The following is a 189,563-nucleotide window of genomic DNA, read 5'->3' on the forward strand; positions in this document are numbered from 1 at the left end:
TCCGCGCTGGATCCTGAACTCGTTGGCGAAGTGCTGCGCATCATGCAAAAGCTGGCGGAAGAGGGCAAAACGATGGTGGTGGTGACGCACGAGATGGGCTTCGCCCGTAACGTTTCTAACCACGTTATCTTCCTGCATCAGGGGAAAATTGAAGAGCAGGGTCATCCGGATGAGGTGCTGGCGAACCCGCAAAGCCCGCGGTTGCAGCAGTTCCTGAAAGGCTCGTTGAAGTAGGTTTGGCCTTTCTCCCTCTCCCTGTGGGAGAGGGCCGGGGTGAGGGCATCAGGCCGCAGAGCCGCCCAATTGCCCGGTGGCGCTTCGCTTACCGGGCCTACAAAACCCGTAGGCCGGGCAAACGCAGTGCCGCCCGGCATTCAACACTCCAGCCGATACACCCAGTCGTCATACCGTACGCCGTTAATCTCGTACGCCTTCTCCAGCACCTGCGTGCGCACAAAACCCGCTTTCTCAAGGACCCGCACCGACCCAACGTTATCTGCCAGCACGTACGCGTTTATCGCCTTCACGCCCGTCTGGTTAAATGCATACTCGCACACCGCGTGCAGCGCCTCGCTGGCAATGCCTTTTCCCTGCGCGGCAGGCACAACCGTGTAGCCAATATCCGCCTCTTCACGGTTCGCCGCACTGATTTGCAGGCCGATATCCCCGAGCGGCGTAACGTCGTTATGCAGACGGATCACAAAGACATGCTCCGCCATCAGGCGCGCGGCAAATACCCGGCGCGTCTCTTTTTCCGGCGTGATAGCGGCCATATAGCGCATGATGGCGGGGTCTTCACGCAGAGAGCGGAAGAACGCCCAGTCAGAAGGTTCGAAAGGGGTGAGGTGAAGCCGGGTTGTGGTAATGGTTGCCATAGTTAAGCCATCTCATCCAGACATGGCGTATAACTCTAACATATTCACTGCACCACATCCCCCAGCGCCTCTTCCAGGTCATACCAGCGGAACGTGAACCCGGCCGCTTCCAGCCGTTTTGGCAGCGCGCGTTGCCCGCCCAGCACCAGCACCGAAGACTCACCCATCAACAGACGAATCGCCGTTGCAGGCACGCGCAGCACCGCCGGGCGATGCAGGGCATGCCCCAGGGCGTGAGCAAATTGTTCATTACGTACGGGGTAAGGGGATACCATGTTAAATGGCCCGCGCAGATCGTTATCCAGCAGCCAGAGAATGCCGTTGACCATATCCTCGATATGGATCCACGCCAGATACTGACGACCATTGCCGATGGGCCCGCCAAGCCCCATTTTAAACGGCGGCAGCATTTTACCGAGAATACCACCCTTCGGCGCAAGTACCACGCCGGTGCGCAGCAGGCAGACGCGGGTACGATCGCTTTGCGCCGCGCAGGCGATGCGCTCCCACTGGGCGCAGAGTTTATGGGTAAACTCGTTGTGCGGCGGCTCCTCTTCGGTCACCACCACTTCACCGAGATCGCCATAGTAGCCTGTAGCAGAGCCGGAAATCAGCACCGAAGGCGGCGTCTCGCTGTTGCGAATCAGCTCAACCAGCCTTTCGGTCATGTTCCAGCGGCTGCTGCATAAACGCTGTTTTTGCTCTTCGGTCCAGCGTTTATCGGCGATAGGTTCGCCAGCAAGGTTGATGACGGCGTCAAAGCCGTTCAGATCCTGCCTTTCCGCCAGGCCTTTCCAGATCTCAACGCCGACGCCCAGCACCTGGCGCGCTTTCTCCGGGCTGCGCGTGACCACGGTAATGTCGTGATGCAACGCCTGCAAACGTGGAATGAGATGGCGACCAATCAGGCCCGTACCGCCGGTGAGCAGGATCTTCATACAACCTCCAGGTTTACGCCTGGCGCTGCCAGCTTAACGTCATGGAGACGGAGTCGGCGTAGCGCAGGGCGTGAAGTTTATCGATCTCCACTTCAGCATAAGTGACCCAGTGGTGTTCGCGTGCGATGTCGAGCACATCCTGAGTTAATTTTTCCAGTAGCGCAAAACGGTTGTTCTCAACGTACTGGATGATGCTTTTGGTGATCGTGCGATAGTTCAGCGCGTCATTGATGTCCTCGCTGGCACGCGCCTTGTCTGCCGGGTAGTGGATCACTACATTCACCACGATATCCTGGCGATTCGCGATCTCCTCCTCTTTGATACCAATGAACGTGCGTAAGCGTAAGTTTTTTATACGAATAATAGCGTCATGCTGGGACATTGCAGGTCTTCTCCGTGTCAGTATTTTCACCTCATCATACATGAGGAAAACAGCTGCACCCAACGGGGCGCAGGCTCAAATCTGATGGATTTTTTGCATGGCGCGTTCGGTGGCCGGGCGCGTCCGGATGCGCTCAAACCAGTTGTTCACTGCCGGATAAGTGGCCAGATCGATCCGGTGGCGTTCATGGGTGTTAATCCACGGCCAGCAGGCGATATCTGCAATGCTGTAATGCTCACCTCCCAGCCACGGTGATTTTTCCAGCCGACGGTTCAGGACCCCGTACAGGCGCTGGGTTTCGACCTGATATCGCTCAATGGCGTAAGGGATCGTCTGCGGCGCATAGGCGGTAAAGTGGTGATTCTGCCCCAGCATTGGCCCCAGGCCGCTCGACTGCCAGAATAACCATTGCAGCGTGTGATGACGCTCGCGCAACTCACCGCTCAGGAGCTTGCCGGTTTTCTCTGCCAGATAGAGCAAAATCTCTCCAGACTCAAACAGGCTTAACGGTTTGCCGCCGTCAGAAGGCAGGTTATCAATGATGGCCGGAATTTTATTGTTGGGCGATATGGCCAGAAAAACGGGGCGGAACTGGTCGCCTTTACTGATATCCACGCGAATGATCCGGTAGTCCACTTCGGCTTCTTCGAGAAAGAGGGTGATCTTATGGCCATTAGGGGTGGGGGCATAATAGAGATCTATCATTCTCAACTCCTGTCAGTGCGAATAGTGTTGCCATAAAAAATCAGTATAGGTGCTTGTTGTAAATCGTGAGTTTTCATCAAGTGACAGCGAGGCAAAGAGATTATATGTTGAGTGAAAACCGATCAGCCGATGAGGATGTTATGAGCCAGCCTGTAATAACGTTGTGGTCCGATGCGAACTTTTTTTCTCCTTATGTCATGAGCGTTTATGTGGCGCTGGCAGAAAAGGGGCTTACTTTTAGTCTGAAAACCGTCGACCTGGACAGCGGCGAACATCTGAAGCCCCAGTGGCAGGGCTACGCGCTCACTCGCCGAGTCCCTGTGCTGGAGATCGACGGTTTTGAGTTGAGTGAATCCTCGGCGATTGACGAGTATCTTGAGGACCGCTTTGCCCCGCCAGAGTGGGAACGCATCTATCCTCACGATCTGCAAAAGCGCGCCCGCGCCCGCCAGATCCAGGCATGGCTGCGTAGCGACCTGGTGCCGATTCGCACAGAACGCTCTACGGATGTGGTGTTCGCTGGCGTCAAAAAGCCCGCCCTCAGCGAGGAAGGCTTATCCAGCGCCCGGAAGCTGATCGAAACTGCCTCATCGCTGCTGGCGCAGGGTAACCCCAACCTGTTTGGCGAGTGGTGTATTGCCGACACCGATCTGGCGCTGATGCTCAATCGCTTGATCCTCAATGGCGATGACGTCCCACAGCTGCTGGTGGATTACGCCACATTCCAGTGGCAACGCGCGTCGGTACAGCGCTATCTGGCACTCTCTGCTAAGCGCGCGGGCTGATAAGACGGGGCGCTTGAGGTATGATAGGAGCAGTCTGAATTCCTGAGGAGTAACTGATGAAACTGATGTTTGCGTCGGATATTCATGGATCGCTGCCCGCGACCGAACGCGTGCTTTCTCTGTTCGCCGAAAGCGGAGCGCAATGGCTGGTGATCCTGGGCGACGTGTTAAACCACGGCCCACGCAATGCGTTGCCGGAAGGCTACGCTCCCGCGCAGGTGGCGGAAAAACTTAATCATTTTGCCTCGCGCATTATCGCCGTTCGCGGCAACTGTGACAGCGAAGTTGACCAGATGCTGCTGAATTTTCCCATCACCGCTCCCTGGCAACAGGTGTTGATGGAAAACAGCCGTTTGTTCCTGACCCACGGGCACCTGTTCGGCCCGGATAACCTGCCGTCACTCGCCGCTGGCGATGTCCTGGTTTATGGTCATACTCATATTCCGGTGGCGGAAAAACGCGGGGCGTTTTATCACTTTAATCCCGGGTCTGTCAGCATTCCTAAAGGCGGCAATCCGGCAAGCTACGGCATGTATGAAGACGGGACATTAAGCGTTATCGCACTTAATGATCAGCAAGTTATTGCGCAGATAGCGATTAATCCGTAAGTTACACCACAACTGCAAACGCGCCGAAAGAGCGCTTAGACGAGAAGGTTTCCCGATGGTGGAGCAGAATCATTTGGCAAGTACTGAGTGGGTTGACATTGTCAGCGAAGAGAATGAAGTGATCGCGCAGGCCAGCCGCGAACAAATGCGTGCGGAGCGTCTGCGTCACCGCGCGACGTACATCGTTGTTCATGACGGCATGGGCAAGATTCTGGTCCAGCGTCGCACCGATACCAAAGATTTTCTTCCTGGTATGCTGGATGCCACAGCGGGTGGCGTTGTGCAGGCCGATGAAGTATTGCTGGATTCCGCGCGTCGTGAAGCGGAAGAAGAGTTAGGTATCGCTGGCGTGCCGTTTGCCGAGCACGGGCAGTTTTATTTCGAAGATGAGCATTGTCGCGTCTGGGGCGGGCTGTTCAGCTGCGTTTCCCACGGGCCTTTCGCCTTGCAGGAAGAGGAAGTGAGCGAAGTGTGCTGGATGACGCCGGAAGAGATCACCGCGCGTTGCGACGAGTTCACGCCGGATTCCCTTAAAGCATTGGCGCTGTGGATGACCCGCAACGCCAAAAACGAATCCGCTAAACCGGAAAATAAGGCGGAAAAAGAGGAAGAGGCTGAGTAAGCCTTAACAGCTTTCCCGCAGACACAGGCTGGACGCGATGGGTTTATGATCGCGCCAGTCTCCGTCATTCAGACGTTCCAGTAACGCTTTCCCGGCTTCAATCCCAATCTTGCGATGCGGTACTGCCATCGTTGTCAGCGGCGGCTGGCAGACGCGGCTGACGTCGCTGTCGCCAAAGCCCACGACCGCTAAATCGTCCGGCACTTTGATGCGCCGACGCTGGCACTCATACAGCGCGCCGCAGGCCAGTTCATCTGATACGCACACCAGCGCATCCAATTCCGGCCACGCCAGCAGGAACTCTGGCAGTTGTGCCGCACCGGTGGAGAAGTTCGGCGGCATGGCGGCATTAATCACTCTGTTCGGCGACAGGTGGTGGCGCAGCATCGCCTTGTACCAGCCCTGCAAATGCTGCTGAAAAATCCACTGCTCCTGGTTAGCGCACAGCAGGCCGATATTCTGGTAGCCACGCTGAATCACCATCTCGGTAAGTTCATACATGGCGGCGACGTTATCAATCCCGATATTCATATCAATCGGATCGGCACGCATTGCACCCATTTCCATCACCGGGATAGAGGCGTTTTTCAGCCAGTGGCGTACGGTATCGGAGTGCTCGACGCTGAGCAGTATCGCCGCGGCGATATTCGAGGCCAGCAGCGTTTCGAGCAGTTTCTCTTCCTGTTCAAGACGATGCTGAGATTCCGCCAGCATGATCTGGTATCCGGCTGGCTGGAGCACCTGCTGTAGCCCGGCGAACATCTCGGAACAGCCAGCTTCGGAAAGGTTGGGAACTACCATCGCGATCGTCCATGACGACGCCGATGCCAGTGCGCTGGCGGCAAGATTGGGCATATAACCCAGCTCCTGCACCGCGGCTTCAATTTTTTCACGCAGTTTATCGGAAACCTGTTCGGGCGTGCGGAGGGCACGGGAAACAGTCATCGTGCCTACGCCGGCAAGCTGTGCGACATCCGCGAGCGTTACTTTTCCGGTACTGCGCCGTTTTCGGGTTAAAGACATACATCTTCCTGCTGACAGGACGCGATTCAGTTTCATCCTTCATTTTACGTGACAGGCAGTATACGCCTTAAATCCCTTTTTTTGCTGTGATTTCGCACCATGATAGCAATTTGATAGCGCTATCACAGTTCTGCATGTTAGTCGTTGGTAGCGCTATCTTTGTGATCGCGATCGCAGTCATTGATTGATGGGTTGAATAGAGTTTGCCCATGTCTGGTCTTTAGAGGGAGTGAAAAATGCTCAAAAAGTGGATATATGATACAACCATCATCCTACAGGATAGCGTTGAAAGCTGGCCCCAGGCGTTGGAACTGTGCGCGAAACCGCTGCTGGATTTGCAGGTCATTGCGCCGGAATATGTCACGGCTATCATCGAGCAGCACCAGACGTTAGGTCCCTACTATGTGCTGGCTCCAGGGCTGGCAATGCCACATGCGCGACCGGAAGAAGGGGCGAAAGGACTTGGCCTGTCATTATTAAAACTAAAACAGGGCGTCTCTTTTGGTGCCGGTGAGTTTGATCCCGTCGATGTGATTGTGATGCTGGCGGCACCGGACAAGCATAGCCATATCGAAATGATCTCAGCCTTAGCGGAATTATTTTCCAGCGACGAAGATATGGCTGAATTACATCGGGCGAATACGCTGGAGGAGATAAAAACCGTTATCGATCGCTTCTGATTTAATTATTTAATCCGATTCATCTCAACATTACGCGTCAGCGTGATGGGGCGTACTCTACTCAAAAAAGGGGATAACAATGAAAATCATGGCTATTTGCGGCTCCGGCCTGGGCAGCAGTTTTATGGTCGAAATGAATATTAAAAAGGTGCTCAAAAAACTGGAAATTGAGGCCGAAGTTGAACACTCCGATCTCTCCTCGGCCACGCCGGGCGCGGCGGATCTGTTTGTAATGGCGAAAGACATTGCCGCCAGCGCCAGCGTGCCGGAAAGCCAGCTGGTGGTAATCAACAATATCATCGATATCAACGAACTCGAAGCGCAGCTGCGCGCCTGGTTCGAAAGACAATAATCCTGATAAGGCGAGGTGGATATGTTTATCCTTGAAACGCTGAATTTCGTTGTTGATATTTTAAAAGTCCCTTCAGTGCTGGTCGGGTTAATTGCTCTGATTGGTCTTGTGGCGCAGAAAAAAGCCTTTTCGGATGTGGTAAAAGGCACAATTAAAACCATTCTCGGCTTTATTGTACTGGGCGGCGGCGCAACTGTGCTGGTGGGCTCTTTAAATCCGCTCGGCGGTATGTTTGAGCACGCCTTTAATATTCAGGGCATTATTCCCAACAATGAAGCTATTGTATCGATTGCCCTGGAGAAATATGGCGCTTCCACCGCGCTCATTATGGCCTTCGGGATGGTGGCGAATATTATTGTTGCGCGCTTTACCCGCCTGAAATACATCTTCCTCACCGGGCATCACACCTTCTACATGGCATGCATGATCGGCGTGATCCTGACGGTTGCAGGCTTCGAGGGGGTCGGGCTGGTCTTTACCGGTTCGTTGATCCTCGGCCTGATTATGGCCTTCTTCCCGGCGATTGCGCAGCGCTATATGAAGCGTATTACCGGCAACGATGAGATCGCCTTCGGTCATTTCGGCACGCTGGGCTACGTGCTGTCCGGCTGGATTGGCAGCAAGGTCGGGAAAGGCTCGCGCTCCACCGAAGAGATGAACCTGCCGAAGAACCTTAGCTTCCTGCGTGACAGTTCAATCTCCATCTCCCTTACCATGATGATTATCTACCTGATCATGGCGGTGAGCGCCGGACGTGAGTACGTGGAGGCCACCTTCAGCGGCGGCCAAAACTACCTGGTGTACGCCATCATTATGGCCATCACCTTCGCGGCAGGCGTGTTCATCATCTTGCAGGGCGTGCGCCTGATTCTGGCGGAAATCGTCCCGGCCTTTACCGGCTTCTCGGAAAAACTGGTGCCCAATGCGCGGCCTGCGCTGGACTGCCCGGTGGTCTACCCGTATGCGCCAAACGCGGTGCTGATTGGCTTCCTGTTTAGCTTCCTCGGCGGGATTGTGGGCTTGTTCATCTGCGGTCAGTTTAGCTGGGTGCTGATCCTCCCGGGCGTCGTTCCGCACTTCTTCACCGGCGCAACGGCGGGCGTGTTCGGTAACGCCACCGGTGGACGCCGCGGGGCAATGATTGGCGCCTTTGCTAACGGCCTGCTGATCACCTTCCTCCCGGTCCTGCTGCTGCCTGTTCTGGGCGCAATTGGCTTTGCGAATACGACCTTCTCGGACGCTGATTTTGGTGCGGTCGGGATTGTGCTGGGCAACCTGGCACGCTTCCTGTCGCCGCTTGCCATCACCGGACTGGTTGTTGTGTTGTTCGCGCTGCTGGTGGCCTACAACGTCTTCGCTAAAAACAAACCTGCCAGCGGTAACGCGCAGGAAAACCCCGGAGCCAAATCATGAATGAGAATGAAATAACCGACCTGGCGCGTCAGATCCGCCTTGAGACGCTGAAATCCCTTACGCAGCTGGGTTTTGGTCACTACGGCGGCAGCATGTCAGTCGTTGAAACGCTGGCCGTTCTGTACGGCGCGGTAATGAAAATTGACCCGGCCGATCCGGACTGGCCAGAGCGCGATTACTTTGTGCTGTCGAAAGGCCATGCGGGGCCGGCGCTGTACAGCACGCTGGCGATTAAGGGCTACTTCCCGATTGAAGAGTTGAGCACGCTGAACCAGAACGGGACGCGTCTGCCAAGTCACCCGGATCGCCTGAAAACACGCGGCGTGGATGCCACCACCGGTTCACTGGGGCAGGGGATCTCCATCGCTGGCGGCATGGCGCTGTCGCACAAGCTGGCAGGAAGGCCAAACCGGGTGTTTTGCATCGTTGGCGACGGAGAACTGAATGAAGGGCAGTGCTGGGAAGCCTTCCAGTTTATCGCTCACCATCGACTGAACAACCTGACGGTATTCGTGGACTGGAACAAACAGCAGCTCGACGGCGAGCTGGACGAAATCATCAGCGCCTTCGACCTGGAAGGCAAATTCCGCGCCTTTGGTTTTGACGTGGTGACGGTCAAAGGGGATGACATTCCGGCGCTGCTGGAGGTGACCGCGCCGATCCCTGAGGCCGATGCGCGTCCGCGGGTGGTGATCCTCGACAGCATCAAAGGGCAGGGGGTGCCATACCTGGAACAGCTCAGCAACTCGCATCACCTGCGATTAACCGAGGAGAGCAAAGCGGCGCTTAACGAGACGATTCGCCAACTGGAGGCTTCACATGATTAAGGTTGCACCGACAGGACAGAAAGATGCCGTTGAGATGCGTAAGGTCTACGCGGGTTTTGTGGCAAAACAGATTGAGGCTGGCAGTGAGATTATCGCCCTGGAAGCCGACCTGATGAGCTCGATGGCTATGGACGGCGTGGCGCGCGATTATCCTCAGCACGTTATCAACTGCGGCATTATGGAGGCCAACGTGATTGGGACGGCCGCCGGGCTGTCGCTCACCGGACGTAAGCCGTTCGTCCATACCTTTACCGCCTTTGCCAGCCGTCGCTGCTTCGACCAGCTGTTTATGTCCCTGGACTACCAGCGCAATAACGTGAAGGTGATTGCCTCGGATGCGGGCGTGACGGCCTGTCACAACGGCGGGACGCATATGTCGTTTGAGGATATGGGCATCGTGCGCGGTCTGGCGCATTCAGTGGTGCTGGAGGTGACCGATGCGGTGATGTTCGAAGATGTGCTGCGTCAGCTCATCGACCTGGAAGGCTTTTACTGGGTAAGGACCATCCGTAAACAGGCGCCGAGCGTGTATGCCCCGGGGTCAACCTTCACCATCGGCAAGGGCAACGTGCTGCGCGAGGGAACCGATATTACCCTGATTGCTAACGGCATTATGGTGGCGGAAGCGCTGGAGGCGGCGCGCCAGCTGGAGCAGGAGGGGGTAAGCGCAGCGGTCATCGACATGTTTACCCTGAAGCCCATCGATCGGATGCTGGTGAAAAACTATGCCGAGAAAACCGGGCGTATTGTGACCTGCGAAAATCACAGCATTCACAACGGGCTGGGGTCGGCGGTGGCGGAAGTGCTGGTGGAAACCTGTCCGGTGCCTATGCGGCGGGTGGGGGTGAAGGAATGGTATGGTCAGGTGGGTACGCAGGACTTCTTGCAGAAGGAGTATGGCCTGACGGCACATGACATTGTGTCGGCGGCGCGGGAGCTGCTGTAATAAAAAAGGCGACCATTTGTGGTCGCCTTTTTGTTGCCCGGTGGCGCTCGCGCTTACCGGGCCTACGGTCCTGTAGGCCGGATAAGCGAAGCGACATCCGGCAAGACCTTACAATTACTGCTGCTGCGAAGACTGGATCGCGGTCAGCGCGATGGTGTAGACGATATCGTCAACCAGCGCACCACGGGACAGGTCGTTCACAGGTTTGCGCATGCCTTGCAGCATTGGCCCGATGGAGATCAGGTCTGCTGAACGCTGTACCGCTTTATAGGTGGTGTTACCGGTGTTCAGATCCGGGAAGATGAACACGGTAGCGCGACCTGCAACCGGCGAGTTCGGCGCTTTGGATTTCGCCACGTCAGCCATTACCGCGGCATCGTACTGGAGCGGGCCGTCGATCATCAGATCCGGACGTTTTTCCTGTGCAATGCGGGTCGCTTCACGGACTTTCTCTACGTCACTACCTGCACCAGAGGTGCCGGTGGAGTAGGAGAGCATCGCGACGCGTGGTTCGATACCGAAGGCAATCGCGGAGTCCGCAGACTGGATAGCGATTTCTGCCAGCTGCTCTGCGGTTGGGTCCGGGTTGATCGCGCAGTCGCCGTAAACGTAAACCTGTTCAGGCAGCAGCATGAAGAACACGGAGGAGACCAGAGAGCTGCCCGGTGCAGTTTTGATCAGCTGCAACGGTGGACGGATGGTATTCGCGGTGGTGTGAACCGCACCGGAAACCAGACCGTCAACTTCGTCCTGCTCCAGCATCAGCGTACCCAGCACCACGTTGTCTTCCAGCTGCTCGCGCGCAACGGCTTCGGTCATGCCTTTGTTCTTACGCAGCTCAACCAGACGGGCAACGTAGCTTTCGCGGACCACGTCAGGATCAACGATTTCGATGCCCGCGCCGAGCTCAACGCCCTGAGACGCCGCAACGCGGTTGATCTCATCCGGGTTACCCAGCAGCACACAGGTCGCGATACCGCGCTCTGCACAGATGGCTGCCGCTTTAACGGTACGTGGTTCGTCGCCTTCTGGCAGAACCACGCGTTTGCCCGCTTTACGCGCCAGCTCGGTCAGCTGGTAACGGAAGGCTGGAGGAGACAGACGACGGCTGCGCTCGGAGGTCGCGGTCAGGGATTCGATCCAGTCTGCGTTGATGTAGCCCGCAACGTATTCCTGAACTTTCTCGATACGCTCGTGGTCATCAACCGGCACTTCGAGGTTGAAGCTTTGCAGGCTCAGGGAGGTCTGCCAGGTGTTAGTGTTCACCATGAAGACTGGCAGGCCAGTGGCGAACGCACGTTCGCACAGCTTGCTTACGCGTGGGTCCATCTCGTAGGCACCGGTCAGCAGGATCGCGCCGATCTCCACGCCGTTCATCGCGGCCAGACAGGCTGCAACCAGCACGTCCGGACGGTCTGCGGAGGTTACCAGCAGGGAACCTGCACGGAAGTGCTCCAGCATGTGTGGAATGCTACGTGCGCAGAAAGTTACGGACTTCACGCGGCGGGTGTTGATATCGCCTTCGTTGATCACGGTGGCGTTCAGGTGACGCGCCATATCGATTGCACGGGTGGCAATCAGATCGAAGCTCCATGGCACCGCGCCCAGAACAGGCAGCGGGCTGGAATCCTGCAACTTAGCCGGGTCAACTTTGATGACTTTCGCTTTGGAAGAGTCGTCAAAAATTTCGGACAGGTCAGGACGCGTACGGCCCTGCTCATCTACTGGCGCGTTCAGCTTGTTAACAATCACGCCGGTGATGCTGGTGTTTTTCGCACCGCCGAAGCTGCTGCGCGTCAGTTCGATACGCTCTTTCAGCTGCTCTGGGGTATCCGTGCCCTGAGACATCACGAAAACGATCTCTGCGTTCAGGGTTTTCGCGATTTCAAAGTTCAGAGACTGGGCAAACTGGTGTTTACGGGTCGGAACCAGGCCTTCAACCAGCACCACTTCCGCGTCCTGCGCGTTTGCGTGGTAGTTGGCAATGATCTCTTCCATCAGCACGTCTTTCTGGTTGCTGGAGAGCAGAGATTCAACGTGGCTCATCTTCAGCGGTTCAGCCGCTGGCAGATTGGAGTTCTTGCGAACGATGGTGGTGGTCTGGTCTGGCGCATCGCCACCGGCACGTGGCTGGGCGATAGGCTTAAAGACGCTCAGACGAACGCCTTTGCGTTCCATAGCGCGGATCACGCCGAGGCTGACGCTGGTCAGGCCGACGCTGGTTCCGGTAGGGATCAGCATAATAGTACGGGACACGGTTTATCCTCTTTCGTTACCGCCGCGTTGGGCGGGTTACAAAACAGCACCGCCAGCATTGCTGGCGGTGTGGAATCAGGCAGTCAGGCGGTGCGCGTCTTGCGCGATGACCAGCTCTTCGTTAGTTGGGATAACGATAGCAGGGCGGGTGCCTTCTTTGTTGATGAAGCCAGACTTGCCGAAGCGGGCAGCCAGGTTACGCTCATGATCAACTTCGAAGCCCAGAACGCCCAGTTTGCCCAGGGACAGTTCACGTACCATTGCCGCGTTCTCACCGATACCGCCGGTGAAGATAACAGCATCCAGACGGCCTTCCATCAGCGCGGTGTAAGAACCGATGTACTTCGCCAGACGGTGGCAATAAACGTCCATTGCACGTTTAGCGTCAGCTTTTTCTGCGTAGTTGTCTTCAACGTAACGGCAGTCGCTGGTGACCTCGGTCAGGCCCAGCAGGCCAGACTCTTTGGTCAGCATTTTGTTGATGTCGTCAACGCTCATGCCCAGGGTGTCGTGCAGGTGGAAGATGATCGCCGGGTCGATATCACCGGAACGGGTACCCATCACCAGACCTTCCAGCGGGGTCAGACCCATAGAGGTGTCAACACACTTCCCGTTGCGGATAGCGGAAACAGAACCACCGTTGCCCAGGTGGCAGGTGATGATGTTGACTTCTTCAACCGGCTTGTTCAGCACTTTTGCGGCTTCCTGAGTCACATAGAAGTGGCTGGTACCGTGAGCGCCGTAACGACGGACGCCGTGCTCTTTGTACAGGCTGTATGGCAGGGCATAGAGGTAAGACTCTTCCGGCATGGTCTGATGGAACGCGGTATCAAACACGGCCACGTTTTTATCTTTCAGACTCGGGAAGGATTTCAGTGCTTCAGCGATACCGATCAGGTGAGCCGGGTTATGCAGCGGTGCGAAAGACGCAGAGTCTTTGATACCCTGGATCACGGAGTCGTCGATTACCACGGAACTGGTGTATTTTTCGCCGCCGTGGACGATACGGTGACCAATTGCGGTCAGCTGAGCAGACAGTTCTGGTTTTTGTGCCAGAATAGTGTTAACGATAAAGTTCAGCGCTTCACTGTGAGCGGCGCCTGCACCTAAAGCCGCTTCTTGTTTGCTGCCGTCCATCTTCCACTTGATACGTGCTTCAGGCAGATGGAAACATTCGGCCAAACCAGAGAGGTACTCGTCACCGTTGAGCGCATCGATGATGGCGAATTTCAGTGAGGAGCTACCGCAGTTCAGAACCAGTACTAACTTACTCGACATGGAAGTACCTATTATTGATACGTGGCTAAAAAAACGTCAGTGAGTCTAAAAGCGTAACGCATGCTGACCCAGACATTTATGATTAACATCATGCCAAACAAACATTCTGGCAGGATGGAAGAAATACCTATGATTTTAAGCCATTTTGAACATTTTTCAGACAATGGCATAATATGCGATAATTTGACGAGTTAACGCTTATCGTCTACGGCCCTATCAGGCTGGCACAGGATACCCGATACGGGGTAGCGATGACAAAATATTTTGAACGTTGTCATAGCCTGTTGTGGTTTTGCACGAAAATTTTAATTTTTATATGTGAAGTTGAGGTACAGCCATGTCGACACCCGAAATCCCGTCCGTGAACTTTTTTAGTCTGTTTCGTCGGGGACAGCATTACGCAAAGACATGGCCGATGGAAAAGCGCCTCGCGCCCATGTTTATTGAAAATCGCACTATTCGCGCCACGCGCTATGCGATTCGCTTTATGCCCCCGATTGCCGTTTTTACCCTGTGCTGGCAGATAGCGTTAGGTGGACAGCTTGGCCCTGCCGTCGCGACGGCGCTTTTTGCGTTAAGCCTGCCGATGCAGGGGCTATGGTGGTTAGGCAAACGTTCCGTCACGCCACTTCCGCCTTCTGTTTTACACTGGTTTTATGAAGTGCGTGGAAAACTGGAGGAGGCGGGCCAGGCGCTGGCGCCGGTTGAAGGCAAGCCAGACTATCAGGCGCTGGCGGATACCCTCAAGCGTGCGTTTAAACAGCTTGATAAAACATTCCTCGATGACTTGTGATTGATCATCGAAACGACGACCAAAAGAAGGCACAGTAACAATCAGTTACCGTGTCTTTTTTTTACAGTGCAATGCGCTACAGGAGTCGAAAGATGGAAATGACCCATGCTCAACGTCTGATTTTGTCTAACCAGTACAAGATGATGACTATGCTTGATCCCGATAACGCTGCGCGCTACAGCCGCCTGCAAACCATTGTTGAACGTGGTTTTGGCTTGCAGATGCGCGAACTGGATCGCGAATTTGGCGAACTGAAAGAGGAAACCTGCCGTATCGTTATCGACATCATGGAGATGTACCATGCGCTGCATGTGTCCTGGACCAATCTGAAGGACCAGCAGACCATTGACGAGCGCCGCGTGACGTTCCTGGGCTTTGATGCTGCGACGGAAGCGCGCTATCTGAGCTATGTACGCTTTATGGTGAATACCGAAGGGCGTTACACCCATTTTGATGCGGGTACGCACGGCTTCAACGCCCAGACCCCGATGTGGGATAAGTATCAACGTATGCTGAGCGCGTGGCACGCCTGTCCGCGTCAGTACCATTTAAGCAGCAACGAAATTCAACAAATCATTAATGCCTGACGGAGGTGTGTGTGCAGTGTAAAGGTTTTCTGTTTGATCTGGACGGTACGCTGGTGGATTCGCTACCGGTGGTGGAGCGCTCGTGGTGCCACTGGGCCGACCGGCACGGCATCGACCATCAGGACGTACTGAATTTCATCCATGGCAAACAGGCCATTACCTCATTGCGGCACTTCCTTGCGGGACGTTCTGAGGAAGAGATTCAGGCGGAGTTCCGCTATCTTGAGCAGATTGAAGCTACCGATACCGAAGGCATCACCGCGCTGCCCGGTGCGCGTGAACTGCTTGAGCACCTGAATGAAGCGCAGATCCCGTGGGCTATCGTCACCTCCGGCTCGGTTCCCGTCGCGCATGCCCGTCATAAGGCGGCAGGTTTACCGACGCCGGACGTCTTCATTACCGCTGAGCGCGTGAAGCGCGGCAAGCCTGAACCGGATGCGTTCCTGCTCGGCGCTGAACTGCTTGGCCTTGCGCCAGCGGAGTGCGTGGTGGTGGAAGACGCGGCAGCAGGCGTGCTGGCCGGGCTGAACGCCGGAAGCCACGTCATTGCCGTTAACCTCCCGGCGGGTTCCCCCCGGCTGGAGGAGGCGGATTTCGTGCTTAACACCCTGACCGCCATCGACGTCTCGAAGGCGTCAGACGGAGTTGTAACCGTCTCGCTAAAAATGTAATCCCATGATATAGCCCCGCATTACCGGGGCTTTTTTATGGCAGAATTGCTTCTCCTCCACTGACAAGGACATGTTGTGAACGGTGAACTGATTTGGGTCCTGAGCCTGCTGTTAATCGCCATCATTCTTTTTGCCACGGGCAAGGTGCGCATGGATGCCGTCGCCCTGTTTGTGATTGTCGCATTCGTTCTGAGCGGTACCCTTTCCCTGCCGGAAGCCTTTTCCGGGTTTAGCGATCCCAACGTTATTTTGATTGCCGCCCTGTTTATTATTGGCGACGGGCTGGTACGCACCGGCGTGGCGACGATGATGGGGTCGTGGTTGGTTAAGGTGGCGGGCAGCAGCGAAACCAAAATGCTGATTTACCTGATGCTGACGGTCGCCGGGCTGGGCGCGTTTATGAGCTCTACGGGCGTCGTGGCCATCTTTATTCCGGTCGTGCTGAGCGTCTGCATGAGGATGCAGATCTCCCCGTCGCGGCTGATGATGCCGTTGAGCTTCGCCGGGCTCATCAGCGGCATGATGACGCTGGTCGCAACGCCGCCGAACCTCGTCGTGAACAGCGAACTGATCCGTGAGGGGCTTGAGGGGTTTAGCTTTTTCAGCGTTACGCCGATCGGGCTGGTGGTACTGGTTATGGGCATTATCTATATGCTATTGACCCGTTTTGCGCTGAAAGGGGAGAAGCAGGATAAAGCCAAAGAGGGCTGGAAGCGGCGCTCTTTCCGCGATCTGATTAAAGAGTATCGTCTGACCGGGCGTGCCCGACGTCTGGCTATCCGCCCGGGATCGCCTATGGTGGGGCAGCGGCTGGATGACCTTAAGCTACGCGAACGCTATGGCGCGAACGTCATCGGGGTTGAGCGCTGGCGTCGTTTTCGTCGGGTGATCGTTAACGTGAACGGGGTGTCAGAGTTTCGCGCGCGTGACGTCCTGCTGATTGATATGTCCACCGCAGACGTGGATCTGCGGGAGTTTTGTAGCGAGCAGCTGCTGGAGCCGATGGTCCTGCGCGGCGAGTATTTCTCTGACCAGGCGCTGGATGTGGGAATGGCCGAGGTGTCGCTGATCCCGGAATCGGAGTTATTGGGCAAAACCGTGCGTGAAATCGGCTTTCGTACCCGCTATGGCCTCAACGTGGTGGGCCTGAAGCGCGATGGCGTAGCCCTTGAAGGGGCGGTGGTGGATGAGCCGATCCTGCTGGGGGATATCTTCCTCGTGGTCGGCAACTGGAAACTGATTAGCCAGCTCGGGCAGAAAGGCCGCGATTTTGTGGTGCTGAATATGCCGATTGAAGAGAACGATGCATCACCGGCGCACAGCCAGGCGCCCCATGCGATTTTTTGCCTGGTATTGATGGTCGCGCTGATGCTGACGGACGAGATCCCTAACCCGGTGGCGGCGATAATCGCCTGTCTGTTAATGGGCAAATTCCGCTGTATTGACGCCGAAAGCGCTTACAAAGCGATTCACTGGCCGAGCATCATTCTCATCGTCGGGATGATGCCCTTCGCCCTGGCGCTACAGAAAACCGGCGGGGTGGATTTGATCGTGAAAGGCTTAATGGACGCGGGAGGGGGATATGGTCCGTACCTGATGATGGTTTGCCTGTTCGTCATGTGCGCCACCATTGGTTTGTTCATCTCCAATACCGCAACGGCGGTGCTGATGGCGCCCATTGCGCTGGCGATGGCAAAATCGATGGGCGTTTCGCCGTATCCGTTTGCGATGATGGTTGCGATGGCGGCGTCCGCGGCATTTATGACGCCGGTCTCTTCCCCGGTCAATACGCTGGTGCTGGGGCCCGGGAATTATAGGTTCAGTGATTTCGTGAAGCTGGGTGTGCCGTTCACCGTGCTGGTGATGTTGGTGTGCGTGGTATTGATACCGGTCCTGTTTCCGTTCTGAGCATTTTGCCGGGTGGCGGCTACGCCTTACCCGGCCTACAACCCCGTAGGCCCTGCAAGCGCAGCGCCGCTGGGCGAAAATCAGAGTGGCGAATCCTGGCTAATCTCATCCAGCGACAAATGGAAGCTCGGCACAAACACGCGCATAAAGTAGTCCATCTCTTCGCTGCGACGGGATTCCAGCGTTTTTTCCAGACGCGTTTTTGCCAGTAAAAATTCGTTATTCCCGGCGGATAACTCTTCCAGACACTTCAGGTAGGCGCACAGCGCATCGGCCTGCTTAACCAGGGATTTCTCCTCTTCCGTATACTGATGCTCATCGATCAGCGGCCCGAAGATATCGCGCAGCTCTTCAGGCACCATGTCGATCAGCTTCTGCTGGGCAATCTTCTCAATGGCCTTATATTCCTGGGCAATCTGCGAGTTGAAATATTTCACCGGCGTAGGCAGATCCCCGGTCAGCACTTCCGATGCATCGTGATACATCGCCAGCAGGGCGATACGTTCGGCATTCACCTGCCCGTTGAATTTGCGGTTTTTAATCGCGGCCAGCGCGTGCGCGACCATGGCAACCTGCAAACTGTGCTCAGACACATTTTCAGTACGCACATTGCGCATCAGCGGCCAGCGGTTGATGAGTTTCAGGCGGGAGAGGTGGGCAAAGAAATGACTCTGACTCATAGGTTACCTTATGTCTTCACTGCGACAGACTTCATTGTGCGGGGAGGGGAGGGAAGATGCAAATTTGCGGATGTTGCAGGCCGGGTAAGCACAGCGCTACCCGGCGAAAAGTCAGCGTTACTGATGGTACCCGGAGAGGAAGCGCCCGAAGCGGCTGATGGCCATCTCGAGATCGTCTCCGCGCGGCAGGGTGACGATACGCACGTGATCCGGCCACGGCCAGTTAAACGCCGTCCCCTGAACCAGCAGCACTTTTTCCTGCAACAGGAAGTCGAGCACCATTTTCTGGTCGTCGTGAATATTGAAGCGCTTCGCGTCGATTTTCGGGAACATGTACAGCGCGCCGTTAGGCTTCACGCAGGAGACGCCCGGAATATCATTAATCAATTCCCATGCGCGGTTGCGCTGTTCATACAGGCGGCCGCCTGGAACGATAAACTCGCTGATGCTCTGATAGCCGCCGAGTGCTGTCTGGATCGCATGTTGCGCCGGTACGTTGGCGCACAGACGCATGGATGCCAGCATCTCCAGCCCTTCAATGTAGCCTTTCGCATGTTTTTTCGGACCGTTCAGTACCATCCAGCCCTGACGGAAACCGGCAACGCGGTAAGTTTTAGACAGTCCGTTAAAGGTGACCGTCAGCAGATCGGGCGCCAGCGCGGCGATAGAGTGGTGCTGCGCCGCGTCGTACAGGATCTTGTCGTAAATCTCGTCGGCAAAGATGATCAGGTTGTGCTGGCGGGCGATCTCGACGATCTCCATCAGCAGCTCTTTTGAATAGACCGCACCCGTCGGGTTATTCGGGTTAATGATCACGATACCCCGGGTGCGCGGGGTAATTTTGGCGCGAATATCATCCAGATCCGGGAACCAGTCAGAGGATTCGTCGCACAGGTAGTGCACCGCTTTACCGCTGGACAGGGACACCGCAGCCGTCCACAGCGGATAATCCGGGGCAGGAACCAGCATTTCATCGCCGCTGTTCAGGAGCGCCTGCATCGCCTGAACGATCAGCTCCGAGACACCGTTGCCAATGTAGATATCTTCAACGGTGACGTCGCGCATACCGCGAGCCTGATAGTGCTGCATGATGGCTTTACGGGCGGAATAAAGCCCTTTTGAATCGCAGTAGCCTTGTGCAGTGGGCAGGTTACGGATCACATCCACCAGGATCTCATCCGGCGCTTCAAAACCAAATGGCGCGGGGTTGCCGATGTTGAGTTTCAGAACCTTATTGCCTTCCTCTTCAAGGCGTTTTGCCTCTTTGAGTACCGGGCCACGGATGTCGTAACAGACGTTGTCGAGCTTGCTGGATTTTTCGATAGGGGACATGAACCTTTAACCTTTTCGCTATTATTGCAACTTCCTGCCGTGGAAGTGAGCACGGAACAATGTACTCCCACCGCGCTTCGTTTTGAAGGGCGCACAGAAGAAGATTTCGTCCAACCGGGCAATGCCGCGGTGATCGCTTACTCTAACGACGGAGTGATTTTGTGCCTGAATTTATCGTGATAAAGAGGGGTATTGGGTTGTTTGTGCTAAAAATTTCATATAAAGATGAATATTATTCTGGAATAAATAAAAAGACGATTCGGGCTGATGCATTAGTCCCCCTGAGTGACCATTCGTAAAACCTGAATGCTAAGATACCGATTGCCATATTAGCAAAGCCAGGTTAAAAGTTACTCATGTGAAATTAATGTTAAGGGTTATTAATGAATGGCCTGAATCTAAATTAAACTTTATTTATTATTAACGACGAAAATGCAACTTTCGTTAATTTTAATAAAAAGAGTGTAGTTGCTTATCATTGGCGGTAAATCCTTAATATTGCAATAAGACTTATAAATATAGTGGATTTGGGTTAAGATGTGTTTCGGGAATGCAGCATAGCGATAGGCCTGTTACGTATATCGGATACTGCTTTCCTGTATTAATCGATTGTTATTGTTAAAATTATCTCTGGCTGATTGGGTAAGTCACATCTTGCTACGTTGCCAACGCTGCGATATAGATGGCAGAAAACATGTCTTACTCTTTATGGTATTAACATCGACCTGCAAACAACGAAATATCCTGGACGCAAGAGAATAAAAATAACGTCATGAAACGTGATTTCTGACTGGTGATATACCGCAGTACAATAACTATCTGTCAGGCAGTCTGCCGGGCCGGGATGCGAGGGAAACTCTTCAGAAGGAATTGCTTAACTGTTACACACAGCTTCAACCCGGGCAGCTCCGCACGAGCAACCTGAAAGTGAAAAGATATGATAAATGCAAATCGTCCGATAATGAATCTCGACCTCGATCTGCTGAGAACGTTTGTTGCGGTCGCCGATCTCAACACTTTTGCAGCAGCTGCTGCCGCCGTTTGCCGTACCCAGTCCGCCGTGAGTCAGCAAATGCAGCGGCTGGAACAACTGGTTGGTAAAGAGCTTTTTGCGCGTCATGGACGTAATAAGCTTTTAACAGAACATGGTATTCAGCTTCTGGGTTATGCCAGAAAGATACTGCGCTTTAATGATGAAGCCTGTATGTCATTAATGTTTAGCAACCTTCAGGGAGTGTTAACATTAGGGGCGTCAGATGAATCAGCAGATACCATTTTACCCTTCCTTCTCAACCGAATTAGCTCGGTTTATCCGAAGCTTGCCCTGGATGTTAGCGTTAAACGCAATGCCTTCATGGTTGAGATGCTGAAAGAAAACGAGGTTGACCTGGTGGTCACCACGCATCGACCTGGCCAGTTTGACAGCCTGACGCTGCGTACTTCTCCAACGCACTGGTACTGTGCCGCGGAGTATGTATTGCAGAAAGGTGAGCCGATACCCCTGGTCCTGCTGGACGATCCGAGTCCGTTCCGCGATATGGTGCTGGCTGCGCTCAACGAAGCCAGTATTCCATGGCGCCTGGCGTACGTGGCGTCAACTTTGCCCGCAGTGCGAGCGGCGGTGAAGGCCGGGCTTGGCGTAACGGCCCGTCCGGTGGAGATGATGAGCCCCGATCTGCGTGTACTGGGTCAATCCGAGGGACTCCCGTCGTTGCCGGATACGGAGTACCTGCTGTGCCATAACGCCGCCAGCAACAACGAGCTGGCAAAAGTGGTGTTCGAGGCAATGGAAAACTACCACAATCCATGGCAGTACGCGCCTGTTACTCCCGAAGGAGGGGACGACTCCCTGATCGTGGAAGGGGATTTTGAGTGATCATTCCCTCAAAATTCTCGTAACAAAATGTAAGTGCAAAAAAGAGCCACTCGCATGATTTTTTCCTGCGAGTGGTTTTTTTTGCTATTCATAACCGTGAACGGAGCAGGGATAAAGCAAATACCGCTTATTTATCAATGCAGAAAATGTTTTTGGTTAAGATGTAAACAATACCTGTTCTAACTTACCTCATACCCCGCCGATGTTAAAAAAACAGGAAATATGTTGCTGTTTTTTTGATTGAATTAACAAAAGCGTGTCTCAGATCAAGAAAATACTCCCATTTGGGGGGAGGAATCGTTGGCAAATCCTGTCAAAATAGGAGGGTTATTTTTTTTACTTCCAAAACGGACACGATTCAACAAGATGCATTTGACGGAAAGTCATGTACCCACCAGGGTTAAAGGGCACCAAATGTTAATGAGAATCGCACGTTGTAATTTAATGTGAAGAAACCTTTGTTAAAGTTGACAAAAGGTTATAGAAAGGAGTAAAAAACCCCATCATTTTGCTGTCTATGTCTCACTTCTGACAGTTAGTGTAAGGTTATTTTGTTCCTCCCCATGAATCGATGTGATGCCCATCTGCCAGCAAGAGCAGTGTCGTCGGTATCACTTTTGATGAGTAAGCAATGAGTATGTCAACATCCACAGAAGTCATCGCTCATCACTGGGCATTCGCAATCTTTCTTATTGTAGCCATTGGCCTGTGCTGCCTGATGTTAGTCGGCGGCTGGTTCCTGGGCGGTCGCGCCCGCGCAAGGCACAAAAACACACCTTTCGAATCAGGTATTGATTCAGTAGGTACCGCTCGCTTACGCCTGTCTGCCAAGTTCTACCTGGTAGCCATGTTCTTCGTCATTTTTGACGTGGAAGCGCTTTACCTCTTCGCGTGGTCTACCTCCATTCGCGAAAGTGGTTGGGTGGGCTTTGTCGAGGCCGCAATTTTCATTTTAGTGTTACTGGCCGGTCTGGTTTATCTGGTGCGTATTGGCGCGCTGGACTGGACACCTGTGCGTTCACGCCGTGAACACATCAACCCGGAAAACAGTATCTCTAATCGTCAGCAGTAACAGCGAGGCAATAAGATGGATTATACGCTCACCCGCATAGATCCTAACGGTGAGAATGACCGTTACCCCCTGCAAAAACAGGAGATCGTAACCGACCCCCTGGAGCAAGAAGTCAACAAAAGCGTGTACATGGGCAAGCTCGAACATGCCATGCACGACATGGTCAACTGGGGTCGTAAGAACTCCATCTGGCCATACAACTTTGGCCTTTCTTGCTGCTACGTTGAAATGGTGACGTCATTCACTGCGGTGCATGACGTTGCGCGTTTTGGGGCCGAGGTACTGCGTGCTTCTCCACGTCAGGCTGACCTGATGGTGGTGGCCGGGACCTGCTTTACCAAGATGGCACCAGTTATTCAGCGTCTTTATGACCAGATGCTGGAGCCAAAATGGGTTATCTCCATGGGCGCATGTGCAAACTCCGGCGGTATGTACGACATTTATTCCGTTGTGCAGGGCGTTGATAAGTTCATTCCGGTGGATGTGTACATCCCGGGCTGCCCGCCGCGTCCAGAGGCCTATATGCAGGCGCTGATGCTGCTCCAGGAGTCAATTGGTAAAGAACGCCGCCCGCTTTCATGGGTTGTTGGCGATCAGGGTGTCTATCGCGCGAACATGCAGTCTGAGCGCGAGCGTAAACGTGGTGAACGTATTGCCGTCACCAACCTGCGTACGCCTGACGAAATTTAATTTGCGCCTGTGGGCCTGGAGAACACCTTCGCATATCACTACTCAAATAGCGCGAAGCCAGGCTTAACAGTCACCACGGACCATTTGCAATGGTGAACAATATGACCGACTTAACCGCGCAAGAAGCCGCCTGGCAGACCCGGGATCATCTCGATGACCCCGTCATTGGCGAACTGCGCAACCGTTTTGGGCCGGATGCCTTTACTGTTCAGGCCACCCGCACCGGGGTACCCGTTGTTTGGGTGAAGCGTGAGCAATTACTGGAGGTTGTCGATTTCCTCAAGAAATTGCCAAAACCTTACGTCATGCTGTTTGACTTACACGGCATGGACGAACGTCTGAGAACGCACCGCCAGGGTCTCCCTGCTGCGGATTTTTCCGTTTTCTACCACCTGATCTCAATAGACCGCAACACGGATATCATGCTCAAGGTGGCATTGTCTGAAAACGACATGCATCTGCCGACGATCACCAAACTTTTCCCGAACGCCAACTGGTACGAGCGTGAAACCTGGGAAATGTTCGGCATGACCTTCGACGGTCACCCGCATCTGACGCGCATCATGATGCCGCAGACCTGGACCGGCCACCCGCTGCGTAAAGACTACCCGGCACGCGCCACCGAATTCGACCCGTTTGAGCTGACCAAAGCCAAGCAGGATCTGGAGATGGAAGCGCTGACCTTCAAGCCGGAAGACTGGGGCATGAAGCGCGGCACCGAAAACGAGGACTTCATGTTCCTCAACCTCGGTCCAAACCACCCGTCTGCGCACGGTGCATTCCGTATTATTCTTCAGCTTGACGGCGAAGAGATTGTCGACTGCGTGCCTGACATCGGCTATCACCACCGTGGTGCCGAGAAGATGGGCGAGCGTCAGTCCTGGCACAGCTACATTCCGTACACCGACCGTATCGAATACCTCGGCGGCTGCGTGAACGAAATGCCATACGTGCTGGCCGTTGAGAAGCTGGCAGGCATCACCGTCCCGGATCGCGTTAACGTGATTCGCGTGATGCTGTCTGAACTGTTCCGTATTAACAGCCACCTGCTGTACATCTCGACGTTCATTCAGGACGTCGGCGCGATGACGCCGGTCTTCTTCGCCTTTACCGACCGTCAGAAAATCTACGATCTGGTGGAAGCGATTACCGGTTTCCGTATGCACCCGGCCTGGTTCCGCATCGGCGGTGTGGCGCACGATCTGCCGCGCGGCTGGGACCGTCTGCTGCGTGAATTCCTCGACTGGATGCCAAAACGTCTGGCGTCTTACGAGAAAGCCGCGCTGCGTAACTCCATCCTGAAAGGCCGTTCCCAGGGCGTTGCTGCCTACGGCGCGAAAGAAGCGCTGGAGTGGGGAACCACAGGTGCTGGCCTGCGTGCGACCGGGATTGATTTCGACGTGCGTAAAGCGCGTCCTTACTCTGGTTACGAGAACTTCGACTTTGAAGTCCCGGTTGGCGGCGGCGTATCCGACTGCTACACCCGCGTGATGCTGAAAGTGGAAGAGCTGCGCCAGAGCCTGCGCATCCTTGAGCAGTGCCTCAACAACATGCCGGAAGGCCCGTTCAAGGCGGATCACCCGCTGACGACGCCGCCACCGAAAGAGCGCACGCTGCAACATATCGAAACCCTGATCACCCACTTCCTGCAAGTTTCCTGGGGCCCGGTCATGCCGGCACAGGAATCCTTCCAGATGATTGAAGCGACCAAGGGTATCAACAGCTACTACCTCACCAGCGACGGCAGCACCATGAGCTACCGCACCCGCGTGCGTACGCCAAGCTTCGCGCACTTGCAGCAGATCCCGGCCGCCATTCGCGGCAGTCTGGTCTCCGACCTGATTGTGTATCTGGGTAGTATCGATTTTGTTATGTCAGATGTGGACCGCTAATTATGCACGAGAATCAACAACCACAAACCGAGGCTTTTGAGCTGAGTGAAGCAGAGCGTGCCGCCATTGAGCACGAGATGCACCACTACGAAGACCCGCGTGCGGCGTCCATTGAAGCGCTGAAAATCGTACAGAAACAGCGTGGTTGGGTGCCGGATGGGGCGATCTACGAGATCGCAAAAGTGCTGGGCATTCCGGCAAGTGACGTAGAAGGCGTAGCCACGTTCTACAGCCAGATCTTCCGTCAGCCGGTAGGCCGCCATGTGATCCGCTACTGTGACAGCGTGGTCTGCCACATCACCGGTTATCAGGGCATTCAGGCTGCGATTGAGAAGAAACTCAATATCAAGCCGGGCCAGACCACCTTCGACGGACGCTTTACTCTGCTGCCAACCTGCTGCCTGGGTAACTGCGACAAGGGGCCGACCATGATGATTGATGAGGACACTCACAGCCATCTGACGCCGGAAGCGATTCCTGACCTGCTGGAGCAGTACAAATGAAAACTGTAATTCGTACTGCTGAGACGCATCCGCTGACCTGGCGTCTGCGTGATGACAAACAGCCGGTCTGGCTCGACGAATATCAGAGCAAAAACGGCTATGCCGGCGCGCGTAAAGCCCTTGGCGGCATGGCGCCGGACGACATCGTTAACGCGGTGAAAGAGTCTGGCCTGAAAGGCCGCGGCGGCGCGGGCTTCTCCACCGGTCTGAAGTGGAGCCTGATGCCGAAAGATGAATCCATGAACATCCGTTACCTGCTGTGTAACGCCGATGAGATGGAGCCGGGTACCTATAAAGACCGCCTGCTGATGGAACAGCTGCCGCACCTGCTGGTGGAAGGCATGCTGATCTCCGCGTTCGCGCTGAAAGCGTACCGTGGCTACATCTTCCTGCGCGGTGAATACATCGAAGCGGCTGAAAACCTGCGTCGCGCGATTGCCGAAGCCACTGAAGCCGGTCTGCTGGGTAAAAACATCCTGGGCACTGGGTTTGACTTCGAGCTGTTCGTGCACACCGGTGCCGGGCGTTATATCTGCGGTGAAGAAACCGCGCTGATTAACTCCCTGGAAGGCCGCCGCGCGAACCCGCGCTCCAAGCCACCGTTCCCGGCAAGCTCCGGCGTGTGGGGTAAACCGACCTGCGTCAACAACGTCGAAACCCTGTGCAACGTCCCGGCGATCCTCGCGAACGGCGTGGAGTGGTATCAGGGCATCTCCTCAAGCAAAGATGCCGGTACCAAGCTGATGGGCTTCTCCGGTCGCGTGAAGAACCCTGGCGTCTGGGAGCTGCCGTTCGGCACCACCGCACGCGAAATTCTTGAAGACTACGCCGGCGGCATGCGCGATGGCCTGAAATTCAAAGCCTGGCAGCCGGGTGGGGCAGGGACGGACTTCCTGACCGAAGCCCATCTTGACCTGCCAATGGAGTTCGAAAGCATTGGTAAAGCAGGCAGCCGTCTGGGTACCGCGCTGGCGATGGCCGTCGACCACGAGATCGGCATGGTATCCCTGGTGCGTAACCTGGAAGAGTTCTTCGCCCGCGAGTCCTGCGGCTGGTGTACACCGTGCCGTGATGGTCTGCCGTGGAGCGTGAAGATCCTGCGTGCTATCGAACGTGGCGAAGGCCAGCCTGGCGATATCGAGACACTTGAGCAACTGTGTCGATTCTTAGGGCCGGGTAAAACCTTCTGTGCCCACGCACCGGGCGCCGTCGAGCCGCTGCAAAGCGCGATTAAATATTTCCGCGACGAATTCGAAGCAGGCATCAAGCAGCCGTTCAGCAATACCCATTCGATCAATGGTATTCAGCCGAACCTGCTGAAAGCGCGCTGGTAAAAACAGAATTTTGATTAACGCTCGGTTTCGGCCGAGCCAACTGGAAGCATGCTAATGGCTACGATTCATGTAGACGGCAAAGAATACGAAGTCAACGGGGCGGACAACCTGCTGGAAGCTTGTCTGTCTCTTGGCCTCGATATTCCGTACTTTTGCTGGCATCCGGCGCTGGGCAGCGTCGGTGCTTGCCGCCAGTGTGCGGTGAAGCAATATCAAAACGCGGAAGACACGCGTGGTCGCCTGGTGATGTCCTGTATGACGCCAGCCGCCGAAGGCACCTTTATTTCGATTGATGACGAAGAAGCCAAACAGTTCCGTGAAAGCGTGGTGGAGTGGTTGATGACCAACCACCCGCACGACTGTCCGGTGTGTGAGGAGGGCGGTAACTGCCACCTTCAGGATATGACCGTCATGACCGGTCACAGCTTCCGTCGCTATCGCTTTACCAAGCGTACCCACCGTAACCAGGATCTGGGGCCGTTCATCTCTCACGAAATGAACCGCTGCATCGCCTGCTACCGCTGCGTGCGTTACTACAAAGATTATGCAGACGGACAGGATCTGGGCGTATATGGCGCGCATGACAACGTCTACTTCGGTCGTCCGGAAGACGGTACGCTGGAAAGCGAATTCTCCGGTAACCTGGTAGAAATCTGTCCGACCGGCGTATTCACGGATAAAACCCACTCTGAACGTTACAACCGTAAATGGGACATGCAGTTTGCGCCAAGCATCTGCCAGCAGTGTTCCCTTGGCTGTAACACCAGCCCAGGCGAGCGCTACGGCGAACTACGTCGTATCGAAAACCGTTACAACGGTACCGTTAACCACTACTTCCTCTGCGACCGCGGTCGTTTCGGCTATGGCTATGTGAACCTGAAAGACCGTCCGCGTCAGCCGGTTCAGCGCCGTGGCGATGACGTCATTACCCTCAACGCTGAGCAGGCGATGCAGGGCGCGGCGGATATTCTGCGTCAGTCGAAGAAAGTGATCGGCATCGGCTCCCCGCGCGCCAGCATCGAAAGCAACTTCGCGCTGCGCGAGCTGGTTGGGGCGGAAAACTTCTACACCGGTATCGCCCAGGGCGAGCAGGAACGTCTCCAGCTGGTGCTGAAAGTGCTGCGTGAAGGCGGCATTCATACGCCTGCGCTGCGCGAAATCGAATCTTATGATGCGGTTCTGGTGCTGGGTGAAGACCTGACGCAGACTGGCGCACGCGCTGCCCTGGCGGTTCGTCAGGCGGTGAAAGGCAAAGCACGTGAAATGGCAGCGGCGCAGAAAGTGGCTGACTGGCAGATTGCGGCCATCCTCAACATCGGTCAGCGCGCGAAGCATCCTCTGTTTGTGACTAACGTCGACAACACCCGTCTGGACGATATCGCCGCGTGGACCTACTGCGCGCCGGTTGAAGATCAGGCGCGCCTCGGCTTTGCCATTGCCCACGGGCTGGACAGCAACTCGCCGGCCGTTGAACTGGATCGCGACCTGCAAAACAAGGTCGACGTGATTGTTCAGGCACTGGCGGGGGCGAAGAAACCTCTGATTATTTCCGGTACCAACGCCGGTAGCGCTGAAATCATTCAGGCCGCAGCGAACGTTGCCAAAGCCCTGAAGGGCCGTGGCACTGACGTCGGTGTGACTATGATTGCCCGTGCGGTGAACAGCATCGGTCTGGGTATGATTGGCGGCGGCTCGCTGGAAGTCGCGTTAAGCGAACTGGAATCCGGTGCCGCTGACGCCGTTGTGGTGCTGGAAAACGACCTGCATCGCCATGCTTCTGCCGCTCGCGTTGACGCCGCGCTCTCCAGAGCGCCGCTGGTGATGGTTATCGACCATCAGCGCACCGCGATCATGGACAAAGCGCACCTCGTGCTCTCTGCGGCAAGCTTCGCAGAAAGCGACGGGACGGTGATCAACAACGAAGGCCGCGCCCAGCGTTTCTTCCAGGTTTATGACCCGGCCTACTACGACAGCAACACTGTGATGCTGGAAAGCTGGCGCTGGCTGCACTCTCTGCACAGCACCGTGCAGAGCCGTGAAGTGGACTGGACGCAGCTCGACCACGTTATCGACGCGGTTGTTGAGAAACTGCCTCAGCTGGCGGGCATTAAAGACGCCGCGCCTGACGCAAGCTTCCGCATTCGCGGCCAGAAACTGGCGCGTGAGCCGCACCGCTACAGCGGTCGTACCGCGATGCGCGCCAACATCAGCGTGCACGAACCGCGTCAGCCGCAGGATAAAGACACCATGTTTGCCTTCTCGATGGAAGGGAACAACCAGCCGTCTGCGCCGCGTTCGCAAATCCCGTTTGCATGGGCACCGGGCTGGAACTCCCCGCAGGCATGGAACAAGTTCCAGGCTGAAGTGGGTGGTCACCTGCGCCACGGCGATCCGGGCGTGCGTCTGATTGAAGCCTCCGAAACCGATCTGGACTTCTTCACCACCGTTCCGGCGAGCTTCCAGGCGCAGGAAGGTCACTGGCGTATTGCACCGTACTACCATCTGTTCGGTAGCGACGAAATGTCCCAGCGTTCTCCGGTATTCCAGCAGCGTATGCCGCAGCCGTACATCAAGCTCAACCCGGCGGATGCCGCGAAGCTTGGCGTTAACGCGGGTGCGAACATTGCCTTTAGCTACGACGGCCAGACAATCAGCCTGCCGCTGATTATTTCTGAACGCCTGTCAGCAGGGCAGGTGGGTCTGCCGATGGGTATGCCTGGCATCGCGCCGGTCCTGGCGGGTGCGCATCTTGATAACCTTCAGGAGGCAAAAGCATGAGTTGGTTAACACCGGATCTTATCGACATCCTGCTGAGCATTCTGAAAGCGGTTGTGATTCTGCTGGTGGTCGTCACCTGCGGCGCGTTCATGAGCTTTGGTGAACGTCGTTTGCTCGGTCTGTTCCAGAACCGTTACGGACCGAACCGCGTGGGCTGGGGTGGTTCACTCCAGCTGGTCGCGGACATGATCAAGATGTTCTTTAAAGAGGACTGGGTTCCGCGCTTCTCGGACCGCGTGATCTTTACGCTGGCGCCGATGATTGCCTTCACCTCGCTGCTGCTTGCGTTTGCTATCGTTCCGGTCAGCCCGACCTGGGTGGTGGCTGACCTGAACATCGGCATTCTGTTCTTCCTGATGATGGCAGGGCTCGCGGTTTACGCGGTGCTGTTCGCAGGCTGGTCCAGTAACAACAAATACTCGCTGCTGGGTGCGATGCGTGCTTCCGCGCAGACGCTGAGCTACGAAGTGTTCCTGGGTCTCTCTCTGATGGGCGTGGTGGCGCAGGCCGGCTCATTTAACATGACCGACATCGTCAACAACCAGGCCGACATCTGGAACGTTATCCCGCAGTTCTTTGGGTTTATTACCTTTGCCATCGCGGGCGTGGCGGTATGTCACCGTCACCCGTTTGACCAGCCAGAAGCCGAACAGGAACTGGCCGACGGTTACCACATTGAATATTCCGGTATGAAGTTCGGTCTGTTCTTCGTGGGCGAGTACATCGGTATCGTCACCATTTCCGCGTTGATGGTAACGCTGTTCTTTGGTGGCTGGCATGGCCCGTTCTTACCGCCGTTCATCTGGTTCGCGCTGAAAACCGCGTTCTTCATGATGATGTTCATTTTGATTCGCGCAGCGTTACCGCGTCCGCGTTATGACCAGGTAATGTCCTTCGGCTGGAAAGTGTGCCTGCCGCTGACGCTCGTCAACTTGTTGGTAACGGCGGCTGTCATTCTCTGGCAGCAGCCATAAGGGGCTTTGAGATCATGACCTTAAAAGAATTATTGGTAGGTTTCGGCACTCAGGTACGCAGTATCTGGATGATCGGCCTGCATGCGTTTGCCAAACGCGAAACCCGGATGTACCCGGAAGAGCCGGTATATCTGCCGCCGCGCTACCGTGGACGTATCGTGCTGACGCGCGACCCGGACGGTTCCGAGCGTTGCGTTGCCTGTAACCTGTGTGCGGTAGCGTGTCCGGTGGGCTGTATCTCTCTGCAAAAAGCAGAGACGGTAGACGGCCGCTGGTACCCTGAGTTCTTCCGCATCAACTTCTCACGCTGCATTTTCTGCGGTCTGTGTGAAGAAGCGTGCCCAACCACGGCGATTCAGCTGACTCCAGACTTCGAGCTGGGTGAGTACAAGCGTCAGGATCTGGTGTACGAGAAAGAGGATCTGCTGATTTCCGGTCCGGGCAAATACCCGGAATATAACTTCTACCGGATGGCGGGTATGGCAATCGACGGCAAAGATAAAGGCGAAGCAGAGAACGAAGCTAAGCCTATCGACGTCAAGAGCCTGTTACCGTAAGGAGAGGGCAATGGAATTCGCTTTTTATATCTGTGGCCTTATCGCCATCCTGGCTACGCTGCGAGTGATCACGCACACCAATCCGGTGCATGCGCTGCTGTATTTAATCATTTCGCTGCTGGCTATTTCCGGGGTGTTCTTTGCGCTGGGCGCGCACTTCGCTGGTGCGCTGGAAATCATCGTCTACGCCGGGGCCATCATGGTGCTGTTTGTGTTCGTGGTGATGATGCTGAACCTGGGCGGCTCTGAAATTGAGCAGGAACGTCAGTGGTTAAAACCGCAGGTGTGGATTGGCCCGGCGATTCTGTCGGCCATAATGCTGGCGGTGATTGTTTACGCCATTCTGGGCGTCAACGACCAGGGTATCGACGGGACGCCAATCAGCGCGAAAGCCGTGGGTATCACCCTGTTTGGTCCGTACGTTCTGGCGGTTGAGCTGGCCTCAATGCTGCTGCTGGCGGGTCTGGTTGTGGCCTTCCACGTTGGCCGCGAAGAGCGTGTCGGCGAGGTGCTGAGCAACCGCACTGACGACCGCGCGAAAAGAAAAACGGAGGAACGCGCATGATCCCCTTAACACATGGACTGATCCTCGCTGCGATTTTATTCGTTCTGGGCTTAACCGGTCTGGTTATCCGCCGCAATCTGCTGTTTATGCTGATCGGTCTGGAAATCATGATCAACGCTTCCGCGCTGGCCTTTGTGGTCGCCGGTAGCTACTGGGGCCAGACCGATGGTCAGGTGATGTACATTCTCGCCATCAGCCTCGCGGCTGCTGAAGCGAGTATTGGCCTGGCGCTGTTGCTACAGCTCCATCGTCGCCGCCAGAACCTGAACATCGATTCAGTAAGTGAGTTGCGTGGATGAACATGCTTGCCTTAACCATTATTTTTCCGCTGATTGGCTTCGTGCTGCTGGCGTTTTCTCGCGGCCGCTGGTCTGAGAATCTGTCTGCCACCGTGGGCATTGGCTCTATCGGCCTGGCTGCGCTGGTCACAGCGTATGCGGGTATCGACTTCTTTAACAATGGACGTCAGGCCTACAGCGTACCGCTGTGGAACTGGATGTCGGTCGGTAACTTCAACATCGGTTTCAACCTGGTGCTGGATGGTCTGTCTCTGACCATGCTCTCCGTGGTCACCGGCGTCGGCTTCCTGATCCACATGTTCGCCTCCTGGTACATGCGCGGTGAAGAGGGATACTCCCGCTTCTTCGCCTACACCAACCTGTTTATCGCCAGCATGGTGGTTCTGGTCCTGGCCGATAACCTGCTGCTGATGTATCTGGGCTGGGAAGGCGTGGGTCTGTGTTCTTACCTGCTGATCGGTTTCTACTATACCGATCCGAAGAATGGAGCAGCGGCCATGAAAGCGTTCGTCGTGACCCGCGTGGGTGACGTGTTCCTCGCTTTCGCGCTGTTCATTCTCTACAACGAACTGGGCACGCTAAACTTCCGCGAAATGGTGGAACTGGCGCCGGCGCACTTCGAAGCAGGCAACAACATGCTGTGGTGGGCAACGCTGATGCTGCTGGGTGGCGCTGTGGGTAAATCCGCGCAGCTGCCGTTGCAGACATGGCTGGCCGACGCCATGGCGGGTCCAACCCCTGTCTCCGCGTTGATCCACGCCGCAACCATGGTTACCGCCGGTGTCTACCTGATTGCGCGTACCCATGGCCTGTTCCTGATGACCCCGGAAATTCTGCATCTGGTGGGTATCGTCGGTGCGGTTACGCTGGTGCTGGCTGGCTTTGCCGCGCTGGTGCAGACCGACATCAAACGCGTGCTCGCGTACTCCACCATGAGCCAGATTGGTTACATGTTCCTGGCGCTGGGCGTTCAGGCGTGGGACGCGGCCATTTTCCACCTGATGACGCACGCGTTCTTTAAAGCGCTGCTGTTCCTCTCATCCGGTTCGGTGATTCTGGCCTGCCACCACGAGCAGAACATCTTCAAAATGGGCGGACTGCGTAAGTCTATCCCGCTGGTGTATGTCTGCTTCCTGGTAGGCGGCGCGGCGCTGGCGGCACTGCCGCTGATCACCGCAGGCTTCTTCAGTAAGGACGAAATCCTGGCGGGCGCCATGGCGAATGGTCATATCAATCTGATGGTTGCGGGTCTGGTCGGTGCGTTTATGACCTCCCTGTACACCTTCCGTATGATTTTCATCGTCTTCCACGGTAAAGAACAAATTCACGCTCACGCAGGGAAGGGGATTACCCACCACCTGCCGCTGATTGTGCTGCTGGTCCTGTCCACCTTCGTTGGCGCGATGATTGTGCCACCGTTGCAGGGCGTACTGCCGGCGACAACCGAGCTTGAGCACGGTCGCGTTCTGACGCTTGAAATCACCTCCGGCGTAGTGGCTATCGCGGGCATCCTGATTGCCGCATGGCTGTGGCTGGGCAAACGCACGCTGGTGACTGCCGTTGCCAACAGCGCGCCGGGCCGTCTGCTGGGCACCTGGTGGTACAACGCATGGGGCTTCGACTGGCTGTACGACATGATCTTCGTGAAGCCGTTCCTGGGCATTGCGTGGCTGCTGAAGCGCGATCCACTGAACAGCCTGATGAATATCCCGGCGATCCTCTCTCGCTTTGCAGGTAAAGGCCTGCTGTTCAGCGAGAACGGTTATCTGCGCTGGTATGTGGCGTCCATGAGCATCGGTGCGGTTGTCATACTGGCGCTGCTGATGGTGTTGCGTTGATTTTGAGTTAGCGGGGATTGTCGGGTGGCGCTAGCGCTTACCCGACCTACGGACCGTAGGCCCGGTAAGCGAAGCGCCACCGGGCAAAAGGCCCCGCACTCAAACGTGAATTTTGTCGAATTCGTTGAAAATCGGTCCCTGAGGGACTTTAACAAGGAATAAAAATCGCCATGTTACTACCCTGGCTAATATTAATTCCCTTCATCGGCGGCTTCCTGTGCTGGCAGACTGAACGCTTTGGCGTGAAGATGCCGCGCTGGATCGCGCTGATCACCATGGGATTGACGCTCGCGCTTGGTCTGCAACTCTGGTTGCAGGGTGGCTACTCACTGACCCAGTCCGCGGGCCTTCCGCAGTGGCAGTCTGAGTTCATTCTGCCGTGGATCCCACGTTTTGGTATTACGATCCACCTCGCGATTGACGGTCTGTCGCTGCTGATGGTGGTGCTGACCGGTCTGCTCGGCGTTCTGGCGGTACTCTGCTCCTGGCGAGAAATCGAAAAATACCAGGGCTTCTTCCACCTGAACCTGATGTGGATCCTGGGCGGCGTGATCGGCGTGTTCCTGGCCATCGACATGTTCCTGTTCTTCTTCTTCTGGGAGATGATGCTGGTGCCGATGTACTTCCTGATCGCGCTGTGGGGCCACAAGGCATCCGACGGTAAAACGCGTATCACGGCGGCCACCAAGTTCTTCATCTATACCCAGGCGAGTGGTCTGGTGATGCTGATTGCCATCCTGGCGCTGGTATTTGTGCATTACAATGCGACCGGCGTCTGGACCTTCAACTACGAAGACCTGCTGAAGACCCCGATGTCTCACGGTGTGGAATACCTGCTGATGCTCGGCTTCTTCATCGCCTTCGCGGTGAAAATGCCGGTCGTACCGCTGCACGGCTGGCTGCCGGACGCGCACTCTCAGGCGCCAACGGCGGGTTCCGTTGACCTGGCGGGTATCTTGCTGAAAACGGCGGCCTACGGTCTGCTGCGTTTCTCCCTGCCGCTGTTCCCGAACGCCTCTGCAGAGTTCGCGCCGATTGCCATGTGGCTGGGCGTGATCGGTATCTTCTACGGTGCATGGATGGCCTTCACGCAGTACGACATCAAACGTCTGATTGCCTATACCTCCGTTTCCCACATGGGCTTCGTGCTGATTGCCATCTACACCGGCAGCCAGCTGGCGTACCAGGGGGCGGTGATCCAGATGATTGCGCACGGCCTGTCTGCTGCCGGTCTCTTCATCCTGTGTGGTCAGCTGTACGAACGTCTGCATACCCGCGACATGCGTATGATGGGCGGCCTGTGGGGCAAAATGAAATGGCTGCCGGCGCTCTCCATGTTCTTCGCGGTGGCGACTCTGGGTATGCCGGGTACCGGTAACTTCGTCGGCGAGTTTATGATCCTGTTCGGCAGCTTCAACGTGGTACCGACGATCACCGTCATCTCCACCTTTGGTCTGGTATTTGCCTCCGTGTACTCGCTGGCGATGCTGCACCGCGCTTACTTCGGTAAAGCGAAGAGTGAAATTGCTGCACAAGAACTGCCGGGGATGTCGCTGCGTGAGCTGTTCATCATCCTGCTGCTGGTCGTACTGCTGGTGCTGTTGGGCTTCTATCCGCAGCCGATTCTGGATACCTCGCACTCCGCGATGGGTAACATCCAGCAGTGGTTTGTTAATTCTGCTTCTACTACAAGGCCGTAATTCGCCATGACAATAACTCCACAACAACTGATCGCGCTGCTACCGCTGCTGATCGTCGGATTGACGGTGGTGGTTGTGATGCTCTCCATTGCGTGGCGACGCAATCACTTCCTGAATGCGACCCTGTCCGTTCTGGGTCTGAACGCTGCGTTAGTTTCCCTCTGGTTTGTTGGCCAGGCGGGAGCGATGGACGTCACGCCGCTGATGCGCGTTGACGGTTACGCCATGCTCTACACCGGTCTGGTGCTGCTGGCGAGCCTGGCAACCTGTACCTTTGCGTACCCGTGGCTCGAAGGTTACAACGACAACAAAGAAGAGTTTTACCTGCTGGTACTGATTGCCGCACTGGGCGGTATTCTGCTGGCGAACGCGAACCACCTGGCCGCGCTGTTCCTCGGTATTGAGCTGATCTCACTCCCGCTGTTCGGCCTGATTGGTTACGCTTTCCGCCAGAAGCGCTCTCTGGAAGCGGCAATCAAGTACACGATCCTGTCTGCTGCCGCGTCGTCGTTCCTGCTGTTTGGTATCGCGCTGCTGTACGCACAGACGGGTAATCTCTCCTTCATGGCGCTCGGTAAGAGCCTTGGCGACGGCATGATGCATGAGCCGCTGCTGCTGGCTGGTCTGGGCATGATGATTGTTGGCCTTGGCTTTAAACTTTCACTGGTTCCGTTCCACCTGTGGACGCCAGACGTATACCAGGGTGCCCCTGCACCGGTCTCGACCTTCCTGGCGACGGCGAGCAAAATCGCTATCTTCGGTGTGGTCATGCGTCTGTTCCTGTACGCCCCGGTGGGTGACAGCGAAGCGGTCCGCGTGGTGCTGGGCATTATCGCGTTCGTGTCCATCATCTTCGGTAACCTGATGGCGCTGAGCCAGACCAACATCAAGCGTCTGCTGGGCTACTCCTCTATCTCCCATCTGGGTTACCTGCTGGTGGCGCTGATTGCGCTGCAAAGCGGTGAGATGTCGATGGAAACTGTGGGCGTCTATCTGGCCGGTTACCTGTTTAGCAGCCTCGGCGCGTTCGGCGTGGTGAGCCTGATGTCCAGCCCGTACCGTGGCCCGGATGCGGATTCCCTGTTCTCCTACCGTGGTCTGTTCTGGCACCGTCCGATTCTGTCTGCGGTAATGACTGTGATGATGCTCTCTCTGGCGGGTATCCCGATGACGCTGGGCTTTATCGGTAAGTTCTACGTGCTGGCCGTCGGTGTGCAGGCGGGTCTGTGGTGGCTGACGGCGGGTGTCGTTATCGGCTCCGCGATTGGTCTCTACTACTACCTGCGCGTAGCGGTGAGCCTGTACCTGAGCGCGCCTCAGCAGCTCAACCGCGATGCGCCGTCTAACTGGCAGTACAGCGCGGGGGGCATTGTGGTGCTCATCTCCGCGCTGCTGGTGCTGATCTTCGGTATCTATCCGCAGCCGCTGATTGATATCGTGCAGCGCGCGATGCCGCTGATGTAAGGTGAAAGCAAAAAGGCAACGAAAGTTGCCTTTTTTATTGCCCTGCGGCGCTACGCTTGCAGGGCCTACGGGTCCTGTAGGTCGGGTAAGCGTAGCGCCACCCGACTAAGCCAGCTGCTTGCGGCTAATCAACGGCCCGTCAATCTTCTTCATCGAGCGGTCCAGCACCTCTTCAATTACCGACGACAGCTCGTTCAGCTCAAACTTCGCCACATAGCCGTCCGCCTTCACTTTGCGAATATGATCTTCGTTCGCGTTGCCGGAAAGAGACGAGTGGATCACCACCGGAATATCTTTCAGTACCGGGTCGGATTTGATTTTTCGCGTCAGCGTAAATCCGTCCATCTCCGGCATTTCGAGGTCGGTTAATACCAGGGCAATCTTATCGGTAACGGGAACGCCCTCGGCCTGTGCCTGCGCGGCCAGCTGAGTGATTTTCTCCCACGCGTCTTTGCCGGTGATATGCAGCTGGGCCGGGATCTCCATCGCCTGCAATCCCTTCTCCAGCATTGAGCGCGCTACTTTTGAATCTTCTGCAACAATCGCGACAGAGCCAGGCTTGATGTTGAATTTGGTGGTTTCCAGATGGGTGGCGTGCAGATCGTGGTTCGCCGGGGTGATGTCGTACAGGATCTGCTCCACGTCCAGCACCATCGCCAGATCGTTGGTATCGGTCTTCTCGTCCAGACAGGCAATGCTGGTGATGTAGCGACCGCTGACGGCGGTTTCCGCGGCGTGCACCTGCTTCCAGTCCAGACGCATGATGTTTTCCACCGATTCTACGGCAAACGCCTGCACGCTGCGGGCATATTCGGTGATCAGCAGGATGTTCAGCCCGGTGGCTGGTTTGCAGCCGGCGACGGCGGCCAGATCGATCACCGGGATCACCTGGTCACGAATGTTCACCATCCCCATCAGCGGAGACTTCATTCCCGCCGGTTTGGTGAAGGTCGGCATCGGCACAATTTCGCGCAATTTGAATACGTTGATGCCGAACAGCTCGGATTTATTTTCGTTCAGAGAGGTGCCAAGACGGAACAGCAACAGTTCAAAACGGTTGGACAGGGTCAGGTTTGCCCTGTCATCAATATCTTTCTGGAAATTATCCATTCTACCCTCAAGAGAAATGCTGGCCTTTTAATCGTTATCGGCACGTTGAGGGAAAAATGAAGGACTAAACGCTGACCTGAGCAAAATCTTCCGCCAGCTCGCATGCCGGAAATACTTCCCGGCACTCTGCCAGCAGGCTTTCAGCGCCGCGGACGTCATAGCGTGAGCTGACGTGAGTAACAATCAGTTTCCGGACGCCAGCCTCACGTGCCAGCTGCGCCGCCTGACGCGTAGAGCTGTGCCCTCGACTGTTGGCTTTTTCTTCCATCGCCGCTTCCAGCGTCGCCTCATGCACCATCACATCTACACCTCTGGCAAGCCTGAGCGCCGAAGGGCAGGGGGCGGTATCCCCAAAAATAGCCAGTTTTTTGCCCGGCTGCGGTGGGGCGAGGTAATCCTGACCGTTGATGACGCGCCCGTCTTCCAGCGTGACGGTCTCGCCGTGCTTCAGACGCTGGAACAGCGGGCCAGGTTTCACTCCATCGGCCTGCAACGCGGCGGCGTTCAGCGCCCCGGGCTTGTCATGCTCCTCAACGCGATAGCCGTAGCATTCCACCGGATGGTTAAGCGGGTAAGCGCGCACCAGGTAATCTCCGTCATCGAACACCAGACCCTCGCCGATCTCTAACACCTCCAGCGGATAATCGGTCCACGAGCCGCTCAGGCGCAGCGTGGTTTCAACGAATTCCTGAATACCCGCGGGGCCATAAATGGTCAGCGGGTTAGCGTTACCGGCCATCGAACGGCTGCACAGCAGGCCCGGCAGGCCAAACAGATGGTCGCCGTGCAGATGGGTGATAAATATTTTATCCACTTTCCCCGGGTGGTATGAGGTATGCAGCAGCTGATGTTGCGTACCCTCGCCGCAGTCAAACAGCCACAGCCCACCGCGGGTAGGATGCTTAAGATCCAGCAGAATCGCCGTCACGTTTCGTGAGCGGGTTGGCACCCCGGCGGACGTACCCAGAAAAATCAGTTCCATAACGCAATCAGCCCTTTGCCGAATGGGAAGGGGTTTAGTATAACGTGATGAACACCAGGAAGGAGAAACACATGATCCAGTGGCAAGATCTACACCACAGCGAACTGACCGTGCATTCACTCTACGCCCTGCTCAAGCTGCGCTGCGAAGTCTTTGTGGTTGAACAAACCTGCCCGTATCAGGATATCGACGGCGATGACCTGATCGGCGAGAACCGGCACATCCTCGGCTGGCGCGATAACGAGCTGGTGGCGTATGCGAGGATTCTGAAAAGCGAAGAGGATTTTGACCCTGTCGTCATTGGCCGCGTCATTATCAGCGGCCGCGCGCGCGGTGAAAAGCTGGGCTATCAGCTGATGGAAAAAACGCTGGACGCATGCCAGAAACAGTGGCCGGACAAGGCGTTATACCTGGGCGCGCAGGCGCATTTGCAATCATTCTATGGCCATTTTGGTTTTACCCCGGTCACGGACATTTACGACGAAGACGGCATCCCACACATCGGCATGGCACGCGAAGCGAAACAGGCGCAATAGCAATACGTTGTCTATAGTTACCGGACTGGTGTACTAACATGGAGAAAAATATGTCATTTCAATCCTGGGATACCCGAGTCGACGACGACCTGACACTGCTAAGCGAAACGCTGGAAGAAGTGCTGCGCTCTTCAGGCGATCCTGCCGATCAGAAGTACATTGAGCTCAAAGCCCGCGCCGAGCAGGCGCTGCATGACGTGAAAAACCGCGTCAGTAACGCATCCGACAATTACTACTACCGCGCCAAGCAGGCGGTTTATCGTGCCGACGATTATGTGCATGAAAAACCGTGGCAGGGCATTGGGGTCGGTGCGGCCGTAGGGCTGGTGCTGGGTCTGCTGTTAGCCCGTCGTTAAGCCGGTAAACCACTCCCTACACGTGGGTACTGCTATTTATCGTCAGTACCCCGTATAATATAAGGCTTTAACAGGGAGAGGTTCGCGTGCACTCGATTTTCCTCGCGCTGCAAAGCCTGCGTACTCAGCTTGCGCAAGCATTGCCAGCTACACCCGGTTTACGCCATTTCGATGTCTCTTTCCCGTTAAACGACGCCTTCGATCCGCTGGCCTGGCTCGGTGTGCAGCGATGCTATCCTCAGTTTTACTGGCAACAGCGCAGCGGTGATGAAGAACTTGCCGCGCTCGGAAGCCTCGCCCATTTCGATTCTCTGGCCTCGACCTCGCGGTTTTTGCACACCCACGACGTAGCCAATGACACCCGTATCTGCGGCCTGAACGCCTTCAACCCGGCGCAGGGCAAGTTGTTTTTACCGCGCCTTCTCTGGCGACGGTCTGGCGGGGTCGCCACGCTGCGTCTGCAACTGTGGAGCGAAACGTCGCTGCGGGAAGATGCCCGTGAGGCGCTGAATTTTGTCGATAACCTGCGCGACGCCGCGCCGATCCGCCCGTTGTCCGTGCAGATTGTGCAGGAAACCCATCATCCGGAAAAACCGGAATGGCTGGCGTTGATTCGTCAGGCGACGGATACCCTTGCTCGCGGCGATTTTGAGAAAGTGGTCCTCGCACGTGCTACAGACGTGCATTGCCAGCAGTCCGTGAATGCCATCGCGCTGATGGCTGCCAGCCGCGCGCTAAACCTCAACTGTTATCATTTTTGTATGGTCTTTGACGCCAGCAACGCGTTCCTCGGCTCGACGCCCGAACGCCTGTGGCGGCGACGCGGCACGCTGCTGCGCACTGAAGCGCTGGCAGGCACCGTCGCCAGCCATTCTGACGATAAGCAGGCTCAGCGTCTGGGCGACTGGCTGATGAACGACGACAAAAATCAGCGGGAAAATATGCTGGTGGTGGAAGATATCTGCCAGCGTCTTCAGCACCATACCCGGACGCTGGAGATCCTGCCTGCGCAGGTGCTGCGTCTGCGCAAGGTGCAGCATTTACGTCGCTGTATCTGGACCGAACTTAAACAGCCTGACGACGAGCAGTGCCTGCATATTCTGCAACCGACGGCGGCGGTGGCCGGGCTGCCGCGACAGGCGGCGCGAGAATTTATTGCGAAAGTGGAGCCGTTTGACCGGGAGTGGTACGCCGGGTCGGCGGGCTATTTATCGCGCGATCAAAGCGAATTCTGTGTGGCATTACGCTCCGCCCGCGTTCACGACGCTGCGCTGCGTCTTTATGCGGGGGCGGGCATCGTCAGCGGCTCCGATCCGGAGCAGGAGTGGCAGGAGATCGAAAACAAGGCCGCCGGGCTGCGTTCCCTTCTCCTAAGGGATTAATACTGATTCGTGCAATCCCGATTCATATCAAAATTCTGACTTTTTCTATTATTTATACTGTGTCGCATTCTTGATACTGGACAATCTCATGTCAGTAAGTTCTTTTAACCGACGCTGGGCGGCGGTGATCCTTGAAGCCCTGACCCGTCATGGTGTCAGGCATGTGTGTATTGCCCCGGGCTCTCGCTCCACGCCGCTCACCCTTGCTGCCGCGGAAAACCGGGCTTTTATTCACCACACCCATTTTGATGAGCGGGGTCTGGGCCATCTGGCGCTCGGGCTGGCGAAAGTCAGCAAAGCGCCCGTGGCGGTGATAGTCACCTCCGGCACGGCGGTGGCGAACCTCTATCCGGCGCTGATAGAAGCGGGATTAACCGGCGAAAAGCTGATTTTACTCACTGCCGACCGTCCCCCGGAACTTATTGACTGCGGTGCTAATCAGGCGATTCGTCAGCCTGGCATTTTTGCCTCGCATCCTTCACAGACGGTCTCGTTGCCGCGCCCCACCCAGGATATTCCCGCCAGCTGGCTGGTCTCAACCCTCGACCACGCCATGAACGCACTGCGCAGCGGCGGGCTGCACATTAACTGCCCGTTTGCCGAGCCGCTGTACGGTGAAATGAACGATACCGGCCTCGCCTGGCAACAGCAGCTGGGAGACTGGTGGGAGAGCGAAAAACCCTGGCTGCGCGAGCAGACGCATCTGGACAGCGCAAAACAGCGCGACTGGTTCTTCTGGCGTCAGAAGCGCGGCGTGGTGATTGCCGGGCGCATGAGTGCGGCGGAAGGCAAGCTGGCGGCGGAGTGGGCACAAACGCTTGGCTGGCCGCTGATTGGTGACGTGCTTTCCCAGACGGGCCAGCCGCTGCCCTGCGCCGACCTCTGGCTGGGGAACGCGAAAGCGGTCACCGAGCTGGCGCAGGCGCAGATTGTCGTCCAGTTGGGATCGAGTCTGACGGGTAAGCGTCTGCTCCAGTGGCAGGCCACCTGTACCCCAGAAGAGTACTGGCTGGTGGATCCGCTCGAAGGACGCCTTGACCCGGCGCACCATCGCGGCCGCCGCCTGGTGAGCAACATTGACAGCTGGCTGGAATTGCATCCGGCGGAAAAACGCAAACCCTGGGCGGTGGAGATCCCGGCGCTGTCACGTCAGGCGTGGGAACTCACCAAAGCGCAGTGCGAGGCGTTCAGTGAAGCCGGGCTGGCGCACCGTATCCGCAAATATCTTCCCGAGCAGGGACAACTTTTTGTCGGTAACAGCCTGGTGGTGCGCCTGATTGACGCCTTTTCGCAGCTGCCGGCGGGTTATCCGGTGTACAGCAACCGGGGTGCGAGCGGCATTGACGGCCTGATCTCCACCGCCGCTGGCGTACAGCGGGCCAGCGCGAAATCCACGCTGGCGATTGTGGGGGATCTCTCAGCCCTCTACGATCTCAACGCGCTGGCGCTCCTGCGTCAGGCGTCGGCCCCGTTCGTGCTGATTGTTGTGAACAATAACGGCGGGCAGATTTTCTCGTTGCTGCCGACGCCGCAAAGCGAGCGTGAGCGCTTCTATCTGATGCCGCAAAACGTGCAGTTCGAACACGCCGCCGCCATGTTCAGCCTGAAGTACCATCGCCCGGAAAACTGGGACGCGCTGGAGACGGCGCTGAACACCGCCTGGCGGCAGCCTGGCGCGACGCTGATTGAGCTGGTGGTAAACGATGCTGACGGCGCGCAGAAGCTGCAACATCTGCTTGCGCAGGTGAGTCACCTGTGATCCTCGCAGGCGTCTCCCAGCCAGGAAAACCAGGCTACCCCTGGCTGGTTTTCCTGCACGGTTTTTCCGGCGACTGTCGCGAGTGGCAGGCTGTCGGGGCGTCGCTGCATGACTACCCCCGGCTCTACATTGACCTGCCCGGGCACGGTGGTTCAGCGGATACGGGCGTGACGGGGTTTGCAGAGGTAAGTGAATTGCTCTCGCATACCCTTGTTAGTTACAACATACTAAGATACTGGCTCGTGGGGTACTCCCTCGGCGGCCGCATTGCGATGTTCCATGCCTGTCAGCATCCTGCGGGGTTAGACGGGGTGATTGTGGAAGGTGGGCACCCGGGCCTGCAAGACGCCGATGCGCGCCAGGCCCGGCTGATCTCTGACCGCCGCTGGGCGTCACGGTTTCGCAGTGAGCCGCTGGAGGCCGTCTTTGCCGACTGGTATCAACAGCCGGTCTTTGCCTCACTTACGGATGATCAGCGCAGGGCGCTGATCGCGCTGCGCAGCCGGAACAACGGCCCGAGGCTGGCAGAGATGCTGGAGGCCACCTCGCTTGCCGTTCAGCCTGATTTACGTCCCGCGCTCATCGCGCGTGACTTTTCTTTTGACTATCTCTATGGCGAACGTGACGGGAAGTTTGCAGCTATCGCCGCTGAACTTAACGCCACGCGTCATGCTATCCCTCACGCCGGACACAACGCCCACCGGGACAACCCGGACGCGGTTGCCGCGAGTCTGGCTCAGATACTGCGTTATCGAACAAAGGACACGCTATGATCTATCCTGATGAACACATGCTTTACGCGCCGGTTGAATGGCAGGACTGCTCCGAAGGCTACACCGACATTCGTTACCACAAATCCGCCGATGGTATCGCCAAAATCACTATCAACCGTCCACAGGTGCGCAACGCGTTTCGTCCGCTGACCGTAAAAGAGATGATCCAGGCGCTGGCGGATGCCCGCTACGATGACACTATCGGCGTCATCATCCTCACCGGGGAAGGGGAGAAAGCCTTCTGCTCCGGCGGCGATCAGAAAGTCCGCGGTGACTACGGCGGATACCAGGATGATGCGGGCACGCACCACCTGAACGTGCTGGATTTCCAGCGCCAGATCCGCACCTGTCCAAAACCGGTGGTCGCGATGGTGGCAGGGTATTCCATCGGCGGCGGTCACGTGCTGCACATGATGTGTGACCTGACGATCGCGGCGGAAAATGCCATTTTCGGTCAGACTGGCCCGAAAGTCGGCTCTTTCGACGGCGGCTGGGGCGCGTCCTATATGGCGCGCATTGTCGGTCAGAAAAAAGCCCGCGAAATCTGGTTCCTGTGCCGTCAGTACAACGCCCAGGAAGCGCTGGATATGGGGCTGGTTAACACCGTGGTGCCGATCGCCGATCTGGAAAAAGAGACCGTGCGCTGGTGTCGCGAAATGCTGCAAAACAGCCCAATGGCGCTGCGCTGCCTGAAAGCGGCCCTCAACGCCGACTGTGACGGTCAGGCGGGCCTTCAGGAGCTGGCAGGTAACGCCACCATGCTGTTCTATATGACCGAAGAGGGTCAGGAAGGGCGCAACGCGTTCAACGAAAAACGCCAGCCAGACTTCAGCAAATACAAACGGAACCCGTAATGCGTTGCGCGCAGGTTTACCGCTGGCAGATACCGATGGACGCGGGCGTGGTGCTGCGTGAACGGCGGTTAAAAACCCGTGACGGCTTTTGCGTGCATCTCCGGCAGGGCGAGCGGGAAGGGTGGGGCGAAATCGCCCCGCTTCCGGGTTTTAGCCTGGAAACGCTGGACGAGGCGCAGGCTGTGCTGATGGCCTGGACGTACGAATGGCGTGAGGGAGCAGTTCCGGCGCTGCCGGACGTTCCTTCCGCCGCGTTCGGCATCAGCTGTGCGCTGGCAGAGCTGGACGGGAGTTTACCGGACGCGGCGAACTATTGCGCCGCGCCGCTCTGTACCGGCGATCCGGATGAACTTTTCGCGCTCCTTTCCGCGATGCCTGGCGAGAAGGTGGCGAAAATAAAGGTTGGCCTGTACGAAGCAGTGCGCGACGGAATGGTGGTTAACCTGTTACTGGAAGCCATTCCCGATCTGCACCTGCGCCTGGACGCCAACCGCGCCTGGACGCCGCTCAGGGCGCAACAGTTCGCGAAGTACGTCAACCCGGCGTACCGCAGCCGCATCGCGTTTCTCGAAGAGCCGTGCAAAACGCGCGACGACTCGCGCGCCTTCGCCCGGGAAACCGGCATTGCCATTGCCTGGGATGAGAGCCTGCGCGAAGCCGATTTCGCGTTTGCCGCCGAGCCGGGCGTCAGGGCAGTGGTGATTAAGCCAACGCTGACCGGCAGCCTCGACAAGGTGCGCGAGCAGGTTGCGGCGGCCCATGCCGCAGGGCTGACGGCGGTGATCAGTTCATCCATCGAATCCAGCCTCGGCCTGACGCAGCTGGCGCGCATCGCTGCATGGTTAACGCCGGACACCGTTCCCGGTCTCGATACGCTAAACCTGATGCAGGCCCAGCTGATTCGCCAGTGGCCTGGCAGCACCTTGCCGTGCCTCGACGTCGGGGCGCTGGAGCCACTGCTATGAGATTTACCGACTGGCCGTGGCGGTACTGGCGCACCCGGAGTGCCAATAAACCCGCGCTGCGTTTAGACGATATAACGCTCAGCTGGTCTCAGCTGGGCGAGCGTATCGATCGTCTCGCAGCCGGTTTTCAGTCTCAGGGCGTTACGGACGGTGATGGCGTCATGCTGCTCGCCCACAACCACCCGCAGACCCTGCTGGCCTGGCTGGCGCTGCTTCAGTGCGGCGCCCGCATTTTGCCGGTGAACCCTCAGCTTCCCCGTCCGCTGCTGGACGTCCTCCTGCCGCAGATGACCCTGCGTTTTGCGCTGGTGCTTAACGGTGAGTATGACGGTCTGCCCGGTCTGGTATTAAGAGAGGGCGAGGGGCAGGGCGGCGTGACGTGGCGGGCAGAACGGCTGGCCTCAATGACGCTCACCTCTGGCTCCACCGGCTTGCCGAAAGCGGCGGTGCACACCTGTGCCGCCCACCTTGCCAGCGCAAAAGGGTTGCTGGCGCTGATGCCTTACGGCGATAGCGACGACTGGCTGCTCTCTCTGCCGCTGTTTCACGTCTCCGGTCAGGGGATTTTGTGGCGCTGGTTGCAGGGCGGAGGCCGTCTCACCGTGCGTGAAAAACAGCCGCTGGAGCAGGCGCTACAGGGCTGTACCCACGCCTCGCTGGTGCCGACGCAGCTGTGGCGGCTGCTTAATTCACACCATCCCGTCGCGCTGAAAGCCGTGCTGCTCGGCGGGGCGGAAATCCCCGTTGCGCTGACCGAACAGGCGCGCGAGCAGGGGATCCGTACGTTCTGCGGCTACGGTCTGACCGAGTTCGCCTCCACCGTCTGCGCCAAAGAGGCCGACGGCGCGCCGGACGTGGGCAGCGCGCTGCCGGGCAGAGACGTTCAGGTGGTGAACGGTGAAGTCTGGATCCGGGCGGAAAGCATGGCGGCGGGCTACTGGCGAGACGGCGCATTATTGCCTCTGGTCAATGAGCAGGGCTGGTTCGCCACCCGCGATCGCGGCGAGTGGCATGACGGACGCCTGACCATTCTGGGCCGAATGGACAATCTCTTTTTCAGTGGTGGAGAAGGGATCCAGCCCGAAGCGCTGGAGCGCGTTATCGCCACGCATCCGCAGGTAAGCCAGGCGTTTGTCGTTCCGCTGGATGATGCCGAGTACGGGCAACGTCCGGTGGCGGTAGTGGAATGCGAGCCGGGCACGGATATCACGCTGCTGCCGGAGTGGGTTCAAGGCAGGCTGGCGCGCTTTGAGCAGCCGGTACACTGGCTGGCGCTGCCGTCAGAACTGAAAAATGGCGGGATTAAAATCTCCCGCCAGGCGTTAAAGCAGTGGGTCAATGCCCTGTTGAGGGGCTAATCAGCCGATATCCGGCTGCGGTTTGTGCTGGCGTCGGCGGATCCAGCGCAGCACCGGCGGCACGACAATCACCATAATCGCCATTGCCAGCAGGATCTTCGTCACGCTGCTCTCCCACAGGATCCCCATGTTGCCATTGCTGATGGAGAGGGCGCGGCGGAGGTTCTGCTCCAGCATTTCCCCCAGCACAAACCCTAAAATCAGCGGCGACATCGGGAAGTGCATCTTGCGCAGAATGTAGCCCAGCACGCCGAGCAGCACCATCAACACCAGGTCGAAGGTGGTGCTGTGCACCGCGTACACCCCAACCGCAGAGACGGCGGCGATGGCCGGGACCAGGAACCACAGGGGAATGGTCAGCATGCGGGTGAACAGGCCGATCAGCGGGATGTTCATTACCAGCAACATCACGTTGGCGATCAGCAGGGCGGCAATTAAACCCCAGACGATATCGGGCTGCTCGGTAAACATCGCCGGACCCGGGGTGATGTTATAGAGCGTCAGCGCGCCCATCATTACCGCCGTGGTGCCGGAGCCCGGCACGCCGAGGGTCAGCATCGGGATAAACGAGCCGCAGGCCGAGGCGTTATTCGCCGCCTCCGGCGCCGCCACGCCGCGGATATCGCCTTTGCCGAAGCTGTCGCTGTTACCGCTCAGCTTTTTCTCGGTCATGTAGGTGATAGCGCTGGCGATAGTAGCCCCCGCGCCGGGCAGAATGCCGACGAAGAAACCGATCACCGACGAACGCAGGGTGGCGCCAATACACTGCGCCCCCTCTTTGGCATTAAAGAGCATACGTCCGGTTTTACGCACCAGCGTCTGCCCGCTGCTGGTATGCTCCAGCATCAGTAAGATTTCTGAGACAGAGAACAGACCAATCACCACGACGATAAACTGCACGCCGTCGGAGAGATGAACGCTGTCGAAGGTAAAACGATAAACCCCGGTGTTGGCATCCACGCCGACGGTCGCCAGACTGAGGCCAATCAACGCAGACAAAAACGACTTCAGCGGATTCTGCGCCATCATGCTGCCGAGACAGGCGATGGCGAACACCATCAGGGCAAAATACTCGGCCGGACCAAACGCCAGCGACCACTGGGCCAGCGCCGGGGCGAAGAGGATGATGCCGCCAATGGCGATCATGGAGCCAAAGAACGAGCTGACGGCAGAAATAGAGAGCGCCACGCCGCCGCGCCCCTGCTGCGCCATCGGGTAGCCATCCAGCGCGGTCATAATGGCGGCGGCATCACCGGGCACGTTAAGCAGAATCGAGGAAATACGCCCCCCGTATTCGCAGCCGATATAGACCGTCGCCAGCAGGATCAGCGCCGATTCCGCAGGCAGGTGCAGCGCAAAGGCCAGCGGCAGTAAAATCGCCACGCCGTTGATAGGGCCAAGGCCCGGCAGCAGGCCGACGATGGTCCCGACGAAACAGCCGATCAGGGCGATCACCAGGTTTTCCGGGGTCATCGCTACCGCGAACCCCTGAGAGAGATAGATCCAGGTATCCATAGCGTGCTCCGTTAGTTAAACCATGCGCCGAGCGGCAGGGTCACGTCCAGCAGGCGGTCGAAGGCGTACCAGAGTAAAATGCCCAGTACGACCCCGGAGATCCCCGCCGCAGGCAGCGAGGCGTTAAACAGTATGCCAATCACCATCGTCAGCAGGGCGGTGGCAATCGGGAAGCCGAGCCACTCAAAGCCCCACGCATACATCAGCAGGACAATTACCATTACCAGCAGACGTTGCAGCGTACGGCGTGGCGGCCACTCCACGGTATCCGGATGGCGCAGCAGCAGCGCCACCGAGCAGAGCAGCATCAGGCCGACTATGCCGACGGGGAAGGGGCGTGGCCCCACGGGTTCATAGCTGTATTCGCTGTGGATCTGCCAGGCGACGAACATGCCGCCAATGCAGAGCAGCAGCCATATCCCGGCAAAAATGCGATCGCTCATAGCGCCTCCGGTTATTTCGCCAGACCAAAGGCTTTCGCCTGTTCTCGGTAGTCATTCACCTGTTTTTTGACATACTCGTCCAGCTGCTTGCCGTTCAGGTTGAACTCAAACAGCCCGCGCAGATCGCGCTGTTTTTTGAACTCCTCGGTTTGCTGAAGTTTTGCGAAGGTATCCACCCACCACTGGTACTCGGCGTCGGTCACTTTTGGCCCGACGAAGAAGCCGCGGATGATCGGCCAGACCAGGTTATAACCCTGCTCTTTAGCGGTTGGGACGTCTGCCAGCTGGCCCGGCAGACGGTTTTCCGAGAAGACCGCCAGCACGCGGATCTTATCCCCGCTCAGGTAGGGCACCATTTCGCTGAGATCGCCCGATACCGCCTGGACGTGATTGCCCATCAGCGCCGTCACCGGCTCGCCGCCGCCTTCAAAGGCCACGTAACGCATCTTGTGCGGATCCACTTTGGCCTGCTGCGCCAGCAGCGCGGCTTTCATCCAGTCCTGGCTGCCGATAGAGGCGCCCGCGCCAATGACCACGCTGTTCGGATCTTTTTCCATGGCGGTCAGCAGATCTTTCAGGGATTTCCATGGGGAGTCCGCGCGCACGGCGATCATGCCGTAATCGGTGCCTACGGTGGCGAGCCAGCGCACGTCATTCACGTCATAACGACCAAATTTCCCCTGCGACAGGTTTAACAGCGAACCGCCGGAGAAGGCCACCACGGTGCCCGCTTCGGCAGGGCGCTGCGCGACGATGGCGTTATAGGCTACCGCGCCCACGCCGCCGGGCATGTAGGTGACGCGCATCGGTTTTTCAATGGCCTTCGTCTCCAGCAGGCTGACCTGAATCAGCTTACAGGTCAGGTCGAAGCCGCCGCCGGGTTTGGCCGGGGCGATACATTCGGTACGGGATGGCGCGTCCTGCGCCTGGACGACAGAGGCACTCAACAGCAATACGCTTGCAGCAAGGGTAGAAAGTAATTGTTTTTTCATCGTTTATCCTCACGCCGGAGAACCGGGAGTACGGGTACGGGTGTATTTTTTCTGATTATGTGAACCACCTTGTAGCGGTTCCGTTGCGTGATTGTTAAAACAATAACCTTTCATTTCCCTTTCACTGCGACACCAACTTTACAGGATGTGATATGCGTCTCTTACTGGCGGAAGATAATCGTGAGCTGGCTCACTGGCTGGAAAAAGCGCTGGTACAAAACGGATTTGCCGTGGATTGCGTCAACGATGGACGGGCGGCCGATCATCTTTTGCAGGGAGAAAACTATGCCGTCGCGATCCTTGATATCGGCATGCCCGGCTTCGACGGGCTGGAGGTGGTGCATCGCCTGAGAAAGCGCGGGCAGACGCTGCCGGTGCTGTTTCTTACCGCCCGCAGCAACGTGGCAGACAGGGTGAAGGGGCTGAATGCCGGGGCGGATGACTACCTGCCGAAACCGTTCGAGCTGGAGGAGCTTGATGCCCGCCTGCGCGCGCTGCTGCGCCGCAGCGAAGGACGAACCCAGGAGCGCCAGCGGCTGGGAGAGCTGGAGTACGATGATGAAGGCTTTTTTCTGCTGCGCGATGAACCCCTTTCCCTCACGCCGCGCGAACTCTCTTTGCTGAAGGTGCTGATGTACCGCCGGACCCGTCCCGTCTCCCGGCAACAGCTTTTCGACCAGGTATTCAGCCTGAACGACGACGTCAGCCCCGAGAGCATCGATCTCTATATTCACCGCCTGCGTAAGAAGCTGACCGGCAGCGGGGTGCGGATCATTACCCTCCGGGGGCTGGGCTACGTGCTGGAGTGCGGCGATGAGGTGGGTTAAGCCGCAGTCGCTTTACCTGCAACTTTTGCTTTTTCTGGGTTTGCCGCTGCTGCTGTTATGGGGGCTGTCAGCCTTTAACAGCTACGTTAGCGCGTTACAGGCGGCGACGCAGGCCTATGACCGCACGCTGTTATCCTCGGCGCGCACGGTGTCAGAGCGGCTGGTGGTGCACAACGGTAAACTCCAGGTGAACGTGCCCTGGGTCGTGCTCGACAGCTTCGAGCTGAACATGAACGATCGCCTCTATTACAAGGTCGTGGACCCTGACGGGCGGACGATCTCCGGCTACGACGATCTGCCGAATATGCCTCCCTCCACGTCGCGCACTACACACTATCCGGCGCTGGCGTGGTTTTATCATACCGAGTATCGCGGGCAGGCGATCCGCGTGGCGAAGCTGCTCCAGCCGGTTAACGAGGACAGTGTGTTCGGGATGGCGGAGATCTACGTCGCCGAAACGTTGCAGTCGCGGCGCTATCTGGCCACTCAGCTGCTGTTTTCCTCGCTCGTGTCGCAGGGGCTGCTGGTGCTGCTGACGCTGGTCCTGACCGCGTGGCTGCTGCGTCGCGTGCTGCGCCCGATGCGGCAGCTCTCGTCCCTGATGGTGCGCCGTGAGCCCGGGCTGCTGGCTCCGCTGCCGGAGCTGCTGCCCTGGTCGGAAACGCGGCTGCTGATTGTGGCATTTAACCGCTATATCGACAGGTTGCGCGGCGTACTTTCGCGGCAGGCGCGCTTTAACGCTGACGCCTCACACCAGCTCAAAACGCCGCTGGCGGTGCTGAAAACCCAGGTATCGGTTGCCCTGACGCGTAACGATCCGGCGCTGTGGCAGGAGAGCTTACGGGCGATGAACGTCACGCTGGATAACACCATCGTGCTGACGGAAAGGCTGTTGCAGCTTTCGGCGGTGAAGCGAAAAGAGCAGGGGGAGCGACAGTTTGCGCCTGTCGATCTGGTACAGGTGGTGCAAAACTGCTGCTTTTCCCGGCTGGCGCAGGCGCGCAGCAAGGGTATCGATCTCGGTTATGACGGCGTACAGCAGCCGGTAATGATTGAGGGGGATGACGTGTTGCTGGGCGAACTTTGCGCCAACCTGCTGGAGAACGCGATCAAATACACACCGGAGCAGGGCGTCGTGACGGTGTACCTGCGCACGGCTAACGATGCCGTTGAGCTGAGCGTGGAGGACAGCGGACCGGGCATTGCTGAAGACCAGATCTCCCAGGCCATGCTGCCGTTTCATCGGCTGGATAACGTGGGCGATGCCGCCGGGTCCGGCATTGGCCTGGCGCTGGCTAACGATATTGCCCGCCTGCACCGCAGCCATCTTCAGCTGATGCCCAGTGAAAATCTGGGTGGGCTGAGCGTGAAAATGCGCTTTCTGATGCTGGTATAAATGCCGATATTATCAAATCGTTACAAACTAATTGCCCGCCGCACGCGGAGTCCATTGATCACACAGGCAGTCAGGTTAAAATCTCGCGGTTTTTGGACATCTCTGAATAAATTGTGCGGGATCACGACAATGAAAAAAGTGGCATTAATGGGCTTAAGCGGCCTGATGTTTGTTTCAGCAGCGGCAAACGCAATTTCCTTCAACGGCTCGGCGGGACAAGATTATACCCATCTGGGCTTTGGTCTTGGCACGGATAGCGCAGGCCTGGCAATGACCGGCGGCTGGACGCACAACGACGACGATGGGGATGCGGCAAGCCTGGGCCTCGGCTTCAACGTGCCGTTGGGTCCCTTCCTGGCGACCGTCGGCGGTAAAGGCATTTACACCAACCCGAACGATGGCGACGAAGGCTACGCGGCGGCAGTGGGCGGCGGCTTGCAGTGGAAAATTGGCGACAGCTTTGGCCTGTTCGGTGAGTACTACTACTCCCCGGATTCCCTCTCCAGCGGTATCGACAGCTATCAGGAAGCTAATGCCGGCGCGCGCTGGACCATCATGCGTCCGATCACCATCGAAGCGGGCTATCGCTATCTGAACCTGGCCGGTAAAGACGGCAACCGCGACAACGCCCTGGCAGACGGCCCGTACATTGGCGTGAGCGCCGGTTTCTAATCCTCTCGGCGCGGCGTTCAGTCGCGCCAGTTTCTCTCTTCCCCCGGTCTTCGATTGCGCTATAGTGTTTTGACCATTGAAATGGGAGAACACAATGATAAATGTGGAAATGTTATCCACTGGCGACGAAGTGCTGCATGGGCAAATCATTGATACCAATGCCGCCTGGCTCGCCGATCTCTTCTTTGAGCAAGGATTACCGTTAACGCGCCGCAACACCGTAGGTGACAATCTTGAGTCGCTGGTCAACGTTCTTCGCGAGCGCAGCGAACGCTGCGACGTGCTGATTGTGAACGGCGGGCTGGGACCCACCAGCGACGATCTCAGCGCGCTGGCCGCCGCCACGGCCAAAGGCGAAGGCCTGGTTCTGCACGAGGCGTGGCTGGCACAGATGGAGCGCTTTTTCTCCGGGCGTGGCCGCGTGATGGCCCCCAGCAACCGCAAGCAGGCTGAAATTCCCGCCAGCGCGGAACTGATTGATAACCCGGTCGGCACCGCCTGCGGGTTTGCCGTTCAGCTGAACCGCTGCCTGATGTTCTTCACCCCGGGCGTGCCGTCGGAATTTAAAGTGATGGTCGAGCAGCAGATCCTGCCGCGCCTGCGCGCGCGCTTTACGCTGCCTGAACCGCCGCTGTGCCTGCGTCTGACCACCTTTGGTCGCTCGGAAAGCGATCTGGCCCAGAGCCTCGATCACCTGCAACTACCTCCTGGCGTGTCGATGGGCTATCGCTCCTCCATGCCGATTATTGAACTGAAGCTGACCGGACCGGCGTCAGAGAAAGCCGCCATGCTGGCGCTGTGGCCGGAAGTGCAGCGCGTCGCCGGGGAAAGCCTGATTTTCGAAGGAACGGAAGGGCTGCCGGCGCAGATCGCAGCGCATTTGCAGTCCCGCCAGCTGAGCGTGACGTTAAGCGAGCAGTTTACCGGTGGGCTTCTGGCGCTTCAGCTTACCCGGGCGGGTGCGCCGCTGCTGGCCAGTGAAGTGGTGCCGTTCCAGCAGGAGACGCTGGCGCAGACCGCGCGCTGGGCGTCCGAGCGCAGAGTGAAGCATTTCGCCGGGCTGGCGCTGTTTGTGGGCGGGCTGGATGAGGAGCATCTCAACTTTGCCCTTGCAACGCCGGAAGGGACGCACGCCCTGCGGGTCAGGATGAGCATTACCCGCCACAGCCTGGCCGTGCGTCAGGAGGTGTGCGCGATGATGGCGCTGAACATGCTGCGCCGCTGGCTGAACGGGAAAGAGGTCGCCAGCGAGCACGGCTGGATCAACGTCGTCGAATCGCTGTTCGTGGAGTGAGAGTGTGCCGGGGCCGTATCCCCGGCAACGGTTACGCCAGCACTTTTGCCAGCAAGGTAATAGGATGTTCACAGCGTTTGCTGGTGGACATCTCGATCTGCCACTTGCAGGTTTCGCAGTCCGTCACCACGATATCTGCGCCGCTCTCTTCAATCTGCCGGAACAGCGGCGCGCCAATGGCCTGTGACGTTGGGTAGTTTTCACGCTTGAAGCCGTACGTGCCTGCGATGCCGCAGCAGCGTGAGTCCAGCACCGTCAGCTCCAGCCCGGGGATCAGCCGCAGCAGCTCAAGCGTATAGATCGACCAGCCCATCTTCTCCATATGACATGGCGTGTGATACACCACCTTCAGCGGCAATTTGCCCAGCGGTAACGTCTGCCCGCTGTCCAGTTTGCGCCAGAGAAAACGGGTCGCCAGCTCAATGTGCTCGCGCAGGCCGGTGTTATCCACCTCCAGCAGATGCGGATATTCATCGCGCAGCGTGAAGGTACAGGTTGACGACGTCGCCAGTACCGGTATCCCTTTGTCGACGATCGCCTCACGTAAAGAGGTGACGTTGCTGCTCGCCTGCTTGCGCGCTTTGTCGATGAAGCCGTTGGCAATCAGCGGAACGCCGCAGCACTTTTCTTTGCTCAGCAGCTGAACGCCCGTTCCCATGGCGTTCAGGACTTTCAGCAGGTCTTTCCCCAGCTGCGGATGGTTGTAGTTCACGTAGCAGCCGTGGAAGAAGGCGACCTGCTCAGAGAACTGCGCCTGTTCTGCCGCCACGGATTTAAACCAGCGGCGGAAGGTGCCGTGAGAATATTTCGGCAGACTGCGGTGATGGTCGATTTTGAGCGTCGCATCCAGCAGCCTGCGCACCGGCTTCAGGGCGGTGGCGGCATTGACGACCGGCGCGAAAGGCGTCGAGAGGCTACCCATCAGATCGGTGTGGCTCAGTATCGCGTCACGCAGCGTCGGTTTTTGCGTACTGTAGCGGGCGCGGGCGCGCTGGATGATATCGCCTATTTTCACGTCCGACGGGCAGGCAACTTCGCAGCGTTTGCAGTTGATGCAGTATTTCAGCGCCTCGTCGTAGAGCGCGCCATCCTTCAGGCGCAGACGCTCCCCGTCGGGACCGGCCTGTTTCGGGCCGGGATAGCGCGGATCGACGCCGCTGACCGGGCAAACCGTGGTGCAGACCGTGCATTTGATACAGCTTTCAAATCGGGTGTCGTTCATTGTGCTCCCTCCCTGCGCTGGATAATCTGCTCCGCGACATGCAGCGCAGTGACGGCGCAGACGCCGCCACCGCAGCCCTGCGCCACGGGATCGTACCCGCCCAGAACCGAGCCGATGGCGTAAAGATTTTCAACCGGTTCCCCGCCCAGCCGCGGGCGCAGTTGGCTGTCGACGATCACGCCGAACTGCTGCCAGGGCTGCGGGGTGAAGAAATCGCTTTGATACCAGTCCGCGCGGGAAGCGCTTTGCCGGACGTCCAGACCGAGGATCGCCTCACGCACGCCATCCCGGCTGCTCAGCAGACCGTTACTGAAGAAACTGCCGCTTGCCAGCACCGTAAAGCGTGCGCGAAGCGGGATGTCGCCGTGGTTGCGGGTCCAGATTTCGCTTACCGCGCCCTCAGCCAGGGTGATTTTTTTCACCTCGTCGCCTGCCATCCAGACGCCACCCTGGGCAACAAACTGACGCTGAAGCTGGGTGTGCAGACGAATGCCGGGCACGGAAGGGGGGAGCGTCGGCAGTAAACCGAGCGTACAGGGCAGGCGCGCCGAGAGCCAGCGCCAGAGCCGGTTGTCCGTTAAGCCAAAACAGGCGGGCATAAACAGGGCGTCGCAGGTCTCGCCGAGCGGTTGAAGCGCCGCGTACAGCTGCGGCCAGTAACTTTCATTATCCAGCAGGCGGGCAATGTTCACCGCACGAAACTCGCTGGGGTTTTCGCGCAGCACGTCGAGTTCGGGGAGATCAATCTCCGCCGTATCCACCTGAACACCCTGCTGTCTGAGAGACGCGGCGGCCAGATGCGGCTGGAAATCGAGGAAGCCGCTGATCCCCACCACCCGCACGCGCTCGGCAGCGATGGGGGCGACAGGCACCTCTTCCGGGCTAAGCCAGGCGGCGCGCAGGGTGCCGAGCGGCGTGACGCGCTGATGATTTTGCTCGGCGTCACCCTGCATGCGTGCGCCGCAGGTGGTGAGCAGGTGTTCGGTTTCGCAGGCAAAGCGGGCCATATTCTCTGCGCCCGTCAGGCGGTAGGGATGTTCAGGCGGCAGATCGGCGAACGATAGCGCGCCCAGTAAATCCAGCGAGCCGGAAGAGAAGTGCAGGGCACTCTGACCGCGAGTGACAATGGCGCAGCGCAGACCCCGCTGCGTCAGTTTGAGGCCGCACAGCAGGCCCGCCAGTCCCCCACCCACAATCACGGTATCAAATTTCATGGTTGTGCTCCTTCTCCAGACCGCAAAGCCCCTGATAGACCCAGCGGGTAAACTCGCTTTCGCGCAGGGCATCGCCCCAGGCGACGGGCTGAATGCCTTTCCAGCGCTCGTTTAAAAAATCGCTGAGCTGGGCAAGCGACTGGGTTGACGTGGTGGCGTGAAAACGTTGCAGCAGCCCGGCGGCACGGCAGGCGCACAGCTCCCCCTGACAGGTGCCCATCCCGACGCGCGTGCGGCGGCGTAAATCGAGCAGGTTGTTCACCGTCAGGTTTTCCACGGCATACTGCACCTCGCCTGCGGTCACGGCTTCGCATTCGCACACCAGGCTGCGGCTGAGTCGCCCTTCACCGAGCCAGGTTGGGGTGCGGTCGCCGTGACGGTAAATCGCCGAACCGCGAAGCGGGGCAGGGAGTGAAATGATTTTGTGCAGCGTTTTTTCTGTCGATTGCTGCGAGCCGGGCAGAGCCTGTTCCGCCGTCACGCACGGTGCGGTGTTGCCGAGCTTACGGCAGACGGCATCGGTGGCCCACTGGGCCATCAGCCGGTAGGTCATCAGCTTGCCGCCAGTAATGGTGATAAACCCGTCCATGCCGTCGCGTTCGGCGTGATCGAGCAGCACGATGCCGCGGCTGACGTTACGCCCGCTCGGATCGTTATCGCTGGCGACGAGGGGACGCACGCCCGCGTAGGCACGCAGAATACGCGTCTGCGCCATCACCGGGGCCAGCTTTTCCCCTTCGCGCAGCAGGATATCCACCTCTTCAGCGGTGACGCGGTTGTAATCAATTTCGCTGTAGTCCACATGCATTGAGGTCGTGCCGATTAACGAAATGGTGTCCCCCGGCACGAGGATATCGGCGTCAGACGGTTTACGGCAGCGGTTGATGACATGGTTATTGATGCGGTGGTCGAGGATCAGCAGCGAGCCTTTCGCCGGGAACATGCGCACCGACAGGTCCGCGTATTCCGCGATGCGCTGGCCCCAGATCCCCGCCGCGTTGACCACGACGGCGGCATACAGCTCGCGGTGTTCGTTGTACTGCGCATCAAACACGCGCACTCCGCGCACGGTATTACCTTCACGAATAAGCCCGGTGACGTGATGCCCGGTCAGGATCTGGGCGCCATGTTCCCGCGCGTCGAGCATATTGGCGGCGGTCAGGCGGAAAGGATCAACGGTTCCGTCCGGTACTTTTACCGCGCCCAGTAACGCCGGGTTTACCGAGGGTTCAAGACGGCGCGCCTGCGCAGGATCGATCGCCTCGGCCTGAATGCCTGCCGCCGTGCAGGCGGTGATAAAGGTTTGCTGAAAGCCGAGATCATCTTCGGGAAGGGTGATAAAAAGACCGTTGGTCGGTTCAACGCAGTGGCGGGCGATGCGCCTGAGGATCTGGTTTTCAGCGATACACTCGCGTGCTGACTCAGCGTCAGTGACCGCATAGCGGGCGCCGCTGTGCAACAGACCGTGATTACGTCCCGTCGCGCCGGTGGCGATATCGTGGCGTTCCAGAAGCGTGACGCTCAATCCCCGCAGGGCGCAGTCGCGTGCGATGCCGGCACCCGTCGCGCCACCGCCAATGATAATCACATCGCTGAAGCTTGGATCGTGAATTGTCATTGCCTTTCCTCTATGTTCGTTTTTTAGCATTTAGCCACATTGATCGTGTGGTTTGTTTGATTTCGAACATAAACGCGCGAAATTCGAAAGTGAAACGTGATTTCATGCGCTTTTTTGCGCATTCTGTCATATTTCTGTAACAATCTGTGCGTTGATTCACAGTAACATTCATCGTGATTTCTTAACATCGCCGCCTCTGTAGCCGGGCGCGAGATGCCCGGTCATTTTTTGAAAGGCCACGGAGGCTGTTATGCTCAGTATCTTTAAACCTGCGCCACATCGGGCGCGACTGCCAGAGGCAGAGATTGATCCTCTCTACCGCCGTCTGCGTTGGCAAATCTTCCTCGGGATCTTCTTCGGGTATGCGGCGTACTATCTGGTACGTAAAAACTTTGCGCTCGCCATGCCGTACCTGGTGGAGCAGGGCTTCTCACGCGGCGATCTGGGATTTGCGCTGTCGGGGATCTCCATCGCGTACGGTTTTTCGAAGTTCATTATGGGGTCGGTGTCGGATCGCTCGAATCCGCGCGTGTTCCTGCCCGCCGGCCTGATCCTAGCGGCCGCGGTGATGCTGTTCATGGGCTTTGTGCCGTGGGCGACCTCCAGCATTGCCATCATGTTCGTGCTGCTGTTCCTCTGCGGCTGGTTCCAGGGGATGGGATGGCCGCCATGCGGACGCACCATGGTTCACTGGTGGTCACAGAAAGAGCGTGGTGGAATTGTATCTGTGTGGAACTGCGCACATAACGTCGGGGGCGGGCTTCCGCCGCTGCTGTTCCTGCTGGGGATGGCCTGGTTCAACGACTGGCATGCCGCGCTCTATATGCCAGCCTTTGGCGCCATTCTGGTGGCGATTATCGCCTTCGCTCTGATGCGCGACACCCCACAGTCCTGCGGCCTGCCGCCGATTGAAGAGTACAAAAACGACTACCCGGATGATTACAGCGAGAAGCACGAAGAAGAGCTGACGGCAAAGCAGATCTTCATGAAGTATGTGCTGCCAAACAAGCTGCTGTGGTACATCGCGGTGGCGAACGTATTTGTCTACCTGCTGCGTTACGGTATCCTCGACTGGTCCCCGACTTACCTGAAAGAGGTGAAGCACTTCGCGCTGGATAAATCCTCCTGGGCCTATTTCCTGTATGAATACGCGGGCATTCCCGGCACGCTGATCTGCGGCTGGATGTCGGACAAAGTGTTTAAGGGCAACCGTGGGGCGACGGGCGTGTTCTTTATGACGCTGGTCACCATCGCGACGGTCATTTACTGGCTAAACCCGCCGGGTAATCCGGGTGTGGATATGGCCTGTATGATCGTCATCGGCTTCCTGATTTATGGTCCGGTGATGCTGATTGGTCTGCATGCCCTGGAGCTGGCGCCGAAGAAAGCGGCAGGCACGGCGGCAGGCTTTACCGGTCTGTTTGGCTACCTCGGCGGTTCAGTGGCGGCAAGTGCCATCGTCGGTTACACCGTCGACTTCTTCGGCTGGGACGGCGGCTTTATGGTGATGATTGGCGGCAGCGTGCTGGCTGTTCTGCTGCTGGTTGTTGTGATGATTGGTGAAAAACGTCACCACGCCGAAGTGCTGGCGCGTCGTCAATAAGGAGCATTGCGATGAAATTAACTCAGTTAGCGACAGGCCTGCTGCTGGCGGGCCTGATGACAGGCTCCGCGCTGGCGGCGGATAAGATCGTGATCGCCCACCGTGGCGCCAGCGGTTATCTGCCGGAGCATACGCTGCCGGCAAAAGCGATGGCCTATGCCCAGGGCGCGGATTATCTGGAGCAGGATCTGGTGATGACGAAGGACGACCAGCTGGTCGTTCTGCATGACCACTATCTTGACCGCGTCACGGACGTGGCGGAGCGTTTCCCGGATCGCGCCCGTAAAGATGGTCGCTACTACGCCATCGACTTCACGTTGGCGGAGATCCGCTCACTGAAGTTTACCGAGGGCTTCGAGATTGAAAACGGTAAGAAGGTGCAGGTCTATCCGGGACGTTTCCCGATGGGCAAGTCTGACTTCCGTATTCACACCTTCGAAGAGGAGATCGAGTTTGTTCAGGGGCTGAACCACTCGACAGGCAAAAATATCGGTATCTACCCGGAAATCAAAGCGCCGTGGTTCCACCATCAGGAAGGGAAGGACATTGCCGCGAAGACGCTGGAGGTACTGAAAAAGTACGGCTACACCAGCAAGCAGGATAAGGTTTTCCTGCAATGTTTCGACGCCGCGGAACTGAAGCGCATCAAAACCGAGCTGGAGCCGAAAATGGGGATGGATCTCAATCTGGTGCAGCTGATTGCGTATACCGACTGGAATGAAACCCAGGAAAAACAGCCGGACGGGAAGTGGGTGAACTACAGCTACGACTGGATGTTTAAGCCGGGCGCGATGAAGCAGATTGCGCAGTACGCCGACGGCATAGGGCCGGATTACCACATGCTGGTGGCGGAAGGCTCAACGCCGGGTCACGTCAAGCTGACGGCGATGGTGAAAGAGGCGCATGCGAGCAAGATGCAGGTGCATCCGTATACCGTACGCGCAGACCAGCTTCCGGAGTATGCGACGGACGTGAATCAGCTTTACGGCGTGCTGTATAACCAGGCGGATGTGGACGGGTTGTTTACGGATTTCCCGGATAAAGCGGTGAGCTTTTTGAAGGATAAACGCTGAAATTGCCGGGTGGCGGATGCGCCTTACCCGGCCTACGAACTGCGGTTTTGTAGGTCGGGTCAGCGAAGCGCCACCCGACATAATTACATCTCGATCTCAATATCGCCTTTTGCCCGGCAGCAGCAGGGCAAAATTTCCCCTTCGCTGATAAAGGCCAGCGGTTCGGTCAGCCAGTCTACCTGGCCTGCGACCAGACGGCAGCGGCAGGAGCCGCAGTAGCCTTCACGACACTGGTACTCTACTTCTACCTGATGCGCTTCAAGCGCCACCAGCAGAGAAGGGTGCTCTTCCTGGCACAACACCTCTGTACCAGAAAGGCTCAGCGTTACGCGGCTCATCAGAGCTGGAAATCGCTCAGGTCGTCGGTGTTGACTTCAGAATCAATCTGACCGACCAGATAAGAACTCACTTCCACTTCCTGCGGCGCAACCTGCACGTTATCGGACACCAGCCAGGTGTTGATCCACGGAATCGGGTTAGAGCGCGTCTGGAATGGCAGATCGAGCCCCACAGCCTGCATGCGGATGTTAGTGATGTACTCCACGTACTGGCACAGAATGTCTTTGTTCAGGCCAATCATGGAGCCGTCGCGGAACAGGTAGTCTGCCCACTCTTTCTCCTGCTGGGCGGCCAGCACGAACAGATCGTAGCATTCCTGCTTGCACTCTTCGGCAATCGCTGCCATTTCCGGGTCGTCCGCGCCGCTGCGCAGCAGGTTCAGCATGTGCTGAGTCCCGGTCAGATGCAGGGCTTCGTCACGGGCGATCAGGCGGATGATTTTGGCGTTGCCTTCCATCAGCTTGCGCTCGGCAAAGGCGAAGGAGCAGGCGAAGCTCACGTAGAAGCGGATCGCTTCCAGCGCGTTAACGCTCATCAGGCACAGGTACAGCTGCTTTTTCAGGGCCCGCAGGTTTACGGTAATGGTTTTGCCGTTCACGTTATGCGTGCCTTCGCCCAGCAGATGCCAGTAGCTGGTCATCTCGATCAGCTCGTCGTAGTAGTGCGCAATGCCTTCCGCGCGCTTCTGGATCTGCTCGTTGGTGACGATATCGTCAAACACCACCGCCGGATCGTTCACGATGTTGCGGATGATGTGGGTGTAAGAGCGGGAGTGGATCGTCTCGGAGAACGCCCAGGTTTCTACCCAGGTTTCCAGCTCAGGAATCGAGATCAGCGGCAGCAGCGCCACGTTCGGACTACGGCCCTGAATGGAGTCCAGCAGCGTCTGGTACTTCAGGTTGCTGAGGAAGATGTGCTTTTCGTGTTCCGGCAGCGCCTGGAAATCGATACGGTCGCGGGAAACGTCAACTTCTTCCGGACGCCAGAAGAAGGAGAGTTGCTTTTCAATCAGCTTTTCGAAGATGTCATATTTTTGCTGATCGTAGCGTGCCACGTTGACCGGCTGGCCGAAGAACATCGGCTCTTTGAGCTGGTCGTTTTTCGTCTGTGAAAAGGTGGTATATGCCATTGCGGTGAGTCCTGTTGAGATTTTATTGCCCGGCGGCACTGCGTTTGCCGGGCCTACAAAACCGTAGGCCGGGTAAGCGTAGCGCCACCCGGCGAAGTGCTTAGATCTTACATGCGCCGCTTTCGCAGCCATCGTCCTGAATTGACGGCACCAGGTCGTCCTGGGCGTCTTCCGCACCATCACGGGTGTTGTGATAGTACAGCGTTTTCACGCCAAATTTGTAGGCGGTGAGCAGGTCTTTCAGCAGTTGCTGCATCGGAACCTTGCCAGACGGGAAGCGCGTCGGGTCGTAGTTGGTATTGGCAGAGATCGACTGGTCGATAAACTTCTGCATGATACCCACCAGTTGCAGATAGCCGTCGTTGTTTGGCATTTCCCACAGCAGCTCGTAGTTGTCACCCAGCGTTTCGTAATCCGGCACCACCTGACGCAGCACGCCGTCTTTCGACGCTTTGATGCTGACGTGGCCGCGCGGTGGCTCAATACCGTTGGTGGCGTTGGAGATCTGCGAAGAGGTCTCGGACGGCATCAGGGCAGAGAGCGTGGAGTTACGCAGACCGTGAGTTTTAATGGACTCGCGCAGGCCTTCCCAGTCGAGGTGCAGCGGCTCGCTGACGATCGCATCCAGGTCTTTTTTGTAGGTGTCGATCGGCAGAATGCCTTTCGCGAAGGTGGTTTCGTTGAACCACGGGCACGCGCCTTGCTCTTTCGCCAGCTCGTTAGAGGCTTTCATCAGGTAGTATTGGATCGCTTCGAACGTCTGGTGCGTCAGATTGTTGGCGCTGCCGTCGGAGTAACGCTTGCCGTTTTTCGCCAGCCAGTAGGCGAAGTTGATCACGCCGATACCTAAAGTGCGACGGCCCATTGCGCCGCGTTTTGCCGCCGGGATTGGGTAATCCTGGTAATCCAGCAGGGCGTCGAGCGCACGAACCGCCAGCACCGCCAGCTCTTCCAGCTCGTCCAGGCTCTTAATCGCACCCAGGTTGAACGCGGACAGCGTACAAAGCGCGATTTCACCGTTTTCGTCGTTCACGTCTTCCAGCGGTTTAGTCGGCAGGGCGATCTCCAGGCACAGGTTGGACTGGCGCACTGGTGCAACCACCGGATCGAACGGGCTGTGGGTGTTGCAGTGGTCAACGTTCTGGATGTAGATACGGCCGGTAGAAGCACGTTCCTGCATCATCAGGGAGAACAGATCGACCGCTTTCACGCGCTGCTTGCGGATGCTGTCGTCTTTTTCATATTTGGTGTACAGACGCTCGAACTCGTCCTGATCGGCGAAGAAGGCGTCGTACAGACCCGGGACGTCGGACGGGCTGAACAGGGTGATGTCTTCCCCTTTCAGCAGACGGGTGTACATCAGCTTGTTGATCTGCACGCCGTAGTCCATGTGACGCACGCGGTTGCCTTCCACGCCGCGGTTGTTCTTCAGAACCAGCAGACTTTCCACTTCCAGGTGCCACATCGGGTAGAACAGGGTCGCTGCACCACCACGCACGCCGCCCTGAGAGCAGGATTTTACTGCCGTCTGGAAGTGCTTGTAGAACGGAATACAGCCGGTGTGGAACGCTTCACCGCCGCGGATCGGGCTGCCCAGTGCACGGATACGGCCGGCGTTGATGCCGATACCGGCACGCTGGGAGACGTATTTCACGATGGCGCTGGAGGTCGCGTTGATGGAATCCAGGCTGTCACCACACTCGATCAGTACGCAGGAGCTGAACTGACGGGTAGGGGTACGCACGCCAGACATGATTGGCGTAGGCAGAGAAATCTTGAACGTAGAGACCGCATCGTAGAAACGCTTCACGTAGTCCAGACGGGTTTCACGCGGGTAATTAGAGAACAGGCAGGCGGCCACCAGAATATAGAGGAACTGGGCACTCTCGTAGATTTCGCCCGTCACACGGTTCTGAACCAGGTATTTACCTTCGAGCTGCTTCACCGCCGCGTAGGAGAAGTTCATGTCGCGCCAGTGATCGATAAACCCGTTCATCTGCTCGAACTCTTCTTCCGTATAGTCTTCCAGCAGATGCGTGTCGTATTTGCCCAGCTCGACCATTTTCACTACGTGATCGTAAAGCTTCGGCGGCTCGAACTGGCCGTAGGCTTTTTTACGCAGGTGGAAAATCGCCAGACGCGCAGCGAGGTACTGATAATCCGGTGCGTCGCGGGAGATCAGATCTGCCGCGGCTTTGATAATGGTTTCGTGGATATCAGACGTTTTGATGCCGTCGTAGAACTGAATGTGAGAACGCAGTTCAACCTGGGAGATAGATACGTTGTTCAGTCCTTCTGCTGCCCAGTCGAGAACTCGATGGATTTTGTCCAGATTGATACGCTCGGTGGTACCGTCGCGCTTTGTCACCAGCAGACTCTGATTCATGTGGGTTTTTACCTGTCCGTGAAATAAAAAAATATCCCCCGCTTATCCACAGAACCGTCTTGTGACTAACTCTGTGGATAAATACTACATATAGGGGTTTTGCGATAAGAAGAACGCTATATGGTGAGTATTCTAGTATCGAATCTTTTCAGCACAAGGGTTGATTTTGACGTTAAATTGAGGTTGTGAAAGGGTAAAAAAGGCTAAGTCCTCGTGCCGTAAGGCCTGGAAGAGATGTCAATAATTAAGAAAAAAAATTCAAAATTTGATCGAGTGCTGATTTCTTCAACGGGAGGTCAGAATTGCGCAACATGATGTCGCGCAATCATTATAAGAATAACGGATGACGTTAGTCGTTTTTGGCGGTTGTGTGCAACATATAGTTAACATCCACACCTGGGGCAAGTTTGAATTTATCCGTCAGCGGATTGTAATGCAGGCCCGTCATGTGCTGCTCCTTAAGCCATGTCTGGTCAACCCAGCCCAGCAGTTCGGCAGGCTTGATGAACTTCTTCACGTCGTGCGTCCCTTTCGGCACCATGCGCAGCACGTATTCCGCGCCTACCACGGCCATCAGCCAGGCTTTGCCGTTGCGGTTGATGGTCGAGAAGAAGACCTGTCCACCCGGTTTCACCAGTTTTGCACAGGCGCTGACCACCGACTGCGGATCGGGAACGTGCTCCAGCATCTCCATGCAGGTCACCACGTCATACTGGTGCGCATGTTTTGCCGCGTGCTCTTCCACGGTTTCCTGGACATATTCTACCTGTACGCCGGACTCCAGCGCATGAAGACGCGCAACCTGTAGAGGTTCGAAGCCCATGTCCAGACCGGTGACGGTGGCCCCTTCACGCGCCATACTTTCCGCCAGGATGCCGCCGCCGCAGCCGACGTCGAGCACTTTCTTACCGAACAGACCGCCGGAACGCTCCGCGATATAGCCCAGACGCAGCGGGTTAATACGATGCAGAGGTTTGAACTCACCTTCGAGATCCCACCAGCGGGACGCCACCGCTTCAAATTTGGCAATCTCTTCGTGGTCAACGTTGTGAGCCACCGGGGATTTTTCGGCATTCATGGGCGCTTTTACTCCTTATTTAGCAAGACAAATGAGTATATCAGGCAATCCCTGTGAATAAAGCGTATAGGTTTACCTGTATCACCGCGGCTGTGTTATAATTTGCGACCTTTGAATCCGGGATACAGTAGAGGGATAGCGGTTAGATGAGCGACCTTGCGAGAGAAATTACACCGGTTAACATCGAGGAAGAGCTGAAAAGCTCCTATCTGGACTATGCGATGTCGGTCATTGTTGGCCGTGCGCTGCCGGACGTCCGCGATGGCCTGAAGCCGGTACACCGTCGCGTACTATACGCCATGAACGTATTGGGCAATGACTGGAATAAAGCCTACAAAAAATCTGCCCGTGTCGTTGGTGACGTAATCGGTAAATACCATCCTCATGGTGATTCCGCGGTGTACGACACCATTGTCCGTATGGCGCAGCCCTTCTCGCTGCGTTACATGCTGGTAGATGGTCAGGGTAACTTTGGTTCTATCGACGGCGACTCCGCCGCGGCAATGCGTTATACGGAAATCCGTCTGGCGAAGATTGCCCATGAGCTGATGGCTGACCTGGAAAAAGAGACGGTTGATTTCGTTGATAACTACGACGGCACGGAAAAAATTCCTGACGTTATGCCAACGAAGATCCCAAACCTGCTGGTGAACGGTTCGTCCGGTATCGCCGTCGGTATGGCAACCAACATTCCACCGCACAATATCACGGAAGTGATCAACGGCTGCCTGGCCTACATTGACGATGAAGACATCAGCATTGAAGGGCTGATGGAACACATCCCGGGCCCGGACTTCCCGACGGCGGCAATCATCAATGGCCGTCGCGGTATTGAAGAAGCGTACCGCACCGGTCGCGGCAAGATTTACATCCGTGCCCGCGCCGAAGTGGAAGCGGACGCTAAAACCGGCCGTGAAACCATTATTGTTCACGAGATCCCGTATCAGGTGAACAAAGCGCGACTGATTGAAAAAATCGCCGAGCTGGTAAAAGAAAAACGCGTTGAAGGCATCAGCGCGCTGCGTGACGAGTCTGATAAAGACGGTATGCGCATCGTGATTGAAATCAAGCGCGACGCGGTGGGTGAAGTTGTGCTGAACAACCTTTACTCCCAGACTCAGCTTCAGGTCTCCTTCGGTATCAACATGGTTGCGCTGCACCATGGCCAGCCGAAGATCATGAACCTGAAAGAGATCCTGAGCGCGTTCGTGCGTCACCGCCGTGAAGTGGTGACCCGTCGTACCATCTTCGAACTGCGCAAAGCGCGCGACCGTGCCCATATCCTTGAAGCACTGGCCGTTGCGCTGGCGAACATCGACCCGATCATCGAGCTGATCCGCCGTGCGCCGACGCCGGCAGAAGCGAAGGCGTCGCTGGTTGCGCGTCCATGGGATCTGGGCAACGTGGCGGCAATGCTGGAACGTGCCGGTGATGACGCTGCGCGTCCTGAGTGGCTGGAACCGGAATTCGGCGTGCGTGACGGTCAGTACTACCTGACTGAACAGCAGGCCCAGGCGATTCTGGATCTGCGTTTGCAGAAACTGACCGGCCTTGAGCATGAAAAACTGCTCGACGAGTACAAAGAGCTGCTGGAGCAGATTGCCGAGCTGCTGCATATCCTGGGTAGCGCAGAGCGCCTGATGGAAGTGATCCGTGAAGAGCTGGAGCTGGTTCGCGATCAGTTCGGCGACGAGCGTCGCACCGAAATCACAGCCAATAGCTCTGATATCAACATTGAAGATCTGATCAACCGCGAAGACGTGGTAGTGACGCTGTCTCACCAGGGCTACGTGAAGTATCAGCCGTTGACCGACTACGAAGCACAGCGTCGTGGCGGTAAAGGCAAATCTGCGGCGCGTATTAAAGAAGAAGACTTCATTGACCGTCTGCTGGTGGCCAACACCCACGACACGATCCTCTGCTTCTCCAGCCGGGGCCGTCTGTACTGGATGAAAGTCTATCAGCTGCCGGAAGCGAGCCGTGGCGCGCGGGGTCGTCCTATCGTCAATCTGCTGCCGCTGGAAGCGAACGAACGTATCACCGCTATTCTGCCGGTACGCGAGTACGAAGAGGGCGTGAACGTCTTTATGGCGACCGCGAGCGGTACCGTGAAGAAAACCGCGCTGACCGAGTTCAGCCGTCCACGTTCTGCCGGGATCATCGCGGTGAACCTGAACGAAGGCGATGAGCTGATCGGCGTGGATCTGACCTCCGGTTCTGATGAAGTCATGCTGTTCTCTGCCGCCGGTAAAGTGGTGCGCTTTAAAGAGAACGCCGTGCGCGCAATGGGTCGTACGGCGACCGGCGTGCGTGGTATCAAGCTGGCGGGTGAAGACAGCGTGGTTTCCCTGATCGTTCCTCGTGGCGAAGGCGCAATCCTGACCGTCACCCAGAACGGTTACGGTAAACGTACGGCGGAAAGCGAATACCCGACCAAGTCTCGCGGCACGCAGGGCGTTATCTCCATCAAAGTGACCGAGCGCAACGGTTCCGTTGTTGGCGCGGTGCAGGTGGACGACGCGGACCAGATCATGATGATCACCGATGCCGGTACGCTGGTGCGTACCCGCGTGTCTGAGATCAGCGTGGTGGGTCGTAACACCCAGGGCGTAATCCTCATCCGCACTGCGGAAGATGAAAACGTCGTCGGTCTGCAACGCGTTGCTGAGCCGGTGGATGACGAAGAGCTCGACTCTATCGACGGCAGCGTTGCGGAAGGGGATGATGAAATCGCCCCGGAAGCGGACACCGATGATGAAGTAGCGGATGACGCTGACGAGTAACGTCTCCTGACGCGTAAAGGGCCGGTTTCCGGCCCTTTTGTTTTGCGCAAGCAGACAAGTGAACGTTGCGACAAGCCGCGTTTACCGCTACCTTAACCACATTCTTTTTGACCCCGACGGCGGAGCCTCGCCCCTTTGAAATACCTCGTCTCCTTTCGTACCACGTTAAAAGTCTCTCGCTATCTGTTTCGGGCGCTTGCGCTACTGCTATGGTTGCTGGTGGCACTGCTCTCGGTGTTTTACATCGTTAACGCGTTACACCAGAAAGAAGCGGAGATCCGCCAGGAGTTTAACTTAAGCTCGGATCAGGCTCAGCGCTATATCCAGCGCACGTCTGACGTGATGAAAGAGCTTAAGTATATTGCTGAGAATCGACTCACGGCGGAGAACGGCATTCTTGCTATCCGCGGTCGGGATGAAAAAACCGAAGTACCTGATTTCGAACCGCTCTTCCCGGACTCCGATTGTTCCGCCATGAGCAAAGCCTGGCGTGGTTCACTGGAGTCCCTCTCATGGTTTATGCGCTACTGGCGCGATAATTTCTCGGCCGCCTACGATCTGAACCGTGTCTACCTGATTGGCAACGAAAATCTCTGCATGGCGGATTTCGGCCTGCGGGATATGCCCGTCGAACGCGAAGACGCGCTGAAAAGTCTGCATGAGCGTATAGTGAAATACCGCAATGCGCCTCAGGAAGAGCGCGGGAACAACATCTTCTGGATAAGCCAGGGGCCGCGCATGGGCGTCGGCTATTTCTATGCCCTGACTCCGGTTTACCTCGGAAACCGCCTGCAAGCGCTGCTGGGGATTGAACAAACCATCCGTATGGAAAACTTCTTCACGCCGGGCAGTCTGCCGATGGGCGTGACCATTCTGGATGAAAACGGCCATCCGCTCATCTCCCTTACCGGGCCTGAAAACCGCCTGAAGGTGGAACCCAGCTGGATGCAGGAGCGGTCATGGTTTGGCTATACCTCCGGGTTCCGCGAGCTGGTGCTGAAGAAAAGTTTACCGCCATCGTCGCTGAGCATTGTCTACTCGCTGCCGGTGGACAAGGTCCTGGAGCGCATTCGCATCCTGATCCTTAACGCCATTTTGCTAAACATCGCGGTAGGCGTCGCGCTGTTTATGCTGGCGAGAATGTATGAGCGGCGGATCTTTATTCCTGCGGAAGCGGATGCTCAGCGTCTGGAAGAGCATGAGCAGTTTAACCGTAAAATTGTCGCCTCGGCGCCGGTAGGGATCTGCATCCTGCGTACTCAGGACGGGACAAATATCCTCAGTAACGAGCTTGCCCATAACTACCTGAACATGCTCACGCATGAAGACCGCCAGCGGTTAACGCAGATCATCTGCGGTCAGCAGGTTAACTTTGTGGATGTGCTGACCAGCACCCACACCAACCTGCAAATCAGCTTCGTCCATTCTCGCTACCGCAATGAAAACGTGGCCATTTGCGTGCTGGTGGACGTCTCTGCGCGCGTGAAAATGGAAGAGTCATTGCAGGATATGGCGCAGGCGGCGGAGCAGGCCAGTCAGTCGAAATCGATGTTCCTCGCGACCGTCAGCCATGAGCTGCGAACGCCGCTGTACGGCATTATCGGTAACCTCGACCTGCTCCAGACCAAAGAGCTGCCGAAAGGGGTCGACCGGCTGGTGACGGCCATGAACAACTCGTCCAGCCTGCTGCTGAAAATCATCAGCGATATTCTCGATTTCTCTAAAATTGAATCCGAGCAGTTGAAAATAGAGCCGCGCGAGTTCTCCCCGCGCGAAGTGATGAACCATATCTGCGCTAACTACCTGCCGCTGGTGGTGCGTAAACAGCTTGGGCTGTACTGCTTTATCGAGCCGGATGTGCCGCTGACGCTGCATGGCGATCCGATGCGTCTGCAACAGGTCATCTCAAACCTGCTGAGCAACGCCATCAAATTTACCGATATCGGCTGTATTGTGCTGCACGTCTGTCGGGCAGGGGAGTACCTGACCATTCGCGTGCGCGACACGGGTGTTGGCATTCCGGCGAAAGAGGTCGTTCGCCTGTTCGATCCGTTCTTCCAGGTGGGAACCGGCGTCCAGCGTAATTTCCAGGGGACCGGGCTAGGTCTGGCGATTTGCGAGAAGCTTATCAGTATGATGGATGGAGATATCTCCGTCGATACAGAGCCAGGCATGGGCAGCCAGTTCACCATTCGTATTCCGCTCTATTCGGCGCACTATCCGGCGAAAACCACCGTCGACGGGCTGAGCGATAAGCACTGCTGGCTGGCGGTGCACAACGCCTCCTTACATGATTTCCTGACCTCGATGCTGACCAGCAGCGGTGTGCGGGTTTCACGCTACGAAGGCCAGACGCCGGACGCGGATGACATGCTGATCACCGACGTTGAGCCGGAGCAGGCGTGGGCGGGGCGCGGCGTAGTGATGTTCTGCCGCCGTCATATCGGTATTCCGCTTGAGCGTTCGCCTGGGGTATGGGTGCACAGCGTGGCGACACCGCACGAGCTGCTGGGCTTGCTGGCGCGTATTTACAGCGTGCAGCTTGAGGACAGCGACGGCGCCACCGTGCTGGCTTCCCCTGATGAGCTGGCGTCGATGAACGACGATATGATGATTCTGGTCGTCGACGATCATCCGATTAACCGTCGTCTGCTCGCAGATCAGCTTGGCTCTCTGGGCTATCAGTGTAAAACGGCCAATGATGGCGTGGATGCCCTGAATGTCTTAAGTAAGAACCATATTGATATTGTGCTCAGCGATGTGAACATGCCTAACATGGACGGCTACCGTCTGACGCAGCGTATCCGACAGTTGGGGCTGACGCTGCCGGTGGTAGGGGTGACAGCCAACGCGCTGGCGGAGGAGAAGCAGCGCTGTCTGGAGTCGGGAATGGACAGCTGCCTGTCGAAGCCGGTCACGCTGGATGTACTGAAGCAGACGCTATCCGTGTATGCGGAGCGGGTACGAAAAGCGAGACAATAAAAAAGGCCCGAAAGGGCCTTTTTTATTTCTCCGGCGGCTGTAGGCCGGGTAAGCGCGAGCGCCACCCGGCGTAGACAGCGAAGATCAATCTTTGTCCGTTGCGCTCAGCGTCACGGAAGAGAGATAGTTCAGCAGGGCGATATCGTTATCCACACCCAGCTTCATCATTGCGGATTTTTTCTGGCTACTGATGGTTTTAATACTGCGGTTCAGCTTTTTGGCGATTTCAGTGACCAGGAAACCTTCAGCGAACAGACGCAGAACTTCACTCTCTTTAGGCGAAAGACGCTTGTCGCCATAGCCACCCGCGCTGATTTTTTCAAGCAGGCGTGAGACGCTCTCAGGAGTGAATTTCTTCCCTTTCTGTAGCGCCGCCAGCGCTTTTGGCAGATCGGTAGGTGCGCCTTGTTTCAGCACAATCCCTTCAATATCGAGATCCAGAACGGCGCTCAGGATCGCTGGGTTATTGTTCATGGTCAGAACAATGATCGAAATGTCCGGGAAGTGGCGTTTAATGTATTTGATGAGCGTGATCCCATCACCGTACTTATCTCCAGGCATGGAGAGATCGGTAATGAGCACGTGCGCATCAAGTTTAGGCAGATTGTTAATGAGGGCTGTGGAATCTTCAAATTCACCGACTACATTCACCCACTCGATCTGTTCAAGTGATTTGCGAATACCGAACAGTACAATCGGATGGTCATCGGCAATAATTACGTTCATATTGTTCATGTATAAGGCTACCTTGCTACAGCAAGCTCTTGACGTAAGCGTCAATGTCGCTGATGTATTTTTCAATGCCAGAGGCATCTTTCTCACGAATTAGATGTTCCAGCGTTTCACATAACTGCTTGCCGGGAACCAGATTAAGCATGGCAAACACCCCTTTAAGCCGGTGTGCTGTCTGTGCCAGCGCTGCAAAATCCTGCGCAGCGGACTCAGTATACAACCGCTTAACATCATCTGGTACTGTATCAACGAAGAGCGAATAATATCCGCTGGCATGGAGTTCGGCATTTTCATCGCCGCCTAACGGTGACTCCAGGATCTCTTCCTGCGCCAGATTCTCTTCAATCAGTTGTAATACAGCTTCCTGCATTGCATTGCTCATATTAAAGTTGACGCGCAGCTGCCCAGGGCCGATTTTCCGCACGCCTGGCTCATCATCGCTTAAAAGCAAGCCTGAGGCAGTAAGATTAGACGGATTATCAGTTAAAAATAGATCAAATTCTTGACTCGCGAGCCTTTCGTCCGGGGTAATGCAGGACGCCCCCCAGTTTTCCAGCTGACGAACGACGATATTTCGGATCTCACTGGAGGTCACATCCACCATCACCACCACATCGTCCAGCAGACGCTCTTCATCCTCTTCCTGGGGATTCGCCGCCATTTTCACGTGTAAAGAGTAGCGGGTGCCGAGGGATTCGCGGGCCTTAATGTTCAGATGACCGCCCAGCTTACGCGCCAGCTGATCGCAGAGCCAGAAGGTGAGGGCATTCGCCTTACCGTAGTGGTCGCGCTGGGTATCGTTCAGGAACGGGAAGTGCAGGTTATCAATTTCGCTCACTGTGACGCCTTCGCCCGTATCCAGAATGCGGAACGTCAGACGATCGTCGGTGGACTCATCGGTGCTGACTTCAAGGGTGATCTTGCCGATCTGCGTCGTGGTGACGGCATACTGTATCAACATCATCAGGATGCGACGCAGGGCATCGCGATCGCCGTGACGTTCGTCGTTGGCCGGTAAATGGTTGTTGATCAGCAGCTGGAGTCCCTTGCGCTTGATCACCGGCAGGACTTCCGGCACCACCTCATCAATCAGGTCCTGGATGGAGAAGAGCGTAGGGGTGCCCTTCCAGATGTCATTCTCCAGCATGTTCGCAAGCTGGATTTCGTCCACCAGACGAACCAGGGAGTCGGCCTGGCTGCTGAGCTGTCGGCTTTCCGGCGTGCTCAGATCAGCAATCTGCGTGGCGAGTGACTTCAACGGTTGTTTAAAGGCATCGCCAATATTTTGCATAAACGCCGCGCGGCCATGTTGGTTTTTCTCGTACAGCCTTTGCGCCTGCTTGAGCTTTTTATTCACCAGCACTTCGCGATCCTGATCGCGAATGATGAAGATTTGCGTGCGCGAGGCGACCTGACTGCGGAACTGACGGATCTCATACAGTTCATTATTAACGGTGGCCTGAATAACGCCCTGGTGCTGGTCCGCCATGGCCGTAATATTTTGCAGGTTAAGATGCGGCAGAAGGTGATCGGCAATTTTATTGCTCATTACCGTGCGGTTAGCCTCCTGGTCGTGAACGAGCACCCCAAGCGGCAGCACGGAAATAATCTCTTCATTCAGGGCACGAAGAATGCGCAACTCGTTGCTGGTCCCGGCTGATACCGACGTCGAGTCGCTCTGGCGGCCCGACTGGAAGCGGAAGGTGCTGTAGCCAAACAGCGCCAGCGCCAGCAGGCCAATATTCAGCAACAGCGGCAGCAGAATGTTTTGCAGAGTATCAAGCATCAGGGTGCCAAAAGGCACCTGCCACACCAGACGCATACCGGTTGAGTTGAGCGATGAGGCAATCTCAATCTTTGAGCCATTAAAGGAGATCGCTACGCTGTCCGCGCCTTCTTTATCCGACGGCGTGCGCATATTTTGGGTGCTGTTGTCTGGCTCCAGACGGAAACTGTCCAGCGGCATATCCGGTGGGATGAGATCGTTAATCGGCAGGTCGAAGGCAACCACGGTCGCCAGATGGCCCGGCTGGTTAAAAGTGGTTCGCAGCGTAAAGTAGTGGCCATTCTGCCAGGCAAGACGGCGTAGTGACGAGAAACTTTCTCGCTCGTCCAGCGCGTTGGCCTGTTGCAGCATTTCTGCCCGACGGGAATCCACAATACTGCCCACGGTGGTCTCTTTAAAGCCGGAGGAGAGATCCTTAAGCGGCAGGGTTGAGATCAGGATCATGCTGTTGTCCTGACCGTTCAGGTAATACATTGACCACGGTACGGTCTCGGCGCCCCACAGGGTGTCCAGATAGGAGGAGATCCGCTGCGTCATCTCAAGCGTTGCGCTGTCGTGCGAGCCGAAAATCAGGGCTTCCGTCTTGCGCTGCGGTTTTTCAAGGTAATACACATCCTGCTTAAGGCGCGTTTCCTGCAACCCTTCGCCTGACGAGGTGGCAGGCGCGGCAGCGATATTGTCGTAGATTTGCCAGGTCGCATAGCGCCACGTATCAATGCGCTTGTGCACCGCATGGGTGATATCGACGATTTGATAGCTTTTATCTTTAAGCCAGGTATTAACGGCGCTCTGAACCATCACCCCCATTGTGACTAACAGCACAACGATCAACAGAAGAAAGAAACGGGTGATGCTGCCCGGTAGAAGGGAGAATTTGCTCGGGGCGGTAGTTTCAGTCTGACTCATCGATGTGTTTAACCCGTAATGGCCGCGCGGTAATGGGATAGGGCAGTATAAAGGGTAATAACTGAATTTCCAGCGTCGTTAACGGTATGACCTTGACTTTTTATCCGGGTAACCGGCTTCAACGTCCCCGGATGAAAGGTGTACAAAACCCCGTGAAATGTATAAATACGCGATCGCACCGGCAGGAAAATAGCACGAATAAACAAGAAATTAATTTCAATAGCATAAAAAAGAATTCAGCGAAAGCCGGAATCTGGATTTAGTTAATAGTCGTTATCATTTCTGAGGGGTAGCACATAAAATGTAGGCTGACGTAAAGAAAGGTAAAAAAAACCGAATGCGAAGCATCCGGTTCAATTAGGGATAAACAGACATTCAGAACTGAATGACGGTAATAAATAAAGTTAATGATGATAGCGAGAGTTATTTTAGTGGTGTTGAAGGGAATTTTTTTGTCATTCAGTGCTGTACCGTTTTTTAAGCTAATCACTTGTATTAAATAGAATATATTTTTGTTTTGATTATCCGTGCTATATTTTTAAACTATTTATGCTCTGTAAAAGTTCCTTCAAATTTACAAATTGAAACATGTTGATGGTAAAGTGAAACATCTTCAAAGTTTTCGTATCATATTCCTGTTGGATTATTCTGCATTTTTGAGGAGAATGAACTTGCCGACTGGTTAAGAGGGTTGATCAGTAAGCAGTGGTAAATAATAAGGCATATAACAGAGGGTTAATAAAATGAAAGTTAAAGTACTGTCCCTCCTGGTACCAGCTCTGCTGGTGGCAGGCGCAGCAAATGCGGCTGAAATTTATAACAAAGACGGCAACAAATTAGATCTGTACGGTAAAGTGGATGGTCTGCACTATTTCTCTGATGACGACAGTGCAGACGGCGACCAGACCTACATGCGTCTGGGCTTCAAAGGCGAAACTCAGGTTAACGACCAGCTGACCGGTTACGGCCAGTGGGAATACCAGATCCAGGGTAACTCTGGTGAGAACGAAAACAACTCATGGACGCGTGTGGCGTTCGCAGGTCTGAAATTCGCTGATGCGGGTTCATTCGACTACGGTCGTAACTACGGCGTTGTTTACGATGTGACTTCCTGGACCGACGTTCTGCCGGAATTCGGCGGCGATACCTACGGTTCTGACAACTTCATGCAGCAGCGTGGTAACGGCTTCGCGACCTACCGTAACCAGGACTTCTTCGGTCTGGTTGATGGTCTGAACTTCGCGTTGCAGTACCAGGGTAAAAACGGCAGCCCAAGCGGCGAAGGCCAGACCAACAACGGTCGTGAGGCACTGCGTCAGAACGGTGATGGCTACGGTGGCTCTCTGACCTACGATCTGGGCGAAGGCTTCGCACTCGGTACGGCGGTCACCAGCTCTAAACGTACTGATGACCAGAACGCCATGGCCTACGGTAACGGCGATCGCGCAGAGACCTACACCGGTGGTCTGAAATACGACGCGAACAACATCTACCTGGCTGCACAGTATACTCAGACTTACAACGCGACCCGTGCGGGCGACCTGGGCTGGGCTAACAAAGCGCAGAACTTCGAAGTGGTTGCGCAGTATCAGTTCGACTTCGGTCTGCGTCCATCCGTGGCGTACCTGCAATCTAAAGGTAAGGACCTGGAAAACGGCTACGGCGACCAGGATCTGCTGAAATATGTTGATGTTGGCGCGACTTACTACTTCAATAAAAACATGTCCACCTACGTTGATTACAAAATCAACCTGGTTGATGAGAACGACTTCACTCGCGCAGCAGGTATCGGTACTGACGATATCGTCGCGCTGGGTCTGGTTTACCAGTTCTAATTGCTCATACAGCGACAAAGGGGCCATCAGGCCCCTTTTTTCATGCTTTTTTAGGGTCTTACAAATACGCTGTTTTAGTGTACTCTTGCCGCCCTGGCATGAGGATAATAACCAATGGATATGACTTTTTTACGCGCCAGCGTTCTGGCGACTTTTTTACTCCTGACCGCGTGTGACTCTTCCACACAGCCCGCAAAAATCGACGCACCCGCCGCGACGGTGCTGGAAGGGAAAACCATGGGGACCTTCTGGCGCGTCAGCGTGATGGATATTGATAAATCCCGCGCTGAAGAATTACGCGGTAAAATTCAGGCGCAGCTGGATGCCGACGATCAGCTACTCTCTACCTATAAAAATGACTCAGCGCTGATGCGTTTCAATCGCTCCAGCAGCACCTCGCTGTGGCCGGTGAGCGAAGCGATGGCCGATATCGTCACGGAATCCATGCGCGTGGGCTACAAAACCAACGGCGCAATGGATGTGACCGTGGGGCCGCTGGTGAACCTGTGGGGATTTGGCCCCAACAAGCAGCCGGTGACTACACCCGATCAAGCCGCCATCGACGACGCCCGCGCCCGTACGGGGTTACAGCATCTGGCGGTGATCTCCCAGTACGGTCAGCAATACCTGCAAAAAGATATTCCCGACCTGTTTGTCGATCTCTCCACGGTAGGCGAGGGGTATGCTGCGGATCATCTCGCGGCCCTGATGGCGCAGGAAGGCATTCCGCGTTATCTGGTTTCCGTCGGGGGCGCGCTCGTCAGCCGGGGCATGAACGCCAGCGGCAGGCCGTGGCGAGTGGCCATCCAAAAACCAACCGATCAGCAGAACGCGGTGCAGGCGATTGTCGACATCAACGGGCACGGTATAAGCACCTCCGGAAGCTACCGCAACTATTACGAGCTGGATGGCAAACGTATCTCGCACGTGATTGATCCGCAAACCGGACGCCCGATTACCCACAACCTGGTGTCCGTGACGGTGATAGCCCCAACCGCGCTGGAAGCGGATGCCTGGGATACCGGATTGATGGTGCTCGGCACGGAGAAGGCCAAAGAGGTGGTGCGTCAGGAAGGGCTGGCCGTCTATATGATCACCAAAGAGGCTGACGGATTTAAAACCTGGAGTTCGCCGCAGTTCAACAGCTTCCTGGTGAGCGAAAAAAATTAAAAAGCAAGGTTGCGGGTTTTTGTTCGGTGGCGTTCAGGCAAGCTGAGCGTATGCTTGTAAGAGGAGCCGATAATGAAAAACACAACCTATCTTACCGATGAGGATCGCTGGCAGGCCGTACTGGCCCGCGATCCGCGTGCGGATAACCAGTTTGTCTTTGCCGTGCAGACGACCGGCATTTATTGTCGTCCGTCCTGCCGCGCCCGCCACGCGCTGCGTAAAAATGTCTGCTTTTATCCTGATGCTCACCAGGCAGCGCAGGCGGGTTTCCGCCCCTGTAAGCGCTGTAGGCCGGACCAGGTCGACCCTATGGCGCAGAAAAAGGCCAACATTGCGCTGGCCTGTCGACTGCTTGAACAGGATGCCGCGCTGAACCTGGAGGCACTGGCGCAGCAGGTTGCCATGAGTCCGTTCCATTTCCACCGCTTGTTTAAATCCGTCACCGGCATGACGCCGAAAGCATGGCAGCAGGCCGCGCGTGAACAACGCCTGCGCACCCTGCTTGCACAGGGCGGTAAAATCACCGACGCCGTACTGGCCGCTGGCTTTCCGGACGGCAGCAGCTACTACCGTAAAGCCAACGGCGCGCTGGGCATGACGGCAAAACAGTACCGCAACGGAGAGGCTGCGGTCCGCTATGCCATCAGTGACTGCTCGCTGAGCCGCTGTCTGGTGGCGGAAAGCGAGCGCGGGATCTGCGCAATACTGCTGGGTGATGACGACGCCGGGCTGACGGCTGAGCTGCTGTCACTGTTTCCGCTTGCCGTCCGTGAACCGATGGAAGGCGCGTTTGCCGGGCGTGTTCGGCAGGTTATTGCCTCTGTCGACAGCCGCGCGACGCCGCTGATGCTGCCGCTGGATATCCGTGGTACCGCCTTCCAGCAGCAGGTCTGGCAGGCGCTGCGGGATATCCCCTGCGGTGAAACGGCAAGCTATCAGCAGGTGGCGAAGGCCATTGGTAAACCCAATGCCGTACGTGCCGTGGCGGGGGCCTGCGGTGCCAACAAACTGGCGATAGTCATCCCCTGTCACCGCGTGGTGCGTAACGACGGTGCGCTGTCGGGTTATCGCTGGGGCGCAGCGCGTAAGATGCTATTGTTGAAACGTGAGGCGAACAACCCGGAGGGATAATGCTCGATCTTTTTGCTGATGCTGAACCCTGGCACGAGCCGCTCGCGCCGGGGGCGACGATCCTGAGACGCTTCGCGCTTTCCCGCGCGGCGGCGCTGTTCGACGGTATTGATGCCGTTACCGCTTGTTCACCGTTTCGCCATATGGTTACGCCGGGCGGGTATACCATGTCCGTGGCGATGACCAACTGCGGCGAACTGGGATGGGCGACGAATGAGCGGGGCTATGTATATGCCGCGAACGATCCGCTGACGGATCAGCCGTGGCCGCCGATGCCGGAGGCGTTTCAGGCGCTGTGTCATGACGCCGCCGTGGCGGCCGGTTATCCTGATTTTCGACCCGATGCCTGTCTTATCAACCGCTATGCCGTTGGGGCAAAGCTCTCCTTGCATCAGGATAAGGACGAGCCGGACCTGCGCGCGCCGATCGTCTCGGTATCCCTTGGGCTGCCCGCTGTCTTTCAGTTTGGCGGCCTGCGGCGCAACGACCCGCTCAAACGGCTGATGCTGGAGCATGGTGATGTGGTGGTCTGGGGCGGTGAATCACGGCTTTTTTACCACGGTATTCAGCCGCTTAAACCTGGCGATCACCCGGTGGCGGGGGCATTTCGCTACAACCTCACGTTCCGTCAGGCGGCATACAGAGAATAAAAATAAGAATTATTCTTGATGTGTGTGAAAGGCAGTTTACACTGCTGGCTGATTTTTCTTGTCCGGATTGCTCTGCATGCAACTACTTCTTCTTGTCTGGCGGCAGTATCGCTGGCCTTTTATCGCGGTGATGGCGTTAAGCCTTGCCAGCGCGGCGCTGGGGATCGGCCTGATTGCCTTCATTAACGTGCGTTTGATCGAAATGGTAGACACGTCACTCTCCGTCCTGCCGGAATTTCTGGGTTTACTGCTGCTGCTGATGGCAGTCACGCTCGGGTCACAGCTGGCGCTGACCGCCCTCGGCCACCATTTCGTTTTCCGTCTGCGCAGTGAGTTCATCAAACGGATCCTTGATACTCAGGTGGAACGCATCGAGCAGCTGGGAAGTGCCTCTCTGCTGGCGGGGCTGACCAGCGATGTGCGCGCCATTACCATCGCCTTTGTGCGCCTGCCGGAGCTGGTGCAGGGGATCATCCTGACATTTGGCTCGGCAGCCTATCTCGCCTGGCTCTCCAGCAAAATGCTGGCGGTAACGGCGCTGTGGATTGTTATTACCATCTGGGGCGGGTTCCTGCTGGTATCACGCGTCTATAAGCACATGGCAGTGCTGCGCGAAACGGAAGACAAGCTCTATAACGATTATCAGACGGTGCTGGAAGGGCGCAAAGAGCTGACGCTGAACCGCGAGCGTGCCGAGCATATCTTCAACCATCTTTATATCCCGGATGCGCACGAATATCGTCATCACATTATCCGCGCCGATACGTTCCACCTGAGCGCTGTGAACTGGTCCAACATCATGATGCTTGGCGCGATTGGCCTGGTGTTCTGGATGGCGAACAGCCTGGGGTGGGCGGATACCAATGTGGCGGCAACCTACTCCCTGACGCTGCTGTTTTTACGCACGCCGCTGCTGTCGGCCGTTGGCGCACTGCCGACGCTGCTGAGCGCTCAGGTGGCCTTCAACAAGCTGAAGAAATTCGACCTTGCGCCGTTTAAGGCTGAGTTCCCGCGCCCGCAGGCCTTCCCGAACTGGCAAACGCTGGAGCTGCGTAACGTTACCTTCCGCTATCAGGATAACGCCTTCTCCGTAGGGCCGATAAACCTGACCATTCATCGCGGCGAACTGCTGTTCCTTATCGGCGGCAACGGCAGCGGCAAATCTACGCTGGCGATGCTGCTGACGGGCCTCTACCAGCCGCAGGCGGGTGAAATTTTGCTGGATGGTAAAGCGCTGAGCGCGGAGAAACCGGAGGACTACCGCAAGCTCTTCTCGGCGGTATTTACCGACGTCTGGCTGTTCGACCGGCTGCTGGGACCGGAAGGGCAGCAGGCGGATCCGGCGCTGGTGGAGAAGTGGCTTGCGCACCTGCAAATGTCGCACAAGCTGGAGCTACAGGATGGCAAAATCCTGAATCTCAAACTATCGAAAGGGCAGAAGAAGCGCGTGGCGCTGCTGCTGGCCCTGGCCGAGGAGCGTGACATCATCCTGCTGGATGAGTGGGCCGCCGATCAGGACCCGCACTTCCGTCGCGAGTTTTATCAGGTCCTGCTGCCGCTGATGCAGGCGATGGGAAAAACCATTTTTGCCATCAGCCATGACGATCACTACTTCATTCACGCCGACCGTCTGCTGGAGATGCGCGACGGCAAGCTGAGCGAGCTGACCGGCGATGAGCGCGATGCGGCGTCACGGGACGCGGTGGCGCGTACGGCCTGATTGCAATTGTGCCGGGTGGCGCCCGGCACACTAATTTTTCATATATGCCGTTTTTTTCTCCATCCCGACCCGCCGTTTATTCTTATTTACATATCCCCGCGCTATGCTTAACGCCAACTCATTTAATGGATTTATGATTGATGTCGGTATTAAAGAAAAACAGCGCCAGGCAGCGTGACCAGGAGCGTGCGCGGCTCATCTGGCTCCTGACGACCGATAAAGCGGTCACGTCAACGTTATTGGGTAAGCTAACCCTGGCTGAGCAATATGATGTCGGCACGCTGGCCGACGATATTGCTGAGGTAGGTGCGCTGGTTGCACATTTACCGCCCCCGGACCTGGCGGACACCCTGGAGGCATTGCCTTCCGAAGAGCGCCACGCCCTGTGGCGGCTGGTGCAGGATCACGAGCGCGGTCAGGTATTGCTTGAAGCCTCGGAAAACGTCTGGGATGACCTTATCGATGAGATGAGCGACCGGGACATTCTTGACGCCCTGCAAACGCTGGATATCGATGAGCAGATTTACCTCGTTCAGCATCTTCCGCGCAACCTGACCGGACGCCTGCTGGCTTCCCTGCCTGCTGAAGAGCGGGCGCGCGTGCGTCAGGTGATGCACTACGAGAAAAACAGCGTCGGCGCGATCATGGAGTTTGGCGTCATCACCGTGCGCCCGGACGTCACCCTGGGTACGGTGCAGCGCTATCTTCGTCGCCTGGGCAGTATGCCGGACAACACCGATAAACTGTTCGTCACCTCGCGGGATAAAACTCTGCTCGGGGAGCTGGAGCTGAAAACGATCCTGCTGAACAGCACCCAGCAGCGGGTGAGTGAGGTCATGGAAACCGAGCCGATGGTCTTCTCGCCGGAAGACGATGCCGAAAAAGCGGCGCGTACCTTCGAACGTGATGACCTGGTGAGCGCGGCGGTGGTGGATTCGGTGGGCAAGCTGATGGGGCGTCTGACCATCGATGAGATCGTTGACGTGGTCTATGAAGAGACCGATAACGACCTGCGTGCCCTTGGCGGGATCAGTGCCGAAGATGACGTTCATGCCTCCGTCGGCAAGGCCGTCAAAACGCGCTGGGCGTGGCTCGCCATCAATTTATGCACCGCGTTCGTGGCGTCCCGCGTTATTGACGGCTTCGAACATACCATTTCCCAGCTGGTGGCCCTGGCGTCGCTGATGCCGATTGTGGCGGGGATCGGCGGGAACACCGGCAACCAGACTATCACCATGATCGTTCGCGCCCTGGCGCTGGAAAACATACAGCCGGGTAATTTCTCGTGGCTGATTTTCAGGGAGATGGGCGTCGCGCTGATTAACGGCTTGGTCTGGGGCGGCATCATGGGCGGCATTACCTGGTGGCTGTATGATGATATGGCGCTGGGCGGGGTCATGATGCTGGCGATGGTGCTGAACCTGCTGGTGGCGGCGATGATGGGCGTGATTATCCCGTTGACCATGACCCGGCTGGGGCGCGACCCCGCGGTGGGGTCGAGCGTGATGATCACCGCCATTACCGATACCGGCGGTTTCTTTATTTTTCTTGGACTGGCGACGATTTTTCTTCTGTAGCCAGCGCTTTTTGCTTAAGTCGGGCAGGGAGGATGAACATCATCATAATCCCGCCCAGCACGCCAATTGCCAGGTTGCCGGTGAAAACCGTTGCCACAACCGTCACCAGCATCACGACGGTTTCAGCCACCGGCGCGTTTTTCAGCGTTCCGGGCTGAACGCTATGCCAGCTAAAGGTCTTGACGGCCACAATAGCCATAATTCCCGCCAGTACCGCCATCGGAATTTTGGCCATCACCTCGCTGAGCGCCGTAACCAGCACCAGCAGTACGATGCCCGCCGCAAGGGTGGAGATACGGCTTCTGCCTTTCCCCATCTCCACGTTAACGATGGTCTGCCCAATCATCGCGCAGCCCGCAATGCCGCCGTAGAACCCGGCCATAATATTGCCCACGCCCAGTCCGATGCTCTCGCGGCGCTTACTGGAGGGGGTAGCGGTCAGCTCGTCCACCAGTTTTGCCGTCAACAAGGATTCCAGCAGGCCAACGAAAGCGATACTTAGCGCGCACGGCCAGATGATGCTCAGGGTTTCCAGATTGAGCGGCACCAGCAGTTGCGTAAAGCCCGGCAAACCGCCGCCCATGGAACCTTCATCCCCTACCGTCGGCAGGATTTGCCCGCTGGTGACGGTGAACAAAGTCAGCAGCACAATGGCTATCAGCGGGGAGGGCACGCTTTTGATATAGCGTGGCACCCAGAGCACAATCAGCAGCGTCAGCACGAACAGGCCCACAATCAGCGGGCTTCGGCTCCAGAAATGGGGCACCTGGGCAAAGAAAATCAAAATGCCAAGGGCGTTAACAAACCCGGTCATCACCGACTGGGGAATAAAGCGCATCAGCCGCGCCATACCCAGCGCGCCGAACAGGATCTGAATCACGCCTGCCATCACCACCGCGGGCAGAATGTACTGTACGCCGTGTTGATGGACCATCGGGCCAATCACCAGCGCGACGGAACCTGCCGCCGCCGTCACCATGGCCGGACGCCCGCCGAGCAGGGAAAGGGCGAAACAGAGCACCACGGAGGCGATAAGGCTCACTTTCGGATCCACGCCCGCGACCACGGAAAACGAAATCACTTCCGGGATCAGCGCCAGCGCGGTAATCACACCGGCCAGGGTTTCGCGCATCAGACGGTGAGGCGAACGTAAAACAGTGGCGACATGGCCTTCTTGAGGTACAGACGAGTGGGGTAATGACATAACAATTCGCTGGTAGGGGCAGGCTTCCGTGCGCGCGATCACAAAGTGCAGCATGATAGCCAGGAAAATCGTCGGGTGCCAGCCTGTCTGCCAAATCCCTACAAACAATCCATTATTAAATTTCACAATTACAATAATTTCGTAACCTTTAAACAATATTTAAAAGTTGCTACCGTGCCACCGCAGCGTGTTTCACCTGTAATTTCCACGCATCAAGCACTATTCAACTAAGGCATAAATGATGAAAAAAATGACTGCCGTGCTCTTTTCTCTGGCCGTGGGGCTGAACGCCGTCTCGATGGCGGCGAAGGCTGACGCACCAAAAGAGCAGGAAACGGATGTCCTTTTAATTGGTGGCGGCATCATGAGCGCCACGCTGGGGACGTATCTTCAGGAATTGGAGCCGAACTGGTCCATGACCATGGTCGAGCGCCTCGATGGCGTGGCACAGGAAAGCTCTAACGGCTGGAACAACGCCGGGACGGGGCACTCGGCACTCATGGAACTGAACTATACGCCGCAGAAAAAGGACGGTTCCATTAGTATCGAGAAGGCGGTAGAGATCAACGAAGCGTTCCAGATCTCACGTCAGTTCTGGTCTCACCAGGTGAACAGCGGTGTGTTGCACAATCCGCACTCCTTCATCAACACCGTACCGCACATGAGCTTTGTGTGGGGCGATCAAAACGTCAACTTCCTGCGCGCGCGCTACGCTGCCCTGCAACAGAGCACGCTTTTCCGCGGGATGAAATACTCTGAAGATCACGCTCAAATCAAAGAGTGGGCGCCGCTGGTCATGGAAGGCCGCGATCCGAACCAGAAAGTAGCGGCGACCCGCACTGAAATTGGTACTGACGTTAACTACGGTGAAATCACCCGTCAGCTGGTGTCCTCTCTGAAGAAAAAAGAGAACTTTAACCTGCAACTCAGCTCCGAAGTGCGTGGTTTCAAGCGCAACGCGGATAACAGCTGGAGCGTGACCGTTGCCGATCTGAAAAACAACGAAGCCGAGCATGTGATTAAGGCGAAGTTCGTGTTTATCGGTGCGGGCGGCGCGGCGCTGAAACTGTTGCAGGAGTCCGGTATTCCGGAAGCGGACGACTACGCGGGCTTCCCGGTCGGCGGCCAGTTCCTGGTGTCGGAAAACCCGGAAGTGGTTAACCGTCATCTGGCTAAAGTGTACGGTCAGGCCTCTGTGGGCGCACCACCGATGTCCGTTCCGCATATCGACACCCGCATGCTGGACGGTAAGCGCGTAGTGCTGTTCGGGCCGTTCGCCACATTCTCCACCAAATTCCTGAAAAACGGTTCCCTGTGGGATCTGCTGAGCGCGACCACGACGTCAAACGTTAAGCCAATGATGGACGTGGGGCTGGATAACTTCGATCTGGTGAAATACCTGATTAGCCAGGTGATGCTCTCTGATGAAGAACGCTTCGAGGCGCTGAAAGAGTACTATCCGCAGGCGAAGAAAGAAGACTGGCGTCTGTGGCAGGCGGGTCAGCGCGTGCAGATTATCAAACGCGATCCGAAAGAGGGCGGCGTGCTGCGTCTGGGCACCGAAGTGGTAAGCGACAAGGATGGCACCATTGCCGCGCTGCTGGGGGCATCTCCGGGGGCGTCTACCGCTGCGCCAATCATGCTGCACCTGATGGAAAAAGTGTTTAAGGACAAAGTATCCAGCCCGGAATGGCAGGCGAAGCTGAAAACCATTATTCCATCCTACGGTACGAAGCTGAACGGTAACGTTGAAGCCACGGAACAAGAGCTGGAATACACCAGCCGCGTTCTGCAACTGCAATACGTCAAACCGCAGGCTGCGGATGCTGCGCCTAAGGCAGAGCTGAAGCCTCAGGCGGAAAGCAAGCCGGTAGCGGATATCGCGCTGTAAGGTAAACGCAAAACGGTAACATCCGTTACCGTTTTTAGTGTTTTCTCCCTCTCCCGGTGGGAGAGGGTTGGGGTGAGGGCACCAGAACGCACCCTTTCCAGGTCGGGTAAGCGAGAGCGCCACCCGACTTATTTTTAACGAACTACCGCTCGTCCTACCGTCTCATCCGCTTTCCATACGCGATATTTCACATCCACGTTTTCCGGCGTGTATACGACGATCGGCAGCTTGCTGTTATAGCGCAGCAGACTGTTATCACCCAGATACGCGGTAATAAATTTCTTCTCTTTCTTGCCGTCCGGGCACGCCATCATGGTGGAGACTGGCGAGGTTACTTTGTCGAAGACATAGTAGTCATAGCCCCAGCCTTCCAGCGTTTTGCTTTCCAGCTGGCCGCCCAGGCGATGCTGGTTGCAGTCCACTTCCAGCGTCTGGCCGATTAACAGCTCAACTTTGAAATTTGCTTCATCCTGCTGAGCCGGGAGCTGAATAACCTGGCGCTTCATCCCTTTGTCCGCTTGCGGATACGGAGCAACTTTTTCCAGCGGCTGCTCTTTCCGGGTTTCGCTGGCGAAAGCACTGGTGCTGGCGCACGCAGCGGCGATGAGGGCGATGGCAAATTTAGGTGCGTTTTTCACTGTCATTCCTTTTTGTTAAAACGATCCTGGAAAGACTAACATATAGCACGTGAATAGTTGGCGCAATTTACTCATGTTTTCATTTTAAACGGAGTAATGCACTGCTTTTATGTTCATTTATTGGTGTTTAATGCTGTGTTGGAGTCGATGCGGCAATCGTGTTATTTTACGCGTTAATTATTGTTATTCATCTGTAAAGGGAGGGGAGATGGTACGGGAAAAACTGAAGACACCTGAAGGCCGCAAGTTCCTGCTGGCGTTACTGGTTGTGTTTATGATTGCTGCTGCATGCGTGGGGCGAGCAACCATTGTCGGTGTGATTGAGCAGTACAACATCCCGCTCTCTGCCTGGACAACCAGCATGTTTGTCCTGCAATCGGCGATGATCTTTGTTTACAGCCTGGTGTTTACCGTCCTGCTGGCGATTCCGCTGGGGATTTTCTTTCTCGGTGGGCGTGAAAAACACTAAGCATTGCGCATGCGGAGACAGGCAATAAAAAACCAGCCATAAGCGGCTGGTTTTTTTGTGTAGTTTTGGTCGGCACGAGAGGATTTGAACCTCCGACCCCCGACACCCCATGACGGTGCGCTACCAGGCTGCGCTACGTGCCGACGCATAAAAGGAATACTACTCGATTCCTTTTTGAATGCAAGGGGCAAGCAACGCTAACTGATTCATAAATAATCAGTTAGCGATAAAGCGCTTCTCGTCTGTCAGCACCTGCAACAGCAAACTGAGCTGCGGCTTCTGGTCTTTCAGCTTCTCACCTTCGAGGTTATACGTCTGGTAATTGCCATTGCTGTTCAGCACCAGGGACAACGTCGGCGTGGTCACCACCAGCGTGTTTCCGCCAGCAGCCGTGACCCAGTTATGACGCCGCGTGGCGCTAAAGAGGTCTTGTCCCTGCGAGTACTCAATTGCCGGTGTGCTGACGTGCAGCAGCCGTTGCATTAACGTGGTCATGACGTCTTTATGGTCGGTGAGCATGTTGATGCGCTGCGCGGGAGTGCCCGGCCAGTGGATCACCAGGGGAACATGCAGGTTCGGACGCGACCACTCCATGCCCTTCGCCTCTTCGCCGAGCGGCACGCCATGCCCCGCCGTGATAATCACGACCGTATTATCCAGCTTGCCCGCGTCGCGCAGGGCGGTCAGCACGCGGCCGATCTGCGCATCGACATCGCCCGCCGCACGGCTATAGCGGCGCGCGAAGCCTTTCTGATTGCTGTCATCAAGCGTTGTGCCGTTAAACGCAACCCAGGAGAACCAGCGGTTATCTTCCTGCGCATAGCGCTTCAGCCAGTCTATCCACTGGTCAGCGGTCCGATCGTCAGACTGGCTCTGCGCGGCGGGCAGTGAGAAATCAGACAGCAGCGCCTGGCGGTACAGCGAGCTGTTGAAACCATCAGAGGCGAACAGCCCCAGCTGGTAGCCCTGCTGATTAAGCCCGGTAATCAATGCCGCCGGAATACGGGCCGACAGCACGCCGTCCATATAGCTCGGTGAAATGCCGTAGAACAGGCCGAAAATACCCGCGTCGGTCGAATTACCGGAGCTCATATGCTGAGTGAATACGATGTTGTTCTCAGCGAATTCAGCCAGCGCTGGCATCTGCTTCTCATAGCGGGAATAGTTCAGGCCATCGACGGTAATCAGCAGCACGTTCTGACCGCGGCCCATGTCGCGATATTTCAGATCGCTCAGGGGATACTGCACGCTGACCGCTTCCGGATTACCCTGTTCGACCAGACGACGCTGATACTCCTGCGCGTCCAGCAGGCCGTGTTTTTCGAGGAAACGACGCGCCGTCATCGGATAGGAGAGCGGCAGGTTCGCGCGCTGCATGGTAATCGGGCGGTAGAAGTTCGCATCTGCCCAGATATACATCAGGTGCGAACCGATAAATGAGGCGAAAAAGAGCGCCGCGACGGGCTTCGCATAATGGCGGCGTCGGGTCAGACTGCGGAGTTTTTGCCAGCTCCACGTGGCGAACAGCATTTCGATCAGCAGGATAATCGGCACGCTGATAAACATCAGCTGCCAGTCGCGCGCGGTCTCGTTCTGATCCGGGTTAATCACCAGCTCCCAGACGACAGGATTCAGGTGCAGGTGGAAGCGGGTAAAGACTTCGCTGTCGATCAGCAACAGCGTCATGCCCGCCGTCGCAAGAATGGCGGACAGGAAGCGCATCAGCCGCTGCGACATGACGATAAACGTCAGTGGGAACAGGATCAGCAGATAGGTGGCGAAGACCAGAAAGCTAAAGTGACCAACAAGACTCATCCACGAGTAGATGCGCCCGGTTAACGTGGTTGGCCAGTCTGCCACAAACAGATAACGGCAGCCGAGCACCATCGCCAACAGAATGTTGAACAGGGCAAACCAGTGCCCCCAGCTGACCATCTGGGAGACTTTTTCACGGTAGCGCTGACGATTCGTCACCATAAACTGTTGTTCGTTTCCCTTAGTGTGCCTGGTCGTCGCTAACGGAGGACTGCAAAGCCTGGGCGAAAGATTTGGCGATCGCCTGACGCTGAGCCGGAGCAACGCTGGTATTGATCAGGTTGGTAACCATATTTCCCAAAACCATCAGGGAGAGATCGGTTGGCGTTTTATGTTTTTCCAGTACGTTGACCAGCTCACTGAGCAATTGTTCAACGTGTTCGTCACTGTAGCGGGAATGTTGTGGCATAAATCAAAATCAGTTTGTTGAGAGAAGGGCGACATATTACCGTAGCAACAGCTTTTTTTCCCCTTTTTTATCTTCTGTTGCACACATGCGTTGGTGGTGGTTGAATACCGCCCGGTCTAAAAGGAGAGTTTATCATGAGTCTGGAAATCAACCAGATTGCCTTGCACCAGCTTATCAAGCGTGATGAGCAAACCCTTGAAGTGGTGCTGCGCGATTCGTTACTGGAACCAACGCCTACCGTTGTCGAGATGATGGCGGAGTTGCATCGCGTCTACAGCGCGAAAAATAAAGCCTATGGCTTGTTCAGCGAAGAGAGCGAACTGGCGGATAGCCTGCGCCTGCAACGTCAGGGCGAAGAGGATTTCCTGGCATTCAGCCGCGCTGCTACTGGCCGTCTGCGTGACGAGCTGGCGAAATATCCCTTCGCCGATGGCGGTATCGTCCTGTTCTGCCACTACCGCTATCTGGCGGTAGAGTATCTGCTGGTCACCGTGCTGAATAACTTAAGCAGTATGCGCGTGAACGAGCAACTGGATATCAGCTCAACGCACTACCTGGATATCAACCATGCGGATATTGTGGCGCGTATCGATTTAACCGAATGGGAAACCAACCCGGAATCAACGCGCTATCTGACCTTCCTTAAAGGCCGCGTGGGCCGCAAAGTGGCGGATTTCTTTATGGACTTCCTCGGCGCCAGCGAAGGGCTGAATGCCAAAGCGCAGAACAAAGGTCTCCTCCAGGCGGTGGATGACTTTACGGCTGAGGCGCAGCTTGATAAATCTGAGCGTCAGACCGTGCGTCAGCAGGTTTACAGCTACTGCAACGAGCAGCTACAGGCTGGAGAAGAGATTGAGCTGGAGTCGCTGTCCAAAGAGCTGGCAGGCGTCAGCGAAGTCAGCTTCCAGGAATTTACTGCGGAAAAAGGCTATGAGCTGGAAGAGAGCTTCCCGGCGGATCGCAGTACGCTGCGTCAGCTGACGAAATTTGCCGGTAGCGGCGGTGGGTTAACCATTAACTTTGATGCCATGCTGCTCGGGGAACGTATCTTCTGGGACCCGGCCACCGACACGCTGACCATTAAAGGCACACCGCCGAATCTGCGCGACCAGCTTCAGCGTCGCACTTCAGGCGGTAAGTAACAGCCATAAAAAAACCCCGCAAACGCGGGGTTTTTCTCGACAGGTTTGCGATTACGCGCGAACGAAGTCGATGTGAGTCAGTTTTGGCTTGAACGCGTGACGCTGAACAGCCTGAACTTTCACTTTTTCTTCTTTACCGTCAACAACGATGGTCAGAACTTCGCTGTAGAATTCAGCTTTGTTCTGCATGTTCCATACTTTGTCGTGATCCAGTTCAATAGCAACTGGAGCAGCTTCGCCACCGTAAACGATAGCCGGGAACTTGTTTGCGGTACGCAGGCGGCGGCTCGCACCCTTACCCTGCACGTTACGTACTTCTGCTTCGATAGTGAACATTGATTTCTCTCTGTATTTAAAACCCTACTACAGGCGACCCAGCAGCAGGTGAGTGTTCTGCCTCACGGATGTGAAGCGGGCGGCATTTTATACTCAAATGGCTCGCGCATCAACGAAAAGTCCCGTTAACCGCGCAATTCGTTTGCCCGGCGAAAGCGTCCTTCATAGTCAAAGACCTTCTCACGCACCTGCCAGAACTGCCCTTTTTTGCGGGCGACAACAAAATCAGGATGGCGCAGTAACGCCTGCTGGCGTACGATATCGGCAACGGTTAGCCAGCGCAGCGGTACGCCAGGCGTGCGGGTATGCGGGCGGATAAAGAGCTGCTCGAACGCGGTGCGCTGGGCGGGCGTCTGGACCCGGAACCGCTCGCTGACGTCTGCGCCATCCTCGTCGTAGTAGGTAATTTTTAGCCACTCGCCTTTTTCATCCGCGCCGGGCTGTAAGGCCATGCCGGAACAGCGCAGCACCAGCGCATCTTTCAGCTTCAGCGCCGCTTTCAGCATGTCGTCCGGGTCGACCAGGACCGTGTCGCACTCCCGACAGCGGCGGGCGGCAATGTCGTTTTCGGCATTGCACTGCGGGCAGTTTTTGAAGCGGAAGCGGAAGTCACACTGTTCGCGATGGCCTTCATCGTCTTCAAACCAGCCCTGACAGCGGCGGCCAAAATGTTCGATCAGCGTGCCGTCGGCGGTGGTTTTCCCCCAGAAGGTGTTGGCAAACCCGCAGGCAGGGCAAAAAACCTGAACGGGCACGTTGTCGCTCTTGCCTTTTGGCGTGCCGACTTCCGGCGAATAGAGATCGTGCGGGTTACCGGCGTAATCAAGGATCAGACAGTCGGTTTTGCCCGGCGCCAGACGCAGCCCGCGGCCAACAATCTGCTGATACAGGCTGACGGATTCCGTCGGGCGAAGAATCGCAATCAGGTCGACGTGCGGGGCGTCAAAGCCGGTGGTTAGTACGGAGACATTCACCAGATAGCGGAACCGCTGAGCTTTGAAGTCCTCAATCAGGCTGTCGCGCTCCGGGCCGGGGGTTTCACCGGTAATTAACGCCGCGTCGTCGGCGGGCAGCAGCCCCGTAATTTCGCGCGCGTGTTCGACAGTGGCAGCAAAAATCATCACCCCTTTGCGCGTTTGTGCGAACTCTTCAATCTGGCTGATGATATGCGGCGTGATCCGCTTCTGTTTTTTCAGCTCATGGTTAAGATCTGCCTCGCTGAACAGCCCATTGCTCTGCGCCTGTAAGCGGCTGAAATCGTACTGCACGACGGGCATATCCAGCCGCTCCGGCGGCGTCAGGTAGCCGTGCTTGATCATGTAGCGCAGCGGAAGCTCATAGATACAGTCGCGGAACAGGGCCTTTTCATCGCCACGCACCATGCCGTGATAATGAAACTGATAAATCCAGCCCTTGCCCAGACGAAACGGCGTGGCGGTGAGGCCAAGCAGACGGAGGTGAGGATTCACCTTTTTCAGATGAGTGAGGATTTGCTGATACTGGCTGTCGTCGTCATCGCTGATGCGGTGACACTCATCGACAATCAGCAGGGAAAACTCGCTGCGAAACAGTTCCAGGTTGCGCGCAACGGATTGTACGCTGCCAAACACCACTTTTCCGTGGCTCTCTTTGCGCTTCAGTCCGGCGGCAAAAATGTCGGCCTCCAGGCCGAGCGCGCAATATTTGGCGTGGTTTTGCGCCACCAGCTCTTTGACGTGCGCCAGCACCAGCACGCGTCCGCGGGCCAGGCGCGCCAGTTCGGCAATCACCAGGCTTTTACCGGCTCCGGTCGGGAGTACGATGGCAGCGGGCTCCCGATGCTTGCGAAACCAGGCGAGGGTGGCATCAACGGCTTCCTGCTGATAGGGGCGTAATGTGAACGTCATGGCTTCTCTATTCAGTTAACTCGCATATAGTATGCCACGAAACTTTTTCCCTTGAGTGGCGCAACCAGACCATTATACTGAACTGTTTCTGACTGCTTCTTTTTCGGACGCGTAGTCCGACTTCCAGCACCATTAAGGCTAAAAAGATTTCATGCGACTTGATAAGTTTATCGCTCAGCAACTCGGCGTAAGCCGCGCTATTGCCGGGCGTGAAATTCGCGCCAGCCGCGTAACCGTGGACGGCGACATTGTGAAAGACAGCGCTTTTAAACTCCAGCCTGAGCACCAGGTGGAGTATGACGGCAACCCGCTGACCCAGCAGAATGGCCCGCGCTACTTCATGCTCAACAAACCGGAAGGTTACGTCTGTTCAACGGACGATCCGGATCACCCGACGGTGCTCTATTTCCTCGACGAACCTGTGGCGCACAAGCTGCATGCGGCAGGGCGACTGGATATCGATACTACCGGCCTGGTGCTGATGACCGATGACGGCCAGTGGTCGCACCGCATCACCTCCCCGCGCCATCACTGTGAGAAAACCTATCGGGTGATGCTTGAGTCTCCGGTCTCGGATGACACGGCAGAGCAATTCGCGAAAGGCGTTCAGCTGCATAATGAAAAGGATCTGACCAAACCGGCGGTGCTGGAAATCCTCACCCCCACGGACGTCCGTCTGACCATCAGTGAAGGCCGCTACCATCAGGTGAAGCGGATGTTTGCCGCCGTGGGCAACCACGTTGTGGGGCTGCATCGTGAACGTATCGGCGCGATTGAACTCGATCCAGACCTGGCCCCAGGGGAATATCGCCCGCTGACGGAAGAAGAGATTGCCAGCGTCGGGCTGCCTTCACGCTAAATTCAGGAGAACCCTGTGACCACCAGGCCACACTCGTCGTTTAAAATTGTATTTATCCTTGGCCTGCTGGCCATGCTGATGCCGCTGTCTATCGATATGTATCTGCCCGCGCTGCCGGTGATTTCCGCGCAGTTTGGCGTACCGGCAGGCAGCGCGCAGATGACGCTCAGCACCTACATTCTTGGTTTTGCCCTCGGTCAGCTCTTTTATGGCCCAATGGCCGACAGCCTGGGGCGTAAACCGGTTATCCTGGGCGGGACATTGATATTTGCCGCGGCGGCGGTGGCCTGCGCGCTGGCGCAGAGTATCGATCAGCTGATTGTGATGCGCTTCTTCCATGGCCTGGCGGCGGCTGCGGCAAGCGTGGTGATTAACGCGCTGATGCGCGACGTCTACCCGAAGGAAGAGTTCTCACGCATGATGTCGTTCGTCATGCTGGTCACGACAATTGCGCCGCTGGTCGCCCCCATGGTGGGCGGGGCGGTCCTGGTGTGGTTCAGCTGGCATGCGATTTTCTGGATCCTGGCGATTGCCGCGCTGCTGGCCTCGGTGATGATCTTCGTCTTTATCGATGAAACGCTGCCGGTCGAGCGACGTCAGAAGTTCCACATTCGCACCACGCTTGGCAACTTTGCCTCGCTGTTTCGCCATAAGCGTGTGCTCAGCTATATGCTGGCCAGCGGCTTCAGCTTTGCCGGAATGTTCTCGTTCCTGAGCGCGGGGCCGTTTGTGTACATCGAACTGAACCATGTGTCACCCCAGCATTTTGGTTACTACTTCGCGCTGAATATTGTGTTCCTGTTTGTGATGACCATTATCAACAGCCGCTTTGTCCGGCGGGTTGGGGCGCTGAATATGTTCCGCGCCGGGCTGTGGATCCAGTTCGTGATGGCTATCTGGCTGGTATTGAGCGCGTTGCTGGGCGTCGGTTTCTGGGCGCTGGTGGTGGGCGTGGCGGCGTTTGTCGGCTGCGTGTCGATGGTTTCATCCAACGCGATGGCGGTGATCCTCGACGAATTTCCGCATATGGCGGGCACCGCCTCGTCGCTGGCAGGAACGTTCCGTTTCGGAATTGGCGCGATAGTCGGGGCGCTGCTCTCGACGGCGACGTTTAATACCGCCTGGCCGATGCTGTGGGCGATTGCCCTCTGCGCGACCTGCTCCATACTCTTCTATCTTTACGCCAGCCGGCCGCGAAAGACGGCGCATAAATGACCACTTAAGGCCCGTGACGGGCCTTTTTGTTGACCCATATCAACCAACCCTCCGTTCGTTTACCCTGTGTTTGTTTCTTTTATGTAAAATCTATTTATGTAAAAAGTCACATCATTGTATTTAAAAAGGTTGAGTTAGATCGCAGAAACGGGTACATATAGCGCCGACGCGAGCCTGCAACGCCTATAAAATCCGCTAAACAGTGCAGGTTGGCGATGATGTGTTACTATAAATGTAAATAAATTGTGAAGTAAATTTGCTTCCGGGGATCTGAACGTGAATACATTACAACTCTCCATTGTCCATCGCTTGCCCCAGAGCTATCGCTGGTCGACGGGTTTTGCAGGTTCGAAAGTTGAACCGATTCCGCAAAGCGTTGCCGGGGAGGATAATTGTCTGGTGGCCCTCAAACTGCTCAGCCCGAGCGATGAAAATGCGTGGCCGGTCATGGAACGTCTCAGCCAGGCGCTGACGGACATCGAAGTGGACAGCTCCGTGCTGGAATGCGAAGGTGAGCCGTGCCTGTTTGTTAACAGCCAGGATGAGTTTGCCGCCACCTGTCGGCTGAAAAACTTCGGCGTGGCCATTGCCGAGCCGTTCTCCGGTCAATATCCTTTCTGAGTGCTAGTCAGCGGACAACAGCTGGCGCGTGTAATCCTGCGTCGGCGCGGTGAATACGCGCTGGCACTCTCCCTGCTCAACGACTTCTCCCTGCCGCAATACCACCACCTGATGGCAAAGCGCACGCACCACCTGTAAATCGTGGCTGATAAAGATATAGGCCAGCCGATGCTTTTCCTGTAGCCCCTTCAGCAGCGCCAGAATTTGCGCCTGCACGGTGCGGTCCAGGGAAGAGGTTGGCTCGTCCAGCACGATCAGCTCCGGTTTCAGGATCAGCGCGCGGGCAATCGCTATACGCTGGCGCTGTCCGCCGGAAAACTCAGCCGGATACCGGTGCCGGGTCTCGGGATCTAAACCCACTTCCGCCATCACCCGCATCACGTCGATTTCACGCTGTTGCGCCGTCATTGTCGGCTGGTGGACGCGCAGGCCCTCTTCAATAATCTGTAATACGCTCAGGCGCGGGTTAAGCGAAGAGTTTGGATCCTGAAATACCACCTGCATCCGCGGGCGCACGGGAAGCATCATCCGGCGATTCAGGTTTTGCAGCGGCATGCCGTCAAAAACAATGCTTCCCTGAGAGGCGATCAGGCGCAGCAGCGCCAGGCCGGTGGTGCTTTTGCCTGAACCGGACTCGCCCACAAGCCCAAGCGATTCGCCCGGACGCAGAGCGAAGCTCATGTCTTTCAGAACATGATTGTGATCGACCACGCGACGCAAAATGCCTTTGCGGATCGGGAATGACACCGACAGCCCCTCAACCCTCAGCAACGGCGCGCTGTCAGCGTTAAGCGGAACCGGGTCGCCAGCGGGTTCGCTATCGAGCAGGCGCTGTGTATACGGGTGCTGAGGCGCGCTCAGCAGGGCGGATGCCCGGTTCTGTTCCACGCAGCGGCCGTTTTGCATCACGGCCACCGCGTCAGCGAGCTTTTTCACGATGCTCAGGTTGTGCGTAATAAACAGCAGGCTCATGTTCAGCTCGTCGCGCAGTTCGCGCAGCAGTTGCAGAATTTGTGCCTGTACCGTGACGTCCAGCGCGGTAGTAGGTTCATCGGCAATCAGCAGTTCGGGGCGCGTGAGCAGGGCCATTGCAATCATCACGCGCTGGCGCTCGCCGCCGGAAAGCTGGTGCGGGAAATCGTTTAGCCGTTTCGCCGCATTACGGATACCGGTGCGTTCAAGGCAGTTCAGAATTTCACCCCGCGCTGCCTCTTTACGCATTCCCCGATGAAGGGACAGCACTTCATAGAGCTGTTTTTCCAGCGTATGCAGTGGGTTGAGCGACACCATCGGCTCCTGAAAAATCATGGCGATGTTGTTGCCACGAATGCCGCGCAGGGTTTGCTCGTCAGCGTTCAGCAGCGATTGTCCATGGAACAGAATATCCCCCTGCGGATAGCTGACCGGCGGGGAAGGGAGCAGGCGCAGCACCGACAGCGCCGAAACGCTCTTACCGGAGCCGGATTCCCCGACCAGCGCCAGCGTCTCTCCGCGCTGGATCTGCAACGATAAATCCGTCACCACCGTGCGTGATTCGCCCTGTTTTGAAAACGCAATCGAAAGGTTCTCTATACTCAGAAGAGGCCGGGTCATGTCATACCGCCTTGTTGGGATCGAAGGCATCGCGCACGGCTTCGCCAATAAAAATCAGCAGGGAAAGGAGCACCGCCACGGAGAGGAATGCGGCGATGCCCAGCCAGGGGGCCTGGAGATTGTTTTTGCCCTGCAACAGCAGTTCGCCAAGGGACGGTGAGCCCAGCGGCAAACCGAAACCAAGAAAATCAAGCGACGTCAGGGTGGTAATGGAGCTGCACAAAATAAACGGCAGGAAGGTGAGGGTCGCCACCACAGCATTGGGAAGCATGTGATGGAAGATTATTGCGCCATCGCTCACGCCTAACGCCTGCGCAGCGCGAATATAGTCGTAATTCCGCGTACGCAGAAACTCCGCGCGCACCACGCCGACCAGCGCCATCCAGCCGAACAGGACGGTGATCCCGAGCAGCCACCAGAAGCCAGGCTGTACCACGCTGGACAGCAGGATAATCAGAAACAGCGTCGGCATACCGGACCAGACTTCAATCACGCGCTGTCCCCATAAATCTATTTTACCCCCGTAATAGCCCTGCACGGCGCCCGCCACAACGCCCATTACGCTGCTAAAGAGCGTCAGCAGCAGCCCAAACAGGAGCGAGATGCGGGTGCCATAGAGAATGCGCGCCAGCACATCGCCGCCGTTGGCGTCCGTTCCCAGCCAGTTTTGCGCGGAAGGCGGCGAAGGGAAGGGGGTGGACGTGGCGAAGTTAATACTGTTCGCGCCAAAACGAATCGGCGCCCAGATAGCCCAGCCGTGCTGCGCTATCTGTTCACGTAACCAGGGATCCTGGTACTCGGCTGGCGTCGCAAACGGGCCGCCAAAATCGCTTTCGCTGTAGATGGTCAGCACCGGCACATACCAGCGGTCTTTGAAATGCACCAGCAGGGGTTTATCGTTGGCAATCAGTTCCGAACACATACTTAAGGCGAACAGGACGGCGAAGATCCACAGCGACCAGTAGCCGCGACGGTTGTGGCGAAAGCGCGCCCAGCGGGCCTGATTGACGGGGCTTAAACGCGACATCAGCGACCCTCAAAATCGATACGGGGATCGACCAGCGTATAGCTGATATCGCTGATGATGTTCAGCAGCAGGCCGATCAGGGTGAAAATGTAGAGTGTGCCAAACATCACCGGATAATCACGGGAGACGGTGGCCTCATAGCCCAGCAGCCCTAATCCGTTGAGCGAGAACATCACCTCTATCAGCAGAGAGCCGGTAAAAAACATACTGATGAACGTGGCGGGGAAACCGGCAATCACCAGCAGCATGGCGTTACGAAAAACGTGCTTCCACATGATCTGCTTTTCACCGACACCCTTGGCGCGCGCGGTGACGACGTATTGTTTGCGGATCTCATCAAGAAAGGCGTTTTTGGTCAGCATCGTAAGCGCCGCAAATCCGCCGATGACCGTCGCCAGCACCGGAAGCGTGATGTGCCAGAAGTAATCGGTGATTTTCTGATACCACGGCAGGGTGCTGAAATCCGCAGAGACCAGCCCGCGCAGCGGGAAGAGGTCGAAATAACTGCCGCCGGCGAAAAAGACAATCAGCAGCACGGCAAACAGAAACGCCGGGATAGCGTAGCCGATGATAATGAATGTGCTGCTCCAGATATCGAAACGGCTACCGTTGTAGACCGCTTTTCGGATCCCCAACGGAATGGAGACCAGATAAATAATCAGCGTCCCCCACAGTCCGAGCGTGATGGAAACCGGCAGGCTTTGTTTGATCAGGGTTAACACCGAGGCGCTGCGAAACAGGCTGTCGCCAAAATCGAAACGGACATAATCCCAGAGCATCCTGAAATAACGCTCGTGCAGCGGCTTGTCAAAACCATAGCGATGGGTGATCTCGGCGATCACCTCCGGATCCAGTCCGCGACCGCCCCGGTAGTGGCTTTCGCTGATGTTGCCCACGCCCGTCCGGGCATGGCTGGCCCCCATTCCTTCACCGCCGCCGCCCGGCATGCCGCCAGCGTGACCAAATTCTATTGCCGCAATTGCCTGGTCCACCGGACCGCCGGGGGCGATCTGGACGATAAAAAAGTTAATGGTAATAATGGCCCACAGCGTCGGGATCACTAACAGCAGCCGGCGGATAAGATAAGCGCCCATCGTCACTCCTTAACGCCGCTCTGCGGGCAGTTTTGCGGCTTTATTCACGTCATACCACCAGGTGTCAAAGCCGAGGGTGTAGACCGGGCGAACGGCAGGCAGGGAGAATTTATCCCAGCGGGCCACGCGATCTTCGCCCATATACCACATCGGCAGCATGTAATAGTTCCAGGTTAAGACCCGATCGAGCGCGCGGCCAAGCGGCAGAAGCTTGTTCTTATCGCCCTGAGCGGCGACAATTTTTGCAATCAGCGCATCAATCACCGGGCTCTTTACGCCCGGGGCGTTGTAGGAGGAGTCGATATACCCCGATGCCCAGGAGATTTGCAGATCTGAACTCGGCCACGGCTGCGCGGCCCACAGGGTCTGCATCATGTCGTAATCGCGACTGCGCTTGCGGTTGGTTAACTGGGCCATATCGACCTGGCGGATATTCATGGTGACGCCAAGCCGGGCAAGGTTCTTCTTAAATGGCAGCACCCACTGATCGTTTGCGCCGGAGGCAATCAGCAGTTCGAAGCTGAGCGGTTTACCGGTTTGCACATTAACCCGTTGCCGATTTTTCAGCACCCAGCCAGCATCATCCAGCAGGTTGCTGGCTTTCAGCAGGTTGTCCCGGTCGAACCCGTTTCCGTCGGATTTGGGCGGTTCAAATACGCGGGTGAACACCTCCGGCGGGAGCTCCGCTTTCATTGGCGCCAGCAAAACCAGCTCGTCCGCGTGGGGATAATCACGGGCGGCATATTCAGTATTCTGGAAATAGCTGTTCGCCCGGCTGTAGGCTCCGTAAAACAGCGCTTTGTTCATCCATTCGAAATCAAACGCCAGGGTAATGGCTTCACGCACCCGACGATCGGAAAAAACCGGGCGCTGAATATTAAACGCCAGCCAGCGCGTGTCCTGCGCGGATTCGTTTTTGTGTTCGTCTTTAACGATATAGCCTTTCGCGAAATTTTTTCCGATATAGCGGGTCGCCCAATTTTTGGCGCTGTTCTCGACACGTAAATCAAACGCGCCCGCCTTAAATGCCTCGAAGGCCACGTTATCATCCAGGTAGTAGTCGTAGCGGATTGTATCGAAGTTCCAGCGGCCCCGGTTTACCGGCAGCGTGGCTGCCCAGTAATCTTTCACCCGGGAATAGATCACGTACTGGCCCATTCGCCAGTCGGTAATGCGATACGGCCCTCCGGCCAGCGGCGGGGTAGAGAGGGGATCGCTCAGCTTATGATTTTTCCAGAAGGACTCGGGCATGACGGGCAGGGAGAACAGGCTCAGCATATTCTCTTTGTTCGGCTCAGGGAGTTCGATTCGCACGGTCAGCGGGGCGATGGCTTTCACCGTGGTGCCCTTGTACACCAGACGAAACTGCGGCACGCCTTCGGTCATAAATTTATGAAAGGTGAATGCCACGTCACGGGCGCTAACCGGCGTACCGTCGTGAAAACGCGCACGCGGATTAATCGCGATTTCTGCCCAGCTGAAATCATCGGCGTAACGCACGTTCTCAGCAACCAGGGGATAATAGCTGCCGGGCTCGTCGTCGGAGGTGACGAACAGCGTGTCATAGAGGGATTCGGTACGCGCTGCCGCCACGCCGCGCAGGGCAAAGCGGTTAAAGTTGTCAAACGTTCCCGTGGCGGAAAGCGTCACGTTTCCGCCTTTCGGGGCGGCGGGGTTAACGTAATCGTAGTGGTTAAAGTTAACCGCGTACTTCGGCTCGCCAATGACGGCAAAGGCCGTGCTCTCTTTGATGGTCTGCGCCTGGCTCGACAGGCTCACCAGCGCCAATAGCGTCAACACAACGCGCATAATCATAGTGCGGCGGATCCCTTTGTTCACAGGCAGGCTCGGTTGAACAGAATAATAAGGGACAGCGCCGTGATTGTGAAATTATTCCCCGAGCGTGATGTCGGGTTGCCACGTCCTGAACTGCTCCAGCGGCATCGGGCGGCCGATCCAGTAGCCCTGAAGATAGTTCACGCCATGCTCGCGCAGCCACGCCGCCTGCTCCGGCGTTTCAACACCCTCGGCAACGGTTAACATATTCAGGCGTTCTGCCAGCGTCAGCACCGCGTCAAGCACTGGCGAGGTGACGGTTTCAGTCCCGATGGCATTCACGAAGCCACGGTCAATTTTCAGGTAATCCATCGTGAAGCGTTCCAGATAGATCAGCGCGCTGTGGCCGGTGCCAAAATCATCGATGGCAATTTCAAAACCTTCTTCGTGCAGCCATTCGAACAGCTGATTAGCCTCGCGGTGGTTGATCATATCGCGCTCGGTTATTTCCAGCACAATCTGGAAGTGATCGGGTGGAAGGGCGGCGGCAAACGCGCGCATATCCTCTTTAAAGCTTTCCGCATGCAGATGACCGGGCGCGATGTTGATCCCAAACTTGGCCCCAGGCGGGAGCACCGTTTGCAGGACAGGGGCATCGCGGATAATCAGGTCAAAAAGATGCAGCGTCAGCGGGACAATCAGCTTCTGCGCTTCAGCGAAATTAATAAAGGCATCCGGTGGAATTTCTCCCATCACCGGATGCTTCCAGCGCATCAGGACTTCCAGCCCGGTCATTTTGAGCGACTGCGCATCCACGACGGGTTGATAGACCACGTAAAACTGGTCGCGTTTGATGGCCGTTAGGATCTCTTTCCCCGGATTAAGACGGATAGTAAGAATATAGAAATTCAACAGGCCCGCCGCGATACCGCAGACCAGGCCGAAAAACAGGGCGTACAGCACATCATCGGTCGTCCAGGCTTCCGCATAAACATGGATGGTCAGAGGCACATTTTTCAGCGTGGCGGTACGGACCGGGATATCAGGCAAATCACGTGCAGGGACCAGCGTTCCGGAATGGGTTGATAACGCATAATCGCCAATAATGATGGAAATACCGGCAAACTCATCCTGTCTTGAGGTGTAGAGGAGATAAGGAGTCAGGTTAAGATTAACGGAGGTAAATACACCGCCGTCCTTCACCAGTGGGTTGCGATACCAGATGGCAATCGCGGGCTTGTCCGGCAGCATGGGAGTGCCCGGCAGGAGCGCCATATCAACCTGTTTATTGATGTGCAGTTCAGGAATAAGCGCTTCCAGAGGGACATTCATCGGGCCGGTGGCGGAAGAGCAGTAGGCGTTTTTATCCCTGACCAGCAAAAAGGCGCGCACATTGATGCTAAAGGCCGCCCGGGAGGTCAGGGCGGCACTCACTTCCTCGCAGCTGTTTAGCGTGAGCGGCTGGAGCGTATCAATCGACATTTTGAGCTCATCAAAATAGCTCTCCATGTAGACGCTTAAATCGGTAATAAGGGTATCGAATCTGACGTCTCGCTTGTGATAACTCCAGTAAAACTGTAATGCTCCCAGGAGCAGGGCAGTGAATAACCCCGTAAGGAAACTGAGAAACAGAATCTTGCGGTTGCTGGAGAAGTAGCGGGTAAACATAGATGTCGTGATTCCTGAAATGCCGCTGGATAGTTATCAGTGTAACGGGCAAAAAAAAACACTGCCGGAGCAGTGCTTTTTTTATCGTATCGCCAGCCAAGGGATAACCAACGATACGACAGCAATATTAACTACGGCTCAGAACGCGGCGAGCTTCGTTGTAGCGCTTCTTCCAGTAAGGTTCGTTCATGCTGGAAATCGTCACACCACTGCTGGTGGAAGCATGGACAAACTGATCGTTACCGATATAGATGCCAACGTGTCGACCGGTTGAACCCGCTCTGAACAGGACTAAATCGCCCGTGCGCAGTTTAGTGCGCGAAATGGATTTACCCATTTCCTGCTGTTCATAAGTAGAACGCGGAAGGTCTAACCCAAACTGCTCACGGAACGTACGCTGTACGAACGCGGAACAATCGATGCCTTTCTTGGTGCTGCCGCCCAGACGGTAACGCACGCCTTTCCAGTCAGCATACTGATCCATAATACGCGACTTAACGTCGAGATTACGTACCATATTTTCAAATTCATCCTGAGAGGCTTGCAGTGAAGAGGAATCTTCCATTCCCACAACACGCGTCTCAGGATGCATATTCTTCGCGGTGTTCGTCGTACTACATGCCGAAAGCAGAACCGCCACTGCAATCGCCGGGATCCCCCGCAAGATATATCTCAAGATTGGTTGAGATTTGACCATTTTGTTTGTTTTCCCTTGAAGTCCTTAACGAAAATATCGTTATAAAAATGCCAACCGTGACGAGACTAATAATCTGTTCACAATGAGACAATTCTTTATGGTGAAAACTGTGGCTCAACGCACAAAATTATTCACCATGATAATAATTATCTCAGTGGGGCAAAACGAGTTCGAGGTTAACCGATTGCACGGGGTATTGCGAGCAAAAAAGTCCGTTTTTTTATAAGAAAATGTGATACACAAAGTTACAGCGCGGAATTGCTCAAAATGCCGCCATTCATATCGGTAATCCCTGCAATTTCTTCATTTTTATCACGAATTGTATGACGGGATGATGACAGCGTTGAATGACGCCGAAAAGAAGTGACGCAGGGATCGAAAACGATCCCTGATGAATGGTGTTAATTTTCGTTATTTATTTGTTTCCAGCTTGTTTAAATTTGCCAGGAAGATAGCGATCAAAAATGTCTATTATGCGATCGCTCAGGGGGGTCATCAGCACCCACGGTAAACCAATTAACACCGCCGTGAGGGAGCCTACGGCGATATCTGTCAGCCAGTGAGCGCCAATCATCACCCGCGGGAATGCAAATACCACCACAATAACCAGGGCGATGGTGAAGGCTTTTTTACCAAAATAGCGCAGCATGAAGCCTGCAAAAATCAGCAGCATCATACCGTGGTCGCCCGGGAAACTGTCCTTCGAGGCATCTTTGGTTGGAATATGAAGCAGCTCGCTGACGCGGTTAATATTCGGGAAAAAGAGCGAAGGACTGGCGCGTTTAACCGGCATCAGATGCTGCGCCAGCTGGTTGATAATCACGGCCGTCAGCAGCATCACCAGGCCGATAATCAGAATACGGCGACGACCCGTTTTGTCTTCCTTCAGCCAGAAGGAGAGCATCAGACAGCCCATTGCCAGCAGCGAACAGCCGTCAAACGCGCGGTTGTTGGTGATCGCCACCAGCCACAGGAAGGCTTCACTCTTCGCCAGCGCCTGGTTAAAGAAGTGGAACAGCCCGGAATCCAGCGGGAACCAGAAACCGTGATCCGCCGGGATATACCAGGAGAAAAAGATCGCCAGGCCGGCAGCGTTGAGCAATAAAATAGCAGGAAGTCGAGTCGTCATAGTCTTCAGCAATGTGTGAAATCAGGGGCAACGTTAGCCGCCCAAACTTAAACGAAGCTTCAACAGGCTTGACTGGAGGGCATTCCAGTCGGTATTAACCGCACTAATTAACTCTATCCGGCTGTCGGGTGGCGCGACGTTCTGGGTTTCAATAAAGAAATCCTCGCCCTGACGGTTAATGCGCACCAGACCATCCGGAGTGCGCATGATTCCTTTTACCCGCTCAACCGGCGCGAGTCTCGCCCATTCCAGTATACCAATGGTGTCGAAAACCGTATCGGCATCGAAGATCCACCCGCAGGCCTGATGCCCCTGGCCGCTGTTCAGGTTGCGACGCCAGCGCTGATGCTCCGGCAGGCTCAGTGCAGCCAGGCCTTGCTTCGCGCCGTGGCTATGCGAATGCTCAGCGCTGGCAGGCAGTTGCGTCTGGTTTAGGCGGGGAAGGTCGAGCAGGGCGCCATCAATGTTGCCCTGGGTCGTCTGCACATACTGACGTCCACCGCCAGCCTGCTGCCACCAGGACTGGAACGCGGCCTGACTCTCAGCCGTCGCGCGATCGGATTTATTCGCCACGATAATATCTGCCGAGGCGAGCTGGTCGCGGAAATTGTCATTATTGATCGCTTTTTCATCCAGCAGCTGGCGGGGGTCGAGCAGGCAAAGCGTCGCACGCAGCTCAAGCCACGGCTCGTATACCGGGGCGGTCAGTAAATCAAGGATTTGCTTAGGATGCCCCAGCCCGGTGGGCTCAATCAGCAGACGGTCCGGCTTGCCCTGACGCAGCAGCGTATTCAGCCCGACCTGCATCGGCAGACCATTCACGCAGCACATACACCCGCCCGGGATCTCTTTCACCATCGCGCCGCTGTCGGCGAGCAACGCGCCGTCGATCCCCACTTCGCCAAATTCGTTGACCAGCACGGCCCACTTTTCCGCCGGGTCTTTATTGGCCAGCAAATGCAGAATGGACGTAGTTTTACCGCTGCCTAGAAAACCGGTGATCAGGTTGGTTTTGGTCACGTGCGCTCCGATAAATAATTGTGATGTAGTAACAACTATCTATCATCCTGACGAAAAAATCGGGCATTGAGAAGAGGAAGGGCGAACGGAGCATAAAACCGTTCGCCTTAAACGCAATAATCGCTAAATTTTTAACGTTTCGATAACGGCCTGGCGCGCGCCGAGCCGGACGAGGCGCTGGTACGCGCTGGTGATTGCCTCGACAAAGACAGGGTTTTGCGGCAGGTCGTCGCCAAAGATTTCATTTAGCGTCAGCAGGGCGCTAACGCGTTCTGCGTCGCTGCTGGTAGCGACAATGGCCTGAAACTTGTCGCTCAGCGGATCGCGTACGTCAATGGCGTTGCCCTGTTCGTCCGTACCGCTGACGTAGCGCATCCAGCCCGCCACCCCCAGCGCCAGTAATGGCCAGGCGGTGTTACGCTCAAGATGCATGCGGATCCCTTCCAGCATGCGCTGAGGCAGCTTCTGGCTGCCGTCCATGGCGATTTGCCATGTACGATGCTGTAGGGCCGGGTTGGCGAAGCGGTCAAGCAGGCTGTCAGCATAGGCTGTCAGATCAACGTTGGTGATGCGCAGCGTAGGGGCCTGCTCATTCAGCATCAGCCTGCGGGCAGCCTCGCGGAAACTGTCGTCCTGCATACATTCATTTATGTGCGCGTAGCCGGCAAGGTAGCCCAGATACGCGAGGAAGGAGTGGCTGCCGTTCAGCATCCGCAGCTTCATCTGCTCCCAGGGCAGGAAATCCTCAACCATCTGTACGCCTGCCACCTCCCACTCCGGACGCCCGGCGACAAAGTTATCTTCCACTACCCACTGAATGAACGGTTCACAGCTGATGGCGCAGGGATCCTCAACGCCAAGTTCCTGGGTGATTTCCGCGAGTGAGGCGTCGGTGGCGGCGGGCACGATTCGGTCGACCATGGTACCAGGGAAGCTCACGTGCGCCTCGATCCATGCGGCCAGCTCTGCGGAACGCTTTCCGGCCATGCCGAGAACGGCATTTTTCACCACGTGGCCGTTGTCGGGAATATTGTCGCAGGAGAGCACGGTAAACGCCGGCAGGCCCCGCTCGCGGCGGCGATGAAGCGCTTCAACCAGAATACCCGGCGCGGAATGCGGCTCAGACGGGTGCTCGAGATCGTGCAGGATGCGGCTGTTCCGCATATCCAGTTTTCCCGTCGCCGGATCGATGCAGTAGCCTTTTTCGGTAATGGTGAGGGAGACAATTGCCACCTGCGGTTCGCAGAATTTCTCAATAATGGCTGCCAGCGAGTCGAGTTTGGCGTTCAGGCACTCTTTTACCGCACCGATAATAATGGGCTGATTGCCTTCGGCACCTTTCTCCAGCACGGTAAACAGATGATCCTGCGCCCGGAGCTGGCCCATAAGGACATCGCCGCTAAAGAGGCTAATCTCACAAATTCCCCAGTCGCCTCCTTTGGCATTCAGTACCCGGTTTGTTAACAACGCCTGATGCGCCCGGTGGAACGCGCCAAAACCGAAATGGACGATGCGGGAGCGTAACTGCTCGCGATCGTAGCGGGGCTGCTGGACATGAGCAGGAAGCGCGGTGGAGGCAATAGTCTTCATGTAATACACACCTGATTAACCATTAATTAACAATGCCAGTGTAAAGTTATATGACAACAAATTAAATTGGTAAGCCGTAAATATCCCTGTTATGTGAGTTTGATCAATCAATGCCGCGTGCTGTATTGACCACTTCGATTAAACATGTATGGTAGTCGTCATTGAAGTAACACATATTGGTATAACAACTTGAGAGGGTGGGGCAATGGAACAAACCTGGCGTTGGTACGGGCCGAACGATCCGGTTTCTCTTGATGATGTGCGTCAGGCTGGCGCAACGGGTGTGGTCACGGCGCTGCATCATATTCCGAACGGTCAGGTGTGGCCGGTGGAGGAAATCCAAAAGCGTCAGGCTCAGCTGGCAGAGAAGGGATTAACCTGGTCTGTTGTGGAAAGTATTCCGGTTCACGAAGATATCAAAACCCACTCCGGTGAGTGTGATACCTGGATTGCGAATTATCAGCAGAGCATTCGTAACCTGGCAGCCTGTGGTATTGATACCGTCTGCTACAACTTTATGCCGATCCTGGACTGGACGCGTACCGACCTGGAATATGAAATGGCCGATGGTTCGAAGGCGCTGCGTTTCGATCAAATCGCTTTTGCGGCTTTCGAGCTGCACATTCTGAAGCGTCCGGGGGCGGAAGCAGACTACACCGTCGAAGAGCAGCAGCAGGCGCTGGCGTGGTTCAATGCCGCCGGTGAAGCGGACATTGAGAAGCTGGTTCGCAATATCATCGCGGGCCTGCCCGGTGCGGAAGAGGGTTATACCCTCGATCAGTTCCGCGCGCGCCTGGCGGAATATGGCGATATCGATAAAAACCAGCTGCGTGAAAACATGGCGCACTTCCTGCGCGCTATTGTTCCGGTGGCAGAAGAAGTCGGCGTGCGGCTGGCGGTTCATCCAGACGATCCACCGCGTCCTATTCTTGGCCTGCCGCGTATCGTGTCGACCATTGAAGATATGCAGTGGCTGAAAGAGACGGTGGACAGCATCTACAACGGCTTTACCATGTGTACGGGCTCGTATGGCGTGCGGGCGGATAACGATCTGGTGCGGATGATCGAAACCTTCGGCGATCGCATTCATTTCACCCACCTGCGTGCAACCTGCCGTGAAGAGAACCCTAAAACCTTCCACGAAGCAGCCCATCTTGGCGGCGACGTGAACATGGTTGCGGTGGTGGATGCCATTCTCTCTGAAGAGGTACGTCGTAAGCAGGCGGGGGATGTGCGTCCAATCCCGTTCCGTCCGGATCACGGGCACCAGATGCTGGACGATCTGCGCAAGAAAACGAATCCAGGGTATTCGGCGATTGGCCGTCTGAAAGGGATGGCGGAAGTGCGCGGTATCGAGCTGGCGCTGAAAATGACGAAGTATCCTGAACTGCTGTAAAGGTTGTTGCCGGGTGGCGGCTGCGCCTTACCCGGCCTACAAAAACACAAAAACCGGCATCAGAGCCGGTTTTTTGTAGGCCCGGTAAGCGTAGCGCCACCGGGCGAAAAGCACGATCAGTCAGCACGACCCATATAGCGTTTTTCTTCGATATGGATACGGATTTTCTCGCCCGCTGACAGGTACTCTGGCACCTGTACGACCAGACCGGTAGTCAGGGTAGCCGGTTTGTTACGCGCACTTGCAGACGCGCCTTTGATGCCCGGCGCCGTTTCAACGATTTCCAGATCAACGGTCTGAGGCAGCTCCAGCGCCAGCAGCACGCCATCCCAGGTCAGCACCTGCATGTCCGGCATCCCACCTTCAGGAATAAACAGCAGCTCTTCTTCGATCTGATCTTTGGTGAAGATATACGGGGTGTAATCTTCTTTATCCATGAACACGTATTCGTTGCCGTCGATGTAGGAGAAATCAACGTAGCGACGGGTCAGGGTCACGGTATCGACGATATCGTCGCCTTTAAAACGTTCTTCCACTTTCAGGCCGGTGCGGACATCGGAGAAACGCATTTTGTACAGCGTTGCTGCGCCGCGGGCGCTGGGTGCCTGAATGTCGATATCTTTCACAATCAGCAGTTTGCCGTTGTAATTCAGTACCATACCTTTCTTAATTTCGTTCGCTCTTGGCATTGCAGTAATCCTGTTTACGGGAGGTAAAAAATATCGCGCCAAATTACTCGCGCGCGGCCTTTCAGGCAAGCGGAATTCGTGGGTTTTGCTATCAATACATAAAAGGTGTTACTGTGCGCGCAATGCCCGACTGCGCGGGCATCTGCCACCAACAGAGAGCATGTATGGATTGTCGTTCCGACTGTGGCGCGTGCTGTACCGCACCGTCCATCTCAAGCCCCATTCCAGGCATGCCGGAGGGCAAGCCTGCCAATACCCGCTGCGTTCAGCTCTCTGACACTAACCTGTGCATGATCTTTGGCTCGCCCCTGCGCCCGAAAGTGTGCTCCGGGCTCCAGCCAACCGCCGAAATGTGCGGCAGTACGCGCCAGCAGGCCATCACTTATCTGCTTGAGCTGGAAGCGCTCACCGCGCCTTAAACATCTTTGATTCGCGTCAGGCAGCTCAGCGTCAGGACGCACATCACCAGCGCAATCCAGAACACCGTATGATAGTTCCAGATTTCAGCCACAACGCCCGCCAGTGAGCCTGCAATAATCCAGCCCACGCGGGTGGTATTAGTATAAAGGGTGGTGGCAGAGCCTGCCTGACCCGGCATCAGATCCTGGAAGTAGAGCATGCCGATACCGGCCAGAATACCGATGTAAATGGCGTTCAGCAGCTGTAAAGCAAGAAGCAGGGCTGGCGTATGAACCGTCAGCATACCGACATAAAACAGCAGCCCGGCTACGGCGGCGACGCGCATCAAAAAGCGCTTGCCGAAGCGCTTCGCGTAATAGCCCGCAATCAGCATGGTGGGGATCTCAAGCCCCGCGGCGGTTCCCATCATGATCCCGGCCAGCTTCTCCGGCAGATGCAACTCATCAATAATAAACAGCGGCATATTAATGATATAGAGGCTGTTGGTTCCCCACATTAGCGTACAGATAATGAATAACAGCAGCGCGTCGCGCCGGTTACGTCGCGGAGCTTCCAGCGTACCGGTCGCCACTTTCGGCTCTTTGCGCATGGAGGGCAGAAAGAACCAGACCATTGCGCCGCATACCACGAAGGCCACGGCTGCGCTGAGGTACATCACCGTAAAGCCAAAACCCATCGCCAGCGCGTAGGCGAGCGGGGGGCCAATCACCCAGGCCAGCGACACCTGCGCGCGCAGTATCGAGCTGAACATCACCGCTTCTCGCCCGGTGCGGTCGGCATGCTCGCGGGCAAGGGCGAACATCTGCGGGTTGGCGGTCGAGCCGAAACTGCTCAGGAAGACGCCCACGAACAGCAGAATGAAGTAGTTACGGTTCCAGGCAAACAGCAGGCAGGCAAACACCCCGAGCAGGCAGCAAAAAACGATCAGGCTTTTGCGATCGCCTTTGCGGTCTGAACGCCCGGCTAGAAACTGGCTGACGAAAATGCCGATGATGGCGCTCCCGGTGAAGAAGAAGCCAACCATCGCCGGGCGGGCGTGAACTTCGTTGGTCAGAAACAGGCTCAGCGTAGGCGTTTGTAACGCACCGGCAATACCGGTGAGAAAAGCAACGATCAAAAACGCCGTTGACGTCAAATCAAAAGGCTTTGGTGAGGCGGCAGCGGGGGTGTTATGCATGTTCAGTCTTTGCGAGTAACAGAGAGAGGCGGAGTTTACGCCGCCTGTCATTAAATAAACAGAGGGCAAAATCAAGATTGCCACAATAAATTAAAATAGCATTTCAGTTTATCGCCGTTTCGCTGAAGCGTGCTGAACCTGTTTGCTGAACATCAGCAAAAACCTCCCGACTGAAGAAGAAATGTGCTGCACTTCTAAATTCTGCAACAAGAAATGTAACTTTTCTTGCAACCTTTTGTAGAAATGACAAGACTTCTTGAAACGTTTCAGCGCTATCTTGCCTGTCCTGACGAAGCAGGTTAGCGCCTGGTTTCTCAGTTAAGCTGAAACGATTCAATTTCAGCAGGAGAGGAGAATCATGTTCCAGTTATCTGTTCAGGATATTCACCCGGGCGAACAGGCCGGGAATAAAGAAGAGGCTATTCGCCAGGTCGCCGCTGCGCTCGTGCAGGCTGGCAACGTGGCTGACGGCTACGTCAACGGCATGCTGGCGCGTGAACAGCAGACCTCCACCTTCCTCGGTAACGGTATTGCAATTCCGCACGGCACCACGGACACCCGCGATCAGGTGCTGAAAACCGGCGTGCAGGTCTTCCAGTTCCCGCAGGGCGTGCTGTGGGGCGAGGGTCAGGTGGCTTACGTGGCGATTGGCATCGCGGCCAGCGGTGACGAACACCTGGGCCTGCTGCGTCAGCTGACGCACGTGCTGAGTGATGATGCCGTCGCGGAACAGCTTAAATCCGCCACCACTGCTGAAGAGCTGCGTGCCCTGCTGATGGGCGAAAAACAGAGCGAAGCGCTGAAGCTGGATAATGAAACCCTGACGCTGGACGTCGTTGCGTCCGATTTGCTGACGCTCCAGGCGCTGAACGCGGCCCGCCTGAAAGAAGTGGGAGCGGCAGATACCACTTTTGTGACGTGCGCCATCAATGATAAGCCATTAAACCTGGGTCAGGGCATCTGGCTGAACGACAGTGCTGAAGGCAACCTGCGTAGCGCTATCGCGGTCAGCCGTGCTGCGGTTGCCTTTGAGACAGACGGCGAACGCGCCGCGATGCTGGTAACGGTCGCCATGGCGGACGATCAGCCGGTATCCGTGCTGAAGCGTCTGGGCGATCTGCTGCTGAACAATAAAGCTGAAAAACTGCTGAACGCAGACGCGGCGACGGTGCTGGCCCTGCTGACCAGCGACGATGCGCTGACGGATGACCTGCTGAGCGCAGAGTACGTGGTGCGTAACGAACACGGCCTGCATGCCCGTCCGGGCACCATGCTGGTGAATACCATTAAACAATTTGCAAGTGAGATCACCGTGACCAATCTGGACGGTTCGGGTAAACCAGCCAACGGGCGCAGTCTGATGAAAGTGGTCGCGCTGGGCGTGAAGAAAGGCCATCGTCTGCGCTTTACCGCGCAGGGTGCGGATGCTGAACAGGCGCTGAAAGCGATTGGCGACGCCATCGCGGCCGGTCTGGGGGAGGGCGCATAATGAGCAGACGTGTTGCGACCATTACGCTGAACCCGGCTTACGATCTGGTGGGTTTCTGCCCGGAAATTGAGCGTGGCGAAGTCAACCTGGTGCGGACGACCGGCCTGCATGCCGCAGGAAAAGGGATTAACGTAGCGAAGGTGCTGAAAGATCTCGGCATCGACGTCACCGTAGGCGGCTTCCTCGGTAAAGACAACCAGGATGGTTTTCAGCAGTTGTTCAGTGAACTGGGCATCGCTAACCGTTTTCAGGTTGTACAGGGCCGTACCCGCATCAACGTTAAGCTGACCGAGAAAGACGGTGAAGTGACCGATCTGAACTTCTCCGGCTTCGAAGTGACCCCGGCTGACTGGGAGCGCTTTGTTGCCGATTCCCTGAGCTGGCTGGGCCAGTTTGACATGGTGTGCGTCAGCGGCAGTCTGCCGTCCGGCGTCAGCCCGGAAGCGTTCACCGACTGGATGACGCGCCTGCGCAGCCAGTGCCCGTGCATTATTTTCGACAGCAGCCGCGACGCGCTGGTCGCCGGTCTGAAAGCCTCGCCATGGCTGGTTAAACCTAACCGCCGCGAACTGGAGATCTGGGCGGGCCGTAAGCTGCCAGAATTAAAGGATGTGATTGACGCTGCCCATGCGCTGCGCGAGCAGGGTATCGCTCACGTGGTGATTTCGCTGGGTGCAGAAGGTGCCCTGTGGGTGAACGCCTCCGGGGAATGGATTGCCAAACCGCCTTCAATGGAGGTGGTCAGCACCGTGGGTGCCGGGGATTCGATGGTTGGCGGCCTGATCTACGGTCTGCTGATGCGCGAATCCAGTGAACATACCTTACGTCTTGCTACCGCCGTTGCGGCCCTGGCCGTGAGCCAGAGCAATGTCGGTATTACCGATCGTACCCAGTTAGCCGCGATGATGGCGCGCGTTGACTTAAAACCTTTTAACTAACAGCAGGAGAGGAATAATGAAAACGCTGCTGATCATTGACTCCGGTCTCGGACAGGCTCGTGCCTATATGGCGAAGACCCTGCTGGGCGCGGCGGCACAAAAAGCGCATCTGGATATCATTGATAACCCGGGTGATGCTGAAATGGCGATTGTTCTGGGCGACAAAATCCCCGCTGACAGCGCCCTGAACGGCAAAAAAGTGTGGCTGGGTGATATTAATCGCGCGGTGGCACATCCTGAACTGTTTCTGAGCGAAGCAAAAGGTCATGCGACGGTTTACAGCGCACCTGTTGAGGCGGCGCCGGTTGCCGCCGCTGGGCCGAAACGCATTGTTGCGGTAACGGCCTGCCCGACAGGTGTGGCGCACACCTTTATGGCGGCTGAAGCCATTGAAACCGAAGCGAAAAAACGTGGCTGGTGGGTGAAGGTTGAAACCCGCGGCTCTGTTGGTGCGGGCAATGCCATCACGCCGGAAGAGGTGGCGGAAGCCGATCTGGTGATTGTGGCGGCGGATATCGAAGTGGATCTGGCGAAGTTTGCCGGCAAGCCGATGTACCGTACCTCTACCGGCCTGGCGCTGAAGAAGACCGCGCAGGAGTTTGATAAGGCGCTGGCAGAAGCCAAACCGTATCAGGCAACCGGTGCGGCTAAAACTGCGACCGAAGGGAAAAAAGAGTCTGCGGGCGCGTATCGTCACCTGCTGACCGGCGTGTCCTACATGCTGCCGATGGTGGTGGCGGGCGGCCTGTGTATTGCGCTCTCCTTCGCCTTTGGTATCGAGGCGTTTAAAGAGCCGGGCACACTGGCGGCCGCGTTGATGCAGATTGGCGGCGGCTCCGCGTTTGCGTTGATGGTGCCGGTGCTGGCGGGCTTTATCGCCTTCTCCATTGCTGACCGTCCGGGTCTGACGCCGGGTCTTATCGGCGGTATGCTCGCCGTGAGCACCGGTTCTGGCTTTATCGGCGGTATCATTGCCGGTTTCCTCGCCGGTTATGTGGCGAAGCTGATCAGCTCGAAGCTGAAGCTACCGCAGAGTATGGAGGCGCTGAAACCTATTCTGATCATCCCGCTGATTTCCAGCCTGGTGGTCGGTCTGGCGATGATTTACCTGATTGGTAAGCCGGTCGCGGGCATTCTGGAAGGTCTGACCCACTGGCTGCAAACCATGGGGACGGCGAACGCGGTGCTGCTGGGCGCAATCCTCGGCGGTATGATGTGTACCGACATGGGTGGTCCGGTGAACAAAGCGGCATATGCGTTTGGCGTTGGCCTGCTGAGTACCCAGACCTACGCGCCGATGGCGGCGATCATGGCGGCCGGTATGGTGCCTCCGCTGGCGCTCGGTCTGGCGACGATTATTGCCCGCCGTAAGTTCGATAAAGCGCAGCAGGAAGGCGGTAAAGCGGCGCTGGTGCTGGGCCTGTGCTTCATCACCGAAGGCGCAATCCCGTTTGCGGCACGCGATCCAATGCGTGTTCTGCCGTGCTGTATCGTGGGTGGTGCGGTGACGGGGGCTATCTCCATGGCGGTAGGTGCGAAACTGATGGCGCCGCACGGCGGTCTGTTCGTCCTGCTCATCCCTGGCGCCATCACGCCGGTGCTGGGTTATCTGCTGGCCATTGTTGCCGGTACGCTGGTGGCAGGCCTGTCTTACGCGGTGCTGAAGCGCCCGGAAGCGGAAGTGGTCGCAAAAGCAGCCTAAAAGAGGTGTCGGGTGGCGGCTTCGCCTTACCCGACCTACAAAAAAAGCCGGGTGCGTAAGCAGCCCGGCTTTTTTTATGCCGCCTGTTCAGCGGTTTGCTGCGCCTTCAGCCAGGCAATCTCTTCCGCCCAGATATCCGGGTTAATGGTTTCGAGCACCATCGGAATACCGTCGAAGCGGGCGTCCTGCATGATAAAGCGGAACGCATCATGGCCGATGTTGCCTTCGCCCAGGCTGTGGTGGCGGTCAACGCGGCTGCCGAACGCGCTTTTCGCATCGTTTAAGTGCATACCGCGAAGGTATTTAAAACCGACAATACGCTCGAACTCCTCGAAGGTATTTTTCGTGGCCTCGGTTGTGCGCAGGTCATAGCCGGCGGCAAAGGCGTGACAGGTATCGATGCACACCCCCACGCGGGATTTATCTTCCACGCCGTCGATGATCGCCGCCAGATGCTCAAACTTAAAGCCGAGGTTGCTGCCCTGACCGGCGGTATTCTCAATCACCGCCGTCACGCCCTGGGTTTTATCCAGCGTCATGTTGATGGACTCGGCGATGCGTGCCAGACAGGCGTCTTCGTCAATCTGCATCAGATGGCTGCCGGGATGGAAGTTCAGCAGCGTCAGCCCCAGCTGTTCACAGCGCTGAACCTCATCCAGGAACGCTTCGCGGGATTTTTCCAGCGCCTCGGCAACCGGGTGACCGAGGTTAATGAGGTAGCTGTCGTGGGGAAGGATTTGGCCAGGCCCGTAGCCGTATTTCTCACAGGCGGCTTTGAAATCATCAATCACTTCAGCGGTGAGCGCTGCGGCGCGCCACTGGCGCTGGTTTTTGGTGAACAGGGCGAAAGCGGTCGCCTCGATTTCGGCGGCGCGAATGGCGGCATTCGCAAGGCCACCGGCAGCGCTGACGTGCGCTCCAACATATTTCATAAAAAGACTCCTGTTAACCCGAAATGCCTATGATAGCGGGTTAACAGGAGAAGGACGAGATGGTTTATGCCAACAGGCTGTGCACGGCGAGGTTAATCGCGCCACCGCCGACAATCAGCCAGATGAAGAGCACCAGCGCCATCAGCAGCGGTTTCGCGCCGGCTTTTTTCAGCGCGCTGACGTGTGTGGTGACGCCCAGCGCCGCCATCGCCATCGCCAGCAGGACCGTATCCAGCGTCACCAGCATATCCACCATCGCTTTTGGCAGCAGGTGGAAAGAGTTGAAGACAGCGACCACGATGAACAGGATCGCAAACCACGGAATGGTGATTTTGCTTTTCTCGCTGCCGCCTGCCGGAGCAAGCTGTTTAACCCGCGCCGCGAGGAAAATCAGGAACGGGGCCAGCATCATCACGCGCAGCATTTTGGCGATGACCGCCGCGTTTTCCGCTTCCGGGTTAATGGCGTGACCTGCCGCCACCACCTGCGCCACTTCGTGCATGGTTGAGCCGATATAAATGCCGTAGGTTTCCGGACTAAACCAGTGCGCCACCAGCGGATACATGGCCGGATACAGGAAGATCGCCAGCGTACCGAAGATAACTACCGTCGCGACGGCAACCGTGACTTTACTGGCTTCGGCTTTAACGACGGGTTCTGTTGCCAGTACCGCCGCCGCGCCGCAGATGCTGCTACCCGCACCGATCAGCCAGCTGGTCTGTTTGTCCAGCCCAAAGATCTTCTGGCCGATAAAGCACGCCAGTAAAAAGGTGCTCGAAAGGGTCAGGACGTCAATGGCAATCCCGCTGACACCGACATCCGCAATCTGCGAAAAGGTGAGACGGAAGCCATAAAGGATGATCCCGAGACGTAATAAATGCTGCTTGGCGAAAAGCACGCCGCCGTCGCAGGATTTCCAGATGTGTGGATAAACGGTGTTCCCGACCACCATGCCGAGCAGAATGGCCAGCGTCAGGGCGCTGAACCCTGCGCCGGCAACCGCCGGTATACTCCCGCCCCATAAAGCCACGCCGGTAACCACGGCGCTGAGCGCGAGACCCGGCACGAAGTGCCACACTGTATGATGATGTTGTAAGGTGATTTCTGACATAACCTTCTCCTTTGTCTGGCTAAAGGTTACGGCGCTCTGGCTTAAAAATAAAATTGATTATATATTTATAATCAATCTTTATAAGTGGTAAGCAACCATGCACATTACATTGCGTCAGCTGGAAGTTTTTGCCGAGGTGCTGAAAAGCGGCTCGACAACCCAGGCGTCACAAATGCTGGCGCTCTCGCAGTCCGCCGTTAGCGCGGCCTTGACCGATCTTGAAGGGCAACTGGGCGTTCAGCTTTTCGACAGGGTAGGAAAGCGGCTGGTGGTGAACGAACATGGCCGCCTGCTGTACCCGCGTGCCCTGGCCTTGCTGGAGCAGGCAACGGAGATCGAACAGCTGTTCCGCGAGGACAACGGCGCTATTCGCGTCTACGCCAGCAGCACGATCGGTAACTACATCCTGCCGGAAGTGATTGCCCGCTACCGCCGGGATTTTCCGACCCTGCCGCTGGAAATGAGCGTCGGCAACAGCCAGGACGTGATCAACGCGGTGATCGATTTCCGCGTGGACATCGGGCTTATCGAAGGGCCGTGCCACAACGTGGATATCATTGCGGAACCCTGGCTGGAGGATGAGCTGGTGGTGTTTGCCTCCCCGGCCTCTTCTTTACTCCAGGGCGAGGTGACGCTGGAGCGTCTGGCGCAGGCGCAGTGGATCTTGCGAGAGCAGGGCTCCGGCACGCGTGAGATTGTCGATTATCTGCTGCTGTCCCATCTGCCGCAGTTCCAGTTAGGGATGGAGTTAGGTAACTCCGAGGCGATTAAGCATGCGGTGCGTCATGGCCTGGGCATTAGCTGTCTTTCCCGACGGGTGATTGCCGAACAGCTGGAGACCGGCTCTCTGGTTGAGATCCCCGTTCCGCTGCCGAAGCTGGTGCGCACGCTGTGGTGCATCCATCATCGTCAGAAACACCTTTCCAGCTCGCTCCAGCGTTTTCTGCGCTACTGCGCCATTTAACGTTCCCCGGTGGCGCTTCGCTTACCGGGGCTATGTGCGCTTATCACCCCACATTTTTATGCTTTACTTATAATCCTGACCGAGTCATGAAGCTCTCTTATAACTGAGCATTTCTGCCGGAAGCAACGCAGATCGTCTGCTACAATCGCGCCTCATTTATTGAATGGACAGCATTTTCACATGGTTTCAGAAACTAAAACCACAGAAGCGCCCGCGCTACGTCGCGCACTTAAGGCGCGTCACCTGACGATGATCGCCATTGGCGGCTCCATCGGTACGGGTCTTTTCGTTGCCTCTGGCGCAACAATTTCGGCAGCCGGCCCGGGTGGGGCATTATTCTCTTATATCCTGATTGGCCTGATGGTCTACTTCCTGATGACCAGCCTGGGTGAACTGGCGGCATACATGCCGGTGTCTGGTTCGTTTTCGACCTACGGACAAAAATACGTTGAGGAAGGCTTCGGCTTCGCGCTGGGCTGGAACTACTGGTACAACTGGGCGGTGACCATCGCCGTTGACCTCGTCGCCGCACAACTGGTGATGACCTGGTGGTTCCCGGACACGCCAGGCTGGATCTGGAGCGCCCTGTTCCTGGCGGTCATCTTCCTGCTGAACTACATCTCCGTGCGCGGCTTTGGCGAAGCGGAATACTGGTTCTCTTTGATTAAAGTGGCAACCGTCATCATCTTTATCGTTGTCGGTGTGGCGATGATCGTTGGTATTTTCAAAGGGGCTGAACCGGCGGGCTGGAGTAACTGGACTATAGGCGATGCGCCGTTTGCCGGGGGCTTCTCGGCGATGATTGGCGTGGCGATGATTGTCGGCTTCTCCTTCCAGGGTACCGAGCTGATTGGTATCGCGGCCGGTGAATCCGAAAACCCGGAGAAGAACATTCCGCGCGCGGTGCGTCAGGTGTTCTGGCGTATCCTGCTGTTCTATGTGTTCGCGATCCTGATTATCAGCCTGATTATTCCGTATACCGACCCAAGCCTGCTGCGTAACGATGTGAAAGACATCAGCGTCAGCCCGTTCACGCTGGTCTTCCAGCACGCGGGTCTGCTCTCTGCCGCGGCGGTGATGAACGCGGTGATCCTGACGGCGGTACTGTCTGCGGGTAACTCCGGGATGTACGCCTCCACCCGCATGCTCTACACCCTGGCCTGCGACGGTAAAGCGCCGCGTATTTTCTCGAAACTGTCTCGCGGTGGCGTGCCGCGCAACGCGCTGTATGCGACCACGGTGATTGCGGGTCTCTGTTTCCTGACCTCCATGTTCGGCAATCAGACGGTCTACCTGTGGCTGCTTAACACCTCTGGTATGACGGGCTTCATTGCCTGGCTGGGCATTGCCATCAGCCACTACCGTTTCCGTCGCGGGTACGTCAAGCAGGGTCATGATCTGAATAATCTGCCGTACCGGTCAGGGTTCTTCCCGCTGGGGCCGATCTTCGCCTTCGTTCTGTGCCTGATTATTACCCTGGGTCAGAACTATGAGGCCTTCCTTGCGGACACCATTGACTGGGGCGCCGTCACGGCCACCTATATTGGCATTCCGCTGTTCCTGATCATCTGGTTTGGCTACAAACTGACGAAAGGAACACGCTTCGTTCGCTACAGTGAAATGGATTTCCCGGAACGATTTAAACAATAACCGCACTTCCTCTCTTTTAGCCCGCTCAGTTGAGCGGGCTTTTTTATGGGCAGATCAGAAGCTGTAGGTCATGCCGACGGTGTAGCGACGGCCATCCAGCACGGTGTCATACGTATCGTAATCAATCTGCTTATCGAGCACGTTATACACACCGGCAGTAACCAGCAGGTTTTTGTTGGCGTTGTAGCGCATACCGACATCAACCTGAGTGTAGGACGGCGTACCCTGGGACATTGACGTGCGGCTCAGGTACTCAGACGTTTTACCGCGCAGGTTCAGACGGCTCCAGAATCCGACATCTGGCGTCGCCTGCCAGTCCAGGGTGGTGTTGAACATGTGTTTCGGCATTTTGTTCAGTGGCTTGCCGGAGAACTGGCCGCTCTTCTGCTCAGACTCCGTATAGGTGTAGTTTGCAGTCCAGTTCACATCGCGCGTGATTTTCCACCCGAAGGAGGACTCCACACCGCGCATGTTGGCTTTGTCCACGTTGACGCGATCGCTGACGAAATCATAGCTGTGATCGCCAATCGTACAGGCGGGATCGGCGCTGCTGTTACAGCGGCGAACTTCCGTAATCTTGTCCTTGAAGTCGGTATTAAACAGCGTTACGCCGGCATTCAGGTTATCGTTGTTATCCCAGAGCAGGGCGAGCTCTTCGCTCAGACTCTTCTCTGGTTTCAGATCCGGGTTGCCAACGATGATACCGTCAAGACGGCCGCCACCCGTTACCTGGCCCCAGCTGGCAGACGACTGACGCAGATCCGGCGCACGATAGCCAGCCGAAACCCCGCCTTTTAACGTCCACTGATCGGCCAGGTGCCATACGCCGTAACCGCGCGGCGTCCAGTTAGTACCGTAGTTTTGGTCTTTGTCCATACGCAGGCCGCCGGTCAACGTAAAGCTTTCCGTCATTGCCCATTCATCTTCGGCAAACAGGGCCCAGCTCCAGCGCGTCAGTTTGTTCAGTCCGTCAGCAGCTTCCAGCTGATTACCCTTGTCGCGCAGTTTCTCATAACGATACTGCCCGCCGAGGGTCAACGTATGATCGCCGAGGAAAATCTGGTTCTGGTTGTTGAAGGTGGTGTTATAGGAGCGCATTTTGCGACCTGGATTATTGGTCTCTTCCTGCTGGATATAGCTGGTGGTATTGAAGTCGTCGTAATACCCGCTGTGCGTTAAGGAGTAGGTCGTGTGCTCATAGCGCGAGTCGCTTTTGGTATTTGGCGTACAGGTTGTTCCCCGGCAGGTTTCAGCCGCTTTCGACATCCCCGGGGTGCTGTTTCTGTCCTGAAGCTCGCGAGCAAAGTCGAGGTCGAAATCGTTCTTCTCGTCCGGCGTGAAGTTCAGCGTAATGCCACCGTTACGCATTTTCTGCTCGTTATAGCCGTTCACGATTTTATCTTCTGCGCGGCGTGACAACAGCCCCGTCACTTTTGCGCCCAGCAGTCCGTCGATCAGGGGACCAGAAGCGTAGGCGTTGGTCTGGAAGATATCGCCGGAATCATTGTTTTCCTGGAAGGTCGCATCGCCATGCAACGAACCGGTCCAGGCTTTAGTGTTCGAGACTTTTTTGGTAATGACGTTAATTACGCCACCCATAGCATCGGAGCCGTAAAGCGAGGACATCGGGCCGCGGATGACCTCGATGCGCTCAATGGACTCCAGCGGCGGCAGCCAGCCTTGTTCAATACCCGAGTTGTCGCTGTTGGGGCGGGTGCTTCGCGTACTGACGCGTTTGCCGTTCACCAGGAACAGGGTGTACTGAGAGGCCATGCCGCGAATACTGATATCACTGCTGCTCCCGCCGCCAGTGACGACAACGCCCGGGACGTCTCTCAGGGCATCGGTAACATCACGGTAGGCTTTATCTTCAATCTGCTGTTTTGAAATCACAGAGATGGAGGCGGGGGCATTCTGGATTTTTTGTTCAAAACCCGTCGCGGTGACGACAACGGTGTCCTGATCGGCTGCGTGAACGAAGGGGGAACATGTGGCAGCGCCAATGGCGACGGCCAGGAGCTTAATGCGCGGTATTGTCATTTGTACATTCCGTATAAAAATGAATAAAACTCCATCGGGATAACCCTGAGAACTGTATGTTTTTGTCTTGTAAGAACTCTTTGAGATGGAGAAGAGCCTGGAATTGTACAAAAGAATGTAGAATTGTAAACACAAATGATAATTGAAATCATTTGTGTTTGGGTGTCGGAGACAGAAATCAGGCTGGATTCAAGCGGATAGAAGTATGTAAAGAGGGGGAGGGGAAGACCCGGTAGGCAGGAGGGCTACCGGGCAAAAGGCGGAACTTATCTGAACAGATGCTCCGCATGGAAGCGGAGATGATCCTCAATAAAGGACGCCATGAAGTAATAGCTGTGGTCGTATTCCGGCTGAATGCGCAGCGTTAGCGGCCAGTCCTTCTGGCGCGCGGCTTCCGCCAGCACCGCAGGCTGTAGCTGTCCGGCGAGGAACTGATCCGCATCGCCCTGATCGATAAGCATCGGGATCGCATTCACCGAATCGCTCGCCAGCATCAACGCGCAGCTGTCCCATTCCTGCCATTTTTCTGCTTCTTCACCCAGATAGTGCGTAAAGGCTTTTTGCCCCCACGGCACCTGCGTTGGGTTCACAATCGGCGCAAATGCGGACACGCTGGTGTATTTCCCCGGATTTTTCAGCGCCATTATCAGCGCCCCGTGGCCACCCATCGAATGTCCGCTTATCGCGCAGCGCTCGCTGACCGCGAACTGAGAGTGCACCAGGGCAGGCAGTTCATCGCGAATGTAGTCATACATGCGGTAATGGCTCGCCCACGGTTCTTCCGTGGCGTTGAGATAGAACCCGGCGCCTTTACCCAAATCGTATCCGGCATCGTCGGCCACGTCATCGCCACGCGGGCTGGTATCTGGCATCACCAGCGCAATGCCCAGTTCGGCGGCAATACGCTGGGCACCCGCTTTGGTGGTGAAGTTTTCGTCGTTGCAGGTCAGGCCTGAAAGCCAGTACAGCACCGGTGGATTGTCCGCAGGGGGCAGGAAAATGCTGAACGTCATAGCACAATTCAGCGTGGTGGAGTCGTGCCGCCAGCGCTGCTGTCGACCTTCAAAACAACGATGCTCTTCGAGCAGTTCCATGCAGGGCTCCTTAAAGGTAAGACGATTCATAAAACGCATAATACAGAGTTTTCATTGACCTGTGAGCAACTTTCACTTTCGCAGGACGGCGAGATGTTGCATCATAAATTTACTTTTCTTTAACAATTGGAGCGATCATGGCGCTGCGTATCGCGCTCAGCGGATTTGTGGTTCTGGTCGTGGCGATGGGGATAGGGCGCTTCGCCTTCACGCCTCAGGTGCCGCTGATGATAGCCGCCGGGCAACTCACGCTTACCAGCGCGGGGCTGGTGGCGGCAATGAACTATCTGGGCTATCTGGTGGGGGCATGGGATGCCATGCGCGCCCATCGCTTCGTTGAAACGCGTCTCTGGCTTGGCATCACCGGTGCGGTGGCGCTAACGCTGCTCTCCGCGGCGGCAGATAATGCCGTTGTTCACGGTCTGCTGCGCTTTGTGATCGGCTGCATGAGCGGCTGGTCGATGGTGCTGATTGCCGCCTGGACCAACGAGCGGCTGGGGCAGCTGGGCAAACCGGGACTCAGTGCGGCCGTCTTTGCCGGACCCGGGGCCGGCATCGCCCTGAGCGGCTTGCTGGCGGTCTATATTCAGGCGAAATCCTTGTCCGCCGGGGCGGCATGGCAAATCTACGGCGTACTGGCGCTGGTGCTGATTGTGCTGGTGGCGCGCTACCTGCCGCGGTCCGGGCAGCTCCATCGGCCCGGTACCGCGCCTGAACCGCTGCTGCTGACCGCAGATCTCAAGCGTCTGGTCTGGAGCTACAGCCTGGCAGGGTTCGGCTATATCCTCCCGGCGACCTTTTTATCGCAAATGGCGGCGGTGCGTTTTCCTGGCAGCCTGTTTCCCCAGTTTGTCTGGCCGATATTTGGCGCCGCCTCGGTGGTGGGAATTGCGCTCAGCATTGCCCTGCGGCATACATCAAGCGCTAACCGCAGGCTGGCGATTGTTCTGTGGTTACAGGGGATTGGCGTGCTGGCGGCCTGGCTGCTGCCGGGCATAGGCGGCTTGCTGGCGGGTGGGCTGCTGGTGGGCGGCGGGTTCCTCTGCGCCGTGCAGCTCTCTCTTTTGTACGGTCGCGAGCTGGCGCCAGACCACACGCGTTATATGGCGGGACTGCTCACCACCGGGTATGCCATTGGTCAGCTGGTGGGTCCGGTCACGTCGGCACTGTCGACCTGGCTCACGCATCGGCTGGAACCTGCGCTGGGGCTGGCGGGGATCGCGCTGTTCGTTGGCGGAGCGTTAGTCTGGAACCGTCAGGCTGAAAGGCAACAGCAATTGCAATAATTATCGTCGTGAATACTGGATTATGTGCGTCGCCTCACGCACAATGAGCGCACACTTTTGCCACAACGAGGGCAAAAGACGCCACACCTGCAGGAGAAAAGAATGTCATCACTCAGTAAAGAAGCAGCCCTTGTCCATGAAGCGCTGGTTGCGCGCGGTCTTGAAACGCCACTGCGCCCGCCCGTGCAGGAGCTGGACAATGATACCCGCAAGAGTCTGATCGCCGGCCATATGACGGAGATCATGCAACTGCTGAATCTCGATCTGAGCGACGACAGCCTGATGGAGACGCCGCACCGCATCGCGAAGATGTACGTCGACGAAATTTTCTCCGGCCTGGATTACGCGAACTTCCCGAAAATCACCGTCATTGAAAATAAGATGAAGGTCGATGAGATGGTGACGGTACGCGATATCACGCTGACCAGCACCTGCGAGCATCACTTTGTGACCATCGATGGTAAAGCGACGGTGGCCTATATTCCAAAAGATACGGTCATTGGCCTGTCCAAGATCAACCGCATCGTGCAGTTCTTTGCCCAGCGTCCGCAGGTGCAGGAGCGTCTGACGCAGCAGATCCTGACCGCACTGCAAACTCTGTTGGGTACTAACAACGTGGCGGTGTCTATCGACGCGGTGCACTACTGCGTGAAAGCGCGCGGCGTGCGTGATGCAACCAGCGCAACCACCACCACTTCGCTGGGCGGCCTGTTCAAATCGAGCCAGAACACCCGCCAGGAGTTCCTGCGCGCCGTGCGTCACCACAACTAATCAGACAGGGCAGGGACCATGGAGCGAAACGTCACGCTCGATTTTGTTCGCGGCGTCGCCATTCTCGGTATCCTGCTGCTGAATATCAGCGCCTTCGGTCTGCCGAAGGCCGCTTATCTGAATCCTGCGTGGTATGGCGACATCACGCGCAGCGACGCCTGGACGTGGGCAATCCTCGATCTCTTTGCACAGGTTAAATTCCTGACCCTCTTTGCGCTTCTGTTTGGCGCGGGACTTCAGCTTCTCCTCAAACGCGGTACGCGCTGGATCCAGTCGCGTTTAACGCTGCTGGTTATCCTCGGTTTTATTCACGGGCTGCTGTTCTGGGACGGCGATATTCTGCTCGCGTATGGTCTGGTGGGGCTGATTTGCTGGCGGCTGATCCGCGACGCGCCCGGTGTGAAAAGCCTGTTTAATACCGGCGTGATGCTCTATGTCATGGGACTGGCCGTGTTATTGCTGCTTGGCATGATTGCCGATGCTTCCACCAGTCGTTCATGGATCCCGGATGCGGCCAACCTGCAATATGAGCAGTTCTGGAAGCTGAAAGGCGGCATGGAAGCGATAGGCAACCGGGCCGATATGCTCGGCGATAACCTGCTGGCGCTGGGCGCGCAATACGGCTGGCAGCTGGCGGGGATGATGCTGATGGGCGCAGCCCTGATGCGCACCGGCTGGCTGAAAGGGGAATTTAGCCTGCGACACTATCGTCGTACGGGAGCAGGGCTGGTGCTGCTCGGCGTGATCATCAACCTCCCGGCGGTGATGATGCAGTGGCATCTTCAGTGGGATTACCGCTGGTGTGCATTCCTGTTGCAGGTGCCGCGCGAACTGAGCGCGCCGTTCCAGACTATTGGCTATGCGGCGCTGATCTACGGCTTCTGGCCCCAGCTTTCCCGCCTGTGGATCGTCAGTGCGGTGGCCTGCGTTGGGCGGATGGCGTTAAGCAATTACATCCTGCAAACGCTGATATGCACCACGCTTTTCTACCGATTCGGCCTGTTTATGAAATTCGACCGCCTGACGCTGCTGGCGTTTGTTATTCCGGTCTGGATTGTTAACGTGGTGTTTTCGGTTGTCTGGCTGCGTTTTTTCCGCCAGGGCCCGCTGGAATGGGCATGGCGACGGTTAACCGTCCGTGCTTCGGGCGTGTCATTGCGTAATACATCCAGATAACGATCTGGATCACAATCATTAACAAAACGGATGTAAGCGTTTTCATCTGTGTGAGCTTCTTCACGTAGTCTCCTCTCTCTCGCTGCCAGAATAGCCACCTTGCTAAACACAGGGGGTGTCTGTGAGTTGCTGCAATCCTTTAAAGGGTGGTGAATATGATCACCATTCGTGACGTCGCCCGCCTGGCGGGTGTTTCTGTTGCTACTGTCTCCCGCGTGCTGAACAACAGTGCGCTGGTCAGCCCTGAAACGCGTGAAACCGTAATGAAAGCCGTGACCCAGCTGGGGTACCGGCCAAACGCTAATGCCCAGGCGCTGGCGACGCAGGTCAGCGATACCATTGGCGTAGTGGTGATGGACGTGTCGGACGCCTTCTTCGGCGCGCTGGTCAAAGCGGTGGACGTCGTTGCCCAGCAGCACCAGAAATATGTGTTGATTGGCAACAGCTATCACGAGGCTGAAAAAGAGCGTTATGCCATTGAGGTACTGATCCGCCAGCGCTGTAACGCCCTGATTGTGCACTCTAAAGCCCTGAGCGATGAAGAGCTGGCCGGGTTTATGGAGCAAATCCCCGGCATGGTGCTGATCAATCGTATCGTCCCCGGCTACGCGCACCGCTGCGTCGGTCTGGATAACATCAGCGGCGCGATGATGGCGACGCGGATGCTCATCAGCAACGGCCATCAGCGCATTGGTTATCTGGCCTCCAGCCACGGTATTGAAGACGACATGATGCGCCGCGAGGGCTGGCAAAACGCCCTGAAAGAGCAGGGCATTGCGCCGCTGGAAAGCTGGGTAGGTACCGGTTCGCCGGACATGCAGGGCGGTGAAGCGGCAATGGTGGAACTGCTGGGGCGTAATCTTCAGCTGACGGCCGTGTTTGCCTATAACGACAGCATGGCGGCAGGTGCGCTTACCGCGCTGAAAGACAACGGCATTGCGGTGCCACAGCATTTATCGCTGATCGGCTTTGACGATATCCCGATTGCCCGTTACACCGATCCGCAGCTGACAACGGTGCGTTACCCCATTGCGTCGATGGCGAAACTGGCGACAGAGCTGGCGTTACAGGGGGCGGCAGGGCTGTTAGATCCTGACGCAACGCATTGTTTTATGCCGACTTTAGTTCGCCGCCATTCGGTCGCTATCCGACAAACTGTGGCTCCGATCACTAACTGATAACATCACGTGATGTAACCGTTTTCAATCTGTGAGTAAATTCACAGTATCTTAACAAGCCGCTGTCTATGATGTCAGCGTTTTAGGGGCTGAAACACAATGTAACGGTGATTATTCACTTTTACCGTTACCAGCATGCCTCAAACAACGAATAAAACGCATTTCTGGAGCGTTACCGAACACGGAAGCTGGACATTTTATAAGTGAACTTCGGCGATCAGTAACGTTTTATTAACTTCTGCCCGCCGACCGTTTTTCACAAGAACTACCCTGCATAAAAAAAACCGGAGATACCATGAATAAGAAGGTGTTGACTCTGTCTGCTGTCATGGCAAGCATGCTTTTTGGCGCAGCAGCGCACGCAGCGGATACCCGTATTGGCGTGACTATCTATAAATACGACGACAACTTCATGTCCGTTGTGCGTAAAGCAATTGAAAAAGATGCTAAATCAGCGCCAGACGTGCAGCTGCTGATGAATGACTCCCAGAATGACCAGTCCAAACAGAACGATCAGATTGACGTTCTTCTGGCAAAAGGCGTGAAAGCGCTGGCTATTAACCTGGTTGACCCGGCGGCGGCAGGTACGGTGATCGAGAAAGCGCGCGGCCAGAACGTGCCAATTGTCTTCTTCAACAAAGAACCTTCCCGTAAGGCGCTGGACAGCTACGATAAAGCGTATTACGTGGGTACCGACTCCAAAGAGTCCGGGATTATCCAGGGCGATCTGATTGCGAAACACTGGGCGGCGAACCCGAACTGGGATCTGAACAAAGATGGTCAGATTCAGTTCGTTCTGCTGAAAGGCGAACCGGGCCATCCGGATGCTGAAGCACGTACCACCTACGTTATTAAAGAGCTGAACGACAAGGGCCTGAAAACCCAGCAGCTGGCGTTAGACACCGCAATGTGGGACACCGCTCAGGCGAAAGATAAGATGGACGCTTGGCTGTCTGGTCCGAACGCCAACAAAATTGAAGTGGTCATCGCCAACAACGATGCGATGGCAATGGGTGCGGTAGAAGCGCTGAAAGCCCACAACAAATCCGCCATTCCTGTATTCGGTGTGGATGCCCTGCCAGAAGCGCTGGCGCTGGTGAAATCTGGCGCTATGGCCGGTACCGTGCTGAACGATGCCAACAACCAGGCGAAAGCCACCTTCGATCTGGCGAAAAACCTGGCCGACGGTAAAGGCGCCGCTGACGGGACTAACTGGAAAATTGACAACAAAATCGTTCGCGTTCCTTACGTGGGCGTAGACCAGTCCAACCTGGCTGAGTTTATCGGTAAATAAGTTATCTGCATTGTCTTCACTGGGCGCAATTCGTTGCGCCCTTTTATAACGCGATATGCGAGGCCAACAAGGTATAATTATGGTCAGCACAACTACTCAGTCGTCCGGTGAATACTTGTTGGAAATGACCGGTGTCAACAAGTCATTCCCCGGTGTTAAGGCGCTCGATAATGTTAATTTAAAAGTTCGTCCACACTCTATTCATGCGTTAATGGGTGAAAACGGTGCGGGTAAATCAACATTATTAAAATGCCTCTTTGGGATCTATCAAAAAGATTCTGGCAGCATTCTTTTTCAGGGAAAAGAGATCGACTTCCATTCAGCGAAAGAAGCGCTGGAGAACGGTATCTCGATGGTACACCAGGAATTAAACCTGGTTCTGCAACGTTCAGTTATGGATAATATGTGGTTGGGTCGTTATCCAACCAAAGGTGTCTTTGTCGATCAGGATAAAATGTATCGCGACACCAAAGCCATTTTTGATGAGCTGGATATTGATATCGACCCGCGCGCACGCGTCGGGACATTATCCGTTTCCCAGATGCAGATGATCGAAATTGCCAAAGCGTTCTCCTATGATGCGAAAATCGTGATCATGGATGAACCGACATCGTCATTAACGGAAAAAGAGGTTAACCACCTTTTTACCATTATTCGTAAGCTGAAAGATCGCGGCTGCGGCATTGTCTATATCTCACATAAAATGGAAGAGATCTTCCAGCTGTGCGATGAAATCACCATCCTGCGCGACGGCCAGTGGATCGCCACCCAGCCGCTGGAAGGGCTGGATATGGACAAGATCATCGCCATGATGGTTGGCCGTTCTCTGAACCAGCGCTTCCCGGATAAAGAAAACAAGCCAGGCGAAGTGATTCTGGAGGTGCGTAACCTGACCTCGCTGCGTCAGCCGTCTATCCGCGATGTCTCTTTCGATCTGCACAAGGGGGAGATCCTTGGCATCGCAGGGCTGGTGGGCGCCAAGCGCACCGATATCGTGGAAACCCTGTTTGGTATCCGTGAGAAAGCCGAAGGCACCATTACGCTGCACGGTAAGAAGATCAACAACCACAACGCCAACGAAGCCATTAATAATGGCTTTGCGCTGGTGACGGAAGAGCGTCGTTCCACCGGTATTTACGCTTATCTGGATATTAACTTTAACTCGTTAATTTCTAATATTCGCAATTACAAAAATAAAGTCGGGCTGCTGGATAATTCCCGCATGAAGAGCGATACCCAGTGGGTGATTGACTCCATGCGCGTGAAAACGCCGGGCCACCGCACGCAAATTGGCTCACTCTCGGGAGGGAACCAGCAGAAAGTCATTATTGGTCGCTGGCTATTAACCCAGCCTGAAATTCTGATGCTGGATGAACCTACGCGCGGTATCGACGTGGGTGCAAAATTTGAGATTTACCAGCTGATCGCCGAGCTGGCGAAAAAAGATAAAGGGATCATTATTATTTCTTCCGAAATGCCGGAATTGTTAGGGATCACAGACCGTATTCTGGTTATGAGCAATGGTCTCGTTGCCGGTATTGTTGAAACCAAAACGACAACGCAAAACGAAATTTTGCGTCTTGCGTCTTTGCACCTTTAAGATCAGGGGCTCCTCATGAGTGCGTTAAATAAAAAAAGTTTTCTCACTTATCTGAAAGAAGGCGGTATTTACGTTGTTCTTTTAGTCTTGCTGGCGATTATTATTTTCCAGGACCCTACGTTCTTAAGTCTGCTGAACTTGAGTAACATTCTGACCCAGTCTTCCGTACGTATTATTATCGCGCTTGGCGTGGCGGGGCTTATCGTTACCCAAGGGACTGACCTTTCGGCAGGGCGCCAGGTGGGTCTGGCGGCGGTCATTGCGGCAACCCTGTTGCAGTCGATGGAAAACGCCAACAAGGTGTTCCCGGAGATGGCGACCATGCCGATTTTCGTGGTGATCCTGATCGTGTGCGCCATCGGCGCGGTAATTGGCCTGATTAACGGCATCATCATTGCTTACCTGAACGTGACGCCATTCATCACCACGCTTGGCACGATGATCATCGTTTATGGTATCAACTCCCTGTACTACGATTTCGTCGGCGCGTCTCCAATCTCTGGCTTCGACAGCGGCTTCTCGACCTTCACGCAGGGGTTTGTTGCGCTGGGCAGCTTCCGTCTCTCCTACATCACCTTCTATGCGCTGATTGCGGTGGCGTTCGTCTGGATCCTGTGGAACAAAACCCGCTTCGGTAAAAACATCTTTGCTATCGGCGGTAACCCTGAAGCGGCGAAAGTGTCCGGGGTCAACGTGGCTCTGAACCTGCTGATGATTTACGCCCTGTCCGGGGTCTTCTACGCCTTCGGCGGGATGCTGGAAGCGGGCCGTATCGGCTCTGCAACCAACAACCTCGGCTTTATGTACGAACTGGATGCGATTGCAGCCTGCGTGGTTGGCGGCGTCTCCTTCAGCGGCGGCGTGGGGACCGTGCTGGGCGTGGTGACCGGTGTGATCATCTTCACCGTTATCAACTACGGCCTGACCTACATCGGCGTGAACCCCTACTGGCAGTACATCATCAAGGGCGCCATCATCATCTTCGCGGTTGCGCTGGATTCACTGAAGTACGCGCGTAAGAAGTAAGATCTTCAGAATGAAAAGGCCCGCTCACGTAGCGGGCCTTTTTTTGCCTGGTGGCGCGACGCTTACCGGGCCTACAAAATCGCGATCGTAGGTCGGGTAAGGCGAAGCCGCCACCCGACAAAAGTTATTACTTCTTCTGAATTTCCAGCAACTGCTCTGGCGTTACCGCCGGGTAACCCTGTGCATTCTCCGGCACTTCGTGCATCGTTGGGATCGGCACCAGCGGGCCTAAAAAGCGCGGTTCACGTTTGAATAAGTACAGGTCAGCCAGCGCGCCAAAACGAGCGCCAAACTCACGTACGCGCACGCTCAGCATATCCTTTGGCGATGGCACCGCATAACACTGCGCCTGAATGCCCATATGCAGGGCGATAAACAGCGCCCGCTCGCAGTGGAAACGCTGGGTAATGATGATGAAATCATTGGTGTCGAACACCTTGCGGGTACGCACGATGGAATCAAGCGTGCGGAATCCGGCGTAGTCGAGCACGATATCGGCCGGGTCGACGCCTGCGGCAATCAGATCTTTGCGCATCGTCACCGGCTCGTTATAGCTTTGCAGCGCGTTATCGCCGCTCAGCAGCAGATAGTTCACCTTGCCGCTGTTATAGGCGTTCAGCGCGCCCTGAATACGATACCGGTAATACTGATTTATGACGCCAGTGCGGTAATACTTGGCGGTGCCAAGCACCACACCAACCTGACGGTAGGGGAGATCCTGTAGGTCATCAAAAATGTAGGGGGCTGTTTTCCAGCTCATCCAGCGGTCGAGGCCCAGCACGATCAACAGCAGTATGCCGACCAGGACAGACAGGCTGTAAAACACGCGCTTTAACATGCAGATGGCTCGTACCGATGATGAAATTTCCCTCAGGCTACTGTACCCGCCTGGTTAGCGCAAGAAACAGCGATTCAACTGAGGGGTTTTTCGTCAGACTGGCGGGCAACTCTGCCCGCCGAACAGATTATGCCAGCAGCACGCGGTCGATGGTTGAACAGCCCAGCGCTTTCAGCGTGGCTGCGGTCGCGTCCCACTGGATCAGCGGCGCATCGGCCTTTTCAGCCAGGATTGCGCGCTGAATATCCGGGTAGTCATACCCGTTCAGGCTAAGCAGGTTCAGGGCACCCTGGAGCGGAGGCAGCGTCGGGTTAAATGCGGCGTTCTCTGCATAGCTGCCGGTGAAGATGCGGCCGTCGCGGCACTGAAGGGCGACGCCGCTTGGAGATTTGCTGTATGGCGTGTGGCTTTTATTGGCGGCGGCAATGGCCGCTTCGCTCAGCTCATCTCCCGAGAGCGCATAACCGTGGTCCTGCTCGTCCATCAGCAGGGTTTTGATCTCAAGATCTTTCGGGCCGAAAGCATCCGGCAGGTAATCACCCAGCGTATGCGGTGCGCGTCCCGGCAGGTTGATACGCAGTTCAAGACCGCTGTTCAGCTCATTCATAAACTGGCGGCAGTGGCCGCAAGGGGTATAGTTGACGGTGATGGCGCGCAGGGCTTTTTCGCCGCGCAGCCAGGCGTGACTGATGGCGCTCTGCTCCGCGTGGACGGTTTGCTGCATGGTCGCACCAAGAAACTCCATGTTTCCGCCGAAGTACCAGGTTCCGCTCACGCCGCGCGCAATTGCGCCTACGTTAAAATGGGAAAGGTCAGCGCGGGCGCAGGCAGCCGCAAGGGGCAGCAGGGCGAAAGCCAGCGCGTCTTCGTCCAGCCCCGTTGCCTGTTTAAGGGCCGTGACCTGATCTGCCTTCAGCAGGGCGGGGAAATGCGCATCCGCCAGAACCGGAGCCAGGGCTGATTGCAAATTCTCTGCAAGCTGAGAGAAAGCAGCTTGAAAACGTGGATGCATGACGTTGCCTCATCAAGGTTAATGGATCGGTAGTGTACGGAGCCGTACGGCCTTTATATGTGATCCAAATCTCATTATGTGTGCAACTTATGAAATGAAAATGAAATTTGCGCGACGCATCGCAAATTTTAGCCCATGACTGCCAGAATAATCGGGAAGATAAACGGCGCGACCAGGGAAGTAATAATCCCGCAGATCACCAGCGCCAGCGAGCTGAATGCCCCTTCCTGATAATCCAGTTCCGCGCAGCGTGCGGTGCCCAGCGCGTGCGAGGCGGTACCCATCGCCAGACCGCGTGCCGCTTTGGTCCGAATTTTCATGATATTCAGCAGCGTATGACCAAACACCGCGCCCAGGATACCGACGAAAATCACGCACACGGCGCTGATGGCCGGAATGCCCCCGATGCTGCCGCCCACGGCCATGGCAATCGGTGTGGTGACGGATTTAGGCAGGATAGAGGCGGCGATCTGCGGCGACGCGCCCATCAATAAGGCCACCGAGGTACCGGTGATCATCGCAACAAGGCTACCCACAAAGCAGATGGTAATGATGGATTTCCAGCGCGCGCGGATCTGATGCAGTTGCTCATATAAAGGAAACGCCAGCGCCACCACGGCAGGCTGCAACAAATCGTTGAGGATCTTGCTCCCGGCGAAGTAACGCTCGTAAGGAATGCCGGTGAGCAGCAGAAAAGGAATAATCACCACCATGGCGACCAGCAGCGGGTTGAGCAACGGCATTTTGAAACGCACCGCAAGCTTACGCGCAGCAAAGAACACCACCAGGGTTAACGGCAGGGACCACCAGATATTCGCCATCATTTTTTTGTTCTCTCCCCGACGACCTTGCGTTCGCCATGCACAATGTGTGAACTCCAGCTGACGACCAGGAATACCACCAGCGTACTGATGGCGCAGGAGACCACAATCGGGCCGAACTGCGCTTTAAGCACATCGTAATACTGCATCACCCCAACGCCGATAGGCACAAAAAGCAGGGCCATATAGCGAATGAGAACGAAGCACCCCGGATTAACCCATTTCGCGGGCAGCACCTGTAATGCCAGTAGCACAAACAGGATCAGCATGCCGATAATGCTGCCGGGTATCGTAATCGGCAGCAGCGAAGCGATAAAAATACCGGCGTACAGGCAGGCATAAATCAGGACGAAGGCGCGAAGGTATTGCCAGATAGTATTCAGTGATTTGCTCATGGTGAAAGTCCTTGCTGAGACGTATTCATCATACAATTAAACCTGAAAATGTGCCACGGATCACATCATGAATTTTGGGCATACCAGACATTCCGCAATGGAACGCCGGGCTTTCAACATACATAGAGAGCAGCTACTATAGCGCGTCTTTTTTCACAGGTACTCAGAATGCGTGTTTTACTGGCCCCGATGGAAGGTGTGCTCGACTCTCTCGTGCGCGAGCTGCTTACCGAGGTGAACGATTACGATCTCTGCGTGACGGAGTTTCTGCGCGTGGTCGATATGTTGCTGCCAGAAAAATCATTTTATCGTCTCTGCCCGGAACTGCATCGTCAGAGCCGTACCCCGTCCGGTACGCTGGTGCGTGTCCAGCTGCTCGGCCAGTATCCTGAGTGGCTGGCTGAAAACGCCGCCCGCGCGGTAGCGCTTGGTTCGTACGGCGTCGATCTTAACTGCGGCTGTCCGTCAAAGCTGGTCAACGGCAGCGGCGGGGGGGCGACGCTACTTAAAGATCCGGAGCTGATTTATCGCGGCGCAAAGGCCATGCGTGAGGCGGTGCCATCGCACCTGCCGGTGACGGTCAAAGTGCGTCTGGGATGGGACAGCGACGACAAGCAGTTTGAAATTGCTGACGCGGTGCAGCAGGCGGGCGCCACCGAGCTGGTGGTGCACGGGCGAACCAAAGAGGATGGTTATAAAGCCGAGCGCATTAACTGGCAGGCGATTGGCGAGATCCGCAAACGGCTTACGATCCCGGTGATTGCCAACGGCGAAATCTGGGATTACGAGAGCGCGCAGGCCTGCCTCAAAGAGACCGGCTGTAATGCCGTGATGATTGGCCGCGGTGCGCTGAACGTGCCGAACCTCAGCCGGGTGGTGAAATATAATGAGCCGCGGATGCCGTGGGCGGATGTGGTGAAACTACTGCAAAAATACACGCGGCTGGAAAAGCAGGGCGATACCGGCTTGTATCACGTCGCGCGCATTAAGCAGTGGCTGAGTTATTTGCGTAAAGAGTACGACGACGCGCTGGGATTATTTCAGGAGATCCGTACGCTACAGACGTCTGCGGATATTGCCCGGGTGATCCAGTCAAAATCCTGAGCGAAGTGTGAAGAGTTTGCCCGGCACGGAGCCGGGCAACAGAATCAGAAAATCATCTTGAATACGCCGGTTACCACCAGCAGCCCTATCAGAAATATAATCAAAATAACCCACAATAATATTTTCATTCGCCTCTCCTGCGTATGTCTGTCGAAGTAAGTGTAGCAGCCAATTCATAATTAGCATGAATACATGAAATTAAATCATTGTCTTGGGGAATAAATTTCCGGATATGAAAATGTATAACAATATGCGGATTGCCACGCGTTACTAAAAAACGGAACGTCAGTAAGCGTAAGTTGCGCCTTTATTTTTTTGAGTTCATGGCGTAATGAAACGTTCTCTTACTTTATCTCTGAGTGCTCCTCTTGTTTTTATGCTGGCCGCCTGCGCGCCGGAACATGCCACGGTGTCTCCAGTAAAAACGCAAGCCGCCGCCGCAGCTGTAAATACCCAACTGCGTCATGCCGACTGGCCAAAAAGCGAATGGTGGAAAGACTTTAACGACCCCCAGCTCAACGCGCTGATCGACAAAGCGCTGGCGGATGCGCCGGATATGCAAATTGCCCGTCAGCGTATTACCCTGGCGGAAGCACAGGCGAAAGCCGCTGTCGCTGCTGAGGGTCCACAGCTGGATTTTTCCGCAGATGTTGAACGGCAAAAAATGTCGGCAGAGGGGCTGATGGGGCCATTTGCGCTGACCGACCCGGCGGCGGGGACAACCGGCCCCTGGTACACCAACGGCACCTTTGGTCTGACGGCGGGTTGGGATCTGGATTTATGGGGTAAAAACCGCGCCCAAATTGAGGCCCGCATCGGTCAGGTGAATGCGCAAAAAGCGGAGCTGGAGCAGACCCGCCAGCTGCTCGCCAGCAGCGTCGCGCGGCTGTACTGGGACTGGCAGACCGAGGCCGCGGTGGGTGACGTACTCGCGCAAATCAAACGGGAGCAGGAAAATATCATCGGTGCCGATCGCGAGCTTTATCAGCACGGCATTACCTCCTCGGTGGAAGGCGTTGAAACGGATATCAATGCCAGCAAAACCGATGAACAGCTCGCTGACGTGCACGGCAAAATTAAGGTCATTGAGGCGCGTCTGAATGCGTTGACCCATACCCCTTCAGTCACGCTCGCCCGGCATGCCTTACCTGACGCAGAGGCGTCGTTGCCATCAACGCTCGGTTATGAACTGCTGGCTCGGCGCCCGGATTTGCAGGAGGCGCACTGGTATATCGAAGCATCCATGAGCGAAGTGGATGCCGCCAGAGCCGCGTTCTACCCTGACATCAATTTGATGGCATTCTTGCAGCAGGATGCATTGCACCTGAGTGACCTGTTCCGCTCATCTGCGCAGCAAATGGGCGTAACCGCCGGGCTGACGCTGCCAATTTTTGACAGCGGTCGGTTGAATGCGAACCTGGATATCGCCCAGGCGCAAAACATCCTCTCCGTGGCGAACTACAACAAGGCCGTGGTAGATGCCGTAAACCAGGTTGCCCGGACGGCCAGCGAAGTGGAAACGCTGACCGCCAAAAATCAGCACCAGCAGCAGATCGAAAAAGATGCGGCGCGCGTCGTTGCGCTGGCACAGGCGCGTTTCAGCGCCGGGATCATTGCCGGCTCCCGGGTGAGTGAAGCAAAAATTCCGGCGCTCAAAGAGCGTATTACCGGGTTGATGCTGAAAGGTCAGTACGTGGATGCCACGCTCCAGCTCACCTCCGCGCTCGGTGGCGGATATCATCACGGCTAACATTGCGCATTATCTATACTTACCTCTTTGCAGATTATCAGGAGGTGAGTATGACGCGAGTCGCAATTGTTACCGCATCGGATTCAGGAATTGGCAAAACGACGGCCCTGATGCTGGCCGAACGCGGGTTTGATGTCGGAGTAACCTGGCATTCAGATGAGAAAGGGGCGCTGGCAACCTGCCGTGAAATTGAAGCGCGCGGGCAGCGTGCCGAGGCCATTCATCTCGACTTAAGCAATTTGCCGGAAGGCGCAAAGGCCATTGAAACCCTGATTACGCGTTTCGGGCGGCTGGATGTGCTGGTTAACAATGCCGGGGCGATGAATAAAGCGCCATTTCTGGACCTGTCGTTTGACGACTGGCGGCACATATTCACCGTTGACGTGGACGGCGCGTTTCTCTGCTCGCAAATCGCGGCGCGTCAGATGGTGAAGCAGGGGGAAGGGGGGCGGATCGTGAATATCACCTCGGTGCATGAACATACGCCATTGCCGGACGCCAGCGCCTATACGGCGGCCAAACATGCGCTGGGCGGGTTAACGAAGTCGATGGCGCTGGAGCTGGTTAAACATAAGATTCTGGTGAACGCCGTTGCGCCCGGAGCGATCGCCACGCCGATGAATGATATGGACGACAGCGAAGTGAAAGAAGGCGCAATGCCGGAAATCCCGCTGGCACGGCCAGGGCATACCAAAGAAATTGCCAGCCTGGTGGCGTGGCTGTGTGACAGCGACGCCAGCTACACCACCGGGCAGTCGTTTATCGTCGACGGCGGTTTTATGCTGGCGAATCCGCAGTTTAAGCCGGAGGGATAGGTTCCCCTCACCCTAACCCTCTCCCTGTGGGAGAGGGAACTAAAAACCCCCTCTCCCTGTGGGAGAGGGCCGGGGTGAGGGCATCAGGCCGCACTCACTCCTGATCCCGCCTCTTCTCTCTGTGCCGCATCCACAGCCGTACCACAATCACCACCGCAACAACCAGGATCAACCAGGCCCAGTGTTTAAGATGTTGATCGAGATTATGCAGCCACGGACCTATTACTTCGCCACCCACGTAGCCAAGCGTGGTGAAAATCAGCGCCCAGGCAATCGCCCCGAGAATGTTCAGCGGCAGGAAGATTTTCGGCGGTAAGCGGCTCGCGCCAATCAGTATTGGCCCGATGATGCGAAAGCCGTACATAAAGCGGGTACCAATCACAAACAGCCAGGGACGTCGCTGGATAAGCCGCTGAGCACGGCGAATTTTCTTTTGATGCTTAGCAAAACGTTGCAAAAGCGTCGGGCCAAAGCGCAGCCCCAGAAAGTAGAGCAGCTGATCGCCAATCATACCGCCCAACGCGACGGCGGCGACCACCAGCGAGAATTTCAGCAATCCCTGATGTGCGGCCACCCCGCCCAGCAGCGTGATGGTTTCGCCTTCCGCGACGCTGCCGATCACCAGCGCGGCGTATCCATATTGTTCAATAAGACCGTTGATATCCATTACGTAAACGTCATCTCCCTTACTGTGCCTGCGTTAATCATATACCCCATCCATCAACCGCGCGGCAATCAACGGAAATTTCCCACTGTACATAAAATAATCTAAAGCCTGCATTATACTTAAGCTATCGCTGACGGGCCGACAACAAGGGGGCGTTATGAACCATGTCTGGGGACTTTTCTCCCATCCCGATCGTGAAATGCAGGTGATCCGTAACGAGAACGAAACGGTCGCGCATCACTATACCCACCATGTCCTGCTGATGGCAGCGGTGCCGGTGGTCTGCGCGTTTATTGGTACTACGCAGATAGGCTGGAACTTTGGTGACGGCACCGTGGTTCAGCTTTCCTGGTTTACCGGACTGTACCTGGCCATTCTGTTTTATGGCCTTATGCTGGCTGGGGTGGCGGTGATGGGGCGGGTCATCCACTGGATGGCGCGCAACTATCCGCAGCGCCCGTCGCTGGCACACTGTATGGTCTTCGCCGGATACGTCGCGACCCCGCTGTTTTTAAGCGGTATTGTCGCGCTCTATCCACTGGTCTGGCTGTGCGCGCTGATCGGTACGGTTGCCCTCTTTTACACCGGTTATCTGCTGTATGTAGGGGTGCCAACCTTCCTCAATATCAATAAAGAAGAGGGCCTGAGCTTCTCCAGCTCTACGCTTGCCATCGGCGTACTGGTCCTTGAGGCGCTACTGGCCCTGACAGTTATTCTTTGGGGTTATGGATACCGTCTCTTTTAAGTTCCCTGCATTGCTGGCGTAAATGCCAGCAATGCAGCATCTGGTTATGATTCTCCGCTGGCGACAACGCACGGTGACCGCTATGATGCCGAAGCCAGCCTGTGTCTATCCGTTGACACAGGCGGTGTACGTCATAACGTGCGTGAATCATTATCAGAAGTCTCATCATGCTGAAATTTCGAGTGTCACTCCTTAGTCTTGCGCTGCTGCTGGGCGTCTCCGCTACCGCGCCAGCCATCGCCAAAACGACCGCAGTCGCCACCGCTGCTGCGCAACCCCAGATTGCGTCCGGCAGCGCGATGATCGTTGACCTGAATACCAACAAGGTGATCTACGCCAGTCATCCGGATCTGGTGCGCCCGATCGCTTCCATAACCAAAGTCATGACCGCGATGGTGGTGCTTGATGCACGACTGCCGCTGGACGAAAAGCTGAAGGTGGATATCAGCCACACGCCAGAGATGAAAGGGATCTACTCTCGCGTGCGTCTGAACAGTGAAATCAGCCGTAAAAATATGCTGCTGCTGGCGCTGATGTCCTCTGAGAACCGCGCGGCGGCAAGCCTTGCCCACCATTATCCTGGTGGTTACGACGCGTTTATCCGCGCGATGAACGCCAAAGCCAAAGCGCTGGGGATGAAAAATACCCATTTCGTGGAGCCAACCGGTCTGTCGATTCATAACGTCTCGACGGCGCGTGATTTAACCAAGCTGCTGATCGCCAGTAAGCAATACCCGCTGATCGGTCAGCTCAGTACCACGCGTGAGGAGATGGCGACATTCTCGAACCCGGCGTATACGCTGCCGTTCCGCAACACTAACCATCTGGTGTATCGCGATAACTGGAATATTCAGTTAACCAAGACCGGATTCACTAATGCGGCAGGGCACTGCCTGGTGATGCGCACCGTGTTTAACGGTAAGCCAGTGGCGCTGGTGGTGATGGATGCCTTCGGCAAATATACCCACTTTGCGGACGCCAGCCGCCTGCGCACCTGGATTGAAACCGGGAAAGTGCAGCCGGTGCCGGCTTCAGCGCTGGCGTATAAAAAGCAGAAAGCGGAACAGATGGCGACGGCGCAGAACGACTGAGCCGCCTGTCTGTGCCGGGTGGCGGCTTCGCCTTACCCGGCCTACGGCCCTAAAGCGGCCCCGATACGTAGGCCCGGTAAGCGAAGCGCCACCGGGCGAAAGCGCCTACTCCGGCAGCGTCCAGTCACCATCGTTGAGTGGACGCTGCATGATCAACGTATCCCGCCAGTCGCCCTTCTTATACCCCACGCTGCGCAGTTGACCGACAACCTCGAAGCCATGTTTTTTATGCAGCCGTAACGATCCCGCATTATTGTTTCCGTCACCAACCACGGCAATCATCTGCCGCCAGGGTCCTTGTTCACAACGGGCGATCAGTGCCTGGAGTAAGGCCGAGCCAAACCCGCGCCCGGTAGTGCTGGCATCCACATAGATGGATTCCTCAAGGGTGTACCGGTAGGCCTGGCGTGGACGATAAAACGTGGCGTAGCAGTAGCCGACAACAATGCCGCGATACAGCGCAACCAGCCACGTTAAACCGCTGTCGGTCACGCTCTTCATCCGCTGACGCATCTCATCGACGGTGGGAGGAACTTCCTCGAAGGACGCACGGCCATGAAGCACATGCCAGGCGTATATCGCCGAGATGGCATGCGCATCGTCAGGAAGGGCGTCGCGCACCTCGATTTCAGTTTCGGGGAAAATTTCTACAGCCGACATGTTCTGCCCGCTCCTTGTTTGGAAAGCCAGAGAAACGTTTCTCTGGCAACAGGCAGATACTCTAGTACGTTTGAGGAGGGCTTAACAATCTCTTAAATTTGGCTATAAGAGTTCATCAGAGGCTTGCGTATTGTGTTCCTCTGTTTCGGCACTCTCTTTCCAGTATTTCTTCCGCGTTGTCTTACCAATGCCCGGGTTCATACTGTTTGTAGGGTCATTTTTGCGATAAAACTGTTTAAGCGTCTCCGGCGCTTTGTACAGGTGTCCTACGTTGTGCTCGGCAGGATATTGCGCGCCACGCTCGTGCAGCAGCGCCAGCATCTGTTCTTTCAGCGCGTGTGCATCAACCCCTTTTTTGACGATGTAATCCTGATGGAAGACATAGCACATAAAGTGGCCGTAATAGAGCTTATGCACCAGCTTGCTGTCGATCTCCGGCGGCAGATGTTCAAACCACTCGGTATCGTTGCGACGCAGGGCGATATCCAGCGCCAGAATATCCTCCACCTCTTCGGAATGCACCGCCTGATAACGGATGGCAGCACCCGCCGCGGCGAAGCGGTGCAGGAAGGCTTTGCTGCCTTCTTCCGGCGTACAGGCAAAGAAATCCCCGTCGGCGGTTTTGAAGAATTCGGTGAGCCAGCTCTGCGCTTCGGCAATTCCGTCCCCGGCCATTTTCAGCAGCAGATGGTGCTCATACTTGTCGTGCCAGGTCTTCATCCGCTCCGGTAAATGCGCCGGGAAGACGTTACCCAGCTTCTGCATAAAGCGTTCGGTGAAGTGCGGTTTGAACAACGATACTTTCTCCAGCATCGCGTCGGTGCGGCCCTTCATAGTGAAGAAGAACGGCATTTTGTCGGTGCCGAGCTTGTCGATCATCAGGAAGGTATCTTTGCCGTAGCGCTCGGCGATGTCGTAAATGTCCCGGTGCATATACTCGCCCGCCACCGGCAGGTGAGTGAACTCGGCCAGAATATGACGACGGATCTCCGTCAGCACCTCCGGCTGATTGGTGCCGATGTAAAACACCTGCTGCTTTTTCTCTGCCGGGAAGGTATCGAGGCGCACCGCAAAAACGGCCAGCTTGCCCGCGCAGCCGGAGGATTCAAACAGGCGATCCGGATCGGCGTTATAGCGCGCCGGCGTATCGGCATTGATATCGCGCACGCGGGTGATGTAATCGTGGTCATGCGCGTGACGGCCATCGTGCTGAACGTCTTCGTCCTTTACGCGGTCATCGTCGAGTTTGCTGAGGATCTGCTCTGGCGTTACGCCCAGATCGATCCCCAGATGGTTAACCAGCGTCAGCTTGCCGTTTTCATCGATACGGGCGAACAGCGACATTTCCGTGTAAGCCGGGCCGCGCTGCACCAGCGAGCCGCCGGAGTTATTGCAGATCCCGCCGATCACCGAGGCGCCAATGCACGATGAGCCGATCACCGAGTGCGGTTCGCGTCCCAGCGGCTTAAGCGCTTTTTCCAGCGAGTAAAGCGTGGTGCCGGGGAAGGCGAGCACCTGTTCGCCCTTGTCCAGCAGGTGCAGTTTGTCGAGGCGCAGGGTGCTGATAATCACGATGTCACGATCGTAATCGTTGCCGTTCGGCGTGGAGCCTTCGGTCAGGCCGGTATTCGCAGCCTGCATTAAAATAATCTTGTCTGCCGCAACGCAGGCGCTGAGCACGCGCCACAGTTCGAGCAACGTACCGGGGAAGACTACCGCCAGCGCGTCGCCCTGGCCGGAGCGAAAGCCCTTCCGATAGCGGGCGGTTTTGGCCGGGTCGGTAAGCAGGTGAGAGTGACCAACCAGGCGAGACAGTTCGTTAATAAATGTAGTGTTATCGTCAGTTCGAACAGAAGACATCTTCCACTCCTTGTGGTGGGGCAAATTTCTCGCTGTAAAGCATAGCGCGATTAGCCGTTGAGCGGTCGGGTATTCATGAGAAAAATCAGAGAATAACCCTGCAAGGTTTTCAGGCTTTATGGCACACTGCGCTTTTCGCACGGTCTGGCCGGGTGCTTCCCGCGGTTATTGATGAGAGAGAATAACAACATGAAATGGCTATGTTCTGTAGGTGTTGCCGTCAGCCTGGCGCTGCAACCTGCGCTGGCAGAGGATTTGTTTGGTAATCACCCGCTCACGCCCGAAGCCCGCGACGCCTTTGTCACGGATTTACTCAAAAAGATGACGGTCGATGAGAAAATCGGCCAGCTGCGCCTGATCAGCGTCGGTCCGGATAACCCGAAGGAAGCCATTCGCGAGATGATCAAAGACGGGCAGGTAGGGGCCATTTTTAACACCGTTACCCGCCAGGATATCCGCAAGATGCAGGATCAGGTGATGGAGCTGAGCCGCCTGAAAATTCCACTGTTCTTCGCTTATGACGTGGTGCACGGCCAGCGTACCGTCTTCCCGATTAGCCTCGGCTTAGCCTCCTCTTTTAATCTTGATGCGGTGAAAACCGTCGGGCGCGTTTCGGCATATGAAGCCGCAGACGACGGCCTGAATATGACCTGGGCGCCGATGGTTGACGTCTCCCGCGATCCGCGCTGGGGCCGCGCTTCGGAGGGCTTCGGTGAAGACACGTATTTAACCGCCACGATGGGCAAAACCATGGTGGAAGCGATGCAGGGCAAAAGCCCGGCAGATCGTTACTCGGTCATGACCAGCGTCAAGCACTTCGCCGCCTATGGCGCGGTGGAGGGCGGTAAAGAGTACAACACCGTCGACATGAGCCCACAGCGCCTGTTTAACGACTACATGCCGCCATACAAGGCAGGGCTGGACGCGGGCAGCGGGGCGGTGATGGTAGCGCTGAACTCTCTCAACGGCACGCCTGCCACCTCCGATTCGTGGCTGCTGAAAGACGTGTTGCGCGACCAGTGGGGCTTTAAGGGCATTACCGTCTCTGACCACGGCGCGATTAAAGAGCTGATTAAACACGGCACGGCGTCCGATCCGGAAGACGCGGTACGCGTGGCGCTCAAGTCCGGCATCAACATGAGCATGAGCGACGAGTACTACAGCAAATACCTGCCGGGGCTGGTGAAGAGCGGCAAAGTGACGATGGCAGAGCTGGACGACGCCGCTCGCCACGTGCTGAACGTGAAATATGACATGGGGCTGTTTAACGATCCTTACAGCCATCTGGGGCCGAAGGATTCAGACCCGGCGGACACCAACGCCGAAAGCCGTCTGCACCGTAAAGAAGCCCGGGAAGTAGCGCGCGAAAGCCTGGTGCTGCTGAAAAACCGTCTCGACACGCTGCCGCTGAAAAAATCCGGCACCATTGCCGTGGTCGGTCCGCTGGCCGACAGCAAGCGTGACGTCATGGGCAGCTGGTCCGCCGCAGGCGTGGCGGATCAGTCCGTTACCGTGCTGACCGGCATTAAGAGCGCCGTGGGTGATAATGCAAAAGTGGTTTACGCCAAAGGCGCGAACGTCACCAACGATAAAGACATCGTGACCTTCCTCAACCAGTACGAGGAAGCGGTGAAGGTGGATCCGCGCACGCCGAAAGAGATGATCGACGAAGCGGTGAACGCCGCGAAGCAGTCCGACGTGGTGGTCGCGGTGGTGGGTGAAGCGCAGGGGATGGCGCACGAAGCCTCCAGTCGTACCGAAATCACTATCCCGCAAAGCCAGCGTGATCTGATCGCGGCCCTGAAAGCCACCGGCAAGCCGCTGGTGCTGGTGCTGATGAACGGGCGTCCGCTGGCGCTGGTGAAAGAAGACCAGCAGGCTGACGCTATTCTGGAAACCTGGTTCGCCGGTACCGAAGGCGGTAACGCCATTGCCGACGTGCTGTTTGGCGATTACAACCCGTCCGGCAAGCTGCCGATGTCCTTCCCGCGCTCCGTCGGGCAGATCCCGGTTTACTACAGCCACCTGAACACTGGTCGTCCGTATAACGCTGACAAGCCGAACAAGTACACGTCTCGTTATTTCGATGAGGCGAACGGCCCGCTGTATCCGTTTGGCTATGGCCTGAGCTACACCACCTTTAAGGTCTCTGACGTGAAAATGTCAGCGCCGACCCTGAAGCATGACGGCAAAGTGACCGCCAGCGTGGAGGTGACCAACAGCGGCAAACGCGAAGGCGCGACGGTGATCCAGATGTACATTCAGGATGTCACGGCCTCCATGAGCCGTCCGGTGAAACAGCTGCGCGGCTTCGAGAAGGTCAACCTGAAACCGGGCGAAACCAGAACGGTCAGCTTCCCGATTGACGTGAATGCGCTGAAGTTCTGGAACCAGCAGATGAAATACGATGCCGAGCCTGGCAAATTCAACGTCTTCATTGGCGTGGATTCCGCCCGCGTGAACAAAGCCGAATTCGAGCTGCAATAATCTTACCTTCCTCCCCATCCCCCGCCTGGCGGGGGATGCCTCTCATCTTGTACGAAAAACGGTTAAATTCGCTGTTTTAAGCTACGCTTTTGTCTCAAGCCTATGAAAAAGGCCACAAAATAATGAGGAAAGCAGAATGACGATTATTAAGGGGATAACAGGATCGGCGGTGCTTCTGGCGGCGCTAAGCCTGCCGCTACAGGCCGCAGAGCCGGTTAAGGTGGGTTCCAAAATTGATACCGAGGGCGCGTTGCTCGGCAATATCATTTTGCAGGTACTCGAAAGCCACGGCGTGAAAACGGTCAATAAAGTACAGCTTGGCACCACACCTGTCGTACGCGGTGCCATCACGTCCGGCGAGCTGGATATCTACCCGGAATACACCGGCAACGGGGCATTCTTCTTCAAGGATGAAAACGATCCGGCCTGGAAAAATGCCAAAGCCGGGTACGAAAAAGTCAAAAAGCTGGACGCGGAAAAAAATAAGCTGGTCTGGCTTACGCCGGCACCGGCCAACAACACCTGGATCATCGCGGTGCGTAAAGATATTGCCGAGAAAGGCAAGCTCACCTCGCTTGACGATCTCAGCCGCTACCTGAAAGAGAAGGGCGAGTTTAAGCTCGCGGCCTCGGCAGAGTTTATCGAGCGCGCTGATGCCCTGCCAGCGTTTGAAAAAGCCTATGATTTCAAGCTCGATCAGTCTCAGCTGCTCTCGCTGGCGGGCGGCGACACGGCGGTGACCATTAAGGCGGCGGCGCAGCAAACCTCCGGCGTCAACGCGGCGATGGCCTACGGCACCGACGGCCCGGTCGCGGCGCTTGGTCTGCAAACCCTGACCGACCCGAAAGGCGTTCAGCCCATTTACGCCCCAACCCCGGTCGTGCGCGAGGCGGTGCTGAAAGCCTACCCGGATATTGCGGAATGGCTCAAACCGGTGTTTGAAAAACTGGATGCGAAAACGCTGCAACAGCTGAATGCCAGCATTGCCGTTGAGGGGCTGGATGCCAAAAAGGTGGCTGCCGACTTCCTGAAACAACAAGGGCTTGTGAAGTAACGGGACAAGGCTGTGCCAATAAAATGTCATAACCGCGTCCTGCTGCTGTTGGCCTGTGTGGCCATTGCGGCGGTCGCGTTACCCTTTGTAAATGTCGCGCCAAACCGTCTGGTGTCGGGCGAACCGCGCGCGCTCTGGCAGATCTGGTCATTTACGCCGCTACTGCTGGGCGCGGCGCTGGCGAGTACTGTAGCCTTAGCCTTTTGGCCAGGGCGAGCCGCCCTTTGGCTGACGCTTCTGCTCAGCGAAGCACTGTTTATCGTGCTGTTCTGGAGCGCGGGACAGGCGGCAACGCAGATGGCCTCGGTTGAAAGCCCGCTGGCGCGCACGTCGATTGGCAGCGGGCTGTGGCTGTGGCTGGCACTTTGTCTGCTGGTCTGTAGCGATGCCATTCGCCGTCTCACGCCGCTACCCGTCTGGCGCTGGCTGCTGAACGCGCAATTCTGGGTTATCCCTCTGCTGATCCTCTTCAGCGGCGATCTGAATCAACTCTCGCTGTTAAAAGAGTACGCCAACCGCCAGGAGGTATTTGACAACGCGCTGGCGCAACATCTGACGATCCTGTTCGGGACGCTGATCCCGGCGCTGCTGCTGGGCGTGCCGCTGGGCATCGGGTGCTACCGGCATCCCAGCCGCCAGGGTGCCGTCTTTACCGTGCTCAACGTTATTCAGACCATCCCCTCCGTTGCGCTGTTTGGCCTGCTGATTGCCCCCCTGGCCGGTCTGGTGAAATCCTTCCCTGCGTTGGCCGCGGCAGGCATTGCCGGAACCGGGCTGACGCCTGCCCTTATCGCCCTTGTGCTGTATGCGCTGCTGCCGCTGGTGCGCGGCGTGGTGGCGGGGTTAAGCCAGGTTCCGCCTGACGTGCTGGAAAGCGCCCATGCGATGGGGATGAGTGCGCGGCAGTGTTTCTGGAAAATACAGCTGCCGCTTGCGCTTCCGCTGCTGGTTCGCAGCCTGCGGGTGGTGACGGTGCAAACCGTGGGGATGGCGGTGATTGCCGCGCTGATCGGGGCGGGCGGCTTTGGGGCACTGGTGTTCCAGGGGCTGCTGAGCAGCGCGCTGGATCTGGTGCTGCTGGGTGTTGTGCCCACGATTGCGCTGGCGGTCGTACTGGATGCCCTGTTTGCCCTGTGGCTCGCGCTGCTCAGGAGAAGAGCCAATGATTGAATTTCATGATGTGAGTAAAACCTTTGCGGGCCGTCCGGCGGCAAGTCACCTCAATCTGCATTTTGCCGAGGGGGCGTTCTCGGTATTGATCGGGACGTCGGGGTCGGGAAAATCGACGACGCTGAAGATGATCAACCGGCTGGTGGAACATGACAGCGGGACGATTCGCTTTGCCGGAGAGGAGATCCGCAGCCTGCCGGTGCTGGAACTGCGGCGGCGTATGGGCTACGCCATTCAGTCCATCGGCCTGTTTCCCCACTGGACGGTGGCCCAGAACATTGCCACCGTGCTACAGCTGGAAAAATGGTCCCGGGGGAAGATCAATGAGCGTGTCGACGAGCTGATGGCGCTGCTGAGCCTGGACGCGTCGCTTCGCGACCGCTATCCGCACCAGCTTTCCGGCGGACAGCAGCAGCGGGTCGGGGTGGCGCGCGCGCTGGCCGCTAACCCGCAGGTGCTGCTGATGGATGAGCCCTTCGGCGCGCTGGATCCGGTCACCCGCGGCGCACTTCAGGCGGAGATGAGTCGCATCCACCGTATTCTAGGGCGCACCATCGTGCTGGTGACGCATGATATCGACGAAGCGCTGCGGCTGGCCGATCGTCTGATACTGATGGATCACGGCGAAGTCGTCCAGCAGGGTACGCCGCTTGAGCTATTAACCTCGCCGGCGAATGATTTTGTGCGTGAATTTTTTGGCCGCAGCGAGCTGGGCGTCAGGCTGCTCTCGCTACGCACCGTCAGGGACTATCTGCGTCCGCAGGATGCGCAAATCGGTGGTGAACCGCTGCACGATGGGATGAGCCTGCGCGATGCCCTGTCGGCGTTTGTCGCCCGGCAGTGCGAGGTGTTACCCGTTGCGGACGGGCAGGGGACGCCATGTGGGACGATCCATTTTCGCGATCTGCTGGCGGGGGAGGTGACGCGTGAAGTGGGTCCGTGATCCGTTACTCTGGCTGACAGGGCTGTTTATCGCCTTACTCTACCTGATGCCGCACAGCGCGGCGCTGTTTAATGCGCTTATCCCCGGGCTGCCGCGCCCGGTGTACCAGCAGGAGAGCTTTGTTAATCTCACCCTGGCGCACTTCTGGCTGGTGGCGGTGTCAAGCGTGATTGCCATCGTGCTGGGCACAGGCGCCGGGATTGCGGTGACGAGACCCGCGGGCAGGGAGTTTCGTCCGCTGGTGGAGACCATCGCCGCAACGGGGCAGACCTTCCCGCCGGTGGCCGTGCTGGCGATTGCCGTGCCGGCGATTGGTTTTGGGCAGGAGCCTGCCATCATTGCGCTGATTTTGTACGGCGTGTTGCCCATTCTGCAAGGGACGCTGGCGGGGATTGCGGCGGTGCCTGCATCGGTGCTGAGCGTAGCGGAAGGGATGGGGATGAGCGCCTGGCAGCGGCTGGTGAAGGTCGAACTGCCGCTGGCCGCACCGGTGATTATCGCCGGCGTGCGAACGTCCGTGATTATCAACATTGGTACGGCAACCATCGCCTCGACGGTCGGAGCCAATACGCTGGGAACGCCGATCATTATCGGGTTAAGCGGGTTTAATACGGCTTACATTATTCAGGGGGCGGTTCTGGTTGCGCTGGCGGCGATTGTGGTGGATCGCCTGTTTGAACGCCTGGCCGGATACCTCAGCCAACACCGCCGCGAACAATAAATGAATAACCTGCAAGCATAACGCCACCGATACCGCTGATGGCCATCAGTGCAAAGAGGGTAATTACGGCCAGTTTCGTTGCCTTCATCATGTGCTCCTGTTGTTAACGGAACAATTATACGGTGAAGCGCAGCTGTTAATGAACCATTAAATGCCGTTACGACGCATTTGGCCCCAGCGAGTAAACGGGATAACCATGTTCGCGCCATTCCGTCAGGAGCTGCTGCTGGGAAGCGGAGGGGACTTCGCCGCACCAGACCAGCAGCGTCTGTCCCTCAAACAGTTCCGGCCTGAGCTGGGCCAGGGAGTGGGCAAGCACGTCAACGCGCCAGCCCTGCTGGGTGGCAATCCAGGCTTCGAGCCACAGCCGGGTGGTATCGTGTACGTTCCAGCCGATCACCAGCGCATCTTTGCTGTTTTTATTCCGCGCTGAGGCAAGACAGACGGAAATATAGTTAATCAGCACGCCATCAAGCATGCTGAGCAGTGCCTGTAAGGTGGTTTGCTGACACTGAAGCCGACGCCGTAGGGGAATAAAAAGATGGGTGATCAAGGTTTGCGCCGGGTAGTCTCGACCCTGTTCTTTGATCCAGCCGCGCAAACGCTGCAAATTGCCACTCTGCAACAGCCTCAGCAGCGTTTCCTGCTGCTCGCGCCAGAGAAGCTGCGTATCTGGATCGTCCTGGCTCAGAAGCGATTTTACCTTGCCGACCTGTACGCCATTGTCGATCCAGCTTTTGATCTCGCGGATCCGGTCAATATCCGCATCGTTAAACAGGCGGTGCCCGCCGTCCGTTCTTTGCGGCTTAAGCAATCCATACCGTCGCTGCCACGCCCGTAGCGTAACGGGATTGATATCACACAGGAGTGCCACTTCACCTATTGTGTAAAGCGCCATTTTCGCCCCCAGGCTTGCGCGTCCCCAGCTTAACTGTATACCCACTTTGCGGAACCAGGAAGATTTGATTCTTTTTTGTACAAATTATACGAAAGACAGGTTATCTCCGGCAAAAGGTGTGATGGCGGACACGATTTATCGCTTTTTTGGCACGTTTCAAAGAAAGTTAACCGCTATCAGTGTATGTTACGCGTTTTTAGAATGTGCGGTTTGTGAGTATGTACGAGTTTAATCTGGTGCTGCTGTTGCTTCAGCAGATGTGCGTGTTCCTTGTCATCGCCTGGTTGATGAGCAAAACGCGCCTGTTTATCCCGCTGATGCAGGTCACCGTCCGTCTGCCGCACAAATTCCTCTGCTACGTCGTATTTTCCATATTCTGCATTATGGGGACCTGGTTTGGTCTCCATATCGAAGATTCCATCGCCAATACGCGCGCCATCGGCGCGGTAATGGGCGGGCTGCTCGGAGGCCCGGTTGTCGGCGGTCTGGTGGGGTTAACCGGCGGCCTGCACCGCTATTCGATGGGTGGTATGACGGCGCTGAGCTGCATGATCTCCACCATCGTCGAAGGGCTGCTCGGTGGTCTCGTCCACAGCTATATGATTAAGCGCGGTCGCCCGGATAAAGTGTTCAGTCCCTTTACCGCAGGGGCGATTACCTTCGTGGCGGAAATGGCGCAGATGGCGATCATCCTGCTGATCGCGCGCCCGTTTGACGATGCGTTACATCTGGTCAGCAGCATTGCCGCACCGATGATGGTCACCAATACTGTAGGTGCGGCGCTGTTTATGCGCATTCTGCTCGACAAACGCGCCATGTTCGAAAAATACACCTCGGCATTTTCTGCCACCGCCTTAAAAGTTGCGGCGTCGACGGAAGGGATCCTGCGGCAGGGATTCAACGAGGAGAACAGTATGAAGGTGGCGCAGGTGCTGTATAAAGAGCTGGATATCGGAGCCGTGGCGATTACCGATCGCGAGAAGCTGCTGGCGTTTACCGGTACCGGCGACGACCACCATCTGCCGGGCAAACCGATCTCCTCGGCCTATACCCTGCGCGCTATTGAAACGGGTGAAGTGGTGTATGCCGACGGAAATGAAGTGCCGTACCGCTGTTCCCTGCATCCGCAGTGCAAACTCGGCTCTACGCTGGTCATTCCCCTGCGGGGTGAAAACCAGCGCGTCATGGGCACTATTAAGCTTTACGAAGCCAAAAACCGCCTGTTCAGCTCCATCAACCGCACGCTGGGGGAGGGGATCGCCCAGCTGCTTTCGGCGCAAATCCTGGCGGGGCAGTATGAACGGCAAAAAGCGCTGCTGACGCAGTCAGAAATTAAGCTCCTGCACGCTCAGGTGAACCCGCATTTCCTGTTTAACGCGCTCAACACGCTGAAGGCGGTGATCCGCCGCGACAGCGATCAGGCCGCGCAGCTGGTGCAATTTCTCTCGACCTTTTTCCGCAAAAATCTGAAGCGACCCTCGGAGATCGTCACCCTCGCGGACGAGATTGAGCATGTAAACGCCTATCTGCAAATTGAAAAAGCGCGCTTCCAGTCACGTTTACAGGTGTCGTTATCCGTCCCGGACGATCTGGCGTATCAGCATCTTCCGGCCTTTACCCTGCAACCGATTGTAGAAAATGCCATTAAGCATGGGACGTCGCAGCTGCTGGGAACTGGAGAGATTATGATTTCCGCTTCCCGTTTTAACCACCATCTGGTGCTGGATATTGAAGACAACGCGGGGCTGTATGAAGCTTCCGCGTCAGGCGGTCTGGGCATGAGCCTGGTGGATAAACGCCTGCGCGCGCATTTTGGTGACGACTGCGGTATCACCGTCGCCTGTGAGCCAGACCGCTATACCCGAATTACCTTACGATTGCCGCTGGAGGAGAACGCATGTTAAGAGTGCTGATTGTCGATGATGAGCCGTTAGCACGGGAAAACCTGCGTGTTCTGTTGCAGGAGCAGAGTGATATCGAGGTTGTGGGGGAATGTGCCAATGCGATTGAAGGCATCGGTGCGGTGCATAAACTGCGCCCGGACGTGCTGTTCCTCGATATTCAGATGCCGCGCATCAGCGGGCTGGAGATGGTCGGCATGCTCGACCCGGAGCACCGTCCCTATATCGTCTTTCTGACGGCCTTTGATGAGTACGCGGTAAAGGCGTTTGAAGAGCACGCATTTGATTATCTGCTGAAGCCGATTGAAGAGAAACGGCTTGAAAAGACCCTGACCCGCCTGCATCAGGAGCGTACCGTGCAGGACGTGACGCTGCTGCCGGAGCATCAGCAGCCCCTGAAGTTTATACCCTGTACCGGGCACAGCCGGATTTACCTCCTGCAAATGGACGACGTTGCCTTTGTCAGCAGCCGTCTGAGCGGGGTATACGTCACCAGCGCTGGAGGTAACGAAGGCTTTACCGAGCTGACCCTGCGCACGCTGGAGAGCCGCACGCCGCTAATCCGCTGCCATCGTCAGTATCTGGTGAACATGGCGCACCTGAAAGAGATCCGTCTGGAGGATAACGGCCAGGCCGAGCTGGTGTTACGTGCCGGGCAAACCGTTCCCGTCAGTCGTCGCTACCTGAAAAGTTTGAAAGAGGCGATAGGGCTGTAAAACTGGTACACTGCGCGCCATTGCATCATCGACATTCGAAGGCTCTATGCTAAGTAACGATATTCTTCGTAGCCTGCGCTACACCCTGAAAGCGAACAATAATGACATGGTGCGCATTCTTGCGCTCTCCGACATGGAATCCACGTCCGCCGGGTTCGACACCTGGATGACTAAAGAAGATGAAGAGGGTTTTGTTCGCTGCCCGGACATTATTCTGTCGGGCTTTCTGAATGGCCTGATCTACGACAAGCGCGGCAAAGATGAATCTGCGCCTGAGCTGGCGCTGGAGCGTCGGGTGAATAACAACACGGTGCTGAAAAAGCTGCGTATTGCTTTCTCCCTGAAAACTGACGACATTCTGGCGATCATGACCGAGCAGAAATTTCGCGTGTCGATGCCGGAAATCACCGCCATGATGCGCGCGCCGGATCATAAGAATTACCGCGAGTGTGGGGATCAGTTTCTGCGTTATTTCCTGCGTGGGTTGACGCAGCGGGTGCATAACCAGAAGGGGTGATTTTAGCCGGATGGCGGCTTCGCCTGACCCAGCCTACAAAACCCGTAGACCCGTGCAAGCGTAGCGCCGCCGGGCAAAAAAAAAGCCGGATTCTCATCCGGCTTTTTTATTACTTCACCTGCTGACCCGGCTTCGCGCCTTCGTCAGGGCTTAACAGGAAGATATCTTTCCCGCCCGGGCCTGCGGCCATCACCATCCCCTCAGAGATGCCGAAGCGCATTTTGCGCGGCGCCAGGTTTGCCACCATCACGGTCTGACGACCAATCAGCACCTGCGGATCGGGATACGCGGAACGAATGCCGGAGAAGACGTTACGCTTCTCGCCGCCCAGATCCAGGGTCAGACGCAGCAGTTTGTCAGAACCTTCCACGAACTCCGCGTTTTCGATCAGCGCCACGCGGAGGTCGACTTTGGCGAAATCATCAAAGGTGATGGTCTCCTGAATCGGATCGTCCGCCAGCGGGCCGGTCACCGGTGCGGCAGCCGCTTTCACCTCTTCTTTGGATGCTTCCACCAGCGCGTCAACCTGCTTCATCTCGATGCGGTTATACAGCGCCTTGAAGGTGTTCACCTTGTGGCCGAGCAGCGGCTGCTGGATGGCATCCCAGGTCAGTTCGGTGTTCAGGAATGCTTCCGCGCGGGCTGCCAGCTGCGGCAGAACCGGCTTCAGCCAGGTCATCAGCACGCGGAACATGTTCAGACCCATGGTGCAGATCGCCTGCAAGTCGGCGTCGCGGCCTTCCTGTTTCGCCACCACCCACGGCGCCTGCTCGTCGACATAGCGGTTGGCCACGTCTGCCAGCGCCATGATTTCGCGAATGGCTTTACCGAATTCACGGCTTTCCCAGGCTTCGCCAACCGCAGCGGCGGCGTCGGTGAAGGTTTTATACAGCTCAGGATCGGCCAGTTCGGCAGAAAGCACGCCGTCAAAGCGTTTGGCGATAAAACCTGCGTTACGGGACGCCAGGTTCACCACCTTGTTGACGATGTCCGCGTTCACGCGCTGCACGAAATCTTCCAGATTCAGGTCGATATCGTCGATGCGGGAAGAGAGCTTCGCGGTGTAGTAGTAGCGCAGGCTGTCCGCGTCAAAGTGGTTCAGCCAGGTGCTGGCCTTAATAAACGTCCCGCGAGATTTAGACATCTTCGCGCCGTTCACCGTTACGTAGCCATGTACGAACAGGTTGGTCGGCTTGCGGAAGTTGCTGCCTTCCAGCATTGCTGGCCAGAACAGGCTGTGGAAGTAAACGATGTCTTTACCGATGAAGTGATACAGCTCGGCATCGGAATCTTTCTTCCAGTATTCGTCGAAGCTTACGGTGTCGCCGCGCTTGTCACACAGATTCTTGAACGACCCCATGTAGCCAATCGGCGCATCCAGCCAGACGTAAAAATATTTGCCCGGCGCGTTCGGGATTTCGAAACCAAAGTAGGGCGCATCGCGGGAGATATCCCACTGTTGCAGCCCGGATTCGAACCACTCCTGCATTTTGTTCGCGACCTGCTCCTGCAACGCACCGCTGCGGGTCCACGCCTTCAGCATTTCGCTGAACGACGGCAGGTCGAAGAAGAAGTGCTCGGAGTCACGCATCACCGGCGTCGCGCCGGAGACCACGGACTTCGGTTCGATAAGCTCGGTCGGGCTGTAGGTTGCGCCGCACACTTCGCAGTTATCGCCGTACTGGTCCGGGGATTTACATTTCGGACAGGTGCCTTTGACGAAACGGTCCGGCAGGAACATGCCTTTTTCCGGATCGTACAGCTGAGAGATGGTGCGGTTTTTAATGAAACCGTTCTCTTTCAGACGGGAGTAGATCAGCTCTGACAGCTCGCGGTTTTCGTCGCTGTGCGTGGAGTGATAGTTGTCATAGCTGATGTCAAAGCCAGCAAAATCGGTCTGATGCTCCTGACTCATTTCGGCGATCATCTGTTCCGGGGAAATGCCCAGCTGCTGCGCTTTCAGCATTATCGGCGTGCCGTGGGCATCGTCCGCACAGATGAAGTTCACCTCGTGGCCGCGCATTCGCTGGTAACGGACCCAGACATCAGCCTGGATATGCTCCAGCATGTGGCCGAGGTGGATTGAGCCGTTGGCGTACGGCAGGGCGCACGTTACCAGAATTTTTTTCGCGACTTGAGTCATAGTAGGCATTACTTCTTTTAACTGTGAAAAGGGTTTTCGATATTACCAAAAGGGGCATTATTAAGTAAGCACAAACCGCGGCCTTTCAGGTAAACTTGTTTGTCTAAGGTCTTATTCACAAGAACAAAGGAGTCGGGATGAGTTCTCAATCCCAGGCCAAATCACCGGAAGCCTTACGAGCAATGGTCGCCGGGACGCTGGCTAATTTTCAGCATCCAACCCTGAAGCACAATCTCACGACGCTGAAAGCGCTTCATCACGTCGCATGGCTGGACGATACGCTGCACATTGAGCTACAGATGCCGTTCGTCTGGACCAGCGCCTTTGATGCCCTGAAAGAGCAAACCAGCTCTGAGCTGCTGCGCATTACCGGCGCAAATGCAATTGACTGGAAGCTAAGCCACAGCATCGCCACGCTCAAGCGCGTGAAAAATCAGCCGGGCGTTAACGGCGTGAAGAACATCATCGCCGTCAGCTCGGGCAAGGGCGGGGTGGGTAAATCGTCGACCGCCGTGAACCTGGCGCTTGCGCTGGCGGCTGAAGGGGCGAAAGTCGGCATTCTGGATGCGGATATCTACGGCCCGTCCATTCCAAACATGCTGGGGGCGGAAAACCAGCGTCCAACCTCGCCGGACGGCACCCACATGGCGCCAATCGTGGCGCACGGTCTGGCGACCAACTCCATTGGTTACCTGGTCACGGACGATAACGCAATGGTCTGGCGTGGCCCGATGGCCAGCAAGGCGCTGCTGCAAATGTTGCAGGAGACAATGTGGCCTGACCTCGATTATCTGGTACTGGACATGCCGCCGGGCACCGGTGATATCCAGCTGACGCTGGCGCAGAACATTCCGGTTACCGGCGCCGTCGTGGTCACCACGCCGCAGGATATCGCGCTGATCGACGCCAAAAAAGGCATCGTCATGTTCGAGAAGGTGGAGGTGCCGGTACTGGGTATCGTCGAGAACATGAGCATGCACATTTGCAGCAACTGCGGGCACCATGAGCCTATCTTTGGTACCGGTGGCGCCGAAAAGCTGGCGGCGCAATACCACACGCAACTGCTGGGGCAACTGCCGCTGCATATCACACTGCGTGAAGATCTGGATAGCGGTAAGCCAACGGTGGTCAGCCGTCCGGATAGCGAATTCACGGAAATCTATCGTCAGCTGGCGGGGCGCGTTGCGGCGCAGCTTTACTGGCAGGGCGAAGTCATTCCGGGTGAAATCGCCTTCCGCGCGGTGTAACGCCTCTGCGCGTTAGTGCCGGGTGGCGGCTTCGCCTTACCCGGCCTGGCTCGATTTTGTAGGTCAGGTAAGCGTAGCGCCACCTGACTTTACCCAAGCCGATAGTGCATCAAATAATACTCTCCGTCCGGAGAATCTCCCGTCGCCTCAATGTGCCAGCCGTGGCGCTGGTAAAACGCAACCGCCCGCTCATTCTTCACCAGACACTTGAGTGAACCCGTGCTGGTAAACGTCTTCTGCACGTGTTCAAGCAACACATGTCCGACGCCCAGGCTCTGATAGTTCGGATCGACAAACAGGTTGTGCAGAAAATTATCGTTCGTCGAGACTGAGGCAAAGCCAAGTCGGTGCCCATCCTGCTCCGCCACCCAAATCCCTTCGTCCAGGGTTGCCGCGTCAAAATCTTCAAGCTGCCACGCAGAACTGTCCATCCACGGCCAGGCTTCACGTCGGGTGTGAAGGAAGAGCGTGCGCAGGAAAGGGCGATCGCTCTCCTGCCACGGACGGATTAGGATCGTATCAGCGGTGATAGAAAATATCTCCGTTATAGGCTTTGTAGATTTTGCCATCGGCATCGCCAATCAGAACATAATTCTCACCCATGTAGGTCCAGTGTGTGCCGGCATCGGGCGCGGGAAGGTTACGCAGCTGGTACTGTTTGATGGTGTACTCAGGCGTCTGATACTGCGCGGGCGCGGTGTCGCCGATTTTAAACTTCGTAAAATCGGCAATAAACTCTTGCTCTTCATAGGCCTTGATGCCGGAAGGCGCTGTCGATGTTTGCGGTGCAGCGTGCGCGGCCCCCGCCAGTGACAGTAATACACCCAGAAGCAACAATTTACGCTTAGCCATTTTTTCTCCAGTCATATCGTTACTGATACTTTTTGTGTGCAGATCCGCTAACGGATGGCAGACAGTTCATTTTAAGTATCCTCACAGGGTGAGTTTGCAAAAAATGTAACAAAAGTGCACGGTTTTGTGTAGTCGCAACCGTCATTAATTATTACTTCGACGAATAAATATGAGCTTATACAGATAACATAATTATTGGTTTATTAATTAATTCTGAAAAAACATTTTCAAGGCAAATTTACTAAGATTCAGGCATGCATTCAACAAATAGAACATTTAAGATTGCCTGAAACCCTCTTTCCGAATGCCTGATTAAGACAATGCAGGGCTGTAAAGTCTGCCCAAAGGAATGTCGTGTGGTTTTATAAATACTCTCTGTGTTTCTGTTAATTCATTGAATAACAGCAACTTGTGCTTGAGTGAAATGTTACTGTTTTATCCTGTATACGATAATCACTACTATAAAAGATATTATGTAATAAATGAAAAACACAACAGTTGTATCGATATTATTTTTAATTATTACCCCCTTATCTGGCTGCGTATTTTACCCTGGCCAGCATCTCGATCTCGCTGGGAAAAAGATAATTGCCGCAGAAGATGCAAATGATTGTCTTGAGAAACGGATTGATGTTTATCCTCTTACGCCTTCGTTAATTGAAAAAATGCGACCATCGGTTTTGAAATCTCAGGCAAATCCTAATCTGGATGAACAGGTCAAAAACTGGGAATACCGTATCGGCGTTGGGGATATTCTGACCGTCACCGTCTGGGATCACCCTGAACTGACAACCCCGGCAGGGCAGTATCGTAGCGCCAGTGACACCGGTAACTGGGTCAATGCCGACGGCACACTTTTCTATCCCTATGTCGGTAAATTGCCGGTGGCTGGCAAAACGGTCGCACGGGTACGCGAGGAGATCACGGCCCGGCTGAACAATGTTATTGAAAGCCCGCAGGTGGATGTCAGCGTCGCCTCTTTTCGCTCACAAAAAGCCTATGTGACGGGCGAGGTGGTGAAGTCAGGGCAGCAGGCTATTACCAATATCCCGTTAACGGTCATGGATGCCGTAAACGCCGCTGGGGGGCTCTCTGCCGACGCGGACTGGCGCAATGTCGTGCTGACGCATAATGGGAAGGACACGCGCCTCTCGCTATATGCGCTGATGCAGCATGGCGATCTCACGCAAAATAAGCTGCTCTATCCCGGCGATATTCTGTTTGTCCCCCGTAACGATGCGCTGAAAGTGTTCGTCATGGGCGAGGTCGTTAGACAGAGCACGCTGAAAATGGATCGCAGCGGCATGACCCTGGCCGAAGCGCTGGGCAATGCCGGTGGGCTGAACCAGAATATGGCCGATGCCACCGGAATTTTTGTCATTCGTTCGCTGCCGAAAAGCGAGCGTTCAGAAAAAATTGCCATCCTCTACCAGCTCAATGCTCAGGACGCATCAGCCATGGTGTTAGGCACCGAGTTTCAACTTGAGCCCTATGACATTGTCTATGTCACCACTGCACCACTGTCCCGCTGGAATCGCGTGATATCACAGCTTGTTCCGACCATCAGCGGGGTGCATGACCTTACCGAAACGGTTCGTTACATCAGATTGTGGCCGCAATAATGTTCAAATCAATACTCGTGGTTTGCACCGGAAATGTCTGCCGTTCTCCAATTGGGGAGCGGCTTTTACGCCAGCACCTGCCCGACAGATATATCGCCTCGGCGGGCATATTCGGGCTTGAAGGGCGCCCGGCGGATGACAGCGCCCAGGACGTAGCCTGGCGGCATGGGATTTCCCTCGACGGCCATGTGGCGCGCAGGCTGACACGCAATCTGATGCAGGGATCCGATCTTATCCTGGTTATGGAGCCGGAACATCTTCGCTTCATTGCGGCCATGGCGCCGGAGATTCGAGGAAAGTCGCTGCTTTTTGGGCAATGGCTGGAGCCGCAGGAGATCCCCGATCCCTACCGTCAAAGCCGGGAAGCGTTTGAATATGTGTTCGGGCTATTGGGTAAAGCCAGTCAGGAATGGGCACGTCGTTTAGGTCAGCAAGGAATGAAGCATTAATGTCGTCTTACACAACAGACAATTATGGTGCAGCGGCACCCCAACAACATGAAGTCGATCTCGTTCGTTTGCTCGTCGAGATGATCGACCACTGCACGATGATTCTGTGCGTGACGTTCCTGTTCATCCTGTGCGCCGGTCTCTATGCCTGGATTGCGCCACCTGTTTATCAGGCGGATGCCATGGTGCAAATTGAAAACAAACACGATAACAACCTGCTCAAAGGTTTGAGCCAGCTGGGCACCGATGTGTCGCCGGATGTTGCACCTGAAATTTTACTGCTGAAATCCCGCATGATCCTCGGCGAGACCGTTGATAAATTAGCTCTGACACAGCAGGCAAAGCAGCGCGTTTTGCCTGTGGTGGGGCGTCTCTGGCAGCGTCTGCAAGGGCGTGAGCAGGGCAAAATCACGTTAGGCGAACTCCAGATCCCGCAGGTGGAAGGCAACGCGCAAGAGCTCACGCTGACCGTACAGGAAGCGGGAAAATATCACCTGACGGGCGAAAACATTGAGGCCGACGGCCAGGTTGGGAAAACGCTGGTTACGCAAGGGATCGTTCTGCTGGTGACGTCGATTGAGGCTGAGCCAGGCACGCAATTTTCGCTTAAGTCGTTGACGCGGCTTGAGACGATCAACGCGCTGAAGAAGCGTCTCACGGTTGCAGAATCGGAGAAACAGAGCGGTATCGTGACCTTAACCCTGACGGGCGAAGACCCTGACAGCATCGCCCGGGTGCTGAATGCAATTGCTGAAAATTATCTCCAGCAAAATATCGCGCGCCAGGAGGCTCAGGATTCTCGTAGTCTGGATTTTTTACAGGCGCAGTTGCCGAAAATCAGCGCGGACCTTGATCAGGCAGAAGCGCGGCTGAATGCCTACCGGGCGCAGCGAGACTCGGTGGACCTGTCTCTGGAGGCAAAATCTGTCCTGGATCAGGTTGTTAACGTTGAGAATCAGCTAAATGAGCTGACGTTCCGGGAGGCAGAGATCTCCCAGCTCTTTAAAAAGAGTCACCCTACCTATCGTGCATTGCATGAAAAGAGACAGACCCTTGAGCGGGAACGGGAGCGTCTCAATAACCGTGTGTCAGCTATGCCCTCCACGCAGCAGGAAATTTTACGCCTGAGCCGCGATGTTGAGTCGGGTCGCACGATTTATTTACAGCTATTGACGCGCCAGCAGGAGCTGAATATTTCCCGCTCCAGCGCTGTCGGGAACGTGAGGATCATTGATGAGGCCGTTACGCTGCCGGACCCGATAAAGCCGCGTAAAGCGTTAATCATCGTTCTTGGCGCGCTGTTCGGGCTAATGCTCTCAATGGGGACCGTGGTGGTACGTCAGGCGTTCAAACGTGGGATCACGCTTTCCGAACAGCTGGAAGCGCAGGGGATGCCGGTTCTGGCTACGTTGCCACGTTCACAGTGGCTGTGGAGTAAAACGCAGTTGCGCAGAAAAAATCCGTTTTCTCGTCGCTGGAAACACAAAACCTCGGATGTGCCTTTCCTGCCCGTCGATCGCCCTGCTGATATGTTTGTTGAAGCAGTACGCGGGCTGCGGACCAGTCTGCATTTCACCATGATGGAGGCTGAGAACCGCATTGTGATGATTTCTGGCCCCACGCAGGACTGCGGAAAAACGCTGGTGGCGACGAATCTGGCGGCCATCGCCGGGCAGAGCGGTCAGCGGGTGCTGTTTATTGATGCGGATATGCGCCAGGGCTATGTTCATAATATTTTTGGTCTGGAGAACCGCCACGGATTGTCCTGCCTGCTCGAAGGGAAACGCGACTTAGCGGAGGTCATTCAGCATGCTGAAAAAGGGGGAATTGACGTCATCACCTGCGGCCCGGACCCCCTGCGCCCGTTAGAATTGCTGTTAAGCGAACGATTCCTTTCCGTCATGTCCTGGGTTAACGAGCAATATGACATTGTCATCATTGATACTCCGCCGGTCCTGGCCGTCACCGATGCCGCGCTGGTCGCCAGAGCAGCCGGAACAACGCTAATGGTTGCCCGTTTCGATAAAACCAGCGTGAAAGAGATGGAGAATACCGTTAAACGGTTACAGCACGTTGGCGTGAAGGTCAGCGGCACAATCCTCAACGATATTGTTAAATCTGCAGCGCTGTATTACAGCTCGGGGTACAGCCAGTATGAATACGGCTATGCTTCGAGGAAAAAAGGGGAAAGGCGTTAGCGCGGGAAAAACAATCCCTCTCCCGGGTGGGAGAGGGATAAGTATTACTTCGCCATCACTTCCTGCGCGGTACGCTCAACCAGAGACAGCAGGATTTTTACGTCCTCCAGCGTCACGGTTGGGTTCAGCAGGGTCAGCTTCAGGCAGGTGATACCGTTATGCTCGGTCACACCGACGTTTGCACGGCCAGACTCCAGCAGCGCATCGCCAATTTTCTGGTTCAGCAGGGCAATACCGGCGTCATCCATCTGCGCCTGCGGACGGAATCGGAACAGCACGCTTGCCAGCTGGGGTTGCATCACCAGTTCCAGAGCAGACTGCTCTTTCACGTAAGCCGCAACCTGCTGTGCCAGCGTCACGCCGTGATCGATGATTGCCGCGTATTGCTCCTGACCCAGCGCTTCCAGGCTCATCCACAGTTTCAGCGCGTCGAAACGGCGCGTGGTTTGCAGAGATTTGGAGACCAGGTTAGGTACACCCGCTTCTTCATCGAACTCAGAGTTCAGATAGGCCGCCTGATAGCGCATCAGTTCATAGTGACGCGCTTCTTTCAGCAGGAACGCACCGCAGCTGATGGTCTGGAAGAACTGCTTGTGGAAGTCCAGGGTGACAGAATCCACGAGCTCGATACCGTCCAGGTAGTGACGATACTGCTCAGACATCAGCAGCGCGCCGCCCCAGGCCGCATCAACGTGCACCCAGATATTCTGTTTCGCAGCCAGCTCAGCAATAGCACGCAGCGGATCGATAGCACCCGCATCGGTCGTACCGGCCGTGGCCACAATCGCCAGGATCTGCTCGCCTTTCGCGTTGCACTGTTCGATTTTCGCCGCCAGATCGGTGAGATCCATGCGGGAGAATTCGTCAGTTTTCACCTGCACCACGGACTGGTAGCCCAGACCCATCAGCGCCATGTTTTTCTGCACGGAGAAGTGGGCATTTTCCGAACACAGCACGCGGATCTTACGCAGATCGCCTGTCAGACCGTCCTGCTGAACCGAGTGGCCCTGACGCGCAAAGAACGCGTCACGCGCCAGCATCAGCCCCATCAGGTTACTCTGGGTGCCGCCGCTGGTGAAGACGCCTGCGTCGCCAGCCTGATAACCCACGCGGGTACGCAGCCATTCGATCAGTTTGATCTCAATGATGGTTGCGGACGGGCTTTGATCCCAGGAGTCCATACTCTGGTTAGTGGCGTTGATCAGCACTTCCGCCGCCTGGCTAACCACCAGGCTTGGGCAGTGCAGGTGCGCCACGCACTGCGGGTGATGAACGGACAAACTGTCTTTCAGGAAGAACTCCACGGCGCGTTCGATCGCCGCTTCGTTGCCCAGCCCTTTCGGGTTGAAATCCAGCTTAATACGGTCGCGCAGCTCCGCGACCGTTTTGCCCTGGTACATCTCAGGCTGTTTCAGCCACTGCATCACAGCCTGAGTGCTTTGTTCAATCGCCTGCTGGTAAGCTTCAATGCTCTGCGCAGAGGAGAACAAAATTGGGTTTGAATCAGACATCGTATTCAACAACTCCGGTTACGCCGGGCTAACGCCCGCAGCAAGCAGTGCCTGCTCGAATTTATCCAGGAAGACTTTCAGCTCGTCATCGCTGATAAGCAGAGAAGGCAGCAGACGCAGAACGATACCGTTACGGCCGCCACGCTCCAGAATCAGGCCGGCTTCGAAGCATTTCTTCTGGATCAGTGCAGACAGCTCGCCATCGCCCGGGAAGCAACCCATGTGATCGGCGGCTTCATGTGGCTTAACGATTTCAATACCGATCATCATGCCCAGACCGCGAACGTGGCCGATCACCGGATAGCGTTTCGCCATCTCTTTCAGCTGGCCTTTCAGCCATTCGCCCTGTGCAGCTACTTTGCCCGCGATGTTCTGGTCTTTCAGGATCTTCAGCGTGGTCAGACCGGTAGCCATCGCCAGCTGGTTGCCGCGGAAAGTACCGGTATGGTGACCTGGCGCCCATGCATCGAACTGCTTTTTGATACCGAGCACGGCCAGCGGCAGACCGCCACCGACTGCTTTAGACATCACGATGATGTCTGGCTCAATGCCAGCGTGTTCGAAGGCAAAGAATTTACCGGTACGGGCAAAGCCAGCCTGGACTTCGTCGAGGATCAGCAGGATACCGTGTTCCTGAGTGACTTTACGGATGCGCTGCAACCACTCAACAGGCGCCGGGTTCACGCCACCTTCACCCTGAACGGCTTCGAGGATCACCGCGGCAGGTTTACGCACGCCGCTTTCGACGTCGTTAATCAGATTTTCGAAGTAGTAGGTCAGCGCCTTCACGCCCGCTTCACCACCGATACCCAGTGGGCAACGGTACTCGTGTGGGTAAGGCATGAACTGGACTTCTGGCATCATACCGTCAACCGCTTCTTTCGGAGACAGGTTGCCGGTGACGGACAGTGCGCCGTGGGTCATACCGTGGTAACCACCAGAGAAACTGATGATACCGCTACGACCGGTCACTTTTTTCGCCAGCTTCAGCGCCGCTTCAACGGCATCAGCCCCGGACGGGCCAGTGAATTGCAGGCAGTACTCTTTGCCCTGACCAGGCAACAGAGAGAGCAGGTATTCTGAAAACGCGTCTTTCAACGGCGTGGTCAGATCCAGGGTATGTAACGGCAAGCCGCTGGTAATGACATTTTGGATGCTTTTCAGCACATCAGGATGATTGTGTCCAAGCGCGAGGGTGCCTGCGCCTGCTAAACAGTCAAGGTATTCTTTATTATCTGCATCGGTGATCCACACGCCTTCTGCTTTCGTAATCGCTAAAGGCAATTTGCGCGGATAACTCCTGACGTTAGATTCAAATTCGGCCTGACGGGCCAGATAGGTTTCGTTGCTTTTGTGGGCATCTACGGTGTCAATACGGACTTTATCCGTCATCATATCACTCCTACAACCGCCGCTTCGTTATGAGCAACGATTGAATAAAAAGTTAAAAAACAGATGGGGCCTGAAAAAAACGCCGCCAATATAGAGCCTTTTGTCACCGGGCTCAATGGTTAATTTGCTTACTGTTTTGTGACACAGGGCACAGGGCAGGGAAGATCGCCGTTTGTATGGGGGAGATTGCACTTTATGCTAAATAAAAACAGCAGCTTACGTATGATTTATCCGCATTGTAAAATCAGACAAAAGAGTGTGACAAATCGTGCGATTGTCAGGTGAAAAGGAGGCAGTGAGCCTCCTTACGCTGTTTATTTCTGGCTAACGCGTAAAATACCGTGTTCACGTCCCTTCGTTTTATTCCACGACGCGTCCGTAATACCGTTTTCATCCAGGCTTAGCGATATCACAAAACCATTACCACGGATCTCATAGAAATTCGCATTCAGACGTTTAACGCTGGCTTTTTTGCCGTTTACGGTGGCGCTAAAGAAGCCGTTAGAAAGCGTGGCGTTAACCGTATCCGACGAGAACGAGGCTTCACGCAGGGGATCGTGAACGGATGTCGTTGGTTCGTGTTGTGCCGCATTTTCCGCTTTGGTTTTGCTGATATCGCAAGAGCCATCGCCAGCGCTAATTTGCGTGCATCCCGAACGCTCTAATTGCGCGCGATAATGGGCGTTTATGGCGTGCGCAGGCGTCACCACCACAGAGAAAAGTAACGCCAACAGCGTAAATTTAGTTTTCATAAATACCCTTAATTATGGTGGTGATGTTTTTGATTAGCGTCCGCCGCACGAGCGGCATTTGCATATGCAGCAGAGAGTGACGCATTGTTGATGCCTTGTTGCCTTTGTTGTTCAGAAAGATAGCAGGTATCGTAACTGACCCCTTTCGCAGTGCAATTTGCGATGCGTTGCTCAGGCGAGACACAACCTGTAAGCACGGCAGTACTTATGACTAATATCATTAATTTTTTCATTTTATCGCCTTAAAAACGACACAAATAATAAGAAACGTACATCATGCCGATCCAGATCCCGATTGAAATGAGCATCACGTACAGGGCAGCTGAAATAAAAATATGTTTGAGCATGTTCTGTTTAATGAATAAAAGTGTGACGTCGAATAGTTGTTAAGTTATACAAGTAATATTATAGAGGTTTTAGGCTTTTGATTTAAAAGCCAATACCGATGCCTGCACCCATAGCAAGATCGCTGTTTGTAGAATCACTTATACCAGCCTTGATTACAGCGTGTTCACCTGCATGGAAAGATGCTCCTGCGCTGATAGCTTGCTCATTCTTAAATGACCCCACACCGGCGGAGAACATTACAGATTGCTCTTTCTCTACTTGTGGCATGGAAGCGAGAGCGATAGCAGAGGCAACGCCGCTTCGCGCTTCTTTCTTGTTCTCGTCAACTTCATTTTGCAGGCTTTTGAATTGAGCATTGCTTGAAGATTGTGCTTGGGCAAAAACATGTTGAGTGGCTTTCAGGTCAGCAGCTTGTGCCGCTGTTTGAGTATTGAGTAATTTAATTTTGTTGATAGTAGCTGTATCAACTTCTTTCTTCGTGATGATTGTTGTTACGCCGTTTTTACCGTCTTTACCATCAGCACCATCTTTACCATCATTGCCTTTAGCTCCGGGTTTACCTTCAGCCCCGATAGCACCTGCTACACCCTGAATCCCTTGAGCACCTGCATCACCTTTTGCACCTTCTTTACCATCAATACCATCTTTCGGCACTGGTGCATTCTCAAGTGCAGTGATACGGGTATCGTTAATACTAATTAACCCGCTATTGATACGTGTTTGATCTGCCACGACAGCAATATTTTTTGCATTGTTGTCTGCGGTGATTTGAGCATTTCCAGCAGCAGCTAACGCAGTATGAGCGGTGCTATCAGCATCATTAGCGCTGATTTGAGCGGTAGTAATGCCGGTGCTTAACAAAGTTTTGTTAGCTTGCAGATCTGCATTGATGTTATTCACATTAGTAATCGTCTGGTTCAGTAATGACGTATTACCCGCTACGTTAGTATTAGTGGAATCAATTGAGGATTGCAGTTTTTCGCGATCGCCTTGCAGGTTGTAAATCTGGATAGCCTGGCGATTATTATCACTCTCAACAACATCTAAATCATATACACGGTTATCTGTACCATTAAGGTGAAAACCTGAAGCAGGGTTATTTTGATCATACATAACAGCAGACGCAGCATTAGCATTATCAACGATACTGGCAAACAGAGTACCAATGACAGCGATTACTGCTTTGTTGAAGAACTTCATTTAAAAGGCTCACATCATTAGAAAGAAAAAATCACATTAGCGTTATGGCTTACGTTTGGTTGTGCAGAGCAAACGGGTAAGTTTAAGTATTTAAGGGTTTTTGTATTTATTTAATTTCATTGCTGAACTATAGTTATTTTGTACCTAAAAATATTGATTTAAATCAAGATTTATTTGAATGATTAAAAGTGGATAAGGTACGTGTGTTTTATTTTTTCTATTAAAAACAACAGGTTGCTGATGATTTTTTTAGTCTCTATATTTAACTTGATGATAAATATGAAACTTTATTTCAATTTTATTTTAATGTTCTTTAAATGTACTCGTTTGTTAGTTTTGGGATATGATTTCATTTGAAAGTATTAGTGTGTGAAACTGAAAGTTTACATTGAATCAGTAAGTTTTGAGGTGGAAAAAAACCAGAAAAGTATCAGGAGAACGTAACGTAAGTTTTAAATGGGAGGGTGTTGGAAAAGCTGGGCGTCTGGTGTGCAGAATGATGATCAGGCGAAGGGTTCTCTTTTTCATAATTGTTGAGATAGTTGCTGTCAGTATTATGTGGCTATATATGTTGTACCTGGTGAGATTCAGAACAGGGGAGTTAAAGAAGACATTCTTTATATAGTTTGCGGATTTCAGGTGTAATACCTGCTTTGATAAAACGAAACATCTTGCGCCCTGCCTATGGCCACGGTTACACTAAGTACCTACATATTCTTTTTATGTAACTGATTGTATTGTAATTAATTTGACTCGGGGTGCCCTTCTTTGTGAAGGCTGAGAAATACCCGTATTACCTGATCTGGATAATGCCAGCGTAGGGGGCCGAAATTTGGCCTATTTATCATGAGATTGCATCTCTTTTTGTCCGTGCGGAATGCACTTGAGGTACAAAAAGGGGATGTTCATGAGGTTAAGATCACTTCCGTACACGTTCAAGAGGTACGGTAACTACTACATTCAGATCCGCTTATCTGATGGGCGGTCATACAAAAAATCACTGTCCACTGACAGCTATCGTGAAGCATCTGCTTTAATGATCAGCATCCTTCCGCATATCCCTTTTCTTAAATCATTAACTACTCCGCTCCCTGTGTTTGAAGCGTTCTTATCAAATCTGATCGCGTCAGAACGCAGGGCTGCAAGAAATCCACTCTTATCCCAACAGCAGATAATTGTTCCTTCTGAACTCGTGGAACCTCAGCCGCCAGCCGAACCGGAAAAAGTGCTAACCCTGTGGGATGCGTGGGCTATGTACAAAGATGAAAAAGGGCGCAACTGGACGAAATCGATCTCTATGGCAAACGAGCGATACATGGAAGTGTTGTTAACTGTCTTGGGAGAGAAAACTGATGTAACGGCGATCACAAAGCAGGATATTAAGCAGGTGATGGAAGTGGTTGAAAATCTCCCTAAGCGCGTTGTTCAGCCTTATCGCTCAATGTCCATTCAGCAGTTGATAGAATGTGATGATGTCCCACCGGATGATCTGGTTGGTGTTGAGGCTATCCATAAGCATCTCAAACTCTACAAATCACTGTTCAAAACATTTCTTACCGAGAGCAAAGATATTCTTTCTAAGCCTCCAACTGATGGCGTAGTGGCTGCTCCTTCAAAAGCGAGATTTGGTGCTTACAGCACAGCGGAGATGAAAAAGTTTGTAGGGTGGGCGCTCAAGCAGCCAGATCACTGGCAAAAATGGATCACATTGTTGTTGGCGTACACTGGAGCCAGAAGGGGGGAGATTGCCAAACTGGAGAGGTCACAGATCAAATACGATGAAGATAGTCAGCGCTATTATTTCCTGATTGCGGAGGGAGGCCAGGGCAAAACGGAAAATGCCACAAGGCAGGTAGTTATTCATCCCAAGCTGATCGAATGGGGTTTTATGGACTATGTTGATCGCCAATGGAAAGAGCGGATTTTCTCAGAGGTGGCAGGATCGAACATGACAAAGATCGGAAAAATGTTCGCTGATCTCCGTGATGAGCTTGGGATTCCGTATCAAGATGATTACGGGCAACGGCGGTTGCTGCACTCCATACGTCATTCCGTCTGTTCTTCGGCAATGGCAGGTTGGGTGACGAATATTCTTCATCTTCAACAGACAGTTGGCCACGAGAAGAGCGGAGGGATCACTAAGCGCTATCTGCATACGTTTCCCTTATCCTCAATTTCTTATGTGATTGATGGGATTGATTGGGAGTCCTGAGTAGGCTCCCCAACGGGCAATAAGGCTTGTATTGTCCAATATCTGCGCTACGCTACCTTTGATTAACCACAGCAAAGGATAAAAATTATGACTAAAGAACAGTTTAAAGCGGCTGCACAGTATGATGATTGGAAAGGAAGCGTCGCAGCAGATGAGCTTGAGAAGAAAAATTTCAGCGACTTCTTAAGAGCGAAAGGAATACTCAAACAAGGTGAAGTCGTCAAAGGCATCTCCGTTTATTCGGGTGTAAATCGCTTTGATGTGGAAGCGTACATCGCTGATGATAAAAACGCATTACGGAAAGAAGATATTCAGATAACCCTTGGGGAGTTTTTCAAGACTTTCAAACGGTTCTCTATCAATATTTCTCGTAAAGGGGAATTGGACGATCAAGAAATCGAGTTCAAAGAGTAAGGAATCATAATGAGCATTTACTTTACTGAACATGGCAGCGCTATTGAATACCAAGTTGAAGGACGTTGGACAGTCAAGGGAGACTATTTGCAGGTCAATCATGGCCCCAATATTCCGGGCGGCTTGTACAAAATCAACGACGATAAAGTGAAATTCCCATTCGACTACAGAGAGGTTGAGGCAGTGATCGATACTGAAAAACTCACCTTTACCGTGAATGGTCAAGAGTACTCAATGAGGAAAAAACAAACTAACGCTTGGGATGTATAGCTGTATGGGGGCATTGCGCCCCCTCATATCATCCTCTCAAAGTCTGTAGCCACATCATCAGCAAATGAAGCTGGTTTCCTGTCATTGCTGGCAATTTAAACGTTTGACCTCAATATACGTCGCACAATGCAAGCGGCAAACTTTATTTTTATGGGAGGAGAAGTTTATCATGTGTCTTATATTAACTCGATCTAACCATTTACTTCTTCCACCCAAATTTTCGACAAAGGTAGCCGTTGATGGATTTATGCCACCTTAATTAACGAGTAAATACCATCTGGATTAAGATAATCAATGATATCGTAGAAGGATACGAATAACTCCCACGGACCTAAGGCATAGCAGTGAATTTCATACGGAGCAAAATGGAAAGTTAACCCTGCTTCACTAATGGTGAAAATATCCAGTTTACTATCCGTTATCCCCCGGACTAACCACTCCATATCTGATTCCTCAGGTTTTTCTCCCGTTCTCTCCCAGAATATACGGGGAGCATCCGATATAAGCCTTTCTTTAATTTTGTTAATAGCATCGTACCCTTTTTCATCAATGAAGAGATCATATAATGAAAATTTATAGGAATAATCATCGTCGATTACTACGAAATTGCTAACATCGAAATGGCTGTTAGGGTGAGCTGCGCCTGCACCATACCAATTGGCACTATGGAGAATACTTAGGATATGGTTATTACAGTATGCAATGTAATATCCTTCAATATAGTCACTGGTATAAGTGTTTTTATACTCTTCATTCCAACCAAAATTACTTGGCCAAGGTGAAGTTCTGTTGTTGAAAACTAAACTCGCGGCACGACCTTTGAAATAGTTAGATATGATCTTTGCTGACCGAGGATAATTTTGGTTAGAAACAATCGGATAGGTTATATCAATTTCATGTCCAGGTATGCTGTTATATTCTTCCTTAAATGTTTCGCTTGTGAATGTAAAATCACCGTACGTTACCCCTTTTGCAATTTCAATGTTTTGTTGAGTTGCAGCTAAGGCTAACGATTTTTCTAACAACGCCCAGCCATCTTCACGTTTATAGTCGATGTATTGAATTTTTGAGGATATGAATGTTGGGACAGGTGAATCATCAATAAGAATGGGTATCACAAAAATGTCATCAGGTTTATAATATTTTAATTTATCAATGGCTTCATTCATTTCACGCCTAATATAACCATTTTTTTGACAGCTAACTTTACTAAGAATAATAATTATAACATTTGCGCTGCTAAAGTTTTTTTGAATTTCGTTGTCCCAATTTACACCCGCAGGAATATCTCTTATATCCATCCAAGGACTATAACCATTGGTTTTTAATTTCTCATAAATTGACTCTGTAACCTTTTCATCTTCTTTTGCGTGAGCCAAAAATAATTTCATTCCTGATCTCCATTAGAGAATATCTGATATATTTTAACATCAGTGAGTGCAAATTTTACATTCATTATATTGCAAGCGGGAGGGGAAGGGTAGCCTTAAAAATATATTTAACTGATCTAAGTGATATGTTCGCTTCCAGAGTTTCACCTCCATCGGATTAACGCGCTCCGTAGCGCCACACCAGAAAAAACTGATGATCGGCTCTTCTTCCTTCTTCCTTCTTCAATCGTTACTCCTCTTTAAAGGTCATTGTGTAGCGGCATTGCTGCGATGGTCTGATCGTCACTGTCTCTGTAAAGTTGGTGTTGCGATATACGCAAATCTTCGCGTTATCTGTCTCCTCTTCATCATTCAATATCAGGGTTATATGTCCGGCATTCGCCAGGGCAGGCAATAGCGCCAGCGTCAGCACAATCAAGCGTTTCATGCGCGTGTCCCTCTCTTAATGCCTGTTGAATACTTCGTTCGTAGTGCGTCCACTTTGGCCTGAGTGATCCCCAGGTAGGCGCGTGTGTGTTCTGTGGAGCGATGCCCCAACATTTTACTAATCACCTCTAAATCCTCATTGTTATTGTGGGCAATTGTTGCCACGGTCTTACGTGCGCTGTGCATACTGATCACTGCTTCCTGTGGAATCAAGCGCTGCATTTTGAGCTTATCCACTGCATACTGAATCTCTGCATGGATTTTAGAACGGCTGATCGGCTTACCCTTGCTCCGGTTGCTGTCATTCTGGAATACATACACGTTATCCCCGCGCTCGTTATGACGAGCCTTGAGAACCTCCCTTGCTGTCTCCGTCAATTCCACTTCTACCGCTTCTTTGGTCTTGTCCTGGGTGATACGCAATACCTTGCTACCGATATCCAGTTCGTCCCAGCGCCAGGAACGCATATCCACGCCGCGAAGCTGTGTCTCTACTCCTATAAGGAAGAGATCCGCCACTGTCTGGCTCTTCTTCGCGATTTCCTCCACTACCATCTTCACCTGATCGGCGCTCTCAAGTCCGTCTGTACGCTTTGCACCCTTACTGATTGCCATTCTCTTACCTCCTTAATCTGTTTCGGTGAGAAATTAATATTGATCAAAATCAGATAGATAGCAAGATCATTTTGTTCTTAATTGCATAAATGTCTTATTGGTGGGATTTCGGGGGTATTAAGTGGCATTAAACGCGATTAAAGCCGATTTAGGGGAGCGCGGTTGCGAGAGGTGCTTAACGGACTAAAACCAGGCCCCCGATCTTGTGATTTCTTGAGTTTAAAATATCTCATTGATTCATAAAGGTTTTATTTTTAATTGTGATATTTCATAGAAACTTAATCTTGTCAACAGATTTATTTTTGCAGGCTGATTTTGCTCCAGGAATAGCCGAGAAAAGGCCAATAAATAGAGCTAAAACATAAGTGATTGTTTCTACTGAATGATGAATAGGACAGATAACCTGAATGTCCTATCGGAGCGGGATATTGCATGGTAAATGAGAGTAATTATCACCTAAATCTGATTGCATCATGAAATGATTAGAATGCTAATTAAATGGCGGGTTTTGGCATGGAAAATCGCAACTAAAATAAATTTGATAAAACACAAAAAGTCTTTAAGCACATTGCACCTATCATGAAAGTGTTCATTGTGGACAATGACCGCTGTGAGCAGCACTATACAACGGTTTAGCTAAGTGGGGCATTCTTACAATGAAAGTGAACAATCCACTTTGACCTACATCTACACCGCTTCTTTACCTGTCATTTAAGATAGGTTTTGATGTTATTAATGTAGGGTTTTGATAGGGTTAATCTAAGATTTGCCTCTGGCTGTTCTTAGGATTGTTGCATGTGCGATTCTTAGTGAGCAGGGCGACGATATACATCAGAATGATGTGTGTCGAAACTGAGGATAAGCGGATATACATCAAAATGATGTATGGATGCATGGGATACGCATCAAATTGATGTATGGATCGGCAAACTACACATCAAATTGATGTTCTATACAAAGAGATTCTAAAAGCGATCTCTAAAAGAGAGCTTTTAGAAGATCTTGTGAAAGATTCGCTTTGCTGGCGTGTGTCGCCTGGCAAGTGACCTGATTCGCCTTTGGGTGGCTACTCGGTCAGCCGCTCACGACGCAGCGATCAGCGCATCTGTCTGTGATTGTGCCAGGGCTTCGCCCTCGTTTCACGAGGCACAGAAGCTGTGCGCCGTGTGCGCAATCTCTTTCGGCATAACTTCTGCCTGTCTTCCATGCTCCGCATTTCATCCATGCAAAGTTAGCCCACGGCTAAGGCTTCACTGGTCGCTGATAGCTCCAGTTCATCCAGCCTCAATCCAATACCAACACCTACTATCCTGATAACTACCGTTATCCCTCTGTAGTTGTGCTATTGGTTTCGGTAAGTGCCAGAGGGCGGAAGTGATGCGAATAGAACGCCTCAGACGCGCTGTAAGCGGTTTTGAGATGGTAGGGAATGCAGATACTACTGATATCACAAAAGCTCTCAGAACGCGATACAGGAGGTTTTGTTAGTGTGAGAAGAGGTTGAACAAATAGATTGAGTGTGCTAAAATTTTAATTCACTTAATTTTGAAATTAGCTATTGACTTTGAAATCATTTCATGTTATAGTAAATGATGTAGGGTGATGAAAGCATTCATCCCGTCGCCTTCTTAGGCATCCAGCCTAACGCAAACAATCCAAATTACACCGCACTATCAGGAAACGTAATTAACGTTCTCCCTGGATGGTGTTTTCGTTTATCTAACGCAAGGAGAATCAAAATTAAGTATTTCAACCCAGAACTTGTCTTCGAGGCTTTAAAGGCCGGAAACCAGACACGAAAGGCAATTAACAGCCAGCGAGCAGCAGCACAGCGTCAAGGATATTTAGAACACGCTGAAAGATTGCGTAAAGGAATCGAACTTTACGATCAATGGAAAGCTGAACAGGCTGAAACCACCACCAACGATTAAACCAGAAGGAGAAAACCACATGAGCGACATTATAAACGCAACCCCAAAGGGGAAGGCATTCACTACTCTGAAAATTGATGATTCAACGTTTCAAGCCCTTTTTAAGGCAGCGAGAGCGCAGAGAATTACCGTAAGAGAATACATTCTTTCTATTCTTGATCAACACGCGGAGAAATTAACAGAGGGCAAGTGATCCCAAACTCACCTATTAGCCGCACAAGCGGGGACGACATACAAGGAACAATTTTCTATGACCAAAATTAAGTACATCAACACCGATGTATTCAAATACGTACCGATTGAAGACGCATTTAACGAATGTACCAGGATCACCAATCTTAAAACAGGTGTTACAGAATCCCTATCTCCTGCTGATAAGCAGTTTTACGTCAGAATGCGCCATCGTTATCATCGCTTTGCGATAGAGTTGGGCGGTACTTATTACGATGACATTGATCAGCTTGGTGCAAGTATTGGTGTTAGTTCGGCAACAGCAACACGCATTGTTGCAAAGTTGAAGAAAATCGGACTGATCGCCAGTAATAAGCCAAAGCGCTCAAACCAATGGACTATAACGCCACTCACGCCGGAAAACTTCACCTTTGAACGTGATCGTAATGCGATGGAACGAGATTCCACGCCGGAATGGGTAGATTGTCTAAAACATCCAGTTTTTGGCAAAGTGAAAGAAGACGTAGCACCAGAAGTGCAGTTGGAGGAACAACGCGACGATCCGATGTGTGACCTTGACGAAGCACCGGAAGAGGAAGCGCCAGCGCCGGAAAAAGTGAAGCCAACACCCACGCCAAAGCCCACGAAGAAACCAGCGGCAAGGAAAGCGCCAGCTAAACAGCAAAACGTTTCCCCGTTCGAGTTTAAAACGCCACGAGACGAACGTTTTGATGGGATAGCCTTTGAAAGGTTAAACGACGCATCTGATCGCTTCTTAGTTTTCCAGGATTACGATCTGCCATACCTCGTGTTATTCGAAAGTCAGGGGAAACTAACCAACCCAGCCGCAATAAATCATTTGAAAATGAAGAGGAATCTCTTCGAAACAACAGGGCGCTTGTAGCCATTTTAACCAGGAGGATTATGATCCAATACTTAGTGAAATACGGCGTTGACCGTATTCAGATTAATGACGCTGGAAAGCGTGTGTTAGAAACCCTGCATTACTTCTATAAATCCAAACCGACAAAGATCAGCTACGGTGACATTATCGAACGTTCTGGATGTTCGCAAGGTGGTGTGATGTTCTGGCTTCACGCTTTAAAATCATTCGGTGTTATCGATTTTAAAGAAGCTGGCTATTTCGACGTAACAGTTAAATCTATGATCTCGGATTATGAGATCATTTATTCAAATAACTGATGAGCAACGCGAACACTAAATAACAACCAATAGGGAAACTTTTATGATCATCGCTATGTATTGGTTATTTGCATTTTACGCAGTATGGACATTAACGAGAAAACACGGAAGTTTCCCTCTACGAGGAATGAATGGGACGAAAAGAACGAAATCCAATTAAACGGATAGAACAAGCAACACGCGCCAGCAAACGTAAATACACCTATTCTCTACAAGACCTCGCAAGAGAGTCTATTCCAGGAGAATGGATCACCGAAATAATAGAACACCCTGCAACGGTGCCTGTAGGGGCAGAGTTTGAACTATTGCAGGATGTTTTAGCATCTTCGGATAATGTCTTCTATAAACCACGCCGCCGCCGTGAATACCGTGTTGATTCATCGAATCTCAAGAAGTGGCAGCTATACGCAGAAAACTATATTGACTGGGTGGGGTATTCCCAAACTAACGGCTTATCCAATCACATACAAGATTTTGACATTCTCTTTGACGACAAGGAAAACAACAATGAATAATAAAACTATGGACACCGTGAACAACGTGAACACCCTAATTAACTCCTTCCACGACAACTGGCATTTACCAACCTTGCAGCTTGTTAATAAGGCGTGGTGTGAGAGAACGCCTTCCGCGCTTCTGGAAGCTGTGCAATACACTGAACAGGCAATCACTGCCCTTGAACATTTGCAAACGTCTGTAGCTCGTTTGGTGCAGCGTGACTGTAGTACGATCACACCAGAAGAAGCCTGGCGTGTAGCTAATGACTTTGAGGAGCTGGCTTGCTCTCTGCAATACATCACCGCTGAACTGGGAGAGCTTAGCCTCGACATTGCCAAGGTTTATGGCATGATTCAGAGTGAATAAATATTCACTGATAGTGCATAAATACTTGACATGTGCATAACTTTTATGTTACTATGTAAGTATAGGGTAAGTATTCGAATCACTTCACCCTCGTATGACAATACGCACTCCCTGAGAATGCCGTTTCCCATAGGCGGCATTCTCTCCCTCTGAATGCTATTTCTGAAAGTGTTGGTTCTTTCCTCTTTGTCTTGTTTGTTCCGCAGGAATGCGCGGGATGTAATATCTTGTTGTGTTGGTATTGCATCGCAATCACCGCGCATCTCCGACTTTTTCAGAAAGGGCATTCGCTCTTTGCTCATTCATTCCGTTAGGGTGAATGTAGTCAGACTGAATAAACGCCGTCAGCGGTAGTTACGTTCAGGCTGGTAATCTCTTATTACTATTCCAGGGTGATAAGAAATTCCATTCCCACTTCTCGCCATGACAGAAGGGCTTCTGTTTTGAGGTGGGAGCAATGACGGGGCGATCCTTCTTCTGTTATTCGTAACAGTTGCGCCCTTCATTTTATTCAAGAAACCATTCTTTAACATCATAATCCTCCGAAACGATGACGTTAAACAATGCTTTCTAACAAGGGCATACTCTCCAGGGCTACTTCGGTAGCCCTTCTCTTTACCCTGCGTACAACATAAATGCTGCACGCAGACACAACGCGAAGGAACAACACAATGTTCTTATTAAACAATCGCGACCGAATCCTAAAATACAAATCCGAAGTGATTCAAGTTAATCCTGAGTTAATAGCTAAAGTGGCTGAAATGGCAGGATGTACCGTTGAAGAAATAGAAAAAGCTGTAGACCAGTATTTCCCTTCTGAGGACACACCTCAACTTAGTATGCAGGAACGGATCGCAATCAAATCCAAGGAAATCAAACAACAATGATTGTAGACCTAACCGAACTTTTCCCAATTCGTAAGAGTTTCACTGACGTAGTGAGCTACGCCACTGATTCTTTTGCAGCCGTAGAAGGCCGTGTTTTCGACCTGCCAGCAGATATTGAATGCGGCGATGTTATCGGCGCTGATGGCGCTCTATACACTTCCGGCGATGATGCCTTTGTGGTGGTAAGTGATTTCGTCAGTACTGGCGACGGTAAAACGGTGAATGTCCTACGTGCGCCTAATGTTGGCAGCTTCGTAGCACTGAAAGCCGACAACCTGCACGCAGCTAACCACGCCGCAGCTATCACCACGCTCGAATCCAAAGGGTTCGTATGCCGTCCATTCTTCACCTCTTAATCAAGGATGATCATTAATGACTAAAATCGCAATCGGGCGCGATCTGGTGGACTTAGCGCCAATCTTCCAGGCCCTGCCGGAACGTAACTACCTTATGAATGCCCTCGATCTTTTCGACGGGGTAGGCGTCCAGAATCCGAAAGTGGTGGTAACACAGCTTCTGGATGATAACTACAGCCTGTTTAACACCCCGCAGAGCCGTTATTCATCAAACCACGACACTACCGCGCGTCAGAACGGTAAAGAGTATCTTATTGAAATTCCTTGGTTTGCAAGGGAGGACACCTTTAAACCTGTTGATGTGCAAGGAAAAAGGGTACAAGGCACTGATTACGAACAAACCGTTACCGACCTGTACACCGAGTACACTGGGAAACATAAAATTGCTTACCTTCGTACCCGTGAATCTTACCTGGCCCGCTGCCTCTTCAAAGGTGAAGTTTATACTCCTGCAACAGATGACCTACTGATCTCTTATGCTGAACTGTTCGGCGTAGTGCCAATGACAGCCAGCGTGAGCGCAGCGGCAGCGGCACAGGATTTTGATGCCATCTTAGACAAAGTTCAGGCTGCCGCAGGTGGATTGGCTGGTCAGATTGAACGAGTGATCGTATTCGCTAAGCCTGCTGCATTTAGCCAGATTCGCTTCTCTGACAGTATGTCTAAGGCATTCACCTACGTAGCGCCATACGATGAACGTAACCTGTTCTACCAGCGTCACGAGCTTCTACCTGGTGTTTCAACCTTTAGCTTGCCTGGTGCGCCTATCGACATTGTTAAAGTGACAGATCCGCTGATCCTTGCACAGATGCCGGATGATGCCGACATGGTGGCGGTTCCTGTGTTTAGCAAAGGCACGAATGCCTACCAGACGATCTACGGGGCTGCCTCCGGCAACTTCGCACTGATCGATGCTGCACCTGCTGAATACTATTCTTGGGGCTACCTGAGCGAGCGCGGCGATGCGTACCACGTTATGCACGAAAACAGCGCGTTATGTGTGAACCATGCGTTAGGTATGCAGGTGAAAATCACCATCACTGCTTAATGAGCAAGCGGGAGCCTGACCCGCTGGAATATTCAGGCGCTTTAATGAGGGATGCTCACTAATCCACAGCGCAATTGTGGCTCTGGTGGCATCCCTTTTTTGTTTCCCCCATAACAAGAGGAAAAATAGAGGTGGAACTAATCCTTAAATCAAATCGTGGCCTACACGTCCGACTGAGTGCAGACGATGCAGAAGGGCTGCTCAAGGTGAGCCAGCTTTGCGAGCTATTAGAGATATCGTATACGGGCGTTAGAGCGCGTATTTTCCGTGGTGATACCGTCGAAGCGGCAATTCATCACTTCCTTGATCAGAAAGGCGGTGGTGATGCTTGATATCAACGTAGCTTCCATCAAGACGACCGTTTCCTTTGTGGTCGATAAACAAAGTCTGGCGGAAGCCCGTAAAGCTGGCGATGACCTGAAAAAATACTTTGAGAAAATAGCCGATCCGAAGATTCGCTTCCAGGCTCAAAAGCAGCGCAGACAGAAAGCCCGTCAACAAGCTGACGATGCACGTTTTAATGATAAACCTCGTGATACGAAGGAAATGAAAGCCCAACGTGCGGCGGAGAAGCAGAAAGCCAAGGATGAAAAGGCCAATCTGAAAGCGAAGCAGCAGCTACAGAAGCGCCAGGAAGTAGCCGAACTTAGACTTCGCCATGCAGGGCTGCAAGTCTCTGGGATTAAAGGTAAATACGGGCTTGATCCTAAATCTCAATATGAAGCGTTACGTTTCATACGTCAGCAAACAGAGGAATTTGCCAAAGGCAATCTGACCAGTGCCCGTATGAACGCATCTATTCGTGAGCGTGTAACCCTGTTACGCAGAGCCGCCGCACAGCAAGCGAAAGTGACACAGGCACAGCGTACCCAGTATGCAGCAGCAGCCACTAAGCTAAAGGCTCAGAAGGGCGGGAATGCTCCTATCGTCGGTGGTGGAGTGTTGGGAAGTATTGCGTTAACGGCTGGCTCCCTCGGAGTGGGGCAGCGAATTATTGACAGAGGGAATGAGAATCTTGATCTGGTGCGACAGTCGGCTCTTGTTAAGACAAATCCTAATGCAATCAAGACAATGGTAGCCTGGGGACAGCAACACGGTGTTGATTCAGCTAATACCTCAAAAGCCGTCGATAACATGAAAGACGTCCGTGAACGCCTCGCTATGACTGTGAATGATAGCCAGTTTAAAAATGGCGAATGGAAAGGTGGCGACGGTGGCATTACGTCGATAATGAACAAATTTGGATGGAGTAAGGATCAGATTTCCAAGTTGCAAGATTCACCACTCGATTTTGTTCAAGCTACGGTGAATGAAGGGCAACGCCGTGGTATGTCACAGGCTCAGATTGGTACGCTGATTGAGAGTTTAGGTGATGACCTGATGCACTACACCAATATGTTCATGAACAACGGAGCGGAGTATAACAAGACGCTGAAACAGCTTGTGGAAAGCGGTCAGACGCTGAACGAAGAGCAGATAAAACAGACGCTTGCATATGGTGATCTGAGTGTAGCGATGGGTAATCTGATGAATGGCGTTGATAACAGTCTATTCACTGGCTTTATGTCCAGTTTCGCCGATAGCGGTGATGAGTTGGTGAAAAATACGCAGGCAATCAATCAGAGTGCAGGGCTATTAGGTGAGGGATTAGGCGACCTTGCTAAACAGGTGACAGGTTTTGTTGGTGAGATTTCCAATGTTGTGAGTGATATCAATAAAGGGCTGAAAGAACGTTTCCCTGAATGGTTTGCTGAAAAAGATAAACCAGCGGCCCAGGCTCTCTATGATGGTGCTGTTACAGGCTCTGCCAACAGTGCTGCCGATTGGGTGCAGGACAAGATAGGGTTTAATACCCGTAGTGTCGGTCATGCAGTTAAAGGTTGGTTAGGAATAGATGATCAGCCTACAGGGACAGCGGTAGAACAATACGGCCTGAATGGTGATTCTCTGCAAGGGGGAGCGCTTCGTGATTCTGCTATATCATCCCTAACCAGCACCAATAGTGCGCCATCGTACAATCTTGCACCTGTATTCAATCTCAATCTTGAGGCGTCTGTTCCGCTCACAATTGCGAGTGATTCAAGTAGGCTTGCGGATTATGTGGATTTTACGGCGAAAGCCTCACAAGCGGCGTTTACTCAGTCACTAACCTTGTCAGCCTTGAGCGGTCAAAGCAGTACAGGCGGGTGATACATCAAAGGGGCGTAAGCCCCTTTTTTGATGGTTTCAACACTACAGCAATAAATCCACGTTTTTAAAAGGGACAGATTTAAAAAGATACCCCTGTAATCCCCAAACCCCCACCTCACGCAGTATTCCCAAACGTTCTCGATCCTCAATCCCTTCGATAATAACCTTGCCGCAGTGCTTTTGAATGGAAGCAATCAGCGGGTAGAAGGTTGGTTTCTGCACCTGCTGATTAAAGAAGCAGCGATCTACCTTTACAACCTCAAAGTATCCTTCCATCAAACTAACAACATTCGCGTTTCCTGCGCCAAGGTCATCGAGCCATAGCCCATTCACACCCTGGCTCAGCGACTTTAACAAAGGGCTTTTCAATCCCTTATCCAAACCAGGGAAATGCTCAGAAAGCTCAAGTTTGACGAAAGGCATAGATTCAAACGTTTTTATCAATGTGTGATCGTGCCGAACGAGAAAAGCCATTTGTTGATCAATGTTTAGTGTGCAAAACAGATTATTCCTTTCGAACCACTTTTGTTTGCTGGCAATGAAACCGCATTGCTCGTACAGAAAGAGTCGCTTCCTATCCAAATCCCAGGATGAAATCACATACTCCGGATGATGTGAGCGCCCTTCACTGGAAATGAAACGAGTGAGAAGCTCAACCCCCATTAATCTCTCGTCAATGCTCATTATTGGTTCTGCGATAAATTCAGTCTGCATGAGTCTTCTCCGTGAATGTAACGGACTGATAATGATGCATTTAAAAATATTGATCAATAAAAACGATCAATTAACGAAATATGATCGATAAAAACGATTGATATATCTGTATGATTTATCTCGATAAAAATAAAAACAGACTATTCCTAATTGCTGTGGCGGAGTGCTTTTCTGATGGTTTATGGCTTGTTGAGAGGGAAGCGATGCTTATGACCTTTTTTGCTGTCTGGTGTGGGGGTCAAAATGGGGGTCAAATTAGGGGTTATGCTTATTTTCAAGTTGTAGATGCGATGACCGGAAAGGCGGGGCTTGCAACAGCAACCCACTTCCCCTAAGCTGGCAAAAAGTATAGAGATTCAATCTTCATGACTCGGGGTGCCCTTCTTAAATGAAGGCTGAGAAATACCCGTATTACCTGATCTGGATAATGCCAGCGTAGGGAAGTCAGATGCCTACCCGGTCATCGCTTCTTCACGCACGGCAGGAGCGAAACCATGCAGCCTGACCTGCTCGACTCACACGTTTTACATCAATTCCGAACCCGTTCCCCGCTCACGCACTGTATGACCAACGATGTCGTGCAGACCTTCACCGCCAACGTTTTGCTCGCGCTGGGTGCTTCCCCGGCAATGGTGATCGAAGCCGAGGAAGCGGAACAGTTTGCCGCGCTTGCCGATGCTCTGCTCATCAACGTGGGTACACTCACCGCGCCGCGCGCCCAGTCGATGCGTCGGGCCATTGAGAGCGCGGTAGCCGCGGGTACGCCCTGGGTTCTGGATCCGGTTGCGGTTGGCGCGCTGGCGTACCGCACCCGATTTTGCCAGCAAATATTGTCCCTTAAACCTGCGGCCATTCGTGGAAACGCCTCCGAAATCCTCGCCCTTGCCGGAATGAGTGCGGGCGGGCGCGGGGTTGATTCCACCGATACGGCGGCGAGCGCGTTGACCGCTGCGCAGACGCTCGCCCGTCAGACCCATGCCGTTGTGGTCGTCACAGGAGAAGTGGATCACATCACTGATGGTCAGCGAACCCGTACGGTCGCGGGCGGCGACCCGCTGATGACCCGCGTGGTGGGAACAGGCTGTGCGCTCTCGGCGGTCGTCGCCGCCTGCTGTTCGCTGCCTGGCGACAGGCTTGATAATGCGACGGCAGCCTGCGGCTTTATGAAGCGCGCAGGGGCAGCTGCACTGACTCACAGCCGGGGCCCCGGCAGCTTTGCCCCGGCGTTTCTGGATGCGCTTTACGCGCTGGAGGAGCTGGTATGACACGCATTAATGCCCTGACTATTGCGGGAACCGATCCCAGCGGCGGAGCGGGGATCCAGGCAGACCTGAAAACCTTCTCTGCGCTCGGCGCTTACGGATGCTCGGTTATCACCGCGCTGGTGGCGCAAAACACGCGCGGTGTACAGTCGGTATATCGTATTGAGCCGGATTTTGTCGCCGCACAGCTGGATTCGGTATTCAGCGATGTACGCATCGACACCACCAAAATCGGCATGCTAGCAGAGGCGGACATTGTTGAAGCGGTCGCTGAACGTCTCAAACGTTATCAGATAAAAAACGTGGTGCTCGATACCGTGATGCTGGCCAAAAGCGGCGATCCGTTGCTCTCCGCCTCTGCCGTCGACACCCTGCGTAAAAAGCTGCTGCCGCAGGTGGCGCTGATCACGCCAAACCTCCCTGAAGCCGCCGCGCTGCTGGATGCGTCACACGCGCAAAACGAACGTGAGATGAAAGAGCAGGGCAATGCGCTGCTGGCGATGGGATGCAGCGCGGTGCTGATGAAAGGCGGTCATCTTGATGATGCAGAAAGCCCGGACTGGCTCTTCACCCGCGATGGCGCTCAACGTTTCACTGCCCCGCGGGTACAGACCAAAAACACCCACGGCACGGGATGTACGCTCTCGGCGGCGCTGGCGGCGCTGCGTCCCCGAAACGCGAACTGGGCGGATACGGTGCAGGAGGCGAAGATCTGGCTCTCGTGCGCGCTGGCAAAAGCCGATTCTCTGGAAGTGGGTCACGGTATTGGGCCGGTTCACCATTTTCATGCATGGTGGTAAGCCGTATACTGGCATAAAACCTTATGCCAGAGAAAAACAGAGATGGAACAAGCGCATACCCGGTTAATTGCTCAACTCAAGGAACGAATTGCCGCACCGGACAACACGCCGTTGTACCTGAAATTTGCCGAAACGGTTAAAAACGCGGTACGCAGCGGCGTGCTCGCGCACGGTAATATTTTGCCGGGCGAGCGCGATCTGAGCCAGCTGGCCGGTGTGTCGCGCATTACGGTGCGTAAAGCGATGCAGGCGCTGGAAGAGGCCGGCGTCGTCACCCGCGCGCGTGGATACGGTACGCAAATCAACAATATCTTTGAATATTCGCTAAAAGAGGCGCGCGGGTTTTCTCAGCAGGTGGTGCTGCGGGGCAAAACGCCCAACACGCTGTGGGTTAATAAACGCGTCGTGAAATGTCCGGAGGAGATCGCCCGCCACCTTTCCCTTGCGCCGGACAGCGATGTATTTCTGCTTAAGCGCATCCGCTACGTGGATGACGATGCGGTATCAATAGAGGAGTCCTGGGTACCGGTAGGATTAATCCCCAATCCGGACGACATCGGCGTCTCGCTTTACGATTACTTCCGCAGCCAGAATATCTTTCCGCAGCGCACCCGTTCCCGCGTCAGCGCCCGGATGCCGGACAGCGAGTTTCAGGCGCATATCAAGATGGACGATAAGATACCGGTGCTGGTGATCAAGCAAGTCGCGCTCGATCAACAGCACCGGCCAATTGAGTACAGCATCAGCTACTGCCGCAGCGACCTATACGTCTTTGTGTGCGAGGAGTAGGGCCTCGCGCGTGGGGGCGCAGTCGCCACCGCGATGGCTGACTACCCAGGCGGCTACGGCATTGCCAAGCTGCACCGCCTCTGGCAGTGACCATCCCGCGGCCAGCCCGGCAAGGGTACCTCCCGCATGGCTGTCACCCGCGCCGATGGTATCGACCACGGTAGCAGGAAACGCCGGAACGTGTCCGGAAGCGTCACCGTCGTACCAGACCGCCCCGTCTTTATCATGGCGTACGATCAGCGCAGCGCCAAACCTCTGCTGCCACCGTGTGCCGAGCTCTTCCACGTTTACGCCAAGCCATTCGGCGGCAAGTTCCGCCTCCTGACGATTGAGCGAGACGATTGGTTTGCAGGCCATGATCCGCGCCATCAGCGGGTCGGGAATATCCGCGATGCGCGGACCGAAATCGATAAAGAGCGTCGCATCCTGAAGACTTTCCAGCCAGGCCGTCAGCAGCTCACCGCTGGGGGACGCCAGCTGGTAGCCGGACAAAGAGATCAGGCTCCCTGCCGGCACGCTTAACCCGTCCAGCCAGCGCTGCTGCCACTGGTTCTCCACGCCGCTAAACGACATAAAGGTCCGTTCACCGTCAGGCTCCACCAGCGCCAGGCACCAGCCGTTATCGCCCGTTTCCGCTTCCACGGCGCTGTGCAGATCCTGCTTCGCCATGGCGTTACGGATAATATCGGCCCACACGCCGTGGCCGACGGGAAGGGCGTTTTGCGCAGCAATGCCGAGCCGCTTCAGGGCGATGGCGATATTCAGCGCGCAGCCGCCAATATTCACTCCCTGTTGCTTCAGCTCGATATCACACCCGCGCCAGGGCAGGGCGTAGGCGTCGGCAATCACGTCGATGACCGCCGCGCCGAGTACCGTTACGGGGCGCGTGGCGTGAAGGGTTTCGAGACGGCGGGCAAAAGCACTCATACGCCCTCCCTTTGCTCCCGGAAGTGCAGCAGTTTTTCGCAGTAGTGGCTGAAATCGAGCCGGTTTACGGCATCAAGTTCGTTTTTGAGTGCCGGATCAATGGCCTGTACACCGTGCAGCGCACCGCAGATGGCCGTTGCCATCGCGCCGATAGTGTCAGTATCACCGCCCAGGTTGGCGCATAACACCGCGCAGCGGTTCGGATCGGTGCCCGCGAGTTCGACCATCGCAATCGCCGCCGGAACGGACTCAAGGGTGCTCGTGCCCGCGCCAATAAGCTGATAGATCTGCTCGCTGGCGGACTCGGTACCGTTGGCTTCGCGCACGGTTTTCAGGGCCAGTTCAATACGAGCGGAAAGCGATGCGCTGAAGGTGGTCGTGTTCTCCTCCTGCGCCGCACGGGCAATACCCGGCAGGGCATCGGCGATGTGATGCCAGCGCTCGCCGTCGATAGCGCGTGAAACCGCCCAGGCGATCACCACCGCACCGGCGATGGCGAGATCCGATTTATGGGTCGGGCTGGAGGCTAACGCAACCTGTTCCACAAAGTGCGCCAGACGCGTGGCTGGCAGGAGGCATCCCAGCGGGGAGGCGCGCATCGCCGCCCCGTTGGTGACGCCGTTGTTTTCCAGCTGGCTCACCGGCTTGCCGTCACGGATGGCGTTCAGGGCAATTTTGGAGGTCGGGCCGAGCACATTCTTATTGAACGCGTCAAAATCCAGCGCCCAGTCCAGAATATGCTTACCGATAACGTCAGGGTTAATTTCCCCGTCGCATTCGATAATCGCGTCGGCCAGGCACAGCGCCATCGACGTATCATCCGTAAATTCGGCCTGCTTAAAGTAACAGGCGGCATTATTCTCAGCCGGGCCGGGTAAGAAACGGTCGATCCAGCCGAAGTGCGCTTTCACCCGCTTGCGCGGCCACAGCTCCGACGGCATCCCCATCGCATCCCCTAACGCCTGCCCGTAAAGAGCACCGAGAATACGGTCTTGTTTCATTTAACTTCCCCTCGTGTCAGCGCGGTATCGCCATCAACCACCTCAATTGCGGTGATCTCTTTATCCGATTCGCGGAAAAACAGCATAAACAGCACGGCAATCACCACAATCATGATTGCACCAAACGTCCACATTCCGGCCCAGTTGAAGGTCAGCCCATTCACCGGCTCTTTATATGCGAACATTTTTTCCATCATCACGCCGCCGAGACGGTAACCCAGCAGGCTACCAAAGCCCTGACAGCACAGCGTGATCAAGCCCTGCGCCGCGTTGCGCATGTGCACGGGCGCTTTTTTATCCACGTAGATGTACGCGGTGACGTAATAGAAGTCATAGCTTACGCCGTGCAGCAGAATGCCGAGGAACAGCAGGGCGTAGGTGAAGTATTGCTCGGCGCCGCCGTAAACAAAGAAACCGTAGCGAATGGCGGCGGTGATCAGGCCCAGCAGCAAGACCTTCTTAATACCAAAGCGTTTGGTAAAGAATGGCAGAGCGAGCATGAAGAAGATTTCAGAGAACTGGCCGAGGGTCATCCAGCCGGTGGCGTTTTTCATCCCCACTTCGGTGAGATAGCCGTTGGCAAAGATATAGTAGAAGGCCAGCGGCATGGCGAACAGGAACGAGCAGAAGAAGAACACCAGGAAGTTTTTATCGCGCAGCAGGATCAGCGCATCCAGCCCCAGCATCACTTTGAAATCCAGCTTGCCGGTACTCTTCGGCGGGGTATTCGGCAGGAACAGCGCGAAGACGCCAAGCAGAAGGGAGCTGGCAGCGGTCATCAGCAGCGGGATATTGGTGTCAGAGATGTCGCTATAGCCCATCATCTGCGGCAGGAAGCCGCACGCCAGGCCGGAGGCAATCCAGCCGATAGTGCCCATCACGCGGATGCGCGGGAAATCAGCCTCCACGTCATCGACGTTCGCAAAGGCGATGCTGTTGGTCAGCGCGATGGTCGGCATATAGGTCAGGGAGTAGGCCAGCAGCAGCGGGAAGAAGGTGCTGAACTGGGTTTGCTGTGCTGCGAAATACATCAGAATCGCGCCAGCGAACATCAGCACGGCCAGCACTTTCTGGGCGGCGAAGAAACGGTCCGTCAGCGAGCCGACAAGGATGGGGGAGAGGATCGCGGCAATCGCGGTACAGGCGTACGACCAGCCAATTTCCCCGGCGGTAAACCCGCTCTTACTCAGCCACAGCCACAGCGGCACAAACCATGCGCCCCAGATAAACCATTCAACGAACATCATGAATGACAGTTGGACTTTCGTTTTCATTTTTTAATCCTGCATGTCAGAGGTACGCATGTAACATACCATGTGATAATACCTTTTAAATACCTTTAAGGCGATTGTTTGATCAGTGTAACAAAAATGTTGTACACGAAACGAGCCAGCAGATTGTGCTTAAAAAGTTGCAAATGGTGGAAAATAGGTTAAGTCGGTACCAGGCTTAGTCTGCCTGCAAAAACGTGGGCTTGGATCACACGCTCCGACATCATGTCGGACTTACGGGAGCATCACTATGACTGATATTGCGCAACTGCTTGGCCAAGACGCCGACAGCCTTTTACAGCATCGTTGTATGACCATTCCAGCCGACCAGCTTTATCTGCCTGGCCATGATTACGTAGACCGCGTCATGGTCGACAACAACCGTCCGCCTGCCGTACTGCGAAACATGCAGACGCTTTACAATACCGGTCGTCTGGGCGGGACCGGGTATCTCTCCATTCTGCCCGTTGACCAGGGCGTAGAGCACTCGGCGGGAGCGTCTTTTGCTGCTAACCCGCTCTACTTTGACCCGAAAAACATTGTCGAGCTGGCGATTGAAGCGGGCTGTAACTGTGTGGCATCGACCTATGGCGTGCTGGCCTCCGTTTCCCGCCGCTATGCTCACCGCATTCCGTTCCTCGTCAAGCTGAATCACAACGAAACCCTGAGCTACCCAACCGAATACGATCAGACACTGTACGCCAGCGTCGAACAGGCGTTCAACATGGGTGCGGTAGCGGTCGGGGCGACTATCTATTTTGGCTCTGAGCAGTCGCGTCGGCAGATAGAAGAGATCTCTGCCGCGTTTGAGCGCGCGCACGAGCTGGGGATGGTGACCGTATTGTGGGCCTATCTGCGTAACAACGCGTTTAAGAAAGACGGCGTGGATTACCACGTATCAGCGGATCTGACCGGTCAGGCAAATCACCTGGCGGCAACCATCGGCGCGGACATCGTGAAGCAGAAAATGGCCGAGAATAACGGCGGGTATAAAGCGGTGAACTTTGGCTATACCGACGACCGCGTCTACAGCAAGCTGACCAGCGACAATCCTATCGATCTGGTGCGCTACCAGCTGGCTAACTGCTACATGGGCCGCGCCGGGCTGATTAACTCCGGCGGTGCAGCAGGCGGTGAAACCGATCTGACCGACGCGGTGCGCACGGCGGTGATTAACAAACGCGCCGGCGGAATGGGGCTGATCCTTGGCCGCAAGGCGTTTAAAAAATCCATGGCCGACGGCGTGAAGCTGATTAATGCGGTTCAGGATGTCTATCTGGACAATAAAGTGACGATTGCCTAATCGCACGCATCTTCCTGCCGGGACAAGCGTGACCCGGCAGGAAAGTTCTCTCGCTTACTCCTTCAGCGTTTCAGGATGAGGAGTAATCAGCAGACCCGCCATCCCTCTCTTGCTGCTATTTGCTTTTTCTAAGCCCGGCTGCGTGACGCGGATAAAGGCACACAGAACAAAAGCCAGCAGATAAAGCACCGTATAGGCGATGACCACGCCGAGCGTGCTGAACCAGGGCAGCAGCACCACGGCAATCGCCGGCGCAAGGAAGTTAGACAGACCGGC

General features: G+C 55.3%; 171 protein-coding genes, 1 tRNA gene, 1 pseudogene and 2 riboswitches (1 of these 175 cut by a window edge). Of the genes and pseudogenes, 103 read left to right on the forward strand and 70 right to left on the reverse strand.

Annotated features, from left to right (window positions below; all coding sequences use genetic code 11):
* Positions 1-234, forward strand: partial view of a histidine ABC transporter ATP-binding protein HisP gene (hisP, locus tag H2Z33_RS15655; protein ID WP_003861426.1) — the 3' portion only. Its footprint begins 540 nt before the window's first position; only the last 234 of its 774 coding nucleotides appear in the window; its start codon lies beyond the left edge, outside the window; the stop codon is at positions 232-234.
* A 140-nt stretch (positions 235-374) separates the two neighbouring features.
* On the opposite strand, the gene H2Z33_RS15660 is transcribed toward hisP, so the two are convergent.
* The 4 genes from H2Z33_RS15660 to yfcG all read right to left on the reverse strand — a co-directional run bounded on the left by H2Z33_RS15660 (position 375) and on the right by yfcG (position 2,900).
* Positions 375-875 carry a GNAT family N-acetyltransferase gene (locus H2Z33_RS15660; RefSeq protein WP_045343827.1) on the reverse strand — a complete coding sequence of 167 codons (501 nt, stop codon included), beginning with the start codon at positions 873-875 and terminating at the stop codon, positions 375-377.
* Positions 876-919: 44 nt separating this feature from the next.
* Complete coding sequence (locus tag H2Z33_RS15665) at positions 920-1,813, reverse strand: TIGR01777 family oxidoreductase (RefSeq protein WP_032648963.1); 894 nt, start codon at positions 1,811-1,813, stop codon at positions 920-922.
* A 13-nt stretch (positions 1,814-1,826) separates the two neighbouring features.
* Entirely contained in the window at positions 1,827-2,195 is a 369-nt protein-coding gene (gene folX / locus H2Z33_RS15670; protein WP_003861432.1) for a dihydroneopterin triphosphate 2'-epimerase, read from the reverse strand.
* A gap of 75 nt (positions 2,196-2,270) precedes the next feature.
* Positions 2,271-2,900 (reverse strand): GSH-dependent disulfide bond oxidoreductase, encoded by a 630-nt coding sequence (gene yfcG, locus H2Z33_RS15675; protein ID WP_003861434.1) that lies wholly within the window; start codon positions 2,898-2,900, stop codon positions 2,271-2,273.
* A gap of 140 nt (positions 2,901-3,040) precedes the next feature.
* On the opposite strand from yfcG, the gene yfcF reads away from it, so the two are divergent.
* The 3 genes from yfcF to yfcD are packed head-to-tail and all read left to right on the forward strand — an operon-like array spanning position 3,041 to position 4,915.
* Positions 3,041-3,685 (forward strand): glutathione transferase, encoded by a 645-nt coding sequence (yfcF, locus tag H2Z33_RS15680; protein WP_017692996.1) that lies wholly within the window; start codon positions 3,041-3,043, stop codon positions 3,683-3,685.
* A gap of 56 nt (positions 3,686-3,741) precedes the next feature.
* Entirely contained in the window at positions 3,742-4,293 is a 552-nt protein-coding gene (gene yfcE, locus H2Z33_RS15685) for a phosphodiesterase (protein WP_045341048.1), read from the forward strand.
* Positions 4,294-4,348: 55 nt separating this feature from the next.
* Positions 4,349-4,915, forward strand: a complete 567-nt coding sequence (gene yfcD / locus H2Z33_RS15690) for an NUDIX hydrolase YfcD (RefSeq protein WP_006811396.1) — start codon at positions 4,349-4,351, stop codon at positions 4,913-4,915.
* A 3-nt stretch (positions 4,916-4,918) separates the two neighbouring features.
* Here the strand turns inward: yfcD and H2Z33_RS15695 are convergent, their stop codons facing one another.
* Complete coding sequence (locus H2Z33_RS15695) at positions 4,919-5,938, reverse strand: LacI family DNA-binding transcriptional regulator (RefSeq protein WP_017383439.1); 1,020 nt, start codon at positions 5,936-5,938, stop codon at positions 4,919-4,921.
* Positions 5,939-6,174: 236 nt separating this feature from the next.
* On the opposite strand from H2Z33_RS15695, the gene H2Z33_RS15700 reads away from it, so the two are divergent.
* The 5 genes from H2Z33_RS15700 to H2Z33_RS15720 all read left to right on the forward strand — a co-directional run bounded on the left by H2Z33_RS15700 (position 6,175) and on the right by H2Z33_RS15720 (position 10,156).
* The gene (locus H2Z33_RS15700; RefSeq protein ID WP_017383438.1) at positions 6,175-6,618 is read left to right on the forward strand and encodes a PTS sugar transporter subunit IIA; all 444 of its coding nucleotides are present in this window, start codon (positions 6,175-6,177) and stop codon (positions 6,616-6,618) included.
* A gap of 79 nt (positions 6,619-6,697) precedes the next feature.
* Positions 6,698-6,970 carry a PTS sugar transporter subunit IIB gene (locus H2Z33_RS15705; RefSeq protein WP_003861447.1) on the forward strand — a complete coding sequence of 91 codons (273 nt, stop codon included), beginning with the start codon at positions 6,698-6,700 and terminating at the stop codon, positions 6,968-6,970.
* Between the two features lie 21 nt (positions 6,971-6,991).
* Complete coding sequence (locus H2Z33_RS15710; RefSeq protein ID WP_017383437.1) at positions 6,992-8,383, forward strand: PTS ascorbate transporter subunit IIC; 1,392 nt, start codon at positions 6,992-6,994, stop codon at positions 8,381-8,383.
* The gene (locus tag H2Z33_RS15715) at positions 8,380-9,210 is read left to right on the forward strand and encodes a transketolase (RefSeq protein WP_015572264.1); all 831 of its coding nucleotides are present in this window, start codon (positions 8,380-8,382) and stop codon (positions 9,208-9,210) included. Before H2Z33_RS15710 ends, H2Z33_RS15715 begins: the two co-directional genes overlap by 4 nt.
* On the forward strand, positions 9,203-10,156 hold the full coding sequence (locus tag H2Z33_RS15720) for a transketolase family protein (protein WP_063134539.1): 954 nt from the start codon (positions 9,203-9,205) through the stop codon (positions 10,154-10,156). The genes H2Z33_RS15715 and H2Z33_RS15720 overlap by 8 nt, the downstream gene beginning before the upstream one ends.
* A gap of 114 nt (positions 10,157-10,270) precedes the next feature.
* Here the strand turns inward: H2Z33_RS15720 and pta are convergent, their stop codons facing one another.
* Both pta and ackA read right to left on the reverse strand, forming a co-directional pair.
* On the reverse strand, positions 10,271-12,412 hold the full coding sequence (gene pta, locus H2Z33_RS15725; RefSeq protein ID WP_017383435.1) for a phosphate acetyltransferase: 2,142 nt from the start codon (positions 12,410-12,412) through the stop codon (positions 10,271-10,273).
* Between the two features lie 75 nt (positions 12,413-12,487).
* A complete protein-coding gene (gene ackA / locus H2Z33_RS15730) occupies positions 12,488-13,690 on the reverse strand; it encodes an acetate kinase (protein ID WP_015572267.1) in 1,203 nt (400 codons plus the stop codon).
* Positions 13,691-14,027: 337 nt separating this feature from the next.
* Here ackA and yfbV point away from each other — a divergent pair, with 337 nt between their 5' ends.
* The 4 genes from yfbV to H2Z33_RS15750 all read left to right on the forward strand — a co-directional run bounded on the left by yfbV (position 14,028) and on the right by H2Z33_RS15750 (position 17,649).
* On the forward strand, positions 14,028-14,483 hold the full coding sequence (yfbV, locus tag H2Z33_RS15735; protein ID WP_017383434.1) for a terminus macrodomain insulation protein YfbV: 456 nt from the start codon (positions 14,028-14,030) through the stop codon (positions 14,481-14,483).
* A 92-nt stretch (positions 14,484-14,575) separates the two neighbouring features.
* The gene (locus tag H2Z33_RS15740; RefSeq protein WP_003861461.1) at positions 14,576-15,070 is read left to right on the forward strand and encodes a YfbU family protein; all 495 of its coding nucleotides are present in this window, start codon (positions 14,576-14,578) and stop codon (positions 15,068-15,070) included.
* An 11-nt stretch (positions 15,071-15,081) separates the two neighbouring features.
* Positions 15,082-15,741: a sugar phosphatase gene (locus H2Z33_RS15745; protein WP_063134538.1), complete on the forward strand. Its 660-nt coding sequence runs from the start codon at positions 15,082-15,084 to the stop codon at positions 15,739-15,741.
* A gap of 75 nt (positions 15,742-15,816) precedes the next feature.
* Positions 15,817-17,649, forward strand: coding sequence for an SLC13 family permease (locus tag H2Z33_RS15750; RefSeq protein WP_047636881.1), 1,833 nt, complete (start codon positions 15,817-15,819; stop codon positions 17,647-17,649).
* Between the two features lie 80 nt (positions 17,650-17,729).
* On the opposite strand, the gene yfbR is transcribed toward H2Z33_RS15750, so the two are convergent.
* The gene (gene yfbR / locus H2Z33_RS15755) at positions 17,730-18,329 is read right to left on the reverse strand and encodes a 5'-deoxynucleotidase (RefSeq protein ID WP_003861468.1); all 600 of its coding nucleotides are present in this window, start codon (positions 18,327-18,329) and stop codon (positions 17,730-17,732) included.
* A 117-nt stretch (positions 18,330-18,446) separates the two neighbouring features.
* Positions 18,447-19,661 (reverse strand): alanine transaminase AlaA, encoded by a 1,215-nt coding sequence (alaA, locus tag H2Z33_RS15760; protein WP_063134537.1) that lies wholly within the window; start codon positions 19,659-19,661, stop codon positions 18,447-18,449.
* 937 nt (positions 19,662-20,598) lie between these two features.
* Here alaA and lrhA point away from each other — a divergent pair.
* The 14 genes from lrhA to nuoN all read left to right on the forward strand — a co-directional run bounded on the left by lrhA (position 20,599) and on the right by nuoN (position 37,203).
* Positions 20,599-21,537: a transcriptional regulator LrhA gene (gene lrhA, locus H2Z33_RS15765; RefSeq protein WP_032102733.1), complete on the forward strand. Its 939-nt coding sequence runs from the start codon at positions 20,599-20,601 to the stop codon at positions 21,535-21,537.
* Between the two features lie 631 nt (positions 21,538-22,168).
* Positions 22,169-22,609 (forward strand): NADH-quinone oxidoreductase subunit NuoA, encoded by a 441-nt coding sequence (nuoA, locus tag H2Z33_RS15770; RefSeq protein WP_003861475.1) that lies wholly within the window; start codon positions 22,169-22,171, stop codon positions 22,607-22,609.
* Positions 22,610-22,624: 15 nt separating this feature from the next.
* Positions 22,625-23,299 (forward strand): NADH-quinone oxidoreductase subunit NuoB, encoded by a 675-nt coding sequence (gene nuoB, locus H2Z33_RS15775; protein ID WP_003861482.1) that lies wholly within the window; start codon positions 22,625-22,627, stop codon positions 23,297-23,299.
* A gap of 89 nt (positions 23,300-23,388) precedes the next feature.
* Entirely contained in the window at positions 23,389-25,191 is a 1,803-nt protein-coding gene (gene nuoC / locus H2Z33_RS15780) for an NADH-quinone oxidoreductase subunit C/D (protein ID WP_003861484.1), read from the forward strand.
* A gap of 2 nt (positions 25,192-25,193) precedes the next feature.
* Entirely contained in the window at positions 25,194-25,694 is a 501-nt protein-coding gene (nuoE, locus tag H2Z33_RS15785) for an NADH-quinone oxidoreductase subunit NuoE (RefSeq protein ID WP_006176513.1), read from the forward strand.
* Positions 25,691-27,028 (forward strand): NADH-quinone oxidoreductase subunit NuoF, encoded by a 1,338-nt coding sequence (gene nuoF, locus H2Z33_RS15790; RefSeq protein ID WP_003861487.1) that lies wholly within the window; start codon positions 25,691-25,693, stop codon positions 27,026-27,028. Before nuoE ends, nuoF begins: the two co-directional genes overlap by 4 nt.
* 54 nt (positions 27,029-27,082) lie before the next feature.
* Complete coding sequence (gene nuoG / locus H2Z33_RS15795) at positions 27,083-29,806, forward strand: NADH-quinone oxidoreductase subunit NuoG (protein ID WP_063134536.1); 2,724 nt, start codon at positions 27,083-27,085, stop codon at positions 29,804-29,806.
* A complete protein-coding gene (gene nuoH, locus H2Z33_RS15800; RefSeq protein ID WP_003861490.1) occupies positions 29,803-30,780 on the forward strand; it encodes an NADH-quinone oxidoreductase subunit NuoH in 978 nt (325 codons plus the stop codon). Before nuoG ends, nuoH begins: the two co-directional genes overlap by 4 nt.
* A 14-nt stretch (positions 30,781-30,794) precedes the next feature.
* Entirely contained in the window at positions 30,795-31,337 is a 543-nt protein-coding gene (nuoI, locus tag H2Z33_RS15805; protein ID WP_003861491.1) for an NADH-quinone oxidoreductase subunit NuoI, read from the forward strand.
* 10 nt (positions 31,338-31,347) lie between these two features.
* Positions 31,348-31,902 carry an NADH-quinone oxidoreductase subunit J gene (nuoJ, locus tag H2Z33_RS15810; RefSeq protein ID WP_003861493.1) on the forward strand — a complete coding sequence of 185 codons (555 nt, stop codon included), beginning with the start codon at positions 31,348-31,350 and terminating at the stop codon, positions 31,900-31,902.
* Positions 31,899-32,201 (forward strand): NADH-quinone oxidoreductase subunit NuoK, encoded by a 303-nt coding sequence (gene nuoK / locus H2Z33_RS15815; protein ID WP_003861496.1) that lies wholly within the window; start codon positions 31,899-31,901, stop codon positions 32,199-32,201. The genes nuoJ and nuoK overlap by 4 nt, the downstream gene beginning before the upstream one ends.
* Entirely contained in the window at positions 32,198-34,039 is a 1,842-nt protein-coding gene (gene nuoL, locus H2Z33_RS15820) for an NADH-quinone oxidoreductase subunit L (protein ID WP_015572272.1), read from the forward strand. The genes nuoK and nuoL overlap by 4 nt, the downstream gene beginning before the upstream one ends.
* A gap of 170 nt (positions 34,040-34,209) precedes the next feature.
* The gene (nuoM, locus tag H2Z33_RS15825) at positions 34,210-35,739 is read left to right on the forward strand and encodes an NADH-quinone oxidoreductase subunit M (RefSeq protein WP_003861498.1); all 1,530 of its coding nucleotides are present in this window, start codon (positions 34,210-34,212) and stop codon (positions 35,737-35,739) included.
* Between the two features lie 6 nt (positions 35,740-35,745).
* Positions 35,746-37,203 carry an NADH-quinone oxidoreductase subunit NuoN gene (gene nuoN, locus H2Z33_RS15830; RefSeq protein ID WP_015572273.1) on the forward strand — a complete coding sequence of 486 codons (1,458 nt, stop codon included), beginning with the start codon at positions 35,746-35,748 and terminating at the stop codon, positions 37,201-37,203.
* Between the two features lie 105 nt (positions 37,204-37,308).
* On the opposite strand, the gene H2Z33_RS15835 is transcribed toward nuoN, so the two are convergent.
* Both H2Z33_RS15835 and rbn read right to left on the reverse strand, forming a co-directional pair.
* Positions 37,309-38,313, reverse strand: a complete 1,005-nt coding sequence (locus H2Z33_RS15835; RefSeq protein WP_023304150.1) for a chemotaxis protein — start codon at positions 38,311-38,313, stop codon at positions 37,309-37,311.
* Positions 38,314-38,377: 64 nt separating this feature from the next.
* Entirely contained in the window at positions 38,378-39,295 is a 918-nt protein-coding gene (rbn, locus tag H2Z33_RS15840; protein WP_015572275.1) for a ribonuclease BN, read from the reverse strand.
* Between the two features lie 71 nt (positions 39,296-39,366).
* Between rbn and H2Z33_RS15845 the strand changes: the two genes are divergently transcribed.
* The 8 genes from H2Z33_RS15845 (at position 39,367) to menE (ending at position 47,278) form a co-directional block, all read left to right on the forward strand.
* Positions 39,367-39,831: a GNAT family N-acetyltransferase gene (locus tag H2Z33_RS15845; RefSeq protein WP_023295084.1), complete on the forward strand. Its 465-nt coding sequence runs from the start codon at positions 39,367-39,369 to the stop codon at positions 39,829-39,831.
* A 50-nt stretch (positions 39,832-39,881) separates the two neighbouring features.
* On the forward strand, positions 39,882-40,187 hold the full coding sequence (gene elaB, locus H2Z33_RS15850) for a stress response protein ElaB (protein ID WP_017693006.1): 306 nt from the start codon (positions 39,882-39,884) through the stop codon (positions 40,185-40,187).
* 86 nt (positions 40,188-40,273) lie between these two features.
* The gene (gene menF, locus H2Z33_RS15855; RefSeq protein WP_047636889.1) at positions 40,274-41,569 is read left to right on the forward strand and encodes an isochorismate synthase MenF; all 1,296 of its coding nucleotides are present in this window, start codon (positions 40,274-40,276) and stop codon (positions 41,567-41,569) included.
* A gap of 88 nt (positions 41,570-41,657) precedes the next feature.
* Complete coding sequence (gene menD / locus H2Z33_RS15860; protein WP_063134535.1) at positions 41,658-43,328, forward strand: 2-succinyl-5-enolpyruvyl-6-hydroxy-3-cyclohexene-1-carboxylic-acid synthase; 1,671 nt, start codon at positions 41,658-41,660, stop codon at positions 43,326-43,328.
* Entirely contained in the window at positions 43,325-44,101 is a 777-nt protein-coding gene (gene menH / locus H2Z33_RS15865) for a 2-succinyl-6-hydroxy-2,4-cyclohexadiene-1-carboxylate synthase (RefSeq protein WP_032669450.1), read from the forward strand. The genes menD and menH overlap by 4 nt, the downstream gene beginning before the upstream one ends.
* On the forward strand, positions 44,098-44,955 hold the full coding sequence (gene menB / locus H2Z33_RS15870; RefSeq protein WP_003859452.1) for a 1,4-dihydroxy-2-naphthoyl-CoA synthase: 858 nt from the start codon (positions 44,098-44,100) through the stop codon (positions 44,953-44,955). The genes menH and menB overlap by 4 nt, the downstream gene beginning before the upstream one ends.
* Positions 44,955-45,920: an o-succinylbenzoate synthase gene (gene menC / locus H2Z33_RS15875; protein WP_063134534.1), complete on the forward strand. Its 966-nt coding sequence runs from the start codon at positions 44,955-44,957 to the stop codon at positions 45,918-45,920. The genes menB and menC overlap by 1 nt, the downstream gene beginning before the upstream one ends.
* Complete coding sequence (gene menE / locus H2Z33_RS15880) at positions 45,917-47,278, forward strand: o-succinylbenzoate--CoA ligase (protein ID WP_063134533.1); 1,362 nt, start codon at positions 45,917-45,919, stop codon at positions 47,276-47,278. Before menC ends, menE begins: the two co-directional genes overlap by 4 nt.
* Here the strand turns inward: menE and H2Z33_RS15885 are convergent, their stop codons facing one another.
* The 3 genes from H2Z33_RS15885 to H2Z33_RS15895 are packed head-to-tail and all read right to left on the reverse strand — an operon-like array spanning position 47,279 to position 50,228.
* Positions 47,279-48,793, reverse strand: coding sequence for a tripartite tricarboxylate transporter permease (locus tag H2Z33_RS15885; protein WP_015572280.1), 1,515 nt, complete (start codon positions 48,791-48,793; stop codon positions 47,279-47,281).
* Between the two features lie 11 nt (positions 48,794-48,804).
* Entirely contained in the window at positions 48,805-49,236 is a 432-nt protein-coding gene (locus tag H2Z33_RS15890; protein ID WP_003859443.1) for a tripartite tricarboxylate transporter TctB family protein, read from the reverse strand.
* Positions 49,237-49,247: 11 nt separating this feature from the next.
* Entirely contained in the window at positions 49,248-50,228 is a 981-nt protein-coding gene (locus tag H2Z33_RS15895) for a Bug family tripartite tricarboxylate transporter substrate binding protein (protein ID WP_006811363.1), read from the reverse strand.
* A gap of 152 nt (positions 50,229-50,380) precedes the next feature.
* On the opposite strand from H2Z33_RS15895, the gene tctD reads away from it, so the two are divergent.
* The 4 genes from tctD to H2Z33_RS15915 all read left to right on the forward strand — a co-directional run bounded on the left by tctD (position 50,381) and on the right by H2Z33_RS15915 (position 54,417).
* Complete coding sequence (tctD, locus tag H2Z33_RS15900; RefSeq protein WP_023295079.1) at positions 50,381-51,055, forward strand: transcriptional regulator TctD; 675 nt, start codon at positions 50,381-50,383, stop codon at positions 51,053-51,055.
* The gene (locus H2Z33_RS15905) at positions 51,042-52,451 is read left to right on the forward strand and encodes a sensor histidine kinase (RefSeq protein WP_032654323.1); all 1,410 of its coding nucleotides are present in this window, start codon (positions 51,042-51,044) and stop codon (positions 52,449-52,451) included. Before tctD ends, H2Z33_RS15905 begins: the two co-directional genes overlap by 14 nt.
* Positions 52,452-52,580: 129 nt before the next feature.
* Entirely contained in the window at positions 52,581-53,123 is a 543-nt protein-coding gene (locus H2Z33_RS15910; protein WP_017383419.1) for a YfaZ family outer membrane protein, read from the forward strand.
* Between the two features lie 94 nt (positions 53,124-53,217).
* On the forward strand, positions 53,218-54,417 hold the full coding sequence (locus H2Z33_RS15915; protein WP_017693016.1) for a nicotinamide mononucleotide deamidase-related protein YfaY: 1,200 nt from the start codon (positions 53,218-53,220) through the stop codon (positions 54,415-54,417).
* A gap of 31 nt (positions 54,418-54,448) precedes the next feature.
* Here the strand turns inward: H2Z33_RS15915 and glpC are convergent, their stop codons facing one another.
* From glpC to glpA, 3 genes are read right to left on the reverse strand one after another with little or no spacing between them, the layout of a single operon-like run.
* Positions 54,449-55,639, reverse strand: coding sequence for an anaerobic glycerol-3-phosphate dehydrogenase subunit GlpC (gene glpC, locus H2Z33_RS15920; RefSeq protein ID WP_063134532.1), 1,191 nt, complete (start codon positions 55,637-55,639; stop codon positions 54,449-54,451).
* Complete coding sequence (gene glpB / locus H2Z33_RS15925) at positions 55,636-56,853, reverse strand: glycerol-3-phosphate dehydrogenase subunit GlpB (protein ID WP_032648937.1); 1,218 nt, start codon at positions 56,851-56,853, stop codon at positions 55,636-55,638. Before glpB ends, glpC begins: the two co-directional genes overlap by 4 nt.
* Positions 56,843-58,471 (reverse strand): anaerobic glycerol-3-phosphate dehydrogenase subunit A, encoded by a 1,629-nt coding sequence (gene glpA / locus H2Z33_RS15930; protein WP_063134531.1) that lies wholly within the window; start codon positions 58,469-58,471, stop codon positions 56,843-56,845. The genes glpB and glpA overlap by 11 nt, the downstream gene beginning before the upstream one ends.
* 250 nt (positions 58,472-58,721) lie before the next feature.
* Between glpA and glpT the strand changes: the two genes are divergently transcribed.
* Entirely contained in the window at positions 58,722-60,074 is a 1,353-nt protein-coding gene (gene glpT, locus H2Z33_RS15935) for a glycerol-3-phosphate transporter (protein ID WP_023295074.1), read from the forward strand.
* A gap of 11 nt (positions 60,075-60,085) precedes the next feature.
* The gene (glpQ, locus tag H2Z33_RS15940) at positions 60,086-61,147 is read left to right on the forward strand and encodes a glycerophosphodiester phosphodiesterase (RefSeq protein WP_048973469.1); all 1,062 of its coding nucleotides are present in this window, start codon (positions 60,086-60,088) and stop codon (positions 61,145-61,147) included.
* Positions 61,148-61,230: 83 nt separating this feature from the next.
* On the opposite strand, the gene yfaE is transcribed toward glpQ, so the two are convergent.
* The 4 genes from yfaE to ubiG form a co-directional block, all read right to left on the reverse strand.
* Positions 61,231-61,485, reverse strand: a complete 255-nt coding sequence (yfaE, locus tag H2Z33_RS15945) for a class I ribonucleotide reductase maintenance protein YfaE (RefSeq protein WP_003859419.1) — start codon at positions 61,483-61,485, stop codon at positions 61,231-61,233.
* Positions 61,485-62,615 carry a class Ia ribonucleoside-diphosphate reductase subunit beta gene (nrdB, locus tag H2Z33_RS15950; RefSeq protein WP_026080618.1) on the reverse strand — a complete coding sequence of 377 codons (1,131 nt, stop codon included), beginning with the start codon at positions 62,613-62,615 and terminating at the stop codon, positions 61,485-61,487. Before nrdB ends, yfaE begins: the two co-directional genes overlap by 1 nt.
* A gap of 100 nt (positions 62,616-62,715) precedes the next feature.
* Positions 62,716-65,001 carry a class 1a ribonucleoside-diphosphate reductase subunit alpha gene (gene nrdA, locus H2Z33_RS15955; protein ID WP_063134530.1) on the reverse strand — a complete coding sequence of 762 codons (2,286 nt, stop codon included), beginning with the start codon at positions 64,999-65,001 and terminating at the stop codon, positions 62,716-62,718.
* Between the two features lie 349 nt (positions 65,002-65,350).
* The gene (gene ubiG, locus H2Z33_RS15960) at positions 65,351-66,079 is read right to left on the reverse strand and encodes a bifunctional 2-polyprenyl-6-hydroxyphenol methylase/3-demethylubiquinol 3-O-methyltransferase UbiG (RefSeq protein WP_006811346.1); all 729 of its coding nucleotides are present in this window, start codon (positions 66,077-66,079) and stop codon (positions 65,351-65,353) included.
* A gap of 146 nt (positions 66,080-66,225) precedes the next feature.
* Here ubiG and gyrA point away from each other — a divergent pair, with 146 nt between their 5' ends.
* A complete protein-coding gene (gyrA, locus tag H2Z33_RS15965) occupies positions 66,226-68,862 on the forward strand; it encodes a DNA topoisomerase (ATP-hydrolyzing) subunit A (RefSeq protein WP_017693022.1) in 2,637 nt (878 codons plus the stop codon).
* 135 nt (positions 68,863-68,997) lie between these two features.
* Entirely contained in the window at positions 68,998-71,844 is a 2,847-nt protein-coding gene (gene rcsC / locus H2Z33_RS15970) for a two-component system sensor histidine kinase RcsC (protein ID WP_063134529.1), read from the forward strand.
* A gap of 84 nt (positions 71,845-71,928) precedes the next feature.
* Here rcsC and rcsB read toward each other — a convergent pair whose 3' ends face one another.
* Both rcsB and rcsD read right to left on the reverse strand, forming a co-directional pair.
* On the reverse strand, positions 71,929-72,579 hold the full coding sequence (gene rcsB / locus H2Z33_RS15975; RefSeq protein ID WP_003859405.1) for a response regulator transcription factor RcsB: 651 nt from the start codon (positions 72,577-72,579) through the stop codon (positions 71,929-71,931).
* A 16-nt stretch (positions 72,580-72,595) separates the two neighbouring features.
* The gene (rcsD, locus tag H2Z33_RS15980) at positions 72,596-75,268 is read right to left on the reverse strand and encodes a phosphotransferase RcsD (RefSeq protein WP_017383411.1); all 2,673 of its coding nucleotides are present in this window, start codon (positions 75,266-75,268) and stop codon (positions 72,596-72,598) included.
* Positions 75,269-76,011: 743 nt separating this feature from the next.
* On the opposite strand from rcsD, the gene H2Z33_RS15985 reads away from it, so the two are divergent.
* The 6 genes from H2Z33_RS15985 (at position 76,012) to mgtE (ending at position 83,351) form a co-directional block, all read left to right on the forward strand.
* Positions 76,012-77,103, forward strand: a complete 1,092-nt coding sequence (locus H2Z33_RS15985; RefSeq protein WP_017693024.1) for a porin OmpC — start codon at positions 76,012-76,014, stop codon at positions 77,101-77,103.
* Between the two features lie 114 nt (positions 77,104-77,217).
* Positions 77,218-78,273, forward strand: coding sequence for an FAD:protein FMN transferase ApbE (apbE, locus tag H2Z33_RS15990; RefSeq protein WP_015572290.1), 1,056 nt, complete (start codon positions 77,218-77,220; stop codon positions 78,271-78,273).
* A 72-nt stretch (positions 78,274-78,345) separates the two neighbouring features.
* A complete protein-coding gene (gene ada, locus H2Z33_RS15995) occupies positions 78,346-79,404 on the forward strand; it encodes a bifunctional DNA-binding transcriptional regulator/O6-methylguanine-DNA methyltransferase Ada (protein ID WP_063134528.1) in 1,059 nt (352 codons plus the stop codon).
* Positions 79,404-80,054: a DNA oxidative demethylase AlkB gene (alkB, locus tag H2Z33_RS16000; protein WP_003859395.1), complete on the forward strand. Its 651-nt coding sequence runs from the start codon at positions 79,404-79,406 to the stop codon at positions 80,052-80,054. Before ada ends, alkB begins: the two co-directional genes overlap by 1 nt.
* A 76-nt stretch (positions 80,055-80,130) precedes the next feature.
* The gene (locus H2Z33_RS16005) at positions 80,131-81,774 is read left to right on the forward strand and encodes a multidrug ABC transporter permease/ATP-binding protein (RefSeq protein ID WP_017383408.1); all 1,644 of its coding nucleotides are present in this window, start codon (positions 80,131-80,133) and stop codon (positions 81,772-81,774) included.
* A gap of 140 nt (positions 81,775-81,914) precedes the next feature.
* The gene (mgtE, locus tag H2Z33_RS16010; protein WP_006811337.1) at positions 81,915-83,351 is read left to right on the forward strand and encodes a magnesium transporter; all 1,437 of its coding nucleotides are present in this window, start codon (positions 81,915-81,917) and stop codon (positions 83,349-83,351) included.
* Here mgtE and H2Z33_RS16015 read toward each other — a convergent pair.
* On the reverse strand, positions 83,314-84,609 hold the full coding sequence (locus tag H2Z33_RS16015; RefSeq protein ID WP_040118313.1) for a SulP family inorganic anion transporter: 1,296 nt from the start codon (positions 84,607-84,609) through the stop codon (positions 83,314-83,316). The two genes, mgtE and H2Z33_RS16015, sit on opposite strands and share 38 nt — an antisense overlap.
* 187 nt (positions 84,610-84,796) lie before the next feature.
* On the opposite strand from H2Z33_RS16015, the gene mqo reads away from it, so the two are divergent.
* On the forward strand, positions 84,797-86,446 hold the full coding sequence (gene mqo, locus H2Z33_RS16020; protein WP_032103229.1) for a malate dehydrogenase (quinone): 1,650 nt from the start codon (positions 84,797-84,799) through the stop codon (positions 86,444-86,446).
* Between the two features lie 134 nt (positions 86,447-86,580).
* On the opposite strand, the gene eco is transcribed toward mqo, so the two are convergent.
* Entirely contained in the window at positions 86,581-87,090 is a 510-nt protein-coding gene (gene eco / locus H2Z33_RS16025) for a serine protease inhibitor ecotin (protein ID WP_032669458.1), read from the reverse strand.
* Positions 87,091-87,292: 202 nt separating this feature from the next.
* Between eco and H2Z33_RS16030 the strand changes: the two genes are divergently transcribed.
* Positions 87,293-87,553, forward strand: a complete 261-nt coding sequence (locus H2Z33_RS16030) for a DUF2534 family protein (protein WP_006811332.1) — start codon at positions 87,293-87,295, stop codon at positions 87,551-87,553.
* A 66-nt stretch (positions 87,554-87,619) separates the two neighbouring features.
* On the opposite strand, the gene H2Z33_RS16035 is transcribed toward H2Z33_RS16030, so the two are convergent.
* The 3 genes from H2Z33_RS16035 to H2Z33_RS16045 all read right to left on the reverse strand — a co-directional run bounded on the left by H2Z33_RS16035 (position 87,620) and on the right by H2Z33_RS16045 (position 89,777).
* A tRNA-Pro gene (locus H2Z33_RS16035) sits at positions 87,620-87,696 on the reverse strand.
* Between the two features lie 73 nt (positions 87,697-87,769).
* Positions 87,770-89,530: an LPS biosynthesis-modulating metalloenzyme YejM gene (gene yejM, locus H2Z33_RS16040; RefSeq protein ID WP_047717195.1), complete on the reverse strand. Its 1,761-nt coding sequence runs from the start codon at positions 89,528-89,530 to the stop codon at positions 87,770-87,772.
* Positions 89,531-89,549: 19 nt separating this feature from the next.
* Positions 89,550-89,777, reverse strand: coding sequence for a YejL family protein (locus H2Z33_RS16045; protein WP_001135586.1), 228 nt, complete (start codon positions 89,775-89,777; stop codon positions 89,550-89,552).
* 134 nt (positions 89,778-89,911) lie between these two features.
* Between H2Z33_RS16045 and yejK the strand changes: the two genes are divergently transcribed.
* Complete coding sequence (gene yejK / locus H2Z33_RS16050; RefSeq protein ID WP_017693031.1) at positions 89,912-90,919, forward strand: nucleoid-associated protein YejK; 1,008 nt, start codon at positions 89,912-89,914, stop codon at positions 90,917-90,919.
* A gap of 51 nt (positions 90,920-90,970) precedes the next feature.
* On the opposite strand, the gene rplY is transcribed toward yejK, so the two are convergent.
* The gene (gene rplY, locus H2Z33_RS16055) at positions 90,971-91,255 is read right to left on the reverse strand and encodes a 50S ribosomal protein L25 (protein ID WP_015572298.1); all 285 of its coding nucleotides are present in this window, start codon (positions 91,253-91,255) and stop codon (positions 90,971-90,973) included.
* A 125-nt stretch (positions 91,256-91,380) separates the two neighbouring features.
* Positions 91,381-93,141 carry a DEAD/DEAH box helicase gene (locus H2Z33_RS16060; RefSeq protein WP_017693032.1) on the reverse strand — a complete coding sequence of 587 codons (1,761 nt, stop codon included), beginning with the start codon at positions 93,139-93,141 and terminating at the stop codon, positions 91,381-91,383.
* 151 nt (positions 93,142-93,292) lie between these two features.
* Here H2Z33_RS16060 and rsuA point away from each other — a divergent pair, with 151 nt between their 5' ends.
* The 3 genes from rsuA to H2Z33_RS16075 all read left to right on the forward strand — a co-directional run bounded on the left by rsuA (position 93,293) and on the right by H2Z33_RS16075 (position 95,836).
* Entirely contained in the window at positions 93,293-94,000 is a 708-nt protein-coding gene (gene rsuA, locus H2Z33_RS16065; RefSeq protein ID WP_017383401.1) for a 16S rRNA pseudouridine(516) synthase RsuA, read from the forward strand.
* A 15-nt stretch (positions 94,001-94,015) separates the two neighbouring features.
* Positions 94,016-95,215, forward strand: a complete 1,200-nt coding sequence (locus tag H2Z33_RS16070) for a Bcr/CflA family multidrug efflux MFS transporter (protein WP_017383400.1) — start codon at positions 94,016-94,018, stop codon at positions 95,213-95,215.
* Positions 95,216-95,491: 276 nt separating this feature from the next.
* A complete protein-coding gene (locus tag H2Z33_RS16075; RefSeq protein ID WP_003859372.1) occupies positions 95,492-95,836 on the forward strand; it encodes a YejG family protein in 345 nt (114 codons plus the stop codon).
* Between the two features lie 3 nt (positions 95,837-95,839).
* Here H2Z33_RS16075 and yejF read toward each other — a convergent pair whose 3' ends face one another.
* The 9 genes from yejF to H2Z33_RS16120 form a co-directional block, all read right to left on the reverse strand.
* Complete coding sequence (yejF, locus tag H2Z33_RS16080) at positions 95,840-97,429, reverse strand: microcin C ABC transporter ATP-binding protein YejF (protein ID WP_032669467.1); 1,590 nt, start codon at positions 97,427-97,429, stop codon at positions 95,840-95,842.
* Between the two features lies 1 nt (position 97,430).
* On the reverse strand, positions 97,431-98,456 hold the full coding sequence (locus H2Z33_RS16085; protein ID WP_063134526.1) for a microcin C ABC transporter permease: 1,026 nt from the start codon (positions 98,454-98,456) through the stop codon (positions 97,431-97,433).
* A complete protein-coding gene (locus H2Z33_RS16090) occupies positions 98,456-99,550 on the reverse strand; it encodes a microcin C ABC transporter permease YejB (protein WP_003859369.1) in 1,095 nt (364 codons plus the stop codon). Before H2Z33_RS16090 ends, H2Z33_RS16085 begins: the two co-directional genes overlap by 1 nt.
* A 9-nt stretch (positions 99,551-99,559) precedes the next feature.
* On the reverse strand, positions 99,560-101,365 hold the full coding sequence (locus H2Z33_RS16095) for an extracellular solute-binding protein (RefSeq protein WP_017383396.1): 1,806 nt from the start codon (positions 101,363-101,365) through the stop codon (positions 99,560-99,562).
* A gap of 75 nt (positions 101,366-101,440) precedes the next feature.
* Positions 101,441-102,994: a cyclic di-GMP phosphodiesterase gene (locus tag H2Z33_RS16100; protein WP_033487356.1), complete on the reverse strand. Its 1,554-nt coding sequence runs from the start codon at positions 102,992-102,994 to the stop codon at positions 101,441-101,443.
* A 127-nt stretch (positions 102,995-103,121) separates the two neighbouring features.
* On the reverse strand, positions 103,122-103,691 hold the full coding sequence (mepS, locus tag H2Z33_RS16105; protein WP_003859364.1) for a bifunctional murein DD-endopeptidase/murein LD-carboxypeptidase: 570 nt from the start codon (positions 103,689-103,691) through the stop codon (positions 103,122-103,124).
* 415 nt (positions 103,692-104,106) lie between these two features.
* A complete protein-coding gene (locus H2Z33_RS16110; protein WP_032103237.1) occupies positions 104,107-104,820 on the reverse strand; it encodes a phosphatase PAP2 family protein in 714 nt (237 codons plus the stop codon).
* A 33-nt stretch (positions 104,821-104,853) separates the two neighbouring features.
* Positions 104,854-105,840 carry a CobW family GTP-binding protein gene (locus tag H2Z33_RS16115; RefSeq protein ID WP_017383393.1) on the reverse strand — a complete coding sequence of 329 codons (987 nt, stop codon included), beginning with the start codon at positions 105,838-105,840 and terminating at the stop codon, positions 104,854-104,856.
* Between the two features lie 123 nt (positions 105,841-105,963).
* Complete coding sequence (locus H2Z33_RS16120; protein WP_063134525.1) at positions 105,964-107,430, reverse strand: mannitol dehydrogenase family protein; 1,467 nt, start codon at positions 107,428-107,430, stop codon at positions 105,964-105,966.
* A 205-nt stretch (positions 107,431-107,635) separates the two neighbouring features.
* Here H2Z33_RS16120 and uxuA point away from each other — a divergent pair, with 205 nt between their 5' ends.
* The gene (uxuA, locus tag H2Z33_RS16125; protein ID WP_045338068.1) at positions 107,636-108,826 is read left to right on the forward strand and encodes a mannonate dehydratase; all 1,191 of its coding nucleotides are present in this window, start codon (positions 107,636-107,638) and stop codon (positions 108,824-108,826) included.
* Positions 108,827-108,942: 116 nt separating this feature from the next.
* On the opposite strand, the gene yeiP is transcribed toward uxuA, so the two are convergent.
* Positions 108,943-109,515: an elongation factor P-like protein YeiP gene (gene yeiP, locus H2Z33_RS16130; RefSeq protein WP_003859355.1), complete on the reverse strand. Its 573-nt coding sequence runs from the start codon at positions 109,513-109,515 to the stop codon at positions 108,943-108,945.
* 164 nt (positions 109,516-109,679) lie between these two features.
* Between yeiP and H2Z33_RS16135 the strand changes: the two genes are divergently transcribed.
* Complete coding sequence (locus tag H2Z33_RS16135; RefSeq protein ID WP_003859353.1) at positions 109,680-109,934, forward strand: YkgJ family cysteine cluster protein; 255 nt, start codon at positions 109,680-109,682, stop codon at positions 109,932-109,934.
* Here the strand turns inward: H2Z33_RS16135 and setB are convergent.
* Positions 109,931-111,112, reverse strand: coding sequence for a sugar efflux transporter SetB (gene setB / locus H2Z33_RS16140; protein WP_015572310.1), 1,182 nt, complete (start codon positions 111,110-111,112; stop codon positions 109,931-109,933). The two genes, H2Z33_RS16135 and setB, sit on opposite strands and share 4 nt — an antisense overlap.
* 358 nt (positions 111,113-111,470) lie before the next feature.
* Between setB and fruB the strand changes: the two genes are divergently transcribed.
* From fruB to fruA, 3 genes are read left to right on the forward strand one after another with little or no spacing between them, the layout of a single operon-like run.
* Entirely contained in the window at positions 111,471-112,601 is a 1,131-nt protein-coding gene (gene fruB, locus H2Z33_RS16145) for a fused PTS fructose transporter subunit IIA/HPr protein (RefSeq protein WP_040117881.1), read from the forward strand.
* On the forward strand, positions 112,601-113,539 hold the full coding sequence (gene fruK, locus H2Z33_RS16150) for a 1-phosphofructokinase (RefSeq protein ID WP_006811313.1): 939 nt from the start codon (positions 112,601-112,603) through the stop codon (positions 113,537-113,539). Before fruB ends, fruK begins: the two co-directional genes overlap by 1 nt.
* 16 nt (positions 113,540-113,555) lie before the next feature.
* On the forward strand, positions 113,556-115,241 hold the full coding sequence (gene fruA, locus H2Z33_RS16155) for a PTS fructose transporter subunit IIBC (protein ID WP_015572312.1): 1,686 nt from the start codon (positions 113,556-113,558) through the stop codon (positions 115,239-115,241).
* Between the two features lie 74 nt (positions 115,242-115,315).
* Here fruA and nfo read toward each other — a convergent pair whose 3' ends face one another.
* Together nfo and H2Z33_RS16165 are read right to left on the reverse strand one after the other, a co-directional pair.
* Positions 115,316-116,173, reverse strand: coding sequence for a deoxyribonuclease IV (gene nfo, locus H2Z33_RS16160; RefSeq protein WP_017383389.1), 858 nt, complete (start codon positions 116,171-116,173; stop codon positions 115,316-115,318).
* 64 nt (positions 116,174-116,237) lie between these two features.
* Complete coding sequence (locus tag H2Z33_RS16165) at positions 116,238-117,284, reverse strand: YeiH family protein (RefSeq protein ID WP_047733535.1); 1,047 nt, start codon at positions 117,282-117,284, stop codon at positions 116,238-116,240.
* Between the two features lie 97 nt (positions 117,285-117,381).
* On the opposite strand from H2Z33_RS16165, the gene yieE reads away from it, so the two are divergent.
* Together yieE and H2Z33_RS16175 are read left to right on the forward strand one after the other, a co-directional pair.
* Positions 117,382-118,248, forward strand: a complete 867-nt coding sequence (gene yieE / locus H2Z33_RS16170; RefSeq protein WP_017383387.1) for a DNA-binding transcriptional regulator YeiE — start codon at positions 117,382-117,384, stop codon at positions 118,246-118,248.
* A 180-nt stretch (positions 118,249-118,428) separates the two neighbouring features.
* Complete coding sequence (locus H2Z33_RS16175) at positions 118,429-119,898, forward strand: amino acid permease (protein ID WP_006811308.1); 1,470 nt, start codon at positions 118,429-118,431, stop codon at positions 119,896-119,898.
* A gap of 54 nt (positions 119,899-119,952) precedes the next feature.
* Here the strand turns inward: H2Z33_RS16175 and H2Z33_RS16180 are convergent, their stop codons facing one another.
* A complete protein-coding gene (locus tag H2Z33_RS16180; RefSeq protein ID WP_015572315.1) occupies positions 119,953-121,938 on the reverse strand; it encodes a ligand-gated channel protein in 1,986 nt (661 codons plus the stop codon).
* Positions 121,939-122,204: 266 nt separating this feature from the next.
* Positions 122,205-123,032, reverse strand: a complete 828-nt coding sequence (gene fghA, locus H2Z33_RS16185; RefSeq protein ID WP_198091803.1) for an S-formylglutathione hydrolase — start codon at positions 123,030-123,032, stop codon at positions 122,205-122,207.
* A gap of 137 nt (positions 123,033-123,169) precedes the next feature.
* Between fghA and H2Z33_RS16190 the strand changes: the two genes are divergently transcribed.
* From H2Z33_RS16190 to mglC, 7 genes are all read left to right on the forward strand, one after another.
* Entirely contained in the window at positions 123,170-124,318 is a 1,149-nt protein-coding gene (locus H2Z33_RS16190; RefSeq protein ID WP_063134523.1) for a YbfB/YjiJ family MFS transporter, read from the forward strand.
* A gap of 102 nt (positions 124,319-124,420) precedes the next feature.
* On the forward strand, positions 124,421-125,089 hold the full coding sequence (gene folE / locus H2Z33_RS16195; protein WP_015572317.1) for a GTP cyclohydrolase I FolE: 669 nt from the start codon (positions 124,421-124,423) through the stop codon (positions 125,087-125,089).
* An 18-nt stretch (positions 125,090-125,107) separates the two neighbouring features.
* Positions 125,108-126,265: a DUF418 domain-containing protein YeiB gene (gene yeiB, locus H2Z33_RS16200; protein ID WP_045343783.1), complete on the forward strand. Its 1,158-nt coding sequence runs from the start codon at positions 125,108-125,110 to the stop codon at positions 126,263-126,265.
* Between the two features lie 155 nt (positions 126,266-126,420).
* A complete protein-coding gene (gene galS / locus H2Z33_RS16205; RefSeq protein WP_063134522.1) occupies positions 126,421-127,443 on the forward strand; it encodes an HTH-type transcriptional regulator GalS in 1,023 nt (340 codons plus the stop codon).
* 295 nt (positions 127,444-127,738) lie between these two features.
* Positions 127,739-128,737: a galactose/glucose ABC transporter substrate-binding protein MglB gene (mglB, locus tag H2Z33_RS16210; RefSeq protein WP_017383382.1), complete on the forward strand. Its 999-nt coding sequence runs from the start codon at positions 127,739-127,741 to the stop codon at positions 128,735-128,737.
* Positions 128,738-128,816: 79 nt separating this feature from the next.
* On the forward strand, positions 128,817-130,337 hold the full coding sequence (mglA, locus tag H2Z33_RS16215) for a galactose/methyl galactoside ABC transporter ATP-binding protein MglA (RefSeq protein WP_003859320.1): 1,521 nt from the start codon (positions 128,817-128,819) through the stop codon (positions 130,335-130,337).
* 15 nt (positions 130,338-130,352) lie between these two features.
* Positions 130,353-131,363 (forward strand): galactose/methyl galactoside ABC transporter permease MglC, encoded by a 1,011-nt coding sequence (gene mglC, locus H2Z33_RS16220; RefSeq protein WP_003859318.1) that lies wholly within the window; start codon positions 130,353-130,355, stop codon positions 131,361-131,363.
* A 127-nt stretch (positions 131,364-131,490) separates the two neighbouring features.
* Here the strand turns inward: mglC and sanA are convergent, their stop codons facing one another.
* The 4 genes from sanA to H2Z33_RS16240 form a co-directional block, all read right to left on the reverse strand.
* On the reverse strand, positions 131,491-132,201 hold the full coding sequence (sanA, locus tag H2Z33_RS16225) for an outer membrane permeability protein SanA (RefSeq protein ID WP_017383381.1): 711 nt from the start codon (positions 132,199-132,201) through the stop codon (positions 131,491-131,493).
* A 127-nt stretch (positions 132,202-132,328) separates the two neighbouring features.
* The gene (gene cdd, locus H2Z33_RS16230) at positions 132,329-133,213 is read right to left on the reverse strand and encodes a cytidine deaminase (protein ID WP_063134521.1); all 885 of its coding nucleotides are present in this window, start codon (positions 133,211-133,213) and stop codon (positions 132,329-132,331) included.
* A 128-nt stretch (positions 133,214-133,341) separates the two neighbouring features.
* Positions 133,342-134,037 carry a CidB/LrgB family autolysis modulator gene (locus tag H2Z33_RS16235; protein ID WP_015572322.1) on the reverse strand — a complete coding sequence of 232 codons (696 nt, stop codon included), beginning with the start codon at positions 134,035-134,037 and terminating at the stop codon, positions 133,342-133,344.
* The gene (locus tag H2Z33_RS16240) at positions 134,034-134,429 is read right to left on the reverse strand and encodes a CidA/LrgA family protein (protein WP_032671768.1); all 396 of its coding nucleotides are present in this window, start codon (positions 134,427-134,429) and stop codon (positions 134,034-134,036) included. The genes H2Z33_RS16235 and H2Z33_RS16240 overlap by 4 nt, the downstream gene beginning before the upstream one ends.
* Positions 134,430-134,597: 168 nt before the next feature.
* Here H2Z33_RS16240 and dusC point away from each other — a divergent pair, with 168 nt between their 5' ends.
* The 3 genes from dusC to H2Z33_RS16255 all read left to right on the forward strand — a co-directional run bounded on the left by dusC (position 134,598) and on the right by H2Z33_RS16255 (position 138,098).
* Complete coding sequence (gene dusC / locus H2Z33_RS16245; protein ID WP_015572323.1) at positions 134,598-135,533, forward strand: tRNA dihydrouridine(16) synthase DusC; 936 nt, start codon at positions 134,598-134,600, stop codon at positions 135,531-135,533.
* 331 nt (positions 135,534-135,864) lie between these two features.
* On the forward strand, positions 135,865-137,283 hold the full coding sequence (gene mdtQ / locus H2Z33_RS16250) for a multidrug resistance outer membrane protein MdtQ (protein WP_063134520.1): 1,419 nt from the start codon (positions 135,865-135,867) through the stop codon (positions 137,281-137,283).
* 50 nt (positions 137,284-137,333) lie between these two features.
* Entirely contained in the window at positions 137,334-138,098 is a 765-nt protein-coding gene (locus tag H2Z33_RS16255) for an SDR family oxidoreductase (RefSeq protein WP_072203318.1), read from the forward strand.
* A 94-nt stretch (positions 138,099-138,192) separates the two neighbouring features.
* Here H2Z33_RS16255 and H2Z33_RS16260 read toward each other — a convergent pair whose 3' ends face one another.
* Positions 138,193-138,765, reverse strand: a complete 573-nt coding sequence (locus H2Z33_RS16260) for a DedA family protein (protein ID WP_032669483.1) — start codon at positions 138,763-138,765, stop codon at positions 138,193-138,195.
* Between the two features lie 157 nt (positions 138,766-138,922).
* Here H2Z33_RS16260 and H2Z33_RS16265 point away from each other — a divergent pair, with 157 nt between their 5' ends.
* A complete protein-coding gene (locus tag H2Z33_RS16265) occupies positions 138,923-139,510 on the forward strand; it encodes a Yip1 family protein (protein ID WP_003859296.1) in 588 nt (195 codons plus the stop codon).
* A gap of 167 nt (positions 139,511-139,677) precedes the next feature.
* Positions 139,678-140,601, forward strand: coding sequence for a D-alanyl-D-alanine endopeptidase (gene pbpG, locus H2Z33_RS16270; protein WP_015572329.1), 924 nt, complete (start codon positions 139,678-139,680; stop codon positions 140,599-140,601).
* Positions 140,602-140,706: 105 nt separating this feature from the next.
* Here pbpG and H2Z33_RS16275 read toward each other — a convergent pair whose 3' ends face one another.
* Positions 140,707-141,261 carry a GNAT family N-acetyltransferase gene (locus H2Z33_RS16275; RefSeq protein WP_045910728.1) on the reverse strand — a complete coding sequence of 185 codons (555 nt, stop codon included), beginning with the start codon at positions 141,259-141,261 and terminating at the stop codon, positions 140,707-140,709.
* Between the two features lie 102 nt (positions 141,262-141,363).
* A complete protein-coding gene (dld, locus tag H2Z33_RS16280) occupies positions 141,364-143,121 on the reverse strand; it encodes a D-lactate dehydrogenase (RefSeq protein ID WP_063134519.1) in 1,758 nt (585 codons plus the stop codon).
* A 189-nt stretch (positions 143,122-143,310) separates the two neighbouring features.
* Between dld and bglX the strand changes: the two genes are divergently transcribed.
* From bglX to H2Z33_RS16305, 5 genes are all read left to right on the forward strand, one after another.
* Entirely contained in the window at positions 143,311-145,608 is a 2,298-nt protein-coding gene (bglX, locus tag H2Z33_RS16285; RefSeq protein WP_063134518.1) for a beta-glucosidase BglX, read from the forward strand.
* 136 nt (positions 145,609-145,744) lie between these two features.
* Positions 145,745-146,662, forward strand: coding sequence for an ABC transporter substrate-binding protein (locus H2Z33_RS16290; protein ID WP_063134517.1), 918 nt, complete (start codon positions 145,745-145,747; stop codon positions 146,660-146,662).
* A 12-nt stretch (positions 146,663-146,674) separates the two neighbouring features.
* Complete coding sequence (locus H2Z33_RS16295; RefSeq protein WP_017383374.1) at positions 146,675-147,832, forward strand: ABC transporter permease; 1,158 nt, start codon at positions 146,675-146,677, stop codon at positions 147,830-147,832.
* On the forward strand, positions 147,825-148,775 hold the full coding sequence (locus H2Z33_RS16300; RefSeq protein WP_063134516.1) for an ABC transporter ATP-binding protein: 951 nt from the start codon (positions 147,825-147,827) through the stop codon (positions 148,773-148,775). Before H2Z33_RS16295 ends, H2Z33_RS16300 begins: the two co-directional genes overlap by 8 nt.
* A complete protein-coding gene (locus H2Z33_RS16305) occupies positions 148,759-149,496 on the forward strand; it encodes an ABC transporter permease (RefSeq protein WP_017383373.1) in 738 nt (245 codons plus the stop codon). The genes H2Z33_RS16300 and H2Z33_RS16305 overlap by 17 nt, the downstream gene beginning before the upstream one ends.
* Here H2Z33_RS16305 and H2Z33_RS16310 read toward each other — a convergent pair.
* Positions 149,471-149,584, reverse strand: coding sequence for a protein YohO (locus H2Z33_RS16310; protein ID WP_017383372.1), 114 nt, complete (start codon positions 149,582-149,584; stop codon positions 149,471-149,473). The genes H2Z33_RS16305 and H2Z33_RS16310 overlap by 26 nt on opposite strands.
* Positions 149,585-149,653: 69 nt before the next feature.
* Complete coding sequence (gene mlrA / locus H2Z33_RS16315; RefSeq protein ID WP_017693055.1) at positions 149,654-150,394, reverse strand: HTH-type transcriptional regulator MlrA; 741 nt, start codon at positions 150,392-150,394, stop codon at positions 149,654-149,656.
* Positions 150,395-150,612: 218 nt separating this feature from the next.
* On the opposite strand from mlrA, the gene H2Z33_RS16320 reads away from it, so the two are divergent.
* From H2Z33_RS16320 to H2Z33_RS16330, 3 genes are read left to right on the forward strand one after another with little or no spacing between them, the layout of a single operon-like run.
* A complete protein-coding gene (locus H2Z33_RS16320; protein WP_032654264.1) occupies positions 150,613-152,298 on the forward strand; it encodes a sensor histidine kinase in 1,686 nt (561 codons plus the stop codon).
* Positions 152,292-153,011, forward strand: a complete 720-nt coding sequence (btsR, locus tag H2Z33_RS16325; protein WP_198091804.1) for a two-component system response regulator BtsR — start codon at positions 152,292-152,294, stop codon at positions 153,009-153,011. The genes H2Z33_RS16320 and btsR overlap by 7 nt, the downstream gene beginning before the upstream one ends.
* A gap of 46 nt (positions 153,012-153,057) precedes the next feature.
* On the forward strand, positions 153,058-153,528 hold the full coding sequence (locus tag H2Z33_RS16330) for a DUF1456 family protein (protein WP_015572337.1): 471 nt from the start codon (positions 153,058-153,060) through the stop codon (positions 153,526-153,528).
* Positions 153,529-153,637: 109 nt separating this feature from the next.
* Here H2Z33_RS16330 and metG read toward each other — a convergent pair whose 3' ends face one another.
* Complete coding sequence (gene metG, locus H2Z33_RS16335; protein WP_023304104.1) at positions 153,638-155,671, reverse strand: methionine--tRNA ligase; 2,034 nt, start codon at positions 155,669-155,671, stop codon at positions 153,638-153,640.
* Between the two features lie 137 nt (positions 155,672-155,808).
* Between metG and apbC the strand changes: the two genes are divergently transcribed.
* Complete coding sequence (apbC, locus tag H2Z33_RS16340; RefSeq protein WP_023295046.1) at positions 155,809-156,918, forward strand: iron-sulfur cluster carrier protein ApbC; 1,110 nt, start codon at positions 155,809-155,811, stop codon at positions 156,916-156,918.
* Between the two features lie 89 nt (positions 156,919-157,007).
* Here apbC and H2Z33_RS16345 read toward each other — a convergent pair whose 3' ends face one another.
* Positions 157,008-157,487, reverse strand: a complete 480-nt coding sequence (locus tag H2Z33_RS16345; protein ID WP_032669489.1) for a GNAT family N-acetyltransferase — start codon at positions 157,485-157,487, stop codon at positions 157,008-157,010.
* A complete protein-coding gene (locus tag H2Z33_RS16350; RefSeq protein WP_017383366.1) occupies positions 157,438-157,770 on the reverse strand; it encodes an RcnB family protein in 333 nt (110 codons plus the stop codon). Before H2Z33_RS16350 ends, H2Z33_RS16345 begins: the two co-directional genes overlap by 50 nt.
* A gap of 482 nt (positions 157,771-158,252) precedes the next feature.
* Between H2Z33_RS16350 and H2Z33_RS16355 the strand changes: the two genes are divergently transcribed.
* Genes H2Z33_RS16355 through H2Z33_RS16365 form a run of 3 tightly spaced genes read left to right on the forward strand, consistent with a single transcriptional unit; the run spans position 158,253 to position 162,039 of the window.
* On the forward strand, positions 158,253-159,392 hold the full coding sequence (locus tag H2Z33_RS16355) for a polysaccharide export protein (RefSeq protein ID WP_032669490.1): 1,140 nt from the start codon (positions 158,253-158,255) through the stop codon (positions 159,390-159,392).
* Positions 159,392-159,841: a protein tyrosine phosphatase gene (locus H2Z33_RS16360; RefSeq protein ID WP_060459950.1), complete on the forward strand. Its 450-nt coding sequence runs from the start codon at positions 159,392-159,394 to the stop codon at positions 159,839-159,841. The genes H2Z33_RS16355 and H2Z33_RS16360 overlap by 1 nt, the downstream gene beginning before the upstream one ends.
* Positions 159,841-162,039: a polysaccharide biosynthesis tyrosine autokinase gene (locus tag H2Z33_RS16365; RefSeq protein WP_063134515.1), complete on the forward strand. Its 2,199-nt coding sequence runs from the start codon at positions 159,841-159,843 to the stop codon at positions 162,037-162,039. The genes H2Z33_RS16360 and H2Z33_RS16365 overlap by 1 nt, the downstream gene beginning before the upstream one ends.
* Positions 162,040-162,083: 44 nt before the next feature.
* On the opposite strand, the gene H2Z33_RS16370 is transcribed toward H2Z33_RS16365, so the two are convergent.
* The 5 genes from H2Z33_RS16370 to H2Z33_RS16390 form a co-directional block, all read right to left on the reverse strand.
* Entirely contained in the window at positions 162,084-163,550 is a 1,467-nt protein-coding gene (locus tag H2Z33_RS16370; protein ID WP_063134514.1) for a pyridoxal phosphate-dependent decarboxylase family protein, read from the reverse strand.
* A gap of 18 nt (positions 163,551-163,568) precedes the next feature.
* A complete protein-coding gene (locus H2Z33_RS16375; protein ID WP_015572345.1) occupies positions 163,569-164,945 on the reverse strand; it encodes a diaminobutyrate--2-oxoglutarate transaminase in 1,377 nt (458 codons plus the stop codon).
* A gap of 311 nt (positions 164,946-165,256) precedes the next feature.
* Positions 165,257-165,694 carry a hypothetical protein gene (locus H2Z33_RS16380; protein ID WP_033487338.1) on the reverse strand — a complete coding sequence of 146 codons (438 nt, stop codon included), beginning with the start codon at positions 165,692-165,694 and terminating at the stop codon, positions 165,257-165,259.
* An 8-nt stretch (positions 165,695-165,702) separates the two neighbouring features.
* The gene (locus tag H2Z33_RS16385) at positions 165,703-165,927 is read right to left on the reverse strand and encodes a hypothetical protein (protein WP_071524132.1); all 225 of its coding nucleotides are present in this window, start codon (positions 165,925-165,927) and stop codon (positions 165,703-165,705) included.
* Positions 165,928-166,123: 196 nt separating this feature from the next.
* Positions 166,124-167,242: a YadA C-terminal domain-containing protein gene (locus H2Z33_RS16390; protein WP_063134513.1), complete on the reverse strand. Its 1,119-nt coding sequence runs from the start codon at positions 167,240-167,242 to the stop codon at positions 166,124-166,126.
* A gap of 744 nt (positions 167,243-167,986) precedes the next feature.
* A riboswitch (TPP riboswitch) is annotated at positions 167,987-168,082 on the forward strand.
* 67 nt (positions 168,083-168,149) lie between these two features.
* Between H2Z33_RS16390 and H2Z33_RS16395 the strand changes: the two genes are divergently transcribed.
* From H2Z33_RS16395 to H2Z33_RS16405, 3 genes are all read left to right on the forward strand, one after another.
* Positions 168,150-169,454 (forward strand): tyrosine-type recombinase/integrase, encoded by a 1,305-nt coding sequence (locus tag H2Z33_RS16395; RefSeq protein ID WP_063134589.1) that lies wholly within the window; start codon positions 168,150-168,152, stop codon positions 169,452-169,454.
* Positions 169,455-169,541: 87 nt separating this feature from the next.
* Positions 169,542-169,868, forward strand: a complete 327-nt coding sequence (locus tag H2Z33_RS16400) for a hypothetical protein (RefSeq protein WP_063134512.1) — start codon at positions 169,542-169,544, stop codon at positions 169,866-169,868.
* A 9-nt stretch (positions 169,869-169,877) separates the two neighbouring features.
* Positions 169,878-170,138, forward strand: a complete 261-nt coding sequence (locus H2Z33_RS16405; RefSeq protein ID WP_063134511.1) for a hypothetical protein — start codon at positions 169,878-169,880, stop codon at positions 170,136-170,138.
* A 245-nt stretch (positions 170,139-170,383) separates the two neighbouring features.
* Here the strand turns inward: H2Z33_RS16405 and H2Z33_RS16410 are convergent, their stop codons facing one another.
* From H2Z33_RS16410 to H2Z33_RS16420, 3 genes are all read right to left on the reverse strand, one after another.
* Positions 170,384-171,529, reverse strand: coding sequence for a TIR domain-containing protein (locus tag H2Z33_RS16410; protein WP_063134510.1), 1,146 nt, complete (start codon positions 171,527-171,529; stop codon positions 170,384-170,386).
* A gap of 229 nt (positions 171,530-171,758) precedes the next feature.
* Positions 171,759-171,956 (reverse strand): hypothetical protein, encoded by a 198-nt coding sequence (locus H2Z33_RS16415; protein ID WP_063134509.1) that lies wholly within the window; start codon positions 171,954-171,956, stop codon positions 171,759-171,761.
* Complete coding sequence (locus H2Z33_RS16420) at positions 171,953-172,570, reverse strand: tyrosine-type recombinase/integrase (protein ID WP_063867181.1); 618 nt, start codon at positions 172,568-172,570, stop codon at positions 171,953-171,955. The genes H2Z33_RS16415 and H2Z33_RS16420 overlap by 4 nt, the downstream gene beginning before the upstream one ends.
* Before the next feature lie 1,950 nt (positions 172,571-174,520).
* Here H2Z33_RS16420 and H2Z33_RS16425 point away from each other — a divergent pair.
* The 9 genes from H2Z33_RS16425 to H2Z33_RS16465 all read left to right on the forward strand — a co-directional run bounded on the left by H2Z33_RS16425 (position 174,521) and on the right by H2Z33_RS16465 (position 181,220).
* The gene (locus H2Z33_RS16425) at positions 174,521-174,694 is read left to right on the forward strand and encodes a hypothetical protein (protein WP_023306402.1); all 174 of its coding nucleotides are present in this window, start codon (positions 174,521-174,523) and stop codon (positions 174,692-174,694) included.
* Between the two features lie 57 nt (positions 174,695-174,751).
* Positions 174,752-175,576, forward strand: coding sequence for a hypothetical protein (locus tag H2Z33_RS16430; protein WP_063134507.1), 825 nt, complete (start codon positions 174,752-174,754; stop codon positions 175,574-175,576).
* A gap of 20 nt (positions 175,577-175,596) precedes the next feature.
* Complete coding sequence (locus H2Z33_RS16435; RefSeq protein WP_063136166.1) at positions 175,597-175,875, forward strand: hypothetical protein; 279 nt, start codon at positions 175,597-175,599, stop codon at positions 175,873-175,875.
* Positions 175,876-176,006: 131 nt separating this feature from the next.
* A complete protein-coding gene (locus tag H2Z33_RS23430) occupies positions 176,007-176,390 on the forward strand; it encodes a hypothetical protein (protein ID WP_063136168.1) in 384 nt (127 codons plus the stop codon).
* Entirely contained in the window at positions 176,383-176,739 is a 357-nt protein-coding gene (locus H2Z33_RS16445) for a hypothetical protein (RefSeq protein ID WP_063134506.1), read from the forward strand. Before H2Z33_RS23430 ends, H2Z33_RS16445 begins: the two co-directional genes overlap by 8 nt.
* Before the next feature lie 671 nt (positions 176,740-177,410).
* Positions 177,411-177,626 (forward strand): hypothetical protein, encoded by a 216-nt coding sequence (locus H2Z33_RS16450; protein ID WP_063134504.1) that lies wholly within the window; start codon positions 177,411-177,413, stop codon positions 177,624-177,626.
* Positions 177,623-177,982, forward strand: a complete 360-nt coding sequence (locus H2Z33_RS16455) for a hypothetical protein (RefSeq protein ID WP_063134503.1) — start codon at positions 177,623-177,625, stop codon at positions 177,980-177,982. The genes H2Z33_RS16450 and H2Z33_RS16455 overlap by 4 nt, the downstream gene beginning before the upstream one ends.
* 16 nt (positions 177,983-177,998) lie before the next feature.
* The gene (locus tag H2Z33_RS16460; RefSeq protein WP_063134502.1) at positions 177,999-179,030 is read left to right on the forward strand and encodes a major capsid protein; all 1,032 of its coding nucleotides are present in this window, start codon (positions 177,999-178,001) and stop codon (positions 179,028-179,030) included.
* A gap of 324 nt (positions 179,031-179,354) precedes the next feature.
* Positions 179,355-181,220, forward strand: a complete 1,866-nt coding sequence (locus tag H2Z33_RS16465; RefSeq protein WP_063134500.1) for a cell envelope integrity protein TolA — start codon at positions 179,355-179,357, stop codon at positions 181,218-181,220.
* A 42-nt stretch (positions 181,221-181,262) separates the two neighbouring features.
* Here the strand turns inward: H2Z33_RS16465 and H2Z33_RS16470 are convergent, their stop codons facing one another.
* On the reverse strand, positions 181,263-181,934 hold the full coding sequence (locus tag H2Z33_RS16470; protein ID WP_048240477.1) for an EAL domain-containing protein: 672 nt from the start codon (positions 181,932-181,934) through the stop codon (positions 181,263-181,265).
* Positions 181,935-182,044: 110 nt separating this feature from the next.
* On the opposite strand from H2Z33_RS16470, the gene H2Z33_RS16475 reads away from it, so the two are divergent.
* From H2Z33_RS16475 to H2Z33_RS16490, 4 genes are all read left to right on the forward strand, one after another.
* Positions 182,045-182,269, forward strand: a complete 225-nt coding sequence (locus tag H2Z33_RS16475) for a hypothetical protein (protein ID WP_063134499.1) — start codon at positions 182,045-182,047, stop codon at positions 182,267-182,269.
* A 26-nt stretch (positions 182,270-182,295) separates the two neighbouring features.
* A riboswitch (TPP riboswitch) is annotated at positions 182,296-182,393 on the forward strand.
* A gap of 35 nt (positions 182,394-182,428) precedes the next feature.
* Complete coding sequence (gene thiM, locus H2Z33_RS16480; protein ID WP_023295038.1) at positions 182,429-183,199, forward strand: hydroxyethylthiazole kinase; 771 nt, start codon at positions 182,429-182,431, stop codon at positions 183,197-183,199.
* A complete protein-coding gene (gene thiD / locus H2Z33_RS16485) occupies positions 183,196-183,996 on the forward strand; it encodes a bifunctional hydroxymethylpyrimidine kinase/phosphomethylpyrimidine kinase (protein WP_017383356.1) in 801 nt (266 codons plus the stop codon). Before thiM ends, thiD begins: the two co-directional genes overlap by 4 nt.
* 42 nt (positions 183,997-184,038) lie before the next feature.
* Positions 184,039-184,785: a GntR family transcriptional regulator gene (locus H2Z33_RS16490; RefSeq protein WP_003859242.1), complete on the forward strand. Its 747-nt coding sequence runs from the start codon at positions 184,039-184,041 to the stop codon at positions 184,783-184,785.
* On the opposite strand, the gene H2Z33_RS16495 is transcribed toward H2Z33_RS16490, so the two are convergent.
* The 3 genes from H2Z33_RS16495 to H2Z33_RS16505 are packed head-to-tail and all read right to left on the reverse strand — an operon-like array spanning position 184,759 to position 187,987.
* The gene (locus tag H2Z33_RS16495; protein ID WP_023295037.1) at positions 184,759-185,712 is read right to left on the reverse strand and encodes a PfkB family carbohydrate kinase; all 954 of its coding nucleotides are present in this window, start codon (positions 185,710-185,712) and stop codon (positions 184,759-184,761) included. The two genes, H2Z33_RS16490 and H2Z33_RS16495, sit on opposite strands and share 27 nt — an antisense overlap.
* A complete protein-coding gene (locus tag H2Z33_RS16500; RefSeq protein WP_032654232.1) occupies positions 185,709-186,713 on the reverse strand; it encodes an ADP-ribosylglycohydrolase family protein in 1,005 nt (334 codons plus the stop codon). Before H2Z33_RS16500 ends, H2Z33_RS16495 begins: the two co-directional genes overlap by 4 nt.
* Positions 186,710-187,987, reverse strand: coding sequence for a nucleoside permease (locus H2Z33_RS16505; protein WP_003859236.1), 1,278 nt, complete (start codon positions 187,985-187,987; stop codon positions 186,710-186,712). The genes H2Z33_RS16500 and H2Z33_RS16505 overlap by 4 nt, the downstream gene beginning before the upstream one ends.
* Before the next feature lie 247 nt (positions 187,988-188,234).
* Between H2Z33_RS16505 and fbaB the strand changes: the two genes are divergently transcribed.
* Entirely contained in the window at positions 188,235-189,287 is a 1,053-nt protein-coding gene (gene fbaB / locus H2Z33_RS16510; protein WP_063134497.1) for a class I fructose-bisphosphate aldolase, read from the forward strand.
* 54 nt (positions 189,288-189,341) lie between these two features.
* Here the strand turns inward: fbaB and H2Z33_RS23440 are convergent.
* A pseudogene (locus H2Z33_RS23440) lies at positions 189,342-189,563 on the reverse strand (cytochrome C biogenesis protein CcdA); the annotation flags it as partial.

Origin of the sequence: Enterobacter sp. YSU, from assembly GCF_016082135.1 — a bacterium.
Classification (GTDB): domain Bacteria; phylum Pseudomonadota; class Gammaproteobacteria; order Enterobacterales; family Enterobacteriaceae; genus Enterobacter; species Enterobacter hormaechei_C.

Bases quoted from the DNA above. Each gene is read 5' to 3' on its own strand.
- H2Z33_RS15660 (WP_045343827.1), bottom strand. From the start codon at position 875: ATGGCAACCATTACCACAACCCGGCTTCACCTCACCCCTTTCGAACCT.
- H2Z33_RS15665 (WP_032648963.1), bottom strand. From the start codon at position 1,813: ATGAAGATCCTGCTCACCGGCGGTACGGGCCTGATTGGTCGCCATCTC.
- folX (WP_003861432.1), bottom strand. From the start codon at position 2,195: ATGTCCCAGCATGACGCTATTATTCGTATAAAAAACTTACGCTTACGC.
- yfcG (WP_003861434.1), bottom strand. From the start codon at position 2,900: ATGATAGATCTCTATTATGCCCCCACCCCTAATGGCCATAAGATCACC.
- yfcF (WP_017692996.1), top strand. From the start codon at position 3,041: ATGAGCCAGCCTGTAATAACGTTGTGGTCCGATGCGAACTTTTTTTCT.
- yfcE (WP_045341048.1), top strand. From the start codon at position 3,742: ATGAAACTGATGTTTGCGTCGGATATTCATGGATCGCTGCCCGCGACC.
- yfcD (WP_006811396.1), top strand. From the start codon at position 4,349: ATGGTGGAGCAGAATCATTTGGCAAGTACTGAGTGGGTTGACATTGTC.
- H2Z33_RS15695 (WP_017383439.1), bottom strand. From the start codon at position 5,938: ATGTCTTTAACCCGAAAACGGCGCAGTACCGGAAAAGTAACGCTCGCG.
- H2Z33_RS15700 (WP_017383438.1), top strand. From the start codon at position 6,175: ATGCTCAAAAAGTGGATATATGATACAACCATCATCCTACAGGATAGC.
- H2Z33_RS15705 (WP_003861447.1), top strand. From the start codon at position 6,698: ATGAAAATCATGGCTATTTGCGGCTCCGGCCTGGGCAGCAGTTTTATG.
- H2Z33_RS15710 (WP_017383437.1), top strand. From the start codon at position 6,992: ATGTTTATCCTTGAAACGCTGAATTTCGTTGTTGATATTTTAAAAGTC.
- H2Z33_RS15715 (WP_015572264.1), top strand. From the start codon at position 8,380: ATGAATGAGAATGAAATAACCGACCTGGCGCGTCAGATCCGCCTTGAG.
- H2Z33_RS15720 (WP_063134539.1), top strand. From the start codon at position 9,203: ATGATTAAGGTTGCACCGACAGGACAGAAAGATGCCGTTGAGATGCGT.
- ackA (WP_015572267.1), bottom strand. From the start codon at position 13,690: ATGTCGAGTAAGTTAGTACTGGTTCTGAACTGCGGTAGCTCCTCACTG.
- yfbV (WP_017383434.1), top strand. From the start codon at position 14,028: ATGTCGACACCCGAAATCCCGTCCGTGAACTTTTTTAGTCTGTTTCGT.
- H2Z33_RS15740 (WP_003861461.1), top strand. From the start codon at position 14,576: ATGGAAATGACCCATGCTCAACGTCTGATTTTGTCTAACCAGTACAAG.
- yfbR (WP_003861468.1), bottom strand. From the start codon at position 18,329: ATGAGTCAGAGTCATTTCTTTGCCCACCTCTCCCGCCTGAAACTCATC.
- alaA (WP_063134537.1), bottom strand. From the start codon at position 19,661: ATGTCCCCTATCGAAAAATCCAGCAAGCTCGACAACGTCTGTTACGAC.
- lrhA (WP_032102733.1), top strand. From the start codon at position 20,599: ATGATAAATGCAAATCGTCCGATAATGAATCTCGACCTCGATCTGCTG.
- nuoA (WP_003861475.1), top strand. From the start codon at position 22,169: ATGAGTATGTCAACATCCACAGAAGTCATCGCTCATCACTGGGCATTC.
- nuoB (WP_003861482.1), top strand. From the start codon at position 22,625: ATGGATTATACGCTCACCCGCATAGATCCTAACGGTGAGAATGACCGT.
- nuoC (WP_003861484.1), top strand. From the start codon at position 23,389: ATGGTGAACAATATGACCGACTTAACCGCGCAAGAAGCCGCCTGGCAG.
- nuoE (WP_006176513.1), top strand. From the start codon at position 25,194: ATGCACGAGAATCAACAACCACAAACCGAGGCTTTTGAGCTGAGTGAA.
- nuoF (WP_003861487.1), top strand. From the start codon at position 25,691: ATGAAAACTGTAATTCGTACTGCTGAGACGCATCCGCTGACCTGGCGT.
- nuoG (WP_063134536.1), top strand. From the start codon at position 27,083: ATGGCTACGATTCATGTAGACGGCAAAGAATACGAAGTCAACGGGGCG.
- nuoH (WP_003861490.1), top strand. From the start codon at position 29,803: ATGAGTTGGTTAACACCGGATCTTATCGACATCCTGCTGAGCATTCTG.
- nuoI (WP_003861491.1), top strand. From the start codon at position 30,795: ATGACCTTAAAAGAATTATTGGTAGGTTTCGGCACTCAGGTACGCAGT.
- nuoJ (WP_003861493.1), top strand. From the start codon at position 31,348: ATGGAATTCGCTTTTTATATCTGTGGCCTTATCGCCATCCTGGCTACG.
- nuoK (WP_003861496.1), top strand. From the start codon at position 31,899: ATGATCCCCTTAACACATGGACTGATCCTCGCTGCGATTTTATTCGTT.
- nuoL (WP_015572272.1), top strand. From the start codon at position 32,198: ATGAACATGCTTGCCTTAACCATTATTTTTCCGCTGATTGGCTTCGTG.
- nuoM (WP_003861498.1), top strand. From the start codon at position 34,210: ATGTTACTACCCTGGCTAATATTAATTCCCTTCATCGGCGGCTTCCTG.
- nuoN (WP_015572273.1), top strand. From the start codon at position 35,746: ATGACAATAACTCCACAACAACTGATCGCGCTGCTACCGCTGCTGATC.
- H2Z33_RS15835 (WP_023304150.1), bottom strand. From the start codon at position 38,313: ATGGATAATTTCCAGAAAGATATTGATGACAGGGCAAACCTGACCCTG.
- rbn (WP_015572275.1), bottom strand. From the start codon at position 39,295: ATGGAACTGATTTTTCTGGGTACGTCCGCCGGGGTGCCAACCCGCTCA.
- H2Z33_RS15845 (WP_023295084.1), top strand. From the start codon at position 39,367: ATGATCCAGTGGCAAGATCTACACCACAGCGAACTGACCGTGCATTCA.
- elaB (WP_017693006.1), top strand. From the start codon at position 39,882: ATGTCATTTCAATCCTGGGATACCCGAGTCGACGACGACCTGACACTG.
- menD (WP_063134535.1), top strand. From the start codon at position 41,658: ATGTCAGTAAGTTCTTTTAACCGACGCTGGGCGGCGGTGATCCTTGAA.
- menB (WP_003859452.1), top strand. From the start codon at position 44,098: ATGATCTATCCTGATGAACACATGCTTTACGCGCCGGTTGAATGGCAG.
- menC (WP_063134534.1), top strand. From the start codon at position 44,955: ATGCGTTGCGCGCAGGTTTACCGCTGGCAGATACCGATGGACGCGGGC.
- menE (WP_063134533.1), top strand. From the start codon at position 45,917: ATGAGATTTACCGACTGGCCGTGGCGGTACTGGCGCACCCGGAGTGCC.
- H2Z33_RS15885 (WP_015572280.1), bottom strand. From the start codon at position 48,793: ATGGATACCTGGATCTATCTCTCTCAGGGGTTCGCGGTAGCGATGACC.
- H2Z33_RS15890 (WP_003859443.1), bottom strand. From the start codon at position 49,236: ATGAGCGATCGCATTTTTGCCGGGATATGGCTGCTGCTCTGCATTGGC.
- H2Z33_RS15895 (WP_006811363.1), bottom strand. From the start codon at position 50,228: ATGAAAAAACAATTACTTTCTACCCTTGCTGCAAGCGTATTGCTGTTG.
- tctD (WP_023295079.1), top strand. From the start codon at position 50,381: ATGCGTCTCTTACTGGCGGAAGATAATCGTGAGCTGGCTCACTGGCTG.
- H2Z33_RS15905 (WP_032654323.1), top strand. From the start codon at position 51,042: ATGAGGTGGGTTAAGCCGCAGTCGCTTTACCTGCAACTTTTGCTTTTT.
- H2Z33_RS15910 (WP_017383419.1), top strand. From the start codon at position 52,581: ATGAAAAAAGTGGCATTAATGGGCTTAAGCGGCCTGATGTTTGTTTCA.
- H2Z33_RS15915 (WP_017693016.1), top strand. From the start codon at position 53,218: ATGATAAATGTGGAAATGTTATCCACTGGCGACGAAGTGCTGCATGGG.
- glpC (WP_063134532.1), bottom strand. From the start codon at position 55,639: ATGAACGACACCCGATTTGAAAGCTGTATCAAATGCACGGTCTGCACC.
- glpB (WP_032648937.1), bottom strand. From the start codon at position 56,853: ATGAAATTTGATACCGTGATTGTGGGTGGGGGACTGGCGGGCCTGCTG.
- glpA (WP_063134531.1), bottom strand. From the start codon at position 58,471: ATGACAATTCACGATCCAAGCTTCAGCGATGTGATTATCATTGGCGGT.
- glpT (WP_023295074.1), top strand. From the start codon at position 58,722: ATGCTCAGTATCTTTAAACCTGCGCCACATCGGGCGCGACTGCCAGAG.
- glpQ (WP_048973469.1), top strand. From the start codon at position 60,086: ATGAAATTAACTCAGTTAGCGACAGGCCTGCTGCTGGCGGGCCTGATG.
- yfaE (WP_003859419.1), bottom strand. From the start codon at position 61,485: ATGAGCCGCGTAACGCTGAGCCTTTCTGGTACAGAGGTGTTGTGCCAG.
- nrdB (WP_026080618.1), bottom strand. From the start codon at position 62,615: ATGGCATATACCACCTTTTCACAGACGAAAAACGACCAGCTCAAAGAG.
- nrdA (WP_063134530.1), bottom strand. From the start codon at position 65,001: ATGAATCAGAGTCTGCTGGTGACAAAGCGCGACGGTACCACCGAGCGT.
- ubiG (WP_006811346.1), bottom strand. From the start codon at position 66,079: ATGAATGCCGAAAAATCCCCGGTGGCTCACAACGTTGACCACGAAGAG.
- gyrA (WP_017693022.1), top strand. From the start codon at position 66,226: ATGAGCGACCTTGCGAGAGAAATTACACCGGTTAACATCGAGGAAGAG.
- rcsB (WP_003859405.1), bottom strand. From the start codon at position 72,579: ATGAACAATATGAACGTAATTATTGCCGATGACCATCCGATTGTACTG.
- rcsD (WP_017383411.1), bottom strand. From the start codon at position 75,268: ATGAGTCAGACTGAAACTACCGCCCCGAGCAAATTCTCCCTTCTACCG.
- H2Z33_RS15985 (WP_017693024.1), top strand. From the start codon at position 76,012: ATGAAAGTTAAAGTACTGTCCCTCCTGGTACCAGCTCTGCTGGTGGCA.
- apbE (WP_015572290.1), top strand. From the start codon at position 77,218: ATGGATATGACTTTTTTACGCGCCAGCGTTCTGGCGACTTTTTTACTC.
- ada (WP_063134528.1), top strand. From the start codon at position 78,346: ATGAAAAACACAACCTATCTTACCGATGAGGATCGCTGGCAGGCCGTA.
- alkB (WP_003859395.1), top strand. From the start codon at position 79,404: ATGCTCGATCTTTTTGCTGATGCTGAACCCTGGCACGAGCCGCTCGCG.
- H2Z33_RS16005 (WP_017383408.1), top strand. From the start codon at position 80,131: ATGCAACTACTTCTTCTTGTCTGGCGGCAGTATCGCTGGCCTTTTATC.
- mgtE (WP_006811337.1), top strand. From the start codon at position 81,915: ATGTCGGTATTAAAGAAAAACAGCGCCAGGCAGCGTGACCAGGAGCGT.
- H2Z33_RS16015 (WP_040118313.1), bottom strand. From the start codon at position 84,609: ATGCTGCACTTTGTGATCGCGCGCACGGAAGCCTGCCCCTACCAGCGA.
- mqo (WP_032103229.1), top strand. From the start codon at position 84,797: ATGAAAAAAATGACTGCCGTGCTCTTTTCTCTGGCCGTGGGGCTGAAC.
- eco (WP_032669458.1), bottom strand. From the start codon at position 87,090: ATGACAGTGAAAAACGCACCTAAATTTGCCATCGCCCTCATCGCCGCT.
- H2Z33_RS16030 (WP_006811332.1), top strand. From the start codon at position 87,293: ATGGTACGGGAAAAACTGAAGACACCTGAAGGCCGCAAGTTCCTGCTG.
- yejM (WP_047717195.1), bottom strand. From the start codon at position 89,530: ATGGTGACGAATCGTCAGCGCTACCGTGAAAAAGTCTCCCAGATGGTC.
- H2Z33_RS16045 (WP_001135586.1), bottom strand. From the start codon at position 89,777: ATGCCACAACATTCCCGCTACAGTGACGAACACGTTGAACAATTGCTC.
- yejK (WP_017693031.1), top strand. From the start codon at position 89,912: ATGAGTCTGGAAATCAACCAGATTGCCTTGCACCAGCTTATCAAGCGT.
- rplY (WP_015572298.1), bottom strand. From the start codon at position 91,255: ATGTTCACTATCGAAGCAGAAGTACGTAACGTGCAGGGTAAGGGTGCG.
- H2Z33_RS16060 (WP_017693032.1), bottom strand. From the start codon at position 93,141: ATGACGTTCACATTACGCCCCTATCAGCAGGAAGCCGTTGATGCCACC.
- rsuA (WP_017383401.1), top strand. From the start codon at position 93,293: ATGCGACTTGATAAGTTTATCGCTCAGCAACTCGGCGTAAGCCGCGCT.
- yejF (WP_032669467.1), bottom strand. From the start codon at position 97,429: ATGACCCGGCCTCTTCTGAGTATAGAGAACCTTTCGATTGCGTTTTCA.
- H2Z33_RS16085 (WP_063134526.1), bottom strand. From the start codon at position 98,456: ATGTCGCGTTTAAGCCCCGTCAATCAGGCCCGCTGGGCGCGCTTTCGC.
- H2Z33_RS16090 (WP_003859369.1), bottom strand. From the start codon at position 99,550: ATGGGCGCTTATCTTATCCGCCGGCTGCTGTTAGTGATCCCGACGCTG.
- H2Z33_RS16095 (WP_017383396.1), bottom strand. From the start codon at position 101,365: ATGATTATGCGCGTTGTGTTGACGCTATTGGCGCTGGTGAGCCTGTCG.
- H2Z33_RS16100 (WP_033487356.1), bottom strand. From the start codon at position 102,994: ATGTTTACCCGCTACTTCTCCAGCAACCGCAAGATTCTGTTTCTCAGT.
- mepS (WP_003859364.1), bottom strand. From the start codon at position 103,691: ATGGTCAAATCTCAACCAATCTTGAGATATATCTTGCGGGGGATCCCG.
- H2Z33_RS16110 (WP_032103237.1), bottom strand. From the start codon at position 104,820: ATGACGACTCGACTTCCTGCTATTTTATTGCTCAACGCTGCCGGCCTG.
- H2Z33_RS16120 (WP_063134525.1), bottom strand. From the start codon at position 107,430: ATGAAGACTATTGCCTCCACCGCGCTTCCTGCTCATGTCCAGCAGCCC.
- uxuA (WP_045338068.1), top strand. From the start codon at position 107,636: ATGGAACAAACCTGGCGTTGGTACGGGCCGAACGATCCGGTTTCTCTT.
- yeiP (WP_003859355.1), bottom strand. From the start codon at position 109,515: ATGCCAAGAGCGAACGAAATTAAGAAAGGTATGGTACTGAATTACAAC.
- H2Z33_RS16135 (WP_003859353.1), top strand. From the start codon at position 109,680: ATGGATTGTCGTTCCGACTGTGGCGCGTGCTGTACCGCACCGTCCATC.
- setB (WP_015572310.1), bottom strand. From the start codon at position 111,112: ATGCATAACACCCCCGCTGCCGCCTCACCAAAGCCTTTTGATTTGACG.
- fruB (WP_040117881.1), top strand. From the start codon at position 111,471: ATGTTCCAGTTATCTGTTCAGGATATTCACCCGGGCGAACAGGCCGGG.
- fruK (WP_006811313.1), top strand. From the start codon at position 112,601: ATGAGCAGACGTGTTGCGACCATTACGCTGAACCCGGCTTACGATCTG.
- fruA (WP_015572312.1), top strand. From the start codon at position 113,556: ATGAAAACGCTGCTGATCATTGACTCCGGTCTCGGACAGGCTCGTGCC.
- nfo (WP_017383389.1), bottom strand. From the start codon at position 116,173: ATGAAATATGTTGGAGCGCACGTCAGCGCTGCCGGTGGCCTTGCGAAT.
- H2Z33_RS16165 (WP_047733535.1), bottom strand. From the start codon at position 117,284: ATGTCAGAAATCACCTTACAACATCATCATACAGTGTGGCACTTCGTG.
- yieE (WP_017383387.1), top strand. From the start codon at position 117,382: ATGCACATTACATTGCGTCAGCTGGAAGTTTTTGCCGAGGTGCTGAAA.
- H2Z33_RS16175 (WP_006811308.1), top strand. From the start codon at position 118,429: ATGGTTTCAGAAACTAAAACCACAGAAGCGCCCGCGCTACGTCGCGCA.
- H2Z33_RS16180 (WP_015572315.1), bottom strand. From the start codon at position 121,938: ATGACAATACCGCGCATTAAGCTCCTGGCCGTCGCCATTGGCGCTGCC.
- fghA (WP_198091803.1), bottom strand. From the start codon at position 123,032: ATGGAACTGCTCGAAGAGCATCGTTGTTTTGAAGGTCGACAGCAGCGC.
- H2Z33_RS16190 (WP_063134523.1), top strand. From the start codon at position 123,170: ATGGCGCTGCGTATCGCGCTCAGCGGATTTGTGGTTCTGGTCGTGGCG.
- folE (WP_015572317.1), top strand. From the start codon at position 124,421: ATGTCATCACTCAGTAAAGAAGCAGCCCTTGTCCATGAAGCGCTGGTT.
- yeiB (WP_045343783.1), top strand. From the start codon at position 125,108: ATGGAGCGAAACGTCACGCTCGATTTTGTTCGCGGCGTCGCCATTCTC.
- galS (WP_063134522.1), top strand. From the start codon at position 126,421: ATGATCACCATTCGTGACGTCGCCCGCCTGGCGGGTGTTTCTGTTGCT.
- mglB (WP_017383382.1), top strand. From the start codon at position 127,739: ATGAATAAGAAGGTGTTGACTCTGTCTGCTGTCATGGCAAGCATGCTT.
- mglA (WP_003859320.1), top strand. From the start codon at position 128,817: ATGGTCAGCACAACTACTCAGTCGTCCGGTGAATACTTGTTGGAAATG.
- mglC (WP_003859318.1), top strand. From the start codon at position 130,353: ATGAGTGCGTTAAATAAAAAAAGTTTTCTCACTTATCTGAAAGAAGGC.
- sanA (WP_017383381.1), bottom strand. From the start codon at position 132,201: ATGTTAAAGCGCGTGTTTTACAGCCTGTCTGTCCTGGTCGGCATACTG.
- cdd (WP_063134521.1), bottom strand. From the start codon at position 133,213: ATGCATCCACGTTTTCAAGCTGCTTTCTCTCAGCTTGCAGAGAATTTG.
- H2Z33_RS16235 (WP_015572322.1), bottom strand. From the start codon at position 134,037: ATGATGGCGAATATCTGGTGGTCCCTGCCGTTAACCCTGGTGGTGTTC.
- H2Z33_RS16240 (WP_032671768.1), bottom strand. From the start codon at position 134,429: ATGAGCAAATCACTGAATACTATCTGGCAATACCTTCGCGCCTTCGTC.
- dusC (WP_015572323.1), top strand. From the start codon at position 134,598: ATGCGTGTTTTACTGGCCCCGATGGAAGGTGTGCTCGACTCTCTCGTG.
- mdtQ (WP_063134520.1), top strand. From the start codon at position 135,865: ATGAAACGTTCTCTTACTTTATCTCTGAGTGCTCCTCTTGTTTTTATG.
- H2Z33_RS16255 (WP_072203318.1), top strand. From the start codon at position 137,334: ATGACGCGAGTCGCAATTGTTACCGCATCGGATTCAGGAATTGGCAAA.
- H2Z33_RS16260 (WP_032669483.1), bottom strand. From the start codon at position 138,765: ATGGATATCAACGGTCTTATTGAACAATATGGATACGCCGCGCTGGTG.
- H2Z33_RS16265 (WP_003859296.1), top strand. From the start codon at position 138,923: ATGAACCATGTCTGGGGACTTTTCTCCCATCCCGATCGTGAAATGCAG.
- pbpG (WP_015572329.1), top strand. From the start codon at position 139,678: ATGCTGAAATTTCGAGTGTCACTCCTTAGTCTTGCGCTGCTGCTGGGC.
- H2Z33_RS16275 (WP_045910728.1), bottom strand. From the start codon at position 141,261: ATGTCGGCTGTAGAAATTTTCCCCGAAACTGAAATCGAGGTGCGCGAC.
- dld (WP_063134519.1), bottom strand. From the start codon at position 143,121: ATGTCTTCTGTTCGAACTGACGATAACACTACATTTATTAACGAACTG.
- bglX (WP_063134518.1), top strand. From the start codon at position 143,311: ATGAAATGGCTATGTTCTGTAGGTGTTGCCGTCAGCCTGGCGCTGCAA.
- H2Z33_RS16290 (WP_063134517.1), top strand. From the start codon at position 145,745: ATGACGATTATTAAGGGGATAACAGGATCGGCGGTGCTTCTGGCGGCG.
- H2Z33_RS16300 (WP_063134516.1), top strand. From the start codon at position 147,825: ATGATTGAATTTCATGATGTGAGTAAAACCTTTGCGGGCCGTCCGGCG.
- H2Z33_RS16310 (WP_017383372.1), bottom strand. From the start codon at position 149,584: ATGAAGGCAACGAAACTGGCCGTAATTACCCTCTTTGCACTGATGGCC.
- mlrA (WP_017693055.1), bottom strand. From the start codon at position 150,394: ATGGCGCTTTACACAATAGGTGAAGTGGCACTCCTGTGTGATATCAAT.
- H2Z33_RS16320 (WP_032654264.1), top strand. From the start codon at position 150,613: ATGTACGAGTTTAATCTGGTGCTGCTGTTGCTTCAGCAGATGTGCGTG.
- btsR (WP_198091804.1), top strand. From the start codon at position 152,292: ATGTTAAGAGTGCTGATTGTCGATGATGAGCCGTTAGCACGGGAAAAC.
- H2Z33_RS16330 (WP_015572337.1), top strand. From the start codon at position 153,058: ATGCTAAGTAACGATATTCTTCGTAGCCTGCGCTACACCCTGAAAGCG.
- metG (WP_023304104.1), bottom strand. From the start codon at position 155,671: ATGACTCAAGTCGCGAAAAAAATTCTGGTAACGTGCGCCCTGCCGTAC.
- apbC (WP_023295046.1), top strand. From the start codon at position 155,809: ATGAGTTCTCAATCCCAGGCCAAATCACCGGAAGCCTTACGAGCAATG.
- H2Z33_RS16345 (WP_032669489.1), bottom strand. From the start codon at position 157,487: ATGGCAAAATCTACAAAGCCTATAACGGAGATATTTTCTATCACCGCT.
- H2Z33_RS16350 (WP_017383366.1), bottom strand. From the start codon at position 157,770: ATGGCTAAGCGTAAATTGTTGCTTCTGGGTGTATTACTGTCACTGGCG.
- H2Z33_RS16355 (WP_032669490.1), top strand. From the start codon at position 158,253: ATGAAAAACACAACAGTTGTATCGATATTATTTTTAATTATTACCCCC.
- H2Z33_RS16360 (WP_060459950.1), top strand. From the start codon at position 159,392: ATGTTCAAATCAATACTCGTGGTTTGCACCGGAAATGTCTGCCGTTCT.
- H2Z33_RS16365 (WP_063134515.1), top strand. From the start codon at position 159,841: ATGTCGTCTTACACAACAGACAATTATGGTGCAGCGGCACCCCAACAA.
- H2Z33_RS16370 (WP_063134514.1), bottom strand. From the start codon at position 163,550: ATGTCTGATTCAAACCCAATTTTGTTCTCCTCTGCGCAGAGCATTGAA.
- H2Z33_RS16375 (WP_015572345.1), bottom strand. From the start codon at position 164,945: ATGATGACGGATAAAGTCCGTATTGACACCGTAGATGCCCACAAAAGC.
- H2Z33_RS16380 (WP_033487338.1), bottom strand. From the start codon at position 165,694: ATGAAAACTAAATTTACGCTGTTGGCGTTACTTTTCTCTGTGGTGGTG.
- H2Z33_RS16385 (WP_071524132.1), bottom strand. From the start codon at position 165,927: ATGAAAAAATTAATGATATTAGTCATAAGTACTGCCGTGCTTACAGGT.
- H2Z33_RS16390 (WP_063134513.1), bottom strand. From the start codon at position 167,242: ATGAAGTTCTTCAACAAAGCAGTAATCGCTGTCATTGGTACTCTGTTT.
- H2Z33_RS16395 (WP_063134589.1), top strand. From the start codon at position 168,150: ATGAGGTTAAGATCACTTCCGTACACGTTCAAGAGGTACGGTAACTAC.
- H2Z33_RS16400 (WP_063134512.1), top strand. From the start codon at position 169,542: ATGACTAAAGAACAGTTTAAAGCGGCTGCACAGTATGATGATTGGAAA.
- H2Z33_RS16405 (WP_063134511.1), top strand. From the start codon at position 169,878: ATGAGCATTTACTTTACTGAACATGGCAGCGCTATTGAATACCAAGTT.
- H2Z33_RS16410 (WP_063134510.1), bottom strand. From the start codon at position 171,529: ATGAAATTATTTTTGGCTCACGCAAAAGAAGATGAAAAGGTTACAGAG.
- H2Z33_RS16415 (WP_063134509.1), bottom strand. From the start codon at position 171,956: ATGAAACGCTTGATTGTGCTGACGCTGGCGCTATTGCCTGCCCTGGCG.
- H2Z33_RS16420 (WP_063867181.1), bottom strand. From the start codon at position 172,570: ATGGCAATCAGTAAGGGTGCAAAGCGTACAGACGGACTTGAGAGCGCC.
- H2Z33_RS16425 (WP_023306402.1), top strand. From the start codon at position 174,521: ATGAGCGACATTATAAACGCAACCCCAAAGGGGAAGGCATTCACTACT.
- H2Z33_RS16430 (WP_063134507.1), top strand. From the start codon at position 174,752: ATGACCAAAATTAAGTACATCAACACCGATGTATTCAAATACGTACCG.
- H2Z33_RS16435 (WP_063136166.1), top strand. From the start codon at position 175,597: ATGATCCAATACTTAGTGAAATACGGCGTTGACCGTATTCAGATTAAT.
- H2Z33_RS23430 (WP_063136168.1), top strand. From the start codon at position 176,007: ATGGGACGAAAAGAACGAAATCCAATTAAACGGATAGAACAAGCAACA.
- H2Z33_RS16445 (WP_063134506.1), top strand. From the start codon at position 176,383: ATGAATAATAAAACTATGGACACCGTGAACAACGTGAACACCCTAATT.
- H2Z33_RS16450 (WP_063134504.1), top strand. From the start codon at position 177,411: ATGTTCTTATTAAACAATCGCGACCGAATCCTAAAATACAAATCCGAA.
- H2Z33_RS16455 (WP_063134503.1), top strand. From the start codon at position 177,623: ATGATTGTAGACCTAACCGAACTTTTCCCAATTCGTAAGAGTTTCACT.
- H2Z33_RS16460 (WP_063134502.1), top strand. From the start codon at position 177,999: ATGACTAAAATCGCAATCGGGCGCGATCTGGTGGACTTAGCGCCAATC.
- H2Z33_RS16465 (WP_063134500.1), top strand. From the start codon at position 179,355: ATGCTTGATATCAACGTAGCTTCCATCAAGACGACCGTTTCCTTTGTG.
- H2Z33_RS16470 (WP_048240477.1), bottom strand. From the start codon at position 181,934: ATGCAGACTGAATTTATCGCAGAACCAATAATGAGCATTGACGAGAGA.
- H2Z33_RS16475 (WP_063134499.1), top strand. From the start codon at position 182,045: ATGATTTATCTCGATAAAAATAAAAACAGACTATTCCTAATTGCTGTG.
- thiM (WP_023295038.1), top strand. From the start codon at position 182,429: ATGCAGCCTGACCTGCTCGACTCACACGTTTTACATCAATTCCGAACC.
- thiD (WP_017383356.1), top strand. From the start codon at position 183,196: ATGACACGCATTAATGCCCTGACTATTGCGGGAACCGATCCCAGCGGC.
- H2Z33_RS16490 (WP_003859242.1), top strand. From the start codon at position 184,039: ATGGAACAAGCGCATACCCGGTTAATTGCTCAACTCAAGGAACGAATT.
- H2Z33_RS16495 (WP_023295037.1), bottom strand. From the start codon at position 185,712: ATGAGTGCTTTTGCCCGCCGTCTCGAAACCCTTCACGCCACGCGCCCC.
- H2Z33_RS16500 (WP_032654232.1), bottom strand. From the start codon at position 186,713: ATGAAACAAGACCGTATTCTCGGTGCTCTTTACGGGCAGGCGTTAGGG.
- H2Z33_RS16505 (WP_003859236.1), bottom strand. From the start codon at position 187,987: ATGAAAACGAAAGTCCAACTGTCATTCATGATGTTCGTTGAATGGTTT.
- fbaB (WP_063134497.1), top strand. From the start codon at position 188,235: ATGACTGATATTGCGCAACTGCTTGGCCAAGACGCCGACAGCCTTTTA.